Raw genomic sequence first — 222698 nt, forward strand, 5'->3', positions numbered from 1 at the left:
GCGATCCCGTCAGTATCCTCCGGCTCTTCCACGTCGCCGACATCAACGGGCTGGAATTCCACCCGGACGCGCTGAAGCGCGTCACCCGTTCGCTTGCCCTGATCGACAACCGGCTCAGGGAAAACGACGAGGCGAACCGGCTGTTCATGTCAATCCTGACGTCGAAGCGCGATCCGGCGCTGATCCTGCGGCGGATGAACGAGGCCGGCGTGCTTGGCCGCTTCATCCCCGAATTCGGCAAGATCGTCGCGATGATGCAGTTCAACATGTATCACCACTATACGGTCGACGAACATCTGATCCGCACTGTCGACGTGCTCTCCGAGATCGATCAGGCGCGCGCCGAGGATCTGCATCCGCTCGCCAACAAGCTGTTCTCAGGTATCGAAGACCGCGAGGCGCTTTATGTCGCGGTTCTCCTGCACGACATCGCCAAGGGCCGCCAGGAGGATCATTCGATCGCCGGCGCCCGCATCGCCCGCAAGCTCTGTAACCGCTTCGGCCTGTCGCAGAAGCAGACGGAAATCGTCGTCTGGCTGATCGAGGAACATCTGACGATGTCGATGGTGGCGCAGACCCGCGACCTCACCGACCGCAAAACGATCACCGATTTCGCCGAGCGGGTGCAGTCGCTCGACCGGCTGAAGTTGCTGTTGATCCTGACGATCTGCGATATCCGCGCCGTCGGCCCCGGGGTCTGGAACGGCTGGAAAGGCCAGCTTCTGCGAACGCTCTATTATGAAACCGAGCTGCTGCTGGCCGGCGGTTTTTCGGAAGTCTCCCGCAAGGAGCGCGCCAATGCCGCCGCCGAGGCGCTGCATGCCGCGCTTGCCGACTGGAGCCAGAAGGACCGCAACACCTATACCAAGCTGCACTACCAGCCCTATCTGCTCTCGGTGCCGCTGGAAGACCAGATCCGCCACGCCCATTTCATTCGCCAGGCCGACAAAGCCGGCCAGGCGCTCGCCACCACGGTGCGCACCGACAGTTTCCACGCGATCACCGAAATCACCGTGCTGTCACCCGACCATCCGCGCCTGCTTGCCGTTATCGCCGGCGCCTGTGCTGCGGCCGGCGCCAACATCGTCGACGCGCAGATCTTCACGACGTCGGACGGTCGGGCGCTCGACACCATCCATGTCAGCCGCGAATTTACCGACGATGCCGACGAGCTTCGCCGGGCCGCGACGATCGGACGGATGATCGAGGACGTGCTGTCCGGCCGCAAGCGGCTGCCCGAGGTCATTGCCACACGGGCGCGCCATCGCAAGAAGAGCAAGGCCTTCGTCATTCCGCCGTCGGTCAACATCACCAACAGTCTGTCGAACAAGTTCACGGTCATCGAGGTCGAATGCCTCGACCGGCCGGGCCTCTTGTCTGAGATCACCGCCGTGCTCTCCGATCTGTCGCTCGACATCCAGTCGGCCCGCATCACCACCTTCGGCGAGAAGGTGATCGACACCTTCTACGTCACCGACCTGGTCGGCCAGAAAATATCCGGCGACAGCAAGCGCGCCAACATCACCGCCCGATTGAAGGCCGTCATGGCCGAGGAGGAAGACGAACTGCGCGAGCGCATGCCCTCCGGCATCATCGCGCCCGCCGCCACCGCCCGGACATCGCCGTCAACCGAAAAGAAAGCCGATTCCCCCGCATGAGCCCCCAAGCATGAGTCTGGTCAAGAAATTCGCAACCGTCGGCGGCGCCACCCTCGGCAGCCGCATCTTCGGCTTCGCCCGCGAAACACTGATGGCGGCTGCACTCGGCACCGGTCCGATGGCCGACGTCTTCTACGCCGCCTTCCGCTTCCCGAACCTGTTTCGCCGGCTGTTTGCCGAGGGCGCCTTCAACGCCGCCTTCGTACCGCTGTTTGCCAAGGAGATCGAGGTGAACGGCACGGAAGGCGCCAAGCGTTTTTCGGAGGAAGTCTTCGGCGTGCTGTTTTCGGTGCTGCTGCTCATCACCATCGTGATGGAGCTCGCCATGCCGCTTTTGGTGCGTTTCGTCATCGCGCCGGGTTTTGCCGACGATCCCGACAAGTTCTCGATCACCATCCGCATGGCGGCGGTGATGTTTCCCTATCTGATGTGCATGTCGCTGACGGCGATGATGAGCGGCATGCTGAATTCGCTGCATCATTTCTTCGCCGCCGCCATCGCGCCGGTTTTCCTCAACGTGGTGATGATCGGGGCGCTATTTTATGCGCTCTATACCGGCGCCGATCCGCTGGCGACGGCCTGGTATCTCTCGTGGGGTGTTCTTGCCGCCGGCGTGCTGCAGCTCGCGGTCGTCTATATCGGCGTGCTTGCGGCGGGCATGAGCATCGGTTTCCGCTTCCCGAAGATGACGCCGAACGTCAAGCGGCTGCTGATCCTTGCGGTGCCGGCCGCGGTGACCGGCGGCATCACCCAGATCAACCAGTTGATCGGCCAGGCAATCGCCTCCTCCCGCGACGGCGCGATCGCAGCCCTGCAATATGCCGACCGGATCTATCAGCTGCCGCTCGGCGTCGTCGGCGTCGCCGTCGGCGTGGTGTTGCTGCCGGAACTTGCCCGGGCGCTGAAGGGCGGCAACCTGCGCGAAGCCGGAAACCTGCAGAACCGCTCGATCGAATTCGTGCTGTTCATGACGATCCCCGCCGCCTTCGCGCTGTGGATCCTCTCCGACGAGATCATCCGCGTGCTCTACGAGCGCGGCGCCTTCCATCAGGAAAACACCGCCGTCGTCGGCGCGATCCTGGCGATCTACGGCATCGGCTTGCCGGCCTTCGTGCTGATCAAGGCGCTGCAGCCGGGCTTCTACGCGCGCGAGGACACCAAGACGCCGATGCGCTTCTCGGCGGTCGCGGTTGCGACCAACTGCGCCACGGCGCTCACCCTCTTTCCCTTTATGGGCGCGCCCGGCATCGCCGTTGCCGAAGCCACCGCCGGCTGGATCAGCACCGTGCTGCTGTTCACCACGCTGTTGCGCCGCGGCCATCTGACATGGGAATGGGCGCTGGCAAAACGCACCGCCCTGCTGATCGTCGCGGCGGCGATCATGGGCGCGGCCATCGTCTTCCTCAAGCAGTATTTCGCACCCTGGCTTGCATCAGGCGCGCCGCTTCTGACCAAGATCGGCACGCTGGGACTGCTGATCGCGATTTCCATGCTGGTCTATTTCACCGCCGCCTTCCTGATCGGCGGGGCCGATCTCGGCATGATCCGCCGCAATCTGAACCGCAAGCCGGCGGCAGCAGAGGATGCACAAGGCTAGAGAGATTGCCGAGAGCAGCCCTCATCCGGCTGCCGCCACCGACCGGGGTCGAGCCACTATCCAAGACCCCTCCCCCTTGTGAGGAGGGTCTTCGCCCGCACAAAACCGGACAGCCATTTGCAAGGCCGAGCGGCACTCTCCTGGATTGCTTCAACAATCGACCCATCGCCTCTGCGGCCCGACATCGACATGGACGATGCCGTTGCAATAGGTGCCGATGCCGCCAATGCCGGGCGCGCTTCTGGCGGCGGCGATGATGGTGCGTTCCGACAGGCCCGGCATCCTGATATCGGCCGCCAGGCATTTTCCATGCAGGGAGCCATGGCGGCGGGGATGCGCCCTGAGGCCGGAGGTGATCATCGGCCGACGTCCGGTTTTTGCGGCGATATGCGATAGCACCGCCCGAAGACGCGCGGGAAAACAGCCGGCGTGGACGCTGACGGTCTGGACCGTGTAGGCAAGGCGTGCCTCCTGCTTGGGAAGATCAATGGCCGGCCGCTTGCTGTCTTGACCGACGGCGCTGGTTGCGGATTGTAAGGCGAAAAGGCCTGCCATGGCGAGCAAACTGGCGTTCTGCATGGTTCCTCCTGGCGGTTGACAGGGCGGCCATGGGGTCGCGCCTGCGCGGCCGAGGATTTTCAGTTCAATAAAAGCTTTTCTGTGAAATTTTATACTCAATTGTGAGTAAACGGCTTGATCATTTTGGCTTAAAATAACGGATATTGCCGATCCAAATGGGAATAAACATCTCAATCAGGAGATATGACATGACGATCCAGTCGCTTTTCCTCGTCACCCTCGTCGTCGACGACTACGACCGCGCCAAGGCATTCTATTGCGACGCCCTCGGTTTCGATTGCCTTCAGGACGAGCCGCAGCCGGAGGGCAAGCGCTGGGTGGTGGTGAAGCCCAGAGGCGGAGCCATGGCTGGAGACGGGGCAGCCTTTCTGCTGGCGCAGGCCGCAAACGACACGCAGCGGGCGGCGATCGGCAATCAGACGGGCGGCCGTGTCGGCTTCTTTCTGAAGACCGATGATTTCGCCCGCGACCATACCGCGCTGCTTGCAGCCGGCGTGCGCTTTCCGGAAGCGCCGCGGCATGAGGTTTACGGCACGGTCGCGGTGTTTGCCGATCCCTATGGCAACAGCTTCGATCTGATCCAGCATGCCGCAGGCTGAACCTCTTGATTGCGATCGGCTGCCCGTGCATAAGCCGCGGCGTTAGCAACATGGGCGAACAGCTCTGCTGCGCAGCCTGAAATGTTACAGCGTCCTTTGCGCGTTTCAAAAAACGCGCGGCGCTGTAGGCCCTCCACCAGCCTATTGAGGACGACATGAGCGAATTCAAGAAACTCGTATTCTCCGGCGTGCAGCCGACCGGCAATCTGCATCTCGGCAATTATCTCGGCGCGATCCGCCGCTTCGTGGCGCTGCAGGAGGGCAATGACTGCATCTATTGCGTTGTCGACATGCATGCGCTCACCGCCCAGCTCGTGCATGAGGATATGCAGAGCCAGGCGCGCTCGATCGCCGCCGCCTTCATCGCCGCCGGCATCGATCCGGAAAAGCATATCGTCTTCAACCAGTCGGCCGTGCCGCAGCATGCCGAGCTTGCCTGGATCTTCAATTGCGTCGCCCGCATCGGCTGGATGAACCGCATGACGCAGTTCAAGGACAAGGCCGGCAAGGACCGCGAGCAGGCCTCGCTTGGCCTCTACGCCTATCCGAGCCTGATGGCGGCCGACATTCTTGTCTATCGCGCCACCCATGTGCCGGTTGGTGAGGATCAGAAGCAGCATCTGGAACTTGCCCGCGATATCGCGATGAAGTTCAACCTCGATTTTGCCGAGCATATTCGCAAGACCGGCTACGGCGTCGACATCACCGTCGGCAACGAGCCGGTGCATGCCTATTTCCCCATGGTCGAGCCGCTGATCGGCGGGCCGGCGCCACGGGTCATGTCGTTGCGCGACGGCACCAAGAAAATGTCGAAATCCGACCCTTCCGACCTCTCGCGCATCAACCTGATGGATGACGAGGACGCGATCTCGAAGAAGATCCGCAAGGCAAAGACCGACCCGGACGGCTTGCCGAGCGAGGTGGACGGGCTGCAAGGCCGGCCGGAAGCCGACAATCTGGTGGCGATCTATGCGGCGCTGTCCGACAAATCCAAGGCCGAGGTGCTTGCCGAATTCGGCGGCCAGCAATTCTCCGTCTTCAAGCCGGCGCTGGTCGATCTCGCCATCCATGTGCTGGCGCCGATCACCGGCGAGATGCGCCGCCTGATGGACGATACCACCCATATCGACGCCATCCTGCGCAGGGGCGGCGAACGGGCCAGGGCCCGCGCCGAGGTGACGATGAGCCAAGTCCGCGATGTGATCGGCTTCCTTTACTGAGGGTGATCTGTTCTTCTCCCCCGGCGGGGAGAAGAGGAAAAACTGGGCTTGCAAATTTTCCGCTTCGGGTGTCAGAGTCCGCGCCATGGTATCGAAGCGACTCTCACGGCTCGAAGGTCATCGCCGCAAATTCATGGCGGTGATCGACGGTACACCCGAATGCCAGCGCGCCGTTCATTATGCCGGCCGGCGCGCGAAGAATTCCAATGGCGGACTGGTGCTGCTCTACGTCATTCCCGACGGGGATTTCCAGCAATGGCTCGGCGTCGAGGCGATCATGCGGGCCGAGGCGCGCGAGGAGGCCGAGGCGGTCGTTGCCAAGATCGCCCAGATCGTGCGCGAGACGATCGGCATCGAGCCGGAGATCGTCATCCGCGAAGGTGGTGCGGCCGAACAGATCAACGCCGTCATCGAGGACGACCGTGATGTGGCGATCCTCGTTCTGGCCGCCGGTTCGGCGAAGGAAGGCCCGGGACCGCTGGTCTCGTCGATCGCCGGCCGCGCGGCGGCGTTTCCGATCCCGGTCACCGTGCTGCCGGATACGCTGACGAATGAAGAAATCGACGCCCTCTGCTAATAATTTCTTGAGTAAAAATCTCTTGAATGGCACCAGCAATCGGCTTATCTTCTTTTGAAGAGTTCTAAAGACGGCGAGGCATGGGCCGGCCGCATGGAGACCCAGATGTTCATTCAGACCGAAGCCACGCCGAACCCCGCCACGCAGAAGTTCCTGCCGGGCAAGGTGGTGATGGAAAGCGGCACGGCCGAGTTCCGCAGCGCGGAGGAAGCCGAAGCTTCGCCGCTCGCTGCCCGCCTGTTCGAAATACCGGGCGTCACCGGCGTCTATTTCGGCTATGATTTCATTTCCGTCTCCAAGGACGATGCCGAATGGCAGCATCTTAAGCCGGCTATATTGGGCTCGATCATGGAGCATTTCATGTCGGGCAAGCCTGTCATGGGCGACGCCTCCATTCTCTCGGAAGACGTTGACGCCGGCGACGAGTTTTTTGACGAAGGCGACGAGTCGATCGTGCTGACCATCAAAGAGTTGCTGGAGACCCGCGTGCGCCCCGCCGTTGCCCAGGACGGCGGCGACATCACCTTCCGCGGCTTCAAGGACGGCAAGGTCTATCTGAACATGAAGGGTTCCTGCGCCGGCTGCCCGTCTTCGACGGCAACCCTGAAGCACGGCGTCCAGAACCTGCTGCGTCATTTCGTTCCGGAAGTGCAGGAAGTGATTGCCGCTTAAAAATTCTGGCGTTCGTCCGGCCGTTCATCTGTCGTTCGGCCAGACGAATTTATGATCAGGCGACAATAGATTTTTCGGAAATTGATGGCATGATTGTTCTGGCGCTCGACACGGCAGGTGTAGACTGCGCTGCCGCCGTTTACGACAGCGGCAGGAATACGATGCTGGGGGAGGCATCGGACATGATCGGCAAGGGGCATGCTGAACATCTGATCGGTATCGTCGATCGCGCGCTCGATCAGGCTGATATGGCGCTTTCCGATATCGACCGCATTGCCGTCACCATTGGCCCCGGCTCGTTTACCGGTATCCGCGTCGGCGTTGCCGCAGCCCGCGGTTTTGCGCTTTCCCTCAATGTGCCCGCCGTCGGTGTCACCACGCTCGAGGTCATGGCATCAGCCCAGCACGAAAAGACGCCCGGCCGCGCCGTGCTGGCCGCGATGGACGCCAAGCGGGACGAAATCTACCTCCAGTCCTTTTCATCGGACGGTTCGGCCCTCGACGCGCCACGGGCGTTGAGCGTTGCGCAAGCGCAGGCTTTTGCCGCAGGCTTCGACGGCGAGATCACCGGTTCGGCGACGCCGCTGCTGAAGGCGGGCGCGCATGGCGATCACGCCAACAATCTCCCGATCTCTGTCGTGGCGCGCCTCGGTGCTGCCGCCTCCCCTGATGCCGGAAAGCCGAAGCCCCTTTATCTGCGCGGACCCGATGCCAAGCCGCAAGCCGGGTATGCGATTGCCCGACGAGTATGACGATGCTGGAAGCCTATCTGACGCTGAAGCCGGAATTCGAGATCATCGCCATGGAGCGCGAGGATTGCCGCGATGTCGCCGTCCTGCACGGTGAGCGTTTTGCCCGGCCCTGGGGCGATGGTGAATTTCATGGGTTGCTGATGCAGGACACCGTGTTCGGCTTCGTCGCGCGCCAGACCAATGCCATCCTGAAAAAGCCGCTTCCCGGCTTCATCCTTGCCCGCCATGTCGCCGGCGAGGCGGAAATCCTGACGATCGCCGTGCAGGCGAAGGTCGCCCGCGCCGGCCTTGGCTGGCGGCTGATGCAGGCGGCAATGCGGGAAGCCCGCGCACGCGGCGGCGAGAGCATGTTTCTCGAGGTCGACGACGGCAATACGGCAGCGCTTGGCCTCTATCGCAAGCTCGGCTTCGAAAAGGTCGGGGAACGCAAGGGTTATTACAAGCAGGAAAACGGCGCCCTCTCCACGGCGCTTGTCATGAAGCGCGTTCTTCGCTAGTTCCCTGACAGAGAGATGACATGCTGGCGGGCGCAAACGCCGTCCGGCATTGTCGCAGGACGAATATCTTTTGAAGGCGGGCCATGCCTGATGTAGCCAAGACCCTTGAGGAGCTTTGCACCGAACGCGGCATGCGCATGACCGAGCAGCGCCGCGTGATCGCGCGCATCCTCGAAGATTCGGAAGACCATCCGGATGTCGAAGAGCTCTACCGCCGCTCCGTGAAAGTCGATGCGAAGATCTCGATCTCGACCGTCTACCGCACGGTGAAACTGTTCGAGGATGCTGGCATCATCGCCCGCCACGACTTCCGCGACGGTCGCTCGCGCTATGAAACGGTGCCGGAAGAGCATCACGACCACCTGATCGACCTGAAGACCGGCACGGTCATCGAATTCCGCTCGCCGGAGATCGAGGCGCTGCAGGAGCGCATCGCCCGCGAGCACGGCTTCAAGCTGGTCGACCACCGGCTGGAGCTCTACGGCGTTCCGCTGAAGAAGGAAGACCTCTGAAGCAATGGCCGCCGGGGAGACCAGCATTTGATCGCCTGGCTGCGCATTGCCTGTGCTGCGGTCGTCATCCTGACCGTCAGCATCGTGCTCGTGCCACTGCAACTGCTCGCCCTGCGTTTCGACTGGCGGCTGCGGCGACGGCTGCCGCGCCTCTGGCACCGTATCGTCTGCTATTGTCTCGGCATCCGCGTCCGCGTCACCGGAGGGCTGGACGAGCGCCGGCCGCTGATGCTCTGCTCCAATCATTCGTCCTGGATGGATATCATGGTGTTGTCGGCGGTTGCCGATGTCGCATTTATCGCCAAGATCGAAGTGGCCGACTGGCCGATCTTCGGCACACTCGCCAAGCTGCAGAAGAGCGTCTTCGTCGTGCGCGAGGAGAGGCGCAAGACCGGCCATCAGGCAAATGAGATCGCCGGGCGCATGGCCGATGGCGAAATCGTCGTGCTCTTTCCAGAGGGCACGACCTCGGACGGCAACCGGCTGCTGGAGGTCAAGTCCTCGCTGTTCGGCGCCGCCGCCATGGCCGTGCCCGCTTCGCCGACCGGAACCGTCGCGGTGCAGCCGGTGGCGGTTGCCTATACCAGGGTGCACGGCATCGCCATGGGCCGCTACCACCGGCCGCTCGCCGCCTGGCCGGGGGATATCGAGCTGCTGCCGCACCTGATCGATATCGTGCGATGCGGCGCGATCGACGCAGAGGTTTCCTTCGGCGAGGCCGTGCAATACCGCGCCGACACCAATCGTAAGGAAGTGAGCGCGACCATCACCGCGCGCATCCGCAACCTGTTGAACAGCCGCCTGCGCGGACGGGAAATCTCCTGAAAGAAGATTTCGATTTTCTCGGGCGGCAAAAACCACTAAATAGCGCCCCATGACACAGGACAGCGCTCTTCTCCAGGCCCAGCAGGCAATCCCGAACGAGGGCCTGCGCGACGGCTCCAACAGCCGCAAGGTCTTCATCAAGACCTATGGCTGCCAGATGAACGTCTATGATTCCACGCGCATGAGCGATGCGCTCGCCCGCGACGGTTACGAACCGACTGAAGATATGGAAGAGGCAGACCTCGTTCTGCTCAACACCTGCCATATCAAAGAGAAGGCGGCCGAGAAGGTCTATTCGGCGCTCGGACGGTTGCGCGACATGAAAAAGAAGAAGGCGGCGGACGGACGGGAGATGATGATCGGCGTTGCCGGCTGCGTCGCCCAGGCCGAAGGCGAGGAGATCCTGCGCCGGGCACCCGCCGTCGACGTCGTCATCGGCCCGCAGACCTATCACCGCCTGCCGGAGGCGCTACGCCGGGCCAAGGAGGGCCAGCGCGTCGTCGATACGGAATATGCGATCGAGGACAAGTTCGAGCATCTGCCGATTGCCGAGAGCCGGAAGATCCGCGCCCGCGGTGTCACCGCCTTCCTGACGGTGCAGGAGGGCTGCGACAAGTTCTGCACCTTCTGCGTCGTGCCCTATACGCGCGGCTCGGAAGTGTCGCGGCCGGTTGCCCAGATCGTCGAGGAAGCCGAAAAGCTCGTGGAAGGCGGGGTGCGCGAGATCACCCTGCTCGGGCAGAACGTCAATGCCTGGCACGGCGCCGGGCCGCTGGGCGAGGCATGGAGCCTCGGCGACCTGCTCTACCGGCTTGCCGAGATCCCCGGCCTTGCGCGGCTGCGCTATACCACCAGCCATCCGCGTGACATGGACGACCGGCTGATCGACGCCCATCGCGATCTCCGGGCGCTGATGCCCTACCTGCACCTGCCGGTGCAATCGGGCTCCGACCGTATCCTCAAAGCCATGAACCGGCGCCACACGGCGGCCGAATATCTGACGTTGATTGCGCGCATCCGCAAGGTGCGGCCCGATATCGCGCTGTCGGGCGATTTCATTACCGGCTTTCCGGGGGAGACAGACGCCGATTTTGAGGATACACTCAGGCTTGTGGAGGAGGTCCGTTATGCGCAGGCCTTTTCGTTCAAATACTCGACACGGCCGGGCACGCCCGGCGCGGAACTGAAGGACCAGGTGCCGGAAGAGATCAAGGCAGAACGGCTGGAACGCCTGCAAGCGCTTCTCCTGAAGCAGCAGCAGGAATTTGCCGAATCCTGCATCGGCAAAGAGATCGACCTGTTGCTTGAAAAGCCCGGTCGCATGCCGGAACAGCTGATCGGCCGCTCTCCCTGGCTTCAATCCGTGAATATTGATGCAAAAGCATCGCAAATCGGTGACATTATTAAAGTGCGAATCACCGGAACCGGAAACAACAGCCTGTTTGCCGAACACGCAGAGGCTGCGGTTTAACCCAAGGAGCCCGACCGCTTGAACGGACAAGAATTGGTTTCTTCTTCACCGCGCCACCCCCGCACGCCGAGCGACTCCAATCACTTCGTCCTGACGTTCGAGAACAACCGCTTCGCCAGCGAGCTCTTCGGTCAATTCGACCAGAACCTCAAGCTGCTCGAGGAACGGCTCAACATCGATGCGCGGGCCCGCGGCAATTCGGTCGTCATCACAGGCGATGTCGTGACCACCAACCAGGCGCGGCGCACGCTCGACTATCTCTATGAAAAACTTCAGAAAGGCGGCAGCGTGGAACGATCCGACGTCGAGGGCGCAATCCGCATGTCGGTCGCCGCCGACGATCAGCTCAGCCTTCCCACCATGGAGCGCAAGGCCAAGCTGACGATGGCGCAGGTTTCCACCCGCAAGAAGACGATCATTGCCCGCACGCCGACGCAGGACGCTTATATCCGGGCGCTGGAACGGGCCGAGCTTGTCTTCGGCGTCGGCCCGGCCGGCACCGGCAAGACCTATCTCGCCGTCGCCCATGCCGCCCAGCTCCTGGAGCGCGGCGCGGTCGAAAAGATCATCCTGTCGCGCCCGGCCGTCGAAGCAGGCGAGCGCCTCGGCTTCCTGCCTGGCGACATGAAGGAAAAGGTCGATCCCTATCTTCGCCCGCTCTATGATGCGCTCTACGACATGATCCCCGCCGACAAGGTCGACCGGGCGATCACCGCCGGCGTCATCGAAATCGCGCCGCTCGCCTTCATGCGCGGCCGCACGCTTGCCAATGCCGCCATCATCCTCGACGAAGCGCAGAACACGACATCGATGCAGATGAAGATGTTCCTGACGCGTCTCGGCGAGAATGCGCGGATGATCATCACCGGCGACCCGAGCCAGATCGACCTGCCGCGCGGCGTCAAATCCGGCCTCGTCGAGGCGCTGCAGCTTCTGAACGGCGTCGAGGGCATCTCGATCGTGCGTTTCAAGGATACCGACGTCGTCCGCCATCCGCTGGTCGGGCGCATCGTCAGGGCCTATGATTCCACCTATGCCGCCGAAGCCGAAGCAGTCAGCCGGCAGGACTGATGGCAGAACTCGATATCCAGATCAGCGTCGACGACATCGGCTGGCCCGGCGAGGAGACGCTTCTGTCCTTTGCGAACGCGTGCTCGGCGCAGCCGTGGTCTATCTCCGCGACAGCGAGAAGCAGCCCTTCCCGACCATGCCGCCCGAGGTTTCGCTTGTCTTCACCGACGACGCCTCGATCCAAGACATCAACGCCGAATGGCGCGGCAAGGACAAGGCCACCAACGTGCTCTCCTTTCCGGCCTTTCCGGTTCGGCCCGGCAAAATGCCGGGTCCGATGCTTGGCGACATCATCATCGCCCGGGAGACGGTAGAGCGGGAAACCATCGAGCTCGAAAAGAGTTTCGACGACCACCTGACCCATCTTCTGGTGCACGGTTTCTTGCATCTTCTCGGCTACGACCATATGAATAGTGCCGAAGCCGAAATTATGGAGGGGCTGGAGACTCGCATTTTGGCGCAGCTCGGCCTATCTGATCCCTACGAGGGTCAAGACCTTAAAATGGAACCATGAGCGACTTTACGACGAAGCCGGCGGCAGACGCCAAGGACTCCGAGCCATCCTCCTCTTCGGACGAGGCGGGCAGTAGTAGTCGGCCATCGGGCCGATCTCAATCCTTCTGGTCGCGCGCCGCGCGCATCCTTCGCCCGCAGCAGGGCTCGCGGCTGCGCGAGGATCTTGCCGACGCGCTGATGACCGATGCGGCCGGCGACGACGCCTTTTCGCCCGACGAACGGGCAATGCTGCACAATATCCTGCGCTTTCGCGAGGTGCGTGTCGCCGACGTGATGGTGCCGCGCGCCGATATTGAGGCGGTCGACCAGAACATCACCCTCGGCGAGCTGATGATCCTGTTCGAGGAATCCGGCCGCTCGCGCATGCCGGTCTATGCCGATACGCTCGACGATCCGCGCGGCATGGTGCATATCCGCGATCTGCTCTCCTATGTCGCCAAGCAGGCGCGCAACAAACGCCGCGGCCCGACGAAACCGGCCGTTGCCCTGCCGGCGCTGCCGGCGATCGATGTTGCGCCCGAAAATATCCAGAAGACCACGCGGCCGGCCAAGCCGAATTTGGATCTCGCCCGCGTCGACTTGCAGAAGACGCTGACTGAAGCCGGCATCATCCGCAAGATCCTGTTCGTGCCGCCGTCGATGCTGGCCTCCGACCTGTTGCGCCGCATGCAGGTGAACCGCACGCAGATGGCGCTGGTCATCGACGAATATGGCGGCACCGACGGGCTCGCCTCGCATGAGGACATCGTCGAAATGGTGGTCGGCGACATCGACGACGAACATGACGACGAAGAGGTGATGTTCAAGCGGGTTGCCGAAGACGTCTTCATCGCCGACGCCCGCGTCGAACTGGAAGAGATCGCCGCAGCGATCGGGCCGGATTTCGACATCAGCGAGCAGGTCGACGAGGTCGATACGCTGGGCGGCCTGATCTTCTCCGCGCTCGGCCGCATCCCGGTCCGCGGCGAGGTCGTGCAGGCGCTGCCGGGCTTCGAATTCCACATTCTCGACGCCGATCCGCGCCGCATCAAGCGGCTGCGCATCACCCGCAAGCGCCATGCGATCCGCCGCCGCGCCAAGGTGGATGGCGACATCCCACCCGGCTCCGACGCCGGCGACGAGCGGCCGGCGGAATCGACCGCCAACTGACACGACAAAGAGCGGCTTTTTTGAAAGACTGCGAATGGGTTGATTCGCGGTTTGATGGGAGTGCGCATGGAGCGGCTTGCGGACAGGGTTATCCTCGTCTGGGGTTTCAAACGGTCGCTGCTGGCCATCGCCGCTGGAGCATTCGCCGTGCTGGCGCTGCCGCCCTTTGGCTTCTTCGCAGCAATGTTCGTCTCCTTCACGCTGCTCGTCTGGCTGATCGACGGGGCGGCGGCTTCGCCTGACAGCGGCCTGATTGGCAGGTTGTGGCCGGCGTTTGCCACCGGCTGGCTGTTCGGCTTCGGCTATTTCGTCGCCGGTCTCTGGTGGCTCGGCCATGCGCTGCTGGTCGATCAGGAGGAATTCGCCTGGGCGCTGCCGCTCGCCATTCTCGGGCTGCCGGCCTGTCTGGCGATTTTTTACGGGCTGGCGGCCGCGCTTGCCCGCATCTTCTGGTCCGACGGCATGGGACGGATCGCCGCACTGGCGGCCGGCTTTGGGCTGATGGAATGGCTGCGAAGCGTGATCTTGACAGGCTTCCCCTGGAACGCCATCGGCTACGGCATGATGCCGGTTCCACTGATGATGCAGTCGGCGCATGTGATCGGGGCAATGGGCGTGACCGCCCTTGCCGTCTTCGTCTTCTCCGCCCCGGCTCTTGTCGGCACCCGGCAAGGCGCGCGGGCGGGTATCGCGATCGCCGTCCTGCTGTTTGCCGCCCATCTCGGCTACGGCGCTTATGCCCTCTATGTCGCGCCGCGGGCCGAAGCCTTGCCTGAAGATAAGCGTCCGGTGGTGCGGCTGGTGCAGCCTGATATCGACCAGGCGGCGAAGATGGACAACGACGCCGACCGCAATGCGATCTTCGAGACGCATCTGAAGCTGTCGGCCGAAACACCGAAAAATGGCGGACGCAAGCCCGATATCATCGTCTGGCCGGAAACCTCCATCCCCTTCATCCTGACCGACAACCAGGATGCGCTGACGCGGATCGCCGATACGCTCGACGACAACCAGATCCTGATCGCCGGGGCCGTGCGCGCCGAGGAGATGGGACCCGGCACGCCGACGCGCTACTATAATTCTATCTACGTGATCGACGGCCGCGGTCAAATCATCGCCGCCTCCGACAAGGTGCATCTGGTGCCGTTCGGCGAATACCTGCCCTTCGAGGACATGCTCACCGAATTCGGCATCCAGAACGTCGTCGAAATGCCGGGAGGGTTTTCGGCGGCGGCAAGCCGGCATCTGCTGGCGCTGCCCGGCGGGCTCAATCTCTATCCGCTGATTTGCTACGAGATCATTTTCCCAGATGAAATGACCGGCGACATCGAAGACGCCAATGCGATCCTCAATATCACCAATGATGCCTGGTTCGGTGCGACGCCCGGCCCCTATCAGCACTTCCAGCAGGCCCGGGTGCGGGCCGTCGAAACCGGACTGCCGCTGATTCGCGACGCCAACAGTGGTATTTCAGCAATTGTGAATGCACAGGGGGAGATTATTGCCGGCCTCGATCTCGAACAAACCGGCTTTATTGATGCAACCGTTGATAGGTTCGGCGCAGAAGCGGGGACGACATTGCCCCGGCAAACATACTTCTGGTTGATCGAGGCGCTGCTCATTTTGATTGCGCTGGTTTCTCGCAGAGGTTTTATTTCCGGGTTGAATTGACCAAAAACCCCTAAAATTGCATAGTGATGACAATCGGCGTTCCGGACGTATGTTCAAAGGTGGGTTCTCACCGCTTGCAACGTGGCGTTTGGGATGGATCAGGGGCATGCCGGTTAAACAGGTTGAAATTCTTAGCTAGGGCACGACCATGATTGAAAACAAAAAGAAGCCGAATCCGATCGACATCCACGTTGGTAGCCGTATTCGTCTTCGCCGAACAATGCTGGGCATGAGCCAGGAAAAACTCGGCGAAAGCCTCGGCATCACATTCCAGCAGATCCAGAAATACGAAAAAGGTACCAACCGCGTCGGCGCAAGCCGTCTGCAGAATATCTCGAACATCCTCAATGTTCCGGTTTCCTTTTTCTTCGAGGACGCACCCGGCGAACATGCAGGCGCCGGCGGCGGCATGGCCGAAGCCTCCAGCTCGAATTACGTCGTCGATTTCCTCTCCTCTTCCGAAGGCCTGCAGCTCAACCGCGCCTTCGTCAAGATTTCCGATCCGAAGGTTCGTCGCAAGGTCGTGGAGCTGGTGAAGGCTCTGGCAGCCGAGGCCGACTCCGACTGAGCCACACCAATCGTAGAATCCCAAAGGCGGTCGAAAGGCCGCCTTTTTTGCGTTTTTGGGGCAAAATTTGTCACTTTGCCGCAGATATAAAGATATATTTATGTCCTTCTGCGCTTGTCATGAGGCCTCGAACTGAGTACCTACTAGCTAGCTTTTGTTCTTTGAGGGGAATCCCGGAATGCGCGCGAATTATCTCTTTACCAGCGAATCTGTTGCCGAAGGTCATCCGGACAAGGTCTGCGACCGCATCTCCGACGAGATCGTCGATCTGGTCTACCGCGAAGCGGCCAAAACAGGCGTCAATCCGTGGGGCGTGCGCATTGCCTGCGAAACGCTGGCGACCACCAACCGCGTCGTCATCGCCGGCGAAGTCCGCCTGCCGCCGAGCCTGATGAAGAAGGACAAGGACGGCAAGGACGTCATCAATCCTTCGAAGTTCAAGGCCGCCGCCCGCCGCGCCATCAAGGATATCGGTTACGAGCAGGACGGCTTCCACTGGAAGAAGGCCAAGATCGACGTGCTCCTGCACTCGCAGTCGGCCGACATCGCGCAGGGCGTCGACAGCGCCGCCGACCAGCAGGGCGACGAGGGCGCCGGCGACCAGGGCATCATGTTCGGTTACGCCTGCCGCGAGACGCCGGACCTGATGCCAGCTCCGATCTATTATTCCCACAAGATCCTGCAGCTGCTCGCAACTGCCCGCAAGAAGGGTGACGGCGAAGTCGCCAAGCTCGGCCCCGATGCCAAGAGCCAGGTGACCGTGCGCTACGTCGACGGCAAGCCGTCCGAAGCAACGTCGATCGTGCTTTCGACCCAGCATCTCGACGAAAGCTGGGATTCGAAGAAGGTCCGCGCCGTCGTCGAGCCCTATATCCGCGAAGCGCTCGGCGAACTGAAGATCGCTGACGATTGCAAGTGGTACATCAACCCGACCGGCAAGTTCGTCATCGGCGGACCGGACGGCGATGCGGGCCTCACCGGCCGCAAGATCATCGTCGACACCTACGGCGGTGCCGCTCCGCATGGCGGCGGCGCATTCTCCGGCAAGGACACGACGAAGGTCGACCGCTCGGCTGCTTATGCCGCCCGTTATCTGGCGAAAAACGTCGTTGCCGCCGGCCTTGCCGACCGCTGCACGATCCAGATTTCCTACGCGATCGGCGTCGCCCAGCCGCTATCGATCTATGTCGACCTGCACGGCACCGGCAAGTTCAGCGAAGATCAGGTCGAAGCGGCGATCCGCAAGAATATGGACCTGTCTCCGTCGGGCATCCGCCGCCATCTCGACCTCAACAAGCCAATCTATGCGAAGACCTCCGCTTACGGCCATTTCGGCCGCAAGGCCGGCCGCGACGGCTCGTTCTCCTGGGAGCGCACGGACCTCGTCAAGGCGCTCAAGGAAAGCGTAAAGGCCTGAGATAAAGCATGACGGATATGGAACGCCGCGGCCGGGCGACTGAAGCCTTCTTCGGTCGCCGCAAGGGCAAGGCCCTGCGCGAACACCAGGCCGAGACGCTGAACAGCCTGTTGCCGGCATTCCTGATCGATCTGTCAGCGGCTCCACCGGAGCCGCTGACATCCCTCTTCCCGGCTCCGGTCGAAAAATTGCGGCTGGAAATCGGTTTCGGCGGCGGAGAACACCTGATCCACCGCGCCCTGGAGAGACCTTCGACCGGCTTTATCGGCGTCGAGCCCTTCGTCAATTCCATGCAGAAGCTGCTGTCGCGCATCGGTGAGACCGGGGCGCGCAATATCCGCGTCTATAATGACGACGCGACGCAGCTGCTCGACTGGCTTCCGGATGCTTCGCTCGATCAGATCGACCTGCTCTATCCCGACCCCTGGCCAAAGCGAAAGCACTGGAAACGCCGCTTCGTCTCGAAGACCAATCTCGACCGCTTTCACCGCGTGCTGAAGCCGGGCGCCCTGTTCTGCTTCGCCTCCGACATCGACACCTATGTGAACTGGACGTTGCTAAAATGCCGCGACCATGGCGGTTTCGACTGGATGGCCGACAATGCGGCGGACTGGTTGACGCCTTATGAGGGCTGGCCGAGCACACGTTACGAGGCCAAGGCCCGGCGCGAGGGCCGGTCTTCGGCCTATCTGACATTCAGGAAGATCTGAGGTTCAGGGCAAAGCTACCGCCCTTTCCCACGTCATCGACTACGGAAAACGTCGGAAGGTAGCCAGCGCCTATGTCGCGAACACAGGCAAGTCGGCTAAAACGACCGCGCACCGCGAGAGCAGCGAAATACGACAGGCATTATTGGACGGTCAGTGCAGGCTGACCGTCTTCAGTTCGTCCTCGGCAGCCTTGAAGAAGGTGCTGGAGCGGTTGTCCGTCAAGAGGATCGGCGTGCCGTCGGCGCCGAAAAGTGCCCAGAGATCGACGTTCGGATCGATATCCGGCGCTTCGGGAAAGCACTTGGCAACCTCTTCGGTGCGCATCTTTCTGATATAGGCGACCTCGCCGCTGCCGATGTGGGCAAGCTCGGATTTGGTCAAGTGAGACGTGGCTTCTTTCATCAACATTCCTGTTCCTCCGGAAGAAGGGACCAACGGTTCGACAAACCGTTGTGCTACTGTGAGACCGAAATGTTAATTTTCTTGACCATACGCGCGGGCTCGGGGCGAATTAGATCGACGGAGAGCAGACCGTTCTTCAGGCCGGCGCCGAGCACCTGCATGCCGTCGGCCAGAACGAAAGTGCGCTGGAACTGGCGGGCGGCAATCCCGCGATAGAGATAGTCCCGTTCGCCCTGCTCCACTTGACGGCCGCGAATCAGAAGCTGGTTCTCCTCAATGGAAACATCGAGTTCTTCCTCGCCGAAACCGGCGACAGCCAGCGTGATGCGCAGACGCTCCGGCGCGCCGCTGTCGGCGCCGATGCGTTCGATATTGTAAGGCGGATATCCGTCGCTCGCCTTGGAAATGCGCTCCAGCGTCTTTTCCATGGCATCGAAGCCCAGAAGGAGCGGGCTGGCGAAAGGGGTAATGCGGCTCATCTCTTTTCAAGTCCTTGATGCAAGCGACCATCCCGGACCTTTAGGGCAGCATCCGGATGCCGCTAATATGGGGACCGCATCCCGGTGCTGCAAGACGCGGGCGACGTCTCGGCACCGCCCCTCAATTTTAAGGTGGTGGCGGCTCCTTGCTTGACAAAGCGCCGGCTGCCTCGCATCAAAACGGGCCGGCGCAGAATGTGCCGATTTGTGTCGAGAAATGAAGGAAACGGTGCATCGGATGGCAAGCGCAAGAAAGATCATCATCGACACGGATCCCGGCCAGGACGACGCGGCCGCCATCATGCTGGCCTTTGGCAGTCCCGACGAACTGGAGCTGCTGGGGATCACCACGGTCGCCGGCAACGTGCCGCTTTCGCTGACCAGCCGCAATGCGCGCATCGTCTGCGAACTCTGCGGCCGGACGGAGACGAAGGTCTTTGCCGGCGCCGACGCGCCGATCGCCCGCAGGCTGGTGACCGCCGAACATGTGCACGGCAAGACCGGCCTCGACGGCCCTGAACTCAGCGAGCCGACGATGGCGCTGCAGACGGCGCATTCCGTCGACTTCATCATCGAGACGCTGCGGCGTGAGGATGAAGGCACGGTGACGCTCTGCACGCTCGGGCCGCTGACCAATATCGGCATGGCCTTGCAGAAGGCGCCCGACATCGCCCCGCGCATCCGCGAATTGGTGATGATGGGCGGCGGCTTTTTCGAGGGCGGCAACATCACGCCGGCAGCCGAATTCAATATTTACGTCGATCCCGAGGCCGCCGATATCGTCTTCCGCTCAGGTGTTCCGATCGTTATGATGCCGCTTGACGTGACGCACCAGTTGCTGACCCGCAAGGACAGGGTGAGGCGCATGGCCGAGATCGGCACGGCGCCGGCAAAGGCGATGGTCGAGATGCTGGAATTCTTCGAACGCTTCGATATCGAGAAATACGGCTCCGATGGCGGGCCGCTGCATGACCCGACCGTGATCGCCTACCTGCTGAAGCCGGAGCTTTTCAAAGGCCGGGACTGCAATGTCGAGATCGAGATTCAGTCCGAACTCACCGTCGGTATGACGGTCGTGGACTGGTGGCATGTCACCGAGCGCAAGCGCAATGCAATAGTCATGCGCCAGGTCGATGCGGACGGCTTCTTCGATCTTTTGATCGAACGCTTCGCCCGCATCTGATTTCGGCATCCTTCTCCAAAGGGAGAAGGTTTCAGGCGTCCTTCTCGTCGAAGACCGAATTGGTTTCGGCTTCGGCCGCCTTCGGGCCGCCCTTGGCGACGCCGACCATGGCCGGGCGCAGCACGCGCTCGCCGATGGAAAAGCCTGCCTGTACGACCTGGACGACCGTGTTGTTCGGCACATCCGGGTTCGGCACCTCGAACATCGCCTGATGGAAATTCGGGTCGAACTTCTGGCCGACCGGCTCCAGCTTGCGAACGCCGTGGCGTTCGAGCGTCGACAGCATGGCGCGCTCTGTCATCTCCACGCCCTCGATCAGCGTAGTCAGGCCGGCATCGGCGCCATCCCTGACCTCTGCAGGGATGGCATCCAGCGCCCGGCGCAGATTGTCCGAGACGGCGAGCATATCACGCGCAAAACCGGCGACGGAATAGGACTTGGCGTCCTTGACCTCACGCTCGGTGCGGCGGCGCAGATTGTCCATCTCGGCGGCAAGGCGCAGATAGCGGTCGCGCAGTTCGCCGTTTTCGGCTTTCAGAAGCTCGAGCGGGTCCGGCTGGGGGGCCTCTTCCTGCGCAATATTGTTCTCGACGTAGGCGGCGGCGTCGGCTGCGGCATCGGCCGCAGTTGCGTCAGGTCCGTTTTTCGTCGTGTCATCGGTCATGACGGTCTCCGGTTGGTGTCTTCAGATGCGCCCGATATCGAGGTTTGACCGAAAAAAATCAAGTCTGCGTGACAAAGAAGCGAAAATTCCGCGGTCTTCTTCAAGGTGGCGTCAAAGCGGATTGCGCGAAAGCCGGGAGACGAGCTGGGCGGTGTAGTCCACCATCGGCACGATACGGGAATAATTGAGCCGCGTCGGGCCGATGACGCCAACGGCGCCGACGATGCGATCGTCGTCGTCACGATAGGGCGCGACGATGAGCGACGAGCCGGACAGCGAGAAGAGCTTGTTTTCCGAGCCGATAAAGATGCGCACGCCCGAGCCGGTTTCGGCGAGATTGAGGATCTCGATCAGGCTGTCCTTCTTTTCGAGATCGTCGAACAGCAGCCGCAGCCGGTCGAGATCCTCGGCGCCGGCGAGACCTTCGAGCAGGTTGGCGCGGCCGCGGATGATCAGTTGCGCCGGCTTGCCCTCGTCCGGGCTGCCGGCCCAGACGGCAATGCCGCGTTCGACGAGATCACGCGACAGGGCATCGAGTTCGTGGCGGACGTTATCCTTCAGCTGACTTAATTGTTTGCGCAGCTCCGGCAGGGTCTGGCCGGACATGTGGGCATTGAGAAAATTCGCCGCCTCGGCCAGCTGCGAGGAGGTGACGCCCGCCGGCAGCTCGATGATGCGGTTTTCCACCTGGTCGTGATCGCCGACGAGCACGGCTAGCGCCTTTGTCGGCTCCAGCCGGATGAACTCGACATGTTTGAGCACCGGATCGCTTTTCGAGGTGATGACCAGGCCGGCGCCGCGCGAAATGCCCGACAGCATGCGGCTCGCCTCGTTCATCATCGATTCCACTGGATTGCCGCCGCTTTCGGCCCGCACCTGGCGGTCGATGCTGGCGCGGTCCTCAGCGGAGAGATCGCCGACCTGCATGAAGGCATCGACGAAGAAACGCAGGCCGATCTGGGTCGGCAGCCGGCCGGCGCTGATATGCGGCGAATAGATGAGGCCGAGATCTTCGAGATCGCTCATGACGTTGCGCACCGAGGCCGGCGACAGCGACATCGGCAGCAGGCGGGACAGATTGCGCGAACCGAGCGGCTCGCCGCTCTCCAGATAGCCTTCGACGATGCGGCGAAAAATTTCCCTGGAGCGCTCGTCCAGCGCAGCAACGGCATCCGAAACCGATGTCGACCTGATGCCCATGAAACTCTCGAACCCACGCTGATGATATTTCGCGAAAAGTAAGTCAAACTCGCAGCCGTGGCAAAAGGGAATTTGCAAATAGGCGCCGCCAATCGTAGAAGCGGTCAACAAACCCCAGGAGATAAGAATGCGGCCTTCAGGCAGAAAAATCGACCAGATGCGCAAGGTCTCGTTCGAGCGCAATTTTTCCAAGCATGCGGAAGGCTCCTGCCTGGTGAAATTCGGCGATACGCATGTGCTCTGCACGGCCAGCCTCGAAGAAAAGACGCCGCCATGGCTGCGCAATAGCGGCAAGGGCTGGGTCACGGCAGAATACGGCATGCTTCCCCGGGCGACCGGCGAGCGCATGAAACGCGAGGCCGCAGCCGGCAAGCAGGGCGGCCGCACCCAGGAAATCCAGCGGCTGATCGGCCGGTCGCTGCGCGCCGTCGTCGATCTGCAGGCGCTCGGCGAGCGGCAGATCACCCTTGATTGCGACGTCATCCAGGCCGATGGCGGCACGCGGACGGCCTCGATCACCGGCGGCTGGATCGCCCTTTACGACTGCCTGAAATGGATGGAAAGCCGCAACATGATCAAGGTCGACCGAGTCCTCAAGGATCATGTCGCCGCCATCTCCTGCGGCGTTTTCGCCAGCCAGCCGGTGATCGACCTCGATTACCTTGAGGATTCCTCGGCCGAGACCGACGCCAACTTCGTGATGACGGGCGCCGGCGGGATCGTCGAAATCCAGGGCACGGCCGAAGGCGCGCCGTTTTCCGAAGAGGAATTCACCTCGCTGATGGGCCTTGCCAAGAGCGGAATCGGCGAACTTGTCGCCCTGCAGAAACAGGCGATTGCGGGATGAACCCCATGCTGGAAGGCATGTTGGAAACGGCGCTCTATGCGCGGGATCTCGATGAGGCCGAGGCGTTCTACGAGAGTGTTCTCGGACTTGAAAAGATCGCCCGCGCCGCCAACCGGCATGTCTTCTTCCGCTGCGGGCCGGGTGTGCTCCTGATCTTCAATCCCGAGGAAACGATCAAGCCACCGGCACCTGACGCCCTGCAGGTGCCGCCACACGGCACGACCGGAGGGGGCCATGCATGCTTTCGGGTCTCCGGCCGCAATATCGATGCGATGGCCGAAAGGTTGAAGGCGGCGGCTGTGGCGATCGAATCCGAAGTGCATTGGCCGAACGGCGGCCGCTCGATCTATTTCCGCGATCCTGCCGGCAACAGCCTGGAATGCGCGGAGGCTAAAATCTGGGGCATCGAACAGGATATCTGAATGCGAAAGCTTGAAACGAAGACCATCGTCGTTGCCAGCCACAATGCCGGCAAGATCCGTGAGATCCAGGAATTGATCGGGCCGCTCGGTTTCACCGCCAAGTCGGCCGCCGAACTGAATTTCGTCGAACCCGACGAAACCGGCACAAGCTTCGAAGAGAATGCGACGATCAAGGCGGTCGCCTCGGCCAAAACAGCCGGCATGCCTGCGCTCTCGGACGATTCCGGGCTGGTGGTCGACGCGCTCGACGGCGATCCCGGCGTCTACACCGCCAATTGGGCGGAGACACCGAACGGCACGCGCGATTTCGACATGGCGATGGCGAAAGTGGAAAAGGCGCTGCAGGATGCGGGCGCAACGACGCCCGAACAGCGCACCGCACGTTTCGTCAGCGTGCTCTGCCTCGCCTGGCCGGACGGGCATACCGAACTCTTCCGCGGCGAAGTGGAGGGCAGCGTCGTCTGGCCGCCGCGCGGCGGCCAAGGCTTCGGCTACGATCCGGTCTTCCAGCCGGAAGGGTACGGCGTCACCTTCGGCGAGATGAGCGGCGAGGAAAAACACGGCTGGAGCGTCGGCAAGCCGCAGGCGCTGTCGCACCGGGCCCGCGCCTTCAAACTCTTTGTCGAAACCTGCCTGGAGGCATAAGGTCACCACGTGGACAATTTCGACACGCCAGGCCCCTCGCGCGACGCGGCGCTGCTGCCCGATACCGGCGAGCCCGGCTTCGGCGTCTATGTGCATTGGCCCTTCTGCGCGGCGAAGTGTCCCTATTGCGATTTCAACAGCCATGTGCGCCATCAGCCGGTGGATCAGGAACGCTTTGCATCAGCCTTCCTGAAGGAGATGGCGGCGGTCCGGGCATTGAGTGGGCCGAAGACGGTGACGAGCATCTTCCTCGGCGGCGGCACGCCCTCGCTGATGAAGCCGGAAACGGTCTCCGCCATTCTCGACGGCATTGCCCGGCACTGGCATGTGCCTGCCGGCATCGAAATCACCATGGAGGCCAATCCGTCCAGCGTCGAGGCCGATCGCTTCCGCGGCTACCGGGCGGCCGGCGTCAACCGCGTCTCGCTCGGCGTGCAGGCGCTTGATGATCGGGACCTGAAATTCCTCGGCCGGCTGCATGATGTCGCCGACGCACTGAAGGCGATCCGGCTGGCGCGCGACATTTTTCCGCGCATGTCTTTCGACCTCATCTATGCCCGGCCGGATCAGACGGTCGAGCAATGGGAAAGGGAGCTGAAGCAAGCGATCTCCTATGCGGTCGATCATCTTTCGCTCTATCAACTCACCATCGAGGAAGGCACGCCCTTCTACGGCCTGCACAAGGCAGGCAAGCTGATCGTGCCGGATGGCGAGCAATCGGCCGTGCTCTACGAGGCGACGCAGGAGATCACCGCGCGCGAGGGCATGCCCGCCTATGAGGTTTCCAACCATGCCCGGCCGGGCGCCGAAAGCCGGCATAACCTGACCTATTGGCGCTACGGCGATTATGCCGGCATCGGCCCTGGCGCGCATGGCCGGCTGACACGCGGCCCGGAGAAGATCGCGACGGCGACCGAGCGCAAGCCGGAAGCCTGGCTCGACATGGTCGAACGCGACGGCCACGGCATTCTCGACGAGGAGCGGCTCGGCTATGAGGAACAGTCCGACGAATTGCTGCTGATGGGGCTGCGGCTCCGGGAAGGCGTCGATCTTGCCCGCTGGCAGCAGCTTTCCGGCCGCGACCTCGACCCGAAACGCGAAGAGTTTCTGCTCGAACACAAATTCATCGAGCGGATCGGCAATTCACGCCTGCGCTGTACACCCTCAGGCATGCTGATCCTCGATTCCGTCGTCGCCGATCTCGCCTGCTGAGGTCCATAGGACCTTTCGAGTGCGGCGGCATGGACATCGCCGCCGCACCGGTAGGCATTTTTCAGCCGTGGCTACTGCATAATTCCTTAGATCGAAATCGATTAAGGATAAAATTATGCAGTAATTCAAAGTGCTACAGCGTCCTTTGCGCGTCTGAAGAGACGCGCGGCGCTGTAGTGGCGCCCGCCTTGAACAGGCTGCCGGTCGGCGTCTTTAAAAACATCTCCAGCGGAATATGCTCCTGATGCAGGAAGCCGGTGGCCGGCAGCAGGCCGTCGCGGACCATCTCGATGACGGCGACGACAGAGGCCGACGTCGTCCAGGCGATTGCCGTGCGGCGCGCGCCGGCAATCTCGATCGGGTAATAAGCGCGCACGAACTCCTTGCGGCGCAGACTGCCGTTCTCCGTGCCCTCGGCGGCGACATGGACATAGACGACATCGTCTTCAACCGGCGGCTTGGCATCGGTCAGGATCTCGCCGGCGAGCTTGCGCTTGTCGCGCATCAGAAGCTCGTGGAAGAAGAAGTTCATCAGCTCCATATGGCCGGGATAACGCATGGTCTTGTAGTCGAGATTGTCGATCTTGCCGAGCATGGTGTCGCACATGGTGCCGAGACCGCCCGAGGTCGTGAAGGCTTCGAGCTTGACGCCGCCGACATAGACGGTCTCGTGCCATTCCATCGGCGAGACCAGCTTGCGCACGCCGCCCTCGATGACCTCGCAATCGTTCAGATATTCGTTGACGACGCCTTCGGGCGACCAGTTGAAGGCGTAACCCAGCAGTCCCGTGGGATGCTGCGGCAGGGCGCCGACGCGCATGCGGATCGAACGGCAGCGATCGAAGCCATCGGCAAGGCTGGCGCCGACGATGCCGACGAAACCGGGGGCCAGGCCGCATTGCGGCGCCATCAGGCCGCGGGCGGTCTTCGACAATTCGATGATGAAATTGGTCGTGGGAACGTCTTCGGTCAGGTCGAAATAATGAATGCCGGCGAGATGGGCGGCGCGCGCCAATTCGATATTCAGATGATAAGGCAGGCAGGAGAGCACCGCCTCGACATTCGACAACAGTTCGCCGACCACCTGCGGATCGGAGATATCGCCGGCGCGGCATTTGAAGGGAACGTCGCTCAGCGGCAGTTGCGCATCGACGCCGATGACCTCGAAACCGCCTTCATGCAACAGCGTCGCCGCCAGCCGTCCGACCTTGCCCAGGCCGAGAACGGCGATCTTTTTAAAACTCATTTATGATCCTCCCATGCGCCCTCTCGGCGCTTCAGTCTTTGTCCGGCGCACGCCGCTCCAAATCGGGCATGCACGGGATGGCCGGAGGTATAGAATAAAAAGCTCATAAAGCAAAACGGCCGGAATCGCTTCCAGCCGTCAAAGTTTTCCGAAAATCGGGTCGTTATTCGTTGATCAGCCGCTTCAGAAGCTCGACCTCATGCGACAGCTTGGTGTCGCCGGAAATCAGCTCTTCGATCTTGCGCACAGCGTGCAGCACGGTCGTGTGATCACGCCCGCCGAAACGGCGGCCGATCTCGGGGAAAGAGCGCGGCGTCAGCGTCTTCGACAGATACATGGCGATCTGGCGCGGCTTGACGATGACCCGGGTGCGGCGGTTCGAGACCAGTTCCTGGCGCGAGACGTTGTAGTGCCTTGCGACGATGCGCTGGATATCCTCGATGCGGACGCGGCGGGGTTCGCCGGAGCCGACGAGATGGGCGAGCAGTTCGTCGACGCGCTCGATCGACAGGTTCGGCTCGAAGGAGCGGCGGAAGACCAGCTGGTTGAAGGCGCCTTCCAGCTCGCGGCCGCTGGCCGTGACGTTGCGGGCGACGTGCTGGAGCAGTTCGGCCGGAATTTCGAGCGACGGATCTTCGAGCCGGGCCGCCGCAAGGCGACGCCTGAGGATCTCGAGGCGCATCTCATAATCCGGCGCGTCGAATTCGATCGCGACACCGCCCTGCAGGCGCGAGCGCACACGCGGGTCGAGCGATTCCAGCTCCCAGGGGGCGCGGTCGGCGGCGACGACGACCTGCTTGGCGCTGTCGAGCAGCATGTTGAGGAGATGGCAGAACTCATGCTGGATCATCTTGCCCTGCAGGAACTGCATGTCGTCGATGATCAACAGATCGATGTTGCGCAGCGAATCCTTCAGCGTCAGCGCATCATTGTCGCGGATTGCGGTGGCGAAGCGCCACATGAAATATTCGGCCGTCAGATAGACGACGCGCAGTGCCCGCGGGTTCTGCACCGCCGCATTGGCGATCGCCTGCAGCAGGTGGGTCTTGCCGAGGCCGACCGTCGAATGGATGAACAGCGGATTGAAGCGCACGGCGCCGGAACCGGCTTCGGCGATGGTCTTGGCGGCCGCAAGTGCGACGCGGTTGGAGCTGCCTTCGACGAAGGTGTCGAAGGTGAAGCGGCTGTCGAGTGGCGAACCGAAGAGCGGCGAACCAAAGCTTGCGGGCCTTGCCGCGGCGACGGAGGAAACCGCCTGCTGGACGGCCTGGCCGGCCGGCTGGGCGCTTGCGGGGCGGCGCGCCTGGGGGGCAACCACCGGCTCGGGCTGGACCGCCTCATCGAGCGCCTTCGTGCCGCTGCGCGTCGCAGTGCGCACCAGAACTTCGATCTTCAGAATTTCCGGATCCTCGGCCTGGAACAGACCAGTGATGAGATCGAGATAACGATTGTTGATCCAGGACTTCAGGAAGGTGGTGGGAACCGACAGGCGAACCACGCTCTTCGATACCGAATGCAGCTTCAGCCGGGCGAACCAGCTGGCATAGACGTCAGGACCGACCTGGGCCTTCAAGCGCGCGCTGACGCGCTCAAACAGGATGCTGTGCTTCATTTCCGCCTTTGCTTCTCCCCTTCGAGGCGAATGGAGCCAAACGCCTGCGGTGCCACATCCCCATTGTCGGGCCCGCCCGCCGTCATCGTATTCATCTGCATAATGCCGCCTTTCAATTCCACCGGGCGGCTTCCGCTAAAATAGCCGCCCGATTATTCCCCGCTTTGGCGAGCTGACGGCATCCTCATGAAGCCGCTTGCCTGCCGGTTCACTCAAACATGGCGCAGAACACCGTTGCAGGAACCGCGTTCATGCGGCAACCTTCACCGGCTTTCCGTGCCAGGCTGGCGGTCGATCCTCGTTTTCGACCGATCAGCCCGTACGCAATATCACTTTAACCTTCTCCGGCGACCTCGCCTTAAACGTGTGGCCACTGAAGGCACAAAACATCCCTGCTCCGTAACAGCCACGTTACAGCCCAAATCCGTCGAGTGCTTGAAAAAACGGAAGCGCAAGGCTCCGTAACAAATGGCACAAACTTATCGCCCTGCCGACGTGGCAGTTAAGACCGAGCCTCTGCAGGTGATGTCCGCGCCCTCTGTTGGAAGCCATTTAGGCAGGATCAAAAGGCAATATCAACGATGAATTTTACGCAAAATTAAGAAGCGGGCATTGACTCCGCCTGCCCTTTTCGGGCGTCACACCACCGTCAAAAAAGAATCGCTTTTGAATCAAGGAGATTCCCCCGTTCGGGCTATTTTGACACGCATGGAAAGAAAAAAAATAAAATCTTCTTGACTCCCCCCTGGTCCCGGAAGGTTGGGTCAGAGTCGCGCGGCGTGAAAGCATCCTTGCGCAAGTCTTTGTTTTTAAACAACTTTTCCTGTCATGGCACTGACACGAAACAGTCGCAGGATTAACCATAGAGAGGCTGATCGGCGGAATCGAAAAAGCCCGGTAAAATTACCGGGCTAATCATAACGAGGAAGTCCTTAACGGAAGATTACGCGGTCGCGGTGACCGAAAGAGCCTTCACACGAGCGGCCAGGCGCGAGACCTTGCGCGATGCCGTGTTGGCATGCAGCACGCCCTTGCTGGCGGCGCGGGCAAGCTCGGGCTGAGCCGCCAGGAAAGCTTCCTTCGCCTTGGCGGCGTCACCGGATGCGATGGCCTCTTCGACCTGGCGAACGAAAGTACGAACGCGCGAGCGACGAGCCTTATTGACGTCGGTACGGCGGGCGATCTTGCGGGTCGCTTTTTTCGCCGAAGTTGTATTGGCCATGGATGCCTCTCTCAAGAATTCGAACAAACTCCGCCATTACCGCGGGCCCTGCGGCCACAAAATCCAGCAATGCGGGAGCAATCGCGGAAAACCAAACCGGCTTTCCGAACCGTGGGCGGGCATATAACTCTAAAGCCGGCCCACGTCAACGCGGATTTTCAAGCTTTGCGGCCGGAACCGCCTAAAAGCGTTCAACGGTGCTTAAAAGCCGGTTTGCGCTTCTCGACGAAGGCCGCCATGCCTTCCTTCTGGTCGTCGGTGGCAAAGAGACTGTGAAACAGCCGGCGTTCGAAGCGGAGCCCCTCCTCCAGCGTCGTCTCGAAGGCGCGGTTGACCGCCTCCTTGGCCATCATCACCGAAGGCTGAGAAAGCGAGGCGATCTTTTCCGCCGCCGCCAACGCCTCGTCGAGCAGACGCTCGGGCGCCACCACACGCGAAACGAGTCCCGAGCGTTCGGCTTCCGCCGCATCCATCATGCGGCCAGTCAGGATGAGATCCATCGCCTTCGCCTTGCCGACGGCGCGCGTCAGCCGCTGCGAGCCGCCCATTCCGGGGATGACGCCAAGGGTGATCTCCGGCTGGCCGAACTTCGCCGTCTCCGAAGCGATGATGAAATCGCACATCATCGCAAGCTCGCAGCCGCCGCCGAGCGCAAAGCCGCTGACGGCGGCAATCACCGGCTTGCGGGCCTTGGCGACCTCCTCCCAGCCGCTGATGAAATCACTCTTATAGATATCGGCGAACTGGAGCGGCTGCATCTCCTTGATATCGGCGCCGGCGGCAAAGGCGCGCTCGGAACCGGTGAGCACGATAGCGCCGACCGCCTCGTCGGCATGGAAGGCGGCATAGGCCTCCTTCAATTCCTCCAGCACGGTGGAATTCAGCGCGTTCAGCGCCTGCGGTCGGTTCAGCGTGACGAGGCCGACATTGCCTCGGGTTTCGACGATCAGGGTCTCATAAGCCATGCTGTTCTCCCGTTCTTACTTCTGGCAGGTGGCGCAATAGAAGGTGGAGCGGCCCGCCTGGACGATGCGGGCGACCGTACCGCCGCAGCCGGGCGTGCGGCAAGCCTGACCTTCGCGATCATAGACGGAGAAGGAATGCTGGAAATAGCCGAGCGATCCGTCGGCCTGGATATGGTCGCGCAGCGACGATCCGCCGGCGGCGATCGCATCGACAATGACATCGCGGATCGAGGCGACGAGCAGATCAAGCTGATGCTTCGGCCGGCCGCCTGCCGTCACAAGCGCGCCGGCGGCGCGGATCGGCGAAAGATGCGCGCGCCACAGCGCCTCGCAGACATATATATTGCCGAGACCGGCGATGTTCTTCTGGTCGAGCAGCGCACTCTTCAACGGCTGCGCCTTGTCGCGGAAGCGCTCGGCGAGATAGACGGCGCCGAGCTCGTTTCCCGTCGGCTCAGGGCCGAGATCGCGGAAGAAGGGATGGGCGGCAAGACCGGCGCGCGCCACCATATCCATGAAACCGAAACGGCGCGGATCATTATAGACGACGCGGCGCGGACCGGCTGGACTTTCGAGATGAAAGACGACGTGATCGTGCTTCTCGTCCTTCGAGCGGGCATGGTGGAATTCGCCAGGCGTGGCCGCTGCAGCGCCTTCCTCGATGCGCCCCTCCTCGATGCGAAAAGAGCCGGACATGCCGAGATGGGAAATCAATGTGTTGCCGTCGTCGAGATCGACCAGCAGATATTTGGCGCGGCGGCCAAGGCTGACGATGGTGCGGCCGGAAACCCTGTCGGCAAAAGCGTCGGGAAAGGGAAAGCGCAGATCGCCGCGGCGCAGCTCAAGCTTGGCGACACAAGCCCCCTCCATCGCCGGCGCCAGGCCGCGTTTCACCGTTTCGACTTCTGGCAATTCCGGCATCTTAACCCATCTGTATCTAACGTGTTTCAACCGAGGACGATGTGCGCTATAGCGCCAGTGGTCCGCGGAGAGCGCGGCCCAGTGATAACGTCGCGCGCGGTCTTTCGCTATGGCCTGCGCGGCTGAATATCGAGGAACGGAGCTGTCTGATGCCTGAAAGCCGCACTTCCGCCGATGGCGGCATGGAGACCTCCTACGGCTTCCGCGAGGTGCCGGGCGGCGAGAAGCAGGGCCTGGTCAACCAGGTGTTCCACAAGGTCGCCAAGCGCTACGACATCATGAACGACGTCATGTCGATGGGCATGCACCGCGCCTGGAAGGATGCGATGATTTCGGCGCTGAACCCGCGCAAGGAACCAGGCTACAAGGTACTCGACGTTGCCGGCGGCACCGGCGACATCGCCTTCCGCATCGTCGAGGCCTCGGGCCGGCAGGCGCATGCGACCGTGCTCGACATCAACGGCTCGATGCTCGGCGTCGGCGCCGAGCGGGCGGAAAAGAAGAAGCTTTCCGGCAATCTCACCTTCGTCGAGGCGAATGCCGAGGAACTGCCTTTCGAGGCGGCGAGCTTCGACGCCTATACGATCGCCTTCGGCATCCGCAACGTGCCCCGGATCGATGTCGCACTGGCGGAGGCCTATCGTGTGCTAAAGCGCGGCGGACGGCTGCTGGTCTTGGAATTTTCCGAAGTCGATATGCCGCTGCTCGACAAGATCTATGACGCCTGGTCGTTCAATGCCATTCCGCGGTTCGGCAAGGCGATCACCGGCGATGCCGAACCCTACCAGTATCTGGTGGAATCGATCCGCAAGTTCCCGAACCAGGAGAATTTCGCAGCGATGATCCGCCAGGCCGGCTTTTCCCGCGTCACCTACACCAATTATACCGGCGGCATCGCCGCGCTGCATTCCGGCTGGAAGCTCTGAGGGCATGAGGGAAGAAAATACCAACCTCGGCCGGCGGGGCACCGCGGCATGAGCACTTTCGGGGCCTATTTCCGCCTTTGGCGCGTTGGCTGGGTGCTTGTGCGCGAGGGCGTCGTCTCAGCTCTGCCATCCGAAGGCCTGCCGCCCCCGGTGGCGCTCGCCAAATCCTTCGTCACGATTTTCGAGCGCAGCAAGGCGCGCCATCAGAAGCGCAGCGACCGGTTGGCGCACGCCGTCGAGCGGCTCGGCCCCTCCTATGTAAAGATCGGGCAGTTCCTGGCGACGCGGCCGGATGTCGTCGGCGTCGAATTCGCCAACGACCTGTCGCAGCTGCAGGATCGGATGGCCTTCTTCCCCTCGGCCGCCGCCAAGGCCAATATCGAAGGCTCGCTCGGGCGGCCGATCGGCGAACTCTATGCGAGCTTCGGCGAGCCGATCGCCGCCGCCTCGATCGCCCAGGTGCATCCGGCCGAAGTCGAAACATCAGACGGCCGCAAGAAGGTCGCCGTCAAGATCGTGCGGCCCGGCGTGCGTCAGCGTTTTGCCCATGACATCGAGGCGATGTACCTCGTTGCCCATATGCAGGAGCGTTTCCTGGCCTCCAGCCGGCGGCTGCGGCCGGTCGAGGTGACGAAGACGCTGGAGCAGACGACGAAGGTGGAGATGGATCTTCGCCTGGAGGCGGCCGCCCTCTCCGAAATCGCCGAGAATACCGAAAGGGATCCGGGTTTCCGCGTGCCGAAGGTCGACTGGGAGCGCACCGGGCGTGACGTCATCACCATGGAGTGGATCGACGGCACCCGCATGTCCGACGTCGAGGGGCTGCGGGCGGCCGGCCACGATCTCAACCTTCTCGCCGACACGCTGATCCAGTCCTTCCTGCGCCACACGCTGCGCGACGGCTTCTTCCATGCCGACATGCATCCGGGCAATCTCTTCGTCGATGCGGACGGCATGATCGTCGCGGTCGACATGGGCATTGTCGGGCGGCTCGGCAAAAAGGAACGGCGGTTCCTCGCCGAAATCCTCTATGGCTTCATCACCCGCGACTATATCCGCGTCGCCGAGGTGCATTTCGAGGCGGGCTATGTGCCGGGCCACCACAATGTCGAGAGTTTCGCCCAGGCGATCCGGGCGATCGGCGAGCCGATCCATGGACAGCCGGCCGAGACGATCTCGATGGGCAAGCTTTTGACGCTGCTGTTCGAAGTGACCGAACTCTTCGACATGGCGACACGGCCGGAACTGGTGATGCTGCAAAAGACCATGGTGGTGGTCGAGGGCGTATCGCGCATGCTCAATCCGCGCTTCAACATGTGGAAGGCCTCCGAGCCTGTCGTCGGTGACTGGATCCGCACCAATCTCGGCCCGAAGCGGATCGCCACCGATCTCAAGGACGGGCTGAAGGCGGCGGTGAAACTTGCCGAAGCCGTGCCGGAAATTGCGGCGAAGACCGAAAAATTCCACCACCAGCTTCTGCACATGAGCGAACACGGCTTACGCTTCGACGCGCAGACGGCGGATGCGATCGGCAAGGCCGAGGCGCGGCACAACCGCTCGGCCAGGATCGCCCTTTGGGTCATTGCATTGACGCTTCTCTATATTGCCTGGATGCTGAGCTGACCGCCCGCTAACATGCTGTGTTCGGCATTTAGGATATCCCATGTGACGGAGGGCTCGCTTAATCTCGCGGTTAGAGCATGATGCCGAAGTGTAAGCGGTTTTCGGGCGACATCATGCTCTAGCTCTTTAATTTAGAACAGGATTCAGATTTTCGGCCGGACCGGCCTAAAATCATCCTGTTCTAGGAGATAAGGCACATGCAGCACGAACGCCCTGGCATCGAACTTTCCGGACGGCCGCTCGGTTTTGCCGAGATGGTGGCGATCGGTGCGGGCAAGGCGACGATTTCAGCGTCGGCGACCGGCATGGCCCGCATCGCGATTGCCCGTGAGATTGTCGAGGATGCGATCGCCTCCGGCACGCCCGTCTACGGCTCGACAACAGGCGTCGGCGCCATGAAGGATGTGGAATGGTCGGCCGACGATCTCGACACCTTCAATCTCGGCCTGGTGCGCGCCCATCACTTCGGCACCGGCACGCCGTTTTCCTGCAATGTCGTGCGCAACGCCATGGCGATCCGCGTCAATACGGCTCTGACCGGCCAGGTCGGCTGCACGCCGGAGCTGATTGAGGCCTATATCACCATGCTGAAAGCCGACCTCATCCCGGTCGTGCGCCGCACCGGCTCGATCGGCTGCGCCGACATCGGCCTGATGGGGCAGATCGGCGCTGTGCTGACCGGGGTCGGCGAAGCGATCTATCGCGGCAACCGCATGCAGGCGGCGGAAGCCTTCCGGGCGGCCGGGCTGGAGCCGGTGCGGATGGCGCCGCGAGACAGCCTTGCCTCACTCAGCATCAATGCGGTGAGCTTTGCCGCGGCGGCGGAGACGACGCGCAATGCGGCGGCCTCGATTCGCATCCTGCTGGCGACGGCGATGATGGCGGCCGGCGCACTCGGCGCATCGCGTGATCCCTGGAAGGCAGTCCGCCATGTCGGCACGGCGCGTGAGGCGCTGATCGGTGCTTGGCTCTGCAATGCCTCCGACGACTGGAACTGGCCTGTGGCAACGCATGTGCAGGATCCGCTCAGCCTGCGCATGATCGCCCAGGTGTTCGGCGCGGTCATCGAAAACCTGCTGTCGACGGGCCATAAAATCCTTGCCGCCACCGGGCGCTCGGACGACAATCCCGTCGTGGTCGAAGGCCGGGTGATGATCTCGGGCGGATCGCTTCCGCTCGACGTGACGATCCTGCTCGAATCGGCAGCACTCTGCATGGCGCATGCGGCGCGCAATGCCTTCAACCGCTGCGTCATTCTCGGCAACGGCCAGCGGCGCGACCTGCCGGTCAACCTGGTGCCGCCAGGGCGGATCGCCACCGGATTCGGGCCGATCATCAAGCTTGCCGGTGAGATTTTTTCGCGCGTGCTGTCGATGTCCAATCCCGTTTCAGCGCAGTCGCTGGTGGTGGCGGCCGGCCTGGAGGACGAGGCGGCCTTCCTGCCGCTGGTCATCGAGCGCTTCGAGCGGCAGATGCAGGCGTTGAAGCGCCTGGCGGCGCTGGAGGCCCTGCTCTCCGCCCAGGCGATCGACATCCTCGGCGATGAACCCAAGGGCGTCGCCGCCATGCTCTACGAGGTCGTGCGCAAACATGCGGATTTCTATATCGTGGACAGGCCGCTTTCGGCTGAGGTGGAGGCAATCGAGGAGGAGCTCGGCTCGGACGACTTCCTGTCGAGACTGACCGCACAGGTTCCGATCGCCTCCTTCGACGATTTCTTTGCGCTCGGATCACTGGAGCATATCGAGGAGCGGCTGACCCGCCACGAGGCGCAGGCCATCTGAACTCGGCATTTTGGAGGAGGCGATATGGACTTCGATCTCGTTCTGCAGGGCACGGTGGTGCTGCCGGACCGCATTGTCGAAGCGGGTTATGTTGCCGTGCGAGACGGCAGGATCGCCGAGGTCGGTCTCGGCGTGCCGCCTGCGGCGCGGGAACGCCACCTGCTCGGCAAAGCACTGATCCTGCCCGGCGCGATCGACGCGCAGGTGCATTCGCTCTCGCAGAAGGACCAGGAGGATTTCATCTGGTCGACGCGGTCGGCAGCGGCCGGCGGCGTGACGACAATTGTCGACATGCCTTATGACGAGGGCGATCTCGTCTGCTCGGCGGCGGCGGTCAAACGCAAGATCGACCATGCCGGCCAGCAGACACGCATCGACTTCGCGCTTTACGGCACCGTCAACCCGGAAGAAGGCCCGGCGCGGATCGGCGAGATGGTCGAGGCGGGCGTTGCGGCGTTCAAGTTCTCGACCTTCGGCACCGACCCCAAGCGTTTTCCACGCATTCCGCCGGCCCTGCTCGACGCCTGTTTTGCGGCGATCGCGCCGACCGGGCTGACGGCAGGCGTGCACAATGAGGATGACGAGGCGGTGCGCAGCTATATGGCGCAGGTGAAAGCAAGCGGCATCACCGACTGGCGGGCGCACGGCCTGTCACGGCCGCCGATTACCGAACTGCTGGCGATGCACACGATTTTCGAGACGGGTGCCGTGACCCACTGCCCCTCGCATGTGGTGCACTGCTCGCTCGGGCGCGGCTATGACATCGCACGCGCCTATCGCCGCGACGGCTTTGCAGCGACGGTCGAATGCTGCATCCACTACCTGACGCTCGACGAAGAGAACGACGTCAAGCGCCTCGGCGGCAAGGCGAAGATCAATCCGCCGCTGCGGCCGCGCGCCGAGGTGGAGACCCTCTGGCGGAAGGTGGCGGAGGGCGATGTCTGGCTGGTCTCGACCGATCATGTCAGCTGGTCGGAGAACCGCAAGACCAATCCCGACATGCTCGCCAACGCCTCAGGTGTTCCCGGCCTCGAGGTGATGGTGCCGCTGTTCGTCAAAGGCGCTCTCGAGCGTGGTATTCCGCTGACATGGGCGGCCAGGCTGATGGCGGAAAATCCTGCCAGGCATTTCCGGCTCGACCATATCAAGGGGGCGCTGACGCCTGGCAAAGATGCCGATATCACCGTGCTCGAACCGACGGACAGCGTCTATGACGCGTCGGTAAGCGGCAACAATGTCGTCGGCTGGAGCCCTTATAACGGTATTCGCCTGCCCTGGACCGTTTCCGCCACCTATCTCAGGGGCGAGAAGATCGCCGAAGGCGGCAAGGTGCTGGCCGAACCCGGCAGTGGACGGTTCGTGCGGCCGTTGCCGCGCCAGGTCATTGCGGGAGCTCCTGCATGAGCCGCAATCTGCCCGTCAATGCCGGCCGGATCGCCGGGGATATCGAGGCGCTGGCCGCCATCACCGAGCCGGGGCACCCCTGGACGCGACGGGCCTTCTCGCCGCTCTTTCTCGAAGGCCGGGCCTATATCGAAGCGCGGATGAAGGCGGCGGGACTGGAAACGCGGATCGATGCCGCCGGCAATCTGATCGGCCGGCGCACGGGCCGCAAACCCTGGCTCGGCACCATCATGGTCGGTTCGCATTCCGACACGGTGCCGGACGGCGGCCGTTTCGACGGCATTGCCGGGGTGATCTCCGCCCTGGAGGTGGCGCGTGCACTGAGCGACCAGGCGATCGAACTCGACCACGATCTCGAAATCGTCGACTTCCTTGCCGAGGAGGTAAGCATCTTCGGCGTCTCCTGCATCGGCAGCCGTGGGATGACCGGGCAATTGCCGGAAGCCTGGCTTTCCCGGGTCAGCGGCGGTCTCGACCTTGCCGCGGGCATCGCTGAGGTGGGCGGCGAGCCCGGCGTGCTGGCGCAGCAGAAGCGGCCGGATCTTGCCGGATTTCTCGAGCTTCATATCGAGCAGGGACCGGTGCTCGAAGCCGAAAAGGAGGATATCGGCATCGTCACCGCGATTGCAGGCATTACCCGCATCGAGATCACCGTCGAGGGGCGGGCCGATCATGCCGGCACGACGCCGATGGACCGGCGGGCGGATGCGCTGGTGGCGGCCTCGCAGTTGGTGCTCGACATCCGCAACGCCGCCGCTGAGCTTGCCAAAACGCCGGGCCACTTTGCGGCGACGGTCGGCGAATTCAGGATCGAGCCGAACGCGGCCAATGTCGTGCCGTCGAAAGTGGTGCTGCTGATCGATGGCCGCGCCGAGATTCGTGCCGACATGGAGGCCTTCTGCCGCTGGCTCGACGGCCATGTCGAAAAGCTGGCCACCGCCTATGGCGTCACGATCGAGACGCCGAACCGAGTGTCCGACAATATGCCGACACCGGGCGATGCCGGCCTGCTATCGACCTTGGAGGCTGCCTGCGAACGCGTCGGCGCCAAATATCGGCGCATGGCTTCCGGCGCGGGACACGATACCGCCTGGATCGCCAAGGTGGCGCCGGCGGCGATGATCTTCGTGCCCTGCCGGGAAGGCCGCAGCCATTCCGCCGACGAATGGGCAGAGAATGACGATATCGCGCTCGGCGCCGCCGTGCTGTTCGAGGCGGTGCGCGAGATGGACAAGGATTTGACGCGGGAGAAGGCCGATGGGACGCATACTGGTTGAGAAGGACGTGGAAGCCGCGGTCAAGGGCGGTTCCGTCTATGCCGCCGGCGGCGGCGGCTGGGCCGATCACGGACGGATGCTTGGGTTTGCCGCCGTCAATGTCGGCAAGCCGGAGCTGGTCTCGATCGAGGAGCTCAGCGACGACGACTGGATCGCGACGGCGGCGGCGATCGGCGCGCCGGCTTCCACCACGCCCTGGGAAATGCAGGGCATCGATTATGTCAAAGCGGTACAACTCCTACAGGAGGCGCTCGGCGAAAAGCTCTCGGGCCTGATCATCGGCCAGAACGGCAAATCCTCGACGCTGAACGGCTGGTTGCCATCGGCGATCCTCGGCACCAAGGTGGTTGACGCGGTCGGCGATATCCGCGCCCATCCAACCGGCGACATGGGCTCGATCGGCATGGCCGGCTCGCCGGAGCAGACGATCCAGACCGCGGTCGGCGGCAACAGGGCCGAGAACCGGTATATCGAGCTGGTGGTGAAGGGCGCGACGGCGAAGATCTCGCCGGTGCTGCGCGCCGCCGCCGATCAATCCGGCGGCTTCATCGCCAGCTGCCGCAATCCGCTCAGGGCCTCCTATGTCCGCAGCCATGCCGCACTCGGCGGCATCTCGATGGCGCTTGCACTCGGAGAGGCGATCATCGCGGCGGAAAAGCGTGGCGGATCTGCTGTCATCGATGCGATCTGCAAGACGACGTGCGGACATATCCTCGCCGAAGGCATCATCTCTCGAAAAGACGTCGTCTACACCAAGGAGGCCTTCGACATCGGCACGGTCATTGTCGGTTCGGGCGCAACATCGGTAACGCTGCATGTGATGAACGAATATATGGCGGTGGACGATGCCGATGGCACCCGGCTTGCAACCTTCCCTGCGGTGATTACCACGCTGTCGCCGGAGGGTGAGCCGCTCAGCGTCGGCCAGCTCAGGGAAGGCATGCCCGTCTTCATCCTGCATGTGCCGAAGGATATCATTCCGCTGTCGGCAAGCGTGCTCGATCCCACCGTCTATCCCGTCGTCGAAAAGGCGATGGGGATCGAGATCGCCCGCTACGCCCTGGAAACGAAAGCCTGAGCCATGACGCGCGATCCTGGTCTCGAAGAACTGCTGCGCGAGGAACTCGGCGATCGGCCGGGGGTGACCGAAAAATCCATGTTCGGCGGCCGGGCCTTCCTGCTGAACGGCAATCTTCTCTGCGGCGCGCGCAGCGACGGCATGCTGGTGCGTCTCGGCAAAGGCAATGACGGCTGGGCGCTGGAGCTGCCGGGCGTGATCCAGATGTCGATGGGTGAGCGGGTCATGCATGGCTGGGTGCGCGCCAATGCCGAGGCCTACGGCGACGATGCGCTGAGACGGCGCCTGCTCGATGCTGCGCTCGCCTATGTGGAATCGCTGCCGGGGAAGTAACGACTGCGCTTTCCCCCTTCTCCAGCGGGGAGAAGATGTCCGAAGGACAGATGAGGGGGCGAGCGGCAAGGCCGCGAGTGCCACTGAGCGCAAGCGAAGGGTAATATGGGTCCTGCCCTGCAGCCCCCTCATCCGACCCCTTCGGGGCCACCTTCTCCCAAGGGGAGAAGGGAAAGCAGAGAATGAAGCGAGGAAACCACCATGCCGAAGGCCAATCCACGCCATCCGAAATTTCCGATTCCCGGCGGGCCGGAGTTGCGCGCCAAGGGCTGGCGGCAGGAGGCGCTGCTGCGCCTGCTCGAAAACGTGCTGTCCGTCGGCGAGGATCCCGACAACCTGATCGTCTATGCCGCGCTCGGTAAGGCGGCGCGCAACTGGGCGGCGCACAAGGGCATCGTCAAGGCGCTGACCGAGATGGACGAGGACCAGACCCTGCTCATCCAGTCCGGCAAGCCGATCGGGCTGGTGCGGACCCACGCCAAAGCGCCGCTTGTCATCATGGCCAACTGCAATATCGTCGGGCAATGGGCAAAAGCCGAAGTGTTCTACGAGCTGCAGCGCAAAGGACTGATCTGCTGGGGCGGACTGACGGCCGGCGCCTGGCAATATATCGGCAGCCAGGGCGTCATCCAGGGCACTTACGAAATCTTCATGCGCATTGCCGAGCGGCGCTTCGGCGGCGATCTCGCCGGCCGCTTCGTGCTGACGGCCGGGCTTGGCGGCATGGGCGGGGCGCAGCCGCTCGCCGGCCGCATGGCGGGTGCTGCCATCCTCTGCGTCGACATCGATCCGGAACGTGCCCGCAAGCGCCAGCAGATCGGTTATCTCCAGGAAATCGCACCCGATCTCGATACCGCCCTTGAGATTATCGACGCGGCAGTGAAAGAGAAGCGGGCGCTGTCCGTCGGCCTCGTCGGCAATGCGGCCGAGGTCTATCCCCAGATTGCCCGGCGCGGCATCGTGCCCGATATCGTCACCGACCAGACCTCGGCCCACGACCTCGTTTACGGCTATGTGCCGAAAGGCATGGACCTCGATCAGGTCAGAGGATTGCGCGACGACGGCCAGGGGCAATTGATGGCGGCAAGCCGCGCCTCGATCGTCGAGCATGTGACCGCGATGCTGGAGTTCCAGAGACGCGGCTCGGAGGTTTTCGACAACGGCAATCTCATCCGCACGCAGGCGAAAGAGGGTGGCGTCACCAATGCCTTCGACATTCCGATCTTCACCGAAGCCTATCTGAGACCGCTGTTTGCCCGGGCGATCGGACCGTTCCGCTGGATGGCGCTCTCGGGCGAAGAAAGCGATATCGCCCGCATCGACGACCTGCTGCTCGAGCTGTTTCCCGACAACAAGATCATCACCAACTGGATCCGGCTGGCGCGCGAGCACGTCCCCTTCGAAGGGCTGCCGGCCCGCATCGCCTGGCTCGGCCACGGCGAACGCACCATGCTGGCGCGGCGCGTCAACGCGCTGGTCGCGAGCGGCGAGCTGAAAGGCCCGGTCGCCTTCTCCCGCGACCATCTCGATGCCGGCGCCATGGCGCATCCGAATATCATGACCGAGCGGATGAAGGACGGTTCCGACGCGATCGCCGACTGGCCGCTGATCGATGCGATGATGCTCTGCTCGTCGATGGCCGACCTCGTCGTCGTCCATTCCGGCGGCGGCGGCTATGCCGGCTACATGACGAGCTGCGGCGTCACCGTCGTCGCCGACGGCACCGATGCCGCCGACGAACGGCTCGACCACGCGCTGACCAACGACACCGCCCTCGGCGTCATGCGGTATGCCGATGCGGGTTATGAGGAGGCACTGGACGAAGTGGCGAAGAAGGAGGTGCCCTATATCCGGCTTGGTTGAACAGTCCTGACCTTGCTATAGATTGTCGTCATCTCATCAGGAGCCATGACTTGGAAACAGCCAAGATCTTCTGGTCAGGAGGTTCACAGGCCGTCCGGCTGCCCAAGGACTTCCGTTTTGATGGCGATGCCGTCACCATCAGGCGCCAGGGGCGCGCGATCATTCTCGAACCCATTTCCGCAGATTGGGAATGGCTTGCCGATGTGACCGGTCCTGTTGATCCCGCCTTCATGGCAGCGGCCGAAGAACAGCCCGCGATACAGGCGCGGCCTGAACTCGATTTCTTCAAATGAGATACCTGCGCAGAAGGCCGGAGATGTCTTTGTAGAGGGATAGCCAACGGAGAGTTTCATTGTGGGTGAAGAAGTTTCAGATCGAGTCATCGAACAGCGTTGGCGAAATCGGATCATCGAAGCCGTCGAAGTTCTTGCTCGCGGCGATCAAGGGCTCATTGAAGTAAACTACAATGAGTTCTTCGAAGGGTTCTACAATTGCTGGCATGACGGGCACTTGGCGGTGAAGCCGAATAGCGCGATCACGGAAGAGGAGGAGCGAACTATCGATGCGCTTGGGCGGATGTTGGAAGGCATCACTAACGAAACGCGTCACTTCCGAAGTGAGGCAGAATATATTCAGTCAGGATGCGCCGAGCGGATCAAGCCGGTGGCGCAGAATGCGCTAAAGCTCTTCCTTTCGCGCGGCCGGTTTCACGAAGATTGCGAAGAACTGTCTCCGACGATCGGCAAATTCAAGTCTTAGACCTTGATGGCCGGTTTCGACCGTGCGCGTCCTTGGTGCCACTTGCCTCACAATGTCGAATACTTCCACGGTAAGAGTTCATGATCCGGCTCTGCTTGTGGCAGTTGACGATGGGCGTTGATCCCCTCAACCGATCAGATTCGAAACTTTGATGAGATTGCCGTCTGGGTCTCTGAAATAGACCGAGCGCAGGCGCCCGGTCGCGCCGGTGCGGTCGACCGGACCCTCCTCGACTAGAATGCCTGACGCCTGCAGATGGGCGATAACGTCGGCAAGTGGTGTCTCGGCGATGAAGCAGAGGTCGCCGGAGCCGGGTGTGGTATGTCTCGCCTTGGGTTCGAATTCGTGCCCGGCCTGATGCAGGTTGATCTTCTGCCTGCCGAATTTCAGCGCCATCCGACCTTCCGCAAAGGTTTCGGCCAACATGCCAAGGACGCGGGAATAGAAATCACAGGTGGCTGCGATATCGGCGACGGTTAGCACGAGATGATCGAGACGGTCTATGCGGATCATGCTTTTCTCCTCGCGAGATGCTGGGCCACACAGGCTGAGATGAAGGCCACTGCCAGCATGGCCAGCGTGAAAAGGACGACGGCGGTCCAGCCTTCCATCGCGAAGAACCAGCCGCCGGCCGAGCCCATGAGGCTGGAGCCGACGTAATAGGCGAGCATATAAAGCGACGAGGCATGGCCCTTGGTGCCCCGCGCCAGTTTGCCGACGAGGCCGCTGGCGATGGAATGGCTCATGAAGAAGCCGGTCGTCAGCACGACGATGCCGAGAATGATGGATGGCAGCGCGGCGAAGAGCGTCAGCGCGCTGCCGGCGGCGGTCAGCGCCAGACCGAAGAGCAGCACGCGAAAATGCCCGATCCGGTCTCCGATGAGGCCGCCGATCGAGGAGGCGCCGATGCCGAAGAGATAAACGGTGAAGATCAGGCCGAGTTCGGTCTGGTTGAGGCCATAGGGCGGCGCCACCAGACGGAAACCGGCATAATTGTAGATCGTCACGAAGGAGCCCATCGCCAGGAAGGCGATGGCGAAGATGAAGGGCAGCGCCGGATTTTTGAGATGGCTGAGCCAGGCCTTTGCGTGAAAGCGCGGGTCGAAGCCCGGCCGGCGGACGAAATTCTTCGACGGCGGCAGCAGGGCGATGAAACCGATTGCGGCGGCAAGGCCGATGGCGCCGATGAGGAAGAGCGCCGGGCGCCATGTGAGATATTCGGCAAAGATGCCCGTCAGCACGCGGCCGGACATGCCGCCAAAGGCCGTGCCGCCGACATAAAGACCCATGGTGGCGCCGAGGCCGCGCGGATCGATTTCCTCGGCGAGATAGGCCATGGCGACGGCGGGCACGCCGCCGAGAACGAGGCCCTGCAAGGCGCGGATGATCAGGAGCAGATGCCAGTTCGGGGCAAAGGCGGTGGCGATCGTCAGCATGGCCGCGCCTACGAGCGACAGCGCCATCAGGCTGCGGCGGCCGAGACCTTCCGAAACGGCGGCGGCACAGACAATGGCGACTGCAAGAAAACCGGTGGAAAGCGAGAGGGACAACGAGCTTTCGGCCGGGCTGACGGAGAATTCCTGCGCGAAGATCGGCAGCAGCGGCTGCACGCAATAGAGCAGCGAGAAGGTGGAAAAGCCGGAGAGGAAAAGCGCCAGGCTGGCGCGGCGATAGGCGCCGGTGCCACGCGTCAGGTAGTGCTTTTCTTCTGCGATCACGCTCTTTGCGGCATGCGCTGACGGCAACATATCTTCATCCTGAGAAGCCTTGGAATTCATGCGTTAATCCGCAATATCCCAATAGGGCGGGTCGCCGAAGCTCTTCTTCAAATGATCGGCGATGGCGCGCAGCTTGGCCGAGGGGTTTCGGCCGGCGGGATGGGCCATATAGATGAATTCGGCCTCCGGCTGGTGGCCGACATCGATTTCGGCAAGCCGGCCCTCGCGGATGGCCGGGCCGGCGATGAAGGCGGGCAGCAGCGCGATGCCGAGGCCGGCGATCGCGGCGTCGCGCAGCATGTCGCCATTGTTGATGCCGAGCGCCAGTTGCGCCCGGACGACGACCGCACCCTCCGGCGTCTGGAAGCGCCAGTCGGCGACGCCGCGATTGGTGTAGAAGATGCCGCGATGGCTATTGAGGTCGATGAGCGACGACGGCATTCCCTGTCGCGCGAGATAATCCGGAGACGCGCAGAGCAGGCGGCGGCTTGGCGCAAGCTTCCAGGCGACCAGCCGGCTATCGGCGATTGGGCCGTTGCGGATAACGGCATCGTAGCCGTCCGAGGACGCATCGACGCGCCGGTCGTCTATATCAAGCGTCAGTTCGATATCGGGATGGACGGCAAGGAAGGGATAGAGCGCCGGGCCGAGATGCATGCGGCCGAAAGTGACCGGCGCGGCGATGCGGATCGGCCCGGACAGGGTCCCGCGCCGCTCGGCCATATCGGCGGCGGCCTCTTCAATCTCCCGCACGATGCGTCCGGCCCGCTCCAGGAAGACTGCACCGTCTTCCGTCAAAGTCAGCTTGCGGGTCGTTCGGTGCAGCAGGACGCCGCCCAGCGATTTCTCCAATTCCGCCAGCCTTTCGCTGACGACGGATTTGGAGAGCCTCAGCCGCCGGGCCGCCTCGCTGACCGAGCCTGCCTCCACCACCGCGACGAAAGCCGCAATGCCTTCGATCCTGATCATCGTTCGGTCTTTCCGAATTCGAATTCCCCGATCTGGAGACTAATCCGAACGAAAGGAAAATGCCATCTTCCATTCACGGAAGAGACGGCAGGGGCCGCCTCGCTGCCCACACAGGAGATCGAACGATGAACCGTTTGAATAACAAGGTCGCAATCGTCACCGGCGCAAGCTCCGGCATCGGCCGCGTCACGGCAAAACTTTTTGCCGCCGAAGGCGCCAAAGTCGTCGTCGGCGCCCGTCGCGAGCGCGAACTCGACAGCCTCGTCGCGGAGATCAAGGCAGGGGGTGGCGACGCCATCGCCGTTGCCGGCGATGTTCGATCGGAAGACTATCACAAGGCGCTGGTCGCGGACGCTGTGAACCATTTCGGCAAGCTCGACATTGCCTTCAACAATGCCGGCACACTCGGCGAAGCCGGCCCGAGCACCGAGGTTTCGGAGGCAGGCTTCAGCGATGCGCTGGCGATCAATCTGACCGCCTCCTTCCTCGCCGCCAAACACCAGATCAGCGAAATGGTCAAGAACGGCGGCGGATCGGTGATCTTCACCTCGACCTTCGTCGGCTACAGCTTCGCCTTTCCCGGCGTCGCCGCCTATGCAGCCAGCAAATCCGGCCTGATCGGCCTGACCCAGGCGCTCGCGGCCGAATACGGACAACAGGGCGTGCGCGTCAATGCCATCCTGCCGGGAGCCGTCGATACCGACATGTATCGGGAGATGAACGACACATCCGACAAGCAGACCTTCATCACCAATCTGCATGCGCTGAAGCGCGTCGCAGCGCCTGAGGAACTGGCCCGCTCGGTTCTCTACCTCGCCTCCGACGATGCGAGTTTCGTCACCGGCACTGCCTCGCTGGTCGATGGCGGCGCATCGATCACCCGCACCTGACGCCAGTTGGCTGGATGATCGCGTGCGTTCTCCGGCGCATCCTCCCATTGACCAATAATGGGCTGCGGCCCCAGTATCCGATTAAAAGGAACGTCATCATGTCACGACTGCAGAACAAGACAGCCCTCATCACCGGCGGTACCAGCGGCATCGGCATCGAAACCGCCCGCCAATTCATCGCCGAAGGCGCCCGTGTCGTCGTTACCGGCAGCAGCGCCGCAAGTGTCGAAGCCGCCCGTAGCGAACTCGGCGACAAGGCGATCGTCATCCAGGCCGATGCCGGCAATGCGGCCGGCCAGAGGGCTGTCGCCGATACGGTGAAAGAGGCTTTCGGCACGCTCGACATCCTCTTCGTCAATGCCGGTGTCGCCGAATTCGGACCGCTGGAACAGTGGAGCGAAGCCGCCTTCGACAAGTCGGTGGCGATCAATGTCAAGGGACCGTTTTTCCTGATCCAGTCGCTGCTGCCGATTTTTTCGAGCCAGGCCGCAATCGTGCTCAATACCTCGATCAACGCCCATATCGGCATGCCGAACTCCAGCGTCTATTCACTGACGAAGGGTGCATTGCTGACGCTTGCCAAGACTCTGTCGGGCGAACTCATCGGTCGGGGCATCCGCGTCAACGCCGTCAGCCCGGGCCCGATCGCCACGCCGCTCTACAGCAAGCTTGGAGCCTCGGAAGCCCAAGCGAAGGCGATGGCTGCTGAGATCCAGTCCCAGATCCCCGTCGGCCGCTTCGGGAACCCCAGCGAGGTCGCAAAGACGATCGTCTTTCTCGCTTCCGACGAGGCCGCCTATATCGTCGGCAGCGAACTCATCATCGACGGCGGGATGAGCAACCTCTGAGCCCACGAGAATGACGGCTGACGTCGTGAATGGGGCGGCACCGGCCGAGTGCGGCGATGTGTGCCGTCCCGCGATTGCATGTTCTCCACCAAAGGCTTAGGGTCAGAAAAAAGGCGACGGGTAGAAAGCCATGGCTCTCAGCGGCAAACGCATCCTCCTCATCATCTCCGGCGGCATCGCGGCCTATAAGAGCCTGGATCTGATCCGCCGGCTGCGCGAGCGCGGCGCCAGCGTGCGCCCGGTGATGACCAAAGGCGCCCAGGAATTCGTCACGCCGCTGGCCGTCGGCGCGCTTGCGGCGGACCATGTTTTCCTCGATCTGTTTTCGCGTCAGGACGAACAGGATGTCGGCCATATCAGGCTGGCGCGCGACTGCGACCTCGTGCTCATTGCCCCGGCCACCGCCGACCTGCTGGCGAAGATGGCAAACGGGCTTGCCGACGATCTCGCCTCGACCGTGCTTTTGGCAACGGAGAGACCGGTGCTGGTCGCACCGGCGATGAACCCTCGCATGTGGGCGCATCCGGCGACGCGGCGCAATGCGGCGCTGCTCAGAGCAGACGGCGTCCGCTTCGTCGGGCCGATGGCCGGCGAGATGGCCGAAAGCCGCGAGGCCGGGCTCGGCCGGATGGCGGAGCCGCTGGAGATCGTTGCGGCCGCCGAGACCATGCTCGACGACGGGGAAAAGCCGCTGAAGGGACGCAAGGCGATCGTCACGTCAGGCCCGACGCATGAGCCGATCGATCCGGTGCGCTACATCGCCAACCGCTCTTCCGGCCGGCAGGGGCATGCGATCGCCGCCGCCCTTGCCAAACTTGGAGCCGAAGTGACGCTGGTCTCGGGGCCGGTGACGATCGCCGACCCTGTCGGCGTCAACACCGTGCATGTCGAACGGGCGGAGGAAATGCGTGATGCCGTGCTTGCGGCGCTGCCGGCCGACATCGCCGTCATGGTCGCGGCGGTGGCGGACTGGCGGGTGGCCTCGGCCGCCGACCAGAAGCTGAAGAAACATCCGGGCGAATCCATTCCGACGCTGGCGCTGACCGAGAATCCGGACATCCTCAAGACCGTCGGCCATCATACGATGCGGCCGAAGCTGGTGATCGGCTTTGCCGCCGAGACGCAGGACGTGGAAAGCAATGCGAAGGCGAAACTCGAGCGGAAGGGCGCCGACCTGATCGTCGCCAATGACGTCTCGCCCGCCACCGGCATCATGGGCGGCAGCCGCAACAGCGTCAAACTCATTCGCCGCGACGGCGTCGAGCAATGGCCCGACCTGGCGAAGGAAGAGGTTGCCGAAAGGCTGGCGGCGCTGATCGCCGCGCGCTTTATGCAGGAATAGCCACCCGCTGCGGCTTGGCGGCGCCGCGCTTCTCCGGCCGAAAATCGACGACCTCGACGCCATCCTTGCCGACGGTGACGGCGCTGCCATCGGGAATCTCCGCCCAGGCATCGACATCGTCGTTCAACGGCTCCGAGACCAGGCAATAGCCGGCGCTGGCAGGTGAGGCGTAGAGCGTCGGCGCCTTGCGATCCGTGGCATAGCGGATCGCGTAAAGCGTCTTGCCATCGGAGAAGGCGGCGGTAAAGCGCAGCAGGATCGTGCCGAGGACGCTTTCGGCCAAATCCTCGACAAACCCGACCATATGGGCCATCGCGGCGATCGGCGCCTCGCGCAGGCCGAATTGCAGTGCCAGCAGGAACATCAGCTCGGAATCGGTCGTGCCGGCTCGGGCGTTGAACAACGCGTCGTCGAGCATCGCCTCCATCGGCCGGCGCAGGCGCTCGAAACCGGAGATCTGGCCGTTGTGCATGAAGGACCAGGTGTCATGCGTGAACGGGTGGCAATTATCGCGGCGCGTGCCGCCGCCGGTGGCGGCGCGGACATGGGCGAGAAAGAGCGGCGAGCGGATCTGCCGCGCCAGGCTCTTCAGATTGCAATCCGACCAGGCCGGCAGGATATCGCGGTAGCGGCCGGGCTCGGGCCGGTCGCCATACCAGGCGATGCCGAAGCCGTCGCCATTGGTCGCCGTCTTGGCGCGGGTGGCGCAATGGGACTGCTCGATCAGCGAATGGGCGGGCGAGGATACCAGCTCCTCGAGGTAAAGAGGGTCTCCGCGATAGGCTGCCCAGCGACACATGGCTTTCTTGCTCCGGAACCCGCCGCCGCATCGGCGGGCATGCTGAAATTGTCTGATGTCGCGGCTAATAACAGCTTAACGCGCCGCCGGTTTGCAAGCGCAAGATGACGGTTTAGTGGCGCCTCAGATGTTCAAATTCGGCGAAAGCCTGTGTTCTTTTGTGAACGCTGCGTTGTGCTTCGGGCAGGCTTCGCGCTTGACGGCCGGGCCGCTATAGTTGCTGCCAAGTTGAACCTTCAAGAGGACACCATGTCGATCCGCCCCGTCAAACATGAAAGTACCGCCACACCGACCATGGAAGGTGCGGGCGTGAAGCTGCACCGCGTCTTCGGCTTCGGCGATCCTACGATGACCGATCCCTTCCTGATGATGGACGATTTCCGCAATGACAATCCGGCGGAATATATTCGCGGTTTCCCATGGCACCCGCATCGCGGCATCGAGACGATCACCTATGTGCTTGCGGGCACCGTCGAACATGGCGACAGCCTTGGCAACCGCGGCCTGCTCGGCGCCGGCGATATCCAGTGGATGACGGCCGGCAGCGGTATCATGCACCAGGAAATGCCGAAGGGCGATTTCGCCGGCCGCATGCACGGTTTCCAGCTCTGGGCAAACCTGCCCTCCTCGCTGAAGATGACGGCGCCGCGCTATCAGGACGTCAAATCCGCCGACATCCCTGTCGTCGTCGATGATGACGGCACGGCCGTGCGGGTAATATGCGGCGATTTCTGGGGCAAGATCGGTCCCGTCGACGGCGTCGCCGCCGAGCCGATCTATCTCGACGTCTCGGTGCCGCCCGGCGGGAAGAAGCGTCTGCCGGTCGAAACCTACCGCAACGCCTTCGCCTATATCTTCGCCGGCTCCGGCACCTTTCGCGATGCGTCGAAACCCTTCGGCGTACGCGTCGAAAAGGAAGTCGACGGCGAGGAGTTGAACATCCGCGACATGTCCGGCAACCGCACGCTCGTGGTCTTCGACAGTGGCGACGAAGTGACGGTGCAGGCGGGAGACCAAGGCATCCGCTTCCTGCTTGTATCAGGCAAGCCGATCGAGGAGCCGGTCGCATGGCACGGCCCGATCGTGATGAACTCGCGCGAAGAAATCATGCAGGCGATGCGCGAGCTGCAGAACGGCACCTTCATCAAGGCGGCGCATTGATCGCATTTCACTCTTGCATCTGCGAAGAATCGGCCTACCTTTGACCTATCAACAACAGAACGAAAGGAAGGTGATCCAATGTCTAATGAGATTTCGGACCTCGTAACGGGCATGGGAGAGGTGATGAAAGCGAGGCAGCCCTCGCTGTAATTCCCGCCTTCCTGGGGCTGCTTTGACAGTCCAGGCCAGTTTGAGGCCAAACTCATGGAAAGGGTCGCCGAGGCGGCCCTTTTTATTTGCGTCACTTCAGTCCTGAATTTCGGCCGTTGACGGGAATGCGAAATCCCACTACTCATAAAGTCATCTGATGACTTTATGAGTAGTGGGATGCGCGCAATCAGCAGGACCAATCTCGCCGATGAGGCAATCGAGGCGATCCGCAGTGATATTATCGGCAAACGCTGGGCGGTCGGAGAGAAATTGCCGAACGAGGCTTCGCTGTCGGCCATGCTCTCGGTGAGCCGCGGCACGGTGCGCGAGGCGGTGCGGGTTCTCGTCTCCCAGGGTTATCTCGAAACCCGGCAGGGTTCGGGAACCTATGTGCGCGCGACCAGCGATACCGGCCGGGCGCTGACCATGGCCCGGCGCGCCAGCCTGCGCGACCAGTTCGAGGCAAGCCTGGCGCTCGACGTCGAGGCCGCACGGCTGACGGCGATCCGCAAGAGACCGGAGACGGTTGCCGGGCTTCGCCGGCTGCTTGCCGAACGCGGCAGTTACGGCGGCGGCGATCAGGCTGCCTTTATCGAACGCGACCTTGCCTTCCACAAGGCCGTCATCGCCGCTTCCGGCAATCGGGCGATGATCGAGATCTATGATTTCTTCTCGGCCTCGATCGCCGATACCATCGCGGCGACGCTCGGCAAGGATATTCCCGAACCGGATATGCAGGCGCATGCCGATATCGTCGACGCCATCGAAACCGGCGATCCCGACAAGGCGGATTTGGCGGTGCGCCGCTTCATGGCCCCGGTTCTTGCCGCCCTCGACCGGATGATCCTGTCATGAACACGCCTTCCAACGATCTCGCCGCCACGCTCGACCCATCCGACGAACTGCTGATCGATGCCGAGGCCGGCAGCCTGCCGCCGCCGCAGGCAACACCGGTGCGCGGCGCCGCGGATCGTTTCCTGCTTGGCGCCAGCCTCGTGCTGATCGCCTTCAACCTGCGCCCGGTCTTTTCGAGCGCTTCGGCGCTGCTGCCGGAGATCCGCTCGGAACTTGGTCTCACCGCGCTCGGCGCCAGCCTGCTGACGACGCTGCCGGTCGTCTGCCTCGGGGCATTCTCGCCGCTGGCACCGCGTCTTGCCCAGCGCCTCGGTTCCGAACGGACACTGCTCGGCGTCATCCTGCTTCTGGCCCTCGGCACCGCTTTGCGTGGGCTCTCCTCCGTACCGCTGCTCTTCATCGGCACCGCCCTGGCAGGCGCCTGCATCGCCGTCGGCAACGTGCTGCTGCCGGGGCTGGTGAAACGGGATTTTGCCGGGCGCGCAGCGCTGATGACCGGCTTCTACACGATGGCGCTCTGCGCCGGTGCGGCCAGTGCGGCTGGGCTGACGCTGCCGATCGAACACGCGCTCGGCGGCTCTCTCCAAGGCGCGCTCGCCATCTGGGCACTGCCGGCGCTCGTCGTCGCCTTGCTCTGGCTGCCGCAGGTTCTGCGCAGCGGAGGCCAGGCAAGGCGAAACGGATTTCATATCAAAGACCTCTGGCGCGACCGGCTTGCCTGGCAGGTGACGCTGTTCATGGGTCTGCAATCGGCGCTTGCCTATTGCGTCTTCGGCTGGCTGGTTCCGATCCTGCGCGAACGCGGCCTCGACGGCGTCACTGCCGGGGCGATCGTTTCGCTCTCGGTGATGGTGCAGGCCGCATCCTGCCTCATCGTGCCGCATATCGCCGTGCGCGGGAAAGACCAGCGGCTGATCAATGCGAGCCTTTGCGGCGTCGCCGTCACCGCCCTGCTCGGCCTGCTCTTTGCGCCGCTTTCGACCGTCTGGCTCTGGGCTTTGCTGCAGGGCATCGGCCAGGGCGGACTGATCGCGGCTGCGATGACGACGATCGTGCTGCGCTCGCGCGATCCCGATGTTGCCGCCCATCTCTCCGGCATGGCGCAATGCGTCGGTTACCTGCTTGCCGCCATCGGCCCGCTCATCGTCGGCCTCATCCGCGGCTGGACCGGCAGCTTTTCCTGGTGCGCCGCCCTCTTCGTCGCGCTTGGGCTCGGTGCCGCGATCAATGGCTGGAAGGCCGGCCGGTCGGTTGAGATCAATGTTCATGCCGTGGAGAAGGCGAGCTGAGCCCTCACCGTCCCATCACCATCTCTTGATGCCGGTCGCCCGGCCGCGGATGTTACGCTATCTCAAGCTGCAGTCTGCACCGCCGGAGGAGACATCTTGCGTTTACGACCTCTGTTTCTGTTTGCCGCGCTGGCGGTGTCGCTGGCCCCTGCCCTTTCCCCGGCTGAGGAAAGCGCCCAACCCGGGGCAAATGTCGAGCGCAGCGCGCGCGACGGCGTCCTGAAGCTGCTGCCGGCCGATTCCGTCACCGAGCACGAGCTGACGATCGGCGGCCGGAAGGTGGCCTATACCGCGACCGCCGGCACGCTCGATCTCTTCGGCCAGGACGGCGCGCCGACCGGCGCGATCTTCTACACCGCCTACGTCGCGAAAGGCAGCGGGCCGGACCGGCCGCTGACCTTCGCCTTCAACGGCGGGCCGGGTGCGGCTTCCGCCTTCCTGCATCTCGGGCTGGTCGGGCCCAAGGTGCTCGATTTCGGGCCTCAGGCGCGCGACGGCGCGCATGCGCAGCTCGTCGACAACCCGCAGAGCTGGCTGGATTTCACCGATCTCGTGCTGATCGATCCGATCGGGACCGGCTGGAGCCGGACGGTGAAGGCCGACGACGCCTCCAACTATTACAATGTCAACTCGGACACGCAAAGCATCGCCAAAGCGATCGCGCTTTATATCGCGCACAACAACCGCTCCAACGCGCCGAAATATCTTCTCGGCGAGAGCTATGGCGGCTTCCGCGCCGCCAAGGTCGCCTCGGCACTGCAGGAAAGCCAGGGCATCATCATCGCCGGCGCGGTGATGCTGTCGCCCTTGCTCGAGGGCCAGCTGATGTTTAATGCCGATCAGTTCCCACTCGGCGCAGCGCTGGAGCTGCCGTCGCTGGCGGCGGCCGAACTCGACCGGCACAACGTCTTCGACGAAGGTAAGCTGCGCGAAGCGGAAACCTTCGCGCTTGGGGACTATCTGACGACGCTCGCCGGCCCGCCGCCGACGGGTGCCGATGCCGCCGCCTTCTATGGCAGGATCGCCGGGCTGACGGGCATCCCTGAGGATATCGTGGCGCGCAACCGCGGCTTCCTCGGCAACTCCTTCGTCAAACATTCCGACGGGGGCAGCGGCGAAGTGATGAGCCCTTACGACGCCTCTTTTGCTGCCCCCGACGCCTATCCGGAATCGGATTACGACCGCGGCGACGACGCCATTCTCGACGGCTTCACCCGCGCGTATGGTGGCGCCTTTGCCGACTATGCCCGCAACCAACTCGGCTTCAAAACCGAGATGACCTATTCGCTGCTCGACAGCGATATCAGCCGGCGCTGGGAATGGGGCAGCGGACGCGGCGGCGGATCGCGTTTCCAGGCAAGTGCCACCGACGACATCAGGCAGATGCTTGCCTCGAACACGGCCTTCCATCTGCTGATCGCCCATGGCTACAGCGATCTGGTGACGCCTTACGGCGTCAGCCGCTACGTGGTCGACCACCTGCCGCCATCGCTTGGCAGCGGCCGCGTCGGGCTGAAACTTTATCGCGGCGGGCACATGTTCTATACCAAGGCCGATCGGCGCGCCGCCTTCACGGCGGATGCCAAGGCTTTCTATGCCACGCGCCCGGCCGCTTCGCCGGCGGATTGAGGAAATGTCGATGCATATCACCGGAGGATGCCATTGCGGCGCGATCCGCTATCAGGCGGAGATCGAGCCGGAGCGGGTCTCGATCTGCCACTGCACCGATTGCCAGCGGCTGACCGGCACTGCCTATCGCATCACCGCGCCGGCGCGGCCGGGAAGTTTCGAGCTCACCTCAGGTGAGCCGCGCGGCTATGCAAAATACGGCGACAGCGGCGGCCTCAGCCGACAATTCTTTTGCCCGAACTGCGGATCGCCGCTCTACCGCACCGATGGCGACGGCGGCGCGATCGGCATCCGCCTCGGCGGCATCGACCAGCGGCGGGAGCTGACGCCGAGGAAACAGATATGGTGCCGCTCGGCCTTGCCGGGAGTGGAGAATATCGAGCCGCTGCCACGGTCCGATCGCGAGGATTGACGCGGCAGGGTCGTTTAGGCCGCGGATTATTCAGGTAGCGGCCACCGCATCCGAAGCTGCGATGGCCACTGGGTTCAGGCGGCCTGCTTCAACAGGCCGAGCGCTTCGGCAAGTTCGACCTCGCCGAGGAAACCGCCGCTGCTTTTGGCCTCCTGCCGGTGTTCGACCGCATGGGCGAAACGCACGGCCGGCTGCTGCTGCATGCGCTCATAGAGGCTATGAAGGCTGGGAAACTGCTGCCGGTCGACGACTTTGTGAAAATCGTTCCAGCGGGCAATCCCTACGAAATAGGCATCGGCCAGGCTTGGGCCGTTGCCGACAAGCCATTCGCGGCCATCGAGCAGCCGTTCCAGCGTGTAATGCGCCTTTTCAACCGCCGTGATGCCATAGGCAGCCAGCGCCTGCTTCTGCTGCGGCTCCAGCGGGTGTTCCAATGCATACCAGAGCGGGCCGAAGGCCTTGAAGAAACTGGTGTTGAGAAAAGCGAGCATCTGGTTCAGGCGATCGAAATCCTCCGACCCCTGCGCGAAACCGCGACCGGTGCCGATCGCGCGGGCGCCGATGTGCTGGAGGATCGCCATGCTTTCGCTGATGACCCTGCCATCCTCGAGCAACAGCGACGGCGTTTCGCCGACGGGGTTGACCCTGAGGTAGTCGTCGCTGGAAACCATCTCCGGCATCTCGACGCGGCAGAGCCGGTAAGGCAGGGCGGACCATTCCAGCGCGACGATCGAGCCGAAGGAGCAGCCTTCCGGGACGCCGTAAAACAATATGGGTGACATCAATCGTTCCTTTCAGAATTGAACCGTTTGGACGTGATCAATGTGCCGATGTGGACGATCTTGCGGTAGCGGCTATAAATGCACCCCAATGTCTACGCTAATGGAAGATGATCATGGCGCTTTTCAACCTCAACGACCTGCATCTCTTCGTGCAGGCGGTCGATAGCGGCGGTTTCACGGCGGCGGCGAGACATCTCGGCATGCCGAAATCGACGGTCAGCAAGCGGGTTGCGGAGCTGGAAGGCCGCCTTGGCGTGCGGCTGATCCAGCGCACGTCACGGAGCTTCGCGCTGACCGAGCTCGGCCGGGAATTCTTTCAGCACGCCCAGGCCTCGATCATCGAGGCGGAGATGGCCGAGGGCATCGTGCGGCGGCATCTGGCTGAACCGGCCGGCAGTGTCCGCTTGACGGCTTCGGTGCCGACGGCGCAGTTCACGCTCACCGAGCATCTGCCGGCATTGGCGGCGCGCTATCCGAAGGTCCGGCTTTCCGTGCATGTGACCGACCGTTTCGTCGATATCGTCCAGGAAGGCTTCGACATCGCGCTGCGCAGCCACCGCGCGCCGCTGCCGGATTCAGCGCTGGTGCAGCGCAAGCTTGCCAGCCATCCCTTCCTCATTCTCGCGTCGCCGGAATACATCCGTGCCCATGGGCAACCGCGCAGGCCGGAAGAACTGACACAGCACGCGACGATCATGACCAGCCTGACCGACAATCAATGGCGGCTCTATTGCGATAGCGGCGACGAGGCGTTGGTCACACTACAGTCCGTCATGGCGGCGGATGAGCCCTCCGTGCTGATGGAAGCGGCAGCGGCCGGGATCGGCATCACCTGCCTGCCGACATCGGTCTGCCGGAACGCGCTGGCGACCAAGCGGCTGGTGCGGATGCTGCCGGACTGGACCGCCGGCAACATCGAAACGACCATCCTGATGCCGCACCGGCGTGGCCAACTGCCGGCGGTGCGCGCCGTCGTCGATTTTTTGGCGGAACGGCTCGCCGGCTAGAACCGCGAGAATTGCTTTGGGCATCACGCCGCCTTGGCGGCGTGATATTCCTTGATGGCGACCATCTTGATCGCCGGATGGCGTTCGGACTCGTAACGCAGTGAGAAACCGTCCTGGGCGAGGAAGACCGGATCGCCGTCGAGATCGCGGGCGATATCGCCGCGTTTGACGGTGAGGAATTTTTCCAGATCGGCCGGCTGATCGGCCGAGATCCAGCGGCAGACGGAGAAACGCGACATTTCGAAGGAGACCGGCAAGCCGTATTCGGCCATCAGCCGCTCCTTCAGAACATCGAGCTGCAGGGCGCCGACGACGCCGACGATTGCCGGCGAGCCGTCCTCCGGCGAAAACAGCTGGACGACGCCTTCTTCGGCCATCTGCTGCAGGGCTTCCTTCAGCTTCTTCGCCTTCATCGCATCTTCCAGGCGCACACGGCGCAGGATCTCGGGCGAGAAGTTCGGCACGCCCTGGAAGACCAGGGCTTCGCCTTCGGTCAGCGTATCGCCGATGCGCAGCGTTCCGTGGTTGGGAATGCCGACGACATCGCCGGCATAGGCGGTGTCGGCGAGCTGGCGCTGCGAAGCGAAGAAGAATTGCGGCGCCGTCAGGCCGAGCTGCTTGCCGGTGCGGGCGAGCCTCGCCTTCATGCCGCGCTCGAGCTTGCCGGAGCAGATGCGGGCAAAGGCGATGCGGTCACGATGGTTGGGGTCCATGTTGGCCTGGATCTTGAAGACGAAGGCGGTCATCTTGTCGTCGGTCGCATGCACCGTCCTGGTATCGGCGACCTGGTCGCGCGGCGGCGGCGCGAATTCGCCGAGCGCGTTGATCAGGTCGCGAACGCCGAAATTGCGCAGCGCCGAGCCGAAGAAAACCGGCGTCATATGGCCTTCCAGGAAGGATTCGCGGTCGAAGGGGCGGCAGGCCTCGATCGCCAGCTCCGTCTCCTCGACGAAGGCCCGACGCTCGTTTTCCGGCAGCCGGTCGGCAACGCTCTGCGGGCCGTTGACCGGCGTTCCCTCGACTTCGGTATCCGAGCCGCGCACCGTGTTGGCGGCAATGTTGTAGGAGCCGCAGAAGGTTTTAGAGCGGCCGATCGGCCAGGTGATCGGCGCCGTATCCAGCGCCAGCTTTTCCTCCACCTCGTCGAGGATCTCGAAGGGATCGCGGCTTTCGCGGTCCATCTTGTTGATGAAGGTGATGATCGGAATATCGCGCATGCGGCAGACTTCGAAGAGTTTTAGCGTGCGCGGCTCGATGCCTTTGGCGGCGTCGATGACCATGACGGCGGCGTCGACGGCCGTCAGCGTGCGGTAGGTGTCGTCGGCAAAATCCTCGTGGCCGGGCGTGTCTAGGATGTTGAAGACGTTGTCGTTATATTCGAAGGTCATCACCGAGGTGACGACGGAGATGCCGCGCTCGCGCTCGATCTTCATCCAGTCGGAGCGCGTCTGCATGCGATCCTTCTTCGCCTTGACTTCGCCGGCAAGCTGAATGGCGCCGCCGAACAGCAGCAGCTTTTCGGTGAGCGTCGTCTTGCCCGCGTCCGGGTGAGCGATAATAGCGAATGTGCGGCGGCGGGAGACCGCCTCGGCGAGACTTTCGGCCATACTATGAATCCTGTGGAATTGCCGCGTATCTAGCGATTAAAGCCCGGCATTGCAATTGACCTCGGCGTTCGCTGCGCAAAGTAATGGGCCATGACCATTCATCATGATGTGAGACCGACGCTGAACCTCATCCGCCTGGCCAATGGCGAAGGCCTCGACCTGCCCGCCTATGAAAGCAAAGGCGCGGCCGGCATGGACCTGCGCGCCGCCGTCGACGAGGCAGCGCCGCTGACGCTTCAGCCCGGCAAACGGGCGCTGGTGCCGACCGGCTTCATCTTCGAGATCCCCGAAGGTTTCGAAGGCCAGGTGCGGCCGCGCTCCGGCCTTGCCTTCAAACACGGCATCACCTGCCTGAACTCGCCCGGTACCGTCGACAGCGACTATCGCGGCGAGGTGAAGGTGCTGCTCGCCAACCTCGGCGACGAAGCTTTTATCGTCGAGCGCGGCATGCGCATCGCCCAGATGGTGATCGCGCCGGTGACCCAGGTGCGGGTGGCCGAAAGTGCTGCCGCAAGCGAGACGACGCGCGGCGCCGGCGGCTTCGGTTCCACCGGCGTGTGATGACAAAGCGCCCCGACAGCGCGGGCCTCTTCTTCCGGCAGGATTATTTCGGCGACCCGGCCGGCTGGGCGGCCTTGGTGCGCCTGCTCCAGGATATTTTCGGCATCGATATCGGCCCGCTGCAGCAGCTCGGCGGCCCCGACTCTACCAGCATGCCGTTCGGCTGGTTCGATGCCGAGGGCGGACTTGCGGCCAATATCTCTGCCTTTGCGCTGCCCTTTGTCCTCAACGGCCGGATCGTCCATGCCGCTGGGCTGCAATCGGGTGCGGTGCGGCCGCCATGGCGCGGCCGCGGGCTCTATCGTGATCTGACGGTGAAGGCGCTCGACTGGTGCGAGCGGCAGGGTTTTGAAGCCGTCATCCTCTATACCGACAAGCCGTCGCTCTATGAGCCCTATGGTTTCCGCGCGATACCACAGCATCGATATCAGGGAGCGGCACCAGACCCCTCGATTTTTTCAGGACCTGCCCGGCCGCTTGCGCCGAGCAATGCGGATGATCTTGCCCTGCTACACTCGCTGCTGAACGCGCGAAGCCCGGTTTCGACGTCGCTCTCGGTCGCGGCGGATGCAGCGATGTTTCTCATCAACACGCAGCTCGATCCCGATGTCCGCGTCAGCTTCATGGAAGACATGCAAGCGGTGGTCGCCTGGAAGATGGATGAGGCGGGCCGCTTCGGCCTGCTCGATGTCGTGGCGGCCGAGATCCCGACGCTTGCAGCGATCCTCGGCGGGCTCGACATCGCCTCCGCCGCCGTCGAGGTGTTTTTCCGTCCCGACAAGCTCGACTGGGCGGGCGCGCCGCAGCCGGTGGAAAGCGGCACGGTATTGATGCTGCGTGGGCTCGGCGACGAGGCCCCGCACTTTCCGGCGATGCTGTCTCCGATGGCGGATTTCTAAGAGTTCGCCGCCTTACTTTTTCCGTGACAGCGGCGGCAGGCGGCGTTTGACGGGCGAGGCTTTGATCATCGCGGTGTTGGTCTCCGCCCGCTCGGCGACCCTGTCAAGGAGACCGTCCAGCTCCGCCATCGAGCGGATGACCAGGCGGGCGATGAAACAATCCTCGCCGGTCACCTTGTCGCATTCGACGATTTCCGGAATCTCCTGGATGAGCCGTTCGACGATGTGCAGCTGTCCCGGCAGCGGCCGCACACGGACGATCGCCTGCAGGGGATAGCCGACGGCGGCAGGATCGAGATCGATGGTGAAGGCCTTGATGACGCCGCGCTCCTCCAGCCGCCGCAGGCGCTCGGCCGCACTTGGCGAGGAAAGGCCCACCTGCTGCGCCAGCTCCTTCAGCGAGATGCGGGCGTTGCCGGCCAGCGCCTCCAGAATGGCCTGATCGGTTTCGTCGAGCGATTGCACATCGTTAGGCATGGCGTCCTTCAATCCTCATATGATTAGGTCATTTAGATCATACTCCTTACTATAGCCATATAAAATCGTTCACTACCGCAATATTCTGATGCCATCGAAAACGGAGGCGATCATGAGTGGCGATATCAAAAGAGGCACGGCTGAGATGACGACAGCGATGCTGATCTCGGGGACGATCGGCTGGTTCGTCGTGATGTCGGGCCAGCCGGTCAGCGGCGTGGTCTTCTGGCGCTGCCTGTTCGGCGCACTCACCCTGCTCGCCATCTGCGGTGCTCTCGGGCTGCTGCGGCCCGGCATCCTCACGTGGCGCACCTTCGGCATTGCCGTCTTCGGCGGCGTCGCCATCGTCTTGAACTGGCTGCTGCTGTTTGCCTCCTATTCGCATGCGACGATCTCGATCGCCACGACCGTCTACAACACCCAGCCCTTCATGCTGCTGATGCTCGGCGCGCTGTTTCTCGGCGAAAAGATCACCGCCACCAAGCTGTTCTGGCTGATGCTTTCCTTCGCCGGCATGGTGGCGATCGTCCAGGCGAAACCGGGTGGGAGCGGCAATGCGGTCGACGGCTACGGCCTCGGCATCCTGATGGCGCTGGGCGCGGCCTTCTTCTACGCGCTGGCAGCACTTGCCGCGAAATGGCTGAAAGGCACGCCGCCGCATCTGATCGCGCTGATCCAGGTCGCGACCGGCATGCTGATGCTGGCGCCGATGACCGACTTTTCCCATCCGCCCACGGATCTCGGGACATGGGCGATCCTTATCACCGTCGGCGTCGTCCATACCGGGCTGATGTATGTGCTGCTCTATGGCGCGATCCAGAGGCTGCCGACGCATCTGACAGGGGCCCTCTCCTTCCTCTATCCGATCGCGGCGATCCTCGTCGACCGGCTGGCTTTCGGCCACGCGCTGCAGCCGATGCAGATCGCCGGTGCCGCAATCATCCTCATTGCCGCCGCCGGCATGAACCTCGGCTGGAGCCCAAGATGGCTGCGGCCGCGGGCGCTGCAGAGCTAAGAGCCGGGCGTGGCGCACATATGACACCCCGCCCGGCTGCCGATATTATTTCTGCCGCCGGGTCGTTTCGAACAGGAACCAGGTGCGGCGCTCACCCTCGTCAATCCAGTTCTCGATCAGGCTGGCGGTCGCGACATCATTATGCTCGTCGCAGAGACCATGCACCTCGCGCAGCAGCGAAACGAGCTGACCATTGTCCTCGCGCAGTTCCGACAGCATTTCCTCCGGCGTGACGAAATCCGCGTCATTGTCGGTTATGCGCTGCTGGCGGGCGATCTGGCCGATGGAGCGCAACGTCACGCCGCCGATCTTGCGGGCGCGCTCGGCAATATCGTCGGTCATGGCGAAGATCTGCGCTGCCTGTTCGTCGAGCAGCAGATGATAGTCGCGGAAATGCGGGCCGGACATGTGCCAGTGGAAGTTCTTGGTTTTCATATAAAGGGTGAAGACATCGGCAAGCAGCGCGGTCAGCGCCGCCGAAATATCGGTGACGGCATTGGTCGGCAGGGTGGAAGGCGTCTTGAGCGGCGAAAGTCTGCGGGTCTCGGCTGAGGACGGGGACATTCATTCTCTCCTTGGCGATAAAAATCTCGACGCCGCCGGTCGTTTCGAGCGCAGAAGACGCTGACGGCGCGCGTGCAGAAAGAGAACTAGCAAGGCCGGACCGCTTTCCAAGTGGACCGAGGTTCAGCAGACCTATTCCTTATGGTTATGGACCGATCAGCACCGAGGCATTGATGAAGCCGCGACGCGCGCCTATAGAGAAGCCGCGCAATCTCATGGATATCAAAGATGAGCCTTACCGCCCTGATCGCCTATGCCGGAGCGCTGTTCATCGCCGCTGCCATTCCCGGACCCGGGATTACCGCCATCGTCGCCCGCGCGCTCGGCTCGAATTTCCGCGAGACCTTCTTCATGGGCCTCGGCCTGGTGCTCGGCGACATGACCTATCTTACCGCGGTCATTCTCGGCCTCGCCTTCGTGGCGCAGACCTTCACCGAGGTGTTCATCGCGATCAAGATCGCCGGCGCCCTCTATCTCGGCTATATCGCCTGGAAACTCTGGACGGCGGGACTGCTGCCGCAGGACATCGCGGCGAAGAAATCCAGCAATATCGGCCTGTCCTTCCTCTCCGGCCTGCTGGTGACGCTCGGCAATCCGAAGACGATGCTGTTTTATGTCGCGCTTGCGCCGACGCTGATCGATATCGGCAATATCGGCCTCAGCGACTACGCGCTGCTGCTCGCCGTCACCTTCGTGGTGCTGATCGTCGTGCTGGTGCCCTATATGCTGCTGGCCTCGCGGGCCCGCACGATGCTGAAAAAGCCGCATGCCTTGAAGGCGCTGAACCGGGTTGCGGCCGGCATCCTCGCCGGTACGGCTGCCTTCATCGCCACGCGGGCGGCCTGAAATAAACATCCGGCAAGAAACGGTTTTCAAAGCTTTTTTTCTCCGCGGCCCGCTCCTCCGGCATGAACGCGGTCTGGCCTCTTCACGCCTTTGACCCTATTCTCCTCCTCGATTTCAGGAACAGGATTTCAAAGGGAGGCACTCATGTCGCACAAGCCCGGCCGCGGCCGCATCTATTCCTCGATCACCGAGACCATCGGCAACACGCCGCTCGTGCGCTTCGACAAGCTGGCGCGGGAAAAGGGCGTGGTGGCCAACCTGATCGGCAAGCTCGAATTCTTCAACCCGATCGCCTCCGTCAAGGACCGCATCGGCGTGGCGATGATCGAAGGCCTGGAAGCGCAGGGCAAGATCACGCCAGGGAAGACCGTGCTGATCGAGCCGACCTCCGGCAACACCGGCATTGCGCTTGCCTTTGCCGCCGCCGCCAAGGGCTATCGGCTGATCCTCACCATGCCGGAAACCATGTCGGTCGAGCGCCGCAAAATGCTGGCGCTGCTCGGCGCCGAGCTGGTGCTGACCGAAGGACCGAAGGGCATGAAGGGCGCCATTGCCAAGGCTGAGGAATTGGCGGGGTCGCTTCCTGATGCCGTCATTCCGCAGCAGTTCGAAAATCCGGATAATCCCGAGATCCACCGCAAGACGACGGCCGAGGAAATCTGGAACGACACCGACGGCACGGTCGACATCGTCATATCAGGCATCGGCACCGGCGGCACGATCACCGGCGTCGGCCAGGTGTTGAAGAGCCGCAAACCCGAGATCCAGATCATCGCCGTCGAGCCCGCCGATTCCCCGATCCTCTCCGGCGGCAATCCCGGCCCGCACAAGATCCAGGGCATCGGCGCCGGCTTCGCCCCGAAAATCCTCGATACCGGCATCTATGACGAGGTCGTCACCGTCACCAATGACGAGGCCTTCGAACAGGCGCGCCTGGTCGCAAGGCTCGAAGGCGTGCCGGTCGGCATCTCCTCGGGTGCGGCGCTGGCCGCCGCGATCAAGGTGGGAAGCCGCCCGGAGAATGCAGGGAAGAACATTGTCGTGATCATCCCGTCCTTTGCGGAACGGTATCTGTCGACGGCGCTGTTTGAGGGGCTTGGGAGCTAAGGTAGGCATTGGCCGGAGTATCGCTCGGTCGTTCATGCTCGTAGGTTATCGGTGCTCTTCGGTGCCCGCCTCAGGCTACTGATGAAGTCAGCCCTCTTCAGGGCTGTCTGGTGGCCCGAATGAGCACGCCATAGGCTTGGCCCGATGTTATATGCGAGAGCTTGCTCTCAACGCCCTTCGTTCGATGCGCGCACCCGTGCCTCTGTGTCATTCTTCATCTTCCCCCACGCCGTGTTATTCTCGAAATAGTCTTTCAACTTTTTCCAATCATCAAGCCGAGCGACAACTACTTTGGGGTCAAGAGGCTCGCGTCGAGCGATTCGATGTTCGAATAACTCACCCACGAGGAGGTTCTGCATGTCGATTTGAAAGTCGTAGATGAAGCCACCGAAGCTATCAATCGCGTTGACTAGCGCGTCGGTCGCTACTTCGAGCCCTTGAATAGTGGCGGCATCCGGCATCGTCCATGGGAAAAGCAATCCTTGTTGAGGACCATTCGGGTTCTCCGCTGGCATCAAACGAATTGCGAGACTGCGGTACGGGGTGAACGCGATCCCCTCGTCATGGATCGCGACGTTGAAAGCTGTGCGGTACATCTCAAGGCCGGGATGGATCACGCCCCAACGCTCGGTCAAGGAGATCAGGGCTATTGCCGCCTGGCTGAAGCGCCCCTGCTCTTCGAACAAAGTCGGTGCCCGAGCCCCCGGGACGCGCCAATTTAGACCTGCCTGCGACATCTCCCTGTAGAGGTTTAGGTCGGTGACAAACCTACGAGCGTAGGACGAATATGACACCTCTGCATCAACCGCGTTACGACACAGATCAACAATCTCTTCGTAAATTTGCATTTTCAGTTTGAGCGCTTCGGTATGCCTCACTTGCGATGTCGCGCGTTTGGCCTGCTTGGCATTCTGCCAAATGACAACCAGAGCACCTAACGTGGCTGCGACGACTGTTGCGATTGCGCCGATGAATGGTGCGAGCGAAGCCCATGGAAATTTGTGCCACAATTGGGAAAGAAAGTTGGACATTAGGCTCCCGCATTTGATGCGTGACCAAGCAGTGGTTTGAGAGAGTGGTAATACAATCTTCTCCGACGAAAATTAACGCTGAATAGGTCGACATTGGCAAATCAGGTGAGGTCGGGGGACGCTGGCTTCACCGCAATCACATGGCAGCTTGCATCTGAGCGAGCCCCATGGCGAGTATACCGTTCGTCCACTCCTCGACGCGAATGGCAATGTTAGTTTCCTCTTCTCGGTAGGCGCTCGCCCTCGCAGAACGTCCTCTCTTCTTACGCCGCCGCCGTCAGCCTCTCGCCCGCAATACGGTAAGAGATCGCCTCAGCCAGATGCAGGCGGCCCACGGTCGGTTTGCCGTCGAGGTCGGCCAGCGTGCGGGCGACCTTGAGGACGCGGTGGTAGCCGCGGGCGGAGAATTTCATTTTTTCGGCGGCGCCGCGCAAGAGCTGCAGGCCGCCGGCGTCGGGTTCGGCGAGTTTTTCGATCATGGCGGTGGAGCAGAGAGCATTGGTGCCGATGCCTTTGGCGCCGGCGGCCTCGAAACGCTCCTGCTGGATCTCGCGGGCGCGGGCGACGCGGCGGGCGACGTCAGCGCTGGATTCCGCCGCCATCGGGCGGATCAGATCGGCGGCGGAGACGGCGGGCACGTCGATGCGGATATCGATGCGGTCCATCAGCGGGCCGGAGATGCGGGCCTGGTAATCGCTCATGCAGCGCGGGCCGCGGGCGCAGGTGTGGCCCGGCTCGCCGGCCATGCCGCAGCGGCAGGGGTTCATTGCCGCGATCAGCTGGAATTTCGCCGGATAGGAGACGCGGTGATTGGCACGGGCGATGACACATTCGCCGCCTTCGAGCGGCTGGCGCAGCGCATCCAGCGCCTGCGGCGTGAATTCCGGAAACTCGTCGAGGAAGAGCACGCCGTGATGGGCAAGCGAGGCTTCGCCCGGCCGGGCACGGATGCCGCCACCGACCAGCGCTGCCATGGTGGCGGAATGATGCGGGGTGCGGAACGGCCGGCGGTCAGACAGCTTGCCGCCGGTGAGCTGGCCGGCGATCGAATGGACCATCGACACTTCAAGCAGTTCAGCGGCCGAGAGCGGCGGCAGGATCGACGGCAACCTTGACGCCAGCATCGATTTGCCGGAGCCGGGAGGCCCGACCATCAGCAGATTGTGGCCGCCGGCGGCCGCCACTTCGAGGGCACGCTTGGCGCTTTCCTGGCCCTTGATCTCGGCAAGATCCGGCAGGTTGGCGGCATTGGCGCGGATCGATGCTTCCGGCCGGGTGAGCACCTGCGTGCCGCGGAAATGATTGGCAAGGGCAATCAGGCTACGCGGAGCGAGTATATTGACCTCGGCGCCGGCCCAGGCGGCCTCGGCGCCGCTTTCTGCGGGGCAGATCAGCCCCTTGCCGAGCGCATTGGCGCCGATCGCGGCCGGCAGCGCGCCCGATATGGCGGCGATCGTGCCGTCGAGATTGAGTTCGCCGACGACGACATAATCCGACAGCGCATCGGCGGGAATGGCGCCAAGTGCGGCCATCAGGGCAAGCGCGATCGGGAGATCGAAATGCGAGCCCTCTTTCGGCAGATCGGCTGGCGCCAGATTGACGGTCACCCGCTTGCCCGGCAGCGCCAGGCCGGAGGCGTGAAGGGCCGCCTGCACACGCTCGCGGCTTTCAGCCACCGCCTTGTCGGGCAGGCCGACGATCTGCATGCCGATCTTGCCGGGCGCGATCATGACCTGGACCTCGACCGGCACCCCTTCGATGCCCTGAAATGCCACCGTACTGACACGCGCGACCATAAACCCATCCCCCTGCCCGCAAACTCTTATACCGCCCGCAACCCTTCAGGGCCAGCGGTTGCAATCTGGCATGGAAGCAGGAATAAAACAAGAACAAGAAAGGAACGTAGTCAGATATAGACTGTGACCGAGGTTGTGCCTGGTCACAGCAGGTGCGTGGGGTCGAGGAGCCGCAGGCTCAGGCGCGCTTGCGCTCGATCGCATCCCAGAGCAGGCTTGCGATATCGGCGCCGCCGAACTTCTTGACCTCGCGGATGCCTGTCGGCGACGTGACGTTGATCTCGGTCATGTAATCGCCGATCACATCGATGCCGACGAGCAGGAAGCCGCGTTCTCTGAGGGCCGGGCCGATCCGTTCGCAGATTTCCTTCTCGCGTGGCGTCAGCTCGGTCGCCTCGGCGCGGCCGCCGACATGCATGTTGGAGCGGCTGTCATGTTCGGCCGGGACGCGGTTGATGGCGCCGGCAAATTCGCCGTCGACCAGGATGATGCGTTTGTCGCCCTTTCGGACGTCAGGCAGATATTGCTGGGCGATGAAGGGCTCGCGGAAAAGCTGGCCGAACATTTCGAGCAGCGAGGAGAGGTTGCGGTCGTCGCGGGTCGAATGGAAGACGCCGGCGCCGCCATTGCCGTAGAGCGGCTTCAGGATGATGTCGCCCATCTCGTCGCGGAAGCGGCGGATCTCGGCGGCATCCTTGGTGATCAGCGTCTTCGGCATCAGGTCGGCGAATTCGGTGACGAAGATCTTTTCGGGCGAATTGCGCACCCAGGCCGGATCGTTGACGACCAGCGTCTTCGGATGGATGCGCTCGAGCAGATGCGTCGAGGTGATATAGGCCATGTCGAAGGGCGGGTCCTGGCGCAGCAGCACGACATCCATGGTCGACAGATCGACACGCTCAGGCGCGCCGAGCTCGAAGTGATCGCCCTTGACGTCGCGCAGCAGCATCGGCTCGACGCTGGCATAGAGCTTGCCGTCGCGGAAGCTCAGGCGCTCGGGCGTATAATGGAACAGCCGGTAGCCGCGCGCCTGGGCTTCCAGGCTCATGGCGAAGGTGGAGTCGCCCGCGATAGTGATGCCGGCGACATGATCCATCTGGACCGCTACATTGGTGATCTTGGCCATTTCCGTCCCTCGCTGAATGCCGGACAGATGTAGGTCGGCCCGGTATCAAACGCAACGGCCAATCAGGGGCTTCGCGTTTCGAGAATCCGCATCAACCGGCCGCGGTAGCTGTCGAGAATGACGGCCAGCACGATGACGGCGCCGATGACGATCGGCTTGATATTGTCGTCGGCGCCGAGCAGCTGCAATCCGGTCGACAGCACCTGCAGAATGCAGGCGCCGACCAGCGTGCCGATGATCGAACCCTTGCCGCCCGAGAGACTGGTGCCGCCGATGATGACGGCGGCGATGGCATTCAGCTCGTAGCCGATGCCGGCAACCGGGCTGCCGACATTGAGGCGGAGCAGATAGACCATGGCGGCGATGCCGGCCGTCAGCCCTGAGATGGTGAAGACGGCGATCTTGTATTTTTTCGGCTGATGTCCGGAGAGCCGGACTGCCTCTTCATTGGTACCGATGGCAAAGACGAAGCGGCCGAAGACGGTATAACGCAGCACGAACCAGCCGATCAGGACGACGACGATCGCAATCAGGAAGATCGACGGGAATATGCCCCAGAAGATCAGGTTGCCGAAATCGACGAAAGGCTGCGGCAGGCCGGTGATCGTCGAATTGTCGCTGACAACGCGCGCCAGGCCGCTGGCAACGTTGAGCATGCCGAGGGTGACGATGAAGGAGGGAAGCTTCCACTTCTCACAGATCCAGCCATTGACGGCGCCCAGCACCGCGCCCGTGCCCATCGAGGCCAGACAGGCGAGAACAATCGCCTGCCAGGGAGAAAACATCGGATTGATCATGATCGTGGCGCCGATCACCGTGCAAAGGGCAAGCAACGATCCCACCGAGAGATCGATGCCGCCGACCAGGATGACGAAGGTCATGCCCGCGGCAAGCACGGTGTTGATGGCAATCTGCACGAAGATCTTCAGGAAATTCTCGGGCGTGGCGAAATAGGGCGCCGTCGCCGAGAAAAACGCCAGGATCAGGATCAGGGCGATGGCGACGCCCGCCTCCTTCATCGAGATCCGGATAAGCTTGTCCCAGAAGCGCGCCTCTTTCGCCTCGGTCTGTTTTTCAATGCTGGCGGACACGGCTGTACTCCTTGTAGGCGAGCGAAAGGATCCTGCTTTCGTCAAATTGTTCCCGCGCGATTTCGCCCGCTATCTTGCCGTCGGAGAAGACGATGATGCGATGGCAAATGCCGATCAGCTCCGGCAGATCCGAAGATACGACCAGGACACCTTTTCCTTCGGCCGCAAACTTCCATAAGAGTTCATAGATCTCGGCCTTGGCGCCGACGTCGATGCCGCGGGTCGGCTCATCGAAGATCAGCACCTTGGGGCCGCGGAACAACCATTTGGCGATGACGACCTTTTGCTGGTTGCCGCCGGAAAAAGTCCTGACAGCCTGGTGGATCGAGGGTGTCTTGATCCGCAGTTCTCGCACGAGGCGCTGCGAATGATCGTCCTCCGCCTTCCGGTTGATCAAGCCGTTGCGGGAGATCTTGCCGAGATCGGTGATGGTGGCATTCTGGGCGCAGCTCATGTCGAGCATCAGGCCCTGCATCTTGCGGTCTTCGGTCGCCAGGCAGAGGCCGGCGGCCACCGCATCCTTCGGCGAATTGATCTCGACCGGCTCGCCGTTCAGGCGAATTTCGCCTGAGGCCTTGAGGTCGGCGCCGAAGAGGGCGCGCACCGCCTCGGTGCGGCCGCTGCCGACAAGGCCGGCAATGCCGACGATTTCGCCCTTGGCGACGTAAAAGGACAGTTCGGGGCTGTTGCGCGTCACCTTCAGGCCGGAGACACCGAGCGCTTCGCCGGATACTGCGCTGTCGCCTTTAAAAATGCCGTGATCGGCAAGCTTGCGTCCGACCATGAGTTCGACGATCTCGGGGATCTCAAGTCCGGAGAGCGGCCGGGTGATCACATGCTGGCCGTCGCGCAGCACCGTCACATCGTCACCGACCTCGAAGATCTCCTCCAGCCGGTGGGAGATATAGAGCGTGGTGACGCCGCGGCCCTTCAGGCGCTTCAGAATTTCGAAGAGGCGATCGACCTCCTTGGAGGTCAGGGTCGCCGTCGGTTCGTCAAGGACAAGAAGCTTGCTTTCGTAACACAGCGCCTTGGCGATCTCGACCAATTGCAGCTGCGCGACGCTGAGGCGGTTCGCGAGTGTCGTCGGGGCGACGTCGAGGCCGACTTCTTCGAGCAGTTCGGCCGCTCTGGCGTTCATCGCCTTGTAGTTCACCAGGCCGTATCGGCGCGGCAGATGTTCGAAGAGCAGGTTTTCGGCAACCGTCAGGTTGGAGAGGGGATGCAATTCCTGGTGAATGACACGGATGCCGGCCTTGAAAGCCTCGAGCGGCGAAGCCGGGTGGTAAGGCTTGCCGTCGAACAGGATATGGCCGTCATCCGGCCTGAAGACGCCGCCGAGCAGATTGATCAGCGTCGACTTTCCGGCACCGTTTTCGCCGAGGAGAACGTGCCCCTTGCCGCGACCGATCCGCATCGAGACATCCTTAAGCGCCACGACGCCCGGGAAGCGCTTGCCGATCCCTTCCAGTCTCAGGATATCGTCATCTGCTGCGTCTGACACGTCCGACCTCATGCACGCTTTGAGCAATTCCAGGCAAAGCGCGAAGCGCTTTTGCCGGGAATTGCGTAAAAACAAAAAGCTAGAGCGGTTCTGCGCTTCCATCAAAGCTGAAACGCTCTAGGCGATCCTCCGCGAAAGGCGCATCGGAGAGGCTCGAAAGCGAGCCTCCTCCGGAGCGATCGACGCGTCAATCGGATGATAGCCGTTGGCGCCGGCCGCAGCCGGCGCTTCCATTGGCTTTGCAGCCAGCGATCCCGATTATTTCAGGTCGGCAGAGGTGACGAGCTTGACGTCGGTCTTGACCCAGCCGGTGAATTTTTCGCCGGCAAGTTCCCGCATGCCATAGTCGATGCCCATGACCGCCATCTGCGCGCCATACTGCTCGACGGTGGCGAGCATCTTGCCATCCTTGATCAGCGGCTGAACCGGCGGGATGTTGTCGAAGCCGACAACCTTGATCTTGCCGGCCTGTCCGGCCGCATCGAGGGCCTTGACGACGCCGAGGGCCATGGAGTCGTTGGCGGCCATAACGCCCTGGATATCCTTATACTTCGTCAGGAAATTGGTCATGACGGTGTTGGCTTCCTCGGTCTCCCAATGGGCGGTCTTGCTGTCGAGAAGCTCGAGCTTGCCCGTCTTGACCGAGTCCATGAAGCCTTCCTTGCGCTCCTTGGCATTGTCGGCCTCGGGGTTGCCCTCGAGGATGACGACCTTGGCGCCGGGACCCAGATCCTTGGCAAGCGCATCGCCGGCAAGCTTTGCCCCTTCCTTGTTGTCAGGCCCGAAGAAAGCCAGATCGATACCGGCCTTCTTCTTGGCATCGGCATCGAGCGGCACGTCGATATTGATGACCTTGACGCCAGCCTTGACCGCTTTTGCCAGCGGCGTCGCCATCGCCTTTGAGTCGGCGGGCGCCACGACGATGATATCATATTTCTGAGTGACGAAGTTTTCGACGGCATCGACTTGCGAGGCGAAATCACGCTCGTCCTTCATGCCGACAGCCTTGAAATCGAACTTGTCCTTGTTCTCGGCCGCATATTTGTCGGCGCCGGCCTTCATCTGCTTGAAGAACTCATTCGACAAGGATTTCATGATCAGGCCGACCTTCGGCTTCTCAGCCGCAAAGGCTGATGACACGCTGCAGGACAGCGCAAGCACCAAGGTGCCGGCAAGGCCGAGCTTCAACGCCGCACGGCGCGGTGCACTGATCATGACGGATTCACGCGTAAAATTGGACATTTTTTCCTCCCGAACGGCCCAGGGCTCAGCTCCATCTGAGTTGCCCGCGGCAAATGAACCGTTTCCAACGCCAAATGGGTAACATGCCTCCAAAAATTGTCAAGCGGCCGGAATTGCGCGAGACAGCAAGCTGTATCGCCACGTCCGATGCATATTGACATGTTCGAGATGAACCGTTTCCATGCTGTTGAACAGGCGGCTCTCATGTTCAACCGCCGGGATCGAGACACGGCCCTTTGACTAGGGACCTGAAGACCATTAGCTGGAAGCCAGGATCGGGCGCCCTCGCGCGTCTTGCGCAGGCGAAGATGAAGGGCATCTATTTCAATCATGTCAAAGGTCGGAATCAGGGACGTTGCCAAGCTCGCGGGTGTTTCCACCGGCACCGTTTCGCGAGTCTTGAACGACCATCCCTCGGTGACCAAGGACGTGCGGGCGCGCGTCGAAGGAATCATCAAGGACCTGGGTTACCTGCCAGATCCGTCGGCAAGAAGCATGCGCGGCAAGGTCAGCCGCCTGATCGGCATCGTCATTCCGGATCTGACCAATCCATTCTTCTCCGAACTTGTGCAATCGGCGGAGCAGGCGGCGGCCAATCACGGCTATAATATCATCGTCATGACCTCGCTCGATCATGCGGCCAAGGAAGCCGATCGGATCAAGCAGCTGACGAGCCGGAAGGTCGACGGCATCATTCTGGTTCCCAGCAATGATTTCCATACGCTCAAGCTGCCGAAAGGATTGCCGATCGTCGTCGTCGACCGTCTGATGCCCGGATATTCCGGCATTGCCGCCGATCACCGCAATGGCGTCCGCTTGGGCGTCGAGCATCTTCTGAAACTCGGCCATCGCCGCATCGGCTTCATCTCGGGGCCGGGACATTCCGTCCCCGCCAATGATCGCCTCAGGGGTTATCTCGACGCCATGGAGCAGGCGGACGGCGGCACGACAATGGCCGGACCGCCGCTGATTGCCGAGGCGGCTTTCGACTATGAGAGCGGCCGTTCGGCGGGAAATTATCTTCTGGCCCGGGCGCGCAACGAGCGGCCGACGGCGATCTTTGCCAGCTCGGACCAGCAGGCGATCGGCTGCATGCGGGCAGCGCACGATCTGGGAATTCCGATCCCTGCGGCCCTTTCCATCGTCGGCTTCGATGGCATCCCGCTCGCCAGCATGACCACGCCGCGCCTGACGACGGTGAAGCAGCCGATCCAGGACGTCGCCGCCGCCGCGGTCGCCGTTCTGTTGAACAAGCAGACCGCGCCCGAACTCGACGATCCGATCCTGTTTGCCTGCGAGATTTTAGAGGGGGAAACGACCGCCCCGCCTCAACCGGATTAAAGCATGTCGCCCGAAAGCGTGCCGCGGTTCCGGGATAACGACATGCATCAAAACAACACGCTAAAGCGCGTCGCATGAATCAAATTCGATGCGATGCGCTTTAATGCATCACCCGTAGCGGGTTTTCAGGCGGCGATGCCCTGATTGCCGCTGTTGCGCAGCATGTTGCGGAGGCGATAGGCGATCGCGAGCGGCTTGGGGAAGGGCTTGCGCAGGAAGGCAACCTTGCGGACATAGGTGTCGACCCGCCAGCTCGCCCAGGTTCCGCCGGCGAAAAAGGCGACGTCGCCGGCGCAGAGCGTGCGTTCGGTGCCGTCCTCGGCGGTGATATGGACCTCACCTTCGAGGATCATCACGGTCTCGTCCCAGCCGAAATACCAGCGGAATTCACCGGCCGTGCAATCCCAGATCGCCGTCAGCGAGGCCTCGTCGTGACCGCGCGAATGTTCGGCGGTGCGGGCCTGCGGATTGCCGCTGACGATCCAGTCCGGATTGATCGGCGTCGACTTCAGCGGCAAGAGATCGCTCGCATGTGCAACGAAGGATTTCCCGGCCGGCTTCACGACGGCATAAGGCACCGAGCGCGCAGCCATGGCGACCGCACTTGCAAGCATCAGCTTCCAGGCCATGAAACAACCCCCAATTACTATCCCTACCGAGATTTGGGTAGCAGACAGTCGTAAGAAGCTGGTTCACGCGGGGACTAAAAGTTTAACGATCGGGGGCCGATGGCCGAAAGAGGTCAGAAGGCATCGGGAAAATGCCGCGGCAGCCGGCCCGGCATGACCGCGACGATATCGTAGCGCTGGGAAAGCCGGGCCTGGTCCGCCTGGCGGGCGAGCCAGAGATCGCTTGCCGCCCGTATGCGTTTTTGAGCAATGACGGAGACGGCATCGACGGCCGCCGCCTCGCCATGACGGGCCTTGACCTCGACGAAGACGGCGAGATCGCCCTTGCGGGCAATAATGTCGATCTCGCCGAGCCGGGTGCGGTGGCGCAGCGCCAGGATGCGGTACCCCTTCAGCATCAGAAAGACGGCGGCGACATATTCCGACATCAGCCCCCGGCGCAGCGCCTTCCTTCTGAGGGCAGTGCGGTCGTTATCGGCCATCGGCGCCCTTGAGCTCCAGCAGGCGCTGGTAGAGCACCTTGCGCGGCAGGCCGGTGAGGCGGGCCGCCTCGGTCGCGGCCTTGGCCGTCGGCATGGTCTTTGAGAGATCGGCCAGCACGGCTTCGACATCGGCCTCAGGCGTTTCCACAGGTTCCGGCGGGCCGACGACGAGGACGATCTCGCCCTTGACGTTTTCCACTTGCTGATAATGTGCGGCAAGCTCGCCAAGCGTTCCGCGGCGGAACTCCTCATAGGTCTTGGTCAATTCGCGGCAGACGGAGGCGGGCCGTGCGCTGCCCAGCACATCGGCGGCGGCAACAAGCGTTGCGCCGATGCGATGCGGCGATTCAAAGAAGATCAGCGTCGCCGGAACTGCGGCGAGTTCACCCAGACGATCGCGGCGGGCCTTGTCCTTGACCGGCAGGAAGCCGGCGAAGAGGAAGGCGTCGTTCGGCAGGCCGGAGCCGACAAGGGCTGCAAGCGGCGCCGAGGCGCCGGGAATGGGAATGACGCGGTAACCTGCCGTAATCGCCTGCTGTGCCAGCCGATAGCCTGGATCGGAGACCAGCGGCGTGCCGGCATCGGAGACCAGCGCCACCGAGCGGCCGGCCTCCAGCGCCTGCAACAATCGTGGGCCGGCCTCGTCGGCATTGTATTCGTGATAGGCGAAGGGGCGGTTCTGGATGCCGTAGCGGTCGAGCAGCACGCGGGTGACGCGCGTATCCTCGCAGGCGAGCACGTCGGCGCCGGCCAGGGTTTCGAGCGCCCGCAGCGTGATATCGCCGAGATTGCCAATCGGGGTGGCAACCAGATAAAGCGCCGGCTCCAGCGGCCGCGCCGGCACCGCCATATTGTGCAGGCGGAAGCTTCGCCGGGTGGCGGCCTGCTCTGTCGTTTCCTCATTCATGCCATTTGCTTTCGTCCCGCCGTCATCGCGCCTTTATGGGCGAGCGGCAAGGGTTCGGCAAGGGTTCGGATTTCTGTGAGAATTGCTCTGGAAAACCGCAAATGCAGGCGTTCAGTCCCGCATCCCTCTTGCAATCCGATGCTGAAGTCTGCCATTTTGCCCGTCCACTCCCCCGGTCTCAGGCCGGGAAAGCATTCTTCGGGTGCTCGATGCGCCCGGACAGTCACGGTCGAAAGCGGTAGCATTCCATGCGTATTACTATTGAGCGGTCAAACCTGTTGAAATCGCTGAACCACGTGCACCGCGTGGTCGAACGTCGCAACACGATCCCGATCCTGTCCAACGTATTGCTCAAGGCCGACGGCCAGAACCTCGACATGAAGGCGACCGACCTCGACCTCGAAATCACCGAGGCGACGCCGGCAAGCGTCGAGCAGGCCGGCGCCACCACCGTTCCGGCCCATCTTCTCTACGATATCGTGCGCAAGCTTCCCGACGGCTCGGAAGTGCTGCTGGCCACCAGCAGCGATGGCGGCTCGATGACCGTGCAGTCCGGCCGCTCGAAATTCTCGCTGCAGTGCCTGCCTGAATCCGACTTTCCCGATCTGACCGCCGGCACCTTCACGCATTCCTTCAAGCTGAAGGCGACCGATCTGAAGATGCTGATCGACCGCACGCAGTTCGCGATCTCGACCGAGGAGACGCGCTATTACCTCAACGGCATCTTCTTCCACACGATCGAGAGCAAGGGCGAGCTGAAGCTGAGGGCGGTCGCCACCGACGGCCACCGGCTGGCGCGCGCCGATGTCGATGCGCCCTCCGGCTCCGAAGGCATGCCCGGCATCATCATTCCGCGCAAGACGGTCGGCGAGTTGCAGAAGCTGGTCGACAATCCGGAGGTGACGGTGACCGTCGAGGTCTCGGACGCCAAGATCCGCCTGACGATCGGCTCGATCGTCATGACCTCGAAACTGATCGACGGCACCTTCCCGGATTACCAGCGGGTCATCCCGACCGGCAACGACAAGGAAATGCGCGTCGACTGCACGACCTTCGCCCAGGCCGTCGATCGTGTCTCGACCATTTCCTCCGAACGCGGCCGCGCCGTGAAGCTGGCGCTGTCCGAGGGGCAGCTGACGCTGACCGTCAACAACCCGGATTCCGGCAGCGCCACGGAAGAAGTCGCCGTCGGCTACGACACGGATGCGATGGAAATCGGCTTCAATGCCAAATACCTGCTCGACATCACCGCGCAGCTTTCCGGCGAGGAAGCGATCTTCCTGCTTGCCGATGCCGGCTCGCCGACGCTGATCCGCGACACGGCCGGCGACGATGCACTTTACGTGCTGATGCCGATGCGCGTCTGACGGGAACGAAGGCCGTCCGTCTCCGTTTTTCCTCCTGTCAAGCGGGGGATTGCTCCTCCTGTGAAAACGGAGGATCCGATGATGAAAAAGGCGGGAACGGTGCGCATCGGCGTATCCGGCTGGACCTATGCGCCCTGGCGCGGCCAGTTCTACCCGAAGGGCCTGCCGCAGAAGCAGGAGCTTTCCTACGCCGCCCGGCACTTTCCGTCGATCGAGATCAACGGCACCTTCTACAGTCTGCAGCGTTCCGAAAGCTTCGGCCGCTGGCGCGACGAAACGCCCGACGATTTCGTCTTTGCGGTCAAGGGACCGCGTTTCATCACCCATATGCTGCGGCTGCGCGAGATCGAGACGGCGCTCGCCAATTTCTTCGCCTCCGGCCTGCTGCGGCTTGGCCCCAAGCTTGGGCCGATCCTCTGGCAATTCCCGCCGAACATGGCTTTCGATGCCGATCTTTTCGAGAGTTTCCTGGCGCTGCTGCCGCAGGACCGCGATGCGGCGACAGCACTCGCCAAGCGGCATGACGGGCATGTCAAGGGACGGGCCTGGCTTCGAAGCGACGGCGATCAGCCGATCCGCCACGCGCTGGAAATCCGCCACGACAGCTTCCGCTCTCCCGCCTTTATCGAAATGCTCAGGCGACATAATGTCGCTCTCGTCTCAGCCGACACAGTGGAATGGCCATTGCTGATGGATATCACCGCCGATTTCATCTATTGCCGCCTGCATGGTTCCGAACAACTCTATGTCAGCGGCTATGAGGACGAAGCACTCGACCTATGGGCCGAACGCATCCGCGCCTGGGCAACCGGCGGGGAACCGAAAAATGCGACACGGGTACTGGCGCCGCTCGCAGCGTCCAACAAGGGCCGCGACGTCTATCTCTATTTCGACAATACCGACAAGAAGCTGCGCGCGCCTGTTGACGCCGTTCATCTTTGCCAAAGGCTTGCTGATCTCATGCCGCGTTTCGCGCCGAAAGCCGCTTGAGCTGTTGATGTCGCTATCCTTGTTGCGAAAATCCTTGTCCCGGCAGCGACAAGCGGCATATTAAGACAGTCGATCAACATGCGGATGGGTGGAGAATGCGCTTAAGGGTCAAGGTCAAGGAACAGCTCGGGAAGAGATTCGATGAGGAAATCCGTTTCTTCCGGGGCATGATGCAGGGGCCGAAGACGGTCGGCTCGATCGTGCCGACCTCCTCGATCACCGCCAAACGCATGGCAAGCGTCATCGACATGCATTCCGGGCTACCGGTGCTCGAGCTCGGGCCGGGCACCGGCGCGATTACCAAGGCCATCCTCGGCCGTGGCGTGAAGCCGGACAATCTGGTCGCGATCGAATATTCGACGGATTTCCACCAGCATCTGCTGCGCGCCTATCCCGGTGTGCACTTTATCAACGGCGATGCCTTCGATCTCAAGACCACGCTTGGCACCTTCGGCGACCAGACGTTCGATTGCGTCATCTCCTGCATTCCGCTGCTGAACTTCCCGATGGCGATGCGCGTGTCGCTGCTCGAAAGCCTGCTCGACCGTCTGCCGGCCGGCCGGCCGGTGGTGCAGATCTCCTACGGCGCGATCTCGCCGATCGCCGCAAATCCCGACCGCTACCACATCCAGCATTTCGACTTCGTCATGCGCAACATTCCGCCGGCGCAGCTCTGGATCTACCGGCGCGGCTGATGTTCGGACTCTACATCACCCATCCGCAAGTCAAGGTCGATGCCAACGTGCCCGTGCCGAAATGGGGGCTTTCCGATGTCGGCGCTGCGCGTGCGCACAAAGCGGCCGAGAGCGGCTGGGCCAGGCAATTGCGGCGCATCATCTCCAGCGACGAGACAAAGGCGATCGAAACGGCCGAAATTCTGGCGGAAGCCTCCAGCACGAAGATCGAGATCGTCCACGGCATGCATGAAAACGACCGTTCGACCACCGGCTTCCTGCCGCCGCCGCAATTCGAGGAAGCGGCCAACTGGTTCTTCGCCCATCCGGAAGAAAGCTTCAAAGGCTGGGAGCGCGCCGTCAACGCGCAAACCCGTATCGTCGAGGCGGTGCAGACGGTGCTTGCCACACATGATGCGACAGCGCCGATTGCCTTCGTCGGCCATGGCGGCGTCGGCACGCTGCTCAAATGCCATCTGGCCGGCAGGCCGATCGGCCGCGACCGCGACCAGCCGGCCGGCGGCGGCAATCTCTATGCTTTCGGCCTTGCGGATCTGGCCCTGACATGCGACTGGACACCCATCGAAGACTGGCGGGGGTGACTTGAAATGGACGCACGCGAGCGGCTGATCGTCGGCCTGGATGTTCCAACAATCGGCGAGGCGGAAAAACTGGTTTCCACGCTCGGCGACGACATTCTCTTCTATAAGATCGGCTATCAGCTGGTCTTTGCCGGCGGCCTCGAATTCGCCCGCGATCTCGCTGCAAGCGGCAAGAAGATCTTTCTCGACATGAAGCTGCTCGACATCGACAACACCGTTGCCTCGGGCGTCGAGAACATCGCCAAGATGGGCATGTCGATGCTGACGCTGCATGCCTATCCCAAAGCGATGAAGGCGGCGGTCGAGGCTGCGGCCGGCTCCGGCCTCTGCCTGCTCGGCGTCACCGTGCTGACCTCGATGGATGCCGAGGACCTTGCAGACGCCGGCTACAGCCAGGATCCGCACAGCTTGGTGCTGCGCCGGGCCGGACAGGCGCGCGCCGCCGGCATGGGCGGTATCGTCTGCTCGGCGGCTGAGGCGGCCGAGGTGCGCGAGATCGTCGGACCCGACATGGCGATCGTCACTCCCGGCATTCGCCCGACGGGCAGCGACCACGGCGACCAGAAGCGGGTGATGACGCCGTTCGACGCGCTGAAGGCGGGGGCGACGCATCTCGTCGTTGCCCGGCCGATCGTCAAAGCGCCCGATCCGAGAGATGCCGCCCGCGCGGTGCTCAACGAAATGGTCGGCGCCCTCTGGCCGGCAAACCGCTGACAGCAACCAAGACAAAAGGGAGAAGATCATGGCCAAGGGATACTGGATCGCCCGCGTCGACGTTCGCGATGCCGAGCGCTACAAGGATTACGTGGCGGCGGCCAAGCCCGCCTTCGAAAAATACGGCGCGAATTTCCTCGCGCGCGGCGGCGCCTTCACCGAACTGGAAGGAAGGCCGCGCGCCCGCAACGTCGTGATCGAATTCCCCTCGATGCAGCATGCCGTCGACTGCTACAATTCGCAGGAATACCAGATCGCCGCCAAAATCCGCCAGGAAGTGGCAGATGCGGAAATGGTCGTCGTCGAAGGCGTCTAGCACTATGCGGTAGGCCGCCTCGCATCCGCAAAAACTGAGGGCGCGATGGGCCTTCCCGTGGCGCCGGGATTCGGCTAAGACGGAGCCGATACAGCATCCCGCCAAGCCTTTCGAGGAGCCTGCCATGACCCTTGCCAACCTGCCGCCGCTCGTCACCGCATTCGGAGGATCCGGCTTCGTGGGCAGGCACGTGGTACGCGCCCTCGCCAAGCGCGGCTATCGCATCCGCGTCGCCGTGCGCCGTCCCGATCTCGCCGGTTTCCTGCAGCCGCTCGGCAATGTCGGCCAGATCTCTTTCGTCCAGGCGAACCTGCGCTATCGCAGCTCGATCGACCGTGCCGTCGATGGCGCGGACCACGTCGTCAACTGCGTCGGCATTCTACACGAAACCGGCCGCAACACCTTTGATGCGGTGCAGGAATTCGGCGCGCGTGCGGTCGCTGAAGCGGCGCGCGGCGCCGGCGCCACGCTCGCCCATATTTCGGCGATCGGCGCCAATGCCAATTCCGAGTCCGGCTATGCCCGCACCAAGGGCCGCGCCGAAACCGCCATCCTCTCCGTCAAGCCCGACGCGGTGATCTTCCGCCCGTCGATCGTCTTCGGCCCGGAGGACAGCTTCTTCAACAAGTTTGCCGACATGGCCCGCATGTCGCCGGTCCTGCCGCTCATCGGCGGCGGCAAGACCAAATTCCAGCCCGTCTATGTCGAGGATGTCGCCGAGGCCGTCGCCCGCGCCGTCGACGGCAAGGTCGCCGGTGGCAAGGTCTATGAGCTTGGCGGGCCCGAGGTGCTGAGCTTCCGCGAATGTCTCGAGATGATGCTGAAGGTGACGAGCCGCAAGAACCCGCTGGTGTCCCTGCCCTTCGGCATTGCGTCGAAGATCGGCAGCATCGCCTCGCTCATCCCCTTCATAACGCCGCCGATCACACCGGATCAGGTGCGCATGCTGAAGCATGACAACATCGTTTCCCGGGAAGCCGAGGCGGAAGGCCGCACGCTGAAGGGCCTCGGCATTGCGCCCACCATGGCCGCATCGGTGCTCGGCTCCTACCTCGTGCATTATCGTCCGCACGGCCAGTATACGGGCACCGGCAAAGCCGCCTGAACAGTTTCGACCTTCTGGAGGACGCCGTTCGCGCACGCCGCGGACGGCGTTTTGCTTTGCCGGCTTAAGCAAAGCTGGCGCAAGTTTGAAATGTTGTTGTGCCGCCCATCTCAGGCGCAGTTGCATAAAAGACGCATCAGAAATTTTGTGGAATTAACGCCAAATTTAGCAGGAACGTTTATTGCTATTTGCCATTCCACTGACTACCAAACCCCGCGCGTTTCCGAACAGACTCAACGTCTGCGACAGCGTGCGGCAATCACTGTGAAAGGCATTACTCGATGGGCAAGTCAATCGCGCTTCTGTTTGCGTGTGCGGCGCTGGTTATCCTTGCAGGCTCCTTCGTTGCGTCCGGCTCGGTCGCAGCAGTAAAGGGTGGCTGCTCGCCGGCCTACGGCGTCGATCCTTGCTCGACGGCTTCGATCAGCCATTGACGAAAAGCCGGCCTCGGCGCCGGCCATAGAAGACAAACAGCGGGCGGAACGTCTGAAGCGGGACGTTCCCAAATGAACGCTTGGTCTTGCCGGCTTTAAAAGCAGCGGGCGCTTAATCTCTCAATATTGCCTATCTGAAAAATCGGCGACTGCCGGGGATCGGTGCTTGTTCGCCAAGCGCGGCAGAGCTTTGCATCCGCGCCGGTTGCGCGAATGCAAAGCCGTTGGAATGTCTCAGCCGATCAGACCGGTTGCGGCCATGCCGAGCAGCAGGACGCCGAGAATGATGCGGTAGATGGCAAACAGCGTGAACCGGTTGCTTCTGATATAGGCGAGCAGCCATTTGACCGCGATGAAAGCGACGATCGTGGAAACGACGAAGGCGATGCCGAGTGCGGTCCAGTCTTCGTTTGCCGCGCCGCCGTCCTTGAAGGTCTTCAGCAATTCATAGCCGCTCGCCGCATACATGGTGGGGATGCCGACGAGAAAGGCGAATTCGGTCGCTGCGGCGCGGTTGCCGGTGCCGGCCAGCATGGCGACGAAAATGGTGGCGCCAGAGCGCGACGTTCCCGGGAAGATGCCGGCAACGATCTGGGCGATACCGACCAGGATGGCGACGAGCCAGGTGATCTCCTTATGGGGGGCCTTCCGCGCCGCGGCCCATTCGGCAAAGATCATCCAGATACCGCCGATGATCAGCGCCCAGGCGATCGGGGTCGCCGTCTCCGGCAGTTCGAAACCGAGCTTCTTGACGACGAGCCCGAGGATGGCAGTGATGAGAAAAGCGACGATCAGCTTGGCGGCATAATCGCGGTTCGCCGGTTCCCGCCAGCCAAGCACTAGATCCAGCAGGCGGCGCCAGTAGATGATGGTGACGGCAAGGATGGCGCCGGCCTGGATGACGATGTTGAACATGTCCGACCGGTGGCCGAGCCATTGCTCCGCAATGATCAGGTGACCGGTGCTCGAGATCGGCAGAAATTCGGTGATCCCCTCGATGACACCGAGAAGCACAGCATTGATGTAGTCCATTAATTGTCTCCGGTTTAAAGGTCGGCCGCGCTTGAGCCGATCAGCCGCGGCCGCATCCTCATACGCAAGAAGCGTGTTTTGTCCCTCGTCAGAGGGTGTGAAATCCGATTCGCTTGTATTGGCGGGGCCAAGCTCCTATAGCTTCAACCAATGAGTCATGACTAGGGCGCTATAACTGAGCTGCCACACAGTCCTGTAACAGCAATCACGAAGCTCGAGTATCGATGCCCACGCTTTATCATCATCCCATGTCATCCGCATCTCGCTTCGTTCGGCTGATCCTGGCCGAATACGGCTATCAGGCGGATCTGATCGAGGAGCAGACATGGGAGAAGCGCCGGGATTTCCTGGCGCTCAACCCGGCCGGCACGCTGCCGGTCTATGTCGACGACAGCATGCGGGCGCTCTGCGGCGCCACGGTCATTTCCGAGTACCTGGACGAGACGCACGGCGTGTTGAAGCGCGACCGGCGGCTGCTTGCCGAGGACCCTTTCCAGCGGGCGGAAATCCGCCGGCTGAGCGAGTGGTTCATGCAGAAGATGGAAAACGACGTGACCAAGCCGCTCGCCCGCGAGCGTGTCTACAAGTTGCAGATGACCGCCGATCAGGGCGGCGGAGCGCCGGATTCGAAGATTTTGCGCACGGCCCGCGCGAATATCCGCCAGCATATGCGCTATCTCACCTGGCTTGCCGGCTCGCGCCAATGGCTGGCCGGCGAGCGGATGAGCTATGCCGATCTTGCCGCCGCGGCCTCGATTTCGATCCTCGATTATCTCGGCGAGATCGACTGGGCGGATGCGCCCGTCGTCAAGGACTGGTACCAGCGGCTGAAATCGCGCCCCTCCTTCCGGCCGATGCTGACCGAGCGGGTGCGCGGCCTGACACCGGTTTCCCATTATGCCGATCTGGATTTCTGACGAGGGCTCTTCATCCCCGAAGCCGATGATGACAAAGAGCGCCGCCGCCGCGACAATTTGACCAACTTCGTCCGGGCGGAATCTGCCGCCAGGGGCTTCGATCTCTGCCGCATCACGCGGCCCGACGCGATCCCTGAAGCGAAGGAGCGCCTCGGCCAATTCATCGATGCCGGGCGCCATGGGACGATGGAGTGGATGGCGGAGACGCGTGAGCGGCGCGGCGATCCCCGCACGCTCTGGAGCGAGGTTCAGTCCGTCGTCATCTTCGGCCTCAATTACGCCCCGGAGGAAGATCCGCGCGGCATTCTCGCCAAGCCTGATAAGGCGGCGATCTCAGTCTACGCCCGCAACCGCGATTATCACGACATCATTAAGGGCCGGCTGAAGGAGATCGCCACGCGTTTTGCGGCACGCGCCGGCGCCGATGTCAAAGTCTTCGTCGATACCGCGCCTGTCATGGAAAAGCCGCTGGCGGCGGCAGCCGGCCTCGGCTGGCAGGGCAAACACACCAATCTCGTCAGCCGCACGCATGGCTCCTGGCTGTTTCTCGGCAGCATGTTCACCACCGCCGATCTTGCCGTTGATGCCGAAGAGGCCGATCATTGCGGCTCCTGCCGCGCCTGCCTCGACATCTGTCCGACGGCCGCCTTCCCGGCGCCCTACCAGATCGATGCACGGCGCTGCATCTCCTATCTTACCATCGAGCATAAGGGTCCGATCGACCCCGAACTGCGGCCGCTGATCGGCAATCGCATCTATGGCTGCGACGACTGTCTTGCCGCCTGTCCCTGGAACAAGTTCGCAAGTGCTGCCTCCGAAATGAAGCTGAAGGCGAGGGACGATCTGCAGGAGCCGTCGATCGCCTTTCTGCTGACGCTCGATGATGCCGCCTTCCGCGCCTTCTTCAGCGGCTCGCCGGTGAAGCGGATCGGCCGCGACCGCTTCATCCGCAATGTTCTGATCGCTGCCGGCAATTCCGGCGAGAAGGCTCTTATCGGCCAATGTCGCATGCTTGCCGACGATGCCTCGCCGGTGGTGCGGGGGATGGCCGTGTGGGCGCTTTCGCGGCTGATGGCGGCTGGCGATTTTGCGGCCTTTGCCGCACAAAGGGCTGGCGAGAGCGATGACGACGTATTGAACGAATGGCGGCTGGCGGGAGTGGGCTGATGCATGTGATGATTTTTGGCTGCGGTTTTTCCGGCACGGCGATCGCCAAGGCCTTCGCCAACGACGGCGTGCGCATTTCCGGAACCACGCGCTCGGCCGACAAGATCGCGGCGCTCCGGCAAAACGGCATCGAAGCTTTTCTTTTCGACGGCGAGACTGTGGACGACGACTTGCGCCGGGCTCTCGGAAGCGTCACCCATCTCGTGCAGTCGATCGCGCCCGGCAAGGGCGACCCGTTGCTGCGGCTGCTGGCCGAAGACCGCGCAAGCCTGCCGTCCAGCCTCGAATGGATCGGTTATCTCTCCACCGTCGGCGTCTATGGCGATCACAAGGGCGCCTGGATCGACGAGGAAACACCCTGCGTGCCCGTATCCGGGCGCTCGAAGGAGCGGCTCGAAGCGGAATCGGGCTGGCTGGCAATGGGTGAGGCGTGCGGCGTGCCGGCGGCGGTGCTGCGCCTTTCCGGCATTTACGGGCCGGGGCGCAATGCCTTTTGCAATTTGGACAAGGGCACGGCGCGGCGGCTGATCAAGAAGGACCAGGTGTTCAACCGTATCCGCGTCGAGGATATCGGTGCTGCGACCCGCTTCCTGTCGGAGCATGGCCTCGGCGGCATCTATAATGTCACCGACGACCAGCCCTGCCCGCCGCAGGATGTGATCGTCGAGACGGCACGGCTGATGGGCGTCGAACCGCCGCCGGAGCAGCCTTTCGAAACCGCCGAGCTGACGCCGATGGCGCGCTCCTTCTACGGCGAGAACAAGCGGGTTTCGAATGCGAAACTGAAGGCCGCCGGTTTCCAATTCGCCTTTCCGACCTATCCGATGTCGCTTGCGCAATTGTGGCGGGACGAGCGCTGGCGCGGTTAAGACGAGCCCGTTTTGACCCACCCGAAAGAGTAGGAAATTCCTACTTTCCTAATTTAGCCGAGCAATTTTCGCCGCGAATATAGTTAACGGCCTTTGAATTTGCTGAAATGTGGCAGCAAATATGGCGTAGGCAGCAAAAAAATTTCGTGATTTTCGTGACGGCCTTGGGGTTTAATAATTCCTCGGAAAATTCGTTTGAATTCTAGCTGATTTCATTGCGTTTTTTCCACATTTCGCCTTCTGGCGCCAATTCTCATATTTTATCAATGACATCACAAATATTACAGACTGCAATACTCCGTGATCGCGCCCGGCACTTTTTCGCCACTTTTTCACAGATTTAAGCCCCGCCGCCTGCAAGGGCGTTGAGTTCAATAGTTGAGGGATACTCTGTTTTGAAGAAAATACGTCGTTCTATTATCGCTGCCGGAACTATTGCAGCCTGCTCTTGCCTGCTTCCGGCGCAGAGTTTTGCTGGAAATGGCTGCGGCGGTGCTTCATGGTACGCACTCCACTCCAAAACTGCTTCCGGGGAACGTATGAATCCCGCCGTCTTGACTGCCGCGCATCGTTCGCTTGCCTTCGGCACCAAGGTCAAGGTCACCAACCGCAACAATGGCCGCACCGTCGTCGTTCGCATCAACGACCGTGGTCCTTTCATCCGCGGCCGGGTACTTGACCTGTCGCGCGCAGCGGCACAGAACATCGGCATGGTCAGCTCCGGCACGGCGAAGGTCTGCTACCAGGTGGTCAGCTGAGGCCAGGTTAGCCTCGCAGCAATTGGCTGCGCCGTCACCGGCGCTTGCTCTTGCCGTCAATCGCGGTTACCACGCGGTTGAGATTTGTGAACACTCCGCCCACGCCTGGCGTGACCATGCGGACCGATCGCACATCATGGCAATTAGGAGATTTGTGAATGCGTCTGGGCGGCCGCCTCGAAGGGGCGATTTCTGTGCTCGCGGATATCGACGCCCGCAAGCGGCCCGTCGCCGACGCGCTGAAGGACTGGGGCCTTGCGCACCGCTTCGCCGGTTCCGGCGACCGCGCCGCCATCGGCAACATCGTCTATGACGCCCTGCGCATGCGGCTTTCCCATGCCTGGCTGATGGATGACGATAGTGCAGCGGCGATTGCCCATGGCGTCATGTTCCGCCAATGGGGTTTCACACCGGACCGTCTCGCCGCCGAACTGGCGGACGACAAATTCGCGCCGGCACCGCTTTCGGCCGATGCCCTCTCGGCCTTCGAAAGCCGCTCGCTCGACGATGCGCCGCCGCATATCCGCGGCGATATTCCCGAATGGGTCCAATCCTCCTTCGAACAGGCCTTCGGCGCCGGCTGGCTCGCCGAGGCACAGGCACTTGCGGCGCGGCCGACACTTGATCTGCGCGCCAACATCCTGAAGTCCTCCCGCGACAAGGCCGTCAAGGCGCTCGAAAGAGCCGGCGCTCAGGCGGCGAAAGTCGCCCGCTACGGCATCCGGATTGCCGCCGGCGAAGGCGCCTCGCGTCTTCCCAACGTGACGGCCGAGCTTTCGTTCCAAAAAGGCTGGTTCGAAGTCCAGGACGAAGGTTCGCAGATCGTCGCCGACCTGGTGCTCGCCCATGAGGGCGACCAGGTTCTCGACTATTGCGCCGGCGGTGGCGGCAAGACGCTCGCCATGGCGGCCGCCATGCAGAACAAGGGACAGGTTCACGCGTACGACGCCGACCGCAAACGGCTGGCGCCGATCATCGAGCGGCTGAAGCGGGCGGGCACGCGCAATGTCCAGGTGCATGACGACGCCAGAGGGCTTACCGGCCTTGCCGGACGCTGCGACAAGGTGCTGGTCGACGCGCCCTGCACCGGCACCGGCACGTGGCGCCGCCGCCCCGATACGAAATGGCGGCTGACGGCGAAGAACCTCGACGAACGCACCGCCCAGCAGCAGGACGCGCTGGCGCAGGCAAGCGGCTTCGTCAAGCCAGGCGGCGAGCTGGTCTACGTCACCTGCTCGGTGCTGCCGCAGGAGAACGAGGAACAGGTGCGCCGTTTCACGGCTGACAATCCTGATTTCCAGATCGTCAGCGCCCTGCCTGCCTGGGATGCGCTCTTCGGCAAAGACGCCCCGCGGCCGCACTCTTCCGACCGGCTGACAGTGACGCTGACGCCGGCTTCCACCGATACGGACGGCTTCTTCTTCTGCCGCATGCAGCGGAAGGGCTGACCCGCGGCAGCTGCCAATTTTCCGGACGAATGCTCTGCAAAACAAGCGTGTTTGCAGCCCTCCTGCATCCTTAAAACCATTCCAAACTAGAGCATTTGACACAAGTTTACTTTTGGGCGATGAGACGGGGCCCGATTTAGACGGAAGATCCGTCACAGGAGAGGATCATGAAGCTCAATAAATTCCGCGCAGCCGTGCTGGCGATCACCCCCGCAGCCCTGCTCGCCCTTCCCGCGCATGCCGAGACCGATGCCGCCGCCGTGGTGAAACACTATGCCGGCGTGGCGCATGCCAAATACGAAGACTCGCTGACAACGGCAAAGGCACTCGATGCCGCGATCGATGCCTTCCTGAAGACACCTGATGACGCGACGCTGAAGGCCGCCCGGGACGCCTGGATCAAGGCGCGCGTTCCCTATCAGCAGACGGAAGTCTATCGCTTCGGCAATCCGATCGTCGACGACTGGGAAGGCAAGGTCAACGCATGGCCGCTCGATGAAGGCCTGATCGACTATGTCGATCCCTCCTACGGCACCGAGAGCGACGAAAACTCCCTCTATGTGGCCAATGTCATCGCCAACAAGACGATCAAGATCGACGGCAAGGATGTCGACGCCTCCAAGCTGACTCCGGAATTCCTCTCCGGCACGCTCGCCGAGGCCGGCGGCATCGAGGCCAATGTCGCTACCGGCTACCACGCCATCGAATTCCTGCTCTGGGGCCAGGACCTGAACGGCACGGGACCCGGCGCCGGCAACCGCCCGGCAACCGATTACGACCTGAAGAATTGCACGCACGGCAATTGCGACCGCCGCGCCGAATATCTGAAATCCGCCTCCACCCTGCTGGTGTCCGATCTGCAGGAAATGACCGACAACTGGAAGGCGGACGGCGCTGCGACGAAGAATGTCGAAGCCGACCCGAAGGCCGGCCTCGTCGCGATCCTGACGGGCATGGGATCGCTTTCCTACGGCGAACTTGCCGGCGAACGCATGAAGCTCGGCCTGCTGCTGCACGATCCCGAGGAAGAGCATGATTGCTTCTCCGACAATACCTACAACTCGCATCTGAACGACGCGATCGGCATCGCCGCCGCCTATACCGGCAACTATACCCGCGTTGACGGCACCAAGCTCAGCGGCCCGTCGCTGCATGATCTGGTGGCCGCCAAGGACAAGGCGCTCGACGCCGAGGTGGAAGGCAAGCTCAACAAGACGCTCGACGCAATGAATGCCATGGCAAAGCGCGGCGAGACGGTCGAGAAGTACGACCAGATGATCGGTGAAGGCAACAAGGAAGGCAACGCCGTCGTCCAGGCCGCCATCGACGGACTAATCGACCAGACGAAATCGGTACAGCGCGTTATTGCCGCGCTAGATCTCGGCACGGTTCAGCTTGAAGGTTCCGACAGCTTGGATAATCCTAACGCCGTCTTCAAATAAGCAAAAAGGCGGGCCGCTTCGATGACGAGGCGGCCCGAATCCTGAAATGTCGCATGCCCCGGCCCGCCGACTGATCGCCCGCGCAATGCTCTGCGCCACGCTTGCCGGTTTTCCCCTAGCCCTTGCCGCCGGCTTTGATCTGCCGGCGAAACGCACCGACCTTTCCGAAGCCGATCTGAAACGCGTCGCCGACGTGATGCGGCCGACCAAGGATTTTGCCAAGGCCGAACAATATGAGGCGATGCAGGCGGGCGGCGCGACCTCGATCGATCCGGTCACCGAAGACAGTTTCTCGCATATTTCGGCCAATATTCCTTTCGAGGAAGAGCAGAATTTCAAGCTCGGCAATGCGCTTTTCCACAAGCTCTGGGTTTCCTCACCCTCCTCGACTCAGGCCTCCGATGGGCTCGGCCCTCTCTTCAACGCCCGTTCCTGCATGAGCTGTCACGTCAATGACGGCCGCGGCAAACCGCCGGAAGGGGGTCCAAGCGCCGTTTCGATGTTCCTGCGGCTTTCCCGCGCGGCCGCAACGCCGGAGGAAGAAAAGGCGATCGCGGGCGCGGATATCCTCAATTTCCCCGATCCGATCTATGGCCATCAGCTGCAGGATCTTGCCGTTCCCGGCCTTGCCGCCGAAGGCCGGATGACGATCCGCTATGACGAGCAGACGGCGACGCTTGGCGACGGCGAAACCGTGTCGCTGCGCCGCCCGCATTATGCGGCGACCAACCTGGCCTATGGACCGCTCGACCCCGCGACGACGATCTCGGCGCGTGTTGCCCCCGCCATGATCGGCCTCGGGCTGATCGAGGCCATTCCCGCGGCCGATATCCTTGCCCATGCCGACCCTGACGATGCCAATGGCGACGGCATTTCCGGCAAGACGGCGATCGTCCGCGACCACCGCAGCGGTGAGATCGCGCTCGGCCGCTTCGGCTGGAAGGCGCAGAACGCCACGGTGCGCGACCAGAACGCCGACGCCTTCGCCAATGATATCGGCATCTCGACACCCAACCACCCGGATGCGCATGGCGACTGCACGAAGGCGGAGCAGAAATGCCTTGATATGCCGACCGGGGTGCAGAAACGGCTGGGTGATGAGGAGGCGCCAGGCCCCATTCTCGACCTCGTGACCTTCTATTCCGAAAATCTTGCCGTTCCGGCGCGCCGCAAGGCGAGCTTCCCCGAGACGCTGAAGGGCAAACGGATTTTCTACGAAACCGGCTGCATTTCCTGCCATGTGCCGAAATTCGTCACCCGCCGGGATTCAGCTGACAAGGCGCAGTCCTTCCAGCTGATCTGGCCCTATTCCGACTTCCTTTTGCACGATATGGGCGACGGGCTTGCCGACGGGCAGCAGGTCGGTCTTGCAAGCGGACGTGAATGGCGTACGCCACCGCTATGGGGTATAGGACTGACCCGGACTGTCAGCGGACACAGCTTTTTCCTGCATGACGGCCGTGCGCGGGATCTCACCGAGGCGATCCTCTGGCACGGCGGCGAAGCAGACAAGGCCCGCAACGCTTTCTCCGCCCTGTCGAAAGACGACAGGGCGGCCCTGATTACATTCCTGGAGTCACTTTGATGCGCCTTTGGCACCCCCTCCTCTGCCTCACTCTGATCGGCCTCGCCACATCGGCAGCCGCCCAGACAACCGCTCCTCCGGCAGGGATGAACGAGGATGCCGTTCCCGCCGTCATGCAGCGCGCCGTCGACGAGGTGATCCGCCCCGGCTATCGCAACATGCAGCAATCGGCCGCCCGGCTGACGACGGCGATGAAGGATCTTTGCGACGGCGGCACCCAGCAGACACTCGATAAGGCGAAGTCGGCCTTCGACGATACGATCCGCTACTGGTCGATCATCGAAATCGTCCAAACCGGGCCGGTCATCCAGGACAATCTCTTCGAGCACATTTTGTTCTACCCCGACCGCAAGGGCGTCGGCCTGAAGCAGGTGCAGGCGCTGATCGCCAAGGCCGATCCGAAAGATGCGACGGTCGATGCGATCGCCGGCAAGAGTGTGGCGCTGCAGGGACTGACGGCGCTGGAATACGTGCTTTACGGCAACGGCTCGGACGATCTGATCAAGCACAAGGGCGGCTTCCGCTGCCTCTACGGTGCCGCTGTTGCCGGGAATATCCAGCGTGAGGCCGGCGAAGTCGTCGCCGCCTGGGAAAAGCCGGACGGCGTCCAGGTGAGCTGGAAACATCCGGGTCCGCAGAGCAACGATTTCATGGACAATAAGGAAGCGGTAACCGCGCTGCTCGGCATTCTCGTCCACGGCGCCGAGAATGTCCGCGACCAGCGACTGGAGCAATTCTACAAGGGCAAGGACACCGCGCCGCGCCCGCGCATGGCAATCTACTGGCGTTCCAAGAATACCTGGAAATCGATGGCCGCTAACATCGACGGCCTGCGCACGCTCTGGCAGAAAGCCGGCATGGCCGAGCTTCTGCCGCCGGACAAACAGGCGATCGCCGCCTCGATCGACGAGGATTTCAAGTCGCTCCTCGACAGCGTGCCAAAACTCAATCCCGACATCGACGCCGCCGTCAGCGATGCCGAGAAGGCCAAGCTCGAGACGCTGCTTGCCGAAAGCCGCGACCTGATCACCCGGATCAGCGACGAATATGGCGCGGCGATCGGCCTTTCGGCCGGCTTTTCCTTTTCAGACGGGGACTGAAGCGATGACGCGAACAACTGCTATTGACCGACGCGGTTTCGTCAAGGCGGCCGGACTTGGCTTCCTCGCTGGTTTGGCCCCGAAGTCGCTGATGGCCTTGGAGCGGGCGGATGCAGTTTATGCCTCGGGCATTCGGGCTGCCGATGGCTCCTTTGCCGTTGCGACCGTAACCGAGCGCGGCGAGATCGTCGATCAGGTCAAGCTTCCCGCCCGGGCTCACGGCATGGCCTTCAGTACTGCCTCCGGCAGGACCGTCGCCTTCGCCCGCCGGCCCGGCACCTACGCGATGATCTTCGACCCCTGGCACAAGATAGAGCCGATCGTCATCAGCGCCAGGGAAGACCGGCATTTCTACGGCCACGGCGCCTTTTCTCCCGACGGTCGTTTGCTCTATGCCAGCGAGAACGACTTCGACGGCAATCGCGGCATGATCGGCATCTACGACGCCACCAACCGTTTTACCCGCATCGGCGAATTCGAGACCTACGGCATCGGCCCGCACGACATGACGGTCTCCGATGACGGACGCCTTCTGATCGTCGCCAATGGCGGTATCGAGACGCATCCGGATTTCGGCCGCACCAAGCTCAATCTCGGGGAGATCCAGCCGTCGCTGGCGCTGATCGATGCGGCGACCGGGGCGCTCATCGAAAAACATCTGCTGCCGGCGCAATGGGCAGAGCTTTCCACCCGCCACGTCGATCTCGACGACAAGGGCCGCATCTGGTTTGCCTGCCAGTACGAAGGTCACCGCAAGGACCTGCCGCCGCTCGTCGGCCATTTCGCCAGGGGCGAAGAGCTTTCCTTCATCGACCTGCCGGAGCAGACGACGCGCAGGCTTGCCAACTACGTCGGAGCGATTGCCGTCAATCGCAGCGAGGGTATCGTCGGCATCACCTCGCCGAAGGGCGGCGCCTCGGTGACCCTCGACGCAAGGACGGGGAAGGTGCTGGCCGAAACGGTCATTCCGGACGCGGCCGGCATTGCGCCGGCAAAAAGCGGCTTTGCCGTCTCCTCTTATGACGGCGATTTCCTTTCGACCCGTAGCGAGGTTGCCTGGGATCAGCACATCGTGCGCATCTAGAGCATGATGCCGAAAAGTGTCAGCGGTTTTCTCATGACATCATGCTCTAACTCTTTAATTTAGAGCAGGATTCAGATTTTAGGCCACCGGGCCTAAAATCATCCTGTTCTAACCGGCGCGCGAATAGGCTTTCTGCTCGGCACTGACGCTTGAGGCCGCGGCCCTGGCCGCCTCATGCAGCCATTCGTTTCCCCGCGCCTTGATATCCCGGAGAATCACTGCTGTCGCAGCCGCATCGTTGGAATGGCAATTGGCAATCTCGAAACCCATCAGTTCGAGCATCGTCGGCGAGAGCAGGATTTCGGGGTGCCGGTCGATTTCGATCTTGCAGCTGTTCGGCGAGAGCCGGCGCACGAGGATGCGGCCGGAAACCTTGTAGTGCGGATCGACGCACCGCGCCCGCCCATTGGCGATCTCTCCCGCATGGATCGCCACGTCCTGTGGTCTGTGGCGAAGCGACCAGACGGATGGAAGAAGCGCCTTGGCCTCACGCAGCACCGGCCCGCCTTGCCATTCCGCATAGGCGACGAAACGCGGCCGGCCGAGGCTGCCGGTGCCGCCGCTGCGTGGCTTCGCCACGAAGGATCCTGTGCCGGGCGGCAGTGCAGCTGCGAGCGCCTTGACATAAGCGGATGGCGGCGGCTCGCTTCCGGGAAGCGGCATTTCATATTTCTCCCAAAATTCCCGGCGTTCGGAATTCGGCAACATCAGTGCCTTGCGCAGCCATTTGTGATCCCGCTCGAGAATGACCGGCAGTGGATTTTCAAGGCCTCTGCGATAGCCGCTGAGGATCAACTCGCCGATCATCCGAACCGAGGGGCCATCCTCGCTACGCGCCAGGATGGCGCTTGCCGCAAGGCGAACGAGATCCAGCGCATAGGGCATTACCGCCGCATCGTCGAAATCATTGACACCCCAGACGAGGCGGCCCTCGGCATCGCGCCAGGTGCCGAAATTCTCCACATGCGTATCGCCGATCGCCAGCACCTCGGGCGCGGCGCCAAGTTCCGGGCAGATTTCCAGGATGGTCTCGCACCAGCGCCAATAGGTGGCGCGCAGGAAGACGAAGCCGCCGCTTCGCATCTTCTCGTGCTTCTGGCGGAGATCGTCCGCGACAAGATCGGCTCCGAGTTCGGCGGCCAGCCAGGTCTCGAAATTCCGGACCGATTGCGATATCGTCGTCATGCGTCGGCCCTCCACCCATCGTGACATGACGCGGAGAATAGACGCTGGGCGCGATGCTGCAATCGTCTTCGCACCGGCTTGCCTGGCGACTGAAAGGCGAAAGGTTGCCCCGGCGACACGGCCGCAGCTTTCCATCGGCGCCGAGGCCGATTTCAGCAATGTGCAGCTTGTCGAATCCAGCCCGCCATGCCACTTTCCCGGCTGCAAGAGGGGCAGACATGAGCGAGACTGACAGGGGCGATTTCCGCGCGCGAATCCGCCGCAATTTTGCGCGCCAGGCGGCGATGGAGACGATCGGCGCAGAGCTGACGCGCGTCGAGCACGGCGTCGTCGAGATCGAGCTTCCCTTCGACGTCAAACTGACGCAGCAGCACGGCATCCTGCACGCAGGCATCATTTCCGCAGCGCTCGATTCGGCCTGCGGCTTTGCCGCCTACAGCGTCATCGACCCCGAAGCCTCGATTCTGACGATCGAGTTCAAGGTCAATCTCATGTCGCCGGGGCGTGGCGAACGTTTCCTGTTTCGCGGGGAAATCACCAAACCCGGCTCCACCATCATCGTTGCCGACGGGCGAGGCTACGCGATCAGCGACGGACCGGCGAAACTCATCGCCTCCATGACCGGGACGATGATGGTGATCCGCGGTAGAGAAGGAATTACGGGATGAAGTTCGAGTTGAAGTCGGTCGCGGGTAAATCCATGCTGTTCGTCATGGCGGCGGAGGCCGAATACGGCCCCTTCCTGCGCTCGCGCATCGAACCCTTGATGACCGGCGTCGGCCCGGTCGAGGCGGCGGTCGCGCTGACCAAGACGCTGGCGCGGCTGGATGCCGCCGACGACCTGCCGGATCTGGTGGTTTCGCTCGGCTCGGCCGGCTCGGCGAAACTGGAACAGACCGAAATCTATCAGGTAAGCTCGGTTTCCTACCGCGACATGGACGCCTCGCCGCTCGGCTTCGAAAAGGGCCGGACGCCCTTTCTCGACCTGCCCGCGACGCTTGAACTGCCGCTGCGCATTCCCGGCATTCCCGAAGCAAGCCTTTCCACCGGCGGCAACGTCATTTCGGGTGCGGCCTATAGCGTCATCGACGCCGATATGGTCGACATGGAAACCTTCGCGGTGCTGCGCGCCTGCCAGGGCTACAAGCTACCGCTGATCGGCTTGCGCGGTATTTCCGATGGCGCCGTCGAGCTGCAGCATATTTCCGGCTGGACCGAATATCTGCACATCGTCGACCGCAAGCTCTCCTACGGGGTCGACAGCCTGTTCACGGCGCTGGAGGACGGGGTTTTCTGGTTCTGACCACTCGAAAGCGCCGCTTCGCTTTTCGGACGCGGGGACAATCGGAACAATAAAAACCCGACGCCGCCGATTTCCCGGATTGCAAGGCGAAGCGCTTTTCATTAAAGCCTCGCCATGACCCAGACAGCACATCCCGACTCCGTTCTCATCGTCGATTTCGGCAGCCAGGTGACCCAGCTCATCGCACGACGCGTGCGCGAGGCCGGCGTCTATTGCGAGATCGTTCCCTTCCAATCGGCCGAAGAGGGCTTCAAGCGCCTTCAGCCGAAAGCCGTGATCCTGTCCGGTAGCCCGGCCTCCACGGTCGACGAGGGATCGCCGCGAGCGCCGCAGATCATCTTCGACAGCGGCCTGCCGGTCTTCGGCATCTGCTATGGCCAGCAGACGATGTGCATGCAGCTCGGCGGCAAGGTCGAAAGCGGCCATCACCGCGAATTCGGCCGCGCCTTCCTGGAGGTCGACAAGGACTGCCAGCTGTTCGAGGGCCTCTGGTCCTCCGGCTCGCGCCATCAGGTGTGGATGAGCCATGGCGACCGCGTCACCGCGCTGCCTGACGGTTTCGAGGTGGTCGCCACCTCCTCCAACGCGCCCTACGCCTTTATCGCCGACGAGAAGCGCAAATATTACGGCGTGCAGTTCCACCCCGAGGTCGTGCACACGCCCGACGGCGCCAAGCTGATCGGCAACTTCATTCACAACATTGCCGGCATCAAGGGCGACTGGTCGATGTCGGCCTATCGCCAGAAGGCGGTCGACGAGATCCGCAAGCAGGTGGGCGACAAGCGCGTCATCTGTGCGCTTTCGGGCGGGGTCGACAGTTCGGTCGCCGCACTGCTGATCCACGAGGCGGTCGGCGATCAGCTGACCTGCATCCTCGTCGACCACGGCCTGATGCGCAAGGACGAGGCGGCCAACGTCGTCGCCATGTTCCGCGAGCACTACAATCTGCATCTCTTGCATGTCGATGCTTCCGACCGTTTCATCGGCGAACTCGAAGGCGTCAGCGACCCGGAAACCAAGCGCAAGATCATCGGCCGGCTCTTCATCGAGACCTTCGAGGAAGAGGCCAAGAAACTCGGCGGCGCCGATTTCCTCGGCCAGGGCACGCTCTATCCCGACGTGATCGAGAGTGTTTCCTTCACCGGCGGCCCGTCGGTGACGATCAAGTCGCATCATAATGTCGGCGGCCTGCCGGAGCGCATGAAGATGCAGCTCGTCGAGCCGCTGCGCGAACTCTTCAAGGACGAGGTGCGCGCACTCGGCCGCGAACTCGGCCTGCCCGACAGCTTCATCGGCCGCCACCCCTTCCCGGGCCCCGGCCTTGCGATCCGCTGTCCCGGCGGCATCAGCCGCGAAAAGCTGGAAATCCTGCGCGAAGCCGACGCGATTTATCTCGACGAAATCCGCAAGGCCGGCCTCTACGATGCCATCTGGCAGGCCTTTGCCGTGCTGCTCCCCGTCCAGACCGTCGGCGTCATGGGCGACGGACGCACCTACGAATTCGTCTGCGCACTGCGCGCCGTCACCTCCGTCGACGGCATGACCGCGGATTTCTACCACTACGACATGGAATTCCTCGGCCGCGCCGCCACCCGCATCATCAACGAGGTGCGCGGCATCAACCGGGTGGTCTACGACGTCACCTCGAAGCCGCCCGGAACAATCGAGTGGGAGTAGAGGGATTCATAGTTAGTTGTATCAAGCGGCTACATTGATTAATCGCTGGTCGAGTTGATCCAAGAAGCTAACAATTGGGAGTGCATCACTTTCTTCAACGCCAAGATCATTCAGTGTTCGGACTTCCAACGGCATTGTGCGCACCGATAGAAGCTGATCAGATAATTGGCGACATGATGCGGCGGGCGTTATTGTTCTCGCTGTCCGTCCCGATACTCTCGACAGTTCACGCGCACCTGAAGTCGTACGAACTTCGCCGCTCGCAGCGCATAGCGGCATGAGACGCGCGCTGACGAAGGTCAAGCTCACTCGGATGGGCGGACCGCCGGCGCGGTCGATCCGTCACGGCAGTCGTCGCGGCTGCGCACTCGTCGAACCGTCCGACAACGTCAGCATCGCCGCGACTTTCTGATGCGGCTCCCTTCTTCGCGCCCTACTTAGTCGTCGTCCTGCCACCTGCGCAGATCCGTCTGTTCATGGTAGGCCATGCGGTCGGGCGTGATGATAAACTCAATCGTCGTGCCCCACGGCATGCGGCAGTAGCACACCTTGTTTCCAGGACCTTTCTCGGTAGCATAGGGAATAGCGCGCGGCGCGGTAAGAGACGTGCCTCCAGCCTTTTCGAAGCGCTCTACTGATGCGTCGATGTCGTCGGTGTAGACACCGAAGTGCGTAATGCCGAAGTCGCTCGCTCGGACCGGCTGTGCTTGTTCGGGGCCGTGCATTTCAAAGAGCTCGATGTCAGGTCCGGTTCCGATTTTGACCATCGCCTGCGCACGCACGACCGTTTCGGGGAAAGCTCCAGTGGCCCGCTCGAATTCGGGTCCCTGCCGCGGCGGATCCTGCGGTCCGAAGGACTGGTAGATCACCTGGCCGCCGAAAGCTTCCACCAGGAACGATTTTGCTGCTTCGATGTCGGGCACCGTGATGCCGATATGATTGACGCCGCGAATGACAGGTGCGGTCATGACAGTTTTCCTTTCTTATTTGATCGATCGAACGCGATAGGTGCGGGCGCAACTCGCCTGCAATGTCGTAATCCGACCGCCCCGGGGCGGTGCAGAATATTAATTGGCCTTTAGGAAATCGATCAGAGCTGCCGCTACCTCGTCCGGCCGCTCGTCAGCGACATAGTGGCTGCACCGCGCAATCGAGCCGCCCGTCACATTGCTGGCGAACTCCTTGAGCATCGGGACCATATGCGCACCGAAGCGATGCTCTCCGCCGAGACCTAACACCGGTATCTCGAGCGGTTGCTTCTTGTACTCGAGCGCGGCCGCATGGTCGGCGGCGAGGGTACGATACCATTCCATGCCGCCGCGCGTGCGGCCAGGAAGAGCCATTGCTTTTGCGTAGATCTCGATGTCCGCCGGGTCGAAGGTGCTGTGATCGTAGAACCGCTCAGCCATGAAGGCCGAAATATAGTCGTATTCACGGCCATGGATCAGGCGCTCCGGTAGATCCCGGTTCATATGGAAGCTGAAGTGCCAAATCCTTGCAGTCGTCGTCTCCCATTGCGTCCAGCCGGGAAGCGGAACATCAAGGACGGCCAGGTGGGTAACAGCCTCGCGATAGCTGGCGGCCTGCTGCAACGACACCATTCCGCCAATGTCATGGCCGCACACGGCGTAGCGTTCATGCCCAAGTGCAACCATGACCTCGTGCGCGTCGCGCGCCATCGTCGCCTTGTCATAGCCGTCAAGCGGGCAGTCGGAAAAACCCGCGCCGCGCAGATCCATGGCCACAACACTGAAATGCTCGGCGAGCAGCGGCATCACATGGTGCCATTCCCACCATGTTTCTGGCCACCCGTGAAGCAGAAGGATCGGCGGACCGGAGCCCCCGGTGATGGCGTTGATCTTGATGCCATTCACCGGCACCAGCTGTTGGGTAAACCCCTTCAAAGTTGCGATCATGATCACTTTCCAGTCGGATGTTGACGTTCAAACAGAGTTCGCGGCCAGCGCTCAGGGCTGGTTGAAATCGGTGGCGATGGTGATGTCGCGCCAGGCGTCGATATCGCTGCGGAAGGCAGCCAGCTTTCGCTCGGCGATCGCGTGCGCGATCGGGCCGAGCGGCAGATGAAGGGGCGCATCATCGGCATCGACTGCTTGCAGGATCACCGCGATCGCCTTGTCGGGATCACCCGCCTGACTGCCGTTGTTGGTTTCGCGATAGTGCTTGCGCGAGCTCGCGGCGTATTCCGGCATCTCGTCGGCCGCCATCGTGATCGAACGGCCGAGGAAATCGGTGCGAAACGGCCCAGGCTCGACGATCAGCACGCGAATGCCGAACGGCTCCAGCTCGCCGGCGAGCGCTTCGGAAATCCCTTCCACGGCGAATTTGGCGGCGTTGTAATAACCTCCTCCGCCGCGGCCCGCGATGCCCGCGCCGGACGACATATTGACGATCGTTCCGCCCGAACGTCGCAGGACAGGCAGGGCGGCTCTGGTGGTTTCAACCAGACCGAAGACGTTCACCTCGAACATCGGCCGATATTCCTCGGGCGTGCCTTCCTCGATCGCGCCGAACAGTCCGTAGCCGGCGTTGTTCACGAGTACGTCAAACCCACCAAAGGTCTCGACCGCCTTTGCGACCGCTGTCTGAGCTGCCGCCGTATCGGTCACGTCGAGTGGCAAAGTGATCATGCGGCCGCCGAAAGGCTCAGCCATTTCCTCGATCGCTTTGACATTGCGGGCCGTTGCGATCACCCGATCGCCGCGCTGCGCCGCAGCGAGCGCGAGCCGCTGGCCGAAGCCGCTTGAGCAGCCTGTGATGAGCCAAGTTTTCATTACTTTCTCTCCGAGTTGTTTTCAGACGACGCCAAGCTGTTGCGGCCACGAACCGTCATATCGGCCATGATCGACCAGTCCTTCTCGCCGAGGCCCGCCGAGACGGCTTTGCTGAGCCCCTCGCGGACAACTTCGAGCATCGGGAGCATGCGTCCGATCTCGTTGCTGGCCTCAGTCGCCAGGCGCATGTCCTTGAGGGCGAGCTTGCTCTTGAAACCGGGCTCGAAGGATCGTTCCGTGATCTGCGCGCTGTAGCTCTCATAGGCGCGGCCCGAAAACAGGGTGCCCAGGATGAGTTCAAAGAAATCTGCACGGTCGAGGCCGACGCTCTCGGTCAGCACGACACCCTCAGCCATCGCCTCGATAGCCATGGCGATCATCATGTTGCAGGCGAGCTTCGCCGCATTCGCCCTAGCGGGGTTCTCCCCCAACTTCCAGACCTTTTTGCTGAGCGGAGCGAGCAGCAGCTCGATCGCGGCATTTGCATCGGCCTTCCCGGCGGCCAGGATGTTAAGCTGGCCACTCGCCGCTACGTTGGGTCGCCCGAGGACCGGTGCGGACACATAGCCAAGGCCCGCCTCCTCGTGCAGCAGCGCCAGTTCCCGCGCGAAAGCGACCGAGATCGTCGATGTGACGACATGGGTCAGCCCTGGTTGCGCGCTTGCCAGCAGGCCGGCATCGAGGATCACCTCGCGAATGGCAGCGTCGTCGGATAGCATCGTGAAGACTGCGTCAGTCTCGAATGTATCCGCCGCGAGTTCGACAAGCGTCACCCCGGGGACGCTATCCTGGGCGACCTTGCTACGGTTCCAAGCCCGAACATCATGGCCTGCCTTCACCAGGTTCAAGGCCATTGCCGAGCCCATACTGCCGAGACCGATAAATCCGATCTGCATGTTCTATCTCCTGTTGTTCGGATGAGAGCTGGCGCAGGGTCGGCCCCCGGCCGCCGGGCGATCGTCTAACCGAGACCCGCGCCGATGAGTTGGCCGGTCGCAATGCCGAAGCCACAGGGGGCTTCGGCGCATGGGTCACGAGACTTCTGCAGCCCCGGCCTGAACATCATGGCATCGGCTTCATCTGCTCGCCGCTTCGGCGACGACATCGGCGACCTCGCGCGGATGCGAGATATAAACCGCATGGCTGGCACCGGGCACCTCGGTGACCTTCGCACTTGCCCGTTTGTACATAGACCGCTCCGCCTCGGCGTCGACAGCCATGTCCAGCCCGGCCACGATGCCGTAGCTCGGCTTGGTCTTCCAGGCCGCGTGCTGCGTCTTGGTTCCGAGGATCTTCGCGGAAACCGGCACCTGCGAGTTAGCCATGAAATCCGTCTCGGCCTTGGACAGGTCAGCGGCGAATCCCGCCCGGAACTTCGCGGGATCAAACAGCAGGAAGCCATCAGAGGTGGGCTTGAACGCGTCCGCGGTCGGACTCGGCCACTTCTCAAACAGATCGCCTACGCCCTCGCCGACATCCGTGACGATTGCCGCGACATAGACAAGTGCCGAAACCTTCGGGTCGACGCCGGCTTCGGTGATGATCTGACCACCATAGCTGTGGCCGACGAGGACGACCGGCCCATTTTGCTGTTCGATAGCGCGGCGAACCGCCTGAACGTCATCCGCCAGCGAAGTGTTCGGTTCCTGAACGACCGTGACTTTCAAGCCCTTGGCGACCAGGCGCTCATAAACGCCCCTCCAGCCGCTGCCATCAACCAACGCCCCATGGACCAGAATCACATTTTGGGCCGGCTGCGCGAAAGCGGAGGGCGCGCCGAACACCACTGCAAGAGCCGCAGCACCAAGATAGAGAGACTTGAGAGACATTTGCCGATCCTTCCGAATGACATGAGGTGATACAAGAGAGACGGTCCGATCGACCGATGAGAGGAATGTAGGTGTTTATATTTGTTCTTTAACTGACATATCTGTACTCTCGACGTTCAGTTTTGTGTGGGTGGTCGCGATGGAATGGAGTGACGTCAGAATCTTTCTTGCCATTGCGAGATCCGGCACGCTCGGCGGCGCCGCGCGTTCTCTTCAGACAAGCCACCCGACCGTCGGCAGGCGCCTTCGCGCACTTGAGCAGGCGATCGGTCACACGCTCTTCCAGCGGACAGCGGACGGTCTTGTTCTGACTGAAGAGGGCCACGGGATCATCGCGCTGGCCGAGCAAATGGAAGAAGGCGCGCTGGCCATGGAGCGCCGGCTTGCGGGGCAGGAGCAGAATCTCAAAGGAAGTCTGCGCATTTCCTCAGCGGACTGGTTTGGAGCCTATGTCCTGCCTCCTATCCTGGCGGAGTTCTCCAACGCCTACCCCAATGTCGACGTGGAGATCCTAACCGGCACACGCCTGTTCAGCCTTGCCCAGCGAGAGGCCGACGTCGCTTTTCGTATCGTTCCGTTCGACACCGCCGATGTCGTTCAGCGGCGGCTCTTCAGGCTCGAATACGGCGTCTACATCGCCGAGGAGTCGCCTGATCCCAAATATGGCGACGGGACTGGCTTTCGGCTGATCACCCACGATACGTCGACCGGGCAGTTCCCAGATATCGCTTGGCTCATCGAGAGTTTCCCCAACGCGAGACCGGTCCTGCGATCGAACAACCGCAACGTCCAGGGGCGCATGTGTAGGCAAGGCGTCGGTATCGCCGTCCTGCCCCGCGTGGTCGGCGATCAGATCGCTGGTATCCGCAGACTGGAACTGCCGATGCCGCCGCCGGCGCGAGACATCTGGATGGGATATCACCGGGACCTAAGGCGTCTTCAGCGTCTTCGTGCGTTCATCTCGACCGTATCGGACCATCTCATGAACGCGACCGCATGATGAGCGGCCCGAGGATGATTCAAGGTTCCCGGAGAAACACCAAGATCGCTGTAGTCGTCTCGGTCGGTCGCTCCTCGGCGATCCAGCGCTCGGTTGCCTTGGAATTCGATTATAGTCGCATGCTGCGCTTAGCGATCAAGGAAGGCCTGGAGCGTGGCGCTCGATCCAAACGACGGTATAATTTTGGGGCGGAGTTGAGTCCGGCAAAGTCCTTTTCATTATCCGTTACGCTCCACCCTGGCCTTCGCGCCGCCGATGAACCGGATCCCCAAGGCCGTCTTCTCACGACAGGGGCCGGCGATCCTCGGCAAGGTGGCGGCGGCGCTCGATGACATCAGCGCCAAGGCGGGGGACCGGACAGTCTCCAGGGCTGCAGCCCGGCGCGGAAAGCTGGGCGAAGGCCTATGTGGCGGGCGGAGACCTTGCGGAGGAAATCGCGACGCTGAAAGCTGAGGAGGGCAAACCGATCATTGCCCATGGCGGCGTGAGCTTTGCCCGCAGTCTGATCACCCAGGGACTGGTCGATCAGTTCGCCCTGCTTGTGATCCCCGTGGCGCTCGGCAAAGGCTTGCCATTATTCTCCGAACTCACCGTGCCAAAGCCTCTCAAGCTGATGAACTCGAGGACCTTTCCGGGCGGCGCGGTGGCACAGATCTATCGGCCGGCCTGAGCCCGTCGCCCGGAGGTCAGTCGGCTTCAGCGGCCGTAGGTGACCTCGATGGAGGCCTTGGCGAGCGCATTTGCCCTGACATAGAAGCCGACCATGGCCCCCGGCGCGGTATCGGGAAGCGGCAGCTTGTCGACCGAGAGCGCGTAGACGGTGAACTCGTAGTGGTGCGGTGCATCGCCGGCCGGCGGGCATGCGCCGCCATAGCCCGACGTAGCGAAGTCGGTATGGCCTTCCACGGCACCCGCCGGAAGCTTTTTCTCACCGCTGGCGCCGGTGGCGATTTTCGAGGTATTTGCGGGAATGTTGAAGACAGACCAGTGCCACCAGCCCGAGCCGGTCGGAGCATCCGGATCGTAAGCCATCACGGCGAAGCTCTTGGTTCCCTCGGGTGCACCCGTCCAGACCAGTTCCGGCGAGATATTGCCGCCGGCGCAGCCGAAGCTGTTGAAGACCTGCGCATCGGCCATGGACTTGCCTGAAGCCAGATCTTTCGAGGTGAGTTTCATTTCGGCCTGGGCGGCCGTGGCGCCAAAGACGGACGCGACGAGAAGGACTGCTGTTATGAGACGCATGCTGTTTTCCTGCGGTTGATGACGCCGGAAAACTACCGTCAGCGAGGCAGTGCATCTGCCCCGCTACGCTCAACTTCTGCCCCGATCCGTTCAAAATGCTCGGAACCACTGCGCACGTGGCGCGGGCTGACGCCGAACCGCTCTTTGAACCGCGCCGAAAATTGAGAGGGTGAATCGTAGCCGACCTCAAGCGCGACCTGCGCCATCGGCAGCGTCGTCGTATGAATGAGCCCCAGCGCCCGGTTCATTCTCGTATCGCTCAGGATCTCGCTGAAGCCGGTATTCTCCGCGGCCAGCCTGCGCCTCAGTGTCGCTTCGCTCATGTTGAACGAACGCGCCGCATGCGCCAATGTCCAATCAAAGGCCGGATCGCTTTCGATCATCTGCCGCAGCCGATTCTCAAGCCGAGGACTCTGGCTCTCACCCAGCACCGCGCCGCAGAGCGCAAACCAGGTGACGAGTTCCATCAGCCTGGCCTTGGCAATGGCGCCGGGAAGCCTCGCCAGGTTGCCGGGCTGACAGCAATAGTCAAACAATACGGCGGCTTCTTCCGGCAGGCTCGAGGCGCTTGCCGGAAGCGGCCGCGAGGGAACGGCGATCGGCCCCATACTGACATAGGTATCCTCGAACAACTGTCTCGCAACGGGAAGTGCTACGGTCTGATAGTTTCGCGGGGCCTTCGGAATGTTCTCCATCGTCAATGGCTGATAGTCGGGCAGCAAGCCGTATGCGCCGGCCTCGATACGCAAAGGCATGTCATCCGCCATGACGATCTTCGTTCCCGATTGTACCTGGAACAAAATGGGGCTCGTATTGACGAGACGATAAAAGCAAGCTCGCCCACCCTGACGGATCAAGGCCCTAGTCGGAACGGGAAAGACGTCGTCCAGCATAGCTTCTCCGGCAAAAGGGCGCTCCTCGCCCTGATCCTTGGAGCGGGAAATAGCAAAACCCCGTGACAGGGGCAACCTTGAGCCGGGAGACGCCGGTGGGGAGAGGTTCGCGATGGTTCGCCGGAAGCAGCTTCAGCGGCACATACCTAAGCCCCCATCTGCAGCCTCGAGCGTGCCGTGCTCGGCGGGCTTTCATGCAAGCGGTTCCAGGCGCGGCGCAACTGCCGCGCAGAGCCGAAGCCGGCGCGCATTGCGACCGCCTCCATATCCAGCCGCGAACCGGCGAGCATCTCGCCGGCAAGAGCCACGCGCATACGATTGACGAAATCCGTGACGCTCATGCCCGTCTGTTCGTTGAACAGCCGCGAGAGGTTGCGCGGGCTGGCGCCGCTGAGGCGGGCGAGTGCGGCGACCGACCAGTCCTGAGCCGGATCGGCCACCACTGCGTCCTGCGCACGATGAATGACCGGATGGATATGGTTTCGGCCTTCAAGCCAGGGCGAAAGCTGCGGGTCGGAGCCGCCGCGCCTGAGGTAGACGACGAGATATCGCGCCACCGCGACAGCGCATGCGTGGCCCGCCGCTTCGGCGACGATATGCAACATGAGGTCGATGCCGGCGGTGATGCCGGCGCTCGTCAGGCGCTCTCCATCCTCGACATAAAGGCGGTTTTCCCGGACGCGCGCCGTGGGCGCGAGCCTGATCAGATCTTCCATGCAGCCGTGATGGGTGGTGCAGTCGCAATCGTCGAGCATCCCCGCCTCGGCGGCGAGCAATGCGCCCGAACAGATCGAGGCCAAGCGAATTCCCGGACGAATGGCGCGTCTCAGCCATGCGACGATGGCAGCCTCATCGACGCATTCCCGTTCGCCATGCTCGAGGCCGTTTTCCATCGGGGCGTCGGCGCTGCCGGCAATGACGACGAGCGCGCCATCCGGCAATCGCTCCGGCAATGGAGCGACGCCGGTCACGGCAAGAGCGATTGAGCTGCCGACCGTCGCCGACGGACCGATATAGGTGACGGTAAAGCGCACGCTGCTCTGTTCGAGGTTCGCCTTGCGCAGCACCTCGATCGGGCCGGCCACGTCGAGCAGCAGAACGCGCGGCGGCACGACGACGAAAACCGGGATATCGAGGGACTGCGTAGGGTCGGTCATGCGGCGAGCAGCTCCCCACGGCCTGCCAGCGCCTGTTCGACGGTCGCGATCCGCGCGAAACGACCGGAGAGGACAAGTTCGGTCCGGTCCCGGATTTCCCTTGCGCTCCAGCTGCGTCCGGTGGCGTCGGTCATCGGGAATGTCAGGGTCGCTTCGCCGACATAGTCGACTTGATAGCCGAGATCCGAGGCGTGACGCGTCGTGGTCTCGCAGCACTGTTCGGTGCGGATGCCGGAGACGAGGAGACGGCGGACGCCATTCTCGGTCAGCCACACGTCAAGTCCCGAACCGACGAGAGCGCTGTGGCGGCTCTTCCTGAAGGTCGCCTTCGGGGCGATCCGGAGTGGGGCGAGCGTTCTGACGAAGCCGGAGCTTTCCGAGAACGGCCCGCTTCCATCGACATGAAAGATCTGTATGACGGTTATGCCGCGGGCTTCTGCACCGTCGATCAAAGCCTGCTGGCGATCGATATAAGCGGAGGCGAGCTCATCATCCCAATAATCGCGATGCCTGAAGGATTCCTGGGCGTCGATGACGAGAAGAACGGTATCATGATCGGACATTTTTTGCTCCTTCGAGATTGATCATGACGTCATATTCCGTGATTTGATAGTGGCGCGAAATGCACGCCGCGGACAAAGAGCGGACAATTCACGCCAACAGCTGAGTTCAACGGCAGACGCCTAACGCCTGGCGGACGTCCTGATATGATCGACCAGCGCCCGCAGCTTCAGCGGCTGCCGCTGGCGCCTGGGATAATAGAGATAGAAGCCCGGAAACGGCGGACAGAAATCTTCGAGAAGCGGCACGAGTTCGCCGCGTTCGACATAGGGCTGAAAGGTTTCCACCATGCCGAAGGTGATTCCGGCGCCGGCGCAGGCCATGCGGATCATCATGCCCATGTCGTTGGTCGTGACCGCGGGTTCGACGGAGACGTCGAAATCGCGGTCATTTTCGGTGAATTCCCAGCGATAGGGCGCCGTATCCGGGCGCGGGCGCCAGCCGATGCAGGAATGACCCTGCAGTTCGCCGGGATGGTTGGGACGACCGCGGCGCTCGAGGTAGGCTGGGGATGCCGCAGCATATTGCCTCTGCCGCTCGGAGACCGAGATTGCGATCATATCCTGCTCGATCACCTCGCCGAGCCGGACGCCCGCGTCGAAGCCGGCCTCGACGATATCGAATTCGTCATCGGTGATGGTGATATCGAGTTTGATCTCGGGGCAAGCCTGCATGAAACCGGCCAGCAAAGTGCCGGACAGAAAACTCTCGGCGATCGACGAGACGGTGATCCTGAGCAGGCCGCTCGGGCGTGCCTGCATTTCCCGCACCGTCTGCATCGCATCCCTGACCTGCCGCACCGACGGGCGAACCGCCTCGAAGAACACTTCGCCGGCCTCGGTCAGGCTGACGCTGCGCGTCGTGCGCTGGACGAGCGCAACGCCGATGCGATCTTCCAGGCGCTGTAAAGCCTGGCTGACGGCGGAGCGGGTGACGCCCAGCCGCTCGCCGGCGAGGCGGAAGTTGCGCGCCTCCGCCACCGCAAGAAAGACCGAAATGCCTTCGAGATCATCGACCATTGGTTGGCATTTCTAACCATGGCATCCCGGATTGGCAACTTAATCACGTCGATCAGGGAGACTATCGTCCTCTCGAGGCCAAGCAAGGCAGTATTCATGGACAGGCCTCTTTCGAAGGGAAGACCGATGCGAAACATTTCAGCGAGACCTGTTCTGCATATTTTCGCCGCAACCACCCTGGCCGGCACGGCGATCGGCTCGTCAGCCGCGGATGCCCTCAACGACCGGCAATCCGTGCGTCAACAAACAAGCGAGAACATGATGCAACACCATCCCTATGTCGGCATGTGGGTCACGGATGACGGCCGTGTCCGCCACGAACTTCTGGCCGACGGCCGTTACGACGAAGCCCGCGGCAACCGGGAAAGCGCCTATCGAGGCCGCTACGAAGTCACCGGAAGCCACATCGAATACTGGGACGACACCGGTTTCACCGCCGACGGCGATTTTGTCGACGGCAACACACTCCATCATGGCGGCATGGTGTTTCGCCGCAAATAACCCATCGCTCGGGACGAGGCCGTTTCCGGCCGGAAAGGATGACGATCATGTCTTCCACGACACCCATCTGGTTCATAACAGGCGCTTCGTCCGGCCTCGGCCGGGCGCTTGCTGCAGCGGTTCTCGCCCGTGGCTGGCGCGCCGCCATTACCGCGCGCAGACCCGAAGCCTTGAAAGATCTCGCGGCAGAACACGGCGACCGCGCCCTTGCTGTCTCGCTCGATGTGACGGATGCCCGCTCCGTCGCTCGCGCGGTTCAGGAGGCCGAAGCGCATTTCGGCGCGATCGACGTGCTCGTCAACAATGCCGGTTATGGCTACCTCTCGGCGATCGAAGAAGGCGAAGAGGCTGAAATACGCGCCCAGTTCGAGACCAATGTCTTCGGCTTGATCGCCGTCACCAAACATGTCCTGCCGGGCATGCGCGCGCGCCGTCGGGGGCATATCTTCAACGTCTCTTCGCTCGGCGGGCTCGTCGCCTTCGCCGCGACTGGCTACTATCATGCCACCAAATTCGCGGTCGAAGCCCTGTCGGAGTCGCTTTTCCATGAGGTCAAGCCGCTCGGCATCGATGTGACGATCCTCGAGCCCGGCGCCTTCCGCACGGATTGGGCCGGCCGGTCGATGGTCGAATCCAAGACCGTTATCGACGACTATGCCGAGACATCGGGCAAACGGCGCCAGTCCACCCGTTCGGTCTCCGGCAAGCAGCCGGGCGATCCGGCGCGCGCCGCAGCCGCGATCATATCGGCATTCGAGGCGGACGAGCCGCCACTGCGGCTGTTGCTCGGCGCACCTGCCCTGAAGATCGCCCGCGAACGGCTCGATGCGCTGCGGGCAAATTTCGACGCCTGGGCGGAGACGACGCTCAGCGCCGATTTCCCCAGCTGATCGCCCAGAAAACACTCATCGAAAAATGGAGCTTGAAATGTCGAAGATCGAAGGAAAAGTTGTTGCCATCACCGGCGCCAGCAGCGGCATCGGAGAGGCTGCGGCAAGGGTGCTGGCTGCCGCGAGCGCCCATATCGTGATCGGCGCGCGCCGCACCGAGCGGCTGCAGGCGCTTGCCGGTGAAATCGAAGCCAGGGGCGGGACGGTGCGCCTGCGAGAACTTGACGTCACCGACCGTTCCGAGGTCGAGGCTTTTGCCGGTTTTGCCAGATCGGAATTCGGCCGGCTTGACGTCATCGTCAACAATGCTGGCGTCATGCCGCTCTCGCCGCTCGACGCTCTCAAGGTCGAGGAATGGGACCGGATGGTCGACGTCAACATCAAGGGCGTTCTCTATGGCATCGCCGCGGCGCTGCCGATCATGAAGGCGCAGGGATCGGGACAGATCATCAATCTGTCTTCGATCGGCGGCCACAGCGTCTCACCGACGGCCGCCGTCTATTGCGCGACCAAATTCGCAGTTCGTGCGATCTCGGACGGGCTGCGGCAGGAGACCGATCGCATTCGCGTCACCGTCATTTCTCCCGGCACGACGACCTCGGAGCTGGCCGAGACGATCACCGATCCGACCGCGCGGGACGCCATGAAGGCTTTCAGGGCGGTCATGATCAGCCCGGAGGCCGTCGCCAATTCGATCCTCTACGCCATCAGCCAGCCCGATGACGTCGATGTCAGCGAGATCATCATCCGGCCGACGGCGAGCCCGCATTGAGCAGTCGGCATTTCGCCTAAAGGCCCAGCGACTGCTGGGCCGGCGGCGGCGGGGCGAGGCTGACGCCTTCGAGCTCCAGCATGCGGGCCTTCGATGACGAACCGCCGGGAGCGGAGAAGCCGCCGATCTTGCCGCCGGCGGCCAGCACCCGGTGGCAGGGAATGATCAGCGCGACCGGGTTCTTTGCCATCGCCTGGCCGACGTCGCGGGCGCCTTCCGGCCCGGCGCCGAGCTCTTTCGCCAGCGCGCCGTAGGTGGTCGTACGCCCCCAGCCAACACGCCTTGCTGCGGCATAAATATCCTTGAAGAAGGCATCCTGGCCGGCAAGATCGAGTTCGACGCCCGAGAAATCCGTTTCCTCACCCTGAAAATAGCGCTTCACCGTCGCGACCGTTTCGAGCACATCCGGCGTCGGCGCGCCGGGTTCAGCATCCGGCAGACGGCGCAGCAGCAGGCGTTCGGTCGCTTCCGCTGACTTCGTCGGCAGCTGGAAGCGGGCGATGCCGGCGTCGCTCCAGGCAATGCCGCAGAAACCACCGGCGGTTTCAAAGATCAGATAGTGGTATATCGTCTGGGCCATGACAGAGCCTCCACGTTTTTCGATTACCACCAAAATCGTACGGGACCGCCGCTGTTTCAACCCGATTCTTGCGCGTCAGGCTGGCAGCTGCTTGGTTGAGGTAACGATCTTCAGCAAGACTTGCGCTTGCGGGATATCCACGGATAAAGCTGGAGTAAGCGTCGGATGGCAAATGCGGAGCAAAGACAGCATGGACGTTTCAGAGATCATCATCCCGGGCGATACGCCGGGGACGGAGTGGCGGTTGCCGGTGCTGCGTTTCGCCGGCCGCAGTGCGAAGGCGCCAAAGATCTATATCCAGGCGGCACTGCATGCCGGCGAGCTGCCGGGAACGGCGCTCTTGCATTTTCTCTGCGAACGGCTGCGGCAGGCGGAGAGCGAAGGCGGAATTGCCGGCGATATCACCATCGTGCCGCAGGCCAATCCGATCGGTGCGGCGCAATCGCATTTCGGTGATTTGCAGGGCCGCTTCGACCTTAACTCCCGCACCAATTTCAACCGGGATTTCCCGCTGATTTCCATTGCCGATCGGCCGACGCTGATCGAAGAACTCGACGATTGCCCGGCTACCGACAGATTGAAGCGGCAGCTCCTGCATCTGGCGCTTGGCGCCGATCTGGTCGTCGATCTGCATTGCGACGATGAATCGCTGCAATATGCCTATATCGATGAGGCCTTCTGGCCTGAGGCGGCCGATCTTGCCGCCGCTCTCGCCATGGAGGCCGTGCTGCTTTCGGATGGCGAAAGCTCGGCCTTCGAGGAGGCCGTCGGCTTTGCCTGGAAATATGAGGTCCCCGGCGAGCGCCGATCCCGGTTGCCGGGCAGGCTTTCGGTCACGGTCGAGCTGCGCGGCAAGCGCGACGTCGATCCGACACTGGCGAAGAAGGATGCGGACGGGCTTTGGCGTTTCCTCGTGACGCGCGGGATCGTCAGCGGCGAGACGGCGGCAACGGCATTTTCCGGCCCCGCCGTGCCGCTCGACAATGTCGAAATCCTTCGCGCGCCCGAAGGCGGCGCCGTGCTTTTCCATCGCAAGATCGGTGACAGGGTTGCAGAGGGCGAGCTTCTGGCGACGATCGTCACCCGGCCGGGGCAGCCCGGCGGCAGTATCGATCTGCATGCGCCGCAGGACGGGCTGATCCTGACCCGGACGTCCGACCGGCTGGTGCGGCGGCGCGGCGACCTGATGAAGATCGTCTGCAGCAGCCCCAGCAGGGCCGCGCGCAAGGCCGGCACGCTGGAGAATTGAGCCGGCGAGTTCGGGGATAAAACGCCGTACGGCGTTTGCGTCGGCCTTCGCCCATGGTATCCCGCTGCGATCACAGGGAGATCGATCGGGCATGGCCGTTACCATTTATGGCATCAAGAACTGCGACACGATGAAGAAGGCCCGCAGCTGGCTGGAAGACCACGGCGTCGCCTATGAATTTCACGACTATAAGGCGCTCGGCATCGACCGCGCCCATCTCGAATCCTGGATCGACCAGGCCGGCCTCGACACAGTGCTCAACCGCGCCGGCACCACTTTCCGCAAACTGCCCGATGCCGAGCGCGAGAATCTGACCCGGGAAAAGGCGATCGCGCTCATGCTCGACCAGCCGTCGATGATCAAGCGGCCGGTGTTGGAGACGAAGGGCAAATTGCTCGTCGGCTTCAAGCCGGAGATCTATGCCGGTACTTTCGGAGACTGACAGGCGGCTATGTCCAAAACCACGCGCGCGACACAGGTTATTTCCCAGGCGGGCGTCGCCTTCACCGTCCATACCTATGACTATGATCCCGGCGCCGAGCGCGTCGGGCTGCAGGCGGCCGAGGCTTTGGGCGAAGCGCCGCATCGGGTGCTGAAGACGCTAATGGCCGAGGTGGACGGCAAGCCGGTCTGCGTCGTCGTGCCGTCGGATCGCGAGGTCAGCATGAAGAGGCTTGCCAGCGCCTTTGGCGGCAAGTCGGCCAATATGATGAAGCCTGCCGATGCCGAGCGGCTGACGGGCTATCATGTCGGCGGGATCAGCCCCTTCGGCCAGAAGAAGACCGTACCGACGGCGATCGAGGAAACCGCCCTTGCCGAACCGCTCGTCTATATCAATGGCGGGCAACGCGGGCTGCAGGTGCGGCTCGATCCGAAGGATGCGTTGGAGGTCTTGAAGGCGATCGCCACGCCATTGGTCGCCTAATCTCAGAGAAAGCGGTCGAGCAGGCCGGCAAGCGTCTTCGCCTCGTTTTCGGCAAGCTTGCAGCCGATATGGGTCTCGATCGATCCGGCATAGACGGCCCACATGCGCTCTCGCAGCTGGCTGCCAGCCTCGGTGATGACAACCCAGCGGCCGCGGCCGTCGTCGGCGAAGACTTCGCGCCGGACGAGCCCCTCCCTTTCCAGCCGGTCGATCAGGCGGGAAAGATTATACTGCGCAAGCAAAGTGCGCTCTTCGATCTCATAGGGGCGCAGCCTGCCCCCCGCGCGCGCCAGTTCCCACAATACGTCATACCAGGCAAGCGGCGGCATGCCGGCCGCTTTCAGGTCAGTTTCGATTGCGCCGAGCAAGCGCTCGCGGGCGCGCATGATGCTCGTCCAGGCACGGTTGGAGGCTTCGCTGGGTTTCGCCGTTTTCTCGGACATAAATGCAGTTACATCTATCTTGAATTCCACCGCAAGCGATATTAGATGCATTTGCATAGATTGTGACCAGGAGACTTCCATGAGCAGCCTTACCCTTATCAGCCACCATCTCTGCCCCTATGTGCAGCGCGCCGCGATCGCGCTTCTCGAAAAGGGCGTGCCGTTTGAGCGCATCAACATCGATCTTGCCAACAAGCCGGAATGGTTTTTGAAGATCTCGCCGCTCGGCAAGGTGCCGCTGCTGCGGATCGAGGCAGAGGATAGCAGCCAGGCCGTTCTGTTCGAAAGCAGCGTCATCTGCGAATATCTGGAGGAAACGCAAGCGGGTGCCACCCTGCATCCCGCCGATCCGCTGACCCGGGCCCGTCATCGCGGCTGGATGGAATTCGGCTCCTCCGTACTTTCCGATCTCTGGGGGTATGAAACGGCGCAGGATGAATTGCAGCTGGACGTCAAGCGCAAAGCGCTGACTGCCAAATTTGCGACACTGGAAGGGGCGCTGGGCGACGGGCCTTATTTTGCTGGCAGCAGCTTCAGCCTGGTCGATGCCGTCTTCGCACCAGTCTTCCGCTATTTCGATCTCTTCGATACGCTCGGCGACAGCGGCATCTTCGATGGGCTCGAGCAAACACAACGCTGGCGCAGGGCGCTGTCTGAACGTGCGAGTGTCCGCAACGCCGTCGGCGCGGATTACCCGCAGCGGCTGATGGAATTCCTCGAGAGACATTCCTCGATCCTGCTCAGGCAAGCTGCCGCCGCCTGAAGCGCGCCCAAGCGGCCGGACCTCCATCCGGCCGCCGGCAATTCGGCGACACAACGCTTCATTTTCGCCGCAAACGGGTCTAAGTCTGCCAACCTCAAAGCATCATCGACAGAAAGCAGGTTGAGCCATGACTTTCATGCCCCAGAGCCAGAACACCATCGATCCCGTCAAGCTGGAGAAGCTTGCCGAGGTCGCCGTCAAGGTCGGGTTGCAGCTGCGCAAAGGTCAGGATCTGGTGGTCACCGCGCCCGTGGTGGCGCTGCCGCTCGTTCGCCTCATCACCAAGCACGCCTATCAGGCCGGCGCCGGGCTGGTAACCGCCTTCTACTCCGACGAGGAAACAACGCTTTCGCGCTATCAGTACGGCAGCGACGAGAGCTTCGACCGCGCCTCCGACTGGCTCTATGAAGGCATGGCGAAGGCCTATGCCAACGGAGCGGCGCGCCTTGCGGTCGCCGGCGACAATCCGCTGCTGTTGTCCGAGCAGGATGCCGGCAAGGTCGGCCGCGCCAATCGCGCCACCTCAACTGCCTACAAACCGGCGCTGGAAAAAATTTCGAATTTCGACATCAACTGGAACATCGTCTCCTATCCCAATCCGTCCTGGGCCAAGGTGGTCTTCCCTGACGATCCTGAGCCGATCGCGATCGCCAAGCTCGCCAAGGCGATTTTTGCCGCCTCGCGTGTCGATGTCGACGATCCCATCGCCGCCTGGGCCGAGCATAATGCCAATCTGGCCAAGCGCTCCGCCTGGCTGAACGGCGAGCGCTTCGCCTCGCTGCATTTCAGGGGACCCGGCACCGACCTGACGGTCGGCCTTGCTGACGGCCATGAATGGCATGGCGGTGCTTCCACCGCCAAGAACGGCATTACCTGCAACCCGAACATTCCGACCGAGGAAGTCTTCACCACGCCGCATGCGCTGCGTGTCGAAGGCCATGTTTCAAGCACCAAGCCGCTGTCGCACCAGGGCACGCTGATCGACAATATCCAGGTGCGCTTCGAGGGCGGACGCATCGTCGAGGCGAAGGCGTCGCGCGGTGAAGAGGTCTTGAACAAGGTGCTCGATACCGACGAGGGCGCGCGCCGGCTCGGCGAAGTGGCGCTCGTGCCCCACTCCTCGCCGATCTCGGCCAGCGGCACCCTGTTCTACAACACGCTGTTCGACGAAAACGCCTCGTGCCACATCGCGCTCGGCCAGTGCTATTCCAAGTGCTTCTTGAACGGCGCGACGCTGAGCCAGGAAGAGATCAAGGCGCAGGGCGGCAATTCCAGCCTGATCCATATCGACTGGATGATCGGTTCAAACAGGGTCGACATCGACGGTCTCAAGCCGGATGGTTCGCGGGTTCCGGTGATGCGGCATGGCGAATGGGCCTGACCGGCATCGTGGCGCGCTGACTAAGCCAGACGCTGGCGAGCACCATGGCGAAGCCGGCGATCTGCGCCGGCGCCAGGCTTTGGCTGAGCGCCAGCCAGCCGAGCAAGGTCGCGACGACAGGGCTCAGAAAGCCGAGCGAGGCGACCGCCGAGGGCTCGATGCGGGACAAGCCGCGAAACCAGAGCAGATAGGTGAAGGCAGCGCCGATCAGGCCGAGATAGGCGATGCCGGCAATATTTGCGATAGTCGGCGTCGGCAGCGCCGGTTCGAGTAAAAGCGCAAAAGGCACCAGCAGCATGCCGCCTGCCGTCAATTGCCAGGCGGTGAAGGTGAGGTTCGACACCGGCGGCGCCCAGCGCCGTGTCAACACCGTGCCGAAGGCCATCGAGACGGCGCCGGCAAGACCGGCCGCAACTCCCACTGGATCGAGCCCCGCCTTCGGCGCCAGCACCAGCAGCCCGACACCGGCCATGCCGGCAAGACCTGCCAGCACGGCAAGCGGCCGGATCGGTTTGCCGAGGAGAAGCCGCGACAGCGCGATGACGATCAGCGGCTGCACCGCGCCGACCGTTGCGGCAACGCCGCCCGGGAGCCTGTAGGCCGAGACGAAGAGCATCGCCCAGAAGAACGCGAAGTTCAGGGCACCGAGAATGAAGGTCCTTCCCCACCAGATGCCGAAAGGCAGCTTCCTCACCAGGAGCAGAAGCAGCAGCCCGGCCGGCAAGGCCCGGAGCATCGCCACCGTCAGCGGATATCCAGCCGGCAGGAAGGCGGTCGTGACGATATAGGTGCTGCCCCAGATGGCGGGTGCGAGCGCGGTCGCCGCAAGGTCGGCTGTATGGCGGATATTTGTCTTCATATCGAGAATCTCTATTTCAAGATAAATACACCCTACGCCTTTTTATCTTGACGTCAAGATAAGGGCTGTTATCGGTTGATCATGAGCAAAGACAGCCGAATCGATCACGTCGACAAGATCCTAGCGCAATGGCGACAGGAACGGCCGGACCTCGACGTCGAACCGATGGGCCTGCTCGGACGGCTGAAGCGCCTCGGTACCCATCTCGGCCGCGAAGTGGAGGCGGTGCTCCTGAAACACGGGCTTTCGACGTCCGCCTTCGACGTGCTCGCCACCCTCCGCCGCGCCGGCGCCCCCCACCGGCTTTCGCCGGGCGAGCTCCTGGAGAGGACCATGGTCAGCTCCGGCACGATGACGAACCGCATCGACCAGCTGGAGAAAGCGGGCTTCGTCGAGCGCGTCGTCAATCCCGAGGACCGCCGGAGCGTGTTGATCGCACTGACGGAAAGGGGCTGGCGACGGTGGAAGCGGCCGTCGATGCGCATGTCGCCAATCAGCACCGGCTGACGCGCAACCTGACAGCCGAGGACAAGGCCGAGTTCGACCGGTTGCTCAAGAAATTCCTGTCGGATTTCGAATAGCTAGACGGCGGCAAGCGCCCTGCGGACGCGCTCCAGATGCCTCTTGCGCCTCGCCTCCTTGGCACGGTCCATATCGTGCAGGCTCAGCATGCGAAAAACGAGTTTCTTTGAGCAGAAATTGGCAATGCCCCGCTTCAGCAGACGGCGAACGGGATTGCCCATATAAAAATGCACCAGCCACCAGGGCGAGCCCGTCGTCGTCAGCGCATAGAGCAATCTGATATTGGTAAGTTCAGGCACAATACGACCGCCGGCGGCGTCGTGCCTAAAGGCCACCCCCGGTGCGAGAATGCGATCGAAGAATCCCTTCAAAATGGCCGGGAAATTGAACCACCACTGAGGAAACACGAGAACGAGCCCGTCGGCCGACTGCAGCCGGGCAACAATGTCGGCAATGGCCGAGGTGTCGTAGGGCATATCGAAATAACCGCGCCGCTCCGTCTGGGACAGGCATGGATCGAAATCTTCGGCGTAGAGATCGAGCAGATCGACGACATGACCTGAGGCTTCCAATGCTTGGCGAGCCGTGCGCGCCACCGAGGCGGCGAAGCTTTCCGGCAGCGGATGGGCAAGCACCAGCAGGATCCGCATCATCAGAACAGGCTTCCCTGCTTCGGCGACTCGGCCGATTTCGCGCCCCGCTTCTTGGTGCCGACAGGCGGGGCGCCACCCTCCGTCGTCAATGCGCCAACGCGGCCATCGGCGAACTCGATGGAGATACCCGTGCCGGCGGAGAGTGACGCGGCCTGCGAGACCGGCCTGTCATCCTCATCGCGAATGACGGCGTAGCCGCGCTTCAGCACATTCTTATAGGACAGCGACTGCAGCACACGATCCTGCGCGGAAAGTTCGGCGCGGGCGCGAGCCAACTGGTGGCGTATCGCCGTATCGCCGTGGCGCGAAAGATTGGCGAGAGCCTCACGGCTCCGGTCGGTTTGCGTCTTGAACCGGGCCGGCAGCGAGGCGAGGATTGCCTCAGCGCGATCAATGCGGGACTTCGAGCGATCGATCAGCCGTTCGACCATGCGTTCGGCCCGGATCATGCGCTCGTTCAGGGTCTGGCGGCGCTCGGCGATACGGCCGGAGAGCAGATCGGGACGCAGATGGGCGGCGACGCGCTCGAAGCCGCGGCGCTTGTTGATGGTGTTGAGTGCCAGCCCGCGGCCAAGGCCGGCCGCCGCCTCGTCGAAACGGCGGCGCGGCAAAGCGAGGAGCTGATCGAGCGATGGCAGAGCGCGCATCAGGGCACGAACCGACTGGCGGCGCTGATCCATCTGCCGGTTCATGCAGCCTTGCAGCCGCGCGGCAAGGGCGGCGGCCTGGGCATCAAGCTCCGCCTTGACCGGCACGGCCATTTCGGCCGCCCCGGTCGGCGTGGGCGCTCGGACATCGGCGGCATGGTCGATCAGCGTCCAGTCGGTTTCATGGCCGACGGCCGAGATCAGCGGTATCCGGCTTTCGGCCGCCGCACGCACGACGATTTCGTCGTTAAAACTCCAGAGATCTTCCAGGCTGCCGCCGCCGCGCGCGACGATCAGCACATCAGGCCGCGGAATGGCGCCGGCCGGCTCCAGCGCATTGAAGCCGCGAATGGCATTCGCCACCTCCTCGCCGGAGCCCTCGCCCTGGACCTTCACCGGCCAGACAAGGACATGTACGGGAAAACGATCGGAGATGCGGTGAAGGATATCGCGGATCACGGCGCCGGTCGGCGAGGTGACGACGCCGATCACGCGCGGCATGAACGGCAGCCGCTTCTTGCGGGCGGCATCGAACAGGCCTTCGGCGCCAAGCTTGCGCTTGCGCTCCTCGATCAGCGCCATCAGCGCGCCGGCGCCGGCCGGCTCCAGCGTCTCGATGACGATCTGATATTTCGATGAGCCGGGAAAGGTAGTGACCTTGCCGGTCGCGATTACTTCCATGCCCTCTTCCGGACGGAATTTCAGCCGCGAGAAGGTGCCCTTCCAGATGACGGCGTCGATGCGGGCGCGATCGTCCTTCAGCGAGAAATAGGCATGGCCCGAGGAGTGCGGGCCGCGATAACCGGAGATCTCGCCGCGCACGCGAACCTGATCGAAGGCGGTTTCGACGGTGCGCTTGATCGAGCCGGAAAGCTCTGAAACCGAATATTCGGCAAGATTGGTCGGCGAATCGCTGTCGAAGACGTTGCTCATCCCTTCTTTCTATGTCGATCGGCGGCAAACGGGAAGGTCGCGGCCGCCGCCGAAGCCGGTTTTCCCGGCTGCCGAGTTCGCTGGCGGCGGGCGCACTCTGCGCCACGCATCCTCAGCATGCAGTCGCGGCAGCTTGGCGGGTGACCCGCGAAATCGGGTAAATCCGTTTGGTTGCGGAACGCATCGTTACAATGCGCGTTATAGATGAAAGGGATTGCTAACCACCGCAATACAAAGGCTTTTCGGCGGAGATTGCCGGTAAATCTTTGTTAGTTGGCGCTTCCTATGCTTCCCCTCGTTATCTCTGGGAAGGTGCTGAAAATGATTATTCTCACAGCAGCAGCATTGGGCGTCAGCGCCGGGCAAACGCGCTCGGCTGCCGCGATCGCGTTGATCGCCGCGCTTATCGGAATAACCTTCGCGGCGGCGGCGATTACGTCGCCCGGCCCGGTCTCAATCCTGGCCTTCGTCTACGCCGTTCTCGGCTTTAATGGCGGCCTCATGCTTTTCGTGGCCGGGCTCTATGCCAATGCGCGCCTTCGCCGCGCGACGCGCGTTTCCCACTAAAAGAATTGCCGGCGTCAGTTCGCCGCCGGCCGATAGCGAAAGAACTGAACGCCCACATCCGCCGCCTTCGGAAGCGGCTCCAGATAGGGCGGTATTTTGCCCTTGCCGAGCTCGGCATAGAGCCCATCCGGTTTCAGCTTGGCAATCTCTCGCGTCTGCAGGTCGCCGGGGCAGAAGCCAAGCACGGTCACATCAGCCCCCTTCAGGAAGGCTTCCGCCTCCTGCGGCTCCGCCAGCCCGATGTGCAGTTCCGTCAGCATACCGCCCTGATTGCGGTGATAGGGCGCGGAAAGAACCCGGTTTTGCGTGAAGCGAAGGATCGGCACGCCCATTTCCGAGGGTGCGGAGACCAACCCGGCCGGAAGCCCGGCAAGCGGCGCCAGCGCCCGCCTCGATGTGCAGGAAAGCACCTTTTCCGTCGCCTGCTTCTGCGCGCCATTGCCCATCTGCAGCGCCGCAAGTCCGCCGCCGAGTGCCCAGGCGGCCGGGACGCTGGCCAGCACCGTCACGATATAGACGAAGGCGGCCGCAACGTTCTCGCTGTCGCGGTTGGAGATCCGCCTGATATCGATGATCAGCAAGGCAAGTGGCAGAATGGCGATCAGGTTGGAGAAAACGGAGCCGCGTACCTGGACCAGCGCGATCGCCCAGCTGGTGATAAGCAGAAAGAGCAGGACCAGATGGATCTGCATGCGGTCGCGCCGAACGATGCGGAAGATGCAGACCGCGATGGCGAACAGGCCGGCCGCATAGAAGCCACCGATGGAGAAGGGATCGGTGCGAAGAAGAACGAAGGCCGACTGCGCTTCCGACACATTCTTCAGCCAGAGTTCGACCAGCATCGGATCGAGACCGGCGAGCGGATCGCTCAGGCATTGCGGCGCAATAACCATCGCCGAACCGAGAACACCGGCACCGACGAGGCCAAGCGCCGCAAAGCGCAAGGGGCGACTCAGGCGGCTGGCAAAGACCGCCGAAAACAGCAGCAGCCCGCCGCCGATCGCCGCCAGGCTGTAATAACCGAGCGAGAGATTGTCGCAGGTGACCGTCGAATAGAGCCGCGGTGGCACCGTTGCGACAAAGAGGATGCTGATCGCCATTGCCAGCGCCAGCCCGAAGGCCTTCGCGGCGGCGGCGAATTTATCCCCTTCCCACGCCCAGAGCAAAGCGATGGTCAGACAGACGGCGGCGACGAAAGGCGTCGTCTCGGCGCCGATGGCGATGGCGACCGCTGCCGCGATACCGGCAACCGCATAACTCCAGCCGCGCCGCTGCGGATCCAGCAGCATCGCCACCATCGTCGCGACCAGCGCCAGCTGCGCATTGTGATGATCGATGGCTCCAGGCGCGAAACGGTTGCCGGTGTAGATCGCAAGACTGGTCATGCCGAGACAGATATGCATGCCGGCGATACCGCCGATACGCCGCCCGGCAACGGCCATGGCGAGCATGGCGGGCAGGACCAGCAAGACCGGCCAGACGGCAAGCGCCAGCGCCTCGGCCGTCTCATGGGGCGCAAACAGACCGAAGAACCAGATCAGCGAAGCGATCGGCAGATCGATCAGCCGTGACCAGTGCATCAGCGTGCCGCCGCCGAGGCCGAGGCGATATTGCATCAGATCGAACCAGCCCTGCCCGGCGAGAAAATCGCGAACCTCGATGAGACGCATTCCGTCGTCATTGTCGGGACCGACATAGTCGGTCGCGGTGAAAAGCTTGGCGCCGAGGAGGATGGTGGCGAGAATGACGCTATAGGCGATGACGGTTGGCCACAGGCGCATCATTAGCCTCCCCAACCCGCCCCTTCGGGCGGCGGTCACGGATGCGGCATTGGCGATCGGCTGCACGGCGTTCATCGTGGTTAGCGCTTTGTTTCCAGATGCCGAAGCTTAGCCGCAGCCGATCAAGAAAGTGTAAAGCCGATCGCGGCAGCTGCCGATTTTGCTTTCGTCATAGGGTCTTATTAACGCCGGGTGGTTTAGGCTCGGCACGGCTTTTGTGTAACGAGTAAAGTCATGGCCCGATCGCGTACCGATAAACTGGACATTGCCGTCCTGCTTCCTTGCTATAATGAAGCCGCGACGATCGGCCCTGTGGTGCGGGGCTTCCGCGCGACGCTGCCGGATGCGGCGATCCACGTCTACGACAACAATTCCACCGACGGCACAGCGCTGCAGGCGATGCTTGCCGGCGCGCATGTCGTGCGCGAGCGGCGTCAGGGCAAGGGCCATGTCGTGCGCCGGATGTTCGCCGATATCGACGCTGACATCTACATCATCGCCGACGGCGACGGCACCTACGCGCCCGGCGATGCCGAAGAGCTGGTGCGGACGCTGCTGACCGAGCGCGCCGACATGGTGGTGGGAACCCGGCGCGGCGTGCATGCCGATGCCGGCCGCCAGGGCCATGCGCTCGGCAACCGGCTTTTCAACCTGCTCTACCGGACGATCTTCGGCCCCGACTTCACCGATATCTTTTCCGGCTACCGCGCTTTCTCGCGCCGCTTCGTCAAGAGCTTCCCGGCGGTATCGGGCGGCTTCGAGATCGAAACCGAGATGTCAGTGCATGCCTCGCGGCTGAAGCTGCCGGTCAGCGAGCTGGAACTCGATTACGGCCGCCGGCCGGAAGGCTCGCATTCCAAGCTTTCGACATTTCGCGACGGCGGCAAGATCCTCTGGATGTTCGCCATGCTGATGAAGGAAACCCGGCCCTTCGCCTTCTTCAGCACGATTAGCGCCACCTTCATGCTGGCGAGCCTCGGCTTCATGGCGCCGGTACTGGCGGAATACTTCCAGACGGGCCTCGTCAGCCGCATGCCGACCTGGGTGCTGTCGATGGCCCTGATGATGATCTCCTTCATGCTGTTCACCGCCGGCGTCATCCTGGATTCGGTGGCCCGCGCCCGCGCCGAACAACTTCGTATCCACTATATGAGCCTGGAGACGCCGAGCGCGGCCAGGGCTCCGATCAGCGAAGCAGCGCCCGCATCGCGCGCGCGTCCCGGCAAGGCGGATGCAGCATGAGAAAGCTCGTCCGCTTCGCCATTGCCGGCGGCATCGGCTTTCTCGTCGATGCCGCCGTCCTGTCGGCGCTGCTCCATCTGACGCCGCTCGGGCCATTTCTGGCACGGCTCGTCGCGATCGCGCTGGCAATGGCGGCGACCTGGGCTTTCAACCGGAGCTTCACCTTCGATCGCTCCGGCCGATCGCTTGCAGCCGAAGGCTTTCGCTACGGCTCGGTCGGGGTGACGGCAGCACTGGTCAATTACGGGCTTTATTCCGCGCTTCTGCTATCGCTGCCGGCCCTTCAGCCGCTTGCGGCCATGGTGATCGCCAGCCTCGCCTCGATGATCTTCAGCTTCTTCGGCTATTCGCGCTTTGTCTTCCGCGCCGAATAATCAGACGGCTTCCCACCCGTCCTTCTCGCTGGCGCGATAGATCGCGTCGATGACCTTCTGGTTCGATTTCGAATTTTCGAGCGTGACGAGCTCTTCCTTGCCGTCCTTCACCGCCCGGGCGAAGGCTTCGACTTCCCGCTTGTACTGGCGGCTGTCCTGGAAGCGGAAGATGCGCGATTCATTGTGGCTGCGGTCGGCAAGCTCGATCTCTTCAGGCCCAAAGCGATTGGCGTTGAAAGGCGACTTGACCTCGATGTAGCCGTCGATGCCGTGAAAGACCATGACCTGGCGGTTGGCCATCTGCGTCGAGATATAGAAGCTCAGCTCGAAATCGCCGAAATCGGCTTTGACGCTCGAATAGATATCTGTCCCGAATTCGGGATCGCGCTCGGTAATCGCCTGGATGCGGAGCGGCTCCTTGCCGGTGGAAAAACGCGTGCCCATGACGGGATAGACGCCGATATCGGGAAGGCCGCCGCCGCCAAGCTCTGGAATGTTGCGCATGTTGGCGGCGTCGCGGTTGAAATAGGTGAAGGCGCCCTGCACGTGCCGGAGCTTGCCGATCGCGCCCTCGTCGATCAGCGCGCGCACTTTTTGCCAGACCGGGGAATAGGTGATCATATAGGCTTCGGTGACCACCACGCGGTTGCGGTCGCGGGCGGCGATCACATCGTCGATATCGCCGGCCTTCAAGGCGAGCGGTTTTTCGCAGAGCACGTGCTTGCCGGCATCGGCTGCTTTGATCGACCATTCGATATGCTGCGAGGTCGGCAGCGGGATATAGACCGCGTCGATGACGTCGGAGGCCAGCATCTCCTCATAGGAGCCGAAGGCATGCGGCACCGAAAAACGGTCGGCCATCTCCCTGGCACGGGCGAGATCACGGCTGGCGATCGCCGTGACGACGCAGTTCTCCGCGTCCTGGATTGCAGGAACGACATTGTCGCGGCCGATCTTTGCCGTTGAAATGATACCGAAGCGCAGCATGGTCCAAGCCTCCCAAACAGGTTTTCGCGAACCATATTCAGGCCTTCGCCGCGGCGCAATGGCGCGGGCTGAAATCACGGAAGTTTGCCTTCCCTCATGCCCGGATCGCGCTAGGTTCTCTCAGATCGTCAGAGAATGATGTTTCGGCATCATGCTCCGGGACGGCGTTCTGCCGTACCCGCGATTTCAATTACATCACCTTTTTGGAGAGCGTCACGGAAATGCGCCGGCTTGGAAAAACAGGTCTTTCGGTCGCGCCGATCGTCATCGGCGGCAATGTCTTCGGCTGGACGGCCGACGAGAAAACATCCTTCGCCATTCTCGACGCCTTCTTCGATGCGGGCCTCAACACGATCGATACGGCGGATGTCTATTCCGCCTGGGTTCCCGGCAACAAGGGCGGCGATTCCGAGGAGATCATCGGGCGGTGGCTGAAGCAGGCCAGGGTTTCCCGCGACAAGGCCGTGATCGTCACCAAGGTCGGCTCGGATATGGGCCAGGGAAAGACGCTCAAGGAGAGCTATATCCTGAAGGCGGTCGAGGATTCGCTCAGCCGGCTGCAGACCGATTATATCGATCTCTATCTCTCGCATTGGCCGGACGCCGATACGCCCCACGAGGAAACGCTCGACGCCTTTGCCAAGCTGAAGCAGCAGGGCAAGATCCGCGCCATCGGCTGCTCGAATTATGATGCGACGCTGCTGCAGGCGTCCTTCGACGCTGCCGAAAAGGCCGGCCTGCCGCGTTACGATGTGGTGCAGCCGGAATATAACCTCTATGAGCGCTCGAGCTTCGAGGGGCCGCTGGCCGAGCTCTGCGTCAAAGAGGATATCGGCGTCATCACCTATTTCAGCCTGGCCGCCGGCTTCCTCACCGGCAAGTACCGCAGCAAGGCGGATACGCAAGGCCGCGCCCGCGAGGGCCGGGTTTCGACCTATTTCGACGACAGGGGCCTGCGCATTCTTGCTGCCCTCGACAGGGTGTCCACTGAAATCGGCGCCAAGCCCGCCGAAATTTCGCTCGCCTGGCTCTTGCGCAAGAAGGGCGTGACGGCGCCGATCGCCAGCGCCACCAGTCTTTCGCAGCTTGAAAGCCTGGCGAAATCAGCGACACTTCAGCTTTCCGATGACGCCATGGCGCTGCTCGACGAAGCCGGCCGCTGAAAGAGAAGAGACGATGACCGTGACGATCCGCGATGCCCGCCCTGAAGACGAAACCCGCTGGCGCGAACTCTGGGCTGATTATCTCGCCTTTTACGAAGTCACGGTCGATGCCGATATCACCGACCTGACATGGCGCCGGGTTTTCGATCCGACGTCGGCGATCGCCATGCGCGTCGCCGAGGTCGACAGCAGGATCATGGGCTTTGCGCTCTATCTCACCCATGAGGGCACGTGGATCCGCGGCAAGGACTGCTATCTCGAAGACCTGTTCGTCGATCCCGATGCACGCGGCAAAGGCGTCGGGAGGGCGCTGATGGACGATCTCGTCGAACTCGGCAAGGCGAAGGGCTGGTCGCGACTCTATTGGCATACGAGCGAACAGAACAGGACGGCCCGGGCGCTCTATGACAGCTATGTCGAGAGCGACGGGCACATTCGCTACCGCATCAGTTTTTGAGGGCGGGAAAACCCTCGTACCATTCGGAATGCTGACCCTCCCAGTTCGCCATGCCCGATTTTGTCAGGATGCCGCGCGGGCTGATATAACTCTGGATCACCCGTTTCGGCCGTTCGTGCCACTGGATATTGAAGGCCCAGAGCTTGGGAAAGAAGCAGAGCGAGGCATAGGGCAAATGGTCATGGATCCACCAAGCAAGCCGTTGCCAGTCGCTTTCGTCGCTGTAGCGGTCGAGCATCCACGGAACGACGATGCAGACTGCAGCCCCCATGCAGCCGTCGAAGTCCCGCATGTCCCAGATGTGATGGGCTGCGGTGGCGGCATTTGTCGAGCAGTTCAGATTGTTGTCGTTGCCGAACCGGTTGACCGCAGGCGATCGATAGCCGGAGCGGATATGCAGTCGACCGAAGGTCGCTTCCAGCGGCTCCAGCAATTCCTCGCAAAGCCTCCTGCCCGCCTCGATCGCCAGATCGGGATCCTCGGGAATATTGGGGATGCGGTGGAAATCGGCAATTTCGGAGTGCAGGAAATCGCGGAAGAAGAAGTTCTGCGACAGCCTTATCCGGCCAAGATCCTCCAGACCCTTCATCGAACCCGGCTTTCGCATGACGTTCTCTTCCTCCCATATCGATGGCAGGAAACATCGCCCGGAGCAGATTTCCAGTCCACCCGAAATCGATCGGGAACAATTTGCGCAATCCTTGCTTCTTAATGTGTCGCCGCATTCGCGGCCTTCCCCAGAACAAGGATCGAGAAAATGGCCAAGGAAAAGACGTTGGAAGATCTCTTCTACGACACGCTGAAGGATATCTATTTTGCCGAGCGGCAGATCTTGCGCGCCCTGCCGAAGATGGCGCGCGCCGCCCAGTCTTCCGAACTGAAGGAGGGTTTCCAGAAGCACCTGGAGCAAACCGAAGGCCAGGTCGAGCGCCTGCAGCAGGTTTTCGAGAAGATCGGCAAACGCGCCCAGGGCAAGACCTGCGAGGCGATCCAGGGCATTATCGCCGAGGGCGAAGAAATCATGGAGGAATTCAAGGGCACGCCGGCGCTGGATGCCGGCCTGATTTCCGCGGCCCAGGCCGTCGAGCATTATGAAATCGCCCGTTACGGCACACTGAAGACCTGGGCCGCGACGCTCGGCTTCAAGGATGTCGTCAGCCTGCTCGACCAGACGCTGCAGGAAGAAACGGCGACCGACAAGACTCTCTCCCAGCTCGCCACCACGGCGGCAAACCAGAAGGCCAAGGCTGCCTGACGGATTTGAGAGCGGGCGGCAGGTCTCTTACCGCCGCCCGCATTCTTCTACAGCGCCGCGCGTCTATCAGACGCGCAAAGGACGCTGTAGCACTTGGAATTGCTGCATAATTCCTTAGATCGATGGCGATCCAAGGAATTAGGCAGCGGCATATCTGAAGAAATCGATGAAGGCCCGCAGTGCCGGGCGCATCTGCCGCCGGGTGGGATAATAGAGAAACGGCCCGGAATAGGGCGCGCACCAATCCTCCAGCACCCGCACGAGCCTGCCGCTCGTCAGCTCGGCATCCACCCGCATATCGAAGAGATAGGCAAGGCCGGCGCCGTTCAGCGCCGCAAGCAGGGCCAGCCGGTCCTCGCTGACAATCAGCGGCCCGTCGACCGCAACGACCAATTCCTGCCCGTCCTTTTCGAACTCCCAGCGATAGATGGAGCCATTGGTAAAGCGCCGCTTGATGCAACGGTGATGGACGAGGTCGCGTGGGTGTACCGGTTTTGGATAGCGCTCGAAATATTCGGGCGACGCGGCGATGACAGTCGTCAAATGGGGTGAGAACCTCACGGCGATCATATCGGCCTCCAGGCTCTCCTCCAGCCTTATGCCGGCATCGAACCCCTCCTTGACGATATCGGTGAAGCCGTCCTCATTGGCGATCTCCAGGGTGATATCGGGATAGAGGTTGAGAAAATCGCCGAGGCGCGGGGCGAGCAGGAGATCGGAGACGAAGCGCGGCGCGGTGATGCGCAGGTTGCCGGCCGGCTTGGCGCGCGTATCGCGGACAGCCTCCAGGGCAATATCGATCTCCTCGAGCGCCGGACGCAGCCTTTCGAGAAGCAGGCGGCCCTCCTCCGTCGGTGCGACGCTGCGGGTGGTGCGCGCCAGAAGCCTGACCCCCAGGCTTTCCTCCAGGCTCGAGATCGCATGGCTGATGGCCGAGGGCGCGACGAGGAGTTCCTTGGCCGCGGCGCGGAAGCTGCGGTGCTCCGAGACGGCGGCGAGAACGGCGAGTTGCGAGAGCTGTGTTCTGTTCATTGATCGAAATAATAGAACAACCCGTTAGAAGCTGCATGTATTTTCTGACTGGTGCGGCAAGGATATGGTTTGCCCGTACCGCATAGAGCGGTCGCCAGCTCAGAAAAGGAGCGCAACATGAAAACCCGGAAACTCGGAAACGATCTGACCGTCTCGGCCGTCGGCCTCGGCTGCATGGGCATGAGCTTCGCCTATGGCGCCAGCGACGAAGCGGAATCGGTGAGGACGCTCAATCGCGCCGTCGAACTCGGCGTGACGTTTTTCGACACCGCCGAAGTCTATGGCCCCTTTACCAACGAAGCCCTTGTCGGAAAGGTGCTGAAACCATTCCGCGACCGCGTGGTGATTGCCACCAAATTCGGCTTCAAGATCGATGCCAGCCAGCAAGGTGCTGCCGCCATCGCCGGCGTCGACAGCCGCCCCGAGCATGTGCGGGCGGTCGCCGAGGCCTCATTGAAACGCCTCGGCATCGAAACCATCGACCTCTTCTACCAGCACCGCGTCGATCCCAACGTGCCGATCGAGGAGACGGTCGGCGTCATGGCCGAGCTGGTTAGGGAAGGCAAGGTCCGCGCCCTCGGCCTCTCCGAAGCCGGCAGCGCCACCATTCGCCGCGCCCATGCGGTCCATCCGATCGCAGCGCTGCAGAGCGAATATTCGCTCTGGACGCGCGATCCGGAGGAAGACGTGCTTGCCACCTGCCGCGAACTCGGCATCGGCTTCGTGCCCTACAGCCCGCTCGGCCGCGGTTTTCTAACAGGGGCGATCAAGACCGAAGATCTTGCCGCGGATGATTTCCGCCGGCAGGTGCCGCGCTTCCAGGCGGAGAATTTCGACGCCAACGCCGCGCTCGTCGCAACGCTCGAACAGCTTGCCGCCGAAAAGGGCGTGACCGCCGCACAGCTGGCGCTCGCCTGGGTGCTGAGCCAGGGAGACGACATCGTGCCGATCCCCGGCGCCCGCAAGCTTCACCATCTCGAACAGAACGCTGCCGCCGCCGATATCGTGCTGAGCCCGGCCGAGCTGGAGCAGCTCGGCGAGGCGATCCCGGCCGGGCAGGTGGCGGGAAAACGTTATTCGGACGCCTCGCTTGCCATGACCAACCTTTAAGCAACAAAAGCCCGGCATAGAGCCTTTCCTGGTTAGATTGAAGCATTCTGTTGGCTCAAACGGAGTCGGATGGTCGACCGGCCGGCGCGCGTCGTAGCAACGCTCTACGGCCAAGCCGGCCGGTCGATCAGCCGGCCCGTTTCAGCCAACCCGAAGGGCCGGGCTTGCCTTCGCGGCCGGCGAAACTATCTAACGCCATCTCGGAGAACGGGATGAAACTATGTCGGACAGGCAGGCAGTCGAACAGACAGTCCATCTCTATGTCGAAGGCATGGCCTTCGCCAATGAGGCAGCCTTGAAAAAGGCCTTTCACCCGAAAAGCTCGATCATCGGCTATTATCAGAATGCCGTCGAATGGCTGACGCGGGACGAATTCATCGCCGCGATCCTCGCGGAGGAGCCGGCCCCGCCCGGCACGCAGCCGTTCATGGATATCCAGAGCGTCGATGTCGAGGGCGATGCGGCGAGTGTCAAGGTGACCGACGATTTCGCCGGAATGCGCTTCACCGATTATCTCTCATTGCTGAAGATCGAAGGCCGATGGACGATCGTCAGCAAGCTTTACCATCTTCATCGGTGAGAGGACCGGCCACAGCGGCCGGTCGATTATTTCTGTTGTTAGCCGGCAAAGGTCAGGATCTGAGAACACCGCCGGTGAATTTTGTCACACTGGCGACGATCTTTTGCGTCAGCGCCTCGAAATCCTCATCCGTCAGCGTGCGCTCGGCCGGCTGGATCTGAACCTCGATCGCCACCGACTTCTTGCCCTCGCCCACCGAGGCACCTTCGAAGATGTCGAAGACATTGACGCCGGTGACCAGCTTGCGGTCGGCGCCGATCGCCGCCTTGATGATGGCGCCTGCTTCTACTGTCTTGTCGACGACGAAGGCGAAGTCGCGCTTGACAGCCTGGAAAGGCGAAAGATCGAGCGCCGGCTTGGTGCGGGTCGCCTTCTTCTTCGGCTCGGGCATGGCATCGAGATAGACCTCGAAGCCGCAGAGAGAGCCGGAGACATCGAGAGCTTCAAGCGTCAGCGGATGGAATTCGCCGAAATAGCCGAGCACGACCTTCGGCCCCATCTTGATCGTGCCGGAGCGGCCGGGATGATACCAATCAGGGCCGCCCTGTTCGATCTGGATATTGCCCATCGGTAGGCCACAGGCTTCGATGACGGCGAGCGCATCGGCCTTGGCGTCGAACACGTCGACCGGCTTGCCGCCGCCCTTGGCGGCGTTCGACCACATGCGGCCGGCGCCGGCAAGCGACGCCGTGCCGCGGCGGATGCCGCCGGCAACGCGGCGCTGCCCCTCGGGCCTGTCGTTCTCATAGGTGCCGGAGACCTCGAAGATTGCCACATCCCCATAACCCTTGTCGGCATTGCGCTGGGCCGCGGTCAGCAGGCCCGGCAGCAGCGAGGGGCGCATATCCGACATTTCGGCAGCGATCGGATTAGCAAGCTTGAGGGCGGGCGAACCGCCGCCGAAGAGCTTAGCCTGATCTTCTGGAATGAAGGACCAGGTCACGGCTTCGAGCATGCCGCGCGCAGCAAGGGCGCGCTTGGCAAGGCGGGTGCGGATCTGCAACGTCGTCAGGATCTTGCCGTTGACGGCAGCATGGCTTTCGAGCGGAGCCGGTTTGATATTGTCGACGCCATGGATGCGCATGATCTCCTCGACAAGATCGGCCTTGCCGTCGACATCGGGACGCCAGGAAGGAACGGCGACGGAGACACGCTCGCCGGAACCGGAGACGATGAAGCCGAGGCGGGTCAGGATGCTGTTGCTTTCCTCATCCGAAACGTCGAGGCCGGTCAGCCGCTTGACCTCGGAATAAGGGAAATCGACGATCTTTGGTTCGTAACCCTTATAGCCGACGACCTCTGCCTTGGCAGCCTTGCCGCCGCAAAGCTCCAGCACCAGTTCCGTCGTGCGTTCGAGACCCGGAACCATATAGTCCGGATCAACGCCGCGTTCGAAGCGGTAGCGGGCATCGGTGATGATGCCGAGGCTGCGGCCCGATTTGGCGATGTTCATCGGGTCCCAGAGAGCGGATTCGATCAGCACGTCGACGGTGTTTTCGTCGCAGCCGGAGTGTTCGCCGCCCATGATGCCGCCGATCGATTCGATGCCGTCTTCATCGGAGATGACGACATTGTTCGGGCCGAGCTTGTATTCACGCTGGTCGAGCGCCAGCACGGTCTCGCCTTCGACGGCGCGGCGAACGGTGAGGTTACCCTTGACCTTGGCGGCATCGAAGACGTGCATCGGCCGGCCCTGGTCGAAGGTCATGTAATTGGTGATATCGACAAGCGCATTGATGGGACGCAGGCCGATGGCAATCAGTCGCTGCTGCATCCAGCGCGGGCTCGGGCCGTTCCTGACACCGCGCACGAGGCGGAGCGCAAAGCCCGGGCAGAGCCTTCGATCGTCGAGATCGAGCGTCAGCTTTACCGGCGTTTCGCCTTCGACGGCGAAGGACGGCGCTGGCCGCGTCTTCAGCGTGCCGAGGCCGGAAGCGGCGAGATCGCGGGCGATACCGTGGATCGAGGTGCAGTCCGGCCGGTTCGGCGTCAGGTTGATTTCGATGACCGGGTCGTCGAGATGCGCATAGGTCGCGTAGCTCGTGCCGACCGGTGCATCTTCCGGCAGATCGATGATGCCGTCATGGCTGTCCGATATCTGCAGTTCCTTTTCAGAGCACATCATGCCGTGGCTTTCGACGCCGCGGATATTGCCGACGGCAAGCGTCACGTCGATGCCGGGAACATAGGTCCCGGGAGCCGCAAAGGCGCCGACGAGGCCGGCGCGTGCATTCGGGGCGCCGCAGACGACCTGGACGGGCGCGCCGGCGCCGGTATCGACCATCAGCACCTTCAGCCGGTCGGCCTGCGGATGTTTTTCCGCCGAGACAACTCTGGCGATGACGAAGGGCTTGAATGCCGCCTTGTCGTCGACATCCTCGACCTCGAGCCCGATCTGGGTGAGGCGCGTGCAGATTTCATCGAGGCCGGCATCCGTTTCCAGATGCTCTTTCAGCCAGGAGAGCGTGAATTTCATCGTCCCAATTCTCCGTTCAAGCGCTGAGGCCGCCGAACAGCGTCGGCATGTCGAGCGGGCGGAAGCCGTAATGCGTCATCCAGCGGACGTCGGCGTTGAAGAAATCGCGCAGGTCGGGCATGCCGTATTTCAGCATGGCGATGCGGTCGAGGCCCATGCCCCAGGCAAAACCCTGATATTCGTCCGGATCGAGCCCGCCATAGCGCAGCACGTTCGGATGGACCATGCCGCAGCCGAGGATCTCCATCCAGTCGGTGCCTTCGCCGAACTTGACGATCGGGCCGGAGCGGTCGCATTGGATATCGACCTCGAAAGAGGGCTCGGTGAAAGGAAAGAAAGATGGGCGGAAACGCATGGTCACGCTATCGACCTCGAAGAAGGTCTTGCAGAATTCCTCGAGCACCCAGCGGATGTTGGCGACATTGGCCTTCTTGTCGATAACCAGGCCCTCGACCTGATGGAACATCGGCGAATGCGTGGCATCACTGTCCTGGCGGTAGGTCTTGCCGGGAATGATGATGCGGATCGGCGGCTTCTGCGTCTCCATGGTGCGCACCTGCACCGGTGACGTATGGGTGCGCAGCACCTTGCGCTCACCGTTCTCGTCCGGATGGAAGAAGAAGGTGTCGTGCATCTCGCGGGCCGGATGGCCTTCGGGGAAATTTAGCGCGGTGAAATTGTAATAGTCGGTCTCGATATCCGGGCCTTCGGCGATCGAGAAGCCCATATCAGCGAAAATCGCGGTGATCTCGTCGACGATCTGGCTGATCGGATGGATGCGGCCGCGCTCGGCGGGCGAAGAGCGCACCGGCAGGCTGACATCGACGGTTTCGGCCTTCAGCCGCGCATTGATTGCCTCTTGGCGGAGCGTCGCCTTGCGGGCGACGAGCGCCTCGGTCACCGCATTTTTCAAAACGTTGATCGCAGCGCCCCGGGTCTGGCGTTCTTCCGGCGTCATCGCGCCGAGCGTCTTCAACAATTCGGAGACGGAGCCCTTCTTGCCGAGGGCGGAAACGCGCACCGCTTCCAGGGCCGTCTCGTCATTGGCGGCGGCGATTTCGGCGAGCAGCGATGCGTTGAGCTGGTCGATATCTGACATTGTCACTTCTTTCCGTCCGGTATCAGGCGGGCGATCGGGAGGCAGGCGGCGCCGGCCGGCGCAAGGAATATAAAGAAAGAAAAACCCGCGCTAGCCCAAACCAGCGCGGGTTTCCCAAAATCATAAATTCAAAAGCTTGGGAAGCGCTGGTTACTTGACCGCGCCTTCAAACTCGTTGGCCGTACCGGCTTCCTTGAGGTATTCAAGAGCCTTCTTGGCAGCATTGACGAGCGCGCCGAATGCTTCCGGCTCGTGGATCGCCATGTCGGAGAGAACCTTGCGGTCAACCTCGATGCCGGCCTTGTTCAGGCCGTCGATGAAGCGGCCGTAGGTCAGGCCGAATTCGCGGACAGCGGCGTTGATGCGCTGGATCCAGAGCGCACGGAAGTTGCGCTTGTTAACCTTGCGGTCGCGGTAGGCGTACTGCTTCGAACGATCGACAGCAGCCTTGGCGGTGCGGATGGTGTTCTTGCGACGGCCGTAAAAGCCCTTGGCGGCCTTCAGAACCTTCTTATGCTTGGCGTGGGCGGTGACGCCTCTTTTTACACGTGCCATATCATGATCTCCTTAAATCTAGCGTTCGCGGACGAGTCTCAGAGACCGTTCGGCAGGTAATTCTTGATAACCTTGCGGCCATCCGGTTCTGCGAGAACCATGGTGCCACGTGCATCGCGAATGAACTTGTTGGTACGCTTGATCATGCCATGGCGTTTGCCGGCAGCGGCAGCCTTGACCTTGCCGGTTGCGGTGATCTTGAACCGCTTCTTGGCAGAGGACTTCGTCTTCATCTTGGGCATTTTGCTACTCCTTCTGTCCTCCCTGCGCGCTTCATCAAAAAAGCCCTTCTCGCGAAGTCCGGTTCTCCGGCCGTCGCAACAAGGTGCGGGAGCGTTTGTTGTTGATCTGCGGCTTCGGCGACGAACCGTTCCGCAAGCATTCGAAACTGCCACGGCATGCCCTGCCGGTCAGTTCGGACGCGCGCTTATAACCGCAGCGTCCTGAAAGTGCAACGGGGCTGCGGAGGAATCTTCGCACGCTCGTAAGCACCCGTGTTAGAAAGCACAAAAGCCGCCCTTGCGGACGGCCTTGGGCGAAAAAGTGCCTGGCGCTTACTTCGGCGCCAGCACCATCATCATCTGGCGGCCTTCGAGCTTGGGCTCGGCTTCGACCTTGGCGAACTCGGTCGTATCGGCCTTGACCTGCTGCAGCAGCTTCATGCCGAGTTCCTGGTGGGCCATTTCGCGGCCGCGGAACTTCAGCGTCACCTTGACCTTGTCGCCTTCGTCGAAGAAGCGACCCATCGCCTTCATCTTCACCTCATAATCATGGGTGTCGATGTTCGGGCGCATCTTGATTTCTTTGACTTCGACGATCTTCTGCTTCTTGCGCGCCTCGGCAGCCTTCTTCTGGTTGGCATATTTCAGCTTGCCCAGATCGAGGATCTTGCACACAGGCGGTTCGACATTGGGGGAAATTTCGACGAGATCGAGGCCGGCTTCCTCAGCCATTCTCAAGGCCTGGTCGGTAGGCACGACGCCCATATTCTCGCCGTCAGCCCCGATCAGCTGAACTTTGGGAATGCGGATTTCACGGTTCGAGCGCGGTCCGTCCTTCACGGGCGCGTCGGTTTTAAAAGGTCTGCGAATGGTCGTATTCTCCTCGCGTTGTTTCGGAACGTTGCAGCCTCGCGCTCCCATATCGGGGTGCACAAACGTGTCGCGTCATCGCTGCAACGGAGTCAATATCATCCTTTAGCGGAAAAATCACCCGCTGTCAGCCTGCCAAGAATCTGTTTTATAGACCAAAATAACAGGAGTTTCGCCGATGTTCGAACAGATCCCCAATGCCCTGCCGCAGTTCCTAACGGTCGGCGAGGGTGAGGCGGCGCGTGAGATCGCCATGCTGGTGCGCCCGGCACAGGCTGGCAACAGCGCCCCGGCGCTCGTCTGGCTGTCCGGCTACCGTTCCGACATGAGCGGCACCAAGGCGGTGGAACTTGACGGGCTGGCGGCGGAACTCGGGCTTGCCTGCATCCGCCTCGACTATTCCGGCCACGGACTTTCCGGCGGCAGCTTCAGCGACGGCACGATCTCACGTTGGCTGGAAGAGGCGCTTGCCGTCATCCGTCATGTCGCCCCCGACCGGGTGATCCTCGTCGGCTCTTCGATGGGCGGCTGGATCGCGCTCCGCCTGACGCAGGAGCTTGCGCGGCAGGGCGGCCCAAAACTTGAGGGGCTGGTGCTGATTGCGCCCGCGCCCGATTTCACCTCCGAGCTGATCGAGCCGAACCTCAAGGGCAAAGAGCGAAAATCGCTTGCCGAGCGCGGCTATTTCGAAGAACGGTCCCAATATAGTCCAGAGCCGAACATCTATACCAGGGCGCTGATCGAGGACGGCCGCGAAAACCGGGTGCTCGACGGCATCATTGAAACGGGGTGCCCGGTGCATATCCTCCAGGGGATGAAAGACGCCGACGTGCCGCATGCGCATGCGATGAAACTCGTCGAACATCTTCCCGCTGACGACGTGGTGCTGACCTTCATCCGCGACGGCGACCATCGCCTTTCCCGCCCGAGCGATATCGCGCTTCTCCTCAGCGCCGTGAAAGGCATCGTCCGTTCATCGACAAGCAAGCCAATGCCCGCTTGAGCCGCAGGCCGAGAAATTCCCTGACTGTAAGTGGTCAACCCGTTGCATTTTAACCATGTCGGCGAGTCGCAAGCTGCTCCCAAGAAGTAACGATTGACTCTTCTTGGCCCTCTCCATTAACACTTTGTTAATAAATAAGGGGCGATGCGAGGAAGAGCGGGCGTGCGGATAAAGGGTATTTTTGTGGCCATGATGGCCATGTTTGCGATGGCGACGGCCGCCATACCGGCCCCCAGCAGAAATGCTTCAATGGTAACGGGCAATGCCACATCCCAGCCGATCGGACACTATGATTTCTGTCAGATCCACCGCAGCGAATGCGGGGCAAACCGCAATTCCGGGCCGGTCGAGATGACGGCGGAAAAGTGGTCGCTGGTGCGTTCGGTCAACGCCACTGTCAACCGCACGATCACGCCGATGACCGACAAGGAAATCTACGGCAAGGACGAAGTCTGGGCCTATCCGACCACGGCCGGCGACTGCGAGGATTTCGCGCTGCTGAAGCGCCGCATGCTGATCCAGCGCGGTTTTTCGGCCGCCGATCTGCTGATGACCGTCGTGCGCAAGCCCGACGGTGAAGGCCATGCCGTGCTGACGCTGCGCACCGCCGAGGGCGACTTCGTGCTCGACAACCTCGCCTCCGACGTCAAGCCCTGGTTTGGGACGCCCTATTCCTTCGTCAAGCGCCAGTCGAGCTACAATTCCGGCCGCTGGGTCACCATCGAGAACGGCCGCGACGTTCTGGTCGGCGCACTGCGGTAAGAGTTTTTGGGGGGCGTGGGGAAAGGCCGGCGCAAGCCGGCCTTTTGCTTTTTTGGAGGTGCTGCGGAGGCGCTCCCGCCTCACGAGGGGCTGATCGCTGTGCTGCACCCTTGCATTGGTTTGTCGCACCGTTTCCCGGCCCTTCGCCTTGGGCTCAGGGCGTTCGTCGCTGCAATCGATTCACTGGATCGATCGCTCGGCTTCGCAGACCGCTCCTCACCCATTCCCGATCAAAATACCCGCGCCGAGCACCAGACCGCCGCCGAGGACCACCTGGAAGGCGGCGCGCAGGAAGGGGGTTTCCATGTAGCGGTTCTGGATGAAGGCGATTGCCCAGAGTTCGAAGAAGACGATGATCGCGGCGGTGATTGTCGCCGTCCAGAAGTGCGGGATCAGGTAAGGCAGAGCGTGACCGAGACCGCCGAGCGCCGTCATGATGCCGCAGGCAAGGCCGCGTTTGATGGGCGAGCCCCTGCCGGAAATCTTGCCATCGTCATGGGCGGCTTCGGTGAAGCCCATCGAGATACCGGCGCCGACGGAGGCGGAAAGGCCGACAAGGAAGGTCTGCCAGGTATCCTGCGTGGCGAAGGCGGCGGCGAAGATCGGCGCCAGCGTCGAGACTGAGCCGTCCATCAGCCCGGCAAGGCCCGGCTGCACATAGGTCAGCACGAATTGCCGATGCACCATTTCGTTCTCGTCGCGCTTGACATCTTCGGGCGTATGTTTGTCGCCCAGCATGCGGGCGATATCCTCATGCCCCTGTTCGGCTAGCGCGAGATCGCCGAGCAGCTCGCGCGTCGAGGCATCCGAGGTGCGTTTTGCCGCCTCCACATAAAAACGGTAGGCCTGCTCCTCCATCGCCTCGGTTTCCCGGCGCATCGCATCCAGCGTCAGATTTGCCCTCAACCAGTCGGGCTTACGCTCATAAAAACCTTCGACATGTTCGCGCCGGATCAGTGGAATGCGCTCGCCGAAACGCTGGCGATGGATCTCGAACAATGACTTGCGATGCGTGTCCTCGACTTCGGCCATATCTTCGAAGACTTTGGCCGAGGCTGGGAATTCGCGACGCAACCTGTCGGCATAGGCGAGATAGATGCGGGCATCGTCCTCCTCGGAGGCGATCGCGAGGGCGAGAATCTCCTGCTCGGACAGCGATTCGAACGATCGTTTCGAGGATCTGAAAAACCGCGCCAGCATGACTCTCTCCAAATTTAGAATTATTCTAAATCTAAAGAAGGAGGCGATGACGGTCAAGAGCGTGGGAAGGCCGGCTGACAGATTGCCGCAAGCGGGCACTGATGACTTTGGCTCACCGTCATGAACACCTATATAAAGAGCGCCGCATCACGCGGCGCGGGGTTTTTGATGGACAATGAGATTCAGGGCCGCCCTGCCCATGTCGCGGCGATACGCGAAAGGGCGGAGGCCGAGATGCTGGACATGGGTGTCGACGAGGCCTTCATCGGCAGGCTGGTCGAGACATTTTACGCCCGCGTGCTTGCGGATCCCGATCTCGGCCCGGTGTTCGACGCCCGGCTCTCCGGCCGCTGGCCGGCGCATATGGAGAAGATGAAGAGCTTCTGGTCGGCGGTCGCTTTCCGCAGCGGCGCCTATGGCGGCAAGCCGGTGCAGGCGCATACCGGCGTCCACAACCTGACGCCCGACCTCTTTCCGAAGTGGCTGTCGCTGTTTGCCGCAACCCTCGACGATATCGCGCCAACGCCGGAGGCCAAGGCCTGGTTCATGGCGACGGCGGAGCGGATCGCCAAAAGCCTGACGCTGTCGCTGTTCTACAATCCCGCCATTGACGATCCCACTAGGAAGACGGGTTGATCGTTACTTTTGCGGAAAACGTCGCGCCGGCGCTTGCGGCGACGACCAGCGCCGTTCCCGCCATCTGCAGAAGGGTCATGGGCTGCGTCAGAATGGCGAAGCCTGCAAGCGCTGCAATGGCCGGTTCGAGGCTCATGAGGATGCCGAAGGAGGTTGTCGGCATGCGCCGCAGGGCAATCAGCTCCAGCGTGTAAGGCAGCAGCGGCACGAGAACGGCAAGGCCCGCCATTTCGATCAGGCCGTAGCTATCGAGCGCCGGAACGGCGCCTGCAAAGCCGAAGGGTGTCGCGACCAGAGCAGCAACCATCAGTGACATGGAAAGCCCGTCCAGCCCCTTGAAGCTTGCGCCGACCTTCTTGGTCAGCACGATATAGATCGCCCAACCCGTTCCCGCGCCGCAGGCGAAGAGAATGCCCTGGATATTCCCGACCCAGCCTTCACCATCATGGGCAAGAGCCAGAACGCCGAGCGCGGCAATCAACGGCCAGACGAGACGCCGGCTGAGGCCGTAACCGATGGTCGCGACCGAAAGCGGGCCGAGAAAATCGATCGCCACGGCAAGACCGAGCGGTATGCGCTCGATCGCCGCGAAAAACTCATGGTCATCAGCGCCGTCGTCGTCCCGAGAACCAAAGCACTTGTCCATTGCTCTCTCGTGTAGCTGAATATGCGCGGACGGACGGCGACGGCCAGAATGAGGGCGGCGAAGACAAGGCGCAGCCAGCTGGCGCCGGCAGGTCCATAGGCGGCGATGGCGGAAGAGGAAAGTGCCGCGCCGAACTGAATCGAGGACATGGACATCAGACACATCAGCGCGCCAGACGCCAGGCCGCCGGATGCTGCAGGCGCTTTCATTGCCAGCACGCCGGAACCGTCGTTCGTTCTGTCTTCCATGTGCAGCATCTCCGCTTGAGGGCTCTTCATACGGAGGCGACTTGAAACCGGCAAATTCAAACTTCTGATCCAGGCAGCAAAAGACCTGATGCATCAGAGGTGGCCGGAGAGGATGACCTCTTCGGCGTCTTCGAAGCTCATGTCGAAGACCTTTTTGCCGATCTCGAAGCTGAAGCCATTGCGGGCGAAGGCGGAGAGTTCCTTCGCCTTTCGCTTGTCGTCGAGTTCGACCCGGCGGAAGGGACCGAAGGCACGCTTGCGGGCGAATATCGCCGCAGCATAGAGATCGTCCGCCGCCTCAAGTGCCGCCTCGACCTTCTCGCCGGAGACGCCCTTGGCTGTCAGCTTCTGAGCGATCGCGCGCTTCGATTTGCCGCCGCGCACGGCCGAGCGCGTGCTGATCTCGGCATAGGCGCTATCGTCGAGCACCTTGTTGTCATAGGCAAATTTGACGGCGAAATCGGCAACCGCTTTAAGCTGTGCCGCGCTGATATCCTCGAACTTCTCCTTGGCCTTGCGGGTGATGGCGTCGAAGAGCTGCTTTTCCGTCATCATCCGCCGCTCCAAGCGATAGCTGGCGGAGTTGCGCGCCCAGCTCAGCATGCGGGGTGTGGGGATATCGGATGGAATCGTCTCGTCGGTCATATAAAGCGATCAGGATTCCAGACCCTTGAGGACGTTGGCGACGTTGAGGCCGATTTCCGGCACGCCGTAGCCGCCCTCCATGCAGACGAGCACCGGGAGGCCCGCAGAAGCGATCATCGCACCCATGCGGGTGAAATCGCCGGAGGTCAGGCTGAAGAAGGAGATCGGGTCGCGCTCGAAAGTATCGACGCCGAGTGCGACGACGATCGCCTCGGCGCCAAAGGCCTTGATGCGGACAAGTGCATCGGCAAGGGCAGACGACCAGACATCCCAGGGCGTGCCCGGCGGCATTGGATAATTGCGGTTGGCGCCAGTGCCCGCCCCCTCGCCCTCCTCGTCGGCATGGCCGAGGAAATAGGGAAAGGCCTGCATGGGATCGCCGTGCAGCGAGGCGGTGAAGACATCGCCTCTGTGATAGAAGAGATCCTGGGTGCCGTTGCCATGGTGGAAATCGACATCGAGCACGGCGACCTTTTTCGCGCCGCGATCGAGCAGCCGCTGCGCCGCCACACCCGAATTGTTGATGAAGCAATAACCGCCGAAAAGATCGATGCCGGCATGATGGCCCGGCGGGCGGCAGAGCGCAAAGGCGAAACGATTGCCCTCACCCAGCCAGTCGGCGCCCGTTACCGCGCAGCGCATCGAGGCGATCGCCGCCTCGTAAGAGCCCTTGGTGATCGAGGTGTCGGCGGCATTGGCATAATGGCCGATCGCGCCGACGATATTGTCGGGCACGCGCTGGCTGGTGCGGCGCACCGGAAAGGAATTGGCGATCGCTTCGCCGGTGAAACCGGCGACCACCCAGCGGTCCCAGACAGTGGCGAGAAAATCGAGATAGGCGGGATCATGCACCTTTTTGGCCGTTTCCAGCCCGTGCGCATCGGGCGCCACGACATCGGCAAAACCCGCCTCCTTGACCGCCGCCAGTATCCATTCGGCCCGGAACGGCGCCTCGAAAGGCGTCACCAGTTGGCCGGCATGGAGCTCAGTCTTTGCATCGCGCAGCTTGTGGTCTTCGGAATAAATGACGCGCATTTCAGATCCTGCCGTTGATTGACGGTCGAGATTTACACGGGTTGGCCCCAACGAAAAAGCGGCATGGTGCCTTGATCGCCGAGGTAAATAACGCCACCTTCGCCGGTGTTTTGAGAACAAGGAAATTTTCCGCATGAAAGTGCTGATGGTCGATGTCGACGGCGTGCTCATTCACGGTCGCCCGACAGACGGCCTGCCGCACTTCACTTTTCTGGAGCGCGATCTCGGGCTGCGCCTCGACCTGCTGCAGCAGGAATTCTTCCAGACTTGCTGGGGCGACATCATCGTTGGCCGCGAGCCGTTGGAGACCAGCCTCGCCAAAGTGCTGGCAAAGATCGCGCCGCATCTCAGCGCCGCGACGCTGATCGATTACTGGTTCCAGAACGATTCCCGCCTCGACCGCGTTCTGCTCGATGAGCTTGCTGCTCTCCGGCAAAGCGGCGTCACGCTGTTCCTGGCGACCAATCAGGAGCACAGGCGGGCGCGCTACCTGATGGAGCAGTTGGGTCTTAACGCCCATTTCGACGGCATCCTCTATTCCGCAGCGCTCGGACACAGCAAACCGTCGCCGGATTTTTTCCGGCTGGCGACCGAGCGTGCTGACGTCCAGCCCGGCGAGATCGGCTTCATCGACGATATGGCGGTGAATGTCGAAGCAGCGCGGCAGTTCGGCTGGAACGCGGCGCAATGGACGGCAGGGGCCAGGCTCCGCGAGACGCTTTCCGCTTTCAGCCATTCGCGATGAGCCATCTGAGATGAGCCGGCCGGCGCATTCAGGCGAGCCGCTTGTAAAACAGTGTGGTGTCGCAGAAGCCGCCTTCCGGCCACAGGGCATAATCGGGGATGACGCCGACACGCTGCCAGCCCAGGCGCGGATAGATCGCCTCGGCATCGCTGCCGGTTGCCGTGTCGAGCACCAGCAGGGTCTTGCCATGCCTCGCCGCCTCACGCTCAGCGGCCTCCATCAGCAGCCGCGCGAGGCCACGCCCGCGGGCGGAGCGATGCACCAAGAGCTTCTTCAGATCACCGCGGTGCGGCTGGTTCGGCATCTGGGCAGCCCCGACCTGCACCGTGCCGACGATCCGCCCTTCCAGTTCGGCGACCAGCAGCAGATTGCCGCCGGTGGCGACCGCATCGGCGACATCGCGCCAATAGGGCTCGGCCTCTTCAGGTCCATAGGGCTGCATGAAGCCGACGGAGGCACCGCCGGCGACGCAATCGGCAAGCACTTGCGCAAGCGCCGGAATGGCGGCGCGCGCCTCCTCGGCGGAAAGGGTACGAATATCGGGCATGGTCTTCTCCTAAAATGAATGTAGCTATCGGCCGCCGCGGTCGAGCACGACGCAATAACGCGCCGGCGCGTTGCCGGGATTGTGGAAGACATGGCCTGCGCCGACCGGCATGAAGAGGCAATCGCCGGGGCGGAGCCGGTAGACCACCTCGCCCGCCGTCATCTCCAGTTCGCCGTCGAACAGCCAGATATGCTGCGTCATGCCATGCGATGCCGCATGCGGCGGAAAGCTGACGCGGGCGCCAGCGGGGAATTCGACCTCGACGATATCGACGTCGGATGCGGTGCCGGGCGCCGAGACCGAACGTCTGAGATAGCCAGTCTCCGGATCGCACCAGACCTGCTGCTCCTGCCGACGGGCAAGCGGCGAGGCCTGCTGCCCTTCCTCCGCGAAGAAAGCTGACAGGGACAGGCCGAGCGCGGCGCAAATCCTTGCCAGCAGCGAGGCGGTCGGGCTCGCCTCCGCCCGCTCGATGCGTGAGATCATCGCCCGGCTGACGCCGGAGGCCGTGGCGAGATCATCAAGGGTCAATCCTTTATCCAGCCGCAGCTTGCGGATACGAATGCCGATTGCCTGTTCCAGCTGCTCTTCCATGGTTCGATCCAATTTCCACTATAGGAGAAATACATGATCTGATGATGGAATCAAGCCTCGGCAAGGCGGCCAAACCAACCTTGCTTTCGCCACAGCCTGGCCGATATATGACAGCGCAATTGAGATCGGAGAAAGTGATGGACGCCAGCACGCATCGCACGGAACTGACGGGAAGCTTCACGGCCGCCGCCTGGGACAGGATCGCGCCCGTCATGGCCGAGATCGAGGTGCTGCCGCTTCTCACGCGGCTTTCTGACGGCACGCTGCCGGCTGAGGTTTTCCGCTACTATATCCTCCAGGATGCGCTTTACCTCAAGCATTATGCGCGATGCCTGGCGATCGTCGCAGCCAAGGCACCCGACAATGCGCAGGTGCTGCGTTTCCTCGGTTCGGCGCAGAAGGCGATCACCGTCGAGCAGGGTCTGCATGCAGGTTTTCTCACGCGGTTCGGCATCAGCTCCGAGGATGTGAGCGCGGCCGAACCTTCGCCTTGCGGTTTCGCCTATACGAATTTCCTGCTCGCTACCGCCTATCACAGCTCCTATGCGGTCGCACTTTCCGCCGTCCTTCCCTGCTTCTGGATCTACTGGCATGTCGGCGAGGCGATCAAGAACCGGCCGGCGATCGAGGGGAATGCCTTCCAGGCCTGGATAAACACTTATGGCGATCCGCAATTTGCCGCCGGTGCCCGCGAGGTGATCGCCCTGACCGATATCGCCGCCCGCGCCGCATCGCCGGCGGAGCGCGCTCAGATGATGGATGTTTTCGTGCGCGCCTCGCAATATGAATGGATGTTCTGGGATTCGGCCTGGCGGCTGGAGACGTGGCCGGTCTGAGACGCGCCCGACCCGCTGACAGGAAATAGCGTAAACAGCGGGATAATTACCGCTTTGCGGCAGGGAGCGGCGCTGCTATATGGCGCGCATGAGCACCAATTCGACCACTCCGCTATCCCATATCCGCAACTTTTCGATCGTGGCCCACATCGACCACGGCAAATCGACGCTGGCCGACCGGCTGATCCAGACGACGGGCGGCCTTGCCGAGCGCGAAATGTCCGAGCAGGTGCTGGACAATATGGATATCGAGCGCGAGCGCGGCATCACCATCAAGGCCCAGACGGTGCGCCTGCATTACCAGGCGAACAATGGCGAGAAATACATCCTCAACCTGATCGACACGCCCGGCCATGTCGACTTCGCCTATGAAGTCTCGCGGTCGCTGTCGGCCTGCGAGGGCTCGCTGCTCGTCGTCGACGCCAGCCAGGGCGTCGAAGCGCAGACGCTCGCCAATGTCTACCAGGCGATCGACAACAACCACGAGCTCGTCACCGTGCTCAACAAGATCGACCTGCCGGCCGCCGAACCCGACCGCATCAAGGAGCAGATCGAGGAGGTGATCGGCATCGACGCTTCGGAAGCCGTGCTGATCTCGGCCAAGACCGGCCTCGGTATTCCCGACGTTCTGGAGGCGATCGTCAACAAGCTGCCGGCGCCGAAGAGCCCGGGCGGCGAAAAAGCGCCGCTGAAGGCGCTGCTCGTCGATAGCTGGTACGACACCTATCTCGGCGTCATGGTTCTCGTGCGCATCATCGACGGCGTGCTGACCAAGGGCCAGACGATCCGCATGATGGGCACGGATGCGAAATACCAGGTGGAGCGCGTCGGCGTGCTGACGCCGAAGATGGTCAATGTCGATAGCCTCGGCCCCGGCGAGATCGGTTTCATCACCGCCTCGATCAAGGAAGTAGCCGACACTCGCGTCGGCGATACGATCACCGAGGACAAGCGGCCGACCGCACAAGCGCTGCCGGGCTTCAAGCCGGCGCAGCCGGTGGTCTTTTGCGGCCTGTTCCCGGTCGATGCCGCCGATTTCGAGGATCTGCGCGCCGCCATGGGGAAGCTTCGCCTCAACGACGCCTCCTTCTCCTTCGAAATGGAATCCTCGGCCGCCCTCGGCTTCGGCTTCCGCTGCGGTTTCCTCGGCCTCCTGCACCTCGAAATCATCCAGGAGCGGCTGGAGCGCGAGTTCGACCTCGATCTCATCGCCACCGCCCCGTCGGTGGTCTATAAGATGTTCATGACCGACGGCTCGGAGCGCGAGCTGCACAACCCGGCCGACATGCCCGATGTCGTCAAGATCTCCGAAATCCACGAGCCGTGGATCCGCGCGACGATCCTGACGCCGGACGATTATCTCGGCGGCATTTTGAAACTCTGCCAGGACCGGCGCGGCATCCAGATCGAGCTCACCTATGTCGGCACGCGCGCGATGCTGACCTACGACCTGCCGCTCAACGAAGTCGTCTTCGATTTCTACGACCGGCTGAAATCGATTTCGAAGGGTTATGCCTCCTTCGACTATACGCTCACCGACCACCGCGAGGGCAACCTCGTGAAGATGTCGATCCTCGTCAACGGCGAGCCGGTCGATGCGCTGTCGATGATGGTGCACCGCACCGCTGCCGAAAAGCGCGGCCGCGACATGTGCGAAAAGCTCAAGGAGCTGATCCCGAAGCACATGTTCAAGATCCCGATCCAGGCCGCGATCGGCGGCAACGTCATCGCCCGCGAAACGATCTCGGCGCTGCGCAAGGACGTGACGGCGAAATGCTACGGCGGCGACGCCACCCGCAAGCGCAAGCTGCTCGACAAGCAGAAGGCCGGCAAGAAGCGCATGCGCCAGTTCGGCAAGGTGGAGATTCCGCAAGAAGCCTTCATCGCGGCGCTGAAGATGGGCGACGAATAACCCTTCTCAACGGCATCTCATGCGCATATTGTCTGCGCATGAGACCAGGGAGATCGTTATGGCTCAGCGGCTAAGAAAAGCATCGAACCTCTCTCTCGATGAAGGCCTCGTCGCGCAGGCGCGCGAGCTGAAGATCAACATATCCCGAGCGGCGGAAGATGGAATCGCGAAAGCCATAAAGGCGGAACGCGAGCGACTCTGGCGGATCGAGAACGCCGAGGCTATTCGCCTGGAAAACGAATATGTCGAAAAGCACGGCTTGCCCTTTGCCAAATACCGTCAGTTTTAATGGCCCGCTTCCGCGTCTATCGACTCAAAACCGGGAATGTCCTGGCCATCGATCTTCAAGCCAATCTGCTTGATGATCTGCCGTCGCGCGTCATGGTTCCATTGCATCCGGTTCAAGAACTGAACTGGTCGATCTCGCGGCTGAACCCGCGCTTTGCCATCGAAGGTGAAATCCATGTCATGGCGACACAGCGCATGGCATCGATCCCGACCGCAGAATTGGGACCAGCAATCGCAGATCTAACTGACAAAAGCGATATCATCATCGGCGCTTTGGACTTTCTCTTCCAAGGCTTCTGAGGATCAGCCTCGCGCCATATATTCCTTCACCAGCCCTTCATAGGCCTCCATCGCCGGCAGCGCCTCATAGCTGTGCACCGCGCCGGTTTCGGCAAAGGCAAGCTTCTCGCTCGTCCAGGTCTCGATGAAGGGGTGAACCAGCTCGGATCGTCGAGCATGGTCACGCGCAGGTTGACGAACCAGTCCATGCCTTCCGGGCGGGTGAACATCCAGCTCATGCAGTGTGGGCAGAAATAATGTTTCGTCACGCCGTGCAGGCCGCCGATCACCGGCTCGCCTTTCGTGACCTCGAAACCTTCGCTAGGGATGGCGGCACTCAGTGAATAGGCGCTTGCGGTCATCTTCTGGCAGCCCGTGCAGTGGCAGGCCATGGTCAGCAGCGGCGGGGCGTTGATCTTCAATCGCACCCGGCCGCAACGGCAGCCGCCTTCCATCGGTAAGTTTCGTGCTGTCATGATATTTCCTCCCGTTCGCCGATGATCTAGCGGAATGATCGCCGCTGTCGAGGTGGCAAGACCGCTTGGAATGCAGTCTTGCCGGCGTTATCGGATGCGGGCCGGATTGCCGACCACTGTTGCGCCGGCCGGCACATCCCGCGTCACCACGGCGCCTGCACCGACGATCGCGCCCTCGCCGATCGTGACGCCGCCGAGGATGATGGCGCCGCCGCCGATCCAGACATCGCTGCCGATCGAAACCGGCCGGGCGATCTCGATGCCGGCGCTGCGAAGTGCGGCATCCTTGTGATGCTCGGCGCAATAGATCTGCACCCCCGGTCCGAACATGCTGCGGTCGCCGATGGTCACCCGGCCGGAATCGAGGATGGTACAGCCGGCATTGAAATAGACGCGTTCACCGAGCGTGATGTTGATGCCATAGGAGCAGTGAAATGGCGATTCGATGAAGACATCGGGCGCCACGCCGGCAAAGCGCGCCCTCAGGGCTGGCGCCATGGCGCCGCGCTCGTCCGGCGGCAGCGTGTTGTGCGCATGGACCGCCAGACGCGCCTGCCGGCGCAAGAGATCGAGCTCGTCGTCCAGGCAGCAATACCATTCGCCCGCCGCCATCTTCTCGCGTTCGCTCGCCGGCATCGCTTCGTCTCTCACGCCGAGGCCTGTGACTGTATCTCGCCCTCGTCTGCTTCGATCAGGCCGACCCAGGCGCGGGCGATGGCAAGGCCCGCGGCATCGGCGGCACCGCCATGTCTTGCCGCAAGTTCGGTATGGTTTTCCAGCCAGCCGGGGGCGATGCGCTCGATCGCATCGGGGAATTCGGTCTTCCATTGCTCGACGACCGCTGAATCTGCCTCGAAATGAAACTGGGTGCCATAGACGGCGCGGCCGATGCGGAAGGCCTGGTTCTCGGCGACCGAGCTCGTCGCCAGGCGCACCGCACCTTCGGGGAGGGAAAACGTGTCGGCATGCCATTCGAAGATGGTGAACTCGCCGCCAAGCGCCGACAGCAGCGGATCGGCCCGGCCCTTGCCCGTGACGCCGATCCTGTGCCAGCCGAATTCGTGAGCGGTGCCGAGATGATTGTCGGCACCATAGGCGCGGGCGAGGATCTGGCTGCCGAGGCAGACACCGAGCACGGCCTTGCCGGCATCGCCGAAGCGGCGCGAAAGCCGCACGAGTTCCGGCAGGTAGGGATGCGTTTCATCATCCAGCGCGCTCTGCTCGCCGCCGAGAACGACCAGCGCGTCGTGACCCATTATATCCCGTGGCAGGATGCCGTCCTGCCACACGCGAAACCACTCGATATGAGCTCCCGCCTCGTCGAGTGCCGTGGCAAGCGCGCCAAGACCGGTATTGTGCATATTTTCGACGACTGCGACTCGCATGGGTTCTCCCCGGTGTGACCGACGATGGAAGAGACCATGCCGGCGAACGGCGCGCAAGATGATTGCGCGCCATTGCGTGAGCACGCCGCAAGGGCTTAAATCCACGCGAACGAAAGGAAACACTATGAGCGAAAAAGCCCGCGTCTCGATCCTCTACTGCACCCAGTGCAACTGGCTGCTGCGCGCCGCCTGGATGGCGCAGGAACTGCTGCATACCTTTTCCGACAGTCTCGGCGAGGTGGCACTGATCCCCGGCACCGGCGGCAATTTCGAGATCCGCGTCAATGGCGATCTGATCTGGGAGCGCAAGCGCGACGGCGGCTTTCCCGGGCCGAAGGAGCTGAAGCAGCGGGTCCGCGACATCATCGAGCCCGGCCGCGATCTCGGCCATGTCGACCGCGCCTCGCCGGAAAGCTGACAGCAGCAGCCTCAGCGATAGGGCGAGCGGCAGACCCTGTAGACGCCTTCATAGGTGAGAAAATGATCCGTCCTCGGATTGTAGGAGCGGTATTCATTGGTGCACCAGGCGATGTGCTTGTTCGGAGCGTTCGGCTGCACCCGGCGCACCGGCGGCGGATCATAGGTCAGCTGCGGCCGCCCGGCAGCACCCGGCTGATAATAGGTCGGCCCCGTCGCGCCGCGCGGCCGGTAATTCGGCTGGACATAGGCGGGGCGATGCCATTGCTGCGGCCCGAAACCGAAACAGCCGCGAAAATCGCAGAGCGTCGATCCGGTGTTCAGCGGCCCGACCCCCGGTTTGCCCAGCTTCAGCGAATCAGCGCCGGCCACAGCTGGCGCAAATAGGGCTAAAAGACCGGCGAGCAGAAGCGTGCGGGAAGCGTGCATGAAGCATTCCTTTCGATGTTTCCTTTATATAGGGTGCCCCCGAGCGAAGCGCTACGCTGCTCTCCGGCCACTCTCTCTGACGTGACCGACTGTTTTTCGCCAACTGTCAGAAAAACTTCAAAAACCCGGTTGACAGTCAGGAGCTGCCCCCTTACATCGCTCTCCGTCGCCCAGATGGCGGAATTGGTAGACGCGCCAGCTTCAGGTGCTGGTACCCGAAAGGGTGTGGAGGTTCGAGTCCTCTTCTGGGCACCATTCCATTCTTGATCACTGCCGGATCAAGAAGTTAAGCCTTTGCAAAGAATAGTACATTCGACGCCTTGCAGTAAAGGGCGTTGACGATGTGCTATGCCCAGATGACTGGTTCCGTGATGCCGTTTCCGGAAGTCGAACTGGCGCGGAACACCTCGAACCTTAGGTCGGCGGGTGTTCGTGGCCTCACGCAGCCATATGGGTCTTGCTGCTGCCGGGAATAACGGTCAGAACCCCCATGCCGGCTTCTCTGGCGGCGCTCAGAAGCAGCTCCCTGAGTTCATCCATTCCAGCCTGCCCCAAGACGGCATCAGCGCACGCCTTCACCGCCGCGACATATTCCTCTCCATCCTCAAACGGCCAGTCGGTCATCAGAACTTCAGCGGCGTCTCGGAGCGTCCGGACGATCTTGCGTTTGTGCCGGTCGCCGAGAAAGAGAACGAGAGGCGCAAAATCCGCCGATGTGTTCCATTGCATGGCACTTTCTCCACAAGAGTTAGAATATTAGTAACAATGCAAGAAGCGTGCCGGGGACGGCAGGAAGCCATTTCAACGGCCTGCCGGAGCACGCGCGGCACCTGGTTCGACACCCCCGCAAGCCTCGCACAAGAACGAAATCGGATACCGGGACCAGATGACCATACGGCCGTTCCACCTGTGAGTGCCCCCGCCGCATGCCGGCGGCCTCGCCGGGCGCCGGCCGAAAACCACAATTGCTTCCAAAGACTCTGGAGTTCGCTTGGGATGAAAGTCGTAATTCTCGCCGGTGGTCTCGGATCGCGCCTTGCCGAGGAGACCAGCGTGCGGCCTAAGCCCCTGGTCGAGATCGGCGGCATGCCGATCCTCTGGCACATTATGAACATCTATGCCCATCACGGTCTCGATGATTTCATCATCTGCGCCGGCTACAAGGGCTATATGATCAAGGAATATTTCGTAAACCTTGTTCTCCACCACAGCGACATCACCGTCGACCTCGGTGCCAACAGCATCAACTATCACGGCGGCAAGCGGCCGAACTGGCGGGTGACTGTCGTCGATACCGGCATGCATTCGATGACCGGCGGCCGTCTCGGGCGCATTCGCGACCATCTGACACCAGGCGAAGCCTTCTGCATGACCTATGGCGACGGCGTCGGCGACATCGATATTGCCGCCGAAGTCGCCTTCCATCGCGATCACGGCCTGAAGGCGACGATGTGCGCGGTAACACCGCCCGGACGCTATGGCGCAACGAATATCGAAGGCCAGTACATCACCTCCTTCGTGGAGAAACCGAGAGGCGACGGCCAGCGGATCAATGGCGGCTTCTTCGTGCTCGACCCTTCCGTGGTCGATCTCATCGCAAGCGACGACACGATCTGGGAGGCCGGACCGCTGGAGTGGCTTGCCGCCAACAACCAGCTTGCCGCCTTCAAGCATGACGGCTTCTGGCAGCCGATGGATACGCTACGTGAGCGCACCCATCTGGAAGAACTCTGGAATTCCGGAAAGGCGCCGTGGAAGCTATGGGCCTGACGAACTTCTGGAAAGGGCGGCGGGTTTTCCTCACCGGCCACACCGGCTTCAAGGGTTCCTGGCTTTCCCTGTGGCTGGAGCGGCTCGGCGCTGAGGTTACCGCGGTGTCGCTGGCGCCCGAGACCGAACCATCGCTCTACCAGAAGCTTGCTCCCTGGGACGATCGCGGCCATCACATCTTCGATATCCGCGATGCCGAGGCGCTTCTTGCTCTCTGCGAGCGTTTCAAGCCGGAGATCGTCATCCATATGGCGGCACAGGCGCTGGTGCGGCGCTCCTATGAAAACCCAGCGGAGACCTTCTCGACCAACGTCCTCGGAACGGCCAATGTCCTCGACGCAGTCAGACAGACGCCGTCCGTCAAGACCGTGCTGGTCATCACCTCGGACAAGGTCTACGCCAACAACGGCAGCGGCATACCCTTCGTCGAGACCGATACACTCGGCGGCAAGGATCCCTACAGCAATTCCAAAGCCTGTACCGAACTCGTCTGCCAGAGCTACCGCGAGAGCTTCTTCAAGGGGCGCGATCTCAGGCTCGCCACTGTGCGCGCCGGCAATGTCATCGGCGGCGGCGACTGGTCCAGGGATCGGCTGATCCCGGATTTCATCCGCGCCTTCGAAGGCGGCAAGCCGATCATGCTGCGTTATCCGCAGGCGATTCGCCCCTGGCAGCATGTTCTGGAACCGCTCGGCGGTTATCTAAGTTTCGCCCAGGTGCTGACCGAGGAGCGTGGCAGGGATCTGCCGGACGCCCTGAATTTCGGTCCGCACCCCGAGAGCTTCGCTACCGTTTCCGAACTTGCCGAGGCGCTCGGACGCGCGCACCGCGTCGAAGATGTGTGGCGGTCGGCGCCGGGCGAACACCTGCCGGAAGCGCCGGCGCTGACGCTGAGCTCGGCCTTGGCACTCGACACGATCGGCTGGCGCCCTCGGCTCAGCCTGCAACAGACCATCGACTGGACAGCCGCCTGGTACAAGGCCAACCGCGAGGGAGCCGACATGCGCGCTTTCTCGCTCGGCCAGATCGCGGCCTATGAGGAAACAGTATCATGACAGCGCATAATTGTCGGTTCTGCAACGCTCCGCTGAAGCATCCTTTTGTCGACCTGGGCTCGACGCCGCTCGCCAATGCCTATCTGACGGAGGCGCAACTAAACCAGCCCGAGCCTTCCTATCCGCTACGCGCCTTCGTCTGTTCCGAATGCTGGCTGGTACAGGCCGATGCCTTCGTTCCGCCGGAGGATATCTTCAGCCACTATGCCTATTTCTCCTCTTACAGCGACGGCTGGGTGGAGCATGCCCGCCAGTTTACCATCATGGCCCGCGAACGTTTCGGCCTTACCGCGGTGTCGCAAGTCATCGAGGTGGCGAGTAATGACGGCTATCTGCTGAAGCATTTCGTCGAGGCCGGCGTGCCGGTGCTCGGCATCGAGCCCGCCGAGAACGTCGCGGAGGTGGCGCGGCAGATCGGCGTTCCCACCGAAGCGCGCTTCTTCGGCAAGGAAGCTGCTGCCGACCTCGTCTCCCGCGGCCTTGCCGCCGACATCGTCATCGGCAACAACGTGCTGGCCCACGTGCCTGATATCAACGACTTCGTCGGTGGGCTCTCTGCCGTTCTGAAGCCGGATGGCGTTGTCAGCGTTGAATTCCCGCATCTGCTCCGGTTAATGGAAAACATCCAGTTCGACACGGTCTATCACGAACACTTCTACTATCTCTCGCTGCTCGCCGTCGAAAAGGTCTTCGCCGCCCACGGCCTGAAGGTGTTCGATGTCGAGGAGCTGCCGACCCATGGCGGCAGCCTGCGCATCCTCGCCTGCCGGGCGGAATCGACTGCCCACACCACGGGTGCCGGCCTTGCCAAGGTCCGCGCCGATGAGGCGGCCGCCAGCTTCGACAAGGTCGAGATCTACGAGGCCTTCCAGAGCCGCGTGGCGCCGATCAAGGATGGTTTGCTCGCCTTCCTTGACCAAGCCAAACGCAGCGGCAAGAAGGTCGCCGCCTACGGCGCTGCCGCCAAGGGCAACACGCTGCTGAATTTCTGCGGCGTCGGCACGGATCTCATCGAATATGTCGTCGACCGCAATCCGCACAAACAGGGACATTTCCTGCCGGGAAGCAAGCTGCCGATCTACGCGCCTGAGAAGATGGACGAGACGCAGCCGGACTACGTGCTTATCCTGCCCTGGAACATCAAGCACGAAGTCGTCGCGGCCAACAGCAAGGTCGGCAGCTGGGGCGGCCGTTTCGCCGTCGCCGTGCCTCAACTGACGGTGCTCGGATGAAATTCCTTCCGACCGCGGTTTCGGGCGCCTTTGTCGTGGAAGTCGATGCGCGCTCCGACGACCGGGGAATGTTCGCACGAACCTTCGACGCCCAGACCTTCGCGGCGCAGGGTTTGGTGCCGGTCTACCCGCAATGCAATGTCTCGCAGAACCACAGGCGCGGGACGCTGCGCGGCATGCATTACCAGGCGGAGCCGCGGCCGGAGATCAAGCTGGTGCGCGCCGCGCGCGGCAGAGTCTTCGACGTGGCGCTCGATCTGAGACCGTATTCACCGAGCTATCTGCAATGGGCTTCCGTCGAGCTCGATGCTGCCAGGTGCAATGCTTTCTACATACCGGCCGGGTGCGCACACGGCTTCCTGACGCTCGAGGATAACTGCGAGCTATTCTACCAGATGTCGGAAATCTACGTGCCGGAACTTGCCCGTGGCGTCCGCTGGGATGATCCCGCCTTTTCCATCGCCTGGCCGTTCGCGCCGAGCGTCATCAGCGAGCGCGACGCTGCGCTTGAAAGCTATAGCCAGGAAACAAGCGTTTGAGCGGCATCAAACTCAGCATTTGCATCCCGACCTACAATCGTGAAGCCTATCTCAGAAACTCGCTGACCTACTGCGAGAACAACTACAGGTTCGACTTTCCCTTCGAAGTCGTCATCTGCGACAATGCCTCCACGGACGGCACGCAGCAGGTGGTTGAGGAATTCATCAGCCGCGGGCTGCCGATCCGCTATTATAAACGTGAAGCCAACGCCGGCGCCGCGGCGAACGTCACGAGCGCGCTGCGCCTCGGCAAGGGCGAATATCTCATCTACCTGGCCGACGACGATATCCTGATTGCCGATGCGGTGGCCGATACCATCAGATATCTCGACAATAATCCGGAAGTGACCTGCGCCCATGCGCCGTGGTTCCTCTACGACGAAGTCGCTAAAACCGACATCATGAAGTTCTACAATGTCGAGGAAGATCGGAAGTTTCCGCACGGCAGCTTCGGCGACGTCTTCCAATTTCTATGCGAGCGCCACATCTTTCCGGAAATCGCGATCTACCGCGCGTCGACCCTGCGGTCGGCCTGGGTGCCGCGGGAGTTCTGCTTCTACCCGTTCCCGTTCCTTGCGCATTTTCTCGATCAGGGCGCGGTTACTTTCCTGCAGCGGCCGTTCTACCGCTCGATCGCCAATTCGGCGATCGAGCGCGATCGCCCGCAGGAAGGCACCAATGACGTCATGACCAGCTGGGATCGCTATCGTGGCGGGCTTGAATATTTCCTCTATACGGGCGTCAGGCGCGGAGCGCTGACCCTCACGCCCGAGACGCGTCTCATATATGACGATATGTGCAGGATTTTCACGCTCAATCGCATGGCGGTCGCCTTCCGCTTCTGGGCAGTGCGCAAGAATTTCATCAAGGCCTATGAGCTCTATATCCGCATCATGTGGGGCGGGATGCTCGACCACCCGGAAATACGCGAGTTCCGCGAAAGGCTGCCCCTGATGGTCGCCATCCAGACGCTGGTGAGCGAAGTGAATTCGGCAATCGGCATCGACACGCTGCTTCTCGCCGGTTTCACGGAAATCGCGGTGCTCGAAGACCTTATGCGCGAACTCGGCCTTAACGAAAAGGTAAGGGTGACGGCAGAACTCGGCGACAGTGCGCTCGATAGCACCGCCGTCTTCGTCAGCGTCAACAGAGACCGGGAATATTTCGTAGCTCTCGGCTACCTGCCCAATCTGGTGTTCCACGAGCACGACCTTGCCCGGCACATCATCATGTGAGCCTCGCGCCAGTTTCAAAAACTAGCGTCGTGGCGGGCGCCTGCGTCTTGATTTCAATTCAACAGAAATTAGCGGCATGACAAACAGGATCTTCTACACCAAGCCTTCCATCACCCGGCTTGAAACCGATTATGCCACCGATGCGGCAGCGACCGGTTGGGGTGCACGCTGCTACGACTACATCAATCGTTTCGAACGCGACTTCAAGACCTATCTCGGCAGCGACTTCGCCATCGCGACATCGAGCTGCACCGGCGCCATGCACATGGGCCTAGCCGCGCTCGGCGTCGGCGAAGGCGACGAAGTCATCCTCGCCGACACCAATTGGGTCGCCACCGTTTCGCCGATCGTCCATCTCGGCGCCAAGCCGGTCTTCGTCGACGTGCTGCCGGATTCCTGGTGCATCGACCCGCGCGAGGTCGAGCGGCACATCACTCCGAAGACCAAGGCGATCATCGCGACCCACATCTACGGCAATCTTTGCGACATGGATGCGCTCCTCGAGATCGGCAAGCGCACGGGCATCCCGGTGATCGAGGATGCGGCGGAAGCGGTCGGCTCCGTCTGGAATGGCCGCAGGGCCGGCTCGATGGGCGCCTTCGGCACCTTCTCTTTCCACGGCACGAAGACGTTGACGACAGGCGAAGGCGGCATGTTCGTCACCAGCGACGCCGCGCTTTACGAACGGGTGCTGACGCTCAGCAACCACGGTCGGGCTCGCGGCCAGACCAAGCAATTCTGGCCCGACGCGATCGGCTTCAAGTACAAGATGTCCAATATCCAGGCGGCCATCGGTTGCGCGCAGCTCGAACGCATCGAAGATCTGGTCACCCGCAAGCGGGAAATCCTCGCCGCCTACATGGTCCGGCTTTCCGCTCTGCCCGGCATCTCGATGAACCCGGAATATAGCGGCACGATCAACGGCGCCTGGATGCCGACCGTGGTCTTTCATCCGTCAAACGGTACTACCCGCGAGATGATGCAGCAGGCCTTCGAGACCGCCAATATCGACGCGCGCGTCTTCTTCTATCCGCTGTCAAGCCTCGACATGTTCGAGGACCGGCCACAGAACGTGAACGCCTGGAGCATTCCGGGCCGCGCGATCAACCTGCCCAGCTATCACGACATGAGCGAGGCCGATATCGACCGGGTGACGGCAACGTTGCTCGATGTCGCGGCCGGGCGGATCTATCACAACAGCACGGCATTGCGGCAGTCGATCTAAGACAGCCCTACAGCGAAGGACAAAGAACAGTCATGACCACGAAGGACGATCGTCTCGAATTCGAAGCCCACAAGCGGGAGATGTCACTTGCGCTCGGCAAGGACGAGGCAAGTTTCCAGCAATCGCTGAACACGCTGATCGGGCTCGACAAATTCGACTACTTTTATCTGTGGTCATGGATGGGGGTGCCGATTATCCAGCTTCCGGTTGATATCCTGGCGACCCAGGAAGTCATCTGGGCGACCAAGCCCGATGTCATCATCGAGACCGGCATCGCGCGCGGCGGCTCGCTGATCTTCATGGCGTCGATCCTAGCTGCCATGGGCAACGACACGGCCAAAGTTGTCGGCGTCGACATCGACATCCGCGCCCATAATCGCGAGTCGATCGAATCCCATCCGATGTCGAGCCGGATCAAGATGATCCAGGGCGGTTCCGTCGACGACGAGGTGCTTGCCGCCGTCAAGGCGGAGATTCCGCCGGGCGCCCGGGTGATGGTGGTGCTCGACAGCGACCATTCCTACGAGCACGTTCTGGCCGAATGCCGCGCCTACGGCCCGCTGGTGACGGAAGGCTGCTACCTGGTCGTCGCCGACACGCTCATCGGCCACCTGACCGAGGAACAAGCCTTCACGAAGCGCTCCAAGGTCTGGCTGCGCGGCAATGAGCCGCTGAAGGCCATCACCGACTATCTGGCGGAAACCGACCGCTTCGAAGTCGATCCGGTCCTGAACGGCAAGCTCGTGCTGTCTTCCTCGCCAGGCGGCTACTGCATCTGCCGCAAGGCGTAAGCGGACAATCAGGGATCGTCATTCATGCCGCAGGTCGATATCGTCAGCCTCAAGGACAATGCGGAGCCGGCCAGACGGCTCCGCCTGCCGATCCGGGACGATAGCGGCAGGCACCTGGGCGACCTGCAATGCATCGACAGGTCGATGCTTGACGAGCCCGGCCTGATCGACGACCTGACGAGGTGGCGCAACCAGTCAATGCCATTTTTCCTCACCCAGTTCAGCGCCACCGAGGACCGCACGCGGCACTGGCTCGAAACCATCTCGCTGCCCGCCGCCGACCGAATTCTGTTCGTCATTTGCGATCCCGGCGGAACCCGGCTCGGCAATTTCGGCGTCTGCAATATCCGGCCGACCGCGGCCGAATTCGACAACGTCATCCGCGGCCGGGCGAGCGATATCCGCAACCTGATGTTCCATTGCGGCATGACGATACTAGAGTGGATGTTTTCCGGGCTTGGGGTCGAGACGGCCGATCTGCACGTCTTCTCCCACAACGAAAAAGCGATTGGCCTTTACAAGCGACTGGGCTTTGCTGCGGCCGAAAGCCTGCCACTGCGACGCACCGAGGAAGAGGGCGCCGTCAAATATTCGATCGTCGACCGATCGCGCGCCAATGCCGGCTTCGACTATCTGAGGATGGAGCTTCCGGTCGAATATTTCCGGCAGGCGCATCCGGCGGCTTGCCGACTGGATTAAGCGCCTAGCGCACCGGCTGATAGTGGCCGCGCAGCGGGACCTTGTCGTCCATCGAGATGAAGCCATCGCGCTCGCAGACATACATCAGCGTCGGCATGCCGCCGGAGCGGAAGATCTCGTCGTAGCGGCGGCGGATCTGGACGGTTTCGGTGCGGCAATTATAGGATTCCTCCTCCTTCTTGTCCGGCTGCGCCTTGACGCCGGGCAGGCCCTTGTAGGGGTAGAGGGGCTGAACGCCGGAGTCGGCCGATTTCGTCCAGTCGACGGCAAAGGCGGACGCAGGCGCCAGGCTGGACACGGCAACGAGCGACATCAGAAGCATCATCGTAGGCCGCATGGGAATTCTCCTGCCGGCAATAGGCCGTTCACAGGATGTAGGGAAACCGGGGACCGTCATCAAGCGGCGGTCGCTGGCGACTTGCTGAAATAGCTTCTGATGACGGGGTGGCCGAAAAGGCCGGCGAGGATCGCAAAGCCGGCGCCGACGACGAAACCGGCGAGAAGACCGCCGATGATGCCGGCGACGAGCAGGATCTTCTTCCCCGGCCCGTCGGCCTTGACAGGCGGCTCGGCCGGCGAGATGACGCGAATGTTGCTCTGGTTGAGGTTCTGCTCTTCGTTCGTCTGGCTGGAGCGCTTCAGCACCGTCTCGTAGATATCGCGCGCTGCCGTCGCCTTGCGCTGCAATTCGTTCAATTCCACCTGCTTGTCCGAGGTGGTCGCCTGCAGCGCCTTCTGCACGGCAAGTTCCTTGGCGATACTGTCCTCGGCGGCCTTCGCCTGCTGGTATTCACCTCTTGCCGACGTGGCGAGACGCTGCAACTCACCCTTGATTTCGCCTGATATGCTCTGCAGCGAGGAGCGGGCCGCCTGCAGGCGAGGATGGCGCGTGCCCATCTGGCTTTCGAGGCTGCCGACGGCGGCGGCCTGGGTGGCATATTGCTGACGCAGGCTGACGAGCGGCGAAGTGACCCCACCCTCCGCCTGGTTGCCGGCGACGATATCCTCGACGCGGAGATTGGCGACGGCATCGGCGCGGGCCTTGGCCTGGATGGTTTTTTCCTGCGCCGTCACCAGCATCGTGTTCAGCGAGACGAGCCGCTGATCGGAAATCAGATTGCCCTCGGTCGCGGCCATGTCGTTGTCGGCGCGGAAGGTTTCGACGGCCTGCTCGGCCTCCAGCACCTTCTGGCGCAAATCGTCGAGGCGCCCGTCCAGCGTCGAGGAGGTGTTTTCGTAGATGCCGTTAGAGGCGCTGTTTTCTTCCTCGGTGAAGGAGGTGACGACCTGGTTGGCAAGTCTTGCCGATTTCTCGGGATCATTGGTCGTCGCGGCAAGCGAGACGACGTAGGTGCTCGCCTGCCGGGTAATGACCAGCGCCTTCTGCAGAGTGCCGATCACGGCGGCGCCATCGGTGCGGCCGCCGGTGAATTCCGGATCCTGATCGAGCTTCATGGTCTCGACGACGCGGCGCAGTACATTGCCCGAGGTCAGGATCTGCACCTGGCTGTCGATCAGCGTCGAGATCATTTCCGGTGAAGGCCCCGAAGATTGCCCGCCCGCATCGGCAAGGCCAATCTGACGCGGATCGAAATAGAGGCTGCTGACGGCGGTGAATTTCTGCCCGATCGTGGGCGCCACAACCCCGCCGGCAACGGCGCCGAGAAGGGCCAGACCAAGCACGACCAACCGCCGACTCCAGACCGCGGCGACGCTGGAGCGCAGGTCGAGAAGCGGTGCGGCAGGCGCGGCCGCTGCGTTCGACGGCGCGTCCCCGACCAGCTGTTTCATAGGCGCCGTCGGGGGCGTAGCTGGGGGCGGAGGCGCCGGGCGTTCGGCTTGGCGGGGTTGCGCAACACTTGCCGGCAGCGGCACAAAGGCAGGCGGGGTAGGTTCGGGCGTCGGAGGGACGAAATCGTCCGGGCGGACCACGGGACTGCGCATGCGCACGCCTTCCGGCGCAGTCTGAGACGACTCATAACTGCGCCAGCCAGGGAGCCGGCTTACCCTGTTCCTGTCATACTGGTTCATACGCGCACTCGTGTCCTGCCCAGCGTGAAAGACTGAAGCCGAGGTGCTCAGACTTTAGAAATTCTTAGCTAACGGACCGTTAAAATAATCTCAGCGACGCCGACGTTGCGATTTGCCGCGATTACGAGGATAGCCATGAGGACGAGACGACATCTGACGGCGCTGCTGCTTGCGGCCGCTCTCGTCCCCTCGCCGACCCTTGCGGCCGACCCACCCTGCTATCGCGGTGTCAATCTTTCCGGCGGCGAATATGGCGAGCGTGGCGGCACCTTCGGCACGAACTACACCTATCCGAGCGAAGAGACGATCGGCTATTTCGCCAGGAAGGGCATGTCGGTCATCCGGCTACCCTTCCGCTGGGAGCGGCTGCAGCCGGCGCTCCGCGGCCGGCTCGACGAGGACGAACTCAAGCGGATCAAGGATACTGTCGGGCTGATCCGCAAGCACGGCATGGCCGTGCTGCTCGACCCGCATAATTTCGGCTATTACGACAAGGTGCAGGTCGGCACGGCGCCGGCGACGGATGCCGCCTTCGGTGATTTCTGGGCAAGGCTTGCGGTCGAATTCGCCAATCAGGACGGCGTGCTCTTCGGCCTGATGAACGAGCCGCACGATATCAAGGCGACGGACTGGCTCGATGCCGCCAATGCGGCGATCCGCAGCATCCGCGCCGTCGGCGCCCGCAACCTCATCCTGGTGCCGGGCACGGCCTGGAGCGGCGCACACAGCTGGGAAGAGGATGTGATCGGCGGCGCCAACGGCACGGTGATGCTCGGCGTGCGCGATCCGCTCGACTTCTACGCTTATGAGGTCCACCAGTATCTCGACGTCGATTCCTCCGGAACCCATCCGACCTGCGAGGGTGCCACCGCCGCTGTCGAAGCGATCGCCGGCGTCACCGCCTGGCTGAAGAAGAACCACAAGCGCGGCTTTCTCGGCGAGTTCGGCGCCGCTGCGGACAAGGACTGCATGAGCGGGCTGACCGAGATCTATTCCACCATGTCCGATAATGGCGACGCCTGGCTCGGCTGGTCTTATTGGGCCGCAGGCGAATGGTGGCCGGCCGACGAGCCGTTCAATGTCCAGCCGCGAAAGGGCGCTGAGCGGCCGCAGATGCGGCTTCTCGCCAATTCGGCAAAAGCCAAAGCCGGCGCTTGCGCCAGCGTCAAGCCAGCGGGGAATTGACGGTGGCGGTCCTCGACCGGAAGGCAGCTTTCTCTATAGCCGGCAGCGCAGCCGGCGAAGCGGCGCGGACCGATTATCCCGTGCTCTGGCTCGGCCTGCTGTCGGTGCTCTACAACGGCATTCTCGCCTTCATCAACCACAACATCATGCCGCTCTCGTTGACGCATGTCGCCGCCAGCGAAGGCCTGATCATGGCGAGCGCCATCCTCTACATCCTGCACAAGGGGATCTACGAGACCGATCTGCCGGCTTTCCTGTTCCTGCTGTTCACGCTTGTCGTGACGATTTATGTCAGCGTGCTCAACCGCATGCTTTTCGTCGATCACTTCCGCAACGTTCTGATCATCTTCTGCTTTTCCGGCCTCGGCGGCTGGAGCAACGAGAGGACGATGAAGCTCGCCTTTCGCTGGGCAAGCCTTGCCGTCATGACCTTCCTGATCTTCGAGATCGTCAGCGTGCCGTTCTATGTCAGCATCGTGCATCCGTCCGATTATTTCGCCAATACGCGCGGGCTGCTGCCGCTGAGCTACAACACGACGGGCCTGTTCCAGAACGCGCTCGGCTTTCCCGAGCGTTTCTCCTTCGGCATCATCGACCACCGCTCGTCGTCGATATTCCTCGAACAGGTGTCGCTCGCCAATTTTTGCGGCGTGATCGCGATCTATCTGATTTCCATGTGGGAAAGAATAGGCCGCTGGGACCGGCTGCTGTTTGTCGGCACCGCGGTGCTGATCCTGGTGACGAACGACACCCGCACGATGCTGATCTTCTGTTTTGCCTGCATCGTCGGCTATTTCGTCTTTCCGAAGATCCCGAGGAATTTCAATCTGGCGCTGATGCCGCTGATCGTTGCCGCCGGCTTCCTCGTCTACACCTTGAAACCCAATGCGACCGGCGACAATTTCACCGGCCGCATCAACCTGACGATGAAGAAGATCATGGAGCTCGATCCGCTTGCCATCCTCGGGCTTTCGGTCGACCGGGTCGCCGAATTCGCCGACAGCGGCTATGTCTACCTGATCTACGCGGCGACGATCTTCGGCGTCATCGCCCTGTGGCTGTTCGTCTGCCTCTTTCCCGCCGGTCGCACGGCGGCGCAGCGGCGTTGCGCCCATTCACTTTCTCTTTTCATTTTTCTGAATATGATGATCGGGGGGACCGCTGTTTTCTCGATGAAGATCGCCGGGCTCCTGTGGTTCGTCGTCGGATATATGCGCTTCCACGACAGCCCGCGCCTCCGGCAGGATCGTGCGGCGGATGTAGAGAGTTGACCGCAGCGGCCCGGCGCCCGCGCGAGCCCTAGAACGGGATGATTTTAGGCCGGATCGGCCTAAAATCTGAATCCTGTTCTAAATCAAAGAAATAGAGCATGATGTCGTCCGAAACCGCCCACACTTTTCGGCATCATGCTCTGGGGAGCAAGACGCTCGATGCTTGTCCAGCTTCAATATCTGCGCGCTGTCGCGGCGCTGATGGTCGTCTATTTCCACGCGATCTTGCAGCTTGCCAAGGTCAATCCCGCGCTCGACGCCACTGCCTTCGTCTATGGTGAGACCGGCGTTGACATCTTCTTCGTGCTCAGCGGTTTCGTGATGTGGCTGACGACGAGCGGACGGGCGATGAGCCCCATCGATTTCGCCCGCCGGCGCATCAAACGCATCGTCCCGCTCTATTGGATGGCAACATTGTTTTCGGCTGTCGTGGCGCTGGTGGCCCCCTCACTGCTGAAATCGACGGTGTTCGACCTGCCGCATCTGATCGCCTCGCTGTTTTTTCTGCCATGGGCCAATACCGCCGATCCGAGCACGATCACCCCCGTCGTCGTGCCGGGCTGGACGCTGAACTACGAGATGTTCTTCTATCTCATCTTCGCGCTGCTGCTGCCGGTCTCGGAAACCCGCCGCATCCCGGCAATGTTTGCGGTCTTCGCCGTCATCCTGATCGCCTGCCGGCTGCTGCCGGAAACGACGGCCACCCGCTTCTACGGGGAGCCCATCATTCTGGAGTTTCTTGCCGGCACCGTGCTCGGCTGGCTCTATCGGCAGAAGGTGCTTCTGCCGAATCGCTGGGCATGGGTGGCGCTGGCCATCGGTTTTGCGTTCCTCTTCATCAATGAGGCGCTGATGCGTCCGGAAAGCCGGTTCTACGCCTGGGGAATCCCGGCGATCTTCATCGTCTACGGCGCGGTCTCGATCGACTTTTCCAGGCTGCCCTTTATCGGCTGGATGAACTATCTCGGCGACTGCTCCTACAGCATCTATATCACCCACGCCTTCACGCTCGCCTTCCTGAGGGTCGTCGCCGACCGCCTCCCGATCGGCGTCCTGCAGCAGCCGGTGCTCTTCGTGATCCTGTCGCTGGTGCTCTCGTCGATCGGCGGCGCCATCATCCACGAAATCACCACGCCGCGGCGGAAGGTCGCGGTGGCGAGCCGCCCGCCGGCCTAACTTCGCCCATCGAAGGCGAGAATACGCATGCCCACGGCGCTGGCGGCACAGTTTTTTGCGTAACTTCTCCTAAGCTAAGGCCTGTCGCGCAAAACTGTGCAGCGGTTTTGCGATAACGACATGCGAGACATAAAGACCCGGAAGCGAGAGAACTTGCACAAACATGATGGGTCATCTTGCAATTTGTCGCATGAATGAAAGCGCACCGGCCTGTTCGCGGCCCAGGCTTTGATCTAAGCACGGCCGCGGCCTTGAAGAGGGAAGAGGGAGAGACATGAAAAGCTATGTATTGACGGTATCCTGCAAGTCGACACGCGGCATCGTTGCGGCGATTTCGAGCTATCTGGCGGAGAAGGGCTGCAACATCATCGACAGCTCGCAGTTCGACGATCTCGATACCGGCAAGTTCTTCATGCGCGTCTCCTTCATTTCCGAAGAAGGTCTGGCCGGCTCAGAGATCGGCGCCGATTTTGCCGCCGTCGCCGCGCCGTTTTCGATGGATTACGAATTCCACGACAGCGAAAGCCGCATGAAGGTGCTGCTGATGGTGTCGCGCTTCGGCCATTGTCTCAACGACCTGCTCTACCGCTGGAAGATCGGCGCCCTGCCGATCGATATCGTCGGCGTCGTCTCCAACCATTTCGACTACCAGAAGGTCGTGGTCAATCACGACATCCCCTTTCACCATATCCCGGTCACCAAGGCCAACAAGGTTCAGGCCGAAGCCCATATCATGGAGGTCGCCGAGCAGACCGGCACCGAGCTGATCGTGCTTGCCCGCTACATGCAGATCCTGTCGGACGAGATGTGCCAGAAGATGTCGGGCAAGATCATCAACATCCACCATTCCTTCCTGCCGAGCTTCAAGGGCGCCAACCCCTACAAGCAGGCCTATGGCCGCGGCGTCAAGCTGATCGGGGCAACGGCGCATTACGTCACCGCCGATCTCGACGAAGGCCCGATCATCGAGCAGGACACGGCCCGCATCACCCATGCGCAGTCGCCGGACGACTACGTCTCGATCGGCCGCGACGTCGAAAGCCAGGTGCTGGCCCGCGCCATCCACGCCCATATCCACCACCGCACCTTCATCAACGGCAATCGAACCGTGGTCTTCCCGGCAAGCCCCGGCAGCTACGCCTCCGAACGCATGGGTTGAACGCGGTCGAGACCCACATCTCTTTTGCTGGCAAACGGCAATCTCCCGTTGCCTGCCAGCAGCAAGTATTTGATTATCGCCTTCAATAGGTAATCGAATCATGCTGCGGGAGGGGTGTCATGACCGACGAGGCGCTTGTTGATCGCATGTCGCTGCCGCGCCCCAACGTGACCGTTGCCGACGCGGAAGAGATCCTTCTTGCCCATTACAGCCTGTCAGGCACCATCGCCGAGCTCGGCAGTCAGCAGGATCGGAACTACCGCGTCGATAGCGATCGCGGCCGCTACGTCCTGAAGATCTGCCATGCCGCTTACGAGACCCGCGAACTCGAAGCGCAGAATGCCGCGATCCATCATCTCAAGAGCAAGCAGGATGCGCCACGCGTTCCCAATGTGATCGCCAGCAATGAGGGGCGGGAGATCGTCGTACTGACCGTGCGCGGGCAGGTCTACCAGGTCCGGCTGCTGGAATATCTGGAAGGCCAGGGGCTGACCGAGCTGACCTACCTGGCGCCTGGTTCCGTTGCGGCGCTCGGCGCGCTCTGCGCGAAGCTGGCGCAGGCGCTTGCCGATTTCAACCATCCCGGCCTCGACCGCAGCCTGCAATGGGATCTCAGGCGGGCCGGGCCGGTCGCGGTGCAGCTGCTTTCCGCCATCACCGACAGCGCCGCGCGCGACCGGATCGCCAAGACCATGGTGATGGCCGTTCGCCGCATCCAGCCCTTGGCGCCGTCGCTTCGACTGCAGGCGGTGCATCACGACGTCACCGGCGACAATGTCGTCGGTCATCGCAGCGCCCATGGCCATATCATTCCCGACGGAGTGATCGATTTTGGCGACATCATCCGCGGCTGGCTGGTCGGCGACCTCGCCGTCACCTGCGCGTCGCTGCTGCATCATGCCGAGGGCGACCCCTTTCATATTCTGCCGGCCGTCACTGCCTATCAGGCGATCTATCCGCTGACCGAGGAGGAATTGAAGGCGCTGTGGCCATTGATCGTCGCGCGCGCGGTCATTCTCGTCGCCAGCAGCGAGCAGCAAATTTCGGTCGATCCCGAGAATGAATATGTGCGCGGCAATCTCCACCGCGAGCGGGCGATCTTCGATACGGCGATGTCCGTTCCCTTCGATTTGATGGAAGCCGCAATTCTCGAGGCAGCCGGCGCGGATATCCCCGCCCCGGAACCATCGGGATGGCTGCCGCTGCTACCTGACATCGATCCCGACGGGATCGCCTATGTCGATCTTGGGGTGCGGAGCCCGCATCTTTCCGCCGGCAACTGGCTGAATGCCGACATGGACTGGCGGCTGCTTGCCCGCGCTGCGACCGAAAACGGCACGGCAGCGACGCGCTACGGCGAATATCGGCTTTCCCGGGCGGGAACCGCCGGAAGACAGGCGACCTGCGCTCTGCATATCGATATATGCCTTGCCGCCGGCAGCGCGGTCGCCGCGCCCTTTGCCGGCCGCATCGGCTGGAAGGACCAGCATCTGACACTCACCGGCGACGGCATGACCTTGCACCTCGACGGGCTCGACCTCTCGGTCGAGGATGACGCCGCGCTTGCCGGCGGCGACCCGTTGGGCACGGTTGTCGGCGAGGCTTCGTCGCTCGGCGGGCTGCGCGCCCAACTTTGCCGCGTCGCAGGGCTAGAGCCGCCGCTTTTTGCCACACCGCGCGAGGCGGCGGCCTGGTCGATGCTCTGCCCTTCTCCCGCGCTGCTTCTCGGCCCTGGAGCCGATGCACCGAAACCGGAAACCGCCGAGCTGCTTGCCAGGCGGCAGGCACATCTGGCAGGGGCGCAGAAGAATTATTACGCAGCGCCGCCGCAAATCGAGCGCGGCTGGAAGGAGCATCTATTCGATGTCGAGGGCCGCGCCTATCTCGACATGGTCAACAATGTCTCCATTCTCGGCCATGGCCATCCCAAGCTTGCGGCGGCGATCAGCGCCCAGTGGCTGCGGCTCAACACGAACTCACGCTTCCACTATGCCGCGCTTGCGGAATTTTCCGAGCGGCTTGCAGCACTATCGCCCGACGGGCTCGATACGGTCTTCCTGGTCAACAGCGGCTCGGAGGCGAACGATCTGGCGATCCGGCTGGCGCAAGCTCATAGCGGCGCGCGCAACATGCTTTGCCTTCTCGAAGCTTATCATGGCTGGTCTTCGGCAAGTGACGCCGTCTCCACCTCGATCGCCGACAATCCGCAGGCGCTGACCACCCGGCCGGACTGGGTGCATGCCGTCGAGTCGCCGAATACCTATCGCGGCGCATTCCGCGGTCCCGATACGGCGGCCGGCTATCTCGGCGCCATAACGCCGGTGCTGGAGGCGATCGACGCCGGTGGCGAGGGCCTTGCCGGCCTCATCTGCGAATCGGTCTACGGCAATGCCGGCGGCATTCCGCTGCCGGATGGGTATCTCGGCCAGGTCTACGCGCAGGTGCGCGCCCGCGGCGGCCTCTGTATCGCCGATGAGGTGCAGGTCGGTTATGGCAGGCTCGGCCATTATTTCTGGGGCTTCGAGCAGCAAGGGGTCGTGCCTGACATCGTCACCATCGCCAAGGGCATGGGCAACGGCCATCCGCTCGGCGCCGTCATTACCACCCGGGAGATCGCTGGGTCGCTGGCGAAGGAGGGCACGTTCTTCTCCTCCACCGGCGGCAGCCCGGTCAGTTGCGTCGCCGGCATGACGGTGCTCGACATCATGGCCGAGGAAAAGCTACAGGACAATGCGCGAACGGTCGGCGATCATCTCAAGGCGCGGCTTGCCGCGCTGATCGACCGCCATCCGATCGCCGGCGCCGTGCACGGCATGGGGCTCTATCTCGGGCTCGAATTCGTCCGCGACAGAACGACGCTGGAGCCGGCGACCGAAGAGACTGCGGCAATTTGCGAGCGGCTGCTGACCCTCGGCGTCATCATGCAGCCGACCGGCGATCACCAAAATGTGCTGAAAATCAAACCGCCGCTCTGCCTCAGCATCGAAAGCGCGGATTTCTTCGCGGACATGCTGGAAAAGGTGCTCGATGAAGGCTGGTGACATGGGCTCGCCGTCTTAACCAAATCGGTCATTTCAAGGCACTTCGATTTTTGATGAAACGGCCCATTGCCTGAATCAGCCGGGCTTCCTATGTCTGCTGCGGCGGTCGAAGGAGTTTCGATTCTGTCATGCGAATTTTACGAAGAGCTGATATGTTTCTTTCTATAAGTTCGATAAGGATGGAATGAATTTTTTCGGATCGTCGATATTTTGACACGTTTCGGAATATGTTTCTGACAGGCTGCAGGATAATCTCTACCAAGTTAGTAGATTATCAGCGACAGCCATCGCCGGCCCCGGGCTCTTCCGGGACCTCTCAAGTGCAACGCCAACACAAGGAACGAGCATGACAGACATCGATATTCTCGCCGATCTCCTTGGGCGATCTGTGCTTGGCAATGACCGTCCGGGCGCCCTCTCCCGCCCGAACTGTCGAATGTGACGTTCGTCCTCCTTTCAACGGTACCAGACAAGTCAATTCGCCATGGCTGCGCATGTCGCGCGGCAGGAGTTCTATCTATGAAGAAGCAAGTTATCGAATATGCAGGCGTTCCCGTCGGGATCGTCATTCCCGATGAAGACCGGCTGAAATTCATCGCCGTGAAATTTCATGTCCACGACCTCGACGAGCAGCGTTTCGGCTCGCCTGACGAGGTGCGGCTGGCGATCCACGATCTGATGACCCGCCGTCATCCGAAGCCGCTTCATGCCTGAGGGCATGAGGCCGGCACTCGCATTCACGGCTTTTCCCGATGTTCGACCGGTCCCGCCATTCGGGGCCGGTCTTGTTTTTTGAGGGCAATTGCAGTCCTATCGGCGGCCTTTCCGCATAAGGATCCGCCCGTGCCCGATCTTCTCAACCTCATCACCGACATTGACGGCGTTTCCGTCGGCCATGCGACCGACCTTGCGCTCGGTTCCGGCGTCACGGTCATCGTCTTCGATGCGCCGGCTGTCGCATCCGGCACGGTGCTCGGCGGTGCGCCAGGCGGGCGCGATATTGGCCTGCTCGACCCGTCGATGACCGTCAACGCCGTCGATGCCTTCGTGCTTTCCGGCGGCTCGGCTTTCGGGCTGGATGCGGCCGGCGGCGTGCAGGCGGGATTGCGCGAACTCGGCCGTGGCTTTGCGGTCGGGCCAGTGCGCATTCCGATCGTGCCGCAGGCGATCCTGATGGATCTGCTGAATGGCGGCGACAAGGATTGGGGGCTGCACTCGCCCTACCGCGACATGGGTTACGCCGCGCTGAAGGCGGCCGCCAAGGGCGCATTCGCGCTCGGGACGACAGGCGCCGGCACGGGGGCGACGACGGCCACTTTCAAGGGCGGACTCGGCTCGGCCAGCGCCGTCAGCAGCGCCGGCCATCGCATCGCAGCGATCGTCGCCGTCAATGCGCTCGGCTCGGCAACGATCGGCGTCGGACCGCATTTCTGGGCGGCCCCCTTCGAAAAAGACGCAGAATTCGGCGGGCTCGGCATGCCGGCGATCGCCGATCACAGGATGCGGCTCAAGGGCATGAACGGGCCGGCGACGACGATCGGCGCGGTGGTGACCGACGCGCAACTGACCAAGGCCGAGGCGCACCGGCTTTCGCTCGCCGGCCATGACGGCCTTGCCCGGGCGCTGCTGCCGGCGCACCTGCCGCTTGACGGCGACACGGTTTTTGCCGCGTCGACCGCCAGGCATCGCCGAGACGACATGGCAAGCCTGATGGAGCTTTGCCATCTTGCCACCATCGTCATGGCGCGGGCGATCGCCCGCGGCGTCTACGCCGCCACCGCGCTGCCGGCCGAGGGCGCACAAAAGGCTTGGCGCGACCGCTATCCCGACGGCCATTGATTGAATAGGGTCGCAAGCGTGAAGCTCGTTGTTTTCATGCATATCGTTATCCCGTATCCGGGCGACATGCATGGGCACATCGACCATGCCGAATGGCGGAGACTTGAATGCAAATCCGGGCGCTGATGTATTTCGACGAGTTGGTCAGGACCAACTCCATGCGCCAAGCGGCCGAGAACCTCAATGTCGCGCCGACGGCGATCAGTCGGCAGATCGAGAACCTCGAATATTATTTCGGCGCGCCGCTCGTCGAACGTAGCGCACGCGGCGTCAAGCTGACGGCTGCCGGCGAGCTACTTGCTGCCCGCGCCGGCCGGACATTGCGCGAACTCGGCCATGTGCAGCAGTTGATCGAAGACCTCAAGGGCCTGCAGCGCGGCCGTGTTAGCATCTATGCGAATGGGGCGACCGTCGCCAATCTGCTGGCGCCGGCGCTTGCCGAATTCAGTCTGAAATATCCGCAGCTGCGTTTTGCCGTGACGATTACCAGCGCGCGACAGGCTGTCGATGCCGTCAACAGCGCCGAGGCGGATATCGCGGTGACGCTGTTTGCCCCTCCTATGTCCGGCACCAAAGTGCGGCTGCGCTCCGAGATCGCCTATGATCTCATCACCACGCCGGACCATCCGGCGGCCGCACATGCCGAGATCCCGGTCAAAACGCTCGCCAGCTATGCACTAGCACTGCCGGACCAATCCTTCGGCTTTCGCCAGGCCTTCGACGCGCTGTTCGAGAAGGAGGGGCTGAGCCTCGACCCCGTCTTCGTCACTAGCTCGCTCGAAATGCTGAAGGAACTCGTGCTCAGCGGCGCTGCGGTCACATTGCTGCCGGCGCTGACTGTCCGCCGCGAGATCGAAGCGGGCCAGCTGCGCGCCATTCCGGTCGCCGGCAAGACCGGCATCCGCACCCATGTCGATCTCTGCGTCGCGCCGGACCGGCAGCTGTCCTTCGCGGCGACGAAGCTGCTCGACTTCATCGAGAGGTTCATGCGCGAGCGCGCAAACCCTCGGGCCGGGAAAGACTGATGCTTCCGACTTGCATTGGCGGCGAATGTGCGGTGTAGCTTTTTCGGCTACACCGAGCACACAAAATCGTCATTGTGTGTGCACTGGCATAGTGCCACTCTATTCTCAACGGGCCTTCGCCATTGAGGCATGGCCAGACAGGGGACATGATGATCAAGCTTTCGTTTGTACCTTCGGCGCGTTTCATCGGGCGGCTTTCCCTGGGCGCCGCACTTTCGGCCGGCGTCGTGATGACGGCGATGAGGCCGGCCGAGGCGGCAAAGGCCACCCTCAATCTCGGCATGAGCGTCGAACCGACCGGCCTCGACCCGACGATCGCAGCCCCGGTCGCGATCGGCCAGGTCACCTGGCAAAACGTGTTCGAAGGGCTGGTGACGATCAACCAGACCGGCAAGATCCAGGCGCAACTGGCGAAAAGCTGGGAGATTTCGCCAGATGGCCTGACCTATACGTTCAAGCTGCAGACAGGCGTCAAATTCCACGACGGCGAGGCCTTCGATTCCGCCGCCGCCAAGTTCTCGCTCGACCGCGCCCGCGGACCCGATTCGGTTAATCCGCAGAAACGCTTCTTCGCCTCGATCGCCTCGATCGATACGCCCGACGCCGAGACGCTGGTGCTGCATCTTTCGGCGCCGACTGGTAGCCTGATCTATTGGCTCGGCTGGCCGGCCTCGGTAATGGTCGCGCCCAAGACCGCTGCCGCCGACAAGGTGACGCCGATCGGCACCGGCCCCTTCAAATTCGTCGGCTGGGCGAAGGGCGACAAGGTCGAACTGGAAAAGAATGCCGATTACTGGAACAAGGCCGCGGCCGCCAGGCTCAACAAGGTGACCTTCCGCTTCATCGCCGATCCGCAGGCACAGGCGGCTGCACTGAAATCCGGCGATCTCGATGCCTTTCCGGAATTTGCAGCCCCCGAACTGATGAGTTCGTTCGACGGCGATGCCAGGCTCGTCACCAGGATCGGCAATACCGAGCTCAAGGTCGTTGCCGGCATGAACAATGCCAGGAAGCCGTTCGACGACAAACGTGTCCGCCAGGCGCTGATGATGGCGATCGACCGCAAGACGGTGATCGACGGCGCGTGGTCCGGCCTCGGCACGCCGATCGGCAGCCACTACACGCCGAACGATCCGGGCTACCAGGACAAGACCGGTGTGCTACCCTACGACGTCGAGAAGGCGAAGGCGCTGCTCACCGAAGCCGGCTACCCCAACGGCTTCACCTTCACGATCAAAGCGCCGCAGATGGCCTATGCTCCGCGTAGCGCTGAAGTGATGCAGGCGATGTTTGCCGAGATCGGCGTAACGATGAATATCGAGCCGACGGAATTTCCGGCGAAATGGGTCCAGGACATCATGAAGGACCGCAGCTTCGACATGACGATCATCGCCCATGCCGAACCGCTCGACATCGACATCTATGCCAGGGATCCCTATTATTTCAATTACAAGAACCCTGCTTTCAACGCGCTGATGAAGAAAGTTCAGGAGACGGCCGATCCAGCCCAGCAGAACGCGATCTATGGCGAGGCACAGAAGATCCTCGCCGAGGACGTGCCGGCGCTCTATCTCTTCGTCATGCCGAAACTCGGCGTCTGGGACGGGAAGCTGAAGGGGCTGTGGGAGAACGAGCCGATGCCGTCCAATGTGCTGTCCGGGGTTTCGTGGGAGGAGTGAGGCGAGGTCTGCGATGAGGTGATGGCTTTGAACAGCAACATGTATTTGGCAGATATAGCGCGCATCCCTCTCCCTCCCTCATTCCTGTGCTTGTCACAGGAATCCAGCGCGCCCAAGTCCTTGGGCGCAGGAGACTCCACTTTTTGTTCGAAAGTCATTCACCGCGCAGACGCGCGGTGGCTGGATTCCTGTGACAAGCACAGGAATGAGGGTGGGTGGGGTGGCCGTCGCATCACCTCGAAAACCCCGCGAGGAAGCCATCTCCTAACGGCAGCGCCCGTATGATCGCACTCCTCGCCCGCCGCTTCGTCGGTCTCCTTGTCACCCTCGTCATCGTCTCGCTGCTGATCTTCACGGTCATGGACCTCCTCCCCGGCGATCCCGCCTCGATCATGCTCGGCACCTCGGCAAGCCCGGAGACCTTAGCGGCGCTGCGTCACGATCTCGGGCTCGATCAGCCGCTCATCCTGCGTTACGGCCAATGGCTGGCCGGTGTATTCTCCGGCGACCTCGGCCAATCCTATACCTATGGCGTCCCGGTTGCCGGATTGATCGTCGAGCGACTGGCGGTGACGCTGCCGCTGGCGCTGATAGCGATCGTGCTTTCGGTGACGATCGCCTTGCCGCTCGGTGTGTTGGCAGCTTCGCGACGCGGCAGTGTCGTCGACATCATGGCAACGCTGTTTTCGCAGATCAGCATCGCCGTACCCGCCTTCTGGGTGGCGCTGCTACTGATCATCCTGTTTTCGACGATACTCGGGCTGATGCCGGCGGGCGGATTTCCAGGCTGGGGCGCCGGCCTTCTGCCGGCATTTCAGGCGCTTACCATGCCAGCCGTCGCGCTGGCGATGCCGCAGGCCGGCGTATTGACGCGCGTGGCGCGTTCAGCGGTGCGTGACACGATGCACGAGGATTTTGCCCGCACCGCGGTGGCCAAGGGGCTTTCGCGCAATGCCGTGCTGTGGCGGCATATCGTGCCGAACGCGCTGATCCCGATCTTCACCATGATCGGGCTGCAATTCACCTTTCTCGTCGCCGGCGCGGTGCTGGTGGAAAACGTCTTCAACCTGCCCGGCCTCGGGCGGCTTGCGCTTCAGGCGCTCTCCCAACGCGACATCATCGTGATGCAGGATGTCGTACTGTTCTTCGCGGCCCTCGTCATCGTGATGAATTTCATCGTCGATCTCTCCTACCTGGCGATCGATCCCAGGATGAGAAAGGCGGGCTGACGCATGGTACCGATCACATCCGTCGCAATTGCCAGCCGTCGGGCCTTAAAGATTAGCCGGCGAATTAACCTGATTTCGGGCGCGGTGATTGTCGGCCTGCTGGTCGCCGTTGCGCTGCTGTCGCTCGTCTGGACGCCGCTGCCGCCGGCGAAAATGCAGATCACCCACAAGCTGCAGCCGCCCCTTGCCTTCGGCCTGCTCGGCACGGACCAGTTCGGCCGCGACGTGCTTTCGATGCTGATGGCGGGGTGCTGGAATTCGCTGTCGATCGCAATCACCGCGGTGGCTATTGGGGGGATGCTCGGCTCGATCGCCGGCATTTCGGCGGCGGCCATTCGCGGCCCTTTCGAAGCGCTGCTGATGCGCAGCTGCGACGTGATCTTCGCATTGCCGCCGATCCTTTCCGCCATGATCCTTGGCGCCTTTCTCGGTCCTGGCCGCTTCACCGCGATTACCGCGATCGCGGTCTTCATGATCCCGGTCTTTGCCCGCGTGACGCTTGCGACCTCGCTGCAGGCGTGGAGCCGCGATTATGTGACGGCAGCGCGCGCGATCGGCGATACGCGCCTGACGATTTCTCTCCGTCATGTGCTGCCGAATATAGCGAGCCAGATCATCGTGCATGGCGCAATCCAGCTCGGGCTGGCGATCCTGACCGAGGCGGGCCTCAGCTTCCTCGGGCTCGGCATGGCGCCGCCGGCTCCGACCTGGGGCCGGATGCTTGCCGATGCGCAAACCTATCTGGCGCTGGCGCCCTGGCTGGCGATCCTGCCCGGCCTTGCCATCGCGATCACCGTCTTCGGCTTCAACATGCTCGGCGACGGCCTGCGCGACCTGCTCGACCCGCGCGAAGCGAGCCGCTGATGTCCTCCCAAGACGAAACGAAGACCAAGCCATGACCGATACCGACTTCACCATCCGCGAACTCAGGCAACGCTTCGGCGATAAAAGCCTCTCCCCTCTCGAATACTGGCTCGCCCTCGAAGATCATATCGCAGTCTGGGAGCCTTCGATTTCGGCACTCTACCTCTACGATCCGGAAGCGGCACGCGCGCAGGCGCAGGCTTCGACAGAGCGCTGGGCGAAGGGACAAACGCTCGGCGTCCTCGACGGAATTCCGGTGACGCTGAAGGAACTGATCGCCACGAAGGGCCAGCCGGTGCCGCTTGGCACAAAGGCGGTGGAATTGACACTGGCGGATGCCGATGCGCCCGCCGCCGCGCGGCTTCGGGAAGACGGCGCGGTGATCTTCGCCAAGACCACCTGCCCCGATTACGGCATGCTTTCCTCCGGTCTTTCGAGCTTTCATCCCCTCAGCCGCAACCCCTGGAACACGACGCAGAATCCAGGCGGATCGAGCGCCGGGGCTTCCGCGGCGGCGGCGGCCGGTTACGGCCCGCTGCATATTGGCACGGATATTGGCGGCTCGGTGCGCCTTCCCGCCGGCTGGACCGGCATCTTCGGCTTCAAGCCGAGCCATGGGCGCATTCCGGCCGATCCCTATTACGTCGGACGCTGCATCGGGCCGATGGCGCGCAGGGTCGAGGACGCGGCCATTTCCATGGCGACGCTGTCGCGGCCGGACTGGCGCGACGGCACCAGCCTGCCGCCGAACGATCTCAACTGGATGGATCTCGACCATGACGTGTCTGGCATGAGGATCGGGCTGATGCTCGATGCCGGCTGCGGGCTTGCGGTCGACGACGAGATCAAGGCCGCGGTCGAAGCGGCGGCGCGGCACTTCGAGAAGGCCGGCGCGACCATCATTGCCGCCCAGCCGGTCCTGACACGCGCGATGCTCGATGGGCTCGACAATTTCTGGCGCTCCCGCCTCTGGGGCGACATTGCGGAGTTCGACGAAGAGCGACGCAACGGCATCCTGCCCTATATAAGGGATTGGGCAGCCGGCGGCGCCGATATCAGCGGCGTCGATGCTGTCAGGGGTTTCAACCAGACGATCGAAATGCGCAAGAGCTGTGGACGGCTGTTTGCCAAGATCGACGCCCTGCTTTCGCCGACCAATCCTATCATCTCCTACCCGGCCGAATGGCCATCGCCAACCAATGATCCGGCCCTGCCCTTCGAACATATCGGTTTCACCGTGCCGTGGAATATGTCGGAGCAGCCGGCCGCCTCGATCAATTGCGGCTTCTCGCGATCCGGCATGCCAATCGGGCTACAGATCGTCGGGCCACGTTTCGATGACATGCTAGTGCTGAAACTCTCGAAGGCTTTCGAGGACTGGACGGGCGGGGTGAAATACTGGCCGCGGCCGGTTACAGCGCCGCGCGTCTTTCCAGAAGCGCAAAGGGCACTGTAAACTTTGAATTGCTGCATAATTTCATCCTCAAATCGATGCGGATTTAAGGAATTATCCAGTCAGCTGATCGGGCGGCGATAACCGGTCGGCTGCTCGTAAAGCCAGCCGATGCGCTTGACGGCGGCTTCGAAATTCTCGCGCGCCACGGTCATGCTGTGGCCGTTGGCATGGAGGATTGTTTCCGGATTTTCGAAGACGGCGACATGCCCCTTCCAGAATACCAGATCACCGCGGCGGATTTCGGAGCGATTGATCGGCTCGCCGAGGCCAGTTGCCTGCATATCGGTATCGCGCGGCGCGTTCCGGCCCGTCATCTGCATCGCAAGCTGGACGAGGCCGGAGCAATCGATGCCGAGGCCGGAACGTCCGCCCCAGAGGTAGGGCGTTTCCAGGAAACGAGTGGCAATTTCGACATAGTCGGCGCCATCAAGAGCGCCGATCGGCTGGACGTGCTTCGAGAAGATCGCCGTGCCGTCTTCGAGCACCACATAATGGTTGCCGCGCGCTTCCGCCTCGCCGGCGACATGAACGCGGCTTCCCATCGACAGGATGCTCCGGTGCGGCTTGCGTAATTCCGGTTCCGGATAAACGAAGGTGCGTGGTACGCTGACGATATGGGTCGGCGCCGGCTTTCCCTCCGAGAGCGCCTCCGCCTTGATATAACCCACATAGCCGTCCGAGGCGGCTTTCACCCAGCACCAGCCGTCGGCGCGATCGAAAACAGTCACGTCCTCGCCGAGAAGCAGCTCCGTGTCGATGCCGCGCGCAAGATCCGGTTCAGGGCGCAAGCCTACGACCGGAACGCCAATGCGGGCCGGAGCGCCCTCGACGAAGCGCGACGCCTCTACCTTGCCTTCGAGCCCCGCTTCGGCGAGATCGGGCCGATAGGCATGCAGGCGGCGGTCGAGCATCGTCATTGACGTTCCTTTCAGTTGGCCTTTCAGATGGCCTCTCAGAGCGGCAGCCGGCGGGCCTGATTACGGACGAGGTCTCCGAGCTTTTCCAGGTACAGCGCGCCGCCGACAGTGCGCTTGATGATCACGCTGCGCCGGTCAGCATCGTCGCGGACACGATCGACCAGGCCCATCTCGCCCATCGTGTCCAGAGCCCGCGTAATAACCGGCTTGGTGACCTCGAGTGTCGCGGCAAGCCCGCGCACCGTATGCGGCGGCGGCACCAGATAAATATGCAGCAGGATCGCCATCTGGCGCAACGTCAAATCGCGGTCATCGTGGCGAACCTGATCGAGCGCCACGCCATGCCAGAGCCCCAGCGCCTGCGAGGCGGTCAGTTCGATCGGCACGGCCCCTCCGGAAAATCGTTACGCTAACGTTTCATTTTCCGGCAGTTGCCATGGACATGCAAGAGGCGGCAGGAATTGCCGCCCGGCAGGGTGAATAAAATTTTAACGATTGGTGTGCCTCAGCCCTGTTTAAAGCTATCAGCGAAGGCTCTCGCGGATATGATGGAAGAGCGCGCGGATGGCTTGCGCTTCACCGCCGCCCGGCGAATGCGGTCGCTCGGATTGCGCCCAGCCGTAAATGTCGAAATGCGCCCAGCTCTTCGCCTTGCCGACGAAACGCTTGAGGAAGAGGGCCGCGGTGATCGCCCCCGCCATGCCGCCGGCCGGCGCGTTGGTGAGATCGGCGAATTTGGTGCGGATATCCTTTTCGTAACCGGGATAGAGCGGCAGACGCCAGATCGGATCGTCCGTTTCCAGGCTCGCTTCGGTCAGGTCATGCGCCAGATTGGCGTCACCGGTGAAGAAGGGCGGGAGATCCGGACCGAGGGCGACACGGGCCGCACCCGTCAACGTCGCCATGTCGATCAGGAGATCGGGCTCTTCCTCGTCGGCATAGGCAAGCGCATCGGCAAGGATCAGACGGCCTTCGGCGTCGGTATTGTCGATCTGGACGGTCAGGCCCTTGCGGCTCTTATAGATGTCGCCGGGGCGGAAGGCATTGGACGAGATAGCGTTTTCGACAACCGGGACGATGACCCGCAGGTCGACCTTCAGCTTGGCGTCCATGATCATCAGGGCAAGGCCCATGACATTCGCCGCGCCGCCCATGTCCTTTTTCATCAGCAGCATGGAGGCGGCGGGCTTGATATCGAGGCCGCCGGTATCAAAGCAGACGCCCTTACCGACGAGTGTCACCTTGCGATGCCCCTTCTTGCCCCAGCGCAGTTCGAGAAGGCGCGGCGCATCGGCGCTGGCGCGGCCGACCGTATGGACGAGCGGGAAATTCTGCTCGAGCAGCTCATCGCCCGTTATGACGGATACATCAGCCTTGTAATGTGCGGCCAGGCCACGGAAGACGGTTTCGAGCTGGTTCGGTCCCATGTCGTTCGTCGGCGTATTGATGAGGTCGCGGGCGAGAAAGACTCCGGCGAGCTGGCGCTTGATGTCGGCACTGTCGGCGTCGCGGGGGATCATCAGCGTCGCCGCCGGCGATTTTTCAGACTTGTAGCGGTCGAAACGATAGCTGCCGAGACCGAAACCGAGAGCCAGGCGGTTTGCCGTCAGCGGTGCGGTCTCGATGTGCCAGTCGCCGGCTGGCAGCGCCCGGGCGAGCCTGCCGGTGATGTAAGGCTGCTCGGATGGATTGGTGCCGAGGCCAAAAAGCGCGCCGCCGAGATGGCCTTCGGCCGTCGGGATCAACAGCAGCGAGCCGCTTTCGGCCTTGTAGCCCGCCCTCTGCGCCCAATCGAGCGCGATCGGATCGATCGTGCCGGTCTCGATATGGGCGGGCGTGACCGCAAAGATCGGCAGCGTCGAACCGCCCTTCGCGTTGAAAGGGGTCGGTCTCTCGATAAACTGATAGGGGGCCATGATTGTCCTTCGGCGGTCGCAAGGAATCACTCCTTAACGGTCTGTTAGGGTTAACAGACTATTGCTGGAGCGAAGATTGCGTCAAACCTTTCCCTGTTCCGCTTCGAGGTCAGGCGCCGATTTCGGAATCCAGGGAAACGCGTCATGCCGGCCTCGCTCACCACCACATTCACCAATCGTATCCTGCAGGGCGCTGCGGCATCGCTGATCGTCCTGGCACTTGCCGGCTGCTCGACGACCAAGGATCGGATGACGACCGGCTCGGTGCCGAAGCTTACCAAGCCGGTCGAAGAAATGGACGCGACCGAGCTGCGCTCAGCAACCGACCGGCTCGGCCGGGCCTATGAAAAGAACCCGCGCGATCCCGTCACCGGCGTCAGCTATGCCAATCTGCTGCGCATGAACGGCCGTGACGCGCAGGCGCTCGCCGTCATGCAGCAGGTGGCGATCAGCAATCCCGCCGACCGCAGCGTGCTGGCCGCATACGGCAAGGCGCAGGCGGCGGCCGGCCAGTTCCAGCAGGCGCTCGACACGATTGGCCGCGCCCAGACACCCGATCGTCCGGATTGGAAGCTGATCTCGGCCGAAGGCGCGATCCTCGACCAGATGGGCCGGGCAAGCGATGCCCGGCAGCGCTACCGCGACGCGCTCGACATACAGCCGAACGAGCCCTCCATCCTTTCCAATCTCGGCATGTCCTATGTGCTGACGGGCGATCTGCGCACCGCTGAAACCTACCTGCGCTCCGCTGCCAGCCAACCCACAGCCGACAGCCGCGTCAGGCAGAACCTTGCCCTCGTCGTCGGCCTGCAGGGACGTTTCCCGGAGGCCGAGCAGATCGCGCGGCGCGAACTCTCGCCGCAGCAGGCCGATGCCAATGTCGCCTACCTCCGCGGCATGCTCTCGCAGCGGAATTCCTGGCAGAAGCTTGCCGCCAAGGACAAGACGCCGGGTGCCGCGGACGGCAGCAACACCAACTGAGATAACCCCTCACACCTTTCGCCATCCTGCTCTAGCGGGCGCTGAGGCCCGACAGAATGAGACGAAGTCCGAGGCCGCCCATGACGACACCGGCGGTCCGGTCGATCCAGCTCTTCGCGGCGAGATAGAGGCGCCGCGGATGGCGGGCCGAAAATGCCATCGCCACGATCGAATACCAGCCCGCTTCCACCGCAAAAACGCCGAGCGGCAGCGCAATTATGAGATCGAGCGGCACCGTCCTCGGAAGAAGCGCGGCAAAGAGGCTGGCATAGACGATGATGGTCTTCGGGTTGCTGAGCTGGGTCAGCAGCGCGGTCATGAAGCTGCGCCTCGGTGCGCGGTGGCTATCGCCTGCGTCGGAGACCTCCAGCGGCTGTCCAGCACCTCTCCAGATATTGACGGCGATATAAATGAGATAGGCGCCGCCTGCGACCTTCAGCAAGATATAGAGCCACTCGAACTGCGACAGCAGCGCCGTCAGGCCGGCGAGCGCCAATACGGCAAAAACCACGCCGCCGGCGCCCATGCCGAGCGCGGCCGCGAGACCATCCAGCCGCGACCGCGAAATGGCAATCCTGGAGACGACCACGAAGCTCGGGCCGGGACTCATCGCTCCGACCACCAAAGCTGCTATGATGCTGATGAAAACGCCTGCGGAAGACATCCAAGAACCCTCGTACGAGATCGAACGTATCGCAGTATTCCTTAAATCGGAATCGATTTAACCGGCGGCAAGATCAGAACTTGTCTGACACCTGGATGCCGGCCGGGCCGAGAATGACGGCGATCAGCACCGGCAGGAAGAACAGGATCATCGGCACCGTCAATTTCGGCGGCAGGGCGGCCGCCTTCTTTTCCGCTTCGTTCATGCGCTCGTCGCGCCCTTCCTGGGCGAGAACACGCAACGCCTGCGCCACCGGAGTGCCGTAGCGGTCGGCCTGGATCAGCGCTTGCGTGACCGAGCGTACCAGCTCGATCTGGGTGCGCGTGGCAAGATTTTCGAGCGCCACGCGGCGATCCGGTAAGAAGGAGAGCTCGGCCGTGGTCAGCACCATCTCCTCGGCGAGCGCCGGCGACTGCTCGCCGAGTTCTTCCGAAACACGACGCATCGCCGCCTCGATCGAGATGCCGGATTCGACGCAGATCAGCATCAGGTCAAGCGCATCCGGCCAGGCACGTTTGATCGAGTGCTGACGCTTGCCCATGCGGTTCGAGATATAGATGTTCGGCGCATAGAAGCCGAGATAGCCGACGCCTATGACGGCAAAGAGGCGGATGGGCATGCCCCTTTCGGGCAGATTGCCGAGGCCGAAGACCCAGAAGGCGGCAAGCGCCAGGAAAAGGAACGGCAGCAGAAAACGCGCCACGAGGAACGTATTCAGCGCATTCTCCGAGCGAAAACCGGCAGCACGCAGTTTGTTGACGGTATTCTCGTCGACGAGCGCCTTGCGCAGGTTGAAGCGCTCGACGATCTGGCGGACCGAGCGATTGTTCTGGCTTCTGAGCGAAGCCTTGCCGGCGCCGGTTTCGGTGTTCATGCGGGCGCGTTCGCGTGCGCGGATCTGCTCGCGCTCGGTCGAAACGGCCTTCATGCGCTTGTTGAGATCGCCGCGCTCGAAGAAGGGGACGGCAATCGTATAAAACGTGGCAAAGACCGCGATCGCAACGAGGAGCGCGATCAGCATGCTCGGATTGGTCAGGGTTGCGGCAAGGTCCTGCGACATGGGGCGTCCTTCCGGCTAAATGTCAAAATTGACCATGTTGCGCATGACGAAGATGCCGATCGACATCCAGATCGCCGAGACGCCCATGATGAGATGGCCGCGTGGATCGGTGAAAAGGATCATCATGTAGCTCGGCGAGGTGAGATAGACGAGGGTCGCGACGATGAAGGGCAACGCACCGATGATGACGGCCGACGCCTTGGCTTCCATCGACAGCGCCGAGACCTTGGCCTTCATCTTCCTGCGCTCGCGTATCACCTTGGAAAGGTTGCCGATCGCTTCCGACAGATTGCCGCCAGCCTGCGACTGGATGGCGATGACGATGGCGAAGAAGCTGACTTCCTGGAGCGGCATGTGGGCCGTCATGCGGGCGCAGGCGTCGGGGATGCTGAGACCCACCTGCTGCGCCTCGATCACCCGCCGGAACTCGCTCTTCACAGGCTCGGTGCCTTCGGTGGCGATAAGACGGATCGCATCGTTGAGCGGCAGGCCTGATTTGATCGAGCGGGTGATGACGTCAAGCGCATTGGGGAGCTCATTGAGGAACTTGTTCTGGCGACGCTTGATCAGGAAGCCGACGATCCAGCGCGGCAGACCGAGACCGGCGACGACGGCGATCCCGAACATTACCATCAACGATACACCGATGAGGAACGCCATGAGCAGCAGCACGCAGGCGAAGATGGCGCTGAAGAGATAGAATTTCCCGACCGTGATCGTCAGGCCGGTCTGGACCAGCCGGGATTTCATCGTCAGGGTCTTCTTAGTCTTTTCGTGCTGGCGCTTTTCCAGATCTTTGAGATTGTCCTGCACCGATTTTCGGCGCTTCGACATTTCCTGCACCCGGTCGCGGGCAGCCTTGACTTTGACCCGGTCGCTTTCGGCCGATTTGACGCGGTCGATGCGGCTTGCCGATTTCTTGTCGGCCTCGATCCGGGAATACATCAGGGCATAGGCGACCGCCGCCGCGGAGACGGCGGCGAGCACGACGATTGCCAGTACTATCGGATCGAACCCGAACATCTCGCCTAGTCCTTCGATTTCGCTTCCATCGCGTCGAGGGCGGCGGCAAGGCGCTTTTCCTCGTTGAAGTAGCGGGCGCGATCCCAGAAATGCGGCTTGCCGACGCCGGTCGACATGTGACGGCCGATCAGGCGGCCGCCGGCATCTTCGCCTTCGATCTCGTAACGCATCAGGTCCTGGGTGATGATGACGTCGCCTTCCATGCCGATCACCTCGGTGATCTGGGTGATGCGGCGCGAACCGTCGCGAAGGCGCGCCGCCTGGACGATCACATCCACCGAGCTGGAGATGATTTCACGCACCGTCTTTGCCGGCAGGGTGAAGCCACCCATGGCGATCATCGATTCGATACGGCTCAGGCATTCGCGCGGCGTGTTGGCGTGGATGGTGCCCATCGAGCCGTCGTGACCGGTGTTCATCGCCTGCAGCAGGTCGAAAACTTCAGGTCCGCGCACTTCGCCGACGATGATGCGCTCGGGACGCATACGCAGGCAGTTCTTGACGAGATCACGCATGGTAATCTCGCCCTCGCCTTCGATATTCGGCGGGCGCGTTTCCAAACGCACGACATGCGGCTGCTGCAGCTGCAGTTCAGCCGTATCCTCGCAAGTGATGACGCGTTCATCCCTGTCGATATAGTTGGTGAGGCAGTTCAGCAGCGTCGTCTTGCCCGAGCCGGTACCGCCCGAAATGACGACATTGCAGCGCACCCGGCCGATGATCTGCAGCACGGTCGCGCCTTCAGCCGTGATCGCACCGAAACGGACGAGCTGATCGAGCGTCAGTTTGTCTTTCTTGAATTTGCGGATGGTGAGCGCCGGCCCGTCGATCGACAGCGGCGGCGCGATAACGTTGACGCGCGAGCCGTCAGGCAGGCGGGCGTCGCAGATCGGGCTCGATTCGTCGACGCGGCGGCCGACCTGGCTGACGATGCGCTGGCAGATGGAGAGAAGTTGCGCATTGTCGCGGAAGCGGATCTCCGATTCGATCGTCTTGCCGCCGACTTCGATGAAAGTCTGGCCGGCGCCGTTGACCATGATGTCGGCGATGTCGTCACGCGCCAGCAACGGCTCCAGCGGACCGTAGCCGAGGACGTCATTGCAGATATCCTCGAGCAGTTCTTCCTGCTCGGAGATCGACATCGCGAAGTTCTTGATGGTGATGATGTCGTTGACGATGTCGCGGATTTCCTCGCGCGCGCTTTCGCCGTCGAGCTTGGAAAGCTGCGAGAGATCGATCGTATCGATCAGCGCGGAAAAGACCTGCGCCTTGGTGTCGTAATATTCATCGGTGCGGACAGGGCGCTTGCGCTGCGGCGTCTGCATCGGTGGCGGCGTCACCTGCTGGCGCGCGGGCTCGCGCGAGGGCTCGACCAGAATGGAGGGGGAAGAGGCCGCAGGGGCGGCAGCCGGAGCCGGCGGCGGGGGAGCAATCGCCCCCCCGACCTTTCCGGACCCTTCATTTCCGCGTTTTCCAAACATGCCGCTTAATCCAATCTGCTTGTTCTAGAGCATTTCCGTTTTTCTCCGAGCCACGGAAATGCTCTATCTTTTTGTTTTCATGCAATTCTGGACGCAAAACCGCTGCACACTTTTGCTAGAATTGCTATTGTCTACTTGCGCTTCAGGAGGCCCAGCAGGCCGCCCTTCTTCGCCTTCCTGATGGCGACACGGCCGGTGACGATGTGCGAGATCTGCGAAAAAGTCTCCGCCGTCGGCGATTTCGGGTCGACTTCCGAGATCATCCGGCCGCTATTGGCGGCGTTGCCGAAAAGATTGATGTCGAAGGGGATGATCGCGATCGGATCGATCTCCAGCGGCTCACAGAAATCCGACGGTGAAATCTCCGGGCGTTTCGGCATACCGACCTGATTGAGGACGAGATACGGCGGCTTGTCGTTCGGCCGCATCTTGCGCAGCGCATCCAGCATGTTCTTGGCATTGCGCAGGTTGGCGAGATCGGGAACCGCGGTGATGACCACTTCGTCGACGCTCGACAGCACCGAGCGCGTCCATTCCGACCATGCATGCGGAACGTCGAGCACGGTGACGGGTGCGCTGCGCTGCAGGACATCGAGCACAGGCTGGAAAGCATGGCCGTCGAAATCATAGGCGCGGTCGAGCAGCGAGGGTGCTGCAAGCAGGGAAAGATGCTCCGAGCACTTCGTCAGCAGGCGGTCGAGGAAGACCTCGTCGAGACGATCGGGTGCGAAGACCGCTTCGGCGATGCCGAGCGCCGGATCCTGGTCGAAGTCGATGTTCGCCGTGCCATAGGGCAGGTCAAGATCGGCCAGGATCGTCTCGGTGGAGAAGAGATTGGAAATGCCGAAGGCGCAATTATGTGCGATGGTGGAAGCGCCGGTGCCGCCTTTCGAGCCGATAAAGGCGATGCTGCGGCCGAGCGGCTCTGCCTCCGGATCGACGAAGATCGAGGCCATCGCCGTCAGAATATCGGGCATGGCGACGGGCTGGACGATATATTCGGAAATGCCGTTACGGATAAGCTCGCGATAGAGCCCGATATCATTGTAATAGCCGACGATGACGACCTTGGTCGTCGGGTCGCACACGGCAGCGAGCGGCGCCAATTCATTGAGGAGGCTCCCGGAATTCGCTTTGGTCTCCAGAATGATCAGGTTCGGCGTCGGGGCGCCGGAAAACATATTGGCGGCAGCGGCGATGCCGCCGCTGGTGATGCGCAGGCTGACCTTGGCCATGCGTCGATCATTGGCGCAGCGTTCCATGACCTGCTGAAGAGCCTCGCTCTCGCAGAACGCATGCACGGAGATGCGTGGCAGCGGCCGCATATTTTCCAGGTCCGCCATGCGGACGGCCTCCTCGGCGTGGCGAAGCTCGCTCGGATTTTTGATTTCGTATTCGATCGCGCTCATCATCCCGTTCCGTCTCAGAAGCTGCTGTCGCTGCCGGTGACTTCTTCGATCGTCGATGTCGTCGTCCGGTATTCCTGAATTGCATTGTTGCGCCGCTGCGCGTCGATCGGCGTCATGCCGCGAGGGGCCACGAGATCCTCTGGATTGGCGATCTGGGCGGCGAGATTGTTCTGCGAGGCGCAGCCGAAATTATAATAATTCTGGTTGGTGAAATCGTTCGAGATGTCCTTCGGCCACTGGCCGCATTGGGTGGTGATCGCGGTGGTGCCGGTAAAGCTCAGCCGGATCGGCGCCGCGTCACCGGGACCGACCGCGGCATAGGAGGTATTGACGATTTTCGAGCTTGCGATTCCCCTTGAGGCCAGCTCGGCACGTACCTGATTGCGCAGCTGATAGGCTGCTGCCGAATTCGGCGAGCCTTGCGGCGACAGCACGTAAACCGGACCCGAGGCTCGGGCGATGTAGTTTGCGGCAAAACCGCGGATGAGGTCGCGCTGCGCGTTGGTCAGGCGGCGATCGGTGGAGGCAACGGGTATATCGACGGTCTGCTCCGCCTCGGTCACGATGATCGGGTGGCGGGCGCGATAGTCGTCGGGAATGCCGCCGGTCGTCAGCTGGTCGTGCGGGCCGGCGCATCCGGAAAGGACGGCCAGCGACATGGCAACCGTGGCAAAAAGCGCCTTTGAGATTCCGAGGCGGAGTATCGTCGAATTGATATGGGGCATCACCTGATCCCTGTTCTCTTCCATTGCTGCCGACCGTACGCCGCTCATTTGTAGATGAACCCGATGGAGCCATGGAACTGCGCGTCGGCAACCGGCGCCTCGCGGCGGCCATAGACTTTGTTGACTCGGTTGAGGAAGAAGGTCGCACCGTCGTTCTCGGGGCTGAAATTGTCGTCCGGCCGATTGAGTTGATTGCGCGCCACCGGACGCACCAGATAAGGCGTCGCGATGATGACAAGTTCGGTTTCCTGACGCTCGAAACCCTTTTGGCGGAAGAGGGTGCCGAGCAGCGGAATCTTCGAGACACCAGGCGTGCCGCCCATCGTCTGCGAGACGTTGTCGCGGATCAGACCGGCCAGCGCGATCGAGCCTCCCGAGGGCAGTTCCACCGAGGTCTCAGCCGAGCGACGCTGATAGGTCGCACCGCTGCTGCCGGCGACCGGCTCGGAGACATTGGTCTTGATCTGCAGACTGATGCGTCCCGATGAAAGCACGACCGGCTTGAAGGCGAGGTTGATACCGTAGTTGAATGGCACGACGGTTACGTTGCCGTTGCTGTCGGTTGTCGAATAGAGCTGTTGGCCGCCGGAATTGAAGGTCGCGGCCTGGCCCGATATTGCCGTCAGCGTCGGCTCGGCGAGCGTCTTGACGACCTTGGCCTGCTCCAGCGCGTTGAGGTAGGTCGAAATGTCGTATTTTCCGATCGAGCTCTTGAAGAGCGCCGCCAGGCCGCCGCCAACGACGGATGCGGCGCTGTCGGCGCTGGGGCTGCCGAGCTGGGCGACCGTCATGCCGGAGGAATTGGAAACCAGATTGTCGAAGCCGAGCTGCTTCAGCACCTCGCGGCGGACCTCGGCGATCGTCACTTTCAGGGTGACCTGGTCTTCGCCTTCGATCTGCAGCAGGTTGACGACCTGCGAGGTCTGGCGGCCTTCGGCAAAGAGCGCCACCGAGCTGTCGCCGCCGGTACCCGATGCCGTCTCGGTTCTGGTCGTCGCCTCGCCGCCCTTCAGGAAGACCTGCGCCAGATCGGCCGCCTGCGTGGCATCCTGCGGCGTGCGCACGGTGCCGGTCAGCACGATGTTGTCGGAGACGATTTCGACATTGATGTTGGAGTCTGGAATGAAACGGTGGAGATTGACTTCGAGGCCGGAAACATCGCGCTCGATCTCGATGTCGAGATTGACGATCTCCTGCCCGCCGGCGCCGAAAACGAAAATATTCGTCTGGCCGACCTTCTTGCCGAACAGATAGATGCGCCGCGAGGTTCGGGTGACGGCATCGGCCATGGTCGGATCGGAAACAAGAATATCATGCGCATCCTCGGGCAGATCGACGACGACGGCCTTGTTCAGCCCGAGCTTCAGCCGGCGGTGGGCGTCGCGGCCGGTCTGGGAGATGCGGACCAGATTTTCGGAATCGGCACGTGCCTCGCTTGACCCTAGAAGCTGCGCGAAAAAGGCCGGAACGATGCCGGAGACGCAGACCGCGAGCGAGATAAGACCTGTGAGGAGAAGCCCGGCGCGCCGCGTTGAATTGCCCATTTGCACGTTCTTTTACTCCGCCTTCGGCGCTGCGCTGGCATCGGTGACGATGGCGCCCGATTTGATGACCTGAATGCTCGCACTGCCGTTGTCGCCGCTCAGCAGATAGTCGGCAGCGCTGGTATCCTGCTCCTGCGCATCGGCGACCGAGCGCAGCGCCAGCGACAGCCGGTCCGCCATCTGCTGGGCGACGGCGAGAACCTTGGTCTGATCCGGCGTGAGCTCGAGTGTGGCGGTCGTGCCGACCACGGCCTTCGAGCCATCGTCCTTTTCCTGGATCTGCTGGTCGATGGCGAGGACGCGGACATTGCTCAGCACGGTTTCGGTGATGAGCTTATTGGCCTCTGTGCCCTTGCGGACCATGATGACGTCGACGCGGTCGTTCGGCAGGATGAAGCCGCCGGCACCCGTCGCCACCGATATTTCGGTCGCGACGGCGCGCTTGCCGGCCGGCAAGAGCGAGGAAAGGATGCGGCTGTTGGAATCGGCGACTTTTTCCGGCCGGATCGGTTCGCCTTCGAAAATCGGCAGACGCACGACGGCACCCTGCAGATCCTTGATCGCGTCCGGCTTCTCGGCTTCGGTGATCAGGCCCGGGACGACACCGCCCTGCGGCCAGGGCATCCAATGAACCGACTTATCATCGAGCCTTTCGCCGACCGCCAGATTGGCGCTGGAGACGAGGATATTGACGGTCGGCTCTTTCTCGATGACCGACTGAACCTGGGTGACGACACCACCATTGCCCGCCATTTGCATCGCCAGGAAGCCGGCGAGGCCGGCTGCCACCACGGCGACAGCTAGGATTATAAGGCGGGCCGGTTTCATCGATCATTCCTCAGGGCACGATATGTTCGCCCTGCAGAATGCTCAGCAATTGGTATAATTATGGTTAATGGAACGCTTACATTTTAAGTTAACGGGCATTTAAAATGCCGTTATTTCAAGCTTTCCAGCGTGGCGAGGAAGAGCGGCGAGGACGGGAAGGCCATGAAGCCGCCAATCGCGATCGCAATGCCATAGGGGATCTTCTTGGCGCATAGGACCGAATTCGGCACCGGCAGGCCGATAGCGAGGATCGTGTTCGATTGTGCTCTCACCAGCAGGATCAGCAAGGTGATCAAGCCGCCGATGATGGCAACATCGGTCATCAAGAAAAGAAGGGATCCGTTCAGACCGAACCAGAGCGCGGTGGCGCTCAACAGTTTGGCGTCGCCGCCGCCCATCACATTGAAGGCAAAAAGAGCGAAGCAGGCGGAAAAGACGATGGCGGCGGCGGCGAGATGCATGCCGATCGTCTGCAAGGCAAGGCCGGACAGGGGCGCGAGAACGAAGAAGGAGGCGATGAGGATCAGGGAAACGCGGTTCGGAATCGTCATGGTGAACAGATCCGAGAAGGCCGCCATGGCGAGGCAGAGTGGCAGGATGACAAAGACTGCAGCTGCGATCATGCGTATACCCGATTCTGAAACATGATGCGAAAAGGCTCACGGCCGTTCAGCCTGTGAGCCCGCTCTTAGTTCGGCCGGAGCAAATCCCGCCAGCATAACGGACGCCGCTGGCGGCGTCCCTGTGCTTACTGGCCGCTAGCAGCGGTGGCGGCTCCATCCATACGGTCGCTCAGGTTGTTGAACGTGTCGCCGATCTTGCCGCCGAGAGCCGTTGCGCCGGTGATGAGCGCTACGGAAATGAGGGCGGCGATCAGGCCGTATTCGATTGCGGTCGCGCCGGATTCGTCCTTCAGAAAACGGCTAAAAAGCTTGGTCATGGTAACTCCTAACTCCAGTTGATGTTCAGCACGTCCGCCAACTGTTGCCGTTGATCGGATGACTGCAACCTAGCGAATGGGCGTTTCCATCGGCTTAAGGAAAAGAGTTAACGAGATTTGAACGAGACAACATGCCTTTGTAGAGTAAGTATTTTCTTACGGGCTTACCTCAATATTTAACAATATTCCCGCTATATCAGCTGCATTCATCCGGAAATAGCACACGGCACGGCGCCCAACCGCCGCGTGCGCCTCAGAGGCCGTGCCAAATCGGATCATCGCGCCTCATTCTGGAACAGGGCTGCTGGCTTAAGGCTTCGTTCACCATTTTTTTCCATTCTATGCCGATATTGCGCTGTGATCGTGAAAGAGGACCAAATGTCATCGAGCGGCAAAACCATTCTCTTTGCCGGCATGATCGCCGTTTTCGGTGTTTCGGGAGTTTCCGCGGCCGCAGACGATGACATGCTGCGCGTTTATATGGATCACGCGCGCGTATTGAAGCTCGACCGCCCTGTCAGCAAGGTCATCGTCGGCAATGCCAAGGTCGCCGATGCGACCGTCGCCGACGCCAAGACCATCGTCCTCACAGGACGCAGCTTCGGCACCACCAATCTGGTTCTGCTCGATGCCGACGGTAACGCCATCCTCGACGAGCGTATCCTGGTGTCGATCGATGAGGGCAATACGGTGCGCGTCTACCGGCAGACCGAGCGCTCCGTGCTGTCCTGCACGCCGAACTGCGAACAGCATGCGCAGCAGGCGGCGACCGACACCACCTCGCCCTGATCGGCTTCCCGCCCTTACTTTAGCTATTCGTTAAAATCGTCGCGTCAGACTGAAACGGAAAATCAACGAACGGACCCTAGTGTGGCGGACAGAGAATGTCGCTCGGGTCCAGGCAATGACGGTAATTGATCAGAACACGGATAAGGCACACTCCCAAGCGCCGTTCCGATTCTTGCGGTTTCGCGCTCTCGCCCGCTCGCGCGAGGGAGCTGCGGCGATCGAATTCGCCTTGCTCGCCATTCCCTATTTCCTGGTGATTTTCGCAATCCTCGAAACCTTCGTCGCCTTCGCTGCCGAGGAGCTCGTTTCCAACGCCGTCGATACGATGAGCCGCAAGATGCGAACCGGGCAGATCACCTATAATCTCGGCCGCACGACCGATATGAACCAGGCGCAGTTCCGCCAGGCTTTCTGCAATGAGATCTCGATCCTGATCCGCTGCTCGACGACCGAAGTGGCTACGCCGAGCAAGCTCTACGTGGATGTGCAGACGTTCAGCACCTTCTCAGCCATTCCGACGACGATTCCCAAGCTTTCCACCAACAAATATGCCGACATCAACACGGCTGCCTTCAAATATACGCCGGGCGGCGCCGGCACCATCAACATGGTCCGCGCCTACTACCGCTGGGAAATCATCACGGATCTGGTCCGGCCGTATATCACGACGATACGGCCCTCCGACGGTTCGATGCCGAGTTATTATCTGATCGTCGCCACCGCAGCCTTCCAGAACGAGCAGTATCCATAATGGCCCTTCGCAACCCGTTCACCAGGCTGGTATTGACGGCGCGGCGGCTGACCCGAGAGCGCGAGGGCGCCGGAGCGATCGAATTCGCGATCCTCTTTCCCGTGCTCATCATGCTCTATATCGGCGCTTTCGAGATCACGATCGGCCTCAGCGTCAGCAAACGGGCGACACGCGCCGCAGGCACGGTGGCCGACGTCGTCACCCAACAGCAATCCGTCACCAAGAGCGCGCTTGCGCAGATGCCGTCGGTCGCAAACTCGATCTTCGTGCCCTACAACACGACGTCGCTGACGCTGAAGATCACCGGGATCACCATCGATGCCAGCGCCAACGCGAAGGTGCTCTGGTCCTGGGCGCAGGACGGGACGGTGCCCTATGCTAAAAACACGGCCGTGAGCAATGTACCATCCGATATGAAGACGGCGAACAGCTTCCTTGTCCGTACCGAGCTCAGCATCCCCTATAGGATGTTCCTGTTTGCGCCGAACTTCATGCCGGACGGCATGCGCACGATCACCATCAGCCGCAGCTATTTCTACCGCCAGCGGCAAGGCGACTCGATCCCTTGCGGCGACTGCTGACGCCCCTTCTCGAATTTGCCAAGCCGGTCGCAGCATTATATGGCTGAGGCTATGCTGCCTCCGACGTTTCCGGGGCGGCGATCGGTTCTTCGGGTGTAAAATGGCGCGTGCCTTTCTTTTCGTTCTGGATTCCTTCGGTGTCGGCGGAGCGCCGGATGCAGCGGCCTATGGCGATGAGGGCGCCGATACGCTCGGCCATATCGCCGAGTTCTGCGCGGCCGGTGCCGGAGACCGCGCCGGATTGCGCAGCGGGCCGCTTTGCCTGCCCAACCTGTCGGAACTCGGGCTGATGCAGATCGCCCGCTCCGCCTCCGGCCGGTTCCCGGCCGGCATGCCGATCCCGGAGAAGGTCTACGGCATTTACGGCGCCGCCACCGAAATCTCCCGCGGCAAGGATACGCCGTCAGGCCATTGGGAGATCGCGGGAACACCCGTCAGTTTCGATTGGGGTTATTTCCCGACGGAGGGCGAGGCCTTTCCCGAGGAACTGATCGACGCGCTCTGCAGGGAGGCCGGCGTGTCCGGCATTCTCGGCAATTGCCATGCTTCGGGAACGGAAATCATTGCCAGGCTTGGCGAGGAGCATATCCGCACCGGCAAGCCGATCTGCTACACCTCCTCGGATTCGGTCTTCCAGGTCGCGGCGCACGAAGTGCATTTCGGCCTCGATCGACTGCTCGCCTTCTGCCAGGTAGCCCGGGGACTGCTCGATCGCTACAATATCGGCCGTGTCATCGCCCGGCCCTTCATCGGTCATTCCAGCTCAACCTTCCAGCGCACCGGAAACCGGCGCGACTTCTCCGTGCTACCACCGGAGCCGACGCTGCTTGACCGGCTGATCGAAAACGGCCGGCACGTGCACGCCGTGGGAAAGATCGGCGACATCTTCGCGCATCAAGGGATTTCGCGCCTCATCAAGGCGAATGGCAACGAGGCGCTGATGGATGCGACGCTCTCCACCATCGACGAGGCCGAGGACGGCGATCTCGTTTTCACCAATTTTGTCGATTTCGACATGATTTACGGCCATCGCCGCGATGTGCCGGGTTATGCCGCGGCGCTCGAAGCCTTCGATGCACGCCTGGCCGAAGTTCATAAGAAACTGAAGCCGGGCGATCTCGTCGTGCTCACCGCCGATCACGGTTGCGACCCGACCTGGCGCGGCACGGACCATACGCGCGAGCGCGTGCCTGTCATCGCCTATGGCCCCGGCATCCGGTCGCGTTCGATCGGCGTGCGCCGCAGCTATGCCGATATCGGCGAGAGCATTGCGCGCCATCTCGGCATTCCGGCCGGACCGCATGGAAGGAGTTTTCTGTGACGTCGCATTTGAAGAAGGTCGAATTGCACTGCCATCTGGAGGGTGCGGCACCTCCTGAACTGACCGCGGCGCAGGCGCGCAAATACGGCGTCGACATCAGTGGCCAGCTTCGCGGCGGAGCCTATGTCTGGCATGACTTCGCAAGTTTCCTCGAATGTTACGACAAGGTTTCCGAGGTCTACAGGACCGAGGAGGACTATGCGCTTCTGACCGAGACCTATCTCGACGAACTTGCCGGCATAAATACGATCTACAGCGAACTTATCGTTTCGCCCGATCATGGCAAACAGATCGGGCTCGGCGCCGATTCCTATATGTCAGGCATCTGCGAGGGCATCCGGCGGGCCAGGGAAAGGAGCGGCATCGAAGCTCGGCTGATCGTCACCGGCGAGCGGCATTTCGGTCCGGACAGCGTCATCGGCGCGGCCGAATACGCGGCAAAGGCCGGCAATCCTTTGATAACCGGCTTCAACCTTGCCGGTGAGGAGCGCATGGGTCGCGTCGCCGACTATATCAGGGCCTTCGATATCGCCCGCGATGCGGGACTGGGGCTGACCATCCATGCCGGCGAGGTCTGCGGCGCCTTCAGCGTCGCCGACGCGCTCGACGCGGTGCGCCCCTCGCGCATCGGCCATGGCGTGCGCGCCATCGAGGATGCCGACCTGGTGAAGCGGCTTGCTGATCTCGGCACCGTGCTCGAGATCTGCCCGGGCTCCAATATCGCGCTCAAGGTCTTTCCCGATTTCGCTTCGCATCCGCTGCGCCGGCTGAAGGAAGCTGGGGTGCCGGTGACGATCAGCTCGGACGATCCGCCTTTCTTTCATACGTCGCTTGCGCGGGAATACGAACTTGCCGCCGAGGCTTTCGGCTTCAGCGACGCCGAGATCGATGCCATGACGCGAACGGCGATCGAAGCTGCCTTCGTTGACGAAGAGACACGCAAGGCGCTGCTCGCCCGGCTTTGACGCCAAATATCGGGTGCGGCTGGGGAAGATCGGTGCAAATTTGCCGCCACTCTTGCGGTCGGGCCGATTTCCGTGAAAGAAACATTCGATAGAAAGAATGAAAGGCTTCCCCATGGACGGCGTCACGGTCATCGATCATCCGCTTGTACAGCACAAGCTCACCATCATGCGGCGCAAGGAGACATCGACGGGAAGTTTCCGGCGATTGCTGCGCGAAATCTCCACACTGCTCTGTTACGAAGTGACCCGCGATCTCGAACTGACGATGGAAACGATCGAGACGCCACTGCAGACGATGGAATCGCCAATTCTCGAAGGCAAGAAGCTGGTCTTCGCCTCGATCCTGCGTGCCGGTAACGGGCTGCTCGAGGGTATGCTCGATCTCGTGCCCTCCGCCCGCGTCTCGCATATCGGCGTCTACCGCGATCACGAGACGCTGCAGCCGGTCGAATATTACTTCAAGGCGCCGGAGGACGTGGCCGAGCGCCTGATCATCGTCGTCGACCCGATGCTGGCAACCGGCAATTCCTCGATCGCCGCAATCGACAAGCTCAAGGAACGCGGCGCCCACAATATCCGCTTCCTCTGCCTGCTCGCCGCCCCGGAAGGCATCCAGAACTTCCGCGCCGCCCATCCCGACGTTCCTGTTTTCACCGCCTCGATCGACAGTCATCTCAACGAGAAGGGCTATATCGTGCCCGGCCTCGGCGATGCCGGCGACCGCATGTACGGCACCAAGTAATTTCAGCCTTCCTTTACCAAATCGAAAGACTTAAGGCCCGGACGTCTCGCTCCGGGCCTTTTCATTGTCGATATTAGCAACTTATCAGGATTTGCAGCTTAGCAAGTTTGAAGCATGAGGCCCTGCATGAAGCCGGGTTTATACAGGAAGGATTTCTGTTTCATGCTCGTGCGTACCGTCATATTCGCCAGCATCGCCGCGGTGCTGGCCACACAGGCGCCTTCCTTCTTCGGAAGCACCAGCCAGCAGCCTGCCGACGCTCTCTCCGCCAATTACATCTCAACCGAAAACGACAAGCCCGCAGCACCCGCGCCGGTCTCCGCCGGCAATGCAATCCGCCTGCAGGCGGATGCCCAGGGGCATTATACCGGCAGCTTCAAGATCAACGGCAAGCCGGTGCAGGGCCTGATCGATACCGGCGCGACTTATGTGGCACTCAACGAGACGCTCGCCCGCCGGCTCGGCTACACCGCCACCCAGCTCGATTTCCGCTACGGCGTCAACACGGCCAACGGCCAGACGAAGGCTGCACACGTGATGCTCGATCGGGTCGAAATCGGCGGCATTCGCGTGCGGGATGTCGAAGCCTTTATCCTCAAGGACGATGCGCTGACAACGACGCTGGTCGGCATGAGCTTCCTGCAGAAGCTCGCCTCCTATTCCGTCGCCGACGGGTCGCTGAGCCTCAAGCAATAACCGCGTCAGATCCGGGTCGAAATCACCGGCGTCAACTCCGGCTTTTCCTCGGTGATGTTGTAATGCGCGGCAAGTGCCGCCGCTGCCCTTTCCGCCGCTGCGTCGTCGGCGGCATGAACCAGCGCGATCGGCTCACCCGCGCTCACGCGGGTGCCAAGCGGCAGCAATTCGGAGAAGCCGACGCGATGATCGATCCGGTCGGCCGGATGGCGTCTGCCGCCGCCAAGATCGATGACGCTGACGCCGATGCCGCGCGCGTCGCATGCGGCAAGCCAGCCGGACCGGGCGGCAAGGACAGGCTTTTCCACAGGCGCCCTGGCGAGATACCTGTCGGGGTTTTCCATGAGATCGGCCGGGCCGCCAAGCATGGATACCATGCGCGCGAAAACCTCAGCAGCCTTTCCCGATGACAGCGCCCGACGCGCCATCCCCTCGCCTTCTTCAAAGGACGCGGCAATACCCGATTTCACCAGCATCTCGGCGGCAAAGGCAAGAACGACGGCCTCAAGCCGCGTGTCCGCCTTCCCACCCGCCAGGAAAGCCAGGCAATTACGCATTTCTACGGCATTGCCGGCGGCATCGGCGAGCGGCTGGTTCATGTCGGTGATCAGCGCCGAGGTTCTGACGCCTGCGCCATTGGCAACCTCGACCAGCGACTGCGCCAGGATCTCCGCCTGGGCGCGGTCGGCCATGAAGGCGCCGTTGCCGACCTTGACGTCGAGCACCAGGGTCTCAAGTCCGGCCGCAAGTTTCTTCGACAGGATGGAGGCGGTGATGAGAGGAATGGAATCAACCGTAGCGGTCACATCGCGCACGGCATAGAGCCTGCCATCGGCCGGCGCCAGGGCGCCGGTCTGACCGATAATGGCGCATCCCGCCCGCTTCACGACCTTGTGGAACAGGCCGGCATCCGGGGTGATCCCATAGCCGGGAATGGATTCGAGCTTATCGAGCGTGCCCCCGGTATGACCGAGGCCTCGCCCCGATATCATCGGAACGGCCAGGCCGCAGGCGGCAGCAATCGGCGCCAGCATCAGCGAAACATTGTCGCCGACTCCGCCGGTCGAATGTTTGTCGGCGATCGGGCGGCCGATATCCGGCCATTGCAGCCGATCGCCGGAATCGGCCATCGCCAGCGTCAGAGCAACGATTTCCTCGCGCGACATGCCCTTGAACCAGACGGCCATGGCGAAGGCGCCGATCTGGCCTTCCGATAGCTGGCCGGCAGCGAGGGCTGCGATGAAAGACCGGATATCGGCGGGGTCGAGTTCGTCGCCATCGCGTTTGCGCCGAATGATCTCCTGCGGGATCATTTCAATAGCTCGACGCCGTAGCAGGTGCAGATTGTGTCCCGCTCAGAACCGCCAGGATATCGTCGAGCAGACCGGAAGCGCCGAAGCGAAAAGTTGACGGCATCGGCCAGTCGGGCGCCATGATGGTTTCGGCCAGGCTCAGATAAAGCGCCGCATCGGCGACCGAGCCGATGCCGCCGGCCGGCTTGAAGCCGACCTTGCGGCCACTCTGGCGAATGGCGCGGATCATGATGTCGGCGGCTTCGAGCGTCGCGTTGACGGCGACCTTGCCGGTGGAGGTCTTGATGAAATCGGCGCCGGCTTCGATGGCCAGTTCAGAGGCGCGGCGGATCAAGGCAGCATCCTTCAACTCGCCGGCCTCGATAATGACTTTCAGCAGGACGGGACCGGCGCATTCGGCGCGCACCGCCTTGACCATATCGGTCAGCGCCTTCTCATTGCCTGATATGAGCTTGCGGTAGGGAATGACCAGATCGATCTCATCGGCGCCATCGGCAATCGCCTCGCGAGTTTCGGCGGCGACGTCGGCCACTTCCATGTCACCGGTGGGGAAATTGACGACGGTCGCGATCCGCACGGCATGGCCGGTGCCGAGGATGTTGCGGGCATAAGCGACGAAGCGCGGCCAGATGCAGATGGCAGCGCTGTTGCCATAGGGCGTCTGCGCGCGGGTGCAGAGTGCCTCGATCTGCGCCTCGGTGCAATCATCCTTCAGATTGGTCAGATCGAGTAGGGAAAGGGCAACAGCCGCCGTTTCCCGGTTGGAATGGCTATTCATTTTCGCTTCCTCTAGAGCATGATGCCGAAAAGTGTGAGCGCTTTTCTCATGACAGCATGCTCTCACTATCTAATGTAAAACAGGATTCAGATTTTAGGCCGACCCGGCCTAAAATCATCCGGTTCTGGCCGCAATCATCTCTTTCAATATGGCGGCGAGGCGGGTACCGCCGACGGGCGCCATATCCTTGGTTTCTTCATGGCTGAGCTCATTGCCGGTCATGCCTGCCCCATAGTTGGTGATAACGGAGGCGGCGGCAACCCTGAGGCCCAGCATTCTTGCGATGATCACCTCCGGCACCGTCGACATGCCGACGGCATCGGCGCCAAGGATGCGCGCCATGCGGATTTCGGCCGGCGTTTCGAAGCTTGGACCGGAGAACCACATGTACACACCTTGCGCCAGCTCGATTTTGAGCTTTGCCGCTGCCTTCCGCATCGCCGCAGCGAGGCCGGCATCGTAAGCATTGGTCATGCCGACGAAACGATGATCGCTTTCCTCGCCGATCAGCGGGTTAATGCCGGAATAGTTGATGTGATCGGTGATCTGCATCACCGAACCCGGCGGCATGTCGTCGCGCAGCGATCCGGCCGAATTGGTCAGGATCAGCGCCTCGACGCCGAGCGCCTTCAGCACCTCGATCGGCAGGCGCATGGCGTTGGCATCGCCCTTCTCGTAATAATGCACGCGGCCGGAGAGCATGACGACGGGCACGCCGCCGAGCCGGCCGGCGACGACCTCGCCCGCATGGCCGGAGACGGCGCTGACGGGAAAGCCCGGTAGGTCGCGATAGGGAATACGCACGGCGCCGTCCAGCTGATCAACGAGAGAGCCGAGGCCGGAGCCGAGCACGATGCCGTGGCGCGGCTTGATGGCGCCGAGCAATGCGACGAGCAGATCGACCGTCGCCCTCATCCGAGTTCGGTCTCGAAGCTGAAGGGAAGGAGCTCTTCCATCGTCATGGTTTTCTGCACGCCCGCCTCATCGCAGAGATAGATCTTCGTGTCCTTGGAGGCGAATTCCGAGATCTTCTGGCGGCAACCGCCGCAGGGCGGGCAGAGCGGCAGTTTTTCGGCGATGACCGCCATTTCCACGATCTTTTTGGCGCCGCCCATGATCATGGCGCTGATCGCCGTCGGCTCGGCGCACCACCCTTGCGGAAAGGACAGGTTTTCGATGTTGGCGCCGGTATAAACCTTGCCGTCCTCGGCGCGGATCGCCGCACCGACCGGAAATTTCGAATAAGGCGCATGGGCAAAAGCCATGGCGCCGCGAGCGGCTTCGAACAGGTCGTGAGACATATCAACGCTCCTTCGTATAGGGCACACCGCCGGCCTTGGGCGGTGTCGCGACGCCGATGAAGCCGGCAAGCAGGATGCAGGTGAGGATATAGGGCAGCGCCTGGAAGACCTGGACCGGCACCTCGCCGATCAGCGGCACCTGCTTTCCCTGCATGAAATTCGCCAGCGCATCGAGGAAGCCGAAGAGCAGGCAGGCGAACATGACAGGCACCGGCTTCCACTTGGCGAAGACGAGGGCGGCGAGCGCGATATAGCCCTTGCCGGCCGACATGTCCTTGATGAAAGCAGCGGACTGGGCGATCGCCAGATAGGTGCCGGCAAAGCCGCAGAGGATGCCGGCGCACATGACGGCGCGGTAGCGCAGCCAGGCGACCGAGATGCCGGCCGTATCGACCGCACCCGGGTTTTCGCCGACAGCGCGCAGGCGCAGGCCGAAACGCGTGCGATAAAGCACCCACCAGGAGAAGGGCACGGCAAGAAAGGCAAGGTAAGTCAGGATATTATTGCCCGATATGACGTTGGCATAGAGCGGGCCGAGGATCGGTATGCCGCGGGCGGCATCGGCGCCGGGCAGGATGATCGGCGCGAAGCGGGCCTCCGCCGACAGCTGCGGCGTGCGCCCGCCCTGGCCGAACCAGGCCTGGCCGAGCACGATGGTGATGCCGGCGATGAAGAAGTTGATCGCCACACCCGAGACGATCTGGTTGCCCCGGTTGGTGATCGAGGCAAAGCCATGCACCAGGCTGAGCGCCACCGAGCAAACGATGCCGGCACCGAGCCCGAGCCAGGCCGAACCGGTGAGATAGGCAATACAGGCGGCCGCAAAGGCCGAGCCCAGCATCTTTCCCTCAAGGCCGATGTCGAAAATGCCGGCGCGTTCCGAAAACAGGCCGGCAAGGGCGGTGAAAATCAGCGGAATCGACAGGCGGATCGTCGAGCTCAGAACGCTGATGAAGATGTCGTAATAATCCATCGTCCGCTCCTCAGGCTCGCTTGAACTGTTGATAGAGGTGGACCATAGCCGGCCGGAACATATGTTCCAGGGCGCCGGCGAACAGGATCACCAGACCCTGGATGACGAGAATCATCTCGCGGGTGATGTTCGGCATTTCGAAGGAGATCCAGTCGCCGCCCTGATAAAGGATGCCGAAGAGGATCGCGGCGAAGATGATGCCGAGCGGATGGTTGCGGCCCATCAGCGACACCGCGATGCCGACGAAGCCGGCGCCGCCGACGAACTCCACCTGCAGGCGGGCGGAAGAGCCCATGACGGGGTTCAAAGCCATCATGCCGGCAAGCGCGCCGGAAAGCAGCATGGCGATGATGACAATCCGCGCATAGGGAATACCGGCATACTCGGCAGCCGTCGAACTCACACCCAGCGTCCGCATCTCGAAGCCGAGCTTGGTACGCCAGATGAGAATCCAGACAAACCAGGCGGCAAGAAGGGCGATGATAAAGGAGACGTTGAACGGCGCAGCACCCAATTTGCTGCCGAAAATGCTCATGACCCAGCCAAGCTTGGGAAGCTGCCCGCCTTCGAGGAAGGTGCGGGTTTCCGGCGCCATCTTGCCCGGCACGATCAGCACGTGCACCAGCAGATAGACCATCAGAGCGGCGGCGATATAGTTGAACATGATCGTCGTGATGACGATATGGCTGCCGCGCTTGGCCTGCAGGAAAGCGGGGATGAAGGCCCAGGCGGCACCGAAGAGGCCGGCGCCGACGACGGCGATCGGCATCGTCACATACCACGGCACGTAATTGTCGAGCGCGAGCGCCACCAGCGCGCAACCCAGCCCACCGACATAGGCCTGGCCCTCCGAGCCGATGTTGAACAGGCCGGCATGGATGGCGACAGCTACGGAAAGACCGGTGAAGATGAAGCTCGTCGCATAGTAGAGCGTGAAGCCGATGCCTTCGCCGCTACCGAACGCGCCTTCGATCAGCAGCGACAGCGCAGCGAGCGGGCTCTCGCCGATCAGCCAGACGACGAATCCGGAAATCAGGAATGCGACGACGAGGTTCAGAAGCGGGATCAGGCCGTAGTTGATCCAGTTTGGCAGCGGAACGGAAGCAGTGCTCATAAAGGCCTCACGCGGCAATGCCGGCCATCATCAGGCCGAGGGTCTGTTCACCGGCATCGGGCGTCTTCTCGCCGACCACATGGCCGGCAAACATGACAAGGATACGGTCTGAAAGGGAGCGGATTTCATCGAGTTCGACGGAGACGAGCAGGATCGCCTTGCCCGCGTCGCGCATTTCGATGATCCGGCGGTGGATGAATTCGATGGCGCCGATATCGACGCCGCGGGTCGGCTGGCCGATGATCAGCATCTTCGGGTCGCGCTCGATTTCGCGGGCGACGACGATCTTCTGCTGATTCCCGCCTGAGAAATTCGCCGTCTTCAGCCGCGGGTTCGGCGGGCGGATGTCGTATTTTTCGATCTTCTCCATCGCATCCCTGCGGATCGCCTCGAGATCGAGCAGCGGACCTTTGCTGTAGCCCGGACGCCGGTGGTAGCCGAGCACGGAGTTTTCATATTCCTCGAATTTCAAAACCAGGCCCATGTGGTGGCGGTCTTCGGGAATATGGGCGAGCCCGAGTTCGCGCAGGCGGGCGGGATCGGCCTTGTCGATCGTCTGGCCGTCGAGAAGGATTTCGCCGGAGGCGGGCTTGCGGATGCCGGCGATCGCCTCCAGCAATTCGGACTGGCCGTTGCCGGCAACCCCGGCAATACCGACGATCTCGCCGGCGCGCACGTCGAAGGAGACATTGTCGACCATGGTGACGCCGCGATTGTCCTTGACCGTCAGGTTGCGGACGGAGAGGACAGCCGCTCCCGGGTTCGCCTTGCCCTTCTGCACGCGCAGCAGCACGCGGCGGCCGACCATCAGCTCGGCAAGCTCTTCCACCGTCGTTTCCGCCGTCTTGCGGGTCGCGACCATCTCGCCGCGGCGCATGACCGAGACCGTGTCGGTGATCGCCATGATCTCGCGCAGCTTATGGGTGATGAGGATGATCGTCTTTCCCTGGTCGCGCAGCACCTTGAGAATGCGGAAGAGGTGGTCGGCTTCGGCCGGCGTCAGAACACCCGTCGGCTCGTCGAGGATCAGGATCTCGGCGCCGCGATACATGGCTTTCAGGATTTCGACGCGCTGCTGCAGGCCGACCGGCAGCTCTTCGATCAGCGCGTCCGGATCGACCTCGAGGCCGTATTCGGTTTCCAGCCGCTTGAGTTCGGCGCGGGCCGATGCGACGCCTCTCGCCAGCAGCATGCCGCCTTCGGCGCCGAGCATGATATTCTCGAGCACCGTGAAATTATCGACCAGCATGAAATGCTGGTGCACCATGCCAATGCCGGTGGCGATCGCCGCCTGACTGTCGCGGATCGTGACGGGATTGCCATTGACGCGGATTTCGCCGCTGTCGGCATGGTAAAAACCGTAGATGATCGACATCAGCGTCGATTTTCCGGCGCCGTTTTCACCGATGATGCCGTGGATCGTCCCCTTGGCAACGGTGAGGTTGATGTCCTTGTTGGCATGGACGGCACCGAATTTCTTATCGATGCCGACAAGCTCGATAGCGGGCTTATCTGTCACTGCAGGCTCCAAATAAGAAAAGGGCGTATGGCGAAAATCCCCTCCGCCATACGCCCGATCTCAATCGTCGATCACATCCGGGCGCGGATCACTTCGGGCAAGCGTTGTCCGAGGTATAGTCGTGAACCTTGATCGTGCCTGCGATGATATCGGCCTTGGCCTTGTCGACAGCCGCCTGCATTTCCGGCGTGATCAGCGACTTGTTGTTGTCGTCGATCGCGGCGCCAACACCATCTTCCTTGACGCCGAGCGCCTGGACGCCGCCGGTGAACTTGTCGTTCTTGGTGTCGGTATAGGCGTTGTAGACGGCGAGGTCGACGCGCTTGACCATCGAGGTCAGGACGGAGCCCGGATGCAGATGGTTCTGGTTGGAATCGACGCCGATCGACAGCTTCTTGTTGTCGGCAGCCGTCTGCAGAACGCCGAGACCGGTAGCGCCGGCTGCCGCGTAAATGACATCAGCGCCCTGATCGATCTGGTTCTTTGTGAGTTCGCCACCGCGAACCGGGTCGTTCCAGGCTGCACCCGTGGTGCCGGTCATGTTCTGAAAAACTTCGACATCGGCCTTGGCGGCGCGTGCGCCCTGCTCGTAGCCGCATTCGAACTTGCGGATCAGCGGAATGTCCATGCCGCCGACGAAGCCGACCTTGCCGGTCTTCGACGCCATGCCGGCGAGAACGCCGACGAGGTAGGAACCCTCTTCTTCCTTGTAGACCACCGAGCGGACGTTCGGCTTGTCGACGACAGCGTCGACGATGATGAACTTGGTATCGGGGAATTCGGCTGCGACCTTCTCGATGGCCGAGGTCCAGGCGAAGGAAACGGCAACCACCGGATTGAAACCGCGGCTTGCGAAATTGCGGATGGCCTGTTCACCCTGGGTGTCGCCGGTCGGCTCGAAGTCGCGATAGGCGATGCCGGTTTCGGCCTTGAACTTCTCGGCACCGTTGTAGGCCGCCTCATTGAAGGACTTATCGAACTTCCCGCCGGTGCCGTAAACCAGCGCCGGCTTGACATCGGCAGCCAGCGCCGTCGTCGACATGGCAGCCACGGCAAGGAGAGTGAGAAGGGATTTTTTCATTGTGCAGCCCTGTTGTTGCTATTCGTTAGGGGTCCTCCCGCAAGTCCTTTCCGGACATGTCTGCGGAACCACCGACCTCCCCCCGGAGGCCTGGCTGCGCGCATCCTTGCATGGCTCACGGAAAAATTCACCAGAAATTTTTCGGCTGGTAAAGATTTGCAGGGATTGCCGAAAATCCGTTCTCGGGGGCTGATTTTTAGACATCTCCGCCGCCGGGATGCCAAATTTCCAGCCAATCCACCGGCCATTCCGCGGCTACGGAAACATTGGCGCCCGACCGGGGTCCCGGCCGATCCGCGGCGGCAAGATGGCTTGCCTATGCGGTGAAGCGACCGGCCACCTGCGGCTTCTTATAGCCGATCATCCAGAGAAGCAGCGCGATCACCAGGAAAACGGCAAAGGCCGGCTGCAGCATCAGCCACTGGAAGATGAAGGCGTAGAAACGCGGGTGGATATAATAGGAGAGGGAGGATTGCAGCGATGTGAGGGTTGCCGGGCTGACATCCTGCCAGGCATCGGAGATCGGCGTCACCACCACCGAGGACGCCGCAACCGACTGGATCGAATCAATGGTCCCGGCAATAACGGCCGCCGCAAGCGCGACAAGGCTGGCCAGACGCAACAGGAAACGCATCAATTCCTCCGACGCTCGTTATGCCGGACAATCCCGGCCGGCCGCGCCATTCTCCACCTTGAGAAATACATAGTCGTCGATGGGGTGAAGCACAATGGACGGGCGGAGGCGAGTTTTATCGGAAGAAGTCAAAAAACTGTTAGATTTCGGTTGATCGACAAAAATTCATCGGTATATATCGCGCCGTTCCGACGATTTGCTCCTATCCAGGCGCGAACGCCCAAGAAGGACAGGTGGCCGAGTGGTTTAAGGCGCACGCCTGGAACGCGTGTGTACGTGAAAGCGTACCGTGGGTTCGAATCCCACCCTGTCCGCCATTTCAGCCCGCTTCCGGGCACGCCAATCGCCGCCGATTTCCCGCCTGTAGCAGCGACAAGCGTCCGTAGCAGTTCCGTCTTCGATCCCTTGATGCGAATTGCGTCGTCCGCGACCTCGACGCGCTGCGCCAGCGCGCGCAGATGATCCTGCCGATAGCCCCCTTCGCCGCCTCGGATGCGCTCGCGAGCGCGGGGCTTTCGACCGTCCTCACCTTCTGTCGGTCAGCTTTTTGGACAGCAATCCCTCGCAACCATGTTCCTTGAGGGCAACAGTCAGGGCTGCTTCGTAGTCCGGCTGCGCGCTTTCGAGGCGTAAACGACCTTTGTCGGTAAGGACAGTATAGACTCCGCGCTTGTCGTCCGGGCAAAGATCGCGAACGGTCAGCCCGCCACGTTCCAAACGCTCGACCATTCGCGAAATTGAACTTTGATTGAGTTGCAGATGCAAGGCCAACTCTTGCATCCGAAGCTCGGAATCCGGGGATCGCGACAATACCTCGAGCGCACGGTAGTCCGACAGTCCAAGCCCGTGCCGCTCTTGCAAAACTTTGCCTAGATCGGCTTCGATATTGGCCACCACATGAATCAGCTTGAGCCATGAATCGCTTCTCTTTGACATGACTGATGCAGACTCCTCTTGAGCAACCGGCGGGAATTTCTCCATATGTATGTCCATACAAGCACTGACTCAAGGGAGACGCACCGCTATGACTCGCGCAGCCCCGATCGAAATGCCAGAAATGGGCGCAGGCCTTCCGAAACGGCAAGTTTGCTCACGGCAGGCGACCGCCAGGTTTTCGGATCATCGGCAAAGAGTTGATACGTGCCGCGATAGTCGAAGCCATGCGCGGCTGCCTCGTTGCGATCAGCGGCAAAGAATATCTGCGAAATGCCCGCATAGACCGCGCTCGTGCCAGCACATCGCACACGGCTCTCCCGACGCTAGCAGCGTCGTTCCGTGCAGATGCGATGTGCCGTGAGTGCGGCAAGCATCGCGTATTGCCTCGACCTCGGCATGGGCAGTTGGATCGTGTTGCTCCCGAACGCGGTTGACGCCGCGTCCAAGAATAACGCCCTTCTGATCGACGACAAGCGCCGTGAATGGAATACCGCCATCGTGGACATGATCCACGGACAAGGCGACCGCCTCCTCCATGAGTTGCGTGTAGCGGATCGAGCGATCAGCGATCACCGCGCTTATCCCTGGAGCGTGGCACTGTCGGCGAGCTTCAACCAGACGACGCCGACGATAATAACCGCCAGCCAAAATGCCTGGATCAGCGTCAGCGGCTGATCGAGAAGAACGCTCCCGAAGGCGGCGGCTCCGACAGAACCGATACCCGCCCAAACAGCATAGCCGATCCCCACATCAATCGTCCGCAAGGCTACGCTCAAGAAGTAGAGTGTAAGCAGGAAAAACACCAAGGCAGCGACCGACCAGTTCAGGACCGTAAAGGCGTGGCTGCCTCCGACACTGAGTGCGTAGCCAATTTCAAAAGCGCCAGCGAACATCAGCATCGTCCATGCACGCCCGCTGTTTTCCTTCTTCTCATGTGTTGTCGTCATGTCAGGTTCCTTTCGGATCAGAGAGAGAAAATAAGGGCAGCGGTTTTTTATGCCGCGCCGCTAAGACGCAGGCCGACGACGCCGCCAATGACGACAGCGATCCCAAGGACCTTCTTCCAGTTCAGTTGTTGGCCAAAGAACAGCGCGCCAAGGACGACGATCCCGACACCTGCAACGGAGGTCCAGATCGCGTACCCAACGCCAACATCGAAAGTGAGAAGTGCAAGACTAAGGAAGTAGGTGGCGATAGCGCCGCTAACGAGGGTGACGATAGTCCACGCAAAGTTCGTGAATCCCTTTGCTTTCCCTGCGCTAATTGCAACCGTGATCTCGAATATCACGGCAATTCCAAGATAGAGCCAGTTCATCCTATGTCCTTTCATTGCTGGTTGGTCTTGTGGCAGCATGTGCCTAGTGCTCGTGACGTTCTGCGATGTTGCCGATAGGGCCGAGCTGGTCCATTGCTTGTCGCAAATCGTCCAATGGCGGCGTTCCCCGGAAAACCCGTTCGCCGACGACAATCGTGGGGACTGACGTAATCGCCATGTCTTCATGCGCGTGGCGTAGCGCCTGACGATGGCGTTCGGCATAAGTGCCGCTTTCGAGCGCCTGCCGAGCCTCCTTTGGGTCAAGGCCCGCATCCGCTGCCAGCTCGATCAGAATTTCGGGGTCGCCTATGTTGCGATCTTCCTGAAGAAAGCACGCAGCACCCGCATCGAATATGGATGATCCAGCCCCTTGTCCTGCGCCATTGCAAGAAGCTCGAACGCCTTGGCCGTTCGCGGCTGAGGCGAAATCGACGGCAGACGGATGAGGACGCCCAGCCTCTCCGCAGGCGGATAGACGGATTTGCTCCAGACGGCAGGAAGGTATGGGTCCTCCGGGCGCAACGTCGGCGCGGGATCGGGCCTCAGCTCGAAGGCACGCCAGGATATTGAGATCGCGCGCTCGCCGATTGCGTCGGACAAGACCTGCTCCGCGAGCAGGCAGAAGGGACAAACATAATCGGTGTAGACGGTTACGGCACTCATCGGCCTCTCTCATATTATTTGTATGCACATGCAATATCTTGGGTGCCTTCGCGAGTCAATATCTTTGCATGTACAAGCAATAATGTGATCGAGGTCGCTTCGTGCGATGCTACTGCCAGAAACTGGCAGTAGCATGCCGTAGGGTCATACCTGTCCAACAAATGACAGGAGCCTCTCGTGACCGATACCAACAACATTCTTCTCTATGTGACGAACCCCGCTACCAGCGCGCAATTTTATGCAGGGCTTTTCGGGAGCGAGCCGGTAGAGGTGAGCCCGACCTTCGTTCTGTTCGTTCTTCCATCCGGTCTCGCCTTGGGGCTGTGGGGCAAGGCGGGCGTGGAGCCTGCCCCCACGACTGCGAGATTGGCTTCAAGGTGAAGGGCCGCGACGACGTCGACGCCACTCATGCGGAATGGAAAGCGAAGGGGCCACCATCGCCCTGCCGCCGACCGAACTCGACTTCGGCCGGAGCTTCGTCGCTGTCGATCCCGACGGACATCGTCTGCGTGTCTACGCGCTGACCGAGGAGATGTGAGCATGGCGGACGCCTGGATCGCCGTTGCCTCGGCGGAGCATGTCCGGATCGGCCGCCGAGCCGGGTTTATGCAGGTTTGTCACGGAAAGGCTCCGCCGCTCAAGCGGATCAGGCCGGGCGACCGGGTCATTTACTATTCACCGACTGTGACTTTTGGCGGCAACGACCGTCTGCAAGCCTTTACCGCGATCGGTGTGGCGCGCGATAGATCACCCTACCAGGTGGAGATGGAAACCGGGTTCAAGCCTTGGCGGCGGGATGTCGACTGGCAGCCCGCGGAGGAAACTCCGGTCCGGCCCTTGCTGGAGCGGCTTTCCTTTACGCAGCCGGGCACCAATTGGGGTGATCAACTCCGCTTCGGCCTGTTCGGCATCGACGACAGGGATGCTGACGTGATTGCAGAGATGATGATGTAAATCCGTTGCGACAGCGTCCCAACGTCGCCATATCCCTCGAGGCCCTCCTTCCCGTGGAGGACCGACTGCCATCACCTCCGATTGAAAATATCTCGGACGAGGTCATGTCGACGCCCGCCAACGCATCGCAAGATTCCTGAATTTTTACCATGCGGCTTCACCGCGTCTTTGCACGTTTGGGTTTAGGTTCTGCCAAACCAAAAAACAGAGGTAAAACAGGTGGAAGAACTTTCGGTAAAGTCGAGAATCATCAAATCCGTCTATTTCAGCCAGGAAGACGGGCGGCTCAGAATTTGTTTCAAGAACGGCGAGGAACGTCTGTTCGACGGCGTTCCCTCCTCCGAAGCGCTTGCGATGACGGCAGCATCGTCTCCAGGCCATTATTATCTCGACCGGATCAGAACGCGGTTTCGCAGATTGGCCGCATAGATCCGAGGGGATGCTCGCCAGCCTGCGGGTTGTGTTGGATTGAGACGATGCCGGTGGATATTAACCTTCGGCTAACTCTTCCGCTCATCACAGTTGGATCGACCCCAGCGGAAAGCGGCAATTTGTCGATGCTGCCGGTTTTCAGAAGATTCGGCCAGCCGGGAGGCTCGGCGGCGGACCCCAGCCAGGAAGCCGGGCCTCCCCGTCACGCTGCTTGCGTTGATCGCGATTGAATGGCCGCGAGCCGGTTTCGGCCGTGATCATGCCGATCTAGCGAATTGGGGCTAATCCTGTGAAAAACTCCAATTATCGTATCCGGACTCGACAATGCTTTATTAGCATGATTGCATAAATCTATCGGATAGGACCAAGGGGGTGACGATGTTCGAGACTCTACTTGCGATGCAGGAGCGTGGCGTACGGGACCGTGCGCGTGGCCGCAGCCTGGCTGACAATCCGATGTCGAAACCGGATATCCTGCCGATCACCGATTTCCAGGAATGGTACTCGATGTTCGACGCCTGGCGTTTCGGCTGGTCGATCGAGGATGCGATGGCCGGGCATAACAATGTGCCGCGGGATGGCGGCGCCGTGTCGCTTGCCTACACCAGAACGGTCTGATCGATCCGGTCCTCGGCGCCGAAGAATTTCAGGTAGCGCTCGACCTCTGCCGGGTCTCCCGTCGCCTTCTGCGGATTGTCGGAGAGTTTTACCGCTGGACGGCCGTTGGCGTCGCTGACCTTGCAGACGACCGAGATCGGATTGAGGCCAGAGATCTCGGTCGGCGCGCAACCGGAAAAATCATTCGTCAAGTTGGTGCCCCAGCCGAAGCTCATGCGTACGCGGCCTTCGAAATGCCGGTAGGTGTCGATGATGGCGTCTACATCGAGACCGTCGGAGAAGATCAACAGCTTCTGGCGCGGATCGCGGCCCATCTTCTTCCACCAGTCGATGATCTTTTCACCGCCTTCGATCGGCGGGGCGCTGTCGGGGCGGAAGCCGGTCCAGTCGGCGACCCATTCCGGCGCGTCGCGCAGAAATGCGGCAGTCCCGAAAGCATCCGGCAGTACGATCAGAAGGTTGCCGCCATAGAGCTTGTTCCAGTCGCGCAGGATCTTGTAGTGCGCGTTGCGCAACTGCTCGTCGGTTTGCGCAAGGGCAGCAGCCACCATCGGCAGTTCGTGCGCATTGGTGCCGACGGCCTCGAGATCGGAATCCATCGCCAGCAAAACGTTGCTGGTGCCTGTAAAGGCCGGGCCGATGCCTTCCTTCAGCGCCTCGACGCACCAGCGCTGCCAGAGGAAACTGTGACGGCGGCGGGTCCCGAAATCGGAGATGCGCAAGCCCGGCAATTCCTTCAGCCGCTCGACTTTCGACCACATCTTCGCCTTGGCGCGGGCATAGAGCACATCGAGGGTGAAGGGACCAAGCGCCCTCATCGCCGAGCGCGACCGCAACTCGTTGACGATGGCGAGTGCGGGGATCTCCCACATGGTGGTTTCTTTCCAGGACCCGTGGAAATCAAGGACATACTGCCCGTCTTTCTTCGACAGCTCGTATTCGGGGAGCTGGAAATTGGAAAGCCAGGCAAGGAATTCCGGCTCGAAGATCTGCGCGCGGCCGTAAAAACTGTTACCCGCCAGCCAGATCATCTCTTTCTTGGAGAGTTTCAGCGTGCGGGCATGATCGAGCTGGTCGCGCAATTCGCCTTCGTCGATCTCATCGGCGAGCCGAACGCGCTTGGTGCGGTTGATGAGCGTGAAGGATGCGTTCACGTCCGGGTAAAGCTTCCAGATCATCTGCAGCATCAGGAGCTTATAGAAGTCGGTGTCGATCAGGCTGCGGATGATCGGATCGAGTTTCCAGGCGTGATTGTAGACGCGTCTTGCAATATCGGTCCTGGCCATAAAATTCCTGCCCCTGTCCACTCCGGTCAGGTGCCGCCAAATTCCCGGGTGTTGCGAAGTTCCGGGCCGGCGCACGAACCGGCTCGTGCGCCTTGTTATCGAAAAATCGACAGACAAAGTCCAGACAAAACAATAAGCATTCCGCCGCACGTGGCGGCGGAATGCGATGGTGATCCACCGCCTGTTTATTGGGCCGGCGCCGCAGGTTGGGCCGGCGCTGCAGGCGCAACACCGGGGGCAGCCGGCGCCGTATTCTCAGTCTCGGTCGGAACCGCAGTACCGTTTTGCAGTGTTGGCGCAGGTGCCGTGCCGGGCTGCTGCGACTGCAACTGCTGGCCGGGCTGCTGCGGCGCCACCTCGTTTGCTTCGCGCTTGCCCCAGATCTCGACGGGGATCCAGACCACGAAAGCGAGCACCAGTGCGGCGAGCAGCACCAGCAGGATGCGATACCCCGCGCGCCCTTGCCTTGCCTTTACCGGCGGGATCTGCTCTTCCTTATGAAGCTTGCCGTCGGACTTTTCCCAGCGTGTTTCCGTCTGATGCGCCATCATCGTCTCCTTCCGCTGTCTTGACAGGCCGATCCGGCCCAAAGAACTTCCGCAGAGAAAACGGTGGGCTGTGTGGAAGGTTCCCGACGCTTAAACTAATAGCCGACGGCGCGGTCGACCAGGAATTGCAGCGGCTCGCCGCGCTCGAAACGGGCGATCTGCGTCTCGACGTGACGGAACAGCGCGTTTTCTTCGGAAACCGCCGCGTCGTGCGGCGTGAGGAAGACGTTTTCCAGTTCCCATAGCGGGTTGTCTGAACCAAGCGGCTCCGCCACGAAGACATCGAGGGAAGCGCCGCCGAGGATGCCATCGCGGATGGCGGAAACGATATCGGCTTCGACCTGACTTCTGCCGCGGCCGGCATTGATGAAGACCGGGCGCCCGAGCGCGCCGTTGCGACGCAGCTTCTTAAATAGCCCGCTATCATAGAAGCCTGTCGTCTCAGGGGTTAGCGGCAGGAGGCCGACCAGGATGTCGGTGCTTGCCAGGAAGCCATCCAAGGCGCCGGCATCGAAGGTTTCGACGCCGTCAATCTCCTTGCGGGTGCGCGACCAGCCGATGACGCTAAACCCGATGACCTTCAGCTTGGCGACCGCATCCAGCCCGAGAATGCCAAGGCCCATGACGCCGACCGTGACCTCCGCCGCCTCCGGCGCGATCAGCTTGGCCCATTGGCGCCGCCGCTGATGGATATCATGGGAATATTGGGCACGCAGATGCATCAGGCATTGCATGACCACCCATTCGCTCATGCGGGTCGTCAGGCTGCGGTCGACGAAACGCACGATCGGGATCTCGGGCAGGCCGTTCATGCCGATGATATGGTCGACGCCGGCGCCGCCTGAAAAGATCACCTTGAGGTTCGGCGCCCGAACGAAAAGGTCGGCATCAGGCTTCCAGAGCAGCGCATATTCCGCTTCGCTGAGATCCCGCCCCCGATCGGCAGGGTTTGCGAGATTGATGCTGCCGCGATCGGGAAACGCCTTCTCCAGCGCGCGGGCAACGCCTTCGGGATTGAACTTGATATCGACGAGAACGGGAGGAGGTGTCGGCATGATGATCTTTACTGCTGCACGGCGGATGTCGGCACCGCCTCGATGTTGAAGGCGGCCGCCATCAGCGCCCTGGTGTATTCGTCCTTCGGAGCGCGGAAGATTTCCGATGACGGGCCCTGCTCCACCACCTTGCCGAAACGCATGACGATGACGTCGTTGGCGAGCGCCTTCACCACCTTCAGGTCGTGGCTGATGAAGAGATAGGCGAGGTCATGCTTCTTCTGCAGATCGCGCAGGAGATCGACCACCTGGGCCTGCACGCTCATGTCGAGCGCGGAGGTCGGCTCGTCGAGCATGACGAAACGCGGCTTCAGCACCATGGCGCGGGCAATCGCGATACGCTGGCGCTGGCCGCCGGAGAATTCGTGCGGGTAACGCCAGCGGGTCAGGGGATCGAGACCGACTTCCTCCAGCGCCCAGCAGACGCGCTTATCGCGCTCTTCCGATGTCAATGAGCGCTCATGCACCTTCAGCCCTTCGGCGACGATATCGCCAACCGACATGCGGGGGCTGAGCGACCCGTAAGGATCCTGGAAGACCACCTGCAGCTGGTTGCGGAGCGGCCGCATCTCGCTGAACGAATAGCCGGCTATATCCTTGCCGACAAAGGCGATCCGCCCTTGCGACGAAATCAGCCGGGTGAGCGCCAGGCCGAGCGTGGTTTTGCCGGAACCGGACTCGCCGACGACGCCGAGCGTCTGCCCGGCACGCAGCGAAAGATCGATGCCGTCAACCGCCTTCACATGATCGACGACGCGGCGCATCAGCCCTGCCTTGATCGGGAACCAGACGCGAATGTCGGACCCTTCCATCACCATCGGCTTTGACGGGTCGGCGAGCGGCGGCTCGCCGCGCGGTTCGGAGGCAAGCAGGTGGCGGGTATAGTCATGCTTCGGATTGGCGAAGACCTCCTCGACCGTTCCGGTTTCGACGATCCTGCCCTTGGTCATGACGCAGACGCGATCGGCGAATTTGCGCACAATGCCGAGATCATGGGTGATGAACAGCATCGACATACCGTGCATGGTCTTCAACTGCCGGAGCAATTCGAGAATCTGCGCCTGCACGGTGACGTCAAGCGCAGTGGTCGGCTCGTCGGCGATCAGCAATTCCGGCCGGTTGGCGAGCGCCATGGCGATCATGACGCGCTGGCGCTGGCCGCCGGAGAGTTCGTGCGGATAGGCCCTCAACCGCTTTTCCGGCTCGCGGATGCCAACCTGGTTCAACAATTCCAGTACGCGCTGGCGCGCCGGCTGGCCGGTGAGACCCTCATGCAGCGCCAGGATCTCGGCGATCTGCTTCTCGATCGAATGAAGCGGATTGAGCGAGGTCATCGGCTCCTGGAAGATCATGGTAATGTCGTTGCCGCGCACCTTGCGCAACGCCCGTTCCGACGCCTTCAGGAGATCCTTGCCCTTGAACCGGATCTCGCCGGAGGGATGGCTTGCCGAAGGATAAGGCAAAAGCCGCAGGATCGAGTTGGCAGAGACCGACTTGCCGGAACCGGATTCGCCGACCAGCGCCACGACTTCGCCCTTGGCGATATCGAAAGAGATATGATCGACGGCAAGCGAGGTCTGGCCGCCCTGATGAAAGGCAACCGAGAGATCGCGGACGGAAAGGAGCGGCTCTGTCATGTCACTCATTGAAACGTCTTTCTCGGATCGAAGGCATCGCGCACGGCCTCGCCGATGAAGATCAGCAGGGACAGCATGATCGACATGGCGAAGAAAGCCGTCAGCCCGAGCCAGGGTGCCTGTAGATTGCTTTTGCCCTGGGCGATCATCTCGCCGAGCGAAGGGGAGCCCGGCGGCATACCGAAGCCGAGGAAATCGAGCGACGTCAGCGTGGTGATCGATCCGGAGAGGATGAAGGGCAGGAAGGTCAGGGTCGCGACCATGGCGTTCGGCAGCAGGTGGCGCCACATGATGGTGCGATTGTTGACGCCGAGCGCGCGGGCGGCGCGGACATATTCGAAATTGCGGGCGCGCAGGAATTCGGCGCGCACGATGCCGACGAAGCCGACCCAGGAAAAGAGCAGCATGATGCCGAGCAGCACGAAGAAGCCGGGAGGCAGAATGGCGGCGATGATGAGCAGGATATAAAGCACCGGCATCGACGACCAGATCTCGATGAAGCGCTGCAGCAGGAGATCGGTCCAGCCGCCGAAATAGCCCTGCACGGCGCCTGCCGTCACGCCAATGACGGCCGAGCAGATGGTCAGGGCCAGGCCGAAGAGCACCGATATGCGGAAGCCGTAGATGACGCGTGCCAGCACGTCGCGGGCCTGGTCGTCGGTGCCGAGCCAATTGAGATTGCCGAGCGTGCAGGCAGGATCGTTCGCCCCTTGGGGATAACCGGCGCAACGCTCCTCCTTGGTCATCAGCCAGAAGGGGGCGGTCGGCGCTGAATGCGGAATGTTCGAGTTGACCGAACGATAGGAATAGCGGATCGGCGGCCAGACCATCCAGCCATTGGCATTGATCTCGTCTGCGATCACCGAAGATCGGTAGTCGGTCTCCGCGAGAAAGCCGCCGAACTTCTCTTCGGGATAGTCGACCAGAACCGGGAAGAGGATTTGGCCCTTGTAGGAGGCGATGATCGGCCGGTCGTTGGCAAGGAATTCGGCAAACAGGCTGAGGATGAACAGCAGCAGGAACAGCCACAGTGCCCAGTAACCGCGGCCGTTCGCCCGGAAATTCTCCCAGCGGCGAATGTTGGTCGGTGACAGCAGACCCTTGCGCGGCGGCTTGACGGGTGTTGTGACAGCAGGATTTGCGGCGGCGTCCATCAGACGTCCCTCCGCTCGAAATCGATGCGTGGATCGATCCAGGTGTAGATCAGGTCGGAAACCAGGCTGACGACAAGGCCGAGCAGCGAGAAGATGTAGAGCGTGGCGAAGACGATCGGGTAATCCCGGTTCACGACCGAGAGATAGCCGAGACGGCCGAGACCATCCAGCGAGAAGATGTTTTCGATCAGCAGCGAGCCGGTGAAGAAGGCGGAGATAAAGGCGCCAGGAAAACCGGCGATGATGATCAGCATGGCGTTGCGGAACACATGGCCATAAAGCACCTGCCGCTCGTTCAGGCCTTTGGCGCGGGCGGTGACCACATACTGCTTCTTGATCTCCTCGATGAAGGAGTTCTTCGTCAGCAGCGTCGTCGTGGCGAAAGCGGCCAGCGACAGCGAAATCAGCGGCAGGGTGAGGTGCCAGAAATAGTCGAGCGGCTTCTGCCACCAGGCGAGCTGGTCGAAATTATCGGAGACCAGGCCGCGCAGCGGAAACCAGTCATAGAAGGAGCCGCCGGCGAAAAGCACGATCAGGAGAATGCCGAAGAGGAAGCTCGGCACGGCGTAACCGACGACGATGACGCCCGACGTCCAGACATCGAAGGTCGAGCCATCCTTGATCGCCTTGCGGATACCGAGCGGGATGGAGATGGCATAGGAGAAGATCAGGATCCAGATGCCGAGCGAGATCGACACCGGCAGCTTCTCCTTGATGAGATCGAGGACGGAGGTATTGCGGAAGAAGCTCTCGCCGAAATCGAAGCGGATGTAATTCCACATCATCTCGCCGAAACGCGTCAGCGGCGGCTTGTCGAAGCCGAACTGCTTTTCGAGCTTGGCGATCAGCTCCGGATCGAGCCCCTGGGCGCCGCGATATTTGGAGCCTTCGTCGCTGCCGCCGCCGAGAAGATCGCCACCGCCGGACAGGCGCTGGTCGGCACTATCGGCCTGACCGGTCAATTGGGCGATCACCTGCTCGACCGGCCCGCCGGGGGCGAACTGAATGACGATGAAGGAAATCGCCATGATGCCGACAATGGTCGGGATCATCAAAAGCAGGCGGCGAATGACATAAGCGCCCATCAGCTTTCAGCCTCCGGAAATTTCATTCTTGTCTGCCCGCCGTCCAGTCCAATGCCGCTCAATCCGCCAGCCTTCCCTTGCCGGCCCTGCCGGCGTGTCGTGATCCGTTCGTGCCATTTGGAGCCGAGGGCCCCTGCAATGCAAGTCCGCTCATTTTGCCGTGGTGGACCACCAGGCATCGGGAAAGCCAAGGCTGTAGGCCGGGAACTCGGCCGGATGCGTGACAGTGTTCCAATAGGCGATGTTATAGGTATCGCGGTAAAACAGCGGAATAACGTAGTGATTTGCGAGCAATACGCGATCCATTGCCTTGATCGCTGCGACCTGTTCCGCACGATTGGGTGCGAAGATGATCATGCGGATGAGTTCATCGACCGCCGGATTCGCAATGCCGGCATAATTGCGAGAGCCCTGCTGGTTGACCGAGCCGGATCCCCAATAGTCGGCTTGCTCGTTGCCCGGATTCATCGTCTCCGCCCAGACATTCCAGATCATATCGTAATCAAAGCTGCGTTCGCGGTTTACGGCTTGCGAAGCGTCGACTGTCCGAACCCGCGCATCTATGCCGATTTTCTTGAGATTGCTGGCATAAGGCACCGCCCAGCGCTCCAACATTGGGCTCGACAGCAGTATCTCGAAACTCATCGGCTGGCCGGTCTTGGTATTGACCATGCGGTTGCCCTTCAGCTCCCAACCGGCATCTTTCAGAAGCGCAATCGCCTTGCGGAGGTTGTCGCGGCTTTTCTGCGGATCGCCCCCGACCGGATTGGTGTAGGGCGTCGTGAAGACCTCAGGCGGAACCTTGTCCTTCATGGCCTGCAGTATTTCCAGTTCGCGCCCCTGCGGCAGGCCTGAGGAGGCGAGTTCGGTGTTCCAGAAATAGCTGTCAATGCGCTTGTAGCTGTTGAAGGCGACGGTTCGGTTCAGCTCCTCGAAATCGAGGCCGTAGTTCAGCGCCTCACGGACCCGCTCATCCTTGAAAAGGTCACGCCGCATATTGGGCACGAGCGCTTGCAGGATGCCGGTGGAGCGTAGCGGATTTGCAACCTCTTCTTTCTTGACGCGTCCTTCCTTCACTGCCGGAAAATCATATCCCGTCGCCCAGCGGGAGGCCGTAGTCTCCTGCCAGTAGTCGCTATTGCCGGCGCGGAAGGCTTCGAACTCGACATCCCGATCGCCGAAATAAGTGTAGATGACGTTGCGGAAATTGTTCTGGCCGACATTCACATTGAGGTCCTTGCCCCAATAGTCGTCACGCAGTTCATAACGGATTGTTGCGCCGGGCGAGAAGGAAGCGATCTTGTAAGGCCCGGAACCCATCACGGGCTCCAAGGTCGTCCTGGTAATGTCGCGCGGCTTGCCATCCGGTCCAGGCGCTTTCCACCAATGTTTCGGCACGATCATCAACTGGCCGAGAATGTTCGGGAGTTCGCGATTGTTCTTCTCGTCGAATGTGAAGGTTACGTCCCGCTCCCCGGTCTTTTCCGCCTTGATAACGTGATGGTAATAGTTCCCGGCGAGGGGGTTCAACTCCTTGGTATTATCCAGGCTGAAGATGACGTCTTCGGGGGTTACAGGCTGACCATCCGCCCATTTCGCCTCTTTGCGCAGGCGAAAGGTCGCGCTGGAGACGTCACTGGGATAGGATAGCCCCTCGGCAAGCAGACCGTAGGAGACGAGCAGTTCGTCATCCGCCGGCTTCATCAACGTGTCGTAGGTAAGCGACAGGCCTATCGCTGTCTGGCCTTTTGCCAGCAGGGGGTTGAATGTGTCAAAGGCCCCGCTCGCGGAAAGACGCAGGTCTCCGCCTTTTGGGGCATCGGGATTGACGTAATCGAAATGCGCAAAGCCCGGCTTGTACTTCATCTCGCTGATGACGGAACTGCCGATCTGAAACGGCTGGTCCTGACCCACTGCCGTCATGGGCGCCAAGACACCCGTCAGCGATACAAACAAACCGATCTTCGACCACAAAGCCGCCATTCACTCTTTCCCCTCATTATTGGTGGGTTCGACAATACGAAAAATACAGGCGAAAAACAGGTGAGAGTTTGGTTTTTGCCGGACTCGCGAAAATTTGAGCCGTTGGTGTCACTCCCCTCGCAACTTGCGGTGCAACGCTGCGGCGATCCGTCACCGCTGCCGCCTATCCTCGCCGGCCAAAACATCGATTCACCAAAATCACTTTTCACGATAGATTCGAACGCAAATCACTTCTCAAGGAAACAGCATGGCTCTCGGCTTCGCTCAGGCTTTCAAGACATTCGGCAAACTGACGCTTGCCGGGGCAATCGGCGCAAGCCTTGCCGCCGGCGATGTCGGCGCCGAGCAAAAGACGCCGAGCCCCGGCAGCGCCAAGGGCCAGTTCGGCGCCGTCGGCCTGCCGACGCAGGGACCGGCGCAGCCGATCGGGTTTTATGCCAAGGGCTGCATGACGGGTGCGGTGGCGCTCCCGGCCGACGGGCCGACCTGGGAGGCGATGCGGCTTTCGCGCAATCGGCGCTGGGGCAATCCGGCGATGATTTCGCTGCTCGAACGTCTTTCGCAGGATGGGGTCAAATATGCCGGCTGGCCGGGCCTTCTCGTCGGCGACATCGCGCAGCCGCGCGGCGGGCCGATGTTCAACGGTCACGCCTCGCATCAGATCGGTCTCGATGCCGACGTCTGGTTCACGCCGATGCCGGCGCGCCGCATGACGGCCAATGAACGCGAGGACCTGCCGTTCACCACCATGCTGCAGAAGGACAAGTTCCTGACCGTCGACCCCAATGTGTGGACGCAATCGCGGGCGCGGCTGCTGATGCTGGCGGCAAGCTATCCCGAGGTGGAGCGCATCTTCGTCAACCCGGCGATCAAGAAGAAGATGTGCGACACCTGGACGGGCGACCGCACCAATCTCGGCAAGCTTCGGCCGGAATACGGCCATGATTCGCATTTCCACATTCGCATCAAATGCCCGGCCGGCGCTGCCGGATGCACGCCGCAGGCGCCTGTCGCCGCCGGCGACGGCTGCGACAAGTCGCTCGCCTGGTGGTTCACGCCGGCCCCCTGGGCGCCGCCGAAACCGCCGAAGCCCGGCGCCAAGCCACCGAAGCCGCCGCGCGAGATGATGGTTTCCGACCTGCCGAAATCCTGCGCCGCCGTACTCGATGCCGCGTCTGTCGCCTCGATGCAGGCCGCCACCTATGGCGGGCCTTCCGCCGCGAGCGCGCTGACTGCCGCTCCGGCAGCAGAGCCGGCCGCCGATCTCGATGGGGCACTGCCGGATGTCGGCCCGGTTCCGAACGACAAGCCGGCGATCCAATGAGAACCCCCGAGGCGGAGGGACAGGGCGCTGTCTTTCAAATCGCAAATTCTTGGTATAGAAGCGGTCAAATCGATTGAATTGCACGGGCGGAGATTGGGTTCATGGCCGGCGGCAAATGCCTTGCATTGATTGCGCATGACCAGAAGAAAGACGACATGGCGGCGTTCGCCCGCGCCCACAGCGACATTCTCTCCCGCTGGAAGATCGTCGCCACCGGCACAACCGGCGGGCGCGTGCTCGACGCCGCCCCGGATCTCGACGTCACCAGATTGAAAAGCGGACCGCTCGGCGGCGATCAGCAGATCGGCGCGCTGATTTCGACCGGCGAGGTCGGGGCCCTGATCTTCTTCGTCGACCCCTTGACGCCGATGCCTCACGATGTCGACGTGAAGGCGCTGATGCGGCTGGCCATCGTTTACGATATTCCAATGGCGCTCAATCACGCGACCGCTATAAAACTTCTTCCCACACTCGAAGCCTGATCAGCACGGAACCGGCCATGCCAAAACCGAACCACAGCACCGCTCCGCTGCCTTTCCCGATCCTGATCGGCGATATTGGCGGCACGAATGCCCGCTTCTCCATCCTGACCGACGCCTATGCCGAGCCGAAACAGTTTCCGAACGTGCGCACGGCAGATTTCGCCACCATCGACGAGGCGATCCAGCAGGGGGTGCTCGACAAAACGGCCGTGCCGCCGCGCTCGGCGATCCTTGCTGTCGCTGGCCCGATCAACGACGACGAGATCCCGCTGACCAATTGCGACTGGGTGGTGCGGCCAAAGACGATGATCGAGGGCCTCGGCATGGAGGACGTGCTGGTCGTCAACGATTTCGAGGCGCAGGCGCTCGCAGTCGCCGCCCTTTCGGATGAGAACCGCGAACGCATCGGCGACGCCACCGGCGACATGATCGCGTCGCGCGTCGTGCTCGGACCGGGCACCGGGCTCGGTGTCGGCGGGCTGGTGCATGCCCAGCACAGCTGGATCCCGGTTCCGGGCGAAGGCGGCCATGTCGATCTCGGACCGCGCAGCAAACGCGACTATCAAATCTTCCCGCATATCGAGACGATCGAAGGGCGCGTGTCGGCCGAGCAGATCCTTTGCGGGCGGGGCCTCGTCAACCTCTACCATGCCATCTGCGTGGTCGACGGCATCCAGCCGACAATGAAGGATCCCGCCGACATCACCTCGCACGCGCTTGCCGGCAGCGACAAGGCGGCGGTCGAGACCGTCTCGCTGTTTGCCACCTATCTCGGCCGGGTGGCGGGCGACATGGCGATGGTGTTCATGGCGCGCGGCGGCGTTTATCTCTCAGGCGGCATCTCGCAGAAGATCCTGCCGGCGCTGAGGAGGCCGGAATTCCGCTTGGCCTTCGAGGACAAGGCGCCGCATACGGCGCTGCTTCGCACCATCCCGACCTATGTGGTGACGCATCCGCTGGCAGCCCTTGCCGGGCTTTCCTCCTATGCCCGCATGCCGGCGGATTTCGGCGTCTCGACGGAGGGCCGCCGCTGGCGGCGCTGAGCCCGGCGCGTGCGCCACCCGGGCGGGCGGCGCTCTAGCCAAACCAATCCCAACTCTTTATAGAGCCGGCAAAAGTACGCGTCGCACCCTGCGCCGCGTTTGGCGCGAGACAGGAAACCCGATATTTGGAAGCGGCGGAAAGCAGAATGCAGAGCGTCAGCAGCGATACCGTAACCGGCATCCTGAAGCGCATCATCGCTGAAAACGGCCGCGACCATCTCTGGGGCTATGTCTTTGCGATTGCCTGCCTGATCGTCGTGGCGCTTTCGACGGCGTTTACCGCCTGGATCATGCGGGCGATCATCGACGAGGCCTTCGCCAACCGGCGCGCCGACGTCGTCTGGATCATCTGTCTTTCGATCTTCATCGCCTTCGTGCTGCGCGGTTTTGCGAGCTACGGCCAGGCGGTGGCGCTGTCCAAGGTCGGCAACGATATCGTCGCGCGCTACCAGCGCCGGCTCTATTCGCATCTGATGACGCTGTCGGTCGGCTTCTTCAGCGAGGCGCGCTCGGCCCATATCGCCGCGCAGGTAAGCCAGAACGTCAGCGGCATCCGCGATGTGCTCAACCTGACGATCACCTCGACGGTGCGCGACCTGCTCACCTTCGTGTCGCTGCTCGCCGTGATGATCCTCCAGGATCCGTTGCTCAGCCTTGCAGTGTTCATCATGGCCCCGCCGCTGCTTTATGCGCTGCGCTATGTTTCCAAGCGGCTGCGCTCGGCGACCCGTGAAGCGGTGCATTTGAACAGCCACGTTCTCGGCGCCATGCAGGAGACGATCCAGGGTATCGCCATCGTGAAAGCCTTCACGATGGAGGACGAGCTGGAACGCAAGGTTACCAAGCTCATCAAGGGTGCTGAAAACAGGGCGAACCGGATTGCCCGGCTTTCCGAACGCACCTCTCCGCTGACCGAGAGTTTCGCGGGTTTTGCCGTTGCCAGCGTGCTGGCCTATGCCGCCTACCGCTCGATCTACTACAATGTGCCGCCGGGCGCCTTCTTCTCCTTCGTCACGGCGCTGCTGCTTGCCTATGACCCGGCCCGCCGGCTTGCCCGCCTGCAGGTGCAGATGGAGCGGGCCGTCGTCAATGCGCGAATGATCTACGAATTGCTCGACATGGAGCCACGCCAGCGCGACCTGCCGGATGCCCAGCCGCTGACGGTGACGCAAGCCCGGATCGAATTCCGCAATGTTTCCTTCGGCTACGGCAATGAGAGCGTGCTGAGCAGTGTGAGCTTCATCGCCGAGGGCGGCGCGACCACGGCGCTGGTCGGTCCTTCGGGGGCCGGCAAATCCACGGTCATCAACCTCATTCCGCGCTTTTACGATCCGCGCGACGGCGAAATCCTGATCGACGGACAGGACATCGCCCACATCACCAAGAAATCGTTGCGCCATCAGCTCGCCTATGTCTCGCAGCAGCCTTACCTGTTCGAGGGCACGATCCGCGACAATATCCGCTATGGCCGGCCGGAAGCGAGCGATGCCGACGTGGAAGAAGCGGCCCGGCTTGCCTATGCACATGACTTCATCTCAGCGCAGCCGCAGGGTTACGACACGCCGGTCGGCGAAAACGGCGTGACGCTTTCGGGCGGTCAGCGCCAGCGGCTGTCGATTGCGCGCGCGCTTGTGCGCAATGCGCCGATCCTGCTGCTCGACGAGGCGACGTCTGCCCTTGATACCGAATCCGAAGCGGCCGTGCAGAAGGCGCTCGACGAGGCAATGACGGGGCGCACTGTCGTCGTCATCGCCCACCGGCTTTCGACCGTGGTGCGCGCCGACAAGATCGTCGTCATGCAGCAGGGCCGCGTCGTCGAGGAAGGCAATCACGAGACGCTTGCGAAGGTCAGCGACGGTCTTTACGCTCGCCTCAACAATCTGCAGAGGCCTTCGGCCTCCGATTCAAACTGACCTAGTGAGACTGAGATGAGCGATGCTGCGATGAAACTGGTGGTGGTTGGCGCAGCCGGGCGCATGGGGCAGACACTGATCCGGCTCATCCATTCCATCGAGGGCGCCACGCTGCATGCGGCGGTCGAGCGCACTGGCTCGCCCTTTATCGGCAAGGATGCCGGCGAGATTGCCGGTCTCGGCCCGAGCGGCATCCTCATCGGCGACGATCCGCTCAATGCCTTTCTGCATGCCGAAGGCGTGCTCGACTTCACCTCGCCGGCCGCGACAGCGGAATTCTCGGGGCTGGCCGCGCAGGCCCGCATCGTCCATGTCGTCGGCACGACCGGCTGTTCGGCCGACGACGACGCCAAGATCGCCGCGGCAGCCCGTCATGCCCGCGTGGTCAAGTCAGGCAATATGAGCCTCGGGGTCAATCTGCTCAGCGTGCTCGCCGAGCAGGCCGCCCGCGCACTCGAGCCTGAGGACTGGGATATCGAAATCCTGGAAATGCACCACAAGCACAAGGTGGACGCGCCTTCCGGCACCGCCCTCCTCCTCGGCGAGGCCGCGGCCAAGGGGCGCGGCATCGATCTCGCCTCGAAATCGGTCCGGGTGCGCGACGGCCATACCGGCGCCCGCGAGGCGGGCACGATCGGTTTTGCGACGCTGCGCGGCGGCTCCGTCATCGGCGAGCATTCGGTGCTTTTCGCCGGCGAAGGCGAGATCGTCACCCTGTCGCACAGCGCTGCCGACCGGTCGATCTTTGCGCGCGGCGCCATCAAGGCAGCACTCTGGGCGCGCGACAAGAAGCCGGGTCTCTATTCCATGCTCGACGTGCTCGGGCTTTCTTCCCAATAACGACATCTCGGAGGCATATTCATGAGCGGTACCCTCGTCCTCGTTCGCCACGGCCAGAGTGACTGGAACCTGAAGAATCTCTTCACCGGCTGGAAGGATCCCGATCTGACGGCGCTCGGCATCGAGGAAGCCAATGCCGGCGGTAAGGCACTGGCCGAATACGGAATCAAATTCGACGTCGCCTATACCTCAGTGCTGGTGCGCGCGCAGCACACGCTGAAGCTTATTCTCGACAAGGTCGGCCAGCCCGATCTGCCGACGATCCGCGACCAGGCGCTGAACGAGCGCGACTATGGCGATCTCTCCGGTCTCAACAAGGACGACGCCCGCGCCAAATGGGGCGAGGAACAGGTGCATATCTGGCGCCGCTCCTATGACGTCCCGCCGCCCGGCGGCGAAAGCCTGCGCGACACAGGCGCTCGCGTCTGGCCGTACTATCTCACGGAAATCCTTCCGCGCGTCCTGCGTGGCGAGAAGGTGCTGGTTGCCGCACACGGCAATTCGCTGCGCTCGCTTGTCATGGTGCTCGACAAGCTGACCAAGGAAGGCGTGCTCGCCCTCAACCTCGCGACCGGCGTGCCGATGGTCTACAAGCTGAAGGCGGATTCCACCGTCGCGTCGAAAGAAGTGCTCGGCGACATGTCCGGCGCGCACTGAATGCAATTGCCTTCCCTGTTCCGACAGGGAAGGCTGTTCTCAATTCTCGATGGTGAACTGCACCCGGTCGGCCGCAAACCGGCTGATCGAGTATTGCACCGGCACACCGTCGAGATCGGTGTTCATCGCCTTGGCGATCAGCAGGATCGCGCCGGGGGTCAGTTCCAGATCGGCGAGGTCAGCCGTGTTCGCATGGGCGGCCGTCACTTCGGTCGTCGCACGGACATAATCCGACAGGCCAAGATCGGCGAAGGCCTTGGTGATCGATTCGCGCTTGCGATAGGCCTCGCCGATCCCGGCGAAGCGTGCGGCGGGAAACCAACTTGTCGCCTTTGAAACCGGCCGCTTGTCGGCCTGGCGCAATGTTTCCAGCCGGATGACCTGCTCCCCTTGCTTCAGACCCAGCCAGCGGGCCACCTCGGCGCTTGCTTCCTCCTGCACCTCATCGAGCAGAAGGCTGCGCATTTCGCGCGCCTGGTCGCCGATGCCTGAAGTGAAGCGCGTGCGCCGGGTGATCGGGAAATTCAGCCGCTCCTTGCGCTCGATCAGCGTGCCGCGACCTTGTACCGCACGGACGATGCCTTCCTGCGCCAGCGCCGCCAGGGCGCTGCGCACCGTATGGCGGTTGACGCCGAATTGCAGCGCCAGGGCCGTTTCCGGCGGCACCATTCCCGTTTCGTCATAGGTACCGTTGCCGATCGTCTCGCGAATCCGATCGGCGATCTGACGCCAGAGCGCCACGCCGGTCTGCCTTTGCACCTGCTTCAATCCCGCCATTCGTTCCCGCCAT

Annotated in this window: 228 protein-coding genes, 2 tRNA genes and 8 pseudogenes (1 of these 238 only partly in view); 137 read left to right on the forward strand and 101 right to left on the reverse strand. The window is 62.1% G+C overall.

Annotation, left to right across the window (positions count from 1 at the left end):
* Together ACS4RS_RS05685 and murJ are read left to right on the forward strand one after the other, a co-directional pair.
* Window positions 1–1658 (forward strand): annotated as a pseudogene (locus tag ACS4RS_RS05685) ([protein-PII] uridylyltransferase) (it extends 1176 nt beyond the left edge of the window).
* Between the two features lie 10 nt (window positions 1659–1668).
* Entirely contained in the window at window positions 1669–3255 is a 1587-nt protein-coding gene (gene murJ, locus ACS4RS_RS05690; protein WP_439008356.1) for a murein biosynthesis integral membrane protein MurJ, read from the forward strand.
* 150 nt (window positions 3256–3405) lie between these two features.
* On the opposite strand, the gene ACS4RS_RS05695 is transcribed toward murJ, so the two are convergent.
* Window positions 3406–3834: a YcbK family protein gene (locus ACS4RS_RS05695; RefSeq protein ID WP_439008355.1), complete on the reverse strand. Its 429-nt coding sequence runs from the start codon at window positions 3832–3834 to the stop codon at window positions 3406–3408.
* 188 nt (window positions 3835–4022) lie between these two features.
* On the opposite strand from ACS4RS_RS05695, the gene ACS4RS_RS05700 reads away from it, so the two are divergent.
* The 16 genes and pseudogenes from ACS4RS_RS05700 to ACS4RS_RS05775 all read left to right on the forward strand — a co-directional run bounded on the left by ACS4RS_RS05700 (window position 4023) and on the right by ACS4RS_RS05775 (window position 18061).
* Window positions 4023–4433, forward strand: coding sequence for a VOC family protein (locus ACS4RS_RS05700; RefSeq protein WP_439008354.1), 411 nt, complete (start codon window positions 4023–4025; stop codon window positions 4431–4433).
* A gap of 155 nt (window positions 4434–4588) precedes the next feature.
* Window positions 4589–5653: a tryptophan--tRNA ligase gene (gene trpS, locus ACS4RS_RS05705; RefSeq protein ID WP_439008353.1), complete on the forward strand. Its 1065-nt coding sequence runs from the start codon at window positions 4589–4591 to the stop codon at window positions 5651–5653.
* A gap of 85 nt (window positions 5654–5738) precedes the next feature.
* A complete protein-coding gene (locus tag ACS4RS_RS05710) occupies window positions 5739–6230 on the forward strand; it encodes a universal stress protein (RefSeq protein ID WP_003583845.1) in 492 nt (163 codons plus the stop codon).
* Window positions 6231–6335: 105 nt separating this feature from the next.
* Window positions 6336–6902, forward strand: a complete 567-nt coding sequence (locus ACS4RS_RS05715) for a NifU N-terminal domain-containing protein (protein WP_439008352.1) — start codon at window positions 6336–6338, stop codon at window positions 6900–6902.
* Window positions 6903–6991: 89 nt separating this feature from the next.
* On the forward strand, window positions 6992–7654 hold the full coding sequence (tsaB, locus tag ACS4RS_RS05720) for a tRNA (adenosine(37)-N6)-threonylcarbamoyltransferase complex dimerization subunit type 1 TsaB (protein ID WP_449313909.1): 663 nt from the start codon (window positions 6992–6994) through the stop codon (window positions 7652–7654).
* Window positions 7651–8151, forward strand: a complete 501-nt coding sequence (locus ACS4RS_RS05725) for a GNAT family N-acetyltransferase (protein WP_003570810.1) — start codon at window positions 7651–7653, stop codon at window positions 8149–8151. Before tsaB ends, ACS4RS_RS05725 begins: the two co-directional genes overlap by 4 nt.
* 83 nt (window positions 8152–8234) lie before the next feature.
* Window positions 8235–8663, forward strand: a complete 429-nt coding sequence (locus ACS4RS_RS05730; RefSeq protein ID WP_012556376.1) for a Fur family transcriptional regulator — start codon at window positions 8235–8237, stop codon at window positions 8661–8663.
* Window positions 8664–8690: 27 nt separating this feature from the next.
* The gene (locus tag ACS4RS_RS05735) at window positions 8691–9488 is read left to right on the forward strand and encodes a 1-acyl-sn-glycerol-3-phosphate acyltransferase (protein WP_439008351.1); all 798 of its coding nucleotides are present in this window, start codon (window positions 8691–8693) and stop codon (window positions 9486–9488) included.
* Between the two features lie 49 nt (window positions 9489–9537).
* Window positions 9538–10959 (forward strand): tRNA (N6-isopentenyl adenosine(37)-C2)-methylthiotransferase MiaB, encoded by a 1422-nt coding sequence (gene miaB, locus ACS4RS_RS05740; protein WP_449313910.1) that lies wholly within the window; start codon window positions 9538–9540, stop codon window positions 10957–10959.
* Between the two features lie 18 nt (window positions 10960–10977).
* Window positions 10978–12030: a PhoH family protein gene (locus ACS4RS_RS05745; protein ID WP_439008350.1), complete on the forward strand. Its 1053-nt coding sequence runs from the start codon at window positions 10978–10980 to the stop codon at window positions 12028–12030.
* Window positions 12030–12544, forward strand: a pseudogene (gene ybeY, locus ACS4RS_RS05750) (rRNA maturation RNase YbeY). The gene ACS4RS_RS05745 and the pseudogene ybeY overlap by 1 nt, the downstream one beginning before the upstream one ends.
* Window positions 12541–13695: a transporter associated domain-containing protein gene (locus ACS4RS_RS05755; protein WP_439008348.1), complete on the forward strand. Its 1155-nt coding sequence runs from the start codon at window positions 12541–12543 to the stop codon at window positions 13693–13695. The pseudogene ybeY and the gene ACS4RS_RS05755 overlap by 4 nt, the downstream one beginning before the upstream one ends.
* A gap of 66 nt (window positions 13696–13761) precedes the next feature.
* The gene (gene lnt, locus ACS4RS_RS05760; RefSeq protein ID WP_449313911.1) at window positions 13762–15366 is read left to right on the forward strand and encodes an apolipoprotein N-acyltransferase; all 1605 of its coding nucleotides are present in this window, start codon (window positions 13762–13764) and stop codon (window positions 15364–15366) included.
* Between the two features lie 148 nt (window positions 15367–15514).
* A complete protein-coding gene (locus ACS4RS_RS05765) occupies window positions 15515–15934 on the forward strand; it encodes a helix-turn-helix domain-containing protein (protein WP_003589003.1) in 420 nt (139 codons plus the stop codon).
* Window positions 15935–16112: 178 nt separating this feature from the next.
* Window positions 16113–17351 carry a methionine adenosyltransferase gene (metK, locus tag ACS4RS_RS05770; RefSeq protein ID WP_183694135.1) on the forward strand — a complete coding sequence of 413 codons (1239 nt, stop codon included), beginning with the start codon at window positions 16113–16115 and terminating at the stop codon, window positions 17349–17351.
* A gap of 8 nt (window positions 17352–17359) precedes the next feature.
* Window positions 17360–18061 (forward strand): tRNA (guanine(46)-N(7))-methyltransferase TrmB, encoded by a 702-nt coding sequence (locus tag ACS4RS_RS05775; protein ID WP_439008347.1) that lies wholly within the window; start codon window positions 17360–17362, stop codon window positions 18059–18061.
* Window positions 18062–18211: 150 nt separating this feature from the next.
* Here the strand turns inward: ACS4RS_RS05775 and ACS4RS_RS05780 are convergent, their stop codons facing one another.
* On the reverse strand, window positions 18212–18469 hold the full coding sequence (locus tag ACS4RS_RS05780) for a BQ00720 family protein (protein ID WP_003570822.1): 258 nt from the start codon (window positions 18467–18469) through the stop codon (window positions 18212–18214).
* Between the two features lie 47 nt (window positions 18470–18516).
* Window positions 18517–18942 (reverse strand): Hsp20 family protein, encoded by a 426-nt coding sequence (locus tag ACS4RS_RS05785; protein WP_003570823.1) that lies wholly within the window; start codon window positions 18940–18942, stop codon window positions 18517–18519.
* Between the two features lie 238 nt (window positions 18943–19180).
* Between ACS4RS_RS05785 and ACS4RS_RS05790 the strand changes: the two genes are divergently transcribed.
* Complete coding sequence (locus ACS4RS_RS05790) at window positions 19181–20125, forward strand: nucleoside hydrolase (RefSeq protein WP_439008346.1); 945 nt, start codon at window positions 19181–19183, stop codon at window positions 20123–20125.
* Between the two features lie 31 nt (window positions 20126–20156).
* Here ACS4RS_RS05790 and grpE read toward each other — a convergent pair whose 3' ends face one another.
* Together grpE and hrcA are read right to left on the reverse strand one after the other, a co-directional pair.
* Entirely contained in the window at window positions 20157–20789 is a 633-nt protein-coding gene (gene grpE, locus ACS4RS_RS05795; protein ID WP_439008345.1) for a nucleotide exchange factor GrpE, read from the reverse strand.
* A 111-nt stretch (window positions 20790–20900) separates the two neighbouring features.
* Window positions 20901–21989, reverse strand: coding sequence for a heat-inducible transcriptional repressor HrcA (gene hrcA, locus ACS4RS_RS05800; protein ID WP_003570826.1), 1089 nt, complete (start codon window positions 21987–21989; stop codon window positions 20901–20903).
* Window positions 21990–22116: 127 nt separating this feature from the next.
* Here hrcA and rph point away from each other — a divergent pair, with 127 nt between their 5' ends.
* The 4 genes from rph to hemW are packed head-to-tail and all read left to right on the forward strand — an operon-like array spanning window position 22117 to window position 25115.
* A complete protein-coding gene (gene rph / locus ACS4RS_RS05805) occupies window positions 22117–22836 on the forward strand; it encodes a ribonuclease PH (protein ID WP_439011743.1) in 720 nt (239 codons plus the stop codon).
* Window positions 22833–23258 carry a VOC family protein gene (locus ACS4RS_RS05810; RefSeq protein WP_439008343.1) on the forward strand — a complete coding sequence of 142 codons (426 nt, stop codon included), beginning with the start codon at window positions 22833–22835 and terminating at the stop codon, window positions 23256–23258. The genes rph and ACS4RS_RS05810 overlap by 4 nt, the downstream gene beginning before the upstream one ends.
* Window positions 23259–23903 (forward strand): RdgB/HAM1 family non-canonical purine NTP pyrophosphatase, encoded by a 645-nt coding sequence (gene rdgB / locus ACS4RS_RS05815; RefSeq protein ID WP_439008342.1) that lies wholly within the window; start codon window positions 23259–23261, stop codon window positions 23901–23903.
* Between the two features lie 9 nt (window positions 23904–23912).
* A complete protein-coding gene (hemW, locus tag ACS4RS_RS05820; RefSeq protein WP_003589019.1) occupies window positions 23913–25115 on the forward strand; it encodes a radical SAM family heme chaperone HemW in 1203 nt (400 codons plus the stop codon).
* Window positions 25116–25248: 133 nt separating this feature from the next.
* Here hemW and ACS4RS_RS05825 read toward each other — a convergent pair whose 3' ends face one another.
* The 5 genes and pseudogenes from ACS4RS_RS05825 to mutM all read right to left on the reverse strand — a co-directional run bounded on the left by ACS4RS_RS05825 (window position 25249) and on the right by mutM (window position 31081).
* Window positions 25249–26361: a saccharopine dehydrogenase C-terminal domain-containing protein gene (locus ACS4RS_RS05825; RefSeq protein WP_439008341.1), complete on the reverse strand. Its 1113-nt coding sequence runs from the start codon at window positions 26359–26361 to the stop codon at window positions 25249–25251.
* Between the two features lie 163 nt (window positions 26362–26524).
* Window positions 26525–28074: pseudogene (gene dnaA, locus ACS4RS_RS05830) on the reverse strand (chromosomal replication initiator protein DnaA).
* Between the two features lie 842 nt (window positions 28075–28916).
* Complete coding sequence (gene rpsT / locus ACS4RS_RS05835; RefSeq protein ID WP_003570835.1) at window positions 28917–29195, reverse strand: 30S ribosomal protein S20; 279 nt, start codon at window positions 29193–29195, stop codon at window positions 28917–28919.
* 191 nt (window positions 29196–29386) lie between these two features.
* Window positions 29387–30160 carry an enoyl-CoA hydratase gene (locus ACS4RS_RS05840; RefSeq protein ID WP_439008340.1) on the reverse strand — a complete coding sequence of 258 codons (774 nt, stop codon included), beginning with the start codon at window positions 30158–30160 and terminating at the stop codon, window positions 29387–29389.
* A gap of 15 nt (window positions 30161–30175) precedes the next feature.
* Window positions 30176–31081 carry a bifunctional DNA-formamidopyrimidine glycosylase/DNA-(apurinic or apyrimidinic site) lyase gene (mutM, locus tag ACS4RS_RS05845; protein ID WP_439008339.1) on the reverse strand — a complete coding sequence of 302 codons (906 nt, stop codon included), beginning with the start codon at window positions 31079–31081 and terminating at the stop codon, window positions 30176–30178.
* Window positions 31082–31230: 149 nt separating this feature from the next.
* Between mutM and ubiE the strand changes: the two genes are divergently transcribed.
* The 10 genes from ubiE (at window position 31231) to ACS4RS_RS05895 (ending at window position 42128) form a co-directional block, all read left to right on the forward strand.
* Window positions 31231–32007: a bifunctional demethylmenaquinone methyltransferase/2-methoxy-6-polyprenyl-1,4-benzoquinol methylase UbiE gene (gene ubiE / locus ACS4RS_RS05850; RefSeq protein WP_439008338.1), complete on the forward strand. Its 777-nt coding sequence runs from the start codon at window positions 31231–31233 to the stop codon at window positions 32005–32007.
* Window positions 32008–32055: 48 nt separating this feature from the next.
* Window positions 32056–33630: a 2-polyprenylphenol 6-hydroxylase gene (ubiB, locus tag ACS4RS_RS05855; protein ID WP_439008337.1), complete on the forward strand. Its 1575-nt coding sequence runs from the start codon at window positions 32056–32058 to the stop codon at window positions 33628–33630.
* A 197-nt stretch (window positions 33631–33827) separates the two neighbouring features.
* Window positions 33828–35414, forward strand: a complete 1587-nt coding sequence (locus ACS4RS_RS05860) for an aromatic amino acid lyase (RefSeq protein ID WP_439011742.1) — start codon at window positions 33828–33830, stop codon at window positions 35412–35414.
* 24 nt (window positions 35415–35438) lie between these two features.
* The gene (locus ACS4RS_RS05865; protein WP_439008336.1) at window positions 35439–36818 is read left to right on the forward strand and encodes an amidohydrolase family protein; all 1380 of its coding nucleotides are present in this window, start codon (window positions 35439–35441) and stop codon (window positions 36816–36818) included.
* Window positions 36815–38095, forward strand: coding sequence for a Zn-dependent hydrolase (locus ACS4RS_RS05870; protein ID WP_449313912.1), 1281 nt, complete (start codon window positions 36815–36817; stop codon window positions 38093–38095). The genes ACS4RS_RS05865 and ACS4RS_RS05870 overlap by 4 nt, the downstream gene beginning before the upstream one ends.
* Window positions 38076–39173, forward strand: a complete 1098-nt coding sequence (locus ACS4RS_RS05875; RefSeq protein ID WP_439008334.1) for a DUF917 domain-containing protein — start codon at window positions 38076–38078, stop codon at window positions 39171–39173. The genes ACS4RS_RS05870 and ACS4RS_RS05875 overlap by 20 nt, the downstream gene beginning before the upstream one ends.
* Window positions 39174–39176: 3 nt before the next feature.
* Complete coding sequence (locus ACS4RS_RS05880; protein WP_439008333.1) at window positions 39177–39506, forward strand: TfoX/Sxy family protein; 330 nt, start codon at window positions 39177–39179, stop codon at window positions 39504–39506.
* Window positions 39507–39707: 201 nt separating this feature from the next.
* Window positions 39708–41369: a urocanate hydratase gene (locus ACS4RS_RS05885; RefSeq protein WP_439008332.1), complete on the forward strand. Its 1662-nt coding sequence runs from the start codon at window positions 39708–39710 to the stop codon at window positions 41367–41369.
* 50 nt (window positions 41370–41419) lie between these two features.
* Complete coding sequence (locus tag ACS4RS_RS05890) at window positions 41420–41662, forward strand: antitoxin (RefSeq protein ID WP_184694389.1); 243 nt, start codon at window positions 41420–41422, stop codon at window positions 41660–41662.
* Between the two features lie 61 nt (window positions 41663–41723).
* Window positions 41724–42128: a hypothetical protein gene (locus ACS4RS_RS05895; RefSeq protein ID WP_439008331.1), complete on the forward strand. Its 405-nt coding sequence runs from the start codon at window positions 41724–41726 to the stop codon at window positions 42126–42128.
* Window positions 42129–42254: 126 nt separating this feature from the next.
* Here the strand turns inward: ACS4RS_RS05895 and ACS4RS_RS05900 are convergent, their stop codons facing one another.
* Genes ACS4RS_RS05900 through ACS4RS_RS05910 form a run of 3 tightly spaced genes read right to left on the reverse strand, consistent with a single transcriptional unit; the run spans window position 42255 to window position 44815 of the window.
* Complete coding sequence (locus ACS4RS_RS05900) at window positions 42255–42641, reverse strand: VOC family protein (protein WP_439008330.1); 387 nt, start codon at window positions 42639–42641, stop codon at window positions 42255–42257.
* Window positions 42638–43876, reverse strand: a complete 1239-nt coding sequence (locus ACS4RS_RS05905) for an MFS transporter (RefSeq protein ID WP_439011740.1) — start codon at window positions 43874–43876, stop codon at window positions 42638–42640. The genes ACS4RS_RS05900 and ACS4RS_RS05905 overlap by 4 nt, the downstream gene beginning before the upstream one ends.
* Window positions 43877–43909: 33 nt before the next feature.
* Window positions 43910–44815, reverse strand: coding sequence for a LysR substrate-binding domain-containing protein (locus ACS4RS_RS05910; RefSeq protein WP_439011739.1), 906 nt, complete (start codon window positions 44813–44815; stop codon window positions 43910–43912).
* 125 nt (window positions 44816–44940) lie between these two features.
* On the opposite strand from ACS4RS_RS05910, the gene ACS4RS_RS05915 reads away from it, so the two are divergent.
* The 3 genes from ACS4RS_RS05915 (at window position 44941) to coaBC (ending at window position 47895) form a co-directional block, all read left to right on the forward strand.
* On the forward strand, window positions 44941–45705 hold the full coding sequence (locus tag ACS4RS_RS05915; protein ID WP_439011738.1) for an SDR family oxidoreductase: 765 nt from the start codon (window positions 44941–44943) through the stop codon (window positions 45703–45705).
* Between the two features lie 98 nt (window positions 45706–45803).
* The gene (locus ACS4RS_RS05920) at window positions 45804–46553 is read left to right on the forward strand and encodes an SDR family oxidoreductase (RefSeq protein ID WP_439011737.1); all 750 of its coding nucleotides are present in this window, start codon (window positions 45804–45806) and stop codon (window positions 46551–46553) included.
* A gap of 130 nt (window positions 46554–46683) precedes the next feature.
* Window positions 46684–47895, forward strand: coding sequence for a bifunctional phosphopantothenoylcysteine decarboxylase/phosphopantothenate--cysteine ligase CoaBC (coaBC, locus tag ACS4RS_RS05925; RefSeq protein WP_439011736.1), 1212 nt, complete (start codon window positions 46684–46686; stop codon window positions 47893–47895).
* Here coaBC and ACS4RS_RS05930 read toward each other — a convergent pair.
* Window positions 47882–48694 carry a class II glutamine amidotransferase gene (locus ACS4RS_RS05930; RefSeq protein ID WP_439011735.1) on the reverse strand — a complete coding sequence of 271 codons (813 nt, stop codon included), beginning with the start codon at window positions 48692–48694 and terminating at the stop codon, window positions 47882–47884. The two genes, coaBC and ACS4RS_RS05930, sit on opposite strands and share 14 nt — an antisense overlap.
* A 249-nt stretch (window positions 48695–48943) precedes the next feature.
* On the opposite strand from ACS4RS_RS05930, the gene ACS4RS_RS05935 reads away from it, so the two are divergent.
* The 5 genes from ACS4RS_RS05935 to ACS4RS_RS05955 all read left to right on the forward strand — a co-directional run bounded on the left by ACS4RS_RS05935 (window position 48944) and on the right by ACS4RS_RS05955 (window position 54190).
* Window positions 48944–49855, forward strand: coding sequence for a pirin family protein (locus ACS4RS_RS05935; protein WP_439011734.1), 912 nt, complete (start codon window positions 48944–48946; stop codon window positions 49853–49855).
* Between the two features lie 327 nt (window positions 49856–50182).
* The gene (locus tag ACS4RS_RS05940) at window positions 50183–50860 is read left to right on the forward strand and encodes an FCD domain-containing protein (RefSeq protein WP_439011733.1); all 678 of its coding nucleotides are present in this window, start codon (window positions 50183–50185) and stop codon (window positions 50858–50860) included.
* Complete coding sequence (locus ACS4RS_RS05945) at window positions 50857–52149, forward strand: MFS transporter (RefSeq protein WP_439011732.1); 1293 nt, start codon at window positions 50857–50859, stop codon at window positions 52147–52149. Before ACS4RS_RS05940 ends, ACS4RS_RS05945 begins: the two co-directional genes overlap by 4 nt.
* 96 nt (window positions 52150–52245) lie before the next feature.
* Window positions 52246–53778, forward strand: a complete 1533-nt coding sequence (locus ACS4RS_RS05950) for a S10 family serine carboxypeptidase-like protein (protein ID WP_439011731.1) — start codon at window positions 52246–52248, stop codon at window positions 53776–53778.
* Window positions 53779–53788: 10 nt separating this feature from the next.
* Window positions 53789–54190: a GFA family protein gene (locus tag ACS4RS_RS05955; protein WP_439011730.1), complete on the forward strand. Its 402-nt coding sequence runs from the start codon at window positions 53789–53791 to the stop codon at window positions 54188–54190.
* A gap of 74 nt (window positions 54191–54264) precedes the next feature.
* Here the strand turns inward: ACS4RS_RS05955 and ACS4RS_RS05960 are convergent, their stop codons facing one another.
* On the reverse strand, window positions 54265–54972 hold the full coding sequence (locus ACS4RS_RS05960) for a glutathione binding-like protein (protein WP_439011729.1): 708 nt from the start codon (window positions 54970–54972) through the stop codon (window positions 54265–54267).
* Window positions 54973–55085: 113 nt separating this feature from the next.
* Here ACS4RS_RS05960 and ACS4RS_RS05965 point away from each other — a divergent pair, with 113 nt between their 5' ends.
* Window positions 55086–55979, forward strand: coding sequence for a LysR substrate-binding domain-containing protein (locus ACS4RS_RS05965; RefSeq protein WP_439011728.1), 894 nt, complete (start codon window positions 55086–55088; stop codon window positions 55977–55979).
* A gap of 23 nt (window positions 55980–56002) precedes the next feature.
* Here ACS4RS_RS05965 and ACS4RS_RS05970 read toward each other — a convergent pair whose 3' ends face one another.
* Complete coding sequence (locus ACS4RS_RS05970) at window positions 56003–57586, reverse strand: peptide chain release factor 3 (RefSeq protein ID WP_439011727.1); 1584 nt, start codon at window positions 57584–57586, stop codon at window positions 56003–56005.
* Between the two features lie 90 nt (window positions 57587–57676).
* On the opposite strand from ACS4RS_RS05970, the gene dut reads away from it, so the two are divergent.
* Together dut and ACS4RS_RS05980 are read left to right on the forward strand one after the other, a co-directional pair.
* Window positions 57677–58147, forward strand: coding sequence for a dUTP diphosphatase (gene dut, locus ACS4RS_RS05975; RefSeq protein WP_439011726.1), 471 nt, complete (start codon window positions 57677–57679; stop codon window positions 58145–58147).
* Entirely contained in the window at window positions 58147–59046 is a 900-nt protein-coding gene (locus tag ACS4RS_RS05980; protein WP_439011725.1) for a GNAT family N-acetyltransferase, read from the forward strand. The genes dut and ACS4RS_RS05980 overlap by 1 nt, the downstream gene beginning before the upstream one ends.
* A 12-nt stretch (window positions 59047–59058) precedes the next feature.
* On the opposite strand, the gene ACS4RS_RS05985 is transcribed toward ACS4RS_RS05980, so the two are convergent.
* On the reverse strand, window positions 59059–59523 hold the full coding sequence (locus ACS4RS_RS05985) for an Lrp/AsnC family transcriptional regulator (protein WP_003583755.1): 465 nt from the start codon (window positions 59521–59523) through the stop codon (window positions 59059–59061).
* Between the two features lie 112 nt (window positions 59524–59635).
* On the opposite strand from ACS4RS_RS05985, the gene ACS4RS_RS05990 reads away from it, so the two are divergent.
* The gene (locus ACS4RS_RS05990; protein ID WP_439011724.1) at window positions 59636–60538 is read left to right on the forward strand and encodes an EamA family transporter; all 903 of its coding nucleotides are present in this window, start codon (window positions 59636–59638) and stop codon (window positions 60536–60538) included.
* Between the two features lie 45 nt (window positions 60539–60583).
* Here the strand turns inward: ACS4RS_RS05990 and ACS4RS_RS05995 are convergent, their stop codons facing one another.
* Window positions 60584–61102 carry a ferritin-like domain-containing protein gene (locus ACS4RS_RS05995; RefSeq protein WP_439011723.1) on the reverse strand — a complete coding sequence of 173 codons (519 nt, stop codon included), beginning with the start codon at window positions 61100–61102 and terminating at the stop codon, window positions 60584–60586.
* Window positions 61103–61330: 228 nt separating this feature from the next.
* On the opposite strand from ACS4RS_RS05995, the gene ACS4RS_RS06000 reads away from it, so the two are divergent.
* Together ACS4RS_RS06000 and cysK are read left to right on the forward strand one after the other, a co-directional pair.
* Window positions 61331–61948 carry a LysE family transporter gene (locus ACS4RS_RS06000; protein ID WP_439011722.1) on the forward strand — a complete coding sequence of 206 codons (618 nt, stop codon included), beginning with the start codon at window positions 61331–61333 and terminating at the stop codon, window positions 61946–61948.
* Window positions 61949–62092: 144 nt separating this feature from the next.
* Window positions 62093–63055, forward strand: a complete 963-nt coding sequence (cysK, locus tag ACS4RS_RS06005) for a cysteine synthase A (RefSeq protein ID WP_449313913.1) — start codon at window positions 62093–62095, stop codon at window positions 63053–63055.
* A gap of 167 nt (window positions 63056–63222) precedes the next feature.
* On the opposite strand, the gene ACS4RS_RS06010 is transcribed toward cysK, so the two are convergent.
* From ACS4RS_RS06010 to ACS4RS_RS06035, 6 genes are all read right to left on the reverse strand, one after another.
* Window positions 63223–64086 carry a hypothetical protein gene (locus tag ACS4RS_RS06010; protein ID WP_439011721.1) on the reverse strand — a complete coding sequence of 288 codons (864 nt, stop codon included), beginning with the start codon at window positions 64084–64086 and terminating at the stop codon, window positions 63223–63225.
* Window positions 64087–64349: 263 nt separating this feature from the next.
* A complete protein-coding gene (locus ACS4RS_RS06015) occupies window positions 64350–65882 on the reverse strand; it encodes a YifB family Mg chelatase-like AAA ATPase (protein WP_449313914.1) in 1533 nt (510 codons plus the stop codon).
* A gap of 178 nt (window positions 65883–66060) precedes the next feature.
* Window positions 66061–67008: a glutathione synthase gene (gene gshB, locus ACS4RS_RS06020; RefSeq protein ID WP_439011719.1), complete on the reverse strand. Its 948-nt coding sequence runs from the start codon at window positions 67006–67008 to the stop codon at window positions 66061–66063.
* A 62-nt stretch (window positions 67009–67070) separates the two neighbouring features.
* Complete coding sequence (locus tag ACS4RS_RS06025; protein WP_439011718.1) at window positions 67071–68099, reverse strand: ABC transporter permease subunit; 1029 nt, start codon at window positions 68097–68099, stop codon at window positions 67071–67073.
* Window positions 68083–69603, reverse strand: coding sequence for an ATP-binding cassette domain-containing protein (locus ACS4RS_RS06030; RefSeq protein ID WP_439011717.1), 1521 nt, complete (start codon window positions 69601–69603; stop codon window positions 68083–68085). Before ACS4RS_RS06030 ends, ACS4RS_RS06025 begins: the two co-directional genes overlap by 17 nt.
* Before the next feature lie 258 nt (window positions 69604–69861).
* Window positions 69862–70845, reverse strand: a complete 984-nt coding sequence (locus ACS4RS_RS06035; RefSeq protein WP_439011716.1) for a sugar ABC transporter substrate-binding protein — start codon at window positions 70843–70845, stop codon at window positions 69862–69864.
* A gap of 330 nt (window positions 70846–71175) precedes the next feature.
* Here ACS4RS_RS06035 and ACS4RS_RS06040 point away from each other — a divergent pair, with 330 nt between their 5' ends.
* Window positions 71176–72186: a substrate-binding domain-containing protein gene (locus tag ACS4RS_RS06040; RefSeq protein ID WP_439011715.1), complete on the forward strand. Its 1011-nt coding sequence runs from the start codon at window positions 71176–71178 to the stop codon at window positions 72184–72186.
* 125 nt (window positions 72187–72311) lie between these two features.
* On the opposite strand, the gene ACS4RS_RS06045 is transcribed toward ACS4RS_RS06040, so the two are convergent.
* From ACS4RS_RS06045 to rsmI, 3 genes are all read right to left on the reverse strand, one after another.
* Complete coding sequence (locus tag ACS4RS_RS06045) at window positions 72312–72815, reverse strand: cupin domain-containing protein (protein ID WP_439011714.1); 504 nt, start codon at window positions 72813–72815, stop codon at window positions 72312–72314.
* 113 nt (window positions 72816–72928) lie between these two features.
* A complete protein-coding gene (locus ACS4RS_RS06050) occupies window positions 72929–73297 on the reverse strand; it encodes a YraN family protein (RefSeq protein ID WP_012559692.1) in 369 nt (122 codons plus the stop codon).
* A complete protein-coding gene (rsmI, locus tag ACS4RS_RS06055; protein WP_439011713.1) occupies window positions 73287–74204 on the reverse strand; it encodes a 16S rRNA (cytidine(1402)-2'-O)-methyltransferase in 918 nt (305 codons plus the stop codon). Before rsmI ends, ACS4RS_RS06050 begins: the two co-directional genes overlap by 11 nt.
* A gap of 248 nt (window positions 74205–74452) precedes the next feature.
* Here rsmI and dnaN point away from each other — a divergent pair, with 248 nt between their 5' ends.
* The 8 genes from dnaN to ACS4RS_RS06095 all read left to right on the forward strand — a co-directional run bounded on the left by dnaN (window position 74453) and on the right by ACS4RS_RS06095 (window position 80406).
* Window positions 74453–75571 carry a DNA polymerase III subunit beta gene (dnaN, locus tag ACS4RS_RS06060; protein ID WP_439011711.1) on the forward strand — a complete coding sequence of 373 codons (1119 nt, stop codon included), beginning with the start codon at window positions 74453–74455 and terminating at the stop codon, window positions 75569–75571.
* A 78-nt stretch (window positions 75572–75649) separates the two neighbouring features.
* Window positions 75650–76561: a DUF72 domain-containing protein gene (locus tag ACS4RS_RS06065; RefSeq protein WP_439011710.1), complete on the forward strand. Its 912-nt coding sequence runs from the start codon at window positions 75650–75652 to the stop codon at window positions 76559–76561.
* Between the two features lie 95 nt (window positions 76562–76656).
* Window positions 76657–77256 carry a phospholipid N-methyltransferase PmtA gene (gene pmtA / locus ACS4RS_RS06070; RefSeq protein WP_003589079.1) on the forward strand — a complete coding sequence of 200 codons (600 nt, stop codon included), beginning with the start codon at window positions 76657–76659 and terminating at the stop codon, window positions 77254–77256.
* The gene (locus ACS4RS_RS06075; protein ID WP_439011709.1) at window positions 77256–77837 is read left to right on the forward strand and encodes a histidine phosphatase family protein; all 582 of its coding nucleotides are present in this window, start codon (window positions 77256–77258) and stop codon (window positions 77835–77837) included. The genes pmtA and ACS4RS_RS06075 overlap by 1 nt, the downstream gene beginning before the upstream one ends.
* Before the next feature lie 6 nt (window positions 77838–77843).
* On the forward strand, window positions 77844–78551 hold the full coding sequence (pyrF, locus tag ACS4RS_RS06080; protein ID WP_012559687.1) for an orotidine-5'-phosphate decarboxylase: 708 nt from the start codon (window positions 77844–77846) through the stop codon (window positions 78549–78551).
* Between the two features lie 28 nt (window positions 78552–78579).
* Window positions 78580–78867, forward strand: coding sequence for a DUF1330 domain-containing protein (locus ACS4RS_RS06085; protein ID WP_439011708.1), 288 nt, complete (start codon window positions 78580–78582; stop codon window positions 78865–78867).
* A 124-nt stretch (window positions 78868–78991) separates the two neighbouring features.
* Window positions 78992–79972 carry an NAD-dependent epimerase/dehydratase family protein gene (locus ACS4RS_RS06090; protein WP_439011707.1) on the forward strand — a complete coding sequence of 327 codons (981 nt, stop codon included), beginning with the start codon at window positions 78992–78994 and terminating at the stop codon, window positions 79970–79972.
* A 281-nt stretch (window positions 79973–80253) separates the two neighbouring features.
* The gene (locus ACS4RS_RS06095) at window positions 80254–80406 is read left to right on the forward strand and encodes a hypothetical protein (RefSeq protein WP_003570911.1); all 153 of its coding nucleotides are present in this window, start codon (window positions 80254–80256) and stop codon (window positions 80404–80406) included.
* A 234-nt stretch (window positions 80407–80640) separates the two neighbouring features.
* On the opposite strand, the gene ACS4RS_RS06100 is transcribed toward ACS4RS_RS06095, so the two are convergent.
* A complete protein-coding gene (locus ACS4RS_RS06100) occupies window positions 80641–81438 on the reverse strand; it encodes an undecaprenyl-diphosphate phosphatase (protein ID WP_003583708.1) in 798 nt (265 codons plus the stop codon).
* 224 nt (window positions 81439–81662) lie between these two features.
* On the opposite strand from ACS4RS_RS06100, the gene ACS4RS_RS06105 reads away from it, so the two are divergent.
* From ACS4RS_RS06105 to ACS4RS_RS06145, 9 genes are all read left to right on the forward strand, one after another.
* On the forward strand, window positions 81663–82355 hold the full coding sequence (locus ACS4RS_RS06105; protein ID WP_049730772.1) for a glutathione S-transferase family protein: 693 nt from the start codon (window positions 81663–81665) through the stop codon (window positions 82353–82355).
* A gap of 12 nt (window positions 82356–82367) precedes the next feature.
* On the forward strand, window positions 82368–83522 hold the full coding sequence (gene queG, locus ACS4RS_RS06110) for a tRNA epoxyqueuosine(34) reductase QueG (RefSeq protein ID WP_449313994.1): 1155 nt from the start codon (window positions 82368–82370) through the stop codon (window positions 83520–83522).
* Window positions 83522–84391: an NAD-dependent epimerase/dehydratase family protein gene (locus tag ACS4RS_RS06115; protein ID WP_439011706.1), complete on the forward strand. Its 870-nt coding sequence runs from the start codon at window positions 83522–83524 to the stop codon at window positions 84389–84391. The genes queG and ACS4RS_RS06115 overlap by 1 nt, the downstream gene beginning before the upstream one ends.
* Window positions 84392–84786: 395 nt before the next feature.
* Window positions 84787–85149 (forward strand): septal ring lytic transglycosylase RlpA family protein, encoded by a 363-nt coding sequence (locus ACS4RS_RS06120; RefSeq protein WP_439011880.1) that lies wholly within the window; start codon window positions 84787–84789, stop codon window positions 85147–85149.
* A gap of 158 nt (window positions 85150–85307) precedes the next feature.
* Complete coding sequence (locus ACS4RS_RS06125) at window positions 85308–86597, forward strand: RsmB/NOP family class I SAM-dependent RNA methyltransferase (protein ID WP_439011705.1); 1290 nt, start codon at window positions 85308–85310, stop codon at window positions 86595–86597.
* Window positions 86598–86764: 167 nt separating this feature from the next.
* Window positions 86765–88039, forward strand: a complete 1275-nt coding sequence (locus ACS4RS_RS06130; protein WP_439011704.1) for an imelysin family protein — start codon at window positions 86765–86767, stop codon at window positions 88037–88039.
* Between the two features lie 46 nt (window positions 88040–88085).
* On the forward strand, window positions 88086–89624 hold the full coding sequence (locus ACS4RS_RS06135; protein ID WP_439011703.1) for a di-heme oxidoredictase family protein: 1539 nt from the start codon (window positions 88086–88088) through the stop codon (window positions 89622–89624).
* Window positions 89624–90724 (forward strand): imelysin family protein, encoded by a 1101-nt coding sequence (locus ACS4RS_RS06140; protein ID WP_439011702.1) that lies wholly within the window; start codon window positions 89624–89626, stop codon window positions 90722–90724. The genes ACS4RS_RS06135 and ACS4RS_RS06140 overlap by 1 nt, the downstream gene beginning before the upstream one ends.
* A gap of 4 nt (window positions 90725–90728) precedes the next feature.
* Window positions 90729–91808 carry a DUF1513 domain-containing protein gene (locus ACS4RS_RS06145; protein WP_439011701.1) on the forward strand — a complete coding sequence of 360 codons (1080 nt, stop codon included), beginning with the start codon at window positions 90729–90731 and terminating at the stop codon, window positions 91806–91808.
* 108 nt (window positions 91809–91916) lie between these two features.
* Here ACS4RS_RS06145 and ACS4RS_RS06150 read toward each other — a convergent pair whose 3' ends face one another.
* Window positions 91917–92993, reverse strand: coding sequence for a DUF2252 family protein (locus tag ACS4RS_RS06150; RefSeq protein WP_439011700.1), 1077 nt, complete (start codon window positions 92991–92993; stop codon window positions 91917–91919).
* Between the two features lie 218 nt (window positions 92994–93211).
* Between ACS4RS_RS06150 and ACS4RS_RS06155 the strand changes: the two genes are divergently transcribed.
* The 4 genes from ACS4RS_RS06155 to ACS4RS_RS06170 all read left to right on the forward strand — a co-directional run bounded on the left by ACS4RS_RS06155 (window position 93212) and on the right by ACS4RS_RS06170 (window position 96385).
* A complete protein-coding gene (locus ACS4RS_RS06155; protein WP_003570928.1) occupies window positions 93212–93661 on the forward strand; it encodes a PaaI family thioesterase in 450 nt (149 codons plus the stop codon).
* A complete protein-coding gene (locus tag ACS4RS_RS06160) occupies window positions 93658–94296 on the forward strand; it encodes a 5'-methylthioadenosine/S-adenosylhomocysteine nucleosidase (protein ID WP_439011699.1) in 639 nt (212 codons plus the stop codon). The genes ACS4RS_RS06155 and ACS4RS_RS06160 overlap by 4 nt, the downstream gene beginning before the upstream one ends.
* Window positions 94297–94410: 114 nt before the next feature.
* On the forward strand, window positions 94411–95973 hold the full coding sequence (gene guaA, locus ACS4RS_RS06165) for a glutamine-hydrolyzing GMP synthase (RefSeq protein WP_439011698.1): 1563 nt from the start codon (window positions 94411–94413) through the stop codon (window positions 95971–95973).
* 277 nt (window positions 95974–96250) lie between these two features.
* Window positions 96251–96385, forward strand: coding sequence for a hypothetical protein (locus ACS4RS_RS06170; protein ID WP_439011697.1), 135 nt, complete (start codon window positions 96251–96253; stop codon window positions 96383–96385).
* A 25-nt stretch (window positions 96386–96410) separates the two neighbouring features.
* Here ACS4RS_RS06170 and ACS4RS_RS06175 read toward each other — a convergent pair whose 3' ends face one another.
* From ACS4RS_RS06175 to ACS4RS_RS06195, 5 genes are all read right to left on the reverse strand, one after another.
* Window positions 96411–96941: a VOC family protein gene (locus tag ACS4RS_RS06175; protein WP_439011696.1), complete on the reverse strand. Its 531-nt coding sequence runs from the start codon at window positions 96939–96941 to the stop codon at window positions 96411–96413.
* Window positions 96942–97040: 99 nt separating this feature from the next.
* Window positions 97041–97889: an alpha/beta fold hydrolase gene (locus ACS4RS_RS06180; RefSeq protein WP_439011695.1), complete on the reverse strand. Its 849-nt coding sequence runs from the start codon at window positions 97887–97889 to the stop codon at window positions 97041–97043.
* A 51-nt stretch (window positions 97890–97940) separates the two neighbouring features.
* Complete coding sequence (locus tag ACS4RS_RS06185; protein ID WP_449313915.1) at window positions 97941–98765, reverse strand: oxidoreductase; 825 nt, start codon at window positions 98763–98765, stop codon at window positions 97941–97943.
* Window positions 98765–99661, reverse strand: coding sequence for an NAD(P)-binding domain-containing protein (locus ACS4RS_RS06190; RefSeq protein ID WP_439011694.1), 897 nt, complete (start codon window positions 99659–99661; stop codon window positions 98765–98767). The genes ACS4RS_RS06185 and ACS4RS_RS06190 overlap by 1 nt, the downstream gene beginning before the upstream one ends.
* Window positions 99662–99841: 180 nt before the next feature.
* On the reverse strand, window positions 99842–100552 hold the full coding sequence (locus ACS4RS_RS06195) for an alpha/beta fold hydrolase (RefSeq protein ID WP_439011693.1): 711 nt from the start codon (window positions 100550–100552) through the stop codon (window positions 99842–99844).
* Window positions 100553–100733: 181 nt separating this feature from the next.
* Here ACS4RS_RS06195 and ACS4RS_RS06200 point away from each other — a divergent pair, with 181 nt between their 5' ends.
* Together ACS4RS_RS06200 and ACS4RS_RS06205 are read left to right on the forward strand one after the other, a co-directional pair.
* Window positions 100734–101594, forward strand: a complete 861-nt coding sequence (locus ACS4RS_RS06200; RefSeq protein WP_439011692.1) for a LysR substrate-binding domain-containing protein — start codon at window positions 100734–100736, stop codon at window positions 101592–101594.
* Between the two features lie 328 nt (window positions 101595–101922).
* The gene (locus ACS4RS_RS06205) at window positions 101923–102264 is read left to right on the forward strand and encodes a dihydrofolate reductase family protein (protein WP_439011691.1); all 342 of its coding nucleotides are present in this window, start codon (window positions 101923–101925) and stop codon (window positions 102262–102264) included.
* 26 nt (window positions 102265–102290) lie between these two features.
* On the opposite strand, the gene ACS4RS_RS06210 is transcribed toward ACS4RS_RS06205, so the two are convergent.
* The 5 genes from ACS4RS_RS06210 to ACS4RS_RS06230 all read right to left on the reverse strand — a co-directional run bounded on the left by ACS4RS_RS06210 (window position 102291) and on the right by ACS4RS_RS06230 (window position 106466).
* Window positions 102291–102836, reverse strand: a complete 546-nt coding sequence (locus tag ACS4RS_RS06210; protein ID WP_439011690.1) for a YbhB/YbcL family Raf kinase inhibitor-like protein — start codon at window positions 102834–102836, stop codon at window positions 102291–102293.
* Between the two features lie 38 nt (window positions 102837–102874).
* Window positions 102875–103729 (reverse strand): helix-turn-helix domain-containing protein, encoded by an 855-nt coding sequence (locus ACS4RS_RS06215; RefSeq protein WP_439011689.1) that lies wholly within the window; start codon window positions 103727–103729, stop codon window positions 102875–102877.
* Window positions 103730–103875: 146 nt separating this feature from the next.
* A complete protein-coding gene (locus tag ACS4RS_RS06220) occupies window positions 103876–104886 on the reverse strand; it encodes a helix-turn-helix domain-containing protein (protein ID WP_439011688.1) in 1011 nt (336 codons plus the stop codon).
* Window positions 104883–105449 carry an isochorismatase family protein gene (locus ACS4RS_RS06225; RefSeq protein WP_003589115.1) on the reverse strand — a complete coding sequence of 189 codons (567 nt, stop codon included), beginning with the start codon at window positions 105447–105449 and terminating at the stop codon, window positions 104883–104885. The genes ACS4RS_RS06220 and ACS4RS_RS06225 overlap by 4 nt, the downstream gene beginning before the upstream one ends.
* Before the next feature lie 120 nt (window positions 105450–105569).
* On the reverse strand, window positions 105570–106466 hold the full coding sequence (locus tag ACS4RS_RS06230) for a LysR substrate-binding domain-containing protein (protein ID WP_439011687.1): 897 nt from the start codon (window positions 106464–106466) through the stop codon (window positions 105570–105572).
* Between the two features lie 126 nt (window positions 106467–106592).
* Between ACS4RS_RS06230 and ACS4RS_RS06235 the strand changes: the two genes are divergently transcribed.
* Genes ACS4RS_RS06235 through ACS4RS_RS06245 form a run of 3 tightly spaced genes read left to right on the forward strand, consistent with a single transcriptional unit; the run spans window position 106593 to window position 108629 of the window.
* Window positions 106593–106967, forward strand: coding sequence for an Atu4866 domain-containing protein (locus ACS4RS_RS06235; RefSeq protein ID WP_439011686.1), 375 nt, complete (start codon window positions 106593–106595; stop codon window positions 106965–106967).
* Between the two features lie 38 nt (window positions 106968–107005).
* Window positions 107006–107857, forward strand: coding sequence for an oxidoreductase (locus ACS4RS_RS06240; RefSeq protein WP_439011685.1), 852 nt, complete (start codon window positions 107006–107008; stop codon window positions 107855–107857).
* A gap of 37 nt (window positions 107858–107894) precedes the next feature.
* On the forward strand, window positions 107895–108629 hold the full coding sequence (locus ACS4RS_RS06245; protein WP_439011684.1) for an SDR family NAD(P)-dependent oxidoreductase: 735 nt from the start codon (window positions 107895–107897) through the stop codon (window positions 108627–108629).
* Window positions 108630–108645: 16 nt separating this feature from the next.
* On the opposite strand, the gene ACS4RS_RS06250 is transcribed toward ACS4RS_RS06245, so the two are convergent.
* The gene (locus tag ACS4RS_RS06250) at window positions 108646–109209 is read right to left on the reverse strand and encodes a methylated-DNA--[protein]-cysteine S-methyltransferase (RefSeq protein WP_449313916.1); all 564 of its coding nucleotides are present in this window, start codon (window positions 109207–109209) and stop codon (window positions 108646–108648) included.
* A 190-nt stretch (window positions 109210–109399) separates the two neighbouring features.
* Here ACS4RS_RS06250 and ACS4RS_RS06255 point away from each other — a divergent pair, with 190 nt between their 5' ends.
* The 3 genes from ACS4RS_RS06255 (at window position 109400) to ybaK (ending at window position 111383) form a co-directional block, all read left to right on the forward strand.
* Entirely contained in the window at window positions 109400–110458 is a 1059-nt protein-coding gene (locus ACS4RS_RS06255; protein WP_439011682.1) for a peptidase M14, read from the forward strand.
* A gap of 91 nt (window positions 110459–110549) precedes the next feature.
* Window positions 110550–110900 (forward strand): ArsC family reductase, encoded by a 351-nt coding sequence (locus ACS4RS_RS06260; protein WP_439011681.1) that lies wholly within the window; start codon window positions 110550–110552, stop codon window positions 110898–110900.
* A 9-nt stretch (window positions 110901–110909) separates the two neighbouring features.
* Window positions 110910–111383: a Cys-tRNA(Pro) deacylase gene (gene ybaK / locus ACS4RS_RS06265; protein ID WP_439011680.1), complete on the forward strand. Its 474-nt coding sequence runs from the start codon at window positions 110910–110912 to the stop codon at window positions 111381–111383.
* Between the two features lie 2 nt (window positions 111384–111385).
* Here ybaK and ACS4RS_RS06270 read toward each other — a convergent pair whose 3' ends face one another.
* On the reverse strand, window positions 111386–111826 hold the full coding sequence (locus ACS4RS_RS06270) for a MarR family winged helix-turn-helix transcriptional regulator (RefSeq protein ID WP_449313917.1): 441 nt from the start codon (window positions 111824–111826) through the stop codon (window positions 111386–111388).
* A gap of 79 nt (window positions 111827–111905) precedes the next feature.
* On the opposite strand from ACS4RS_RS06270, the gene ACS4RS_RS06275 reads away from it, so the two are divergent.
* Window positions 111906–112589: a glutathione S-transferase N-terminal domain-containing protein gene (locus tag ACS4RS_RS06275; protein ID WP_439011678.1), complete on the forward strand. Its 684-nt coding sequence runs from the start codon at window positions 111906–111908 to the stop codon at window positions 112587–112589.
* A 127-nt stretch (window positions 112590–112716) separates the two neighbouring features.
* Window positions 112717–113970: an aminopeptidase gene (locus tag ACS4RS_RS06280; RefSeq protein ID WP_439011677.1), complete on the forward strand. Its 1254-nt coding sequence runs from the start codon at window positions 112717–112719 to the stop codon at window positions 113968–113970.
* Here the strand turns inward: ACS4RS_RS06280 and ACS4RS_RS06285 are convergent.
* The gene (locus ACS4RS_RS06285) at window positions 113918–114829 is read right to left on the reverse strand and encodes an EamA family transporter (RefSeq protein ID WP_439011676.1); all 912 of its coding nucleotides are present in this window, start codon (window positions 114827–114829) and stop codon (window positions 113918–113920) included. The two genes, ACS4RS_RS06280 and ACS4RS_RS06285, sit on opposite strands and share 53 nt — an antisense overlap.
* A gap of 81 nt (window positions 114830–114910) precedes the next feature.
* Here ACS4RS_RS06285 and ACS4RS_RS06290 point away from each other — a divergent pair.
* Window positions 114911–115410, forward strand: a pseudogene (locus tag ACS4RS_RS06290) (MarR family winged helix-turn-helix transcriptional regulator).
* Here ACS4RS_RS06290 and ACS4RS_RS06295 read toward each other — a convergent pair.
* Together ACS4RS_RS06295 and xseA are read right to left on the reverse strand one after the other, a co-directional pair.
* Window positions 115411–116001, reverse strand: coding sequence for an NAD(P)H-dependent oxidoreductase (locus ACS4RS_RS06295; RefSeq protein ID WP_439011879.1), 591 nt, complete (start codon window positions 115999–116001; stop codon window positions 115411–115413). It abuts the pseudogene before it with no gap.
* Between the two features lie 2 nt (window positions 116002–116003).
* Complete coding sequence (gene xseA / locus ACS4RS_RS06300; protein ID WP_439011674.1) at window positions 116004–117584, reverse strand: exodeoxyribonuclease VII large subunit; 1581 nt, start codon at window positions 117582–117584, stop codon at window positions 116004–116006.
* 321 nt (window positions 117585–117905) lie between these two features.
* Here xseA and ACS4RS_RS06305 point away from each other — a divergent pair, with 321 nt between their 5' ends.
* A complete protein-coding gene (locus ACS4RS_RS06305) occupies window positions 117906–118151 on the forward strand; it encodes a hypothetical protein (RefSeq protein WP_003589145.1) in 246 nt (81 codons plus the stop codon).
* Window positions 118152–118165: 14 nt separating this feature from the next.
* Here ACS4RS_RS06305 and ACS4RS_RS06310 read toward each other — a convergent pair whose 3' ends face one another.
* On the reverse strand, window positions 118166–120007 hold the full coding sequence (locus ACS4RS_RS06310) for a hypothetical protein (protein ID WP_439011673.1): 1842 nt from the start codon (window positions 120005–120007) through the stop codon (window positions 118166–118168).
* Window positions 120008–120166: 159 nt separating this feature from the next.
* Between ACS4RS_RS06310 and ACS4RS_RS06315 the strand changes: the two genes are divergently transcribed.
* Complete coding sequence (locus ACS4RS_RS06315) at window positions 120167–121174, forward strand: glycosyltransferase (protein WP_439011672.1); 1008 nt, start codon at window positions 120167–120169, stop codon at window positions 121172–121174.
* Window positions 121171–121548 (forward strand): GtrA family protein, encoded by a 378-nt coding sequence (locus tag ACS4RS_RS06320; protein ID WP_439011671.1) that lies wholly within the window; start codon window positions 121171–121173, stop codon window positions 121546–121548. Before ACS4RS_RS06315 ends, ACS4RS_RS06320 begins: the two co-directional genes overlap by 4 nt.
* Here ACS4RS_RS06320 and ACS4RS_RS06325 read toward each other — a convergent pair whose 3' ends face one another.
* A complete protein-coding gene (locus tag ACS4RS_RS06325) occupies window positions 121549–122535 on the reverse strand; it encodes a Gfo/Idh/MocA family oxidoreductase (RefSeq protein ID WP_439011670.1) in 987 nt (328 codons plus the stop codon).
* Window positions 122536–122756: 221 nt separating this feature from the next.
* Between ACS4RS_RS06325 and ACS4RS_RS06330 the strand changes: the two genes are divergently transcribed.
* Together ACS4RS_RS06330 and ACS4RS_RS06335 are read left to right on the forward strand one after the other, a co-directional pair.
* Window positions 122757–123698: an aldo/keto reductase gene (locus ACS4RS_RS06330; RefSeq protein ID WP_449313918.1), complete on the forward strand. Its 942-nt coding sequence runs from the start codon at window positions 122757–122759 to the stop codon at window positions 123696–123698.
* 13 nt (window positions 123699–123711) lie between these two features.
* The gene (locus ACS4RS_RS06335; RefSeq protein WP_439011669.1) at window positions 123712–124155 is read left to right on the forward strand and encodes a GNAT family N-acetyltransferase; all 444 of its coding nucleotides are present in this window, start codon (window positions 123712–123714) and stop codon (window positions 124153–124155) included.
* Here ACS4RS_RS06335 and ACS4RS_RS06340 read toward each other — a convergent pair.
* Window positions 124145–124762 carry a hypothetical protein gene (locus tag ACS4RS_RS06340; RefSeq protein ID WP_439011668.1) on the reverse strand — a complete coding sequence of 206 codons (618 nt, stop codon included), beginning with the start codon at window positions 124760–124762 and terminating at the stop codon, window positions 124145–124147. The two genes, ACS4RS_RS06335 and ACS4RS_RS06340, sit on opposite strands and share 11 nt — an antisense overlap.
* Before the next feature lie 150 nt (window positions 124763–124912).
* Between ACS4RS_RS06340 and ACS4RS_RS06345 the strand changes: the two genes are divergently transcribed.
* On the forward strand, window positions 124913–125410 hold the full coding sequence (locus ACS4RS_RS06345; protein WP_439011667.1) for a DUF892 family protein: 498 nt from the start codon (window positions 124913–124915) through the stop codon (window positions 125408–125410).
* A gap of 138 nt (window positions 125411–125548) precedes the next feature.
* On the opposite strand, the gene ACS4RS_RS06350 is transcribed toward ACS4RS_RS06345, so the two are convergent.
* Window positions 125549–126442, reverse strand: a complete 894-nt coding sequence (locus ACS4RS_RS06350; protein WP_449313919.1) for a LysR substrate-binding domain-containing protein — start codon at window positions 126440–126442, stop codon at window positions 125549–125551.
* Window positions 126443–126559: 117 nt separating this feature from the next.
* Here ACS4RS_RS06350 and ACS4RS_RS06355 point away from each other — a divergent pair, with 117 nt between their 5' ends.
* Together ACS4RS_RS06355 and ACS4RS_RS06360 are read left to right on the forward strand one after the other, a co-directional pair.
* The gene (locus tag ACS4RS_RS06355) at window positions 126560–127552 is read left to right on the forward strand and encodes an aldo/keto reductase (protein WP_439011666.1); all 993 of its coding nucleotides are present in this window, start codon (window positions 126560–126562) and stop codon (window positions 127550–127552) included.
* A 220-nt stretch (window positions 127553–127772) separates the two neighbouring features.
* Complete coding sequence (locus ACS4RS_RS06360) at window positions 127773–128132, forward strand: nuclear transport factor 2 family protein (protein ID WP_439011665.1); 360 nt, start codon at window positions 127773–127775, stop codon at window positions 128130–128132.
* A 52-nt stretch (window positions 128133–128184) separates the two neighbouring features.
* Here ACS4RS_RS06360 and pheT read toward each other — a convergent pair whose 3' ends face one another.
* From pheT to infC, 5 genes are all read right to left on the reverse strand, one after another.
* Complete coding sequence (gene pheT / locus ACS4RS_RS06365) at window positions 128185–130608, reverse strand: phenylalanine--tRNA ligase subunit beta (RefSeq protein ID WP_439011664.1); 2424 nt, start codon at window positions 130606–130608, stop codon at window positions 128185–128187.
* Window positions 130609–130624: 16 nt separating this feature from the next.
* The gene (pheS, locus tag ACS4RS_RS06370) at window positions 130625–131707 is read right to left on the reverse strand and encodes a phenylalanine--tRNA ligase subunit alpha (RefSeq protein ID WP_439011663.1); all 1083 of its coding nucleotides are present in this window, start codon (window positions 131705–131707) and stop codon (window positions 130625–130627) included.
* A 150-nt stretch (window positions 131708–131857) separates the two neighbouring features.
* Window positions 131858–132262 carry a 50S ribosomal protein L20 gene (gene rplT / locus ACS4RS_RS06375; RefSeq protein WP_003589162.1) on the reverse strand — a complete coding sequence of 135 codons (405 nt, stop codon included), beginning with the start codon at window positions 132260–132262 and terminating at the stop codon, window positions 131858–131860.
* Between the two features lie 38 nt (window positions 132263–132300).
* Complete coding sequence (rpmI, locus tag ACS4RS_RS06380) at window positions 132301–132504, reverse strand: 50S ribosomal protein L35 (RefSeq protein ID WP_003570998.1); 204 nt, start codon at window positions 132502–132504, stop codon at window positions 132301–132303.
* Between the two features lie 312 nt (window positions 132505–132816).
* The gene (gene infC, locus ACS4RS_RS06385) at window positions 132817–133353 is read right to left on the reverse strand and encodes a translation initiation factor IF-3 (RefSeq protein WP_012559640.1); all 537 of its coding nucleotides are present in this window, start codon (window positions 133351–133353) and stop codon (window positions 132817–132819) included.
* A gap of 178 nt (window positions 133354–133531) precedes the next feature.
* Between infC and ACS4RS_RS06390 the strand changes: the two genes are divergently transcribed.
* Together ACS4RS_RS06390 and ACS4RS_RS06395 are read left to right on the forward strand one after the other, a co-directional pair.
* Complete coding sequence (locus ACS4RS_RS06390; RefSeq protein WP_439011662.1) at window positions 133532–134356, forward strand: alpha/beta fold hydrolase; 825 nt, start codon at window positions 133532–133534, stop codon at window positions 134354–134356.
* Window positions 134357–134518: 162 nt separating this feature from the next.
* Window positions 134519–135118, forward strand: coding sequence for a transglutaminase-like cysteine peptidase (locus ACS4RS_RS06395; RefSeq protein WP_439011661.1), 600 nt, complete (start codon window positions 134519–134521; stop codon window positions 135116–135118).
* 216 nt (window positions 135119–135334) lie between these two features.
* Here ACS4RS_RS06395 and mbfA read toward each other — a convergent pair whose 3' ends face one another.
* Window positions 135335–136318, reverse strand: a complete 984-nt coding sequence (gene mbfA / locus ACS4RS_RS06400) for an iron exporter MbfA (RefSeq protein ID WP_439011660.1) — start codon at window positions 136316–136318, stop codon at window positions 135335–135337.
* Between the two features lie 168 nt (window positions 136319–136486).
* On the opposite strand from mbfA, the gene ACS4RS_RS06405 reads away from it, so the two are divergent.
* Complete coding sequence (locus ACS4RS_RS06405) at window positions 136487–136954, forward strand: group III truncated hemoglobin (protein WP_439011659.1); 468 nt, start codon at window positions 136487–136489, stop codon at window positions 136952–136954.
* Here ACS4RS_RS06405 and ACS4RS_RS06410 read toward each other — a convergent pair.
* The 3 genes and pseudogenes from ACS4RS_RS06410 to ACS4RS_RS06420 form a co-directional block, all read right to left on the reverse strand.
* Window positions 136938–137848 (reverse strand): annotated as a pseudogene (locus tag ACS4RS_RS06410) (EamA family transporter). The gene ACS4RS_RS06405 and the pseudogene ACS4RS_RS06410 overlap by 17 nt on opposite strands.
* Before the next feature lie 93 nt (window positions 137849–137941).
* A complete protein-coding gene (gene recX, locus ACS4RS_RS06415; RefSeq protein WP_439011657.1) occupies window positions 137942–138493 on the reverse strand; it encodes a recombination regulator RecX in 552 nt (183 codons plus the stop codon).
* Window positions 138494–138502: 9 nt separating this feature from the next.
* A complete protein-coding gene (locus ACS4RS_RS06420) occupies window positions 138503–139528 on the reverse strand; it encodes a histone deacetylase family protein (RefSeq protein ID WP_439011656.1) in 1026 nt (341 codons plus the stop codon).
* A gap of 133 nt (window positions 139529–139661) precedes the next feature.
* Here ACS4RS_RS06420 and ACS4RS_RS06425 point away from each other — a divergent pair, with 133 nt between their 5' ends.
* A complete protein-coding gene (locus ACS4RS_RS06425; protein ID WP_439011655.1) occupies window positions 139662–140273 on the forward strand; it encodes an HAD-IA family hydrolase in 612 nt (203 codons plus the stop codon).
* A 28-nt stretch (window positions 140274–140301) separates the two neighbouring features.
* Here the strand turns inward: ACS4RS_RS06425 and ACS4RS_RS06430 are convergent, their stop codons facing one another.
* Together ACS4RS_RS06430 and ACS4RS_RS06435 are read right to left on the reverse strand one after the other, a co-directional pair.
* Entirely contained in the window at window positions 140302–140820 is a 519-nt protein-coding gene (locus ACS4RS_RS06430) for a GNAT family N-acetyltransferase (RefSeq protein WP_439011654.1), read from the reverse strand.
* 24 nt (window positions 140821–140844) lie between these two features.
* Entirely contained in the window at window positions 140845–141414 is a 570-nt protein-coding gene (locus tag ACS4RS_RS06435; RefSeq protein ID WP_439011653.1) for a helix-turn-helix domain-containing protein, read from the reverse strand.
* 137 nt (window positions 141415–141551) lie between these two features.
* On the opposite strand from ACS4RS_RS06435, the gene tenA reads away from it, so the two are divergent.
* From tenA to ACS4RS_RS06455, 4 genes are all read left to right on the forward strand, one after another.
* Window positions 141552–142250 (forward strand): thiaminase II, encoded by a 699-nt coding sequence (gene tenA / locus ACS4RS_RS06440; RefSeq protein WP_439011652.1) that lies wholly within the window; start codon window positions 141552–141554, stop codon window positions 142248–142250.
* A gap of 79 nt (window positions 142251–142329) precedes the next feature.
* Window positions 142330–144162: a translation elongation factor 4 gene (gene lepA / locus ACS4RS_RS06445; protein ID WP_439011651.1), complete on the forward strand. Its 1833-nt coding sequence runs from the start codon at window positions 142330–142332 to the stop codon at window positions 144160–144162.
* Window positions 144163–144220: 58 nt separating this feature from the next.
* Complete coding sequence (locus tag ACS4RS_RS06450) at window positions 144221–144451, forward strand: type II toxin-antitoxin system CcdA family antitoxin (protein ID WP_439011650.1); 231 nt, start codon at window positions 144221–144223, stop codon at window positions 144449–144451.
* A complete protein-coding gene (locus ACS4RS_RS06455; RefSeq protein ID WP_439011649.1) occupies window positions 144451–144750 on the forward strand; it encodes a CcdB family protein in 300 nt (99 codons plus the stop codon). Before ACS4RS_RS06450 ends, ACS4RS_RS06455 begins: the two co-directional genes overlap by 1 nt.
* A gap of 3 nt (window positions 144751–144753) precedes the next feature.
* On the opposite strand, the pseudogene ACS4RS_RS06460 reads toward ACS4RS_RS06455, so the two are convergent.
* The 3 genes and pseudogenes from ACS4RS_RS06460 to ACS4RS_RS06470 form a co-directional block, all read right to left on the reverse strand.
* Window positions 144754–145205 (reverse strand): annotated as a pseudogene (locus tag ACS4RS_RS06460) (GFA family protein).
* Window positions 145206–145292: 87 nt separating this feature from the next.
* Window positions 145293–145841, reverse strand: a complete 549-nt coding sequence (locus ACS4RS_RS06465; RefSeq protein ID WP_439011648.1) for a DapH/DapD/GlmU-related protein — start codon at window positions 145839–145841, stop codon at window positions 145293–145295.
* An 11-nt stretch (window positions 145842–145852) separates the two neighbouring features.
* Complete coding sequence (locus ACS4RS_RS06470; protein ID WP_439011647.1) at window positions 145853–146590, reverse strand: glutamine amidotransferase-related protein; 738 nt, start codon at window positions 146588–146590, stop codon at window positions 145853–145855.
* 124 nt (window positions 146591–146714) lie between these two features.
* Here ACS4RS_RS06470 and ACS4RS_RS06475 point away from each other — a divergent pair, with 124 nt between their 5' ends.
* Window positions 146715–147008 (forward strand): SelT/SelW/SelH family protein, encoded by a 294-nt coding sequence (locus tag ACS4RS_RS06475; protein ID WP_439011646.1) that lies wholly within the window; start codon window positions 146715–146717, stop codon window positions 147006–147008.
* 11 nt (window positions 147009–147019) lie between these two features.
* Here ACS4RS_RS06475 and ACS4RS_RS06480 read toward each other — a convergent pair whose 3' ends face one another.
* Window positions 147020–147436 carry a BA14K family protein gene (locus ACS4RS_RS06480; protein ID WP_439011645.1) on the reverse strand — a complete coding sequence of 139 codons (417 nt, stop codon included), beginning with the start codon at window positions 147434–147436 and terminating at the stop codon, window positions 147020–147022.
* 168 nt (window positions 147437–147604) lie between these two features.
* Between ACS4RS_RS06480 and ACS4RS_RS06485 the strand changes: the two genes are divergently transcribed.
* Window positions 147605–147691 (forward strand) — tRNA-Leu (locus tag ACS4RS_RS06485).
* 183 nt (window positions 147692–147874) lie between these two features.
* On the opposite strand, the gene ACS4RS_RS06490 is transcribed toward ACS4RS_RS06485, so the two are convergent.
* Window positions 147875–148165: a DUF982 domain-containing protein gene (locus ACS4RS_RS06490; protein ID WP_439011644.1), complete on the reverse strand. Its 291-nt coding sequence runs from the start codon at window positions 148163–148165 to the stop codon at window positions 147875–147877.
* 267 nt (window positions 148166–148432) lie between these two features.
* On the opposite strand from ACS4RS_RS06490, the gene rfbF reads away from it, so the two are divergent.
* The 8 genes from rfbF to ACS4RS_RS06530 all read left to right on the forward strand — a co-directional run bounded on the left by rfbF (window position 148433) and on the right by ACS4RS_RS06530 (window position 155982).
* Window positions 148433–149206, forward strand: coding sequence for a glucose-1-phosphate cytidylyltransferase (rfbF, locus tag ACS4RS_RS06495; protein WP_439011643.1), 774 nt, complete (start codon window positions 148433–148435; stop codon window positions 149204–149206).
* Window positions 149197–150261, forward strand: coding sequence for a CDP-glucose 4,6-dehydratase (gene rfbG, locus ACS4RS_RS06500; RefSeq protein ID WP_439011878.1), 1065 nt, complete (start codon window positions 149197–149199; stop codon window positions 150259–150261). The genes rfbF and rfbG overlap by 10 nt, the downstream gene beginning before the upstream one ends.
* The gene (locus tag ACS4RS_RS06505; RefSeq protein WP_439011642.1) at window positions 150258–151493 is read left to right on the forward strand and encodes a methyltransferase domain-containing protein; all 1236 of its coding nucleotides are present in this window, start codon (window positions 150258–150260) and stop codon (window positions 151491–151493) included. Before rfbG ends, ACS4RS_RS06505 begins: the two co-directional genes overlap by 4 nt.
* A complete protein-coding gene (rfbC, locus tag ACS4RS_RS06510; protein ID WP_439011641.1) occupies window positions 151490–152032 on the forward strand; it encodes a dTDP-4-dehydrorhamnose 3,5-epimerase in 543 nt (180 codons plus the stop codon). The genes ACS4RS_RS06505 and rfbC overlap by 4 nt, the downstream gene beginning before the upstream one ends.
* Entirely contained in the window at window positions 152029–153267 is a 1239-nt protein-coding gene (locus ACS4RS_RS06515; RefSeq protein WP_439011640.1) for a glycosyltransferase, read from the forward strand. Before rfbC ends, ACS4RS_RS06515 begins: the two co-directional genes overlap by 4 nt.
* A 76-nt stretch (window positions 153268–153343) precedes the next feature.
* Window positions 153344–154492 carry an aminotransferase class V-fold PLP-dependent enzyme gene (locus ACS4RS_RS06520; RefSeq protein ID WP_439011639.1) on the forward strand — a complete coding sequence of 383 codons (1149 nt, stop codon included), beginning with the start codon at window positions 153344–153346 and terminating at the stop codon, window positions 154490–154492.
* A gap of 32 nt (window positions 154493–154524) precedes the next feature.
* The gene (locus tag ACS4RS_RS06525; RefSeq protein WP_439011638.1) at window positions 154525–155283 is read left to right on the forward strand and encodes a cephalosporin hydroxylase family protein; all 759 of its coding nucleotides are present in this window, start codon (window positions 154525–154527) and stop codon (window positions 155281–155283) included.
* A 24-nt stretch (window positions 155284–155307) separates the two neighbouring features.
* Window positions 155308–155982: a GNAT family N-acetyltransferase gene (locus ACS4RS_RS06530; RefSeq protein WP_439011637.1), complete on the forward strand. Its 675-nt coding sequence runs from the start codon at window positions 155308–155310 to the stop codon at window positions 155980–155982.
* Between the two features lie 4 nt (window positions 155983–155986).
* On the opposite strand, the gene ACS4RS_RS06535 is transcribed toward ACS4RS_RS06530, so the two are convergent.
* Together ACS4RS_RS06535 and ACS4RS_RS06540 are read right to left on the reverse strand one after the other, a co-directional pair.
* Window positions 155987–156319, reverse strand: a complete 333-nt coding sequence (locus ACS4RS_RS06535; RefSeq protein ID WP_439011636.1) for a hypothetical protein — start codon at window positions 156317–156319, stop codon at window positions 155987–155989.
* 59 nt (window positions 156320–156378) lie between these two features.
* Complete coding sequence (locus tag ACS4RS_RS06540) at window positions 156379–158013, reverse strand: GNVR domain-containing protein (RefSeq protein WP_439011635.1); 1635 nt, start codon at window positions 158011–158013, stop codon at window positions 156379–156381.
* 135 nt (window positions 158014–158148) lie between these two features.
* On the opposite strand from ACS4RS_RS06540, the gene ACS4RS_RS06545 reads away from it, so the two are divergent.
* The 12 genes from ACS4RS_RS06545 to ACS4RS_RS06600 all read left to right on the forward strand — a co-directional run bounded on the left by ACS4RS_RS06545 (window position 158149) and on the right by ACS4RS_RS06600 (window position 173937).
* A complete protein-coding gene (locus tag ACS4RS_RS06545; protein WP_449313920.1) occupies window positions 158149–159198 on the forward strand; it encodes a glycoside hydrolase family 5 protein in 1050 nt (349 codons plus the stop codon).
* 2 nt (window positions 159199–159200) lie between these two features.
* Complete coding sequence (locus ACS4RS_RS06550; protein ID WP_439011633.1) at window positions 159201–160469, forward strand: hypothetical protein; 1269 nt, start codon at window positions 159201–159203, stop codon at window positions 160467–160469.
* Window positions 160470–160628: 159 nt separating this feature from the next.
* Entirely contained in the window at window positions 160629–161645 is a 1017-nt protein-coding gene (locus tag ACS4RS_RS06555) for an acyltransferase family protein (protein ID WP_439011632.1), read from the forward strand.
* A gap of 274 nt (window positions 161646–161919) precedes the next feature.
* Entirely contained in the window at window positions 161920–162804 is an 885-nt protein-coding gene (gene purU / locus ACS4RS_RS06560) for a formyltetrahydrofolate deformylase (protein ID WP_439011631.1), read from the forward strand.
* 119 nt (window positions 162805–162923) lie between these two features.
* Window positions 162924–165845 (forward strand): aminotransferase, encoded by a 2922-nt coding sequence (locus tag ACS4RS_RS06565; protein ID WP_439011630.1) that lies wholly within the window; start codon window positions 162924–162926, stop codon window positions 165843–165845.
* Window positions 165846–166364: 519 nt separating this feature from the next.
* Entirely contained in the window at window positions 166365–166559 is a 195-nt protein-coding gene (locus tag ACS4RS_RS06570) for a hypothetical protein (RefSeq protein WP_003544544.1), read from the forward strand.
* 129 nt (window positions 166560–166688) lie between these two features.
* Window positions 166689–167684 carry a P1 family peptidase gene (locus tag ACS4RS_RS06575; protein WP_439011629.1) on the forward strand — a complete coding sequence of 332 codons (996 nt, stop codon included), beginning with the start codon at window positions 166689–166691 and terminating at the stop codon, window positions 167682–167684.
* A gap of 107 nt (window positions 167685–167791) precedes the next feature.
* Window positions 167792–168709: a LysR substrate-binding domain-containing protein gene (locus tag ACS4RS_RS06580; RefSeq protein WP_439011628.1), complete on the forward strand. Its 918-nt coding sequence runs from the start codon at window positions 167792–167794 to the stop codon at window positions 168707–168709.
* 149 nt (window positions 168710–168858) lie between these two features.
* Complete coding sequence (locus ACS4RS_RS06585) at window positions 168859–170388, forward strand: ABC transporter substrate-binding protein (RefSeq protein WP_439011627.1); 1530 nt, start codon at window positions 168859–168861, stop codon at window positions 170386–170388.
* A 281-nt stretch (window positions 170389–170669) separates the two neighbouring features.
* Window positions 170670–171617: an ABC transporter permease subunit gene (locus ACS4RS_RS06590; protein WP_439011626.1), complete on the forward strand. Its 948-nt coding sequence runs from the start codon at window positions 170670–170672 to the stop codon at window positions 171615–171617.
* A gap of 3 nt (window positions 171618–171620) precedes the next feature.
* Window positions 171621–172481, forward strand: coding sequence for an ABC transporter permease subunit (locus ACS4RS_RS06595; protein WP_439011625.1), 861 nt, complete (start codon window positions 171621–171623; stop codon window positions 172479–172481).
* A 31-nt stretch (window positions 172482–172512) separates the two neighbouring features.
* Window positions 172513–173937, forward strand: a complete 1425-nt coding sequence (locus ACS4RS_RS06600) for an amidase (RefSeq protein WP_439011624.1) — start codon at window positions 172513–172515, stop codon at window positions 173935–173937.
* Window positions 173938–173996: 59 nt separating this feature from the next.
* On the opposite strand, the gene ACS4RS_RS06605 is transcribed toward ACS4RS_RS06600, so the two are convergent.
* The 3 genes from ACS4RS_RS06605 to ACS4RS_RS06615 form a co-directional block, all read right to left on the reverse strand.
* Window positions 173997–174854: an NlpC/P60 family protein gene (locus ACS4RS_RS06605; RefSeq protein ID WP_439011623.1), complete on the reverse strand. Its 858-nt coding sequence runs from the start codon at window positions 174852–174854 to the stop codon at window positions 173997–173999.
* Between the two features lie 35 nt (window positions 174855–174889).
* Window positions 174890–175240 (reverse strand): MarR family transcriptional regulator, encoded by a 351-nt coding sequence (locus ACS4RS_RS06610; protein WP_439011622.1) that lies wholly within the window; start codon window positions 175238–175240, stop codon window positions 174890–174892.
* A 138-nt stretch (window positions 175241–175378) separates the two neighbouring features.
* Window positions 175379–176770, reverse strand: coding sequence for a leucyl aminopeptidase family protein (locus tag ACS4RS_RS06615; RefSeq protein ID WP_439011621.1), 1392 nt, complete (start codon window positions 176768–176770; stop codon window positions 175379–175381).
* Between the two features lie 144 nt (window positions 176771–176914).
* Here ACS4RS_RS06615 and ACS4RS_RS06620 point away from each other — a divergent pair, with 144 nt between their 5' ends.
* The gene (locus ACS4RS_RS06620; RefSeq protein WP_439011620.1) at window positions 176915–177751 is read left to right on the forward strand and encodes a tetratricopeptide repeat protein; all 837 of its coding nucleotides are present in this window, start codon (window positions 176915–176917) and stop codon (window positions 177749–177751) included.
* Window positions 177752–177782: 31 nt separating this feature from the next.
* Here ACS4RS_RS06620 and ACS4RS_RS06625 read toward each other — a convergent pair whose 3' ends face one another.
* From ACS4RS_RS06625 to ACS4RS_RS06670, 10 genes are all read right to left on the reverse strand, one after another.
* Window positions 177783–178415, reverse strand: coding sequence for a LysE family transporter (locus tag ACS4RS_RS06625; RefSeq protein ID WP_439011619.1), 633 nt, complete (start codon window positions 178413–178415; stop codon window positions 177783–177785).
* Between the two features lie 73 nt (window positions 178416–178488).
* Window positions 178489–179475 carry a type II secretion system F family protein gene (locus ACS4RS_RS06630; RefSeq protein ID WP_439011618.1) on the reverse strand — a complete coding sequence of 329 codons (987 nt, stop codon included), beginning with the start codon at window positions 179473–179475 and terminating at the stop codon, window positions 178489–178491.
* 15 nt (window positions 179476–179490) lie between these two features.
* Window positions 179491–180498 (reverse strand): type II secretion system F family protein, encoded by a 1008-nt coding sequence (locus ACS4RS_RS06635; protein WP_439011617.1) that lies wholly within the window; start codon window positions 180496–180498, stop codon window positions 179491–179493.
* 5 nt (window positions 180499–180503) lie between these two features.
* Window positions 180504–181979, reverse strand: coding sequence for a CpaF family protein (locus ACS4RS_RS06640; protein ID WP_003589215.1), 1476 nt, complete (start codon window positions 181977–181979; stop codon window positions 180504–180506).
* Window positions 181980–182110: 131 nt separating this feature from the next.
* Entirely contained in the window at window positions 182111–183388 is a 1278-nt protein-coding gene (locus tag ACS4RS_RS06645; protein ID WP_439011616.1) for an AAA family ATPase, read from the reverse strand.
* A 14-nt stretch (window positions 183389–183402) separates the two neighbouring features.
* Window positions 183403–184161 (reverse strand): CpaD family pilus assembly protein, encoded by a 759-nt coding sequence (locus ACS4RS_RS06650; RefSeq protein ID WP_439011615.1) that lies wholly within the window; start codon window positions 184159–184161, stop codon window positions 183403–183405.
* Window positions 184158–185657 carry a type II and III secretion system protein family protein gene (locus ACS4RS_RS06655; RefSeq protein ID WP_439011614.1) on the reverse strand — a complete coding sequence of 500 codons (1500 nt, stop codon included), beginning with the start codon at window positions 185655–185657 and terminating at the stop codon, window positions 184158–184160. Before ACS4RS_RS06655 ends, ACS4RS_RS06650 begins: the two co-directional genes overlap by 4 nt.
* Before the next feature lie 12 nt (window positions 185658–185669).
* Window positions 185670–186485, reverse strand: a complete 816-nt coding sequence (gene cpaB, locus ACS4RS_RS06660) for a Flp pilus assembly protein CpaB (RefSeq protein ID WP_439011613.1) — start codon at window positions 186483–186485, stop codon at window positions 185670–185672.
* Window positions 186486–186595: 110 nt separating this feature from the next.
* The gene (locus tag ACS4RS_RS06665) at window positions 186596–187108 is read right to left on the reverse strand and encodes an A24 family peptidase (protein ID WP_449313921.1); all 513 of its coding nucleotides are present in this window, start codon (window positions 187106–187108) and stop codon (window positions 186596–186598) included.
* 125 nt (window positions 187109–187233) lie between these two features.
* Window positions 187234–187425 (reverse strand): Flp family type IVb pilin, encoded by a 192-nt coding sequence (locus ACS4RS_RS06670; protein WP_439011611.1) that lies wholly within the window; start codon window positions 187423–187425, stop codon window positions 187234–187236.
* A gap of 378 nt (window positions 187426–187803) precedes the next feature.
* Here ACS4RS_RS06670 and ACS4RS_RS06675 point away from each other — a divergent pair, with 378 nt between their 5' ends.
* From ACS4RS_RS06675 to ACS4RS_RS06705, 7 genes are all read left to right on the forward strand, one after another.
* On the forward strand, window positions 187804–188214 hold the full coding sequence (locus ACS4RS_RS06675) for a pilus assembly protein N-terminal domain-containing protein (RefSeq protein ID WP_439011610.1): 411 nt from the start codon (window positions 187804–187806) through the stop codon (window positions 188212–188214).
* A gap of 115 nt (window positions 188215–188329) precedes the next feature.
* Window positions 188330–188965, forward strand: a complete 636-nt coding sequence (locus ACS4RS_RS06680; protein WP_439011609.1) for a TadE/TadG family type IV pilus assembly protein — start codon at window positions 188330–188332, stop codon at window positions 188963–188965.
* Entirely contained in the window at window positions 188965–189546 is a 582-nt protein-coding gene (locus ACS4RS_RS06685; protein ID WP_439011608.1) for a TadE/TadG family type IV pilus assembly protein, read from the forward strand. Before ACS4RS_RS06680 ends, ACS4RS_RS06685 begins: the two co-directional genes overlap by 1 nt.
* Window positions 189547–189646: 100 nt before the next feature.
* Window positions 189647–190867 (forward strand): phosphopentomutase, encoded by a 1221-nt coding sequence (locus ACS4RS_RS06690; RefSeq protein ID WP_439011607.1) that lies wholly within the window; start codon window positions 189647–189649, stop codon window positions 190865–190867.
* Window positions 190864–191832 carry an adenosine deaminase gene (locus tag ACS4RS_RS06695; protein WP_439011606.1) on the forward strand — a complete coding sequence of 323 codons (969 nt, stop codon included), beginning with the start codon at window positions 190864–190866 and terminating at the stop codon, window positions 191830–191832. Before ACS4RS_RS06690 ends, ACS4RS_RS06695 begins: the two co-directional genes overlap by 4 nt.
* A gap of 112 nt (window positions 191833–191944) precedes the next feature.
* Window positions 191945–192574 carry a uracil phosphoribosyltransferase gene (gene upp, locus ACS4RS_RS06700; protein ID WP_012559569.1) on the forward strand — a complete coding sequence of 210 codons (630 nt, stop codon included), beginning with the start codon at window positions 191945–191947 and terminating at the stop codon, window positions 192572–192574.
* Window positions 192575–192700: 126 nt separating this feature from the next.
* The gene (locus ACS4RS_RS06705; protein WP_439011605.1) at window positions 192701–193270 is read left to right on the forward strand and encodes a TIGR02281 family clan AA aspartic protease; all 570 of its coding nucleotides are present in this window, start codon (window positions 192701–192703) and stop codon (window positions 193268–193270) included.
* Between the two features lie 5 nt (window positions 193271–193275).
* Here the strand turns inward: ACS4RS_RS06705 and deoA are convergent, their stop codons facing one another.
* The 9 genes from deoA to ACS4RS_RS06750 all read right to left on the reverse strand — a co-directional run bounded on the left by deoA (window position 193276) and on the right by ACS4RS_RS06750 (window position 201983).
* Window positions 193276–194583, reverse strand: a complete 1308-nt coding sequence (gene deoA, locus ACS4RS_RS06710) for a thymidine phosphorylase (RefSeq protein WP_439011604.1) — start codon at window positions 194581–194583, stop codon at window positions 193276–193278.
* A 1-nt stretch (window position 194584) separates the two neighbouring features.
* The gene (deoC, locus tag ACS4RS_RS06715; protein WP_439011603.1) at window positions 194585–195361 is read right to left on the reverse strand and encodes a deoxyribose-phosphate aldolase; all 777 of its coding nucleotides are present in this window, start codon (window positions 195359–195361) and stop codon (window positions 194585–194587) included.
* Between the two features lie 114 nt (window positions 195362–195475).
* A complete protein-coding gene (locus tag ACS4RS_RS06720; protein WP_439011602.1) occupies window positions 195476–196276 on the reverse strand; it encodes a purine-nucleoside phosphorylase in 801 nt (266 codons plus the stop codon).
* Window positions 196273–196662, reverse strand: coding sequence for a cytidine deaminase (locus ACS4RS_RS06725; RefSeq protein WP_003589240.1), 390 nt, complete (start codon window positions 196660–196662; stop codon window positions 196273–196275). Before ACS4RS_RS06725 ends, ACS4RS_RS06720 begins: the two co-directional genes overlap by 4 nt.
* 1 nt (window position 196663) lies before the next feature.
* Window positions 196664–197635 (reverse strand): ABC transporter permease, encoded by a 972-nt coding sequence (locus ACS4RS_RS06730; protein ID WP_003589241.1) that lies wholly within the window; start codon window positions 197633–197635, stop codon window positions 196664–196666.
* A gap of 10 nt (window positions 197636–197645) precedes the next feature.
* A complete protein-coding gene (locus tag ACS4RS_RS06735) occupies window positions 197646–198749 on the reverse strand; it encodes an ABC transporter permease subunit (protein ID WP_439011601.1) in 1104 nt (367 codons plus the stop codon).
* 7 nt (window positions 198750–198756) lie between these two features.
* Window positions 198757–200268 carry an ATP-binding cassette domain-containing protein gene (locus ACS4RS_RS06740; protein ID WP_439011600.1) on the reverse strand — a complete coding sequence of 504 codons (1512 nt, stop codon included), beginning with the start codon at window positions 200266–200268 and terminating at the stop codon, window positions 198757–198759.
* Between the two features lie 88 nt (window positions 200269–200356).
* On the reverse strand, window positions 200357–201349 hold the full coding sequence (locus ACS4RS_RS06745; RefSeq protein ID WP_439011599.1) for a BMP family ABC transporter substrate-binding protein: 993 nt from the start codon (window positions 201347–201349) through the stop codon (window positions 200357–200359).
* A 316-nt stretch (window positions 201350–201665) separates the two neighbouring features.
* The gene (locus tag ACS4RS_RS06750; RefSeq protein ID WP_439011598.1) at window positions 201666–201983 is read right to left on the reverse strand and encodes a hypothetical protein; all 318 of its coding nucleotides are present in this window, start codon (window positions 201981–201983) and stop codon (window positions 201666–201668) included.
* 227 nt (window positions 201984–202210) lie between these two features.
* Here ACS4RS_RS06750 and ACS4RS_RS06755 point away from each other — a divergent pair.
* Window positions 202211–202300 (forward strand) — tRNA-Ser (locus ACS4RS_RS06755).
* A 208-nt stretch (window positions 202301–202508) separates the two neighbouring features.
* Here the strand turns inward: ACS4RS_RS06755 and ACS4RS_RS06760 are convergent.
* The 5 genes and pseudogenes from ACS4RS_RS06760 to ACS4RS_RS06780 form a co-directional block, all read right to left on the reverse strand.
* Window positions 202509–202964, reverse strand: coding sequence for a MarR family transcriptional regulator (locus tag ACS4RS_RS06760; protein WP_439011597.1), 456 nt, complete (start codon window positions 202962–202964; stop codon window positions 202509–202511).
* A 201-nt stretch (window positions 202965–203165) separates the two neighbouring features.
* Entirely contained in the window at window positions 203166–203492 is a 327-nt protein-coding gene (locus ACS4RS_RS06765; protein WP_449313922.1) for a nucleoside deaminase, read from the reverse strand.
* A 5-nt stretch (window positions 203493–203497) separates the two neighbouring features.
* On the reverse strand, window positions 203498–203866 hold the full coding sequence (locus ACS4RS_RS06770; RefSeq protein WP_439011595.1) for an SMR family transporter: 369 nt from the start codon (window positions 203864–203866) through the stop codon (window positions 203498–203500).
* 47 nt (window positions 203867–203913) lie between these two features.
* Entirely contained in the window at window positions 203914–204234 is a 321-nt protein-coding gene (locus tag ACS4RS_RS06775; RefSeq protein ID WP_439011594.1) for an SMR family transporter, read from the reverse strand.
* 43 nt (window positions 204235–204277) lie between these two features.
* Window positions 204278–204897: pseudogene (locus tag ACS4RS_RS06780) on the reverse strand (DsbA family oxidoreductase).
* A gap of 177 nt (window positions 204898–205074) precedes the next feature.
* Here ACS4RS_RS06780 and ACS4RS_RS06785 point away from each other — a divergent pair.
* The 4 genes and pseudogenes from ACS4RS_RS06785 (at window position 205075) to ACS4RS_RS06800 (ending at window position 206901) form a co-directional block, all read left to right on the forward strand.
* A pseudogene (locus ACS4RS_RS06785) lies at window positions 205075–205435 on the forward strand (VOC family protein).
* 2 nt (window positions 205436–205437) lie between these two features.
* Window positions 205438–205851 (forward strand): EVE domain-containing protein, encoded by a 414-nt coding sequence (locus ACS4RS_RS06790; protein ID WP_439011593.1) that lies wholly within the window; start codon window positions 205438–205440, stop codon window positions 205849–205851.
* 219 nt (window positions 205852–206070) lie between these two features.
* Window positions 206071–206280, forward strand: coding sequence for a KTSC domain-containing protein (locus ACS4RS_RS06795; RefSeq protein ID WP_439011592.1), 210 nt, complete (start codon window positions 206071–206073; stop codon window positions 206278–206280).
* Between the two features lie 381 nt (window positions 206281–206661).
* The gene (locus tag ACS4RS_RS06800; RefSeq protein ID WP_439011591.1) at window positions 206662–206901 is read left to right on the forward strand and encodes a CrpP-related protein; all 240 of its coding nucleotides are present in this window, start codon (window positions 206662–206664) and stop codon (window positions 206899–206901) included.
* Here the strand turns inward: ACS4RS_RS06800 and pncB are convergent.
* From pncB to ACS4RS_RS06835, 7 genes are all read right to left on the reverse strand, one after another.
* Window positions 206883–208187, reverse strand: coding sequence for a nicotinate phosphoribosyltransferase (gene pncB, locus ACS4RS_RS06805; protein WP_439011590.1), 1305 nt, complete (start codon window positions 208185–208187; stop codon window positions 206883–206885). The two genes, ACS4RS_RS06800 and pncB, sit on opposite strands and share 19 nt — an antisense overlap.
* Before the next feature lie 185 nt (window positions 208188–208372).
* On the reverse strand, window positions 208373–208738 hold the full coding sequence (locus tag ACS4RS_RS06810) for a hypothetical protein (RefSeq protein ID WP_439011589.1): 366 nt from the start codon (window positions 208736–208738) through the stop codon (window positions 208373–208375).
* 92 nt (window positions 208739–208830) lie between these two features.
* Window positions 208831–209790 carry an NAD(P)-dependent oxidoreductase gene (locus ACS4RS_RS06815; protein WP_439011588.1) on the reverse strand — a complete coding sequence of 320 codons (960 nt, stop codon included), beginning with the start codon at window positions 209788–209790 and terminating at the stop codon, window positions 208831–208833.
* A gap of 8 nt (window positions 209791–209798) precedes the next feature.
* The gene (locus tag ACS4RS_RS06820; protein ID WP_439011587.1) at window positions 209799–211436 is read right to left on the reverse strand and encodes a dipeptide ABC transporter ATP-binding protein; all 1638 of its coding nucleotides are present in this window, start codon (window positions 211434–211436) and stop codon (window positions 209799–209801) included.
* Window positions 211433–212581: an ABC transporter permease gene (locus tag ACS4RS_RS06825; protein WP_439011586.1), complete on the reverse strand. Its 1149-nt coding sequence runs from the start codon at window positions 212579–212581 to the stop codon at window positions 211433–211435. The genes ACS4RS_RS06820 and ACS4RS_RS06825 overlap by 4 nt, the downstream gene beginning before the upstream one ends.
* The gene (locus ACS4RS_RS06830) at window positions 212581–213666 is read right to left on the reverse strand and encodes a microcin C ABC transporter permease YejB (RefSeq protein WP_439011585.1); all 1086 of its coding nucleotides are present in this window, start codon (window positions 213664–213666) and stop codon (window positions 212581–212583) included. The genes ACS4RS_RS06825 and ACS4RS_RS06830 overlap by 1 nt, the downstream gene beginning before the upstream one ends.
* A 150-nt stretch (window positions 213667–213816) precedes the next feature.
* Window positions 213817–215649 carry an extracellular solute-binding protein gene (locus ACS4RS_RS06835; RefSeq protein WP_439011584.1) on the reverse strand — a complete coding sequence of 611 codons (1833 nt, stop codon included), beginning with the start codon at window positions 215647–215649 and terminating at the stop codon, window positions 213817–213819.
* A 247-nt stretch (window positions 215650–215896) separates the two neighbouring features.
* On the opposite strand from ACS4RS_RS06835, the gene mepA reads away from it, so the two are divergent.
* From mepA to ACS4RS_RS06865, 6 genes are all read left to right on the forward strand, one after another.
* The gene (gene mepA / locus ACS4RS_RS06840; RefSeq protein ID WP_439011583.1) at window positions 215897–216973 is read left to right on the forward strand and encodes a penicillin-insensitive murein endopeptidase; all 1077 of its coding nucleotides are present in this window, start codon (window positions 215897–215899) and stop codon (window positions 216971–216973) included.
* A gap of 101 nt (window positions 216974–217074) precedes the next feature.
* Window positions 217075–217455, forward strand: coding sequence for a methylglyoxal synthase (locus ACS4RS_RS06845; RefSeq protein ID WP_003589264.1), 381 nt, complete (start codon window positions 217075–217077; stop codon window positions 217453–217455).
* A 17-nt stretch (window positions 217456–217472) separates the two neighbouring features.
* The gene (locus ACS4RS_RS06850) at window positions 217473–218498 is read left to right on the forward strand and encodes a glucokinase (RefSeq protein ID WP_449313923.1); all 1026 of its coding nucleotides are present in this window, start codon (window positions 217473–217475) and stop codon (window positions 218496–218498) included.
* Window positions 218499–218623: 125 nt separating this feature from the next.
* A complete protein-coding gene (locus ACS4RS_RS06855) occupies window positions 218624–220411 on the forward strand; it encodes an ABC transporter transmembrane domain-containing protein (protein WP_439011581.1) in 1788 nt (595 codons plus the stop codon).
* 15 nt (window positions 220412–220426) lie between these two features.
* The gene (gene dapB / locus ACS4RS_RS06860; RefSeq protein ID WP_439011580.1) at window positions 220427–221251 is read left to right on the forward strand and encodes a 4-hydroxy-tetrahydrodipicolinate reductase; all 825 of its coding nucleotides are present in this window, start codon (window positions 220427–220429) and stop codon (window positions 221249–221251) included.
* A gap of 21 nt (window positions 221252–221272) precedes the next feature.
* The gene (locus ACS4RS_RS06865; RefSeq protein ID WP_003589269.1) at window positions 221273–221908 is read left to right on the forward strand and encodes a 2,3-bisphosphoglycerate-dependent phosphoglycerate mutase; all 636 of its coding nucleotides are present in this window, start codon (window positions 221273–221275) and stop codon (window positions 221906–221908) included.
* A 39-nt stretch (window positions 221909–221947) separates the two neighbouring features.
* Here the strand turns inward: ACS4RS_RS06865 and phnF are convergent, their stop codons facing one another.
* Entirely contained in the window at window positions 221948–222685 is a 738-nt protein-coding gene (gene phnF / locus ACS4RS_RS06870; protein ID WP_439011579.1) for a phosphonate metabolism transcriptional regulator PhnF, read from the reverse strand.
* Window positions 222686–222698: the final 13 nt, after the last annotated feature.

Origin of the sequence: Rhizobium sp. F40D2 (assembly GCF_051810745.2) — a bacterium.
Taxonomy (GTDB): domain Bacteria; phylum Pseudomonadota; class Alphaproteobacteria; order Rhizobiales; family Rhizobiaceae; genus Rhizobium.

Bases quoted from the DNA above. Each gene is read 5' to 3' on its own strand.
- murJ (WP_439008356.1), top strand. From the start codon at position 1,669: ATGAGTCTGGTCAAGAAATTCGCAACCGTCGGCGGCGCCACCCTCGGC.
- ACS4RS_RS05695 (WP_439008355.1), bottom strand. From the start codon at position 3,834: ATGCAGAACGCCAGTTTGCTCGCCATGGCAGGCCTTTTCGCCTTACAA.
- ACS4RS_RS05700 (WP_439008354.1), top strand. From the start codon at position 4,023: ATGACGATCCAGTCGCTTTTCCTCGTCACCCTCGTCGTCGACGACTAC.
- trpS (WP_439008353.1), top strand. From the start codon at position 4,589: ATGAGCGAATTCAAGAAACTCGTATTCTCCGGCGTGCAGCCGACCGGC.
- ACS4RS_RS05710 (WP_003583845.1), top strand. From the start codon at position 5,739: ATGGTATCGAAGCGACTCTCACGGCTCGAAGGTCATCGCCGCAAATTC.
- ACS4RS_RS05715 (WP_439008352.1), top strand. From the start codon at position 6,336: ATGTTCATTCAGACCGAAGCCACGCCGAACCCCGCCACGCAGAAGTTC.
- tsaB (WP_449313909.1), top strand. From the start codon at position 6,992: ATGATTGTTCTGGCGCTCGACACGGCAGGTGTAGACTGCGCTGCCGCC.
- ACS4RS_RS05725 (WP_003570810.1), top strand. From the start codon at position 7,651: ATGACGATGCTGGAAGCCTATCTGACGCTGAAGCCGGAATTCGAGATC.
- ACS4RS_RS05730 (WP_012556376.1), top strand. From the start codon at position 8,235: ATGCCTGATGTAGCCAAGACCCTTGAGGAGCTTTGCACCGAACGCGGC.
- miaB (WP_449313910.1), top strand. From the start codon at position 9,538: ATGACACAGGACAGCGCTCTTCTCCAGGCCCAGCAGGCAATCCCGAAC.
- ACS4RS_RS05755 (WP_439008348.1), top strand. From the start codon at position 12,541: ATGAGCGACTTTACGACGAAGCCGGCGGCAGACGCCAAGGACTCCGAG.
- lnt (WP_449313911.1), top strand. From the start codon at position 13,762: ATGGAGCGGCTTGCGGACAGGGTTATCCTCGTCTGGGGTTTCAAACGG.
- ACS4RS_RS05765 (WP_003589003.1), top strand. From the start codon at position 15,515: ATGATTGAAAACAAAAAGAAGCCGAATCCGATCGACATCCACGTTGGT.
- metK (WP_183694135.1), top strand. From the start codon at position 16,113: ATGCGCGCGAATTATCTCTTTACCAGCGAATCTGTTGCCGAAGGTCAT.
- ACS4RS_RS05775 (WP_439008347.1), top strand. From the start codon at position 17,360: ATGACGGATATGGAACGCCGCGGCCGGGCGACTGAAGCCTTCTTCGGT.
- ACS4RS_RS05780 (WP_003570822.1), bottom strand. From the start codon at position 18,469: ATGTTGATGAAAGAAGCCACGTCTCACTTGACCAAATCCGAGCTTGCC.
- ACS4RS_RS05785 (WP_003570823.1), bottom strand. From the start codon at position 18,942: ATGAGCCGCATTACCCCTTTCGCCAGCCCGCTCCTTCTGGGCTTCGAT.
- ACS4RS_RS05790 (WP_439008346.1), top strand. From the start codon at position 19,181: ATGGCAAGCGCAAGAAAGATCATCATCGACACGGATCCCGGCCAGGAC.
- grpE (WP_439008345.1), bottom strand. From the start codon at position 20,789: ATGACCGATGACACGACGAAAAACGGACCTGACGCAACTGCGGCCGAT.
- hrcA (WP_003570826.1), bottom strand. From the start codon at position 21,989: ATGGGCATCAGGTCGACATCGGTTTCGGATGCCGTTGCTGCGCTGGAC.
- rph (WP_439011743.1), top strand. From the start codon at position 22,117: ATGCGGCCTTCAGGCAGAAAAATCGACCAGATGCGCAAGGTCTCGTTC.
- ACS4RS_RS05810 (WP_439008343.1), top strand. From the start codon at position 22,833: ATGAACCCCATGCTGGAAGGCATGTTGGAAACGGCGCTCTATGCGCGG.
- rdgB (WP_439008342.1), top strand. From the start codon at position 23,259: ATGCGAAAGCTTGAAACGAAGACCATCGTCGTTGCCAGCCACAATGCC.
- ACS4RS_RS05825 (WP_439008341.1), bottom strand. From the start codon at position 26,361: ATGAGTTTTAAAAAGATCGCCGTTCTCGGCCTGGGCAAGGTCGGACGG.
- rpsT (WP_003570835.1), bottom strand. From the start codon at position 29,195: ATGGCCAATACAACTTCGGCGAAAAAAGCGACCCGCAAGATCGCCCGC.
- ACS4RS_RS05840 (WP_439008340.1), bottom strand. From the start codon at position 30,160: ATGGCTTATGAGACCCTGATCGTCGAAACCCGAGGCAATGTCGGCCTC.
- mutM (WP_439008339.1), bottom strand. From the start codon at position 31,081: ATGCCGGAATTGCCAGAAGTCGAAACGGTGAAACGCGGCCTGGCGCCG.
- ubiE (WP_439008338.1), top strand. From the start codon at position 31,231: ATGCCTGAAAGCCGCACTTCCGCCGATGGCGGCATGGAGACCTCCTAC.
- ubiB (WP_439008337.1), top strand. From the start codon at position 32,056: ATGAGCACTTTCGGGGCCTATTTCCGCCTTTGGCGCGTTGGCTGGGTG.
- ACS4RS_RS05860 (WP_439011742.1), top strand. From the start codon at position 33,828: ATGCAGCACGAACGCCCTGGCATCGAACTTTCCGGACGGCCGCTCGGT.
- ACS4RS_RS05865 (WP_439008336.1), top strand. From the start codon at position 35,439: ATGGACTTCGATCTCGTTCTGCAGGGCACGGTGGTGCTGCCGGACCGC.
- ACS4RS_RS05870 (WP_449313912.1), top strand. From the start codon at position 36,815: ATGAGCCGCAATCTGCCCGTCAATGCCGGCCGGATCGCCGGGGATATC.
- ACS4RS_RS05875 (WP_439008334.1), top strand. From the start codon at position 38,076: ATGGGACGCATACTGGTTGAGAAGGACGTGGAAGCCGCGGTCAAGGGC.
- ACS4RS_RS05880 (WP_439008333.1), top strand. From the start codon at position 39,177: ATGACGCGCGATCCTGGTCTCGAAGAACTGCTGCGCGAGGAACTCGGC.
- ACS4RS_RS05885 (WP_439008332.1), top strand. From the start codon at position 39,708: ATGCCGAAGGCCAATCCACGCCATCCGAAATTTCCGATTCCCGGCGGG.
- ACS4RS_RS05900 (WP_439008330.1), bottom strand. From the start codon at position 42,641: ATGATCCGCATAGACCGTCTCGATCATCTCGTGCTAACCGTCGCCGAT.
- ACS4RS_RS05905 (WP_439011740.1), bottom strand. From the start codon at position 43,876: ATGTTGCCGTCAGCGCATGCCGCAAAGAGCGTGATCGCAGAAGAAAAG.
- ACS4RS_RS05910 (WP_439011739.1), bottom strand. From the start codon at position 44,815: ATGATCAGGATCGAAGGCATTGCGGCTTTCGTCGCGGTGGTGGAGGCA.
- ACS4RS_RS05915 (WP_439011738.1), top strand. From the start codon at position 44,941: ATGAACCGTTTGAATAACAAGGTCGCAATCGTCACCGGCGCAAGCTCC.
- ACS4RS_RS05920 (WP_439011737.1), top strand. From the start codon at position 45,804: ATGTCACGACTGCAGAACAAGACAGCCCTCATCACCGGCGGTACCAGC.
- coaBC (WP_439011736.1), top strand. From the start codon at position 46,684: ATGGCTCTCAGCGGCAAACGCATCCTCCTCATCATCTCCGGCGGCATC.
- ACS4RS_RS05930 (WP_439011735.1), bottom strand. From the start codon at position 48,694: ATGTGTCGCTGGGCAGCCTATCGCGGAGACCCTCTTTACCTCGAGGAG.
- ACS4RS_RS05935 (WP_439011734.1), top strand. From the start codon at position 48,944: ATGTCGATCCGCCCCGTCAAACATGAAAGTACCGCCACACCGACCATG.
- ACS4RS_RS05940 (WP_439011733.1), top strand. From the start codon at position 50,183: ATGCGCGCAATCAGCAGGACCAATCTCGCCGATGAGGCAATCGAGGCG.
- ACS4RS_RS05945 (WP_439011732.1), top strand. From the start codon at position 50,857: ATGAACACGCCTTCCAACGATCTCGCCGCCACGCTCGACCCATCCGAC.
- ACS4RS_RS05955 (WP_439011730.1), top strand. From the start codon at position 53,789: ATGCATATCACCGGAGGATGCCATTGCGGCGCGATCCGCTATCAGGCG.
- ACS4RS_RS05960 (WP_439011729.1), bottom strand. From the start codon at position 54,972: ATGTCACCCATATTGTTTTACGGCGTCCCGGAAGGCTGCTCCTTCGGC.
- ACS4RS_RS05965 (WP_439011728.1), top strand. From the start codon at position 55,086: ATGGCGCTTTTCAACCTCAACGACCTGCATCTCTTCGTGCAGGCGGTC.
- ACS4RS_RS05970 (WP_439011727.1), bottom strand. From the start codon at position 57,586: ATGGCCGAAAGTCTCGCCGAGGCGGTCTCCCGCCGCCGCACATTCGCT.
- dut (WP_439011726.1), top strand. From the start codon at position 57,677: ATGACCATTCATCATGATGTGAGACCGACGCTGAACCTCATCCGCCTG.
- ACS4RS_RS05980 (WP_439011725.1), top strand. From the start codon at position 58,147: ATGACAAAGCGCCCCGACAGCGCGGGCCTCTTCTTCCGGCAGGATTAT.
- ACS4RS_RS05985 (WP_003583755.1), bottom strand. From the start codon at position 59,523: ATGCCTAACGATGTGCAATCGCTCGACGAAACCGATCAGGCCATTCTG.
- ACS4RS_RS05990 (WP_439011724.1), top strand. From the start codon at position 59,636: ATGAGTGGCGATATCAAAAGAGGCACGGCTGAGATGACGACAGCGATG.
- ACS4RS_RS05995 (WP_439011723.1), bottom strand. From the start codon at position 61,102: ATGTCCCCGTCCTCAGCCGAGACCCGCAGACTTTCGCCGCTCAAGACG.
- ACS4RS_RS06000 (WP_439011722.1), top strand. From the start codon at position 61,331: ATGAGCCTTACCGCCCTGATCGCCTATGCCGGAGCGCTGTTCATCGCC.
- cysK (WP_449313913.1), top strand. From the start codon at position 62,093: ATGTCGCACAAGCCCGGCCGCGGCCGCATCTATTCCTCGATCACCGAG.
- ACS4RS_RS06010 (WP_439011721.1), bottom strand. From the start codon at position 64,086: ATGTCCAACTTTCTTTCCCAATTGTGGCACAAATTTCCATGGGCTTCG.
- ACS4RS_RS06015 (WP_449313914.1), bottom strand. From the start codon at position 65,882: ATGGTCGCGCGTGTCAGTACGGTGGCATTTCAGGGCATCGAAGGGGTG.
- gshB (WP_439011719.1), bottom strand. From the start codon at position 67,008: ATGGCCAAGATCACCAATGTAGCGGTCCAGATGGATCATGTCGCCGGC.
- ACS4RS_RS06035 (WP_439011716.1), bottom strand. From the start codon at position 70,845: ATGTCCAATTTTACGCGTGAATCCGTCATGATCAGTGCACCGCGCCGT.
- ACS4RS_RS06040 (WP_439011715.1), top strand. From the start codon at position 71,176: ATGTCAAAGGTCGGAATCAGGGACGTTGCCAAGCTCGCGGGTGTTTCC.
- ACS4RS_RS06045 (WP_439011714.1), bottom strand. From the start codon at position 72,815: ATGGCCTGGAAGCTGATGCTTGCAAGTGCGGTCGCCATGGCTGCGCGC.
- ACS4RS_RS06050 (WP_012559692.1), bottom strand. From the start codon at position 73,297: ATGGCCGATAACGACCGCACTGCCCTCAGAAGGAAGGCGCTGCGCCGG.
- rsmI (WP_439011713.1), bottom strand. From the start codon at position 74,204: ATGAATGAGGAAACGACAGAGCAGGCCGCCACCCGGCGAAGCTTCCGC.
- dnaN (WP_439011711.1), top strand. From the start codon at position 74,453: ATGCGTATTACTATTGAGCGGTCAAACCTGTTGAAATCGCTGAACCAC.
- ACS4RS_RS06065 (WP_439011710.1), top strand. From the start codon at position 75,650: ATGATGAAAAAGGCGGGAACGGTGCGCATCGGCGTATCCGGCTGGACC.
- pmtA (WP_003589079.1), top strand. From the start codon at position 76,657: ATGCGCTTAAGGGTCAAGGTCAAGGAACAGCTCGGGAAGAGATTCGAT.
- ACS4RS_RS06075 (WP_439011709.1), top strand. From the start codon at position 77,256: ATGTTCGGACTCTACATCACCCATCCGCAAGTCAAGGTCGATGCCAAC.
- pyrF (WP_012559687.1), top strand. From the start codon at position 77,844: ATGGACGCACGCGAGCGGCTGATCGTCGGCCTGGATGTTCCAACAATC.
- ACS4RS_RS06085 (WP_439011708.1), top strand. From the start codon at position 78,580: ATGGCCAAGGGATACTGGATCGCCCGCGTCGACGTTCGCGATGCCGAG.
- ACS4RS_RS06090 (WP_439011707.1), top strand. From the start codon at position 78,992: ATGACCCTTGCCAACCTGCCGCCGCTCGTCACCGCATTCGGAGGATCC.
- ACS4RS_RS06095 (WP_003570911.1), top strand. From the start codon at position 80,254: ATGGGCAAGTCAATCGCGCTTCTGTTTGCGTGTGCGGCGCTGGTTATC.
- ACS4RS_RS06100 (WP_003583708.1), bottom strand. From the start codon at position 81,438: ATGGACTACATCAATGCTGTGCTTCTCGGTGTCATCGAGGGGATCACC.
- ACS4RS_RS06105 (WP_049730772.1), top strand. From the start codon at position 81,663: ATGCCCACGCTTTATCATCATCCCATGTCATCCGCATCTCGCTTCGTT.
- ACS4RS_RS06115 (WP_439011706.1), top strand. From the start codon at position 83,522: ATGCATGTGATGATTTTTGGCTGCGGTTTTTCCGGCACGGCGATCGCC.
- ACS4RS_RS06125 (WP_439011705.1), top strand. From the start codon at position 85,308: ATGCGTCTGGGCGGCCGCCTCGAAGGGGCGATTTCTGTGCTCGCGGAT.
- ACS4RS_RS06130 (WP_439011704.1), top strand. From the start codon at position 86,765: ATGAAGCTCAATAAATTCCGCGCAGCCGTGCTGGCGATCACCCCCGCA.
- ACS4RS_RS06135 (WP_439011703.1), top strand. From the start codon at position 88,086: ATGTCGCATGCCCCGGCCCGCCGACTGATCGCCCGCGCAATGCTCTGC.
- ACS4RS_RS06140 (WP_439011702.1), top strand. From the start codon at position 89,624: ATGCGCCTTTGGCACCCCCTCCTCTGCCTCACTCTGATCGGCCTCGCC.
- ACS4RS_RS06145 (WP_439011701.1), top strand. From the start codon at position 90,729: ATGACGCGAACAACTGCTATTGACCGACGCGGTTTCGTCAAGGCGGCC.
- ACS4RS_RS06150 (WP_439011700.1), bottom strand. From the start codon at position 92,993: ATGACGACGATATCGCAATCGGTCCGGAATTTCGAGACCTGGCTGGCC.
- ACS4RS_RS06155 (WP_003570928.1), top strand. From the start codon at position 93,212: ATGAGCGAGACTGACAGGGGCGATTTCCGCGCGCGAATCCGCCGCAAT.
- ACS4RS_RS06160 (WP_439011699.1), top strand. From the start codon at position 93,658: ATGAAGTTCGAGTTGAAGTCGGTCGCGGGTAAATCCATGCTGTTCGTC.
- guaA (WP_439011698.1), top strand. From the start codon at position 94,411: ATGACCCAGACAGCACATCCCGACTCCGTTCTCATCGTCGATTTCGGC.
- ACS4RS_RS06170 (WP_439011697.1), top strand. From the start codon at position 96,251: ATGAGACGCGCGCTGACGAAGGTCAAGCTCACTCGGATGGGCGGACCG.
- ACS4RS_RS06175 (WP_439011696.1), bottom strand. From the start codon at position 96,941: ATGACCGCACCTGTCATTCGCGGCGTCAATCATATCGGCATCACGGTG.
- ACS4RS_RS06180 (WP_439011695.1), bottom strand. From the start codon at position 97,889: ATGATCGCAACTTTGAAGGGGTTTACCCAACAGCTGGTGCCGGTGAAT.
- ACS4RS_RS06185 (WP_449313915.1), bottom strand. From the start codon at position 98,765: ATGAAAACTTGGCTCATCACAGGCTGCTCAAGCGGCTTCGGCCAGCGG.
- ACS4RS_RS06190 (WP_439011694.1), bottom strand. From the start codon at position 99,661: ATGCAGATCGGATTTATCGGTCTCGGCAGTATGGGCTCGGCAATGGCC.
- ACS4RS_RS06200 (WP_439011692.1), top strand. From the start codon at position 100,734: ATGGAATGGAGTGACGTCAGAATCTTTCTTGCCATTGCGAGATCCGGC.
- ACS4RS_RS06205 (WP_439011691.1), top strand. From the start codon at position 101,923: ATGACATCAGCGCCAAGGCGGGGGACCGGACAGTCTCCAGGGCTGCAG.
- ACS4RS_RS06210 (WP_439011690.1), bottom strand. From the start codon at position 102,836: ATGCGTCTCATAACAGCAGTCCTTCTCGTCGCGTCCGTCTTTGGCGCC.
- ACS4RS_RS06215 (WP_439011689.1), bottom strand. From the start codon at position 103,729: ATGCTGGACGACGTCTTTCCCGTTCCGACTAGGGCCTTGATCCGTCAG.
- ACS4RS_RS06220 (WP_439011688.1), bottom strand. From the start codon at position 104,886: ATGACCGACCCTACGCAGTCCCTCGATATCCCGGTTTTCGTCGTCGTG.
- ACS4RS_RS06225 (WP_003589115.1), bottom strand. From the start codon at position 105,449: ATGTCCGATCATGATACCGTTCTTCTCGTCATCGACGCCCAGGAATCC.
- ACS4RS_RS06230 (WP_439011687.1), bottom strand. From the start codon at position 106,466: ATGGTCGATGATCTCGAAGGCATTTCGGTCTTTCTTGCGGTGGCGGAG.
- ACS4RS_RS06235 (WP_439011686.1), top strand. From the start codon at position 106,593: ATGCGAAACATTTCAGCGAGACCTGTTCTGCATATTTTCGCCGCAACC.
- ACS4RS_RS06240 (WP_439011685.1), top strand. From the start codon at position 107,006: ATGACGATCATGTCTTCCACGACACCCATCTGGTTCATAACAGGCGCT.
- ACS4RS_RS06245 (WP_439011684.1), top strand. From the start codon at position 107,895: ATGTCGAAGATCGAAGGAAAAGTTGTTGCCATCACCGGCGCCAGCAGC.
- ACS4RS_RS06250 (WP_449313916.1), bottom strand. From the start codon at position 109,209: ATGGCCCAGACGATATACCACTATCTGATCTTTGAAACCGCCGGTGGT.
- ACS4RS_RS06255 (WP_439011682.1), top strand. From the start codon at position 109,400: ATGGACGTTTCAGAGATCATCATCCCGGGCGATACGCCGGGGACGGAG.
- ACS4RS_RS06260 (WP_439011681.1), top strand. From the start codon at position 110,550: ATGGCCGTTACCATTTATGGCATCAAGAACTGCGACACGATGAAGAAG.
- ybaK (WP_439011680.1), top strand. From the start codon at position 110,910: ATGTCCAAAACCACGCGCGCGACACAGGTTATTTCCCAGGCGGGCGTC.
- ACS4RS_RS06270 (WP_449313917.1), bottom strand. From the start codon at position 111,826: ATGTCCGAGAAAACGGCGAAACCCAGCGAAGCCTCCAACCGTGCCTGG.
- ACS4RS_RS06275 (WP_439011678.1), top strand. From the start codon at position 111,906: ATGAGCAGCCTTACCCTTATCAGCCACCATCTCTGCCCCTATGTGCAG.
- ACS4RS_RS06280 (WP_439011677.1), top strand. From the start codon at position 112,717: ATGACTTTCATGCCCCAGAGCCAGAACACCATCGATCCCGTCAAGCTG.
- ACS4RS_RS06285 (WP_439011676.1), bottom strand. From the start codon at position 114,829: ATGAAGACAAATATCCGCCATACAGCCGACCTTGCGGCGACCGCGCTC.
- ACS4RS_RS06295 (WP_439011879.1), bottom strand. From the start codon at position 116,001: ATGCGGATCCTGCTGGTGCTTGCCCATCCGCTGCCGGAAAGCTTCGCC.
- xseA (WP_439011674.1), bottom strand. From the start codon at position 117,584: ATGAGCAACGTCTTCGACAGCGATTCGCCGACCAATCTTGCCGAATAT.
- ACS4RS_RS06305 (WP_003589145.1), top strand. From the start codon at position 117,906: ATGATTATTCTCACAGCAGCAGCATTGGGCGTCAGCGCCGGGCAAACG.
- ACS4RS_RS06310 (WP_439011673.1), bottom strand. From the start codon at position 120,007: ATGAACGCCGTGCAGCCGATCGCCAATGCCGCATCCGTGACCGCCGCC.
- ACS4RS_RS06315 (WP_439011672.1), top strand. From the start codon at position 120,167: ATGGCCCGATCGCGTACCGATAAACTGGACATTGCCGTCCTGCTTCCT.
- ACS4RS_RS06320 (WP_439011671.1), top strand. From the start codon at position 121,171: ATGAGAAAGCTCGTCCGCTTCGCCATTGCCGGCGGCATCGGCTTTCTC.
- ACS4RS_RS06325 (WP_439011670.1), bottom strand. From the start codon at position 122,535: ATGCTGCGCTTCGGTATCATTTCAACGGCAAAGATCGGCCGCGACAAT.
- ACS4RS_RS06330 (WP_449313918.1), top strand. From the start codon at position 122,757: ATGCGCCGGCTTGGAAAAACAGGTCTTTCGGTCGCGCCGATCGTCATC.
- ACS4RS_RS06335 (WP_439011669.1), top strand. From the start codon at position 123,712: ATGACCGTGACGATCCGCGATGCCCGCCCTGAAGACGAAACCCGCTGG.
- ACS4RS_RS06340 (WP_439011668.1), bottom strand. From the start codon at position 124,762: ATGCGAAAGCCGGGTTCGATGAAGGGTCTGGAGGATCTTGGCCGGATA.
- ACS4RS_RS06345 (WP_439011667.1), top strand. From the start codon at position 124,913: ATGGCCAAGGAAAAGACGTTGGAAGATCTCTTCTACGACACGCTGAAG.
- ACS4RS_RS06350 (WP_449313919.1), bottom strand. From the start codon at position 126,442: ATGAACAGAACACAGCTCTCGCAACTCGCCGTTCTCGCCGCCGTCTCG.
- ACS4RS_RS06355 (WP_439011666.1), top strand. From the start codon at position 126,560: ATGAAAACCCGGAAACTCGGAAACGATCTGACCGTCTCGGCCGTCGGC.
- ACS4RS_RS06360 (WP_439011665.1), top strand. From the start codon at position 127,773: ATGTCGGACAGGCAGGCAGTCGAACAGACAGTCCATCTCTATGTCGAA.
- pheT (WP_439011664.1), bottom strand. From the start codon at position 130,608: ATGAAATTCACGCTCTCCTGGCTGAAAGAGCATCTGGAAACGGATGCC.
- pheS (WP_439011663.1), bottom strand. From the start codon at position 131,707: ATGTCAGATATCGACCAGCTCAACGCATCGCTGCTCGCCGAAATCGCC.
- rplT (WP_003589162.1), bottom strand. From the start codon at position 132,262: ATGGCACGTGTAAAAAGAGGCGTCACCGCCCACGCCAAGCATAAGAAG.
- rpmI (WP_003570998.1), bottom strand. From the start codon at position 132,504: ATGCCCAAGATGAAGACGAAGTCCTCTGCCAAGAAGCGGTTCAAGATC.
- ACS4RS_RS06390 (WP_439011662.1), top strand. From the start codon at position 133,532: ATGTTCGAACAGATCCCCAATGCCCTGCCGCAGTTCCTAACGGTCGGC.
- mbfA (WP_439011660.1), bottom strand. From the start codon at position 136,318: ATGCTGGCGCGGTTTTTCAGATCCTCGAAACGATCGTTCGAATCGCTG.
- ACS4RS_RS06405 (WP_439011659.1), top strand. From the start codon at position 136,487: ATGGACAATGAGATTCAGGGCCGCCCTGCCCATGTCGCGGCGATACGC.
- recX (WP_439011657.1), bottom strand. From the start codon at position 138,493: ATGACCGACGAGACGATTCCATCCGATATCCCCACACCCCGCATGCTG.
- ACS4RS_RS06420 (WP_439011656.1), bottom strand. From the start codon at position 139,528: ATGCGCGTCATTTATTCCGAAGACCACAAGCTGCGCGATGCAAAGACT.
- ACS4RS_RS06425 (WP_439011655.1), top strand. From the start codon at position 139,662: ATGAAAGTGCTGATGGTCGATGTCGACGGCGTGCTCATTCACGGTCGC.
- ACS4RS_RS06430 (WP_439011654.1), bottom strand. From the start codon at position 140,820: ATGCCCGATATTCGTACCCTTTCCGCCGAGGAGGCGCGCGCCGCCATT.
- ACS4RS_RS06435 (WP_439011653.1), bottom strand. From the start codon at position 141,414: ATGGAAGAGCAGCTGGAACAGGCAATCGGCATTCGTATCCGCAAGCTG.
- tenA (WP_439011652.1), top strand. From the start codon at position 141,552: ATGGACGCCAGCACGCATCGCACGGAACTGACGGGAAGCTTCACGGCC.
- lepA (WP_439011651.1), top strand. From the start codon at position 142,330: ATGGCGCGCATGAGCACCAATTCGACCACTCCGCTATCCCATATCCGC.
- ACS4RS_RS06450 (WP_439011650.1), top strand. From the start codon at position 144,221: ATGGCTCAGCGGCTAAGAAAAGCATCGAACCTCTCTCTCGATGAAGGC.
- ACS4RS_RS06455 (WP_439011649.1), top strand. From the start codon at position 144,451: ATGGCCCGCTTCCGCGTCTATCGACTCAAAACCGGGAATGTCCTGGCC.
- ACS4RS_RS06465 (WP_439011648.1), bottom strand. From the start codon at position 145,841: ATGCCGGCGAGCGAACGCGAGAAGATGGCGGCGGGCGAATGGTATTGC.
- ACS4RS_RS06470 (WP_439011647.1), bottom strand. From the start codon at position 146,590: ATGCGAGTCGCAGTCGTCGAAAATATGCACAATACCGGTCTTGGCGCG.
- ACS4RS_RS06475 (WP_439011646.1), top strand. From the start codon at position 146,715: ATGAGCGAAAAAGCCCGCGTCTCGATCCTCTACTGCACCCAGTGCAAC.
- ACS4RS_RS06480 (WP_439011645.1), bottom strand. From the start codon at position 147,436: ATGCACGCTTCCCGCACGCTTCTGCTCGCCGGTCTTTTAGCCCTATTT.
- ACS4RS_RS06490 (WP_439011644.1), bottom strand. From the start codon at position 148,165: ATGCAATGGAACACATCGGCGGATTTTGCGCCTCTCGTTCTCTTTCTC.
- rfbF (WP_439011643.1), top strand. From the start codon at position 148,433: ATGAAAGTCGTAATTCTCGCCGGTGGTCTCGGATCGCGCCTTGCCGAG.
- rfbG (WP_439011878.1), top strand. From the start codon at position 149,197: ATGGGCCTGACGAACTTCTGGAAAGGGCGGCGGGTTTTCCTCACCGGC.
- ACS4RS_RS06505 (WP_439011642.1), top strand. From the start codon at position 150,258: ATGACAGCGCATAATTGTCGGTTCTGCAACGCTCCGCTGAAGCATCCT.
- rfbC (WP_439011641.1), top strand. From the start codon at position 151,490: ATGAAATTCCTTCCGACCGCGGTTTCGGGCGCCTTTGTCGTGGAAGTC.
- ACS4RS_RS06520 (WP_439011639.1), top strand. From the start codon at position 153,344: ATGACAAACAGGATCTTCTACACCAAGCCTTCCATCACCCGGCTTGAA.
- ACS4RS_RS06525 (WP_439011638.1), top strand. From the start codon at position 154,525: ATGACCACGAAGGACGATCGTCTCGAATTCGAAGCCCACAAGCGGGAG.
- ACS4RS_RS06530 (WP_439011637.1), top strand. From the start codon at position 155,308: ATGCCGCAGGTCGATATCGTCAGCCTCAAGGACAATGCGGAGCCGGCC.
- ACS4RS_RS06535 (WP_439011636.1), bottom strand. From the start codon at position 156,319: ATGCGGCCTACGATGATGCTTCTGATGTCGCTCGTTGCCGTGTCCAGC.
- ACS4RS_RS06540 (WP_439011635.1), bottom strand. From the start codon at position 158,013: ATGAACCAGTATGACAGGAACAGGGTAAGCCGGCTCCCTGGCTGGCGC.
- ACS4RS_RS06545 (WP_449313920.1), top strand. From the start codon at position 158,149: ATGAGGACGAGACGACATCTGACGGCGCTGCTGCTTGCGGCCGCTCTC.
- ACS4RS_RS06555 (WP_439011632.1), top strand. From the start codon at position 160,629: ATGCTTGTCCAGCTTCAATATCTGCGCGCTGTCGCGGCGCTGATGGTC.
- purU (WP_439011631.1), top strand. From the start codon at position 161,920: ATGAAAAGCTATGTATTGACGGTATCCTGCAAGTCGACACGCGGCATC.
- ACS4RS_RS06565 (WP_439011630.1), top strand. From the start codon at position 162,924: ATGACCGACGAGGCGCTTGTTGATCGCATGTCGCTGCCGCGCCCCAAC.
- ACS4RS_RS06570 (WP_003544544.1), top strand. From the start codon at position 166,365: ATGAAGAAGCAAGTTATCGAATATGCAGGCGTTCCCGTCGGGATCGTC.
- ACS4RS_RS06580 (WP_439011628.1), top strand. From the start codon at position 167,792: ATGCAAATCCGGGCGCTGATGTATTTCGACGAGTTGGTCAGGACCAAC.
- ACS4RS_RS06585 (WP_439011627.1), top strand. From the start codon at position 168,859: ATGATCAAGCTTTCGTTTGTACCTTCGGCGCGTTTCATCGGGCGGCTT.
- ACS4RS_RS06590 (WP_439011626.1), top strand. From the start codon at position 170,670: ATGATCGCACTCCTCGCCCGCCGCTTCGTCGGTCTCCTTGTCACCCTC.
- ACS4RS_RS06595 (WP_439011625.1), top strand. From the start codon at position 171,621: ATGGTACCGATCACATCCGTCGCAATTGCCAGCCGTCGGGCCTTAAAG.
- ACS4RS_RS06600 (WP_439011624.1), top strand. From the start codon at position 172,513: ATGACCGATACCGACTTCACCATCCGCGAACTCAGGCAACGCTTCGGC.
- ACS4RS_RS06605 (WP_439011623.1), bottom strand. From the start codon at position 174,854: ATGACGATGCTCGACCGCCGCCTGCATGCCTATCGGCCCGATCTCGCC.
- ACS4RS_RS06615 (WP_439011621.1), bottom strand. From the start codon at position 176,770: ATGGCCCCCTATCAGTTTATCGAGAGACCGACCCCTTTCAACGCGAAG.
- ACS4RS_RS06620 (WP_439011620.1), top strand. From the start codon at position 176,915: ATGCCGGCCTCGCTCACCACCACATTCACCAATCGTATCCTGCAGGGC.
- ACS4RS_RS06625 (WP_439011619.1), bottom strand. From the start codon at position 178,415: ATGTCTTCCGCAGGCGTTTTCATCAGCATCATAGCAGCTTTGGTGGTC.
- ACS4RS_RS06630 (WP_439011618.1), bottom strand. From the start codon at position 179,475: ATGTCGCAGGACCTTGCCGCAACCCTGACCAATCCGAGCATGCTGATC.
- ACS4RS_RS06635 (WP_439011617.1), bottom strand. From the start codon at position 180,498: ATGTTCGGGTTCGATCCGATAGTACTGGCAATCGTCGTGCTCGCCGCC.
- ACS4RS_RS06640 (WP_003589215.1), bottom strand. From the start codon at position 181,979: ATGTTTGGAAAACGCGGAAATGAAGGGTCCGGAAAGGTCGGGGGGGCG.
- ACS4RS_RS06645 (WP_439011616.1), bottom strand. From the start codon at position 183,388: ATGAGCGCGATCGAATACGAAATCAAAAATCCGAGCGAGCTTCGCCAC.
- ACS4RS_RS06650 (WP_439011615.1), bottom strand. From the start codon at position 184,161: ATGAGCGGCGTACGGTCGGCAGCAATGGAAGAGAACAGGGATCAGGTG.
- ACS4RS_RS06655 (WP_439011614.1), bottom strand. From the start codon at position 185,657: ATGGGCAATTCAACGCGGCGCGCCGGGCTTCTCCTCACAGGTCTTATC.
- cpaB (WP_439011613.1), bottom strand. From the start codon at position 186,485: ATGAAACCGGCCCGCCTTATAATCCTAGCTGTCGCCGTGGTGGCAGCC.
- ACS4RS_RS06665 (WP_449313921.1), bottom strand. From the start codon at position 187,108: ATGATCGCAGCTGCAGTCTTTGTCATCCTGCCACTCTGCCTCGCCATG.
- ACS4RS_RS06670 (WP_439011611.1), bottom strand. From the start codon at position 187,425: ATGACCAAGCTTTTTAGCCGTTTTCTGAAGGACGAATCCGGCGCGACC.
- ACS4RS_RS06675 (WP_439011610.1), top strand. From the start codon at position 187,804: ATGTCATCGAGCGGCAAAACCATTCTCTTTGCCGGCATGATCGCCGTT.
- ACS4RS_RS06680 (WP_439011609.1), top strand. From the start codon at position 188,330: ATGACGGTAATTGATCAGAACACGGATAAGGCACACTCCCAAGCGCCG.
- ACS4RS_RS06685 (WP_439011608.1), top strand. From the start codon at position 188,965: ATGGCCCTTCGCAACCCGTTCACCAGGCTGGTATTGACGGCGCGGCGG.
- ACS4RS_RS06690 (WP_439011607.1), top strand. From the start codon at position 189,647: ATGGCGCGTGCCTTTCTTTTCGTTCTGGATTCCTTCGGTGTCGGCGGA.
- upp (WP_012559569.1), top strand. From the start codon at position 191,945: ATGGACGGCGTCACGGTCATCGATCATCCGCTTGTACAGCACAAGCTC.
- ACS4RS_RS06705 (WP_439011605.1), top strand. From the start codon at position 192,701: ATGAAGCCGGGTTTATACAGGAAGGATTTCTGTTTCATGCTCGTGCGT.
- deoA (WP_439011604.1), bottom strand. From the start codon at position 194,583: ATGATCCCGCAGGAGATCATTCGGCGCAAACGCGATGGCGACGAACTC.
- deoC (WP_439011603.1), bottom strand. From the start codon at position 195,361: ATGAATAGCCATTCCAACCGGGAAACGGCGGCTGTTGCCCTTTCCCTA.
- ACS4RS_RS06720 (WP_439011602.1), bottom strand. From the start codon at position 196,276: ATGAGGGCGACGGTCGATCTGCTCGTCGCATTGCTCGGCGCCATCAAG.
- ACS4RS_RS06725 (WP_003589240.1), bottom strand. From the start codon at position 196,662: ATGTCTCACGACCTGTTCGAAGCCGCTCGCGGCGCCATGGCTTTTGCC.
- ACS4RS_RS06730 (WP_003589241.1), bottom strand. From the start codon at position 197,635: ATGGATTATTACGACATCTTCATCAGCGTTCTGAGCTCGACGATCCGC.
- ACS4RS_RS06735 (WP_439011601.1), bottom strand. From the start codon at position 198,749: ATGAGCACTGCTTCCGTTCCGCTGCCAAACTGGATCAACTACGGCCTG.
- ACS4RS_RS06745 (WP_439011599.1), bottom strand. From the start codon at position 201,349: ATGAAAAAATCCCTTCTCACTCTCCTTGCCGTGGCTGCCATGTCGACG.
- ACS4RS_RS06750 (WP_439011598.1), bottom strand. From the start codon at position 201,983: ATGCGTTTCCTGTTGCGTCTGGCCAGCCTTGTCGCGCTTGCGGCGGCC.
- ACS4RS_RS06760 (WP_439011597.1), bottom strand. From the start codon at position 202,964: ATGGAGAAATTCCCGCCGGTTGCTCAAGAGGAGTCTGCATCAGTCATG.
- ACS4RS_RS06770 (WP_439011595.1), bottom strand. From the start codon at position 203,866: ATGACGACAACACATGAGAAGAAGGAAAACAGCGGGCGTGCATGGACG.
- ACS4RS_RS06775 (WP_439011594.1), bottom strand. From the start codon at position 204,234: ATGAACTGGCTCTATCTTGGAATTGCCGTGATATTCGAGATCACGGTT.
- ACS4RS_RS06790 (WP_439011593.1), top strand. From the start codon at position 205,438: ATGGCGGACGCCTGGATCGCCGTTGCCTCGGCGGAGCATGTCCGGATC.
- ACS4RS_RS06800 (WP_439011591.1), top strand. From the start codon at position 206,662: ATGTTCGAGACTCTACTTGCGATGCAGGAGCGTGGCGTACGGGACCGT.
- pncB (WP_439011590.1), bottom strand. From the start codon at position 208,187: ATGGCCAGGACCGATATTGCAAGACGCGTCTACAATCACGCCTGGAAA.
- ACS4RS_RS06810 (WP_439011589.1), bottom strand. From the start codon at position 208,738: ATGATGGCGCATCAGACGGAAACACGCTGGGAAAAGTCCGACGGCAAG.
- ACS4RS_RS06815 (WP_439011588.1), bottom strand. From the start codon at position 209,790: ATGCCGACACCTCCTCCCGTTCTCGTCGATATCAAGTTCAATCCCGAA.
- ACS4RS_RS06820 (WP_439011587.1), bottom strand. From the start codon at position 211,436: ATGAGTGACATGACAGAGCCGCTCCTTTCCGTCCGCGATCTCTCGGTT.
- ACS4RS_RS06825 (WP_439011586.1), bottom strand. From the start codon at position 212,581: ATGGACGCCGCCGCAAATCCTGCTGTCACAACACCCGTCAAGCCGCCG.
- ACS4RS_RS06830 (WP_439011585.1), bottom strand. From the start codon at position 213,666: ATGGGCGCTTATGTCATTCGCCGCCTGCTTTTGATGATCCCGACCATT.
- ACS4RS_RS06835 (WP_439011584.1), bottom strand. From the start codon at position 215,649: ATGGCGGCTTTGTGGTCGAAGATCGGTTTGTTTGTATCGCTGACGGGT.
- mepA (WP_439011583.1), top strand. From the start codon at position 215,897: ATGGCTCTCGGCTTCGCTCAGGCTTTCAAGACATTCGGCAAACTGACG.
- ACS4RS_RS06845 (WP_003589264.1), top strand. From the start codon at position 217,075: ATGGCCGGCGGCAAATGCCTTGCATTGATTGCGCATGACCAGAAGAAA.
- ACS4RS_RS06850 (WP_449313923.1), top strand. From the start codon at position 217,473: ATGCCAAAACCGAACCACAGCACCGCTCCGCTGCCTTTCCCGATCCTG.
- dapB (WP_439011580.1), top strand. From the start codon at position 220,427: ATGAGCGATGCTGCGATGAAACTGGTGGTGGTTGGCGCAGCCGGGCGC.
- ACS4RS_RS06865 (WP_003589269.1), top strand. From the start codon at position 221,273: ATGAGCGGTACCCTCGTCCTCGTTCGCCACGGCCAGAGTGACTGGAAC.
- phnF (WP_439011579.1), bottom strand. From the start codon at position 222,685: ATGGCGGGATTGAAGCAGGTGCAAAGGCAGACCGGCGTGGCGCTCTGG.